At 61.2% G+C, this 230,686-nt stretch carries 217 protein-coding genes and 1 tRNA gene (1 of these 218 cut by a window edge); 58 read left to right on the top strand and 160 right to left on the bottom strand.

Annotated elements, in window-relative coordinates:
• Positions 1–130: 130 nt before the first annotated feature.
• A complete protein-coding gene (locus ESZ53_RS00005) occupies positions 131–619 on the bottom strand; it encodes a DUF3995 domain-containing protein (protein ID WP_129070954.1) in 489 nt (162 codons plus the stop codon).
• Positions 620–667: 48 nt separating this feature from the next.
• On the opposite strand from ESZ53_RS00005, the gene ESZ53_RS00010 reads away from it, so the two are divergent.
• Complete coding sequence (locus ESZ53_RS00010) at positions 668–1,252, top strand: TetR/AcrR family transcriptional regulator (RefSeq protein ID WP_168187160.1); 585 nt, start codon at positions 668–670, stop codon at positions 1,250–1,252.
• 33 nt (positions 1,253–1,285) lie between these two features.
• On the opposite strand, the gene tyrS is transcribed toward ESZ53_RS00010, so the two are convergent.
• Positions 1,286–2,596 carry a tyrosine--tRNA ligase gene (gene tyrS / locus ESZ53_RS00015; RefSeq protein ID WP_129070956.1) on the bottom strand — a complete coding sequence of 437 codons (1,311 nt, stop codon included), beginning with the start codon at positions 2,594–2,596 and terminating at the stop codon, positions 1,286–1,288.
• A gap of 132 nt (positions 2,597–2,728) precedes the next feature.
• On the opposite strand from tyrS, the gene ESZ53_RS00020 reads away from it, so the two are divergent.
• Together ESZ53_RS00020 and ESZ53_RS00025 are read left to right on the top strand one after the other, a co-directional pair.
• Positions 2,729–3,367 (top strand): DNA-binding protein, encoded by a 639-nt coding sequence (locus ESZ53_RS00020; protein WP_168187161.1) that lies wholly within the window; start codon positions 2,729–2,731, stop codon positions 3,365–3,367.
• On the top strand, positions 3,364–3,918 hold the full coding sequence (locus tag ESZ53_RS00025) for a hypothetical protein (RefSeq protein WP_129070957.1): 555 nt from the start codon (positions 3,364–3,366) through the stop codon (positions 3,916–3,918). The genes ESZ53_RS00020 and ESZ53_RS00025 overlap by 4 nt, the downstream gene beginning before the upstream one ends.
• Before the next feature lie 96 nt (positions 3,919–4,014).
• Here the strand turns inward: ESZ53_RS00025 and ESZ53_RS00030 are convergent, their stop codons facing one another.
• From ESZ53_RS00030 to infC, 19 genes are all read right to left on the bottom strand, one after another.
• Positions 4,015–4,932, bottom strand: coding sequence for a DUF817 domain-containing protein (locus ESZ53_RS00030; protein ID WP_129070958.1), 918 nt, complete (start codon positions 4,930–4,932; stop codon positions 4,015–4,017).
• The gene (locus ESZ53_RS00035; protein ID WP_129070959.1) at positions 4,932–5,519 is read right to left on the bottom strand and encodes a DNA-3-methyladenine glycosylase; all 588 of its coding nucleotides are present in this window, start codon (positions 5,517–5,519) and stop codon (positions 4,932–4,934) included. The genes ESZ53_RS00030 and ESZ53_RS00035 overlap by 1 nt, the downstream gene beginning before the upstream one ends.
• 2 nt (positions 5,520–5,521) lie before the next feature.
• Positions 5,522–6,958 (bottom strand): argininosuccinate lyase, encoded by a 1,437-nt coding sequence (gene argH, locus ESZ53_RS00040; protein ID WP_129070960.1) that lies wholly within the window; start codon positions 6,956–6,958, stop codon positions 5,522–5,524.
• A 2-nt stretch (positions 6,959–6,960) separates the two neighbouring features.
• Positions 6,961–8,160: an argininosuccinate synthase gene (locus ESZ53_RS00045; protein ID WP_129070961.1), complete on the bottom strand. Its 1,200-nt coding sequence runs from the start codon at positions 8,158–8,160 to the stop codon at positions 6,961–6,963.
• Between the two features lie 68 nt (positions 8,161–8,228).
• A complete protein-coding gene (gene argF, locus ESZ53_RS00050) occupies positions 8,229–9,155 on the bottom strand; it encodes an ornithine carbamoyltransferase (RefSeq protein ID WP_129070962.1) in 927 nt (308 codons plus the stop codon).
• Positions 9,152–10,339: an acetylornithine transaminase gene (locus tag ESZ53_RS00055; protein ID WP_129070963.1), complete on the bottom strand. Its 1,188-nt coding sequence runs from the start codon at positions 10,337–10,339 to the stop codon at positions 9,152–9,154. Before ESZ53_RS00055 ends, argF begins: the two co-directional genes overlap by 4 nt.
• Complete coding sequence (gene argB / locus ESZ53_RS00060; RefSeq protein ID WP_100390107.1) at positions 10,336–11,250, bottom strand: acetylglutamate kinase; 915 nt, start codon at positions 11,248–11,250, stop codon at positions 10,336–10,338. The genes ESZ53_RS00055 and argB overlap by 4 nt, the downstream gene beginning before the upstream one ends.
• Positions 11,250–12,401 carry a bifunctional glutamate N-acetyltransferase/amino-acid acetyltransferase ArgJ gene (gene argJ / locus ESZ53_RS00065; protein ID WP_129070964.1) on the bottom strand — a complete coding sequence of 384 codons (1,152 nt, stop codon included), beginning with the start codon at positions 12,399–12,401 and terminating at the stop codon, positions 11,250–11,252. Before argJ ends, argB begins: the two co-directional genes overlap by 1 nt.
• Entirely contained in the window at positions 12,398–13,444 is a 1,047-nt protein-coding gene (argC, locus tag ESZ53_RS00070; RefSeq protein WP_129070965.1) for an N-acetyl-gamma-glutamyl-phosphate reductase, read from the bottom strand. The genes argJ and argC overlap by 4 nt, the downstream gene beginning before the upstream one ends.
• Positions 13,445–13,725: 281 nt before the next feature.
• Positions 13,726–16,218, bottom strand: coding sequence for a phenylalanine--tRNA ligase subunit beta (pheT, locus tag ESZ53_RS00075; RefSeq protein WP_129070966.1), 2,493 nt, complete (start codon positions 16,216–16,218; stop codon positions 13,726–13,728).
• Positions 16,218–17,258 carry a phenylalanine--tRNA ligase subunit alpha gene (pheS, locus tag ESZ53_RS00080; protein WP_129070967.1) on the bottom strand — a complete coding sequence of 347 codons (1,041 nt, stop codon included), beginning with the start codon at positions 17,256–17,258 and terminating at the stop codon, positions 16,218–16,220. Before pheS ends, pheT begins: the two co-directional genes overlap by 1 nt.
• 51 nt (positions 17,259–17,309) lie before the next feature.
• Complete coding sequence (locus ESZ53_RS00085) at positions 17,310–18,254, bottom strand: amino acid ABC transporter permease (RefSeq protein WP_129070968.1); 945 nt, start codon at positions 18,252–18,254, stop codon at positions 17,310–17,312.
• Positions 18,251–18,919, bottom strand: coding sequence for an amino acid ABC transporter permease (locus ESZ53_RS00090; protein ID WP_129070969.1), 669 nt, complete (start codon positions 18,917–18,919; stop codon positions 18,251–18,253). The genes ESZ53_RS00085 and ESZ53_RS00090 overlap by 4 nt, the downstream gene beginning before the upstream one ends.
• 77 nt (positions 18,920–18,996) lie before the next feature.
• Positions 18,997–19,872, bottom strand: a complete 876-nt coding sequence (locus ESZ53_RS00095) for a glutamate ABC transporter substrate-binding protein (protein ID WP_129070970.1) — start codon at positions 19,870–19,872, stop codon at positions 18,997–18,999.
• Positions 19,873–19,909: 37 nt separating this feature from the next.
• Entirely contained in the window at positions 19,910–20,662 is a 753-nt protein-coding gene (locus ESZ53_RS00100) for an amino acid ABC transporter ATP-binding protein (protein ID WP_129070971.1), read from the bottom strand.
• A 92-nt stretch (positions 20,663–20,754) separates the two neighbouring features.
• Entirely contained in the window at positions 20,755–21,558 is an 804-nt protein-coding gene (locus ESZ53_RS00105; protein ID WP_129070972.1) for an RNA methyltransferase, read from the bottom strand.
• A 104-nt stretch (positions 21,559–21,662) separates the two neighbouring features.
• Positions 21,663–22,049 (bottom strand): 50S ribosomal protein L20, encoded by a 387-nt coding sequence (gene rplT, locus ESZ53_RS00110; RefSeq protein ID WP_009771944.1) that lies wholly within the window; start codon positions 22,047–22,049, stop codon positions 21,663–21,665.
• 18 nt (positions 22,050–22,067) lie between these two features.
• Complete coding sequence (rpmI, locus tag ESZ53_RS00115; RefSeq protein ID WP_129070973.1) at positions 22,068–22,262, bottom strand: 50S ribosomal protein L35; 195 nt, start codon at positions 22,260–22,262, stop codon at positions 22,068–22,070.
• Complete coding sequence (infC, locus tag ESZ53_RS00120) at positions 22,255–22,857, bottom strand: translation initiation factor IF-3 (RefSeq protein WP_129070974.1); 603 nt, start codon at positions 22,855–22,857, stop codon at positions 22,255–22,257. Before infC ends, rpmI begins: the two co-directional genes overlap by 8 nt.
• A gap of 324 nt (positions 22,858–23,181) precedes the next feature.
• On the opposite strand from infC, the gene ESZ53_RS00125 reads away from it, so the two are divergent.
• Complete coding sequence (locus tag ESZ53_RS00125) at positions 23,182–23,532, top strand: DUF1844 domain-containing protein (protein WP_129070975.1); 351 nt, start codon at positions 23,182–23,184, stop codon at positions 23,530–23,532.
• 97 nt (positions 23,533–23,629) lie between these two features.
• On the opposite strand, the gene ESZ53_RS00130 is transcribed toward ESZ53_RS00125, so the two are convergent.
• The 6 genes from ESZ53_RS00130 to ESZ53_RS00155 form a co-directional block, all read right to left on the bottom strand.
• Complete coding sequence (locus ESZ53_RS00130) at positions 23,630–24,406, bottom strand: SseB family protein (RefSeq protein ID WP_129070976.1); 777 nt, start codon at positions 24,404–24,406, stop codon at positions 23,630–23,632.
• Between the two features lie 2 nt (positions 24,407–24,408).
• Entirely contained in the window at positions 24,409–25,158 is a 750-nt protein-coding gene (gene priA / locus ESZ53_RS00135; RefSeq protein ID WP_129070977.1) for a bifunctional 1-(5-phosphoribosyl)-5-((5-phosphoribosylamino)methylideneamino)imidazole-4-carboxamide isomerase/phosphoribosylanthranilate isomerase PriA, read from the bottom strand.
• 79 nt (positions 25,159–25,237) lie between these two features.
• A complete protein-coding gene (hisH, locus tag ESZ53_RS00140) occupies positions 25,238–25,915 on the bottom strand; it encodes an imidazole glycerol phosphate synthase subunit HisH (protein ID WP_168187162.1) in 678 nt (225 codons plus the stop codon).
• Positions 25,872–26,477, bottom strand: coding sequence for an imidazoleglycerol-phosphate dehydratase HisB (gene hisB, locus ESZ53_RS00145; protein ID WP_129070979.1), 606 nt, complete (start codon positions 26,475–26,477; stop codon positions 25,872–25,874). Before hisB ends, hisH begins: the two co-directional genes overlap by 44 nt.
• Complete coding sequence (locus ESZ53_RS00150) at positions 26,477–27,562, bottom strand: histidinol-phosphate transaminase (protein ID WP_129070980.1); 1,086 nt, start codon at positions 27,560–27,562, stop codon at positions 26,477–26,479. The genes hisB and ESZ53_RS00150 overlap by 1 nt, the downstream gene beginning before the upstream one ends.
• Positions 27,563–27,662: 100 nt before the next feature.
• On the bottom strand, positions 27,663–28,028 hold the full coding sequence (locus tag ESZ53_RS00155; protein WP_246837335.1) for a LysM peptidoglycan-binding domain-containing protein: 366 nt from the start codon (positions 28,026–28,028) through the stop codon (positions 27,663–27,665).
• A gap of 227 nt (positions 28,029–28,255) precedes the next feature.
• On the opposite strand from ESZ53_RS00155, the gene lexA reads away from it, so the two are divergent.
• Positions 28,256–28,945 carry a transcriptional repressor LexA gene (lexA, locus tag ESZ53_RS00160; RefSeq protein WP_129070981.1) on the top strand — a complete coding sequence of 230 codons (690 nt, stop codon included), beginning with the start codon at positions 28,256–28,258 and terminating at the stop codon, positions 28,943–28,945.
• 131 nt (positions 28,946–29,076) lie between these two features.
• Here the strand turns inward: lexA and hflX are convergent, their stop codons facing one another.
• Entirely contained in the window at positions 29,077–30,636 is a 1,560-nt protein-coding gene (gene hflX / locus ESZ53_RS00165; RefSeq protein WP_129070982.1) for a GTPase HflX, read from the bottom strand.
• 42 nt (positions 30,637–30,678) lie between these two features.
• Between hflX and ESZ53_RS00170 the strand changes: the two genes are divergently transcribed.
• Positions 30,679–31,299: a class I SAM-dependent methyltransferase gene (locus ESZ53_RS00170; protein ID WP_168187163.1), complete on the top strand. Its 621-nt coding sequence runs from the start codon at positions 30,679–30,681 to the stop codon at positions 31,297–31,299.
• A 119-nt stretch (positions 31,300–31,418) separates the two neighbouring features.
• Here the strand turns inward: ESZ53_RS00170 and dapF are convergent, their stop codons facing one another.
• From dapF to ESZ53_RS00255, 17 genes are all read right to left on the bottom strand, one after another.
• On the bottom strand, positions 31,419–32,297 hold the full coding sequence (gene dapF / locus ESZ53_RS00175; RefSeq protein ID WP_129070983.1) for a diaminopimelate epimerase: 879 nt from the start codon (positions 32,295–32,297) through the stop codon (positions 31,419–31,421).
• Positions 32,284–33,234: a tRNA (adenosine(37)-N6)-dimethylallyltransferase MiaA gene (gene miaA, locus ESZ53_RS00180; RefSeq protein WP_129070984.1), complete on the bottom strand. Its 951-nt coding sequence runs from the start codon at positions 33,232–33,234 to the stop codon at positions 32,284–32,286. The genes dapF and miaA overlap by 14 nt, the downstream gene beginning before the upstream one ends.
• Before the next feature lie 7 nt (positions 33,235–33,241).
• Positions 33,242–34,777, bottom strand: a complete 1,536-nt coding sequence (miaB, locus tag ESZ53_RS00185; RefSeq protein WP_129070985.1) for a tRNA (N6-isopentenyl adenosine(37)-C2)-methylthiotransferase MiaB — start codon at positions 34,775–34,777, stop codon at positions 33,242–33,244.
• A gap of 43 nt (positions 34,778–34,820) precedes the next feature.
• Entirely contained in the window at positions 34,821–35,732 is a 912-nt protein-coding gene (locus ESZ53_RS00190; protein WP_129070986.1) for a regulatory protein RecX, read from the bottom strand.
• An 8-nt stretch (positions 35,733–35,740) separates the two neighbouring features.
• Positions 35,741–36,895, bottom strand: coding sequence for a recombinase RecA (recA, locus tag ESZ53_RS00195; RefSeq protein WP_129070987.1), 1,155 nt, complete (start codon positions 36,893–36,895; stop codon positions 35,741–35,743).
• Between the two features lie 241 nt (positions 36,896–37,136).
• Positions 37,137–37,361, bottom strand: coding sequence for a DUF3046 domain-containing protein (locus ESZ53_RS00200; protein ID WP_129070988.1), 225 nt, complete (start codon positions 37,359–37,361; stop codon positions 37,137–37,139).
• Positions 37,362–37,444: 83 nt separating this feature from the next.
• Entirely contained in the window at positions 37,445–37,753 is a 309-nt protein-coding gene (locus tag ESZ53_RS00205; protein ID WP_129070989.1) for a helix-turn-helix domain-containing protein, read from the bottom strand.
• Between the two features lie 251 nt (positions 37,754–38,004).
• Complete coding sequence (locus tag ESZ53_RS00210) at positions 38,005–38,502, bottom strand: CinA family protein (protein WP_129070990.1); 498 nt, start codon at positions 38,500–38,502, stop codon at positions 38,005–38,007.
• A 10-nt stretch (positions 38,503–38,512) separates the two neighbouring features.
• On the bottom strand, positions 38,513–39,187 hold the full coding sequence (gene pgsA, locus ESZ53_RS00215; protein ID WP_129070991.1) for a CDP-diacylglycerol--glycerol-3-phosphate 3-phosphatidyltransferase: 675 nt from the start codon (positions 39,185–39,187) through the stop codon (positions 38,513–38,515).
• Between the two features lie 4 nt (positions 39,188–39,191).
• Complete coding sequence (locus tag ESZ53_RS00220; RefSeq protein ID WP_129070992.1) at positions 39,192–41,945, bottom strand: DNA translocase FtsK; 2,754 nt, start codon at positions 41,943–41,945, stop codon at positions 39,192–39,194.
• A 130-nt stretch (positions 41,946–42,075) separates the two neighbouring features.
• Complete coding sequence (locus tag ESZ53_RS00225; RefSeq protein ID WP_129070993.1) at positions 42,076–43,326, bottom strand: ABC transporter permease; 1,251 nt, start codon at positions 43,324–43,326, stop codon at positions 42,076–42,078.
• A 71-nt stretch (positions 43,327–43,397) separates the two neighbouring features.
• On the bottom strand, positions 43,398–44,123 hold the full coding sequence (locus tag ESZ53_RS00230) for an ABC transporter ATP-binding protein (RefSeq protein WP_129070994.1): 726 nt from the start codon (positions 44,121–44,123) through the stop codon (positions 43,398–43,400).
• Positions 44,123–45,046, bottom strand: coding sequence for an efflux RND transporter periplasmic adaptor subunit (locus ESZ53_RS00235; protein ID WP_210403814.1), 924 nt, complete (start codon positions 45,044–45,046; stop codon positions 44,123–44,125). The genes ESZ53_RS00230 and ESZ53_RS00235 overlap by 1 nt, the downstream gene beginning before the upstream one ends.
• A 227-nt stretch (positions 45,047–45,273) precedes the next feature.
• Positions 45,274–46,950 carry a ribonuclease J gene (locus ESZ53_RS00240; RefSeq protein ID WP_129070996.1) on the bottom strand — a complete coding sequence of 559 codons (1,677 nt, stop codon included), beginning with the start codon at positions 46,948–46,950 and terminating at the stop codon, positions 45,274–45,276.
• Positions 46,951–47,043: 93 nt separating this feature from the next.
• Positions 47,044–48,018 carry a 4-hydroxy-tetrahydrodipicolinate synthase gene (gene dapA, locus ESZ53_RS00245; protein WP_129070997.1) on the bottom strand — a complete coding sequence of 325 codons (975 nt, stop codon included), beginning with the start codon at positions 48,016–48,018 and terminating at the stop codon, positions 47,044–47,046.
• Between the two features lie 9 nt (positions 48,019–48,027).
• The gene (locus ESZ53_RS00250) at positions 48,028–48,612 is read right to left on the bottom strand and encodes a dihydrofolate reductase (protein ID WP_129070998.1); all 585 of its coding nucleotides are present in this window, start codon (positions 48,610–48,612) and stop codon (positions 48,028–48,030) included.
• A gap of 14 nt (positions 48,613–48,626) precedes the next feature.
• Positions 48,627–49,436, bottom strand: a complete 810-nt coding sequence (locus tag ESZ53_RS00255) for a thymidylate synthase (RefSeq protein WP_129070999.1) — start codon at positions 49,434–49,436, stop codon at positions 48,627–48,629.
• A gap of 86 nt (positions 49,437–49,522) precedes the next feature.
• Between ESZ53_RS00255 and ESZ53_RS00260 the strand changes: the two genes are divergently transcribed.
• Positions 49,523–49,948, top strand: a complete 426-nt coding sequence (locus tag ESZ53_RS00260; protein ID WP_129071000.1) for an OsmC family peroxiredoxin — start codon at positions 49,523–49,525, stop codon at positions 49,946–49,948.
• Between the two features lie 2 nt (positions 49,949–49,950).
• Positions 49,951–50,862 carry a TIGR01777 family oxidoreductase gene (locus ESZ53_RS00265; RefSeq protein WP_129071001.1) on the top strand — a complete coding sequence of 304 codons (912 nt, stop codon included), beginning with the start codon at positions 49,951–49,953 and terminating at the stop codon, positions 50,860–50,862.
• 85 nt (positions 50,863–50,947) lie between these two features.
• On the opposite strand, the gene ESZ53_RS00270 is transcribed toward ESZ53_RS00265, so the two are convergent.
• Together ESZ53_RS00270 and dapB are read right to left on the bottom strand one after the other, a co-directional pair.
• Positions 50,948–51,397 carry a hypothetical protein gene (locus tag ESZ53_RS00270; protein ID WP_210403815.1) on the bottom strand — a complete coding sequence of 150 codons (450 nt, stop codon included), beginning with the start codon at positions 51,395–51,397 and terminating at the stop codon, positions 50,948–50,950.
• Complete coding sequence (dapB, locus tag ESZ53_RS00275; RefSeq protein ID WP_129071002.1) at positions 51,394–52,146, bottom strand: 4-hydroxy-tetrahydrodipicolinate reductase; 753 nt, start codon at positions 52,144–52,146, stop codon at positions 51,394–51,396. The genes ESZ53_RS00270 and dapB overlap by 4 nt, the downstream gene beginning before the upstream one ends.
• Before the next feature lie 120 nt (positions 52,147–52,266).
• Here dapB and ESZ53_RS00280 point away from each other — a divergent pair, with 120 nt between their 5' ends.
• Complete coding sequence (locus ESZ53_RS00280; RefSeq protein WP_129071003.1) at positions 52,267–52,761, top strand: GNAT family N-acetyltransferase; 495 nt, start codon at positions 52,267–52,269, stop codon at positions 52,759–52,761.
• Positions 52,762–52,789: 28 nt separating this feature from the next.
• Here the strand turns inward: ESZ53_RS00280 and ESZ53_RS00285 are convergent, their stop codons facing one another.
• Together ESZ53_RS00285 and ESZ53_RS00290 are read right to left on the bottom strand one after the other, a co-directional pair.
• Positions 52,790–53,392, bottom strand: a complete 603-nt coding sequence (locus tag ESZ53_RS00285) for a histidine phosphatase family protein (protein WP_129073432.1) — start codon at positions 53,390–53,392, stop codon at positions 52,790–52,792.
• 18 nt (positions 53,393–53,410) lie between these two features.
• Positions 53,411–54,781 carry a pitrilysin family protein gene (locus ESZ53_RS00290; RefSeq protein ID WP_129071004.1) on the bottom strand — a complete coding sequence of 457 codons (1,371 nt, stop codon included), beginning with the start codon at positions 54,779–54,781 and terminating at the stop codon, positions 53,411–53,413.
• A 313-nt stretch (positions 54,782–55,094) separates the two neighbouring features.
• Here ESZ53_RS00290 and ESZ53_RS00295 point away from each other — a divergent pair, with 313 nt between their 5' ends.
• On the top strand, positions 55,095–55,685 hold the full coding sequence (locus ESZ53_RS00295; protein ID WP_129071005.1) for a TetR/AcrR family transcriptional regulator: 591 nt from the start codon (positions 55,095–55,097) through the stop codon (positions 55,683–55,685).
• A 98-nt stretch (positions 55,686–55,783) separates the two neighbouring features.
• On the opposite strand, the gene ESZ53_RS00300 is transcribed toward ESZ53_RS00295, so the two are convergent.
• Positions 55,784–56,776, bottom strand: a complete 993-nt coding sequence (locus ESZ53_RS00300) for an aldo/keto reductase (RefSeq protein ID WP_129071006.1) — start codon at positions 56,774–56,776, stop codon at positions 55,784–55,786.
• 193 nt (positions 56,777–56,969) lie between these two features.
• Between ESZ53_RS00300 and ESZ53_RS00305 the strand changes: the two genes are divergently transcribed.
• Complete coding sequence (locus ESZ53_RS00305) at positions 56,970–57,503, top strand: YbhB/YbcL family Raf kinase inhibitor-like protein (protein WP_246837336.1); 534 nt, start codon at positions 56,970–56,972, stop codon at positions 57,501–57,503.
• 73 nt (positions 57,504–57,576) lie between these two features.
• Here ESZ53_RS00305 and ESZ53_RS00310 read toward each other — a convergent pair whose 3' ends face one another.
• Entirely contained in the window at positions 57,577–57,762 is a 186-nt protein-coding gene (locus ESZ53_RS00310) for a hypothetical protein (protein WP_129071008.1), read from the bottom strand.
• 189 nt (positions 57,763–57,951) lie between these two features.
• Positions 57,952–60,201, bottom strand: coding sequence for a polyribonucleotide nucleotidyltransferase (locus ESZ53_RS00315; protein WP_129071009.1), 2,250 nt, complete (start codon positions 60,199–60,201; stop codon positions 57,952–57,954).
• A 321-nt stretch (positions 60,202–60,522) separates the two neighbouring features.
• On the opposite strand from ESZ53_RS00315, the gene ESZ53_RS00320 reads away from it, so the two are divergent.
• Positions 60,523–60,705: a DUF5302 domain-containing protein gene (locus tag ESZ53_RS00320; protein WP_129071010.1), complete on the top strand. Its 183-nt coding sequence runs from the start codon at positions 60,523–60,525 to the stop codon at positions 60,703–60,705.
• A 146-nt stretch (positions 60,706–60,851) separates the two neighbouring features.
• Here ESZ53_RS00320 and ESZ53_RS00325 read toward each other — a convergent pair whose 3' ends face one another.
• Together ESZ53_RS00325 and ESZ53_RS00330 are read right to left on the bottom strand one after the other, a co-directional pair.
• A complete protein-coding gene (locus ESZ53_RS00325) occupies positions 60,852–61,484 on the bottom strand; it encodes an FMN reductase (RefSeq protein ID WP_129071011.1) in 633 nt (210 codons plus the stop codon).
• 52 nt (positions 61,485–61,536) lie between these two features.
• On the bottom strand, positions 61,537–62,652 hold the full coding sequence (locus ESZ53_RS00330; RefSeq protein WP_129071012.1) for an LLM class flavin-dependent oxidoreductase: 1,116 nt from the start codon (positions 62,650–62,652) through the stop codon (positions 61,537–61,539).
• 159 nt (positions 62,653–62,811) lie between these two features.
• Between ESZ53_RS00330 and ppk2 the strand changes: the two genes are divergently transcribed.
• The 3 genes from ppk2 (at position 62,812) to ESZ53_RS00345 (ending at position 65,945) form a co-directional block, all read left to right on the top strand.
• Positions 62,812–63,714, top strand: a complete 903-nt coding sequence (gene ppk2 / locus ESZ53_RS00335) for a polyphosphate kinase 2 (protein WP_129071013.1) — start codon at positions 62,812–62,814, stop codon at positions 63,712–63,714.
• A 142-nt stretch (positions 63,715–63,856) separates the two neighbouring features.
• Positions 63,857–64,822, top strand: a complete 966-nt coding sequence (locus ESZ53_RS00340; protein WP_129071014.1) for an alpha/beta hydrolase — start codon at positions 63,857–63,859, stop codon at positions 64,820–64,822.
• 115 nt (positions 64,823–64,937) lie between these two features.
• Positions 64,938–65,945: a helix-turn-helix domain-containing protein gene (locus tag ESZ53_RS00345; RefSeq protein ID WP_129071015.1), complete on the top strand. Its 1,008-nt coding sequence runs from the start codon at positions 64,938–64,940 to the stop codon at positions 65,943–65,945.
• A gap of 108 nt (positions 65,946–66,053) precedes the next feature.
• Here ESZ53_RS00345 and ESZ53_RS00350 read toward each other — a convergent pair whose 3' ends face one another.
• The 8 genes from ESZ53_RS00350 to ESZ53_RS00385 all read right to left on the bottom strand — a co-directional run bounded on the left by ESZ53_RS00350 (position 66,054) and on the right by ESZ53_RS00385 (position 73,526).
• Complete coding sequence (locus ESZ53_RS00350) at positions 66,054–66,938, bottom strand: anti-sigma factor (protein ID WP_129071016.1); 885 nt, start codon at positions 66,936–66,938, stop codon at positions 66,054–66,056.
• A complete protein-coding gene (locus ESZ53_RS00355; protein ID WP_129071017.1) occupies positions 66,925–67,485 on the bottom strand; it encodes an RNA polymerase sigma factor in 561 nt (186 codons plus the stop codon). The genes ESZ53_RS00350 and ESZ53_RS00355 overlap by 14 nt, the downstream gene beginning before the upstream one ends.
• Positions 67,486–67,505: 20 nt before the next feature.
• Positions 67,506–68,114: a class F sortase gene (locus ESZ53_RS00360; RefSeq protein WP_129071018.1), complete on the bottom strand. Its 609-nt coding sequence runs from the start codon at positions 68,112–68,114 to the stop codon at positions 67,506–67,508.
• Between the two features lie 68 nt (positions 68,115–68,182).
• Positions 68,183–69,007, bottom strand: coding sequence for a DUF4397 domain-containing protein (locus tag ESZ53_RS00365; protein WP_129071019.1), 825 nt, complete (start codon positions 69,005–69,007; stop codon positions 68,183–68,185).
• Between the two features lie 143 nt (positions 69,008–69,150).
• Positions 69,151–70,179 carry an acyltransferase family protein gene (locus ESZ53_RS00370; protein WP_129071020.1) on the bottom strand — a complete coding sequence of 343 codons (1,029 nt, stop codon included), beginning with the start codon at positions 70,177–70,179 and terminating at the stop codon, positions 69,151–69,153.
• Entirely contained in the window at positions 70,176–71,417 is a 1,242-nt protein-coding gene (locus tag ESZ53_RS00375; protein ID WP_246837337.1) for a benzoate/H(+) symporter BenE family transporter, read from the bottom strand. The genes ESZ53_RS00370 and ESZ53_RS00375 overlap by 4 nt, the downstream gene beginning before the upstream one ends.
• 50 nt (positions 71,418–71,467) lie before the next feature.
• Positions 71,468–72,544, bottom strand: coding sequence for an acyltransferase family protein (locus tag ESZ53_RS00380; RefSeq protein WP_168187164.1), 1,077 nt, complete (start codon positions 72,542–72,544; stop codon positions 71,468–71,470).
• A gap of 64 nt (positions 72,545–72,608) precedes the next feature.
• The gene (locus ESZ53_RS00385; protein WP_129071022.1) at positions 72,609–73,526 is read right to left on the bottom strand and encodes an NADP-dependent oxidoreductase; all 918 of its coding nucleotides are present in this window, start codon (positions 73,524–73,526) and stop codon (positions 72,609–72,611) included.
• A gap of 101 nt (positions 73,527–73,627) precedes the next feature.
• Between ESZ53_RS00385 and ESZ53_RS00390 the strand changes: the two genes are divergently transcribed.
• Entirely contained in the window at positions 73,628–74,236 is a 609-nt protein-coding gene (locus ESZ53_RS00390; protein WP_129071023.1) for an HdeD family acid-resistance protein, read from the top strand.
• Positions 74,237–74,333: 97 nt separating this feature from the next.
• On the opposite strand, the gene rpsO is transcribed toward ESZ53_RS00390, so the two are convergent.
• Complete coding sequence (gene rpsO, locus ESZ53_RS00395; RefSeq protein WP_009771894.1) at positions 74,334–74,603, bottom strand: 30S ribosomal protein S15; 270 nt, start codon at positions 74,601–74,603, stop codon at positions 74,334–74,336.
• Positions 74,604–74,721: 118 nt separating this feature from the next.
• A complete protein-coding gene (locus tag ESZ53_RS00400) occupies positions 74,722–75,543 on the bottom strand; it encodes a hypothetical protein (protein ID WP_145963166.1) in 822 nt (273 codons plus the stop codon).
• Positions 75,544–75,651: 108 nt separating this feature from the next.
• On the opposite strand from ESZ53_RS00400, the gene ESZ53_RS00405 reads away from it, so the two are divergent.
• Positions 75,652–76,833: a MarP family serine protease gene (locus ESZ53_RS00405; RefSeq protein ID WP_129071025.1), complete on the top strand. Its 1,182-nt coding sequence runs from the start codon at positions 75,652–75,654 to the stop codon at positions 76,831–76,833.
• Positions 76,834–76,871: 38 nt separating this feature from the next.
• On the opposite strand, the gene ESZ53_RS00410 is transcribed toward ESZ53_RS00405, so the two are convergent.
• The 5 genes from ESZ53_RS00410 to ESZ53_RS00430 all read right to left on the bottom strand — a co-directional run bounded on the left by ESZ53_RS00410 (position 76,872) and on the right by ESZ53_RS00430 (position 82,022).
• Positions 76,872–77,552 carry a hypothetical protein gene (locus ESZ53_RS00410; protein ID WP_129071026.1) on the bottom strand — a complete coding sequence of 227 codons (681 nt, stop codon included), beginning with the start codon at positions 77,550–77,552 and terminating at the stop codon, positions 76,872–76,874.
• On the bottom strand, positions 77,549–78,211 hold the full coding sequence (locus tag ESZ53_RS00415) for a lysoplasmalogenase (RefSeq protein WP_129071027.1): 663 nt from the start codon (positions 78,209–78,211) through the stop codon (positions 77,549–77,551). Before ESZ53_RS00415 ends, ESZ53_RS00410 begins: the two co-directional genes overlap by 4 nt.
• A 43-nt stretch (positions 78,212–78,254) precedes the next feature.
• The gene (locus ESZ53_RS00420) at positions 78,255–78,686 is read right to left on the bottom strand and encodes a VanZ family protein (protein ID WP_129071028.1); all 432 of its coding nucleotides are present in this window, start codon (positions 78,684–78,686) and stop codon (positions 78,255–78,257) included.
• A 43-nt stretch (positions 78,687–78,729) separates the two neighbouring features.
• Positions 78,730–79,527: a nuclease-related domain-containing protein gene (locus ESZ53_RS00425; RefSeq protein WP_246837339.1), complete on the bottom strand. Its 798-nt coding sequence runs from the start codon at positions 79,525–79,527 to the stop codon at positions 78,730–78,732.
• 218 nt (positions 79,528–79,745) lie between these two features.
• The gene (locus ESZ53_RS00430) at positions 79,746–82,022 is read right to left on the bottom strand and encodes a UvrD-helicase domain-containing protein (protein ID WP_129071029.1); all 2,277 of its coding nucleotides are present in this window, start codon (positions 82,020–82,022) and stop codon (positions 79,746–79,748) included.
• Positions 82,023–82,311: 289 nt separating this feature from the next.
• On the opposite strand from ESZ53_RS00430, the gene ESZ53_RS00435 reads away from it, so the two are divergent.
• Positions 82,312–83,400 (top strand): hypothetical protein, encoded by a 1,089-nt coding sequence (locus tag ESZ53_RS00435; RefSeq protein WP_129071030.1) that lies wholly within the window; start codon positions 82,312–82,314, stop codon positions 83,398–83,400.
• Positions 83,401–83,435: 35 nt separating this feature from the next.
• On the opposite strand, the gene ESZ53_RS00440 is transcribed toward ESZ53_RS00435, so the two are convergent.
• Together ESZ53_RS00440 and ESZ53_RS00445 are read right to left on the bottom strand one after the other, a co-directional pair.
• On the bottom strand, positions 83,436–84,671 hold the full coding sequence (locus ESZ53_RS00440) for a PrsW family intramembrane metalloprotease (protein ID WP_129071031.1): 1,236 nt from the start codon (positions 84,669–84,671) through the stop codon (positions 83,436–83,438).
• Positions 84,672–84,710: 39 nt separating this feature from the next.
• Positions 84,711–85,541, bottom strand: coding sequence for a hypothetical protein (locus ESZ53_RS00445; RefSeq protein ID WP_129071032.1), 831 nt, complete (start codon positions 85,539–85,541; stop codon positions 84,711–84,713).
• Positions 85,542–85,665: 124 nt separating this feature from the next.
• Between ESZ53_RS00445 and ESZ53_RS00450 the strand changes: the two genes are divergently transcribed.
• Positions 85,666–87,114 carry an AlkA N-terminal domain-containing protein gene (locus tag ESZ53_RS00450; RefSeq protein ID WP_129071033.1) on the top strand — a complete coding sequence of 483 codons (1,449 nt, stop codon included), beginning with the start codon at positions 85,666–85,668 and terminating at the stop codon, positions 87,112–87,114.
• Between the two features lie 36 nt (positions 87,115–87,150).
• Entirely contained in the window at positions 87,151–87,774 is a 624-nt protein-coding gene (locus ESZ53_RS00455) for a protoporphyrinogen oxidase (RefSeq protein ID WP_129071034.1), read from the top strand.
• A gap of 81 nt (positions 87,775–87,855) precedes the next feature.
• Here the strand turns inward: ESZ53_RS00455 and ESZ53_RS00460 are convergent, their stop codons facing one another.
• The 4 genes from ESZ53_RS00460 to ESZ53_RS00475 form a co-directional block, all read right to left on the bottom strand.
• Entirely contained in the window at positions 87,856–89,319 is a 1,464-nt protein-coding gene (locus ESZ53_RS00460; protein ID WP_129071035.1) for an aspartate ammonia-lyase, read from the bottom strand.
• A gap of 130 nt (positions 89,320–89,449) precedes the next feature.
• Positions 89,450–91,594 (bottom strand): DEAD/DEAH box helicase, encoded by a 2,145-nt coding sequence (locus tag ESZ53_RS00465; protein ID WP_129071036.1) that lies wholly within the window; start codon positions 91,592–91,594, stop codon positions 89,450–89,452.
• 208 nt (positions 91,595–91,802) lie between these two features.
• On the bottom strand, positions 91,803–92,147 hold the full coding sequence (locus tag ESZ53_RS00470) for a DUF6804 family protein (RefSeq protein WP_129071037.1): 345 nt from the start codon (positions 92,145–92,147) through the stop codon (positions 91,803–91,805).
• 123 nt (positions 92,148–92,270) lie between these two features.
• Positions 92,271–94,154 carry a DUF2207 domain-containing protein gene (locus ESZ53_RS00475; protein WP_129071038.1) on the bottom strand — a complete coding sequence of 628 codons (1,884 nt, stop codon included), beginning with the start codon at positions 94,152–94,154 and terminating at the stop codon, positions 92,271–92,273.
• Between the two features lie 66 nt (positions 94,155–94,220).
• Here ESZ53_RS00475 and ESZ53_RS00480 point away from each other — a divergent pair, with 66 nt between their 5' ends.
• Positions 94,221–95,552, top strand: coding sequence for a M20/M25/M40 family metallo-hydrolase (locus tag ESZ53_RS00480; RefSeq protein WP_129071039.1), 1,332 nt, complete (start codon positions 94,221–94,223; stop codon positions 95,550–95,552).
• Here the strand turns inward: ESZ53_RS00480 and ESZ53_RS00485 are convergent.
• The 8 genes from ESZ53_RS00485 to ESZ53_RS00520 all read right to left on the bottom strand — a co-directional run bounded on the left by ESZ53_RS00485 (position 95,549) and on the right by ESZ53_RS00520 (position 104,299).
• Complete coding sequence (locus ESZ53_RS00485) at positions 95,549–96,493, bottom strand: glycerophosphodiester phosphodiesterase family protein (RefSeq protein WP_129071040.1); 945 nt, start codon at positions 96,491–96,493, stop codon at positions 95,549–95,551. The genes ESZ53_RS00480 and ESZ53_RS00485 overlap by 4 nt on opposite strands.
• An 89-nt stretch (positions 96,494–96,582) precedes the next feature.
• Positions 96,583–97,485: a ribokinase gene (locus ESZ53_RS00490; RefSeq protein ID WP_129071041.1), complete on the bottom strand. Its 903-nt coding sequence runs from the start codon at positions 97,483–97,485 to the stop codon at positions 96,583–96,585.
• A 36-nt stretch (positions 97,486–97,521) separates the two neighbouring features.
• Positions 97,522–98,997 (bottom strand): SDR family oxidoreductase, encoded by a 1,476-nt coding sequence (locus ESZ53_RS00495; protein WP_129071042.1) that lies wholly within the window; start codon positions 98,995–98,997, stop codon positions 97,522–97,524.
• 69 nt (positions 98,998–99,066) lie between these two features.
• Positions 99,067–99,912 (bottom strand): CAP domain-containing protein, encoded by an 846-nt coding sequence (locus tag ESZ53_RS00500; RefSeq protein ID WP_129071043.1) that lies wholly within the window; start codon positions 99,910–99,912, stop codon positions 99,067–99,069.
• A 58-nt stretch (positions 99,913–99,970) separates the two neighbouring features.
• Entirely contained in the window at positions 99,971–100,828 is an 858-nt protein-coding gene (locus ESZ53_RS00505) for an aldehyde dehydrogenase family protein (RefSeq protein WP_129071044.1), read from the bottom strand.
• Positions 100,825–102,336, bottom strand: coding sequence for an aldehyde dehydrogenase family protein (locus tag ESZ53_RS00510; protein ID WP_129071045.1), 1,512 nt, complete (start codon positions 102,334–102,336; stop codon positions 100,825–100,827). The genes ESZ53_RS00505 and ESZ53_RS00510 overlap by 4 nt, the downstream gene beginning before the upstream one ends.
• Positions 102,337–102,344: 8 nt before the next feature.
• Positions 102,345–103,358: a deoxyribose-phosphate aldolase gene (deoC, locus tag ESZ53_RS00515; protein ID WP_129071046.1), complete on the bottom strand. Its 1,014-nt coding sequence runs from the start codon at positions 103,356–103,358 to the stop codon at positions 102,345–102,347.
• Positions 103,355–104,299: a sugar-binding transcriptional regulator gene (locus ESZ53_RS00520; RefSeq protein ID WP_129071047.1), complete on the bottom strand. Its 945-nt coding sequence runs from the start codon at positions 104,297–104,299 to the stop codon at positions 103,355–103,357. The genes deoC and ESZ53_RS00520 overlap by 4 nt, the downstream gene beginning before the upstream one ends.
• 190 nt (positions 104,300–104,489) lie before the next feature.
• Here ESZ53_RS00520 and ESZ53_RS00525 point away from each other — a divergent pair, with 190 nt between their 5' ends.
• A complete protein-coding gene (locus ESZ53_RS00525) occupies positions 104,490–105,455 on the top strand; it encodes an ROK family protein (protein WP_129071048.1) in 966 nt (321 codons plus the stop codon).
• Between the two features lie 45 nt (positions 105,456–105,500).
• Here the strand turns inward: ESZ53_RS00525 and ESZ53_RS00530 are convergent, their stop codons facing one another.
• On the bottom strand, positions 105,501–106,748 hold the full coding sequence (locus ESZ53_RS00530) for a CynX/NimT family MFS transporter (protein ID WP_129071049.1): 1,248 nt from the start codon (positions 106,746–106,748) through the stop codon (positions 105,501–105,503).
• Positions 106,749–106,838: 90 nt separating this feature from the next.
• On the opposite strand from ESZ53_RS00530, the gene ESZ53_RS00535 reads away from it, so the two are divergent.
• Positions 106,839–107,108, top strand: a complete 270-nt coding sequence (locus tag ESZ53_RS00535; protein WP_129071050.1) for a hypothetical protein — start codon at positions 106,839–106,841, stop codon at positions 107,106–107,108.
• 9 nt (positions 107,109–107,117) lie between these two features.
• Here ESZ53_RS00535 and ESZ53_RS00540 read toward each other — a convergent pair whose 3' ends face one another.
• From ESZ53_RS00540 to truB, 4 genes are read right to left on the bottom strand one after another with little or no spacing between them, the layout of a single operon-like run.
• Positions 107,118–108,074 carry a bifunctional riboflavin kinase/FAD synthetase gene (locus ESZ53_RS00540; protein ID WP_129071051.1) on the bottom strand — a complete coding sequence of 319 codons (957 nt, stop codon included), beginning with the start codon at positions 108,072–108,074 and terminating at the stop codon, positions 107,118–107,120.
• 1 nt (position 108,075) lies between these two features.
• Positions 108,076–108,489 carry a hypothetical protein gene (locus tag ESZ53_RS00545; RefSeq protein ID WP_129071052.1) on the bottom strand — a complete coding sequence of 138 codons (414 nt, stop codon included), beginning with the start codon at positions 108,487–108,489 and terminating at the stop codon, positions 108,076–108,078.
• A gap of 25 nt (positions 108,490–108,514) precedes the next feature.
• Complete coding sequence (locus tag ESZ53_RS00550; RefSeq protein WP_129071053.1) at positions 108,515–108,883, bottom strand: hypothetical protein; 369 nt, start codon at positions 108,881–108,883, stop codon at positions 108,515–108,517.
• Entirely contained in the window at positions 108,876–109,850 is a 975-nt protein-coding gene (gene truB, locus ESZ53_RS00555; RefSeq protein WP_129071054.1) for a tRNA pseudouridine(55) synthase TruB, read from the bottom strand. Before truB ends, ESZ53_RS00550 begins: the two co-directional genes overlap by 8 nt.
• Positions 109,851–109,984: 134 nt before the next feature.
• On the opposite strand from truB, the gene ESZ53_RS00560 reads away from it, so the two are divergent.
• Both ESZ53_RS00560 and ESZ53_RS00565 read left to right on the top strand, forming a co-directional pair.
• The gene (locus tag ESZ53_RS00560; protein ID WP_129071055.1) at positions 109,985–110,989 is read left to right on the top strand and encodes a ketopantoate reductase family protein; all 1,005 of its coding nucleotides are present in this window, start codon (positions 109,985–109,987) and stop codon (positions 110,987–110,989) included.
• Positions 110,986–111,879 (top strand): A/G-specific adenine glycosylase, encoded by an 894-nt coding sequence (locus ESZ53_RS00565; RefSeq protein WP_371683541.1) that lies wholly within the window; start codon positions 110,986–110,988, stop codon positions 111,877–111,879. Before ESZ53_RS00560 ends, ESZ53_RS00565 begins: the two co-directional genes overlap by 4 nt.
• A gap of 51 nt (positions 111,880–111,930) precedes the next feature.
• Here the strand turns inward: ESZ53_RS00565 and rbfA are convergent, their stop codons facing one another.
• From rbfA to ESZ53_RS00655, 18 genes are all read right to left on the bottom strand, one after another.
• Positions 111,931–112,434 carry a 30S ribosome-binding factor RbfA gene (gene rbfA, locus ESZ53_RS00570; RefSeq protein ID WP_129071056.1) on the bottom strand — a complete coding sequence of 168 codons (504 nt, stop codon included), beginning with the start codon at positions 112,432–112,434 and terminating at the stop codon, positions 111,931–111,933.
• A gap of 127 nt (positions 112,435–112,561) precedes the next feature.
• The gene (infB, locus tag ESZ53_RS00575; protein ID WP_129071057.1) at positions 112,562–115,375 is read right to left on the bottom strand and encodes a translation initiation factor IF-2; all 2,814 of its coding nucleotides are present in this window, start codon (positions 115,373–115,375) and stop codon (positions 112,562–112,564) included.
• 90 nt (positions 115,376–115,465) lie between these two features.
• Complete coding sequence (locus ESZ53_RS00580; RefSeq protein WP_129071058.1) at positions 115,466–115,756, bottom strand: YlxR family protein; 291 nt, start codon at positions 115,754–115,756, stop codon at positions 115,466–115,468.
• 114 nt (positions 115,757–115,870) lie between these two features.
• Positions 115,871–116,872, bottom strand: coding sequence for a transcription termination factor NusA (gene nusA / locus ESZ53_RS00585; RefSeq protein WP_129071059.1), 1,002 nt, complete (start codon positions 116,870–116,872; stop codon positions 115,871–115,873).
• Between the two features lie 75 nt (positions 116,873–116,947).
• A complete protein-coding gene (locus ESZ53_RS00590) occupies positions 116,948–118,729 on the bottom strand; it encodes a proline--tRNA ligase (protein ID WP_129071060.1) in 1,782 nt (593 codons plus the stop codon).
• An 18-nt stretch (positions 118,730–118,747) separates the two neighbouring features.
• Positions 118,748–119,896: a flavodoxin-dependent (E)-4-hydroxy-3-methylbut-2-enyl-diphosphate synthase gene (gene ispG / locus ESZ53_RS00595; protein WP_210403816.1), complete on the bottom strand. Its 1,149-nt coding sequence runs from the start codon at positions 119,894–119,896 to the stop codon at positions 118,748–118,750.
• A gap of 40 nt (positions 119,897–119,936) precedes the next feature.
• Entirely contained in the window at positions 119,937–120,995 is a 1,059-nt protein-coding gene (locus tag ESZ53_RS00600) for an alpha/beta fold hydrolase (protein WP_129071061.1), read from the bottom strand.
• A 45-nt stretch (positions 120,996–121,040) separates the two neighbouring features.
• A complete protein-coding gene (locus tag ESZ53_RS00605) occupies positions 121,041–121,682 on the bottom strand; it encodes a CoA transferase subunit B (RefSeq protein ID WP_197134663.1) in 642 nt (213 codons plus the stop codon).
• Positions 121,682–122,458: a CoA transferase subunit A gene (locus ESZ53_RS00610; protein ID WP_129071062.1), complete on the bottom strand. Its 777-nt coding sequence runs from the start codon at positions 122,456–122,458 to the stop codon at positions 121,682–121,684. The genes ESZ53_RS00605 and ESZ53_RS00610 overlap by 1 nt, the downstream gene beginning before the upstream one ends.
• On the bottom strand, positions 122,455–123,363 hold the full coding sequence (locus ESZ53_RS00615; RefSeq protein ID WP_246837340.1) for an alpha/beta fold hydrolase: 909 nt from the start codon (positions 123,361–123,363) through the stop codon (positions 122,455–122,457). Before ESZ53_RS00615 ends, ESZ53_RS00610 begins: the two co-directional genes overlap by 4 nt.
• Positions 123,360–124,106: a 3-hydroxybutyrate dehydrogenase gene (locus ESZ53_RS00620; protein ID WP_129071063.1), complete on the bottom strand. Its 747-nt coding sequence runs from the start codon at positions 124,104–124,106 to the stop codon at positions 123,360–123,362. The genes ESZ53_RS00615 and ESZ53_RS00620 overlap by 4 nt, the downstream gene beginning before the upstream one ends.
• A complete protein-coding gene (locus ESZ53_RS00625; protein WP_129071064.1) occupies positions 124,103–124,759 on the bottom strand; it encodes a TetR/AcrR family transcriptional regulator in 657 nt (218 codons plus the stop codon). Before ESZ53_RS00625 ends, ESZ53_RS00620 begins: the two co-directional genes overlap by 4 nt.
• Positions 124,756–126,318, bottom strand: a complete 1,563-nt coding sequence (locus ESZ53_RS00630) for a class I adenylate-forming enzyme family protein (protein ID WP_129071065.1) — start codon at positions 126,316–126,318, stop codon at positions 124,756–124,758. The genes ESZ53_RS00625 and ESZ53_RS00630 overlap by 4 nt, the downstream gene beginning before the upstream one ends.
• Complete coding sequence (locus ESZ53_RS00635; RefSeq protein ID WP_129071066.1) at positions 126,315–127,394, bottom strand: branched-chain amino acid ABC transporter permease; 1,080 nt, start codon at positions 127,392–127,394, stop codon at positions 126,315–126,317. Before ESZ53_RS00635 ends, ESZ53_RS00630 begins: the two co-directional genes overlap by 4 nt.
• The gene (locus ESZ53_RS00640) at positions 127,391–128,266 is read right to left on the bottom strand and encodes a branched-chain amino acid ABC transporter permease (RefSeq protein WP_129071067.1); all 876 of its coding nucleotides are present in this window, start codon (positions 128,264–128,266) and stop codon (positions 127,391–127,393) included. Before ESZ53_RS00640 ends, ESZ53_RS00635 begins: the two co-directional genes overlap by 4 nt.
• Positions 128,263–128,970: an ABC transporter ATP-binding protein gene (locus ESZ53_RS00645; protein ID WP_210403817.1), complete on the bottom strand. Its 708-nt coding sequence runs from the start codon at positions 128,968–128,970 to the stop codon at positions 128,263–128,265. The genes ESZ53_RS00640 and ESZ53_RS00645 overlap by 4 nt, the downstream gene beginning before the upstream one ends.
• Positions 128,967–129,722, bottom strand: a complete 756-nt coding sequence (locus tag ESZ53_RS00650; protein WP_129071068.1) for an ABC transporter ATP-binding protein — start codon at positions 129,720–129,722, stop codon at positions 128,967–128,969. Before ESZ53_RS00650 ends, ESZ53_RS00645 begins: the two co-directional genes overlap by 4 nt.
• Before the next feature lie 14 nt (positions 129,723–129,736).
• Positions 129,737–130,927, bottom strand: coding sequence for a substrate-binding domain-containing protein (locus ESZ53_RS00655; RefSeq protein ID WP_129071069.1), 1,191 nt, complete (start codon positions 130,925–130,927; stop codon positions 129,737–129,739).
• Between the two features lie 127 nt (positions 130,928–131,054).
• On the opposite strand from ESZ53_RS00655, the gene ESZ53_RS00660 reads away from it, so the two are divergent.
• Positions 131,055–132,251, top strand: a complete 1,197-nt coding sequence (locus tag ESZ53_RS00660) for an acetyl-CoA C-acetyltransferase (RefSeq protein WP_129071070.1) — start codon at positions 131,055–131,057, stop codon at positions 132,249–132,251.
• 84 nt (positions 132,252–132,335) lie between these two features.
• Here the strand turns inward: ESZ53_RS00660 and ESZ53_RS00665 are convergent, their stop codons facing one another.
• The 4 genes from ESZ53_RS00665 to ESZ53_RS00680 form a co-directional block, all read right to left on the bottom strand.
• Complete coding sequence (locus ESZ53_RS00665; protein WP_129071071.1) at positions 132,336–133,664, bottom strand: RIP metalloprotease; 1,329 nt, start codon at positions 133,662–133,664, stop codon at positions 132,336–132,338.
• Positions 133,665–133,779: 115 nt separating this feature from the next.
• Positions 133,780–134,862 (bottom strand): 1-deoxy-D-xylulose-5-phosphate reductoisomerase, encoded by a 1,083-nt coding sequence (locus ESZ53_RS00670; RefSeq protein ID WP_129071072.1) that lies wholly within the window; start codon positions 134,860–134,862, stop codon positions 133,780–133,782.
• A gap of 49 nt (positions 134,863–134,911) precedes the next feature.
• Entirely contained in the window at positions 134,912–135,895 is a 984-nt protein-coding gene (locus tag ESZ53_RS00675; RefSeq protein ID WP_129071073.1) for an FKBP-type peptidyl-prolyl cis-trans isomerase, read from the bottom strand.
• A gap of 81 nt (positions 135,896–135,976) precedes the next feature.
• Positions 135,977–136,456, bottom strand: coding sequence for an OsmC family protein (locus ESZ53_RS00680; protein ID WP_129071074.1), 480 nt, complete (start codon positions 136,454–136,456; stop codon positions 135,977–135,979).
• Between the two features lie 171 nt (positions 136,457–136,627).
• Between ESZ53_RS00680 and ESZ53_RS00685 the strand changes: the two genes are divergently transcribed.
• Complete coding sequence (locus ESZ53_RS00685; RefSeq protein ID WP_129071075.1) at positions 136,628–137,611, top strand: asparaginase; 984 nt, start codon at positions 136,628–136,630, stop codon at positions 137,609–137,611.
• Between the two features lie 95 nt (positions 137,612–137,706).
• On the opposite strand, the gene ESZ53_RS00690 is transcribed toward ESZ53_RS00685, so the two are convergent.
• The 11 genes from ESZ53_RS00690 to ESZ53_RS00755 all read right to left on the bottom strand — a co-directional run bounded on the left by ESZ53_RS00690 (position 137,707) and on the right by ESZ53_RS00755 (position 160,541).
• Positions 137,707–138,912 carry a PotD/PotF family extracellular solute-binding protein gene (locus ESZ53_RS00690; protein WP_129071076.1) on the bottom strand — a complete coding sequence of 402 codons (1,206 nt, stop codon included), beginning with the start codon at positions 138,910–138,912 and terminating at the stop codon, positions 137,707–137,709.
• 177 nt (positions 138,913–139,089) lie between these two features.
• On the bottom strand, positions 139,090–142,071 hold the full coding sequence (locus tag ESZ53_RS00695; protein ID WP_129071077.1) for an FtsK/SpoIIIE domain-containing protein: 2,982 nt from the start codon (positions 142,069–142,071) through the stop codon (positions 139,090–139,092).
• Between the two features lie 105 nt (positions 142,072–142,176).
• The gene (locus ESZ53_RS14255) at positions 142,177–145,242 is read right to left on the bottom strand and encodes an FHA domain-containing protein (RefSeq protein ID WP_168187165.1); all 3,066 of its coding nucleotides are present in this window, start codon (positions 145,240–145,242) and stop codon (positions 142,177–142,179) included.
• Positions 145,243–145,471: 229 nt separating this feature from the next.
• The gene (locus tag ESZ53_RS00720) at positions 145,472–147,763 is read right to left on the bottom strand and encodes a transglutaminase domain-containing protein (protein WP_129071081.1); all 2,292 of its coding nucleotides are present in this window, start codon (positions 147,761–147,763) and stop codon (positions 145,472–145,474) included.
• Positions 147,760–149,190, bottom strand: coding sequence for a DUF58 domain-containing protein (locus tag ESZ53_RS00725; protein WP_129071082.1), 1,431 nt, complete (start codon positions 149,188–149,190; stop codon positions 147,760–147,762). Before ESZ53_RS00725 ends, ESZ53_RS00720 begins: the two co-directional genes overlap by 4 nt.
• On the bottom strand, positions 149,187–150,158 hold the full coding sequence (locus tag ESZ53_RS00730; RefSeq protein WP_129071083.1) for a MoxR family ATPase: 972 nt from the start codon (positions 150,156–150,158) through the stop codon (positions 149,187–149,189). Before ESZ53_RS00730 ends, ESZ53_RS00725 begins: the two co-directional genes overlap by 4 nt.
• 9 nt (positions 150,159–150,167) lie before the next feature.
• On the bottom strand, positions 150,168–156,074 hold the full coding sequence (locus ESZ53_RS00735) for an Ig-like domain-containing protein (protein WP_129071084.1): 5,907 nt from the start codon (positions 156,072–156,074) through the stop codon (positions 150,168–150,170).
• 12 nt (positions 156,075–156,086) lie between these two features.
• Entirely contained in the window at positions 156,087–157,514 is a 1,428-nt protein-coding gene (locus ESZ53_RS00740) for a serine/threonine-protein kinase (protein WP_129071085.1), read from the bottom strand.
• Between the two features lie 119 nt (positions 157,515–157,633).
• Positions 157,634–158,428: a PP2C family serine/threonine-protein phosphatase gene (locus tag ESZ53_RS00745; protein WP_129071086.1), complete on the bottom strand. Its 795-nt coding sequence runs from the start codon at positions 158,426–158,428 to the stop codon at positions 157,634–157,636.
• 18 nt (positions 158,429–158,446) lie between these two features.
• Complete coding sequence (locus tag ESZ53_RS00750; protein ID WP_129071087.1) at positions 158,447–159,061, bottom strand: FHA domain-containing protein; 615 nt, start codon at positions 159,059–159,061, stop codon at positions 158,447–158,449.
• A gap of 43 nt (positions 159,062–159,104) precedes the next feature.
• On the bottom strand, positions 159,105–160,541 hold the full coding sequence (locus ESZ53_RS00755) for an aminobutyraldehyde dehydrogenase (RefSeq protein WP_129071088.1): 1,437 nt from the start codon (positions 160,539–160,541) through the stop codon (positions 159,105–159,107).
• 122 nt (positions 160,542–160,663) lie between these two features.
• Between ESZ53_RS00755 and ESZ53_RS00760 the strand changes: the two genes are divergently transcribed.
• From ESZ53_RS00760 to ESZ53_RS00780, 5 genes are all read left to right on the top strand, one after another.
• On the top strand, positions 160,664–161,146 hold the full coding sequence (locus tag ESZ53_RS00760) for an Lrp/AsnC family transcriptional regulator (RefSeq protein ID WP_129071089.1): 483 nt from the start codon (positions 160,664–160,666) through the stop codon (positions 161,144–161,146).
• A 65-nt stretch (positions 161,147–161,211) separates the two neighbouring features.
• The gene (locus ESZ53_RS00765; protein WP_129071090.1) at positions 161,212–162,594 is read left to right on the top strand and encodes an aspartate aminotransferase family protein; all 1,383 of its coding nucleotides are present in this window, start codon (positions 161,212–161,214) and stop codon (positions 162,592–162,594) included.
• A 55-nt stretch (positions 162,595–162,649) separates the two neighbouring features.
• Positions 162,650–163,687, top strand: coding sequence for a hypothetical protein (locus ESZ53_RS00770; protein ID WP_246837342.1), 1,038 nt, complete (start codon positions 162,650–162,652; stop codon positions 163,685–163,687).
• A gap of 92 nt (positions 163,688–163,779) precedes the next feature.
• Positions 163,780–164,292, top strand: a complete 513-nt coding sequence (locus ESZ53_RS00775; RefSeq protein WP_129071091.1) for a methylated-DNA--[protein]-cysteine S-methyltransferase — start codon at positions 163,780–163,782, stop codon at positions 164,290–164,292.
• Positions 164,289–164,879, top strand: a complete 591-nt coding sequence (locus tag ESZ53_RS00780) for a DNA-3-methyladenine glycosylase I (protein WP_129071092.1) — start codon at positions 164,289–164,291, stop codon at positions 164,877–164,879. Before ESZ53_RS00775 ends, ESZ53_RS00780 begins: the two co-directional genes overlap by 4 nt.
• Positions 164,880–164,916: 37 nt before the next feature.
• Here the strand turns inward: ESZ53_RS00780 and ESZ53_RS00785 are convergent, their stop codons facing one another.
• From ESZ53_RS00785 to ESZ53_RS00850, 13 genes are all read right to left on the bottom strand, one after another.
• Positions 164,917–165,666: a YaaA family protein gene (locus ESZ53_RS00785; RefSeq protein WP_129071093.1), complete on the bottom strand. Its 750-nt coding sequence runs from the start codon at positions 165,664–165,666 to the stop codon at positions 164,917–164,919.
• Positions 165,663–166,184 (bottom strand): ATP-binding protein, encoded by a 522-nt coding sequence (locus ESZ53_RS00790; protein ID WP_129071094.1) that lies wholly within the window; start codon positions 166,182–166,184, stop codon positions 165,663–165,665. Before ESZ53_RS00790 ends, ESZ53_RS00785 begins: the two co-directional genes overlap by 4 nt.
• 8 nt (positions 166,185–166,192) lie before the next feature.
• On the bottom strand, positions 166,193–166,453 hold the full coding sequence (locus ESZ53_RS00795) for a F0F1 ATP synthase subunit epsilon (RefSeq protein ID WP_129071095.1): 261 nt from the start codon (positions 166,451–166,453) through the stop codon (positions 166,193–166,195).
• Positions 166,454–166,455: 2 nt separating this feature from the next.
• Positions 166,456–167,979: a F0F1 ATP synthase subunit beta gene (gene atpD / locus ESZ53_RS00800; RefSeq protein WP_231595740.1), complete on the bottom strand. Its 1,524-nt coding sequence runs from the start codon at positions 167,977–167,979 to the stop codon at positions 166,456–166,458.
• Positions 167,980–167,999: 20 nt separating this feature from the next.
• Positions 168,000–168,899, bottom strand: a complete 900-nt coding sequence (locus ESZ53_RS00810; protein ID WP_129071096.1) for a F0F1 ATP synthase subunit gamma — start codon at positions 168,897–168,899, stop codon at positions 168,000–168,002.
• 65 nt (positions 168,900–168,964) lie between these two features.
• Positions 168,965–170,602: a F0F1 ATP synthase subunit alpha gene (gene atpA / locus ESZ53_RS00815; protein ID WP_129071097.1), complete on the bottom strand. Its 1,638-nt coding sequence runs from the start codon at positions 170,600–170,602 to the stop codon at positions 168,965–168,967.
• 37 nt (positions 170,603–170,639) lie between these two features.
• The gene (locus ESZ53_RS00820; RefSeq protein WP_129071098.1) at positions 170,640–171,434 is read right to left on the bottom strand and encodes a F0F1 ATP synthase subunit delta; all 795 of its coding nucleotides are present in this window, start codon (positions 171,432–171,434) and stop codon (positions 170,640–170,642) included.
• A complete protein-coding gene (locus tag ESZ53_RS00825) occupies positions 171,434–171,994 on the bottom strand; it encodes a F0F1 ATP synthase subunit B (RefSeq protein ID WP_129071099.1) in 561 nt (186 codons plus the stop codon). Before ESZ53_RS00825 ends, ESZ53_RS00820 begins: the two co-directional genes overlap by 1 nt.
• Positions 171,995–172,019: 25 nt before the next feature.
• Positions 172,020–172,244: an ATP synthase F0 subunit C gene (gene atpE / locus ESZ53_RS00830; RefSeq protein WP_129071100.1), complete on the bottom strand. Its 225-nt coding sequence runs from the start codon at positions 172,242–172,244 to the stop codon at positions 172,020–172,022.
• 49 nt (positions 172,245–172,293) lie between these two features.
• Positions 172,294–173,094, bottom strand: coding sequence for a F0F1 ATP synthase subunit A (gene atpB, locus ESZ53_RS00835; RefSeq protein WP_129071101.1), 801 nt, complete (start codon positions 173,092–173,094; stop codon positions 172,294–172,296).
• A gap of 141 nt (positions 173,095–173,235) precedes the next feature.
• Positions 173,236–173,685 (bottom strand): hypothetical protein, encoded by a 450-nt coding sequence (locus tag ESZ53_RS00840; RefSeq protein ID WP_129071102.1) that lies wholly within the window; start codon positions 173,683–173,685, stop codon positions 173,236–173,238.
• A complete protein-coding gene (locus ESZ53_RS00845) occupies positions 173,682–174,974 on the bottom strand; it encodes an MraY family glycosyltransferase (RefSeq protein WP_210403818.1) in 1,293 nt (430 codons plus the stop codon). Before ESZ53_RS00845 ends, ESZ53_RS00840 begins: the two co-directional genes overlap by 4 nt.
• Positions 174,965–175,621, bottom strand: a complete 657-nt coding sequence (locus ESZ53_RS00850) for an L-threonylcarbamoyladenylate synthase (protein ID WP_129071103.1) — start codon at positions 175,619–175,621, stop codon at positions 174,965–174,967. Before ESZ53_RS00850 ends, ESZ53_RS00845 begins: the two co-directional genes overlap by 10 nt.
• 68 nt (positions 175,622–175,689) lie before the next feature.
• Here ESZ53_RS00850 and ESZ53_RS00855 point away from each other — a divergent pair, with 68 nt between their 5' ends.
• Positions 175,690–176,304 carry an HAD-IA family hydrolase gene (locus tag ESZ53_RS00855; RefSeq protein ID WP_129071104.1) on the top strand — a complete coding sequence of 205 codons (615 nt, stop codon included), beginning with the start codon at positions 175,690–175,692 and terminating at the stop codon, positions 176,302–176,304.
• 18 nt (positions 176,305–176,322) lie between these two features.
• On the opposite strand, the gene prmC is transcribed toward ESZ53_RS00855, so the two are convergent.
• The 9 genes from prmC to argS all read right to left on the bottom strand — a co-directional run bounded on the left by prmC (position 176,323) and on the right by argS (position 188,110).
• Positions 176,323–177,198, bottom strand: coding sequence for a peptide chain release factor N(5)-glutamine methyltransferase (gene prmC / locus ESZ53_RS00860; RefSeq protein ID WP_129071105.1), 876 nt, complete (start codon positions 177,196–177,198; stop codon positions 176,323–176,325).
• 5 nt (positions 177,199–177,203) lie between these two features.
• Entirely contained in the window at positions 177,204–178,283 is a 1,080-nt protein-coding gene (gene prfA, locus ESZ53_RS00865) for a peptide chain release factor 1 (protein ID WP_129071106.1), read from the bottom strand.
• Between the two features lie 2 nt (positions 178,284–178,285).
• A complete protein-coding gene (rho, locus tag ESZ53_RS00870) occupies positions 178,286–180,601 on the bottom strand; it encodes a transcription termination factor Rho (RefSeq protein ID WP_129071107.1) in 2,316 nt (771 codons plus the stop codon).
• Between the two features lie 132 nt (positions 180,602–180,733).
• Complete coding sequence (gene thrB / locus ESZ53_RS00875; protein ID WP_129071108.1) at positions 180,734–181,672, bottom strand: homoserine kinase; 939 nt, start codon at positions 181,670–181,672, stop codon at positions 180,734–180,736.
• Positions 181,669–182,760, bottom strand: a complete 1,092-nt coding sequence (thrC, locus tag ESZ53_RS00880; protein WP_129071109.1) for a threonine synthase — start codon at positions 182,758–182,760, stop codon at positions 181,669–181,671. Before thrC ends, thrB begins: the two co-directional genes overlap by 4 nt.
• 3 nt (positions 182,761–182,763) lie before the next feature.
• On the bottom strand, positions 182,764–184,080 hold the full coding sequence (locus ESZ53_RS00885; protein WP_100389961.1) for a homoserine dehydrogenase: 1,317 nt from the start codon (positions 184,078–184,080) through the stop codon (positions 182,764–182,766).
• Positions 184,077–185,480 (bottom strand): diaminopimelate decarboxylase, encoded by a 1,404-nt coding sequence (gene lysA, locus ESZ53_RS00890; RefSeq protein WP_129071110.1) that lies wholly within the window; start codon positions 185,478–185,480, stop codon positions 184,077–184,079. The genes ESZ53_RS00885 and lysA overlap by 4 nt, the downstream gene beginning before the upstream one ends.
• A gap of 105 nt (positions 185,481–185,585) precedes the next feature.
• Entirely contained in the window at positions 185,586–186,443 is an 858-nt protein-coding gene (locus tag ESZ53_RS00895; protein ID WP_129071111.1) for a DUF2993 domain-containing protein, read from the bottom strand.
• A gap of 5 nt (positions 186,444–186,448) precedes the next feature.
• On the bottom strand, positions 186,449–188,110 hold the full coding sequence (argS, locus tag ESZ53_RS00900) for an arginine--tRNA ligase (protein WP_129071112.1): 1,662 nt from the start codon (positions 188,108–188,110) through the stop codon (positions 186,449–186,451).
• A gap of 135 nt (positions 188,111–188,245) precedes the next feature.
• Between argS and ESZ53_RS00905 the strand changes: the two genes are divergently transcribed.
• Entirely contained in the window at positions 188,246–188,875 is a 630-nt protein-coding gene (locus tag ESZ53_RS00905) for an arginyl-tRNA synthetase (RefSeq protein WP_129071113.1), read from the top strand.
• Positions 188,876–188,890: 15 nt separating this feature from the next.
• Here the strand turns inward: ESZ53_RS00905 and ESZ53_RS00910 are convergent, their stop codons facing one another.
• Entirely contained in the window at positions 188,891–189,685 is a 795-nt protein-coding gene (locus ESZ53_RS00910) for a transglutaminase family protein (RefSeq protein WP_129071114.1), read from the bottom strand.
• Positions 189,686–189,771: 86 nt separating this feature from the next.
• Here ESZ53_RS00910 and ESZ53_RS00915 point away from each other — a divergent pair.
• A tRNA-Arg gene (locus tag ESZ53_RS00915) sits at positions 189,772–189,844 on the top strand.
• Positions 189,845–189,959: 115 nt separating this feature from the next.
• Here the strand turns inward: ESZ53_RS00915 and ESZ53_RS00920 are convergent.
• Both ESZ53_RS00920 and ESZ53_RS00925 read right to left on the bottom strand, forming a co-directional pair.
• Entirely contained in the window at positions 189,960–190,163 is a 204-nt protein-coding gene (locus ESZ53_RS00920) for a hypothetical protein (protein ID WP_129071115.1), read from the bottom strand.
• 57 nt (positions 190,164–190,220) lie between these two features.
• Positions 190,221–190,586, bottom strand: a complete 366-nt coding sequence (locus tag ESZ53_RS00925; protein WP_129071116.1) for a helix-turn-helix transcriptional regulator — start codon at positions 190,584–190,586, stop codon at positions 190,221–190,223.
• 96 nt (positions 190,587–190,682) lie between these two features.
• Between ESZ53_RS00925 and ESZ53_RS00930 the strand changes: the two genes are divergently transcribed.
• On the top strand, positions 190,683–191,966 hold the full coding sequence (locus ESZ53_RS00930) for an FAD-dependent oxidoreductase (protein ID WP_129071117.1): 1,284 nt from the start codon (positions 190,683–190,685) through the stop codon (positions 191,964–191,966).
• 5 nt (positions 191,967–191,971) lie between these two features.
• On the opposite strand, the gene ESZ53_RS00935 is transcribed toward ESZ53_RS00930, so the two are convergent.
• On the bottom strand, positions 191,972–192,634 hold the full coding sequence (locus ESZ53_RS00935) for a pentapeptide repeat-containing protein (RefSeq protein WP_129071118.1): 663 nt from the start codon (positions 192,632–192,634) through the stop codon (positions 191,972–191,974).
• A gap of 86 nt (positions 192,635–192,720) precedes the next feature.
• On the opposite strand from ESZ53_RS00935, the gene ESZ53_RS00940 reads away from it, so the two are divergent.
• Positions 192,721–193,161, top strand: a complete 441-nt coding sequence (locus ESZ53_RS00940) for a rhodanese-like domain-containing protein (protein ID WP_129071119.1) — start codon at positions 192,721–192,723, stop codon at positions 193,159–193,161.
• A gap of 32 nt (positions 193,162–193,193) precedes the next feature.
• Here the strand turns inward: ESZ53_RS00940 and ESZ53_RS00945 are convergent, their stop codons facing one another.
• On the bottom strand, positions 193,194–194,630 hold the full coding sequence (locus ESZ53_RS00945; RefSeq protein WP_129071120.1) for a helix-turn-helix transcriptional regulator: 1,437 nt from the start codon (positions 194,628–194,630) through the stop codon (positions 193,194–193,196).
• Between the two features lie 124 nt (positions 194,631–194,754).
• Here ESZ53_RS00945 and ESZ53_RS00950 point away from each other — a divergent pair, with 124 nt between their 5' ends.
• The 6 genes from ESZ53_RS00950 to ESZ53_RS00975 all read left to right on the top strand — a co-directional run bounded on the left by ESZ53_RS00950 (position 194,755) and on the right by ESZ53_RS00975 (position 201,745).
• On the top strand, positions 194,755–196,584 hold the full coding sequence (locus tag ESZ53_RS00950) for a phosphoenolpyruvate carboxykinase (GTP) (RefSeq protein ID WP_129071121.1): 1,830 nt from the start codon (positions 194,755–194,757) through the stop codon (positions 196,582–196,584).
• Positions 196,585–196,688: 104 nt separating this feature from the next.
• Positions 196,689–197,246 (top strand): sigma-70 family RNA polymerase sigma factor, encoded by a 558-nt coding sequence (locus ESZ53_RS00955; protein WP_129071122.1) that lies wholly within the window; start codon positions 196,689–196,691, stop codon positions 197,244–197,246.
• A complete protein-coding gene (locus ESZ53_RS00960) occupies positions 197,239–197,991 on the top strand; it encodes a hypothetical protein (protein WP_129071123.1) in 753 nt (250 codons plus the stop codon). Before ESZ53_RS00955 ends, ESZ53_RS00960 begins: the two co-directional genes overlap by 8 nt.
• 55 nt (positions 197,992–198,046) lie before the next feature.
• Positions 198,047–200,068: a TPM domain-containing protein gene (locus tag ESZ53_RS00965; protein ID WP_129071124.1), complete on the top strand. Its 2,022-nt coding sequence runs from the start codon at positions 198,047–198,049 to the stop codon at positions 200,066–200,068.
• A 39-nt stretch (positions 200,069–200,107) separates the two neighbouring features.
• On the top strand, positions 200,108–200,845 hold the full coding sequence (locus tag ESZ53_RS00970; protein ID WP_129071125.1) for a PspA/IM30 family protein: 738 nt from the start codon (positions 200,108–200,110) through the stop codon (positions 200,843–200,845).
• A gap of 24 nt (positions 200,846–200,869) precedes the next feature.
• Complete coding sequence (locus tag ESZ53_RS00975; protein WP_129071126.1) at positions 200,870–201,745, top strand: arginase family protein; 876 nt, start codon at positions 200,870–200,872, stop codon at positions 201,743–201,745.
• Here ESZ53_RS00975 and ESZ53_RS00980 read toward each other — a convergent pair.
• Complete coding sequence (locus tag ESZ53_RS00980; RefSeq protein ID WP_129071127.1) at positions 201,703–202,020, bottom strand: DUF4333 domain-containing protein; 318 nt, start codon at positions 202,018–202,020, stop codon at positions 201,703–201,705. The genes ESZ53_RS00975 and ESZ53_RS00980 overlap by 43 nt on opposite strands.
• An 84-nt stretch (positions 202,021–202,104) precedes the next feature.
• Here ESZ53_RS00980 and ESZ53_RS00985 point away from each other — a divergent pair, with 84 nt between their 5' ends.
• From ESZ53_RS00985 to ESZ53_RS00995, 3 genes are read left to right on the top strand one after another with little or no spacing between them, the layout of a single operon-like run.
• A complete protein-coding gene (locus tag ESZ53_RS00985) occupies positions 202,105–202,905 on the top strand; it encodes a crotonase/enoyl-CoA hydratase family protein (RefSeq protein WP_129071128.1) in 801 nt (266 codons plus the stop codon).
• A 52-nt stretch (positions 202,906–202,957) separates the two neighbouring features.
• Complete coding sequence (locus ESZ53_RS00990) at positions 202,958–204,370, top strand: NAD(P)/FAD-dependent oxidoreductase (protein WP_129071129.1); 1,413 nt, start codon at positions 202,958–202,960, stop codon at positions 204,368–204,370.
• On the top strand, positions 204,367–204,834 hold the full coding sequence (locus tag ESZ53_RS00995; protein WP_210403819.1) for a hypothetical protein: 468 nt from the start codon (positions 204,367–204,369) through the stop codon (positions 204,832–204,834). Before ESZ53_RS00990 ends, ESZ53_RS00995 begins: the two co-directional genes overlap by 4 nt.
• A gap of 40 nt (positions 204,835–204,874) precedes the next feature.
• Here the strand turns inward: ESZ53_RS00995 and ESZ53_RS01000 are convergent, their stop codons facing one another.
• The gene (locus ESZ53_RS01000; RefSeq protein ID WP_010205043.1) at positions 204,875–205,228 is read right to left on the bottom strand and encodes a siderophore-interacting protein; all 354 of its coding nucleotides are present in this window, start codon (positions 205,226–205,228) and stop codon (positions 204,875–204,877) included.
• Between the two features lie 1,221 nt (positions 205,229–206,449).
• Between ESZ53_RS01000 and ESZ53_RS01005 the strand changes: the two genes are divergently transcribed.
• Entirely contained in the window at positions 206,450–206,869 is a 420-nt protein-coding gene (locus ESZ53_RS01005; protein WP_129071130.1) for a hypothetical protein, read from the top strand.
• Between the two features lie 2 nt (positions 206,870–206,871).
• On the opposite strand, the gene ESZ53_RS01010 is transcribed toward ESZ53_RS01005, so the two are convergent.
• Complete coding sequence (locus ESZ53_RS01010; protein ID WP_129071131.1) at positions 206,872–208,287, bottom strand: amidase; 1,416 nt, start codon at positions 208,285–208,287, stop codon at positions 206,872–206,874.
• A 141-nt stretch (positions 208,288–208,428) separates the two neighbouring features.
• Here ESZ53_RS01010 and ESZ53_RS01015 point away from each other — a divergent pair, with 141 nt between their 5' ends.
• Genes ESZ53_RS01015 through ESZ53_RS01025 form a run of 3 tightly spaced genes read left to right on the top strand, consistent with a single transcriptional unit; the run spans position 208,429 to position 210,439 of the window.
• Positions 208,429–208,788 (top strand): GntR family transcriptional regulator, encoded by a 360-nt coding sequence (locus tag ESZ53_RS01015; protein ID WP_129071132.1) that lies wholly within the window; start codon positions 208,429–208,431, stop codon positions 208,786–208,788.
• Positions 208,785–209,675 (top strand): ABC transporter ATP-binding protein, encoded by an 891-nt coding sequence (locus ESZ53_RS01020; RefSeq protein ID WP_129071133.1) that lies wholly within the window; start codon positions 208,785–208,787, stop codon positions 209,673–209,675. Before ESZ53_RS01015 ends, ESZ53_RS01020 begins: the two co-directional genes overlap by 4 nt.
• A complete protein-coding gene (locus ESZ53_RS01025) occupies positions 209,672–210,439 on the top strand; it encodes an ABC transporter permease (RefSeq protein WP_129071134.1) in 768 nt (255 codons plus the stop codon). Before ESZ53_RS01020 ends, ESZ53_RS01025 begins: the two co-directional genes overlap by 4 nt.
• 220 nt (positions 210,440–210,659) lie before the next feature.
• On the opposite strand, the gene ESZ53_RS01030 is transcribed toward ESZ53_RS01025, so the two are convergent.
• Positions 210,660–211,166, bottom strand: a complete 507-nt coding sequence (locus ESZ53_RS01030; protein WP_129071135.1) for a GNAT family N-acetyltransferase — start codon at positions 211,164–211,166, stop codon at positions 210,660–210,662.
• A 91-nt stretch (positions 211,167–211,257) separates the two neighbouring features.
• Complete coding sequence (locus tag ESZ53_RS01035; RefSeq protein WP_129071136.1) at positions 211,258–211,938, bottom strand: uracil-DNA glycosylase; 681 nt, start codon at positions 211,936–211,938, stop codon at positions 211,258–211,260.
• Positions 211,939–211,982: 44 nt separating this feature from the next.
• Here ESZ53_RS01035 and ESZ53_RS01040 point away from each other — a divergent pair, with 44 nt between their 5' ends.
• Positions 211,983–213,470, top strand: a complete 1,488-nt coding sequence (locus ESZ53_RS01040; protein ID WP_129071137.1) for an MFS transporter — start codon at positions 211,983–211,985, stop codon at positions 213,468–213,470.
• Here the strand turns inward: ESZ53_RS01040 and ESZ53_RS01045 are convergent.
• A complete protein-coding gene (locus tag ESZ53_RS01045; RefSeq protein ID WP_129071138.1) occupies positions 213,467–214,240 on the bottom strand; it encodes an SDR family oxidoreductase in 774 nt (257 codons plus the stop codon). The two genes, ESZ53_RS01040 and ESZ53_RS01045, sit on opposite strands and share 4 nt — an antisense overlap.
• Before the next feature lie 32 nt (positions 214,241–214,272).
• Here ESZ53_RS01045 and ESZ53_RS01050 point away from each other — a divergent pair, with 32 nt between their 5' ends.
• From ESZ53_RS01050 to ESZ53_RS01075, 6 genes are all read left to right on the top strand, one after another.
• Entirely contained in the window at positions 214,273–215,364 is a 1,092-nt protein-coding gene (locus tag ESZ53_RS01050) for an acyltransferase family protein (protein ID WP_129071139.1), read from the top strand.
• A gap of 100 nt (positions 215,365–215,464) precedes the next feature.
• Positions 215,465–216,784, top strand: coding sequence for a bifunctional o-acetylhomoserine/o-acetylserine sulfhydrylase (locus tag ESZ53_RS01055; protein ID WP_129071140.1), 1,320 nt, complete (start codon positions 215,465–215,467; stop codon positions 216,782–216,784).
• A gap of 162 nt (positions 216,785–216,946) precedes the next feature.
• On the top strand, positions 216,947–218,152 hold the full coding sequence (locus ESZ53_RS01060; protein ID WP_129071141.1) for a homoserine O-acetyltransferase: 1,206 nt from the start codon (positions 216,947–216,949) through the stop codon (positions 218,150–218,152).
• 114 nt (positions 218,153–218,266) lie between these two features.
• On the top strand, positions 218,267–219,430 hold the full coding sequence (locus ESZ53_RS01065; RefSeq protein ID WP_129071142.1) for a sensor histidine kinase: 1,164 nt from the start codon (positions 218,267–218,269) through the stop codon (positions 219,428–219,430).
• A complete protein-coding gene (locus ESZ53_RS01070) occupies positions 219,427–220,680 on the top strand; it encodes a hypothetical protein (RefSeq protein WP_129071143.1) in 1,254 nt (417 codons plus the stop codon). The genes ESZ53_RS01065 and ESZ53_RS01070 overlap by 4 nt, the downstream gene beginning before the upstream one ends.
• Positions 220,681–220,716: 36 nt before the next feature.
• Positions 220,717–221,388, top strand: a complete 672-nt coding sequence (locus tag ESZ53_RS01075; RefSeq protein ID WP_129071144.1) for a response regulator transcription factor — start codon at positions 220,717–220,719, stop codon at positions 221,386–221,388.
• A gap of 123 nt (positions 221,389–221,511) precedes the next feature.
• On the opposite strand, the gene ESZ53_RS01080 is transcribed toward ESZ53_RS01075, so the two are convergent.
• The 6 genes from ESZ53_RS01080 to ESZ53_RS01105 form a co-directional block, all read right to left on the bottom strand.
• Positions 221,512–221,823: an MTH1187 family thiamine-binding protein gene (locus ESZ53_RS01080; RefSeq protein ID WP_129071145.1), complete on the bottom strand. Its 312-nt coding sequence runs from the start codon at positions 221,821–221,823 to the stop codon at positions 221,512–221,514.
• Positions 221,820–223,136, bottom strand: coding sequence for a glycosyltransferase 87 family protein (locus ESZ53_RS01085; protein ID WP_129071146.1), 1,317 nt, complete (start codon positions 223,134–223,136; stop codon positions 221,820–221,822). The genes ESZ53_RS01080 and ESZ53_RS01085 overlap by 4 nt, the downstream gene beginning before the upstream one ends.
• Positions 223,130–223,987: an ADP/ATP-dependent (S)-NAD(P)H-hydrate dehydratase gene (locus ESZ53_RS01090; RefSeq protein ID WP_129071147.1), complete on the bottom strand. Its 858-nt coding sequence runs from the start codon at positions 223,985–223,987 to the stop codon at positions 223,130–223,132. Before ESZ53_RS01090 ends, ESZ53_RS01085 begins: the two co-directional genes overlap by 7 nt.
• A gap of 27 nt (positions 223,988–224,014) precedes the next feature.
• The gene (locus ESZ53_RS01095; protein WP_129071148.1) at positions 224,015–225,049 is read right to left on the bottom strand and encodes a hemolysin family protein; all 1,035 of its coding nucleotides are present in this window, start codon (positions 225,047–225,049) and stop codon (positions 224,015–224,017) included.
• Positions 225,049–226,371: a hemolysin family protein gene (locus ESZ53_RS01100; RefSeq protein ID WP_129071149.1), complete on the bottom strand. Its 1,323-nt coding sequence runs from the start codon at positions 226,369–226,371 to the stop codon at positions 225,049–225,051. Before ESZ53_RS01100 ends, ESZ53_RS01095 begins: the two co-directional genes overlap by 1 nt.
• 150 nt (positions 226,372–226,521) lie before the next feature.
• Complete coding sequence (locus ESZ53_RS01105; protein WP_129071150.1) at positions 226,522–227,958, bottom strand: GuaB1 family IMP dehydrogenase-related protein; 1,437 nt, start codon at positions 227,956–227,958, stop codon at positions 226,522–226,524.
• A 180-nt stretch (positions 227,959–228,138) separates the two neighbouring features.
• Here ESZ53_RS01105 and ESZ53_RS01110 point away from each other — a divergent pair, with 180 nt between their 5' ends.
• Positions 228,139–230,686, top strand: the 5' portion of a protein-coding gene (locus ESZ53_RS01110; RefSeq protein ID WP_129071151.1) for a multifunctional oxoglutarate decarboxylase/oxoglutarate dehydrogenase thiamine pyrophosphate-binding subunit/dihydrolipoyllysine-residue succinyltransferase subunit. Its footprint extends 1,307 nt past the window's final position; only the first 2,548 of its 3,855 coding nucleotides appear in the window; its start codon is at positions 228,139–228,141; the stop codon falls past the right edge of the window.

The raw sequence follows: 230,686 nt of genomic DNA on the forward strand, positions 1-230,686 counted from the left end.
CCCACTTGAGGCCGGAAACTCAGCAGCAAAAGCTGACTTCGTTTTCCGCACCTTTGGGGTGACTAGAAAGAACAATACGTGCATTCTGAGTGCCCCACCAACACGATGCGCATCCCGGGCGTGTCGCCACCTAAGTGCGGGAATCGAGAGCTGCGTTGGCGTTCGAATCGCGCTGTCGCACGAGAGCCAACGCACACAGTGCGAGCAGCAAACACAGTGGCGAATACGCCAGGAGATCCCAGCGATGGAAGGTGGCATCCGCCGGGTCGATGCCCCACAGTCCTGAGCTGATGAGGAACCCCAGGATACTCCGCAGCGCGAAGACAACCGCCAAGGCGTAGCTGGCGAAGATCAACCACGGGGTCAGGATCGAACGCGGTCGCGCGAGGTCGAACATCCGGAGCACGACAGCAACACTCGCCCCGCACAGGGCTGCAGCGACAAGGAAGGTGAGCATGGGGCTTGGCCACACTCCGCTCGGCACCACTGCTCCGCCGAGTTCGTCGAAAGACTCAGCCGGAAACGGGATGCCTGAACCCCACAGGATATGGAGTATCGCCAACACTGCAAGTGTCAGAGCGAGAAAGGAACCGGCCAAGATACGCATGCGTATGTTCATGACCTCAGGCTAGCATCCACGTCCGGGTTCGCGGAGTACGATTTGCCCATGGCACTCCCCCGCACTGAGCGACTAACCCCCGAGCGCTGGGCCGTTGCTGCTCTCATTCTCGGAGCGCGAGAAGGCCTAGCGGCCATCAACATGGAACGGGTCGCAGCCGAACTCGGGGTCACCAAAGGCAGCGCTTATCACCACTTCTCCTCACGAGCCGCTCTACTCGACAGTGCCCTCGAGCTCTGGAAAAAGCGCGCTACACAGGATCTGATCGATCAGCTCAACGATCTGGCGTCACCGCACGAACGATTAGCCGCCATCTTGGGCGCCTCGATCGGCCGCGACCCGCGCGATGGGCTCGAGTACTACATCCTCACGTCGCAAGACCCGATCGCGACGCCCGTCATCGACGCCGTCACGACCGCACGGCTTCGCTTTCTCGAAGAAATTTACCGAGACTTCGGACTCGATGAACATCGCTCCCGGCTGTGGGCGCGCTCGTGCTACTCGACCTATTTGGGACTGCAGGTTTTGCGCCATACACTCCCCACCGACGCTCAAGTCGGGACCGGGACCTCAGCGGACATCACCGAGATGGTGCAGCAACTCACGCCGCCCGCAACGGACAGCGCTTCATAGAACACAACGCCAGCGAGCTAAAACGCTAGCGCGTTAGGACGTAACGAAGATTCCCGCGAGTGTCTTCTTGCCACGACGAAGGACCGCTACATTTCCGGCGAGAAGATCGCTGCCGACTATCGCCTGGTCATCCGCCACCGCAACGTTGTTGAGGTAGACGCCACCCTGCGAAATAGCGCGACGCGCTTCACTCGCGCTCGACACCAGCTTGGTATCGGCGAGCAACTGCACGATTGTGGCATCCGCTGACGTCTCTACGTGAGCAAGTTCGCGCAGTGCCGCCGCCAACGTATCGGCGTCCAAAGACGCCAGCTCTCCTTGGCCAAAGAGAGCGGCCGATGCAGCGATCGCCGCCTCGGTTGCTGCGCGACCGTGCACGAGAGATGTCACTTCGTACGCGAGGGTCTTTTGCGCCTCACGCCTAAACGGCGCCTCGGCAACTGCGGTTTCTAACCCGGTGATCTGCTCGCGCGTCAAGAAGGTGAAGATCTTGACGCGCTCGATGACATCCGCATCATCAGTATTGAGCCAGAACTGGTAAAACGCGTAGGGGCTCGTCATGTTCGAGTCGAGCCAAATGGCGTTGCCCTCGCTCTTGCCAAACTTGGTGCCGTCAGAGTTCGTAATGAGGGGGGTACCGATGGCATGAACGCTCGAACCCTCAGCCTTGTGGATGAGGTCACTCCCGCTCGTGAGGTTGCCCCACTGGTCACTGCCACCGGTCTGCAACACGCAGTCGTAGTTGCGGTAGAGCTGCAAGAAGTCCATGCCCTGCATGACCTGGTAACTGAACTCGGTGTAGCTGATGCCGGCGTCGCTGTTCAGGCGCGCGCTCACGGCATCCTTCTTGATCATGGTGCCGACACGGAAGTACTTGCCGACGTCGCGCAGGAAGTCGATGGCGCTCATCGGCGCCGTCCAATCAAGGTTGTTGACCATGCGCACGGCATTGTCACCCTCGGTGCTCAAAAACTTCGAGACCTGAGCCTGCAAGTAGCTGACCCATTCGGCAACGGTCTCGTTGTCATTAAGAGTGCGCTCGGCCGTAGGTCGCGGGTCGCCGATAAGGCCGGTCGCTCCCCCGACGAGACCAAGAGGCTTGTGGCCGGCCAGCTGAAGACGGCGCAGTAGCAGCAGTTGCACGAGGTTTCCCAAGTGGAGGCTGGGGGCCGTGGGATCGAAGCCGCAGTAGTACGTGATCGGGTCGCCGTCGAGAAGCTTCTCGAGGGCATCCGCATCGGTGGAGACATGCACGAGGCCACGCCACGTGAGTTCTTGCCACAGGCTCTCGAAAGAGCTGTCGTTACTTTGAGTGCTGAGGGATTCTGATGCTGTCGCTGACACGTCATTAACCGTAGTGCCTTTCGGCACAGCTCCGAGATCAGCGACGGAATCCGGAACAGTGCTGAGGGCCTGATTGTGAGAGATCAGTGTTGTGGGCCTGATGTTTGAGAATCAATGCTGTAGCCTTTAGGGATGTTCGTGATTACCGCAGACCAACGCAACAGTCGCAGCAGCGCGGATGCCGTAGCTGAAGCCCTGCAGCGCATTAACGTGGAGCGCACGGAAGACCTCGCACTCCCCGCCGAACGCACGGCCGGAGACGAAGCCCAGATGCTACTCACTTCAGCTCACGCTGCTCTCGGCATCACCCTTGAACTGACCCGGACAGAACAGTGGAGCGTCGGTATCGGCATCGGCACGGTGCCCCTGCCTTACGGCCCCAACGTGCGCGCTACGAGCGGCGCCGCCTTTCTCGCAGCCCGCGTGGCAATCGATCGCGCTAAGAAGAGCCCCGCCAAGTGCGCCGTAGAATCTGACCCCGAAAACGAACTGGCGCGCGACATCGAACCGCTGCTCGAGCTTCTCATTTTGCTGCGCACTCGGCGCACCGCCAACGGGTGGGAGCTCTACGATCTACTCACCACCGGCATCACTCAAGCTGATGCCGCAGAACGGCTCGGCATCTCACCGCAGTCGGCAAGCCAACGCGCACTCGTGGCCGGGCTACGCACCGAAGAAGAGGCTGTTCGTGCTCTTGCAAACCTGCTCGACAGAGCACACAGTGGAGTAGTAATCGACAATGCGCTGAGCGCAGAGGAAGGCACGTCATGATCGGCTGGTGGATCGCGGTACTCGTTCTCGTAATCGGAGCGATCGGTGCATCCATGATTGCCGCCCGCACCGAAAAGTACTGGCTCGCCACCGTGTCATTAGTGCCTATTGGCATCGCGCTCATTCTCGGATCGACCGAGAATCCTTTGCCCAGTGACACTCCCGGGCTGGTCATATTGCTCAGCGCAGCCCTCGTCGCGCTCGCCACGATTGCAGGCAGCCCGCTCGTTGCTCTCGTGCTGTCGCTCGCGTCATATCCGGCGCCACGCGGTGAACATGGCGGCATCCTCGTCATCGATGCCGACTCGCCTCTACCCGAGCGTGAGATTTTGCGCGGCGGAACAACCATCGGCTACCTCGAGCGCTTCGCGTTCATCGCCTCGTTCATGGTGTGGCAACCCGGCGCCATCGCCATCATCGTCGCTATCAAAGGACTTGGTCGTTTCTCGGAACTGGAAAACGCCGCCGCTCGCGAGCGGTTCATTATCGGCACCCTTGTGAGCCTCGTCTGGGCTGGACTCTGCACCGCGGCGCTGCTCGTCGGGCGCTAAACAGCCCCGACGCCCTTGCGTTAAGGGCGCTGCGTCAACGGCGCCGCGTTGCGGGTGCTGCGTTGCCGGTGTTGCGTCACGGATGCTCCGCTACGACTAAAGCGCTTCGCTCTCGCTAAGCGACTCGGGAGGCCGGGGCTTCTCGACCCACGTGACGAGCACCACCGACACGATCATCAGCAGCAGCCACGAGCCGAGCTTCGCGATCGAAACGAGTTCCCAGCCGTCCGACTGATTCGGGTAAACCCACGCATTCGACCAGGTCGCCACGTTTTCAGCGATCCAGATGAAAATCGACACGAGCACGAAGGCGACCAGCACGGGCATCCGGAACCGCGCCCGCGACACCCTGACGTACATGACCGTGCGCCACCACACCACCGCGATGGTCGCGAAGAGGAACCACCGAACGTCGACGATGAAATGGTGGCTGAAAAAGTTGAGGTAGATCAACGAGGCCACGACCACGGTGATCCAGCGCCGCGGATAGTGATCGAAGCGCAGTTCGAAGAGGCGGAAGACGCGCACCATGTACGAGCCGACCGCCGCGTACATGAAGCCGCTATAGAGCGGGACGCCGAAGATGTGCAGCATGCCGTCACCCTCGTACGTCCAGGACCCGGCATCCGTCTTGAAAATTTCCATCACGGTACCCACGATGTGGAACAGGATGATCACGCGCAGTTCGCGCAGCGTCTCTAGCTTGAAGACGACCATGAGAACTTGGATGGCGAGAGCCGCGAGCACTAAGAAATCGTTGCGGGCGAGGGACGCCAACTCGGGATACCAGAGGCGAGTGAGTACGAGAACGGCGAGTATCGCTCCCCCAAACACGCAGGCCCACGCCTGCTTGAGAACGAACACCGTGAACTCGATCGTCCAGGTACGAAAGCGTTGCGACGGCGAACTGACGCCGGTGGCAGAGTACGAGTTCGCGGCCGCGCCGCGCACCCGGTCGAGACGCCGATGCGCCCACTCGTCGATCCGCTGCTCGAGCGGAGTAAAGCGCGCCACTAGGAGCGCTTTCGTTTCACTGCGGCACGATACGGGGAAACGCTCGGCTCCCCCGGAATCCAGAAACGCCAGGGGTACTCGTCCGTGCCGCCAGCGCCGGCGACGCCCGTACGCGGCCCCGCAGCGAACGGCGACGGCGACTGAGGGAGCTCGAGGCGAACGCGGCCGGTCTGCAGGTTGGTGCCAGCGTCATCCAAACGGATGCTGAGTGCCACCGCAAGACGGGCGGGGCCCATCGCGAGATCGGCTGGCTTCTTGGATGTCGCACGACGTTCGGCCGCGACATCCACGCCTTCGATTACTTCGCCCGCCCGCAGCAAGATTCCGGAGGCAACGCCCTCGGGCATACACACGACGTTGGCACAGGTATGCATGCCGTAGGTGAAGTACGTGTAGAGATGACCGGGCGGACCGTACATGACGGCGTTGCGTTTGCCCGGCCCGCGAAAAGCATGGGAGCCAGGATCGACCTCGCCCATGTAGGCCTCGACCTCGGTAAGTCGTACCGCAACCTCGCCGACGCGCACGACAGCTCCCAGCAACAGCGGAGCAACCTCAGTCGCCGGTCTGCTGAGCAGTTCGAACACGTCTAGTTGAGAACCTGCGGGTCGAGAGCAGCCGCAAGAACGCGGACACGTTCGGTCAGTTCGGCACGCTGCTCGGCAACACGTACGGGAGCCGTTCCGCCGACGCCGGCACGACTCGAAACCGAGCCCTCCACCGTGAGAACTGCACGAACGTCCCCCGTGAGGTGCGGCGAAATTGCAGCGTAGTCAGCATCCGACGGTTCGTGAAGGTCGAGCGAGTTCTCTTCGCAGAAACGAACCAGCGAACCACTGATCTCGTGGGCTTCGCGGAACGGAACGTGCTGACGCACGAGCCAGTCGGCAACGTCGGTTGCAAGCGAGAAGCCTTGCGGCGCCAGTTCTGCCATACGTTCGGTGTTGAAACGCAGGGTCGCGATCATTCCGGTAAACGCGGGAAGCAAGACTTCGAGCGTCTCGACAGAGTCGAAAACGGGCTCTTTGTCTTCCTGCAGATCGCGATTGTAGGCGAGCGGCAGTGCCTTCAACGTGGCGAGCAGCCCCGTGAGGTTACCGATGAGGCGACCCGCCTTGCCGCGCGCAAGCTCGGCAATATCGGGATTCTTCTTCTGCGGCATGATGGACGAGCCTGTCGAGTAGGCATCATCAAGCTGCACGAAATCGAACTCGCGAGTGTTCCAGAGAATGATTTCTTCACTCAGTCGAGACATATCAATGCCCAACTGCGCAGTGATGAACGCGAACTCAGCCACGACATCCCGGCTCGCGGTGGCATCGATGGAATTTTCGGTCGGGCGAGCAAGGCCCAGTTCCCGCGCAACCAGCGCGGGGTCGAGCCCGAGAGTGCTGCCGGCGAGAGCACCGGAGCCATACGGCGAGGTGGATGCACGAGCCTTCCAGTCGCGGAAACGCTCGAGCGTGCGCACGAGAGGCCACGCGTGAGCAAGCAAATGATGCGCGAGCAGCACTGGCTGCGCATGCTGGAGGTGCGTGCGCCCCGGCATGATCGCCGTGTCGTGCTTCTCGGCCTGCGCCACAATGGCGTCGATGAGGTCAACGACCATCGCAGCGATAGCGCCCGCGTGATCGAGGAGATACAGGCGCACGAGAGTGGCGATCTGGTCGTTGCGGCTGCGACCGGCGCGGAGTTTGCCTCCGACCTCGGCGCCGGCACGCTCAATCAATCCACGCTCGAGAGCGGCGTGAACGTCTTCTTCCGATTCCAAGGCGGTGAAGCTGCCATCAGCAACCGCTTCGCTCAACGAGCGCAGCGCATCCTGCATGGTCTCCAGCTCGGAATCATCGAGGTACCCCGCGGCCGCGAGCGCAACAGCGTGCGCCCGCGAACCAGCGAGGTCATACTGCGCAAGCTGCCAATCGAAGTGAGTCGACTTGCTCAACCGGGCAAGCTCGGGTGAGGGTCCGCTTGCGAAGCGGGCTCCCCAGAGTTGTCCCTCACCAGTTTCGGCAGAATGCGCCATGATTAGCCCTGCTTTGCGTCGCGACGAGCCGAGATCTTGCTCGGTAGTGACCAGAGTTCGATGAAGCCCTTAGCGAGCGACTGGTCGAACGTGTCACCGGTGTCGTAGGTGGCGAGGCTGAAGTCGTAGAGGCTCTGCTCTGACTTGCGGCCGGTCGGCACGGCACGGCCAGCGTGCAACGTCATACGGATTTCTCCACTGACGTAGCGCTGGGTGTCATCGATGAAGGCGTCGAGTGAACGCTTGAGACCCGAGTACCAGAGTCCGTCGTACACGAGGTTCGACCACTCGGCTTCGACTCCACGCTTGTAACGTGAGAGGTCACGCTCGATGGTGAGCGATTCAAGCTCTTCGTGCGCAGCGATCAAAGCCATCGCGCCAGGAGCCTCGTAAACCTCGCGGCTCTTGATACCCACGAGGCGGTCTTCCACTACATCGATGCGGCCAACGCCGTGCTTGCCGGCGAGCGCATTCATGTGCTCGACGATAGCGAGAGCCGACATCGCGACTCCGTCGATGGCGGTAGGGATTCCAGCTTCGAAAGTGATGGTCACTTCGTCGGCGGGAAGGCCGGCGGCGGGGTCAGCCGTGTACTCGTAAAGCTCTTCGATCGGTGCGTTCCACGGGTCCTCGAGGAACCCGGTCTCGACCGCGCGGCCCCAGACGTTCTTGTCGATCGAGTACGGGCTGGCAGCCGACTGGCGAATAGGAAGGTTGTGCTTTTCGGCGTAGACGATTGCCTTGTCACGCGTGAGCGCAAGGTCGCGCACGGGAGCGATGCTCGTGAGGTCGGGAGCTAGAGCCGCAACAGCAGCCTCGAAGCGAACCTGGTCGTTTCCCTTACCGGTGCAACCGTGAGCGACGCTGTCAGCGCCAAGAGCCTTGGCAGTGAGCGCAAGGTGGCGCGAGATAACCGGACGGCTGAGAGCCGAGACCAGCGGGTAGCGCTTCTGGTACAGCGCATTTGCCTTGAGTGCCGGCATCAGGAAGTCATCGGCGAACTCATCTTTGGCATCGATGACGATCGATTCAACAGCGCCACAGTCGAGCGCGCGCTGACGGATGTCATCCATGTTTTCGCCGCCCTGGCCGACGTCAATCGCGAGCGCGACGACCTCTTTGCCTGTGGCGTCCTTGAGCCAGCCGATACCTACCGAAGTGTCGAGTCCGCCCGAGTAGGCGAGAACTACGCGTTCTGACATGTGTTTATCTCCTTGACGTCGTGAATCAGTTTAGGGAACTACAGCGGCGGCGTTAAACCGCCAAGAAATTAGGCAGCTTGGTCGAGCAGCCAGATCATGAGGGCTTTCTGGGCGTGCAGGCGGTTCTCTGCCTCATCCCAAATGACGCTCTGCGGACCATCAATAACCTCGGCGTCAACCTCATAGCCGCGGTCGGCAGGGAGGCAGTGCAAGAAGATGGCGTCGGGCTTAGCGAGCGCCATCATGGCGGCATCCACCTTGTACGCTCCGAGAGAGGCCACACGAACAGCCTTCTCGTCTTCCTTACCCATTGACACCCACGTGTCGGTGACAACAACGTCGGCACCCGTCACGGCCTCAGCGGGGTCGGTGATGATGGCAATCGAACCGCCCGTGGATGCTGCGATCTTTTCGGCGTCGGCTACGACATCCGGCAGCGGCAGGTAATCTGCGGGGCAGGCGATGCGCACGTGCATTCCGGCGGTGGCGCCCGCGAGCAGGTAGGAGTGCACCATGTTGTCAGCGCCGTCGCCGAGGAAGGTCACCGTGAGGCCCTTGAGTTCGCCCTTGTGCTCGCGGATTGTGAGCAGATCGGCGAGCAGCTGGCACGGGTGAAACTCATCGCTCAGGGCGTTGATGACGGGAACCTGCGTACCGTGAGCCATCTCGATGAGGCCCTGTTGCCCATAGGTGCGCCACACGATGGCCGCGACCTGGCGCTCGAGAACGCGAGCGGTGTCGGATGCCGTCTCCTTGCCGCCCAGCTGGCTATTGGCCGTGGAGATGATGAGCGGCGAACCGCCAAGATCAGCAATGCCGACTGCGAAAGACACGCGAGTGCGCGTTGACGACTTGTCGAAGATCACCGCGACCGTTTGAGGGCCTTCGAGGGGTTTGCGGCCCCAACGGTCAGCCTTGACCTTCTCGGCAAGATCAAGAATTTCGAGTTGTTCAGCCGGGCTGAGGTCATCGTCGCGAAGAAAATGCCTGGTCATGATGCCTCCGTAAGAGTGTTCTGAAGTACTGCGTTCAGCACGACGCTGAACGTGGTGATGAATTCGGTGATCTCGGCGTCGCCAATGATCAGAGGTGGGGCGAGTCGAACGGTCGACGCATTGGGAGCGTTGACGATGAGCCCGTGGTCAAGTGCTATTGCCACAATCTGCTGGGCGACGGGCTGCGACAGGCCGATGCCGATCAGGAGCCCGCGACCGCGCAACTCGCTCACCAACGGTGATCCGATCGCTTCGATCGCTGTACGCAGCTGGGCACCTCGCGCAGCGGAGTTCGCCACGAGGTCATCGTTTTCGATCTGCTTCAGTACAGCGTTGCTCACGGCGCACACGAGCGGGTTTCCGCCAAATGTCGTGCCGTGCTGCCCGGGCTTCAGGAGAGCGGATGCCGCCCCAAAGGTCACGAGAGCACCAATCGGTACTCCCCCGCCAATGCCCTTCGCAAGGGTGATCGCATCGGGAACGATGCCACTTTCCTGGAAGCCAAACCAGCGCCCGGTGCGCCCGGCTCCGGTCTGGATCTCGTCGACAATGAGAAGCACACCGTGTTGCGTGGTGAGCTCTCGCGCTGCTTCGAGGTAACCCTCGGGAAGCGGCTGCACGCCAGCCTCGCCCTTGATGGGCTCGACGAAGAGTGCTGCGACATCCGGCCCGATCGCTGCGGCGAGCGCCTCGATCGTGGTGTCGATGTGCTCAACGTTGGGGAGCAATGGCTCGAACGGCTCGCGCAACGAGGCCTTGCCGGTGATCGACAGTGCGCCCATCGAACGGCCGTGGAACGAATCCATTAACGACAGGATGCGGGGGCGGCCTGTCAACCGAGCGAGCTTCACGGCAGCTTCGTTCGCCTCGGTGCCTGAGTTCGCGAAGAAGACACGCCCCTCGTCACCCGCCCCAGAAATGCGCAGAAGGCGTTCGGCGAGCGCGAGCTGTGGTTCCGTCGCGAAGAAGTTCGAAACGTGCAGCAGGTTCGCTTGACTCGTGAGTGCGCCCACTACCGCCGGGTGATTATGGCCGAGAGAGTTCACGGCAATACCGCCGAGAAAATCGAGGTAGCGCTTGCCGTCGGAATCGAAGACAGTACAGCCCTCACCGCGCACGAGCTCCACCTTCGGCACACCGAACGTGTTCATCATGCGATGGGCGTAGTCATCTTTCCAGGTCATGCGGGTACCACCTCAGTGCCAATTCCGTCTTGCGTGAACACTTCGAGGAGGATCGAGTGCGGAGCACGACCGTCGATGATGGCGGCCTTCGGCACACCGGCATCCACGGCTTCAAGGCACGCGGTCATCTTGGGGATCATGCCCGATTCAAGACTCGGCAGCAGTTCACGGAGTTCATCAGTGTTGATGATCGAGACGAGTGATTCACGGTTGGGCCAGTCGCTATAGAGACCAGCAACATCGGTGAGGATGACGAGCTTGGCTGCGTCAAGCGCGATGGCCAGCGCCGCCGCGGCGGAGTCAGCATTCACATTCAGCAGGCCAGACGCGTCATCCGCAATCTCGCCGGCTTCTTGAGCGAGCGTCGAGACCACGGGGATGTTGTCGCTGGCCAGCACATCGAGCACCCGCTGGGGGTCAACCTCGGTGACGTTGCCGACGAGGCCGAGGTCAACACGCTTGCCTTCAATCTCCTTGATCATGCGCTCACCGATGAAAAGGGAATGCTCATGACCGGCAATGCCATTGGCAAGATCTCCGTGCTCATTGATGAGATCGACGAGTTCAGCGCCCACCTGGTCGGTGAGCACATCGCGCACGACGTCAATCGACTCTTCGGTCGTGACCCGGTAGCCGGCGCGGAACTCCGACTCGATCCCGCGAATCTTGAGCTCCTTCGTAATCTGGGGCCCACCGCCGTGAACAATCACGGGGCGAACGCCGGCAAGGCGCAGATACACCATGTCCTGCACAAAGGCGCGTTTGAGTTCGTCGTTGATCATGGCGTTACCGCCAAACTTCACCACGATGATGCGGTTGCGAAAGCGCTTCAACCACGGGAGCGCCTCAATCAGCACTCCCGCCTTCGTCATGGCCTGCTCGTGTTCAGCGCCGTGTGTAAAAGCCGGCATCAGCTGGAGTACGCGCTGTTCTCATGCACGTAATCGTGCGTGAGGTCGTTGGTCAGAATGGTTGCTTCGGCATCGCCCGTCGCCAGATCGATCAGCACGTGCACAGCGCGTCCTGTGAGATCCACCTCGTCGCGCGAACGGTCGGGGGCACCCGCGTGGCAGACCCGCACACCGTTCATCGAAACATCGACCGCGTAGGGGTCGAACGCGGCATCCGTGGTCCCGATCGCGGCCAAGACGCGACCCCAGTTGGGGTCGTTGCCGAAGATCGCGGCCTTGAACAGATTGTTTCGGGCAACTGAGCGGCCGACGACAACAGCATCGTCTTCGCTCTCAGCGCCGACAACTTCGATGCGGATGTCGTGGCTCGCGCCCTCAGCATCGCCCTGCAGCTGTTCGGCCAGGTCGTTGCACACACTCGTGACGAGCGCGGCGAACTCGGCTGCGTCAGGCGTCACTTCCGAGGCACCGGACGCCATGAGCGTCACTTGGTCGTTCGTCGACATGCAACCGTCAGAGTCGAGGCGGTCGAAGCTCACTCGAGTGGCTTCGCGAAGCGCGGCGTCAAGGTCAGCGGCGGCGACAGCGGCGTCAGTGGTGATAACCACGAGCATGGTCGCAAGGCCGGGCGCGAGCATCCCGGCACCCTTAGCCATGCCACCGACGGTGTAACCGATGCCGGTCGCGATAGCCGTTTTGGGCTTGCTGTCGGTCGTCATGATCGCGAGAGAGGCGTTCGTACCGCCCTCGGCGCTGAGCGCGGTGGCTGCGGCGGACATGCCCGCGAGAACCTTGTCTTGCGGGAGCTGCTCGCCGATGAGACCAGTCGAACAGACAAGGATGTCGCCCGCCGACGCATCGAGTGCTTCAGCAACGTGCTCGGCGGTGGCGTGCGTCACCTGGAAACCCTGCGGCCCGGTAAAGCAGTTAGCCCCACCCGAGTTGAGGGCGATCGCCGTGACGACACCATCGTCGATGACCTGCTTCGACCAGATGATCGGATGCGCTTGGGCACGGTTGCTGGTGAAGACCGCGGCCGCATCGAAGCGGGGCCCGCGATTAACGACGAGGGCGACATCGAGGCCACCACTCGCCTTGAGACCGGCTTCGACACCGGCGGCTTCGAATCCTGCGGCTGCTGTGACACTCATGGTGCTACTCCGTCCAGCGCGAGACCGAGGGTTTCCTCAAGGCCTAACGCGATATTTGTCGATTGAATGGCGGCGCCTGCGGTGCCCTTGACGAGATTGTCGATCGCACTGATAACGACGACACGACGAGCGGCCTCGTCGATAGCCAGGCCGATGAGAGCCGTGTTGGCACCGAGGGTATCCGCCGTGCGGGGGAACTGCCCCTCGGGCAAAACGTGGACGAAAGGCTCATCGGCGTACGCGGTCTCCCACGCTTCGCGCACCTGAGCGGCAGTAACACCGTCAGCAAGTTTCGCTGTGGTCGTGGCGAGGATTCCCCGCGACATCGGCACCAGCATCGGGGTGAATGAGACGGTGACGCTCGCAGCGCCCGCAACCTTCAAGTTCTGAGCGATCTCGGGAGTATGGCGATGAGTGCCGCCCACGGCATACGCCGAGGCTGAGCCCATCATTTCACTCGCCAGCAGATTCACTTTGAGGCTCTTGCCCGCGCCAGAAGGGCCGACAGCCAGCACTGCAACGATGTCTTCGGCCTCGATGAGAGAGGAACGGATGCCGGGGGCGAGAGCCAGCGTGATCGCGGTGACATTGCATCCGGGCACCGCGATACGCTTCGACCCGGTGAGCGCCTGCCGTTGCGTGCCGCCGGCGGCATGCAGCAGTTCGGGCATCCCGTAATCCCAGGCACCGAAGTATTCACCGCCATAGAACGCAGCCCAGTCATCGGGGCTCGTCAGGCGGTGGTCGGCGCCACAGTCCACGACGAGGGTGTCGGGGCTGAGTTCAGCCGTCAACTCCCCCGACTTGCCATGCGGCAGGGCGAAGAAAACGACATCATGGCCGGCGAGCACAGACGGCTCGGTCGGCTGGAGTTCGAGGTGCGACAGCGACCGCAGATGCGGTTGCACATCGATCAAGCGCTGGCCAGCGTTGCTAAACGCTGTCACTGTTTGAACGTCGAGCTCTGGATGGGTGGACAAGAGGCGAAGAAGCTCGCCACCGGCATAACCGCTGGCGCCGGCCACAGCGACCGAAATTGACATGGATTTACCTTCAGTGGGGTTCGGAAACGAGAACACTTGCGGCGGCGTTTCACACGACCTCGTGGGTCATGGCAAAACTCCGCCTATCGTCGCTCGTCAGCCCCGCGCAGTACCGGCGAAGACGGCGCGACAAAGCGCAGCGAGAGTCGCTGGCAGCAGGCGCGGAGGTCGGTCACATTTCTAGCGTAGTGCCCCCAACGGGCGGCAAGCTAATCGACAAACACACAAAGCCGGTCGCCACCGCAATGGTGACGACCGGCTTTCGGCGTTTCTAGGTTTTTCTACTCGCGCAGTTCAGCTCCGACCCGCTCACCAGCGAGAGCGACGGCAGCGTTCTTCGCGTCGGTGGCTTCGACCTGCGTGAGCGTGCGATCCGGGGCGCGGAAGCGCAGAGCAAACGTCAGCGACTTGTGCGTTTCGGGGATGCCCGTGCCGCGGTAGTCGTCAACGAGGCGCACCTGTTCCAGAAGCTCGCCGGCCCCCTCGCGGATGAGAGCCAAGAGCTCTCCGGCCTGAACCTCGGTCGGCACCACCAGAGAAAGATCCTGGGTTGCCGCCGGGTAGGAGACAATTGGCGTCGCTGCGACATCCTCTGCCGCATGCTGAATCAGCACGGTGAGGTCGACTTCAAGCACCGCAACGACACGAGGCAGGTCGAGCTCCTGAGCGAGTGCGGGAAGCAGTTCACCGGCGTAGCCCACGGTCTTGTCACCCACGCGAAGTTCCGCGGTGCGGCCAGGGTGCATTGAGTGATGGCTGCCCGTGACAATGTCGATCTCCACCGAGAGCGTCGCCGCCACGTGCTGAACAGTTGCTAGAGCATCCGCGAGTCCACGGGAGACGGGCTGCTGGCCCGGTTGACGCGTCACGGCATCGCCAAGGAACAGCGCGGCGACGTGCCACGGCTGGTCCGGGATGCTCGAGCGAAGGTCCGCGAGATCAGCGTCGCTCGGCAGCTCGTAACCGAGAGGCAACGAGGCACTGCCGTAGCTACGGCCAGCTTCGGGCAGGAACACTGTTCCGACCTCGAAGAGCGCCAAGTCGGTCAGCCCACGAGACACGTTGCGGTGGGCGATCGCCGCGAGGCCTGGGATCAACGTGCGACGCATCGTGGCGGCATCCGGATCCAGAGCGTTGGCAAGCCTGATCGTTGTCGCTCCCCCGGCCTCCGGCGAACCAAAGAGGTCGTTCGAGTGCTGGGAGATGAACGGGTAGGCCAACACCTCGGTGAGACCGGATGCTGCAAGGCTGTTCGACACCGTACGTCGCAGTCGCTGCGCCCGCGTAAGCCCGCGGCCCGGAGGTGCAATCGGAAGCACGGCGGGAATGCGGTCGTAGCCCACGATGCGAGCCACTTCTTCAACGAGCGTTGTCTTATCGCCGAGGTCGGGGCGCCAGCTGGGCGGTGTGACGCTCCAGCCGGTGTCGGTTGATTCGACCGTTGCGCCGATCGCCTGCAGCGAATCAGTGATTTCGTCAGCGGAGTAGTGCACGCCGATGAGGCCCTGAGCGTAGCCCTCGGGCAGGTCAACGGCATCCGCGGTGTGATCGGCGAGCAGGTCGCTGCCGAGCTCATCGACGGTTCCGCCGCCCAACTCGACCAGCAGCTCGACGACGCGCGCCGCAGCGGCAGGAGCCACCAGCGGGTCGACTCCGCGCTCGAAGCGACGCGATGCTTCGCTGCCGAGCTTGTGGCGACGAGCGGTGCGCGCGATCGAAATAGGCTCGAAGTTTGCGGCTTCGATAAGCACGTTGGTGGAGGCATCCGTAATCTCGGTACTCGCACCACCCATGACGCCAGCAAGCCCGATCGGGCCTGACTCATCGGTGATCAGCAAATCCTCGGGGTTGAGCGTGCGGGCTTTGTCGTCGAGCGTCGTGAGGGTCTCCCCTGCGTGAGCGCGACGAACCCTGAGCCCACCGGCTACACGATCGAGGTCGTATGCGTGAATCGGCTGCCCGAGCTCGAGCATCACGTAGTTCGTAATGTCGACCGTGAGTGAGATCGAGCGGATGCCGGCCAGCGTCAGACGCGTAATCATCCACGTGGGCGTTGCCTTGGTGACATCCACGTTCCGTACGACACGCGTCACGAAGGCTCGCACTCCGGCGCGACCACGAATCGGTGCGTCATCAGCGATGACAACCGGGAATCCGCTGGCCTCGGTGATGGTAGGAGCATCAGCAGGGTCAGTAAATGTTGCCCCCGTGGAGAGCGCGTATTCGCGGGCGACGCCCCGGAGTGACATGGCGTAGCCGCGGTCGGGCGTGACATTGATCTCTACCGCGAAGTCATCGAGACCGAGCAGCTCGATCGCGCTCGTTCCGACCTCGGGATCGAGACCCAATGTGGACAACACGAGGATGCCGTCGTGCTCGTCTCCGAGACCGAGCTCACGAGTAGACGCGATCATTCCATCGGAGACGTGACCATAGGTCTTGCGCGCGGCAATGGGGAACGGGCCAGGAAGAACCGAACCGGGCAAAGTCACAACGACCTTGTCGCCGACAACAAAGTTGTGGGCTCCGCACACGATGCCGCGAGGCTCGGCTTCGCCAACGTCGACCTGGCACCAGTTGATGGTCTTGCCATTGGACTGGGGCTCGCCAACGAACTCGAGCACTTGGCCAACAACGACCGGGCCCGAGATATCGAAGCCGTGAACGTCTTCTTCTTCAAAGCCGACTTTGACGAGGGCGGCATGAACTTGCTCGTGCGTAATGTCTGCGGGGATCTCAACGAATTCCCGCAACCAACTCATGGGAACTTTCATCAGACCACCATTCCGAACTGCTGGGAGAAGCGAATATCGCCCTCGACCATGTCTCGCATGTCATTCATTTCATTGCGGAACTGGAGCGTGCGCTCAATTCCCATACCGAACGCAAAGCCCTGGTATTCCTCGGGGTCGATGCCGGCGGCACGCAAAACGTTCGGGTTGACCATGCCGCAGCCGCCCCACTCCACCCAGCGTGCGCCACCCTTAGCGTTCGGCTGCCAGACATCCATTTCAGCGCTGGGCTCCGTGAAGGGGAAGTAGTTGGGGCGCAGACGAATCTGGGCGCCCTCGCCGAACATGGCGCGAGCGAGATGCTCGAGCGTGCCGCGGAGGTGAGCCATCGTGAGGCCCTTGTCGATCGCGATGCCTTCCAGTTGGTGGAAGACGGGCGTGTGCGTGGCGTCGAGCTCGTCGGTGCGGAACACGCGACCGGGCGCGACGACGTACACCGGCAGCGGACGCTCAAGCAGAGAGCGGATCTGAACCGGGCTCGTGTGCGTGCGCAGCAGCAAGTGCGAGTCGACGGGGTCGATGAAGAAGGTGTCTTGCATCGCCCGCGCGGGGTGATCTTCGTCGAAGTTGAGCGCGTCGAAGTTGAACCACTCATTTTCGAGCTCGGGGCCTTCGGCGACCTCCCACCCCATGCCGACGAAGATGTCGCTCATGTGCTCCATGAGCAGGCTCAGCGGATGCCGGGCACCCTTAACATAGCGAGTGGCAACGGCCGTGACATCCACAGCCTCTGCCGCAAGCTTGGCCTGCTCTTCAGCGACGGCCAGCTCGGCCTCTCGCGCACTAAACGCGCCATTGACGCGACCGCGCGCGCCACCGATGAGCTTGCCCGTGGCAGCTCGGTCGGCGGGCGCCACGTTCTTCATCTGAGCGTTGAGCGCCGCCAGTGGCGAGCCCTCGGCAAGATGGGCGCCGCGCACCGTTTTGAGGTCGGCCATTGTCGCGGCGGATTCGATGGCAGCAAGAGCTGCTTCGACCGCTGCGGTTACCGCTGGTTCTGTGATCGGGGTGGGTTCAGACACAAGAACCGAGTTTAGCGGACACCGCTGTCGTGAGCGGCCCGCCGTGCAGGGCTAGTACCCGCCGCCGCCAGTGCTGCCGTTGTCAATGCCGTAGCTGGCATGACCGCGCGGTGGCATCGTGATGGCACGCGTGCCGTCGATTCCCGGTTGCTTAGGAACATCCGGAGTGGTTGCACCATCCTTCGGCCCGCTCTTCTTGGCGACGTAGCGCGCGATGTACGAGAGGCTCACGTTCATGACGAGGTAAATGACCAGACCGATGGCGAACAGTGTGAAGACGTAGCGGCTGCCGTAGAAGTTCTGGAGCTCCTTGATCGTGCGGGAGAGCTCCGGGTAGGCAACCACGTAGGCAAGCGATGTGTCCTTTAGCAGAACCACGAGTTGCGCCAGAATGATTGGCAACATCTGACGGAAAGCCTGCGGAAACTCGATGATGAACCGAGTCTGCAGCGAGGTGAGCCCGATTGACAGACCGCCTTCGCGTTGCCCCTTGGGTAGAGAACTGATGCCGGCTCGCAACGCTTCACCGATGATCGCGCCGTTGTAAATCGCGAGACCGAGTACACCGGCCCAGTAGCCACCGGTCGAGAACATCAGGAACACGAAGAAGATGAGGAGCAACAGCGGCATGCCGCGGAAGATCTCGAGAGCGATCGAGGTGGGGATACGAATCCACTTGGATGCTGCGGTGCGTCCAAAGGAGAACAAGATACCGATGATGATCGCGAGCACTGCCGCCACTCCCGCCATGCGGAGAGTGTTGACCACACCGCGGCCAAAAGCGCCCCAGATTTCGGGGTCGGAGAGGATGTCGGTTCGCGACGGGTCGAAAAGCCCGGGCTGTTCGGCGCCGTTAGCACTGACGCGAGGAGCCGCGAGGATGAAGTAGACCCAGACGATGAGCCCGATAATCAGAACGGCACCGACAACAGATGCGATGGCCGAGTTGCGCCGGGTCTTAGGACCGGGGGCGTCGTACAGTACGCTCGCGCTCATCGCAGCACCATAACCTTCTTCTCGATCGCTCCGGCTATCAGCCCAAGCGGAATAGTGATTGCCAAATACAGCGCAGCGGCGTAAACGAGGGTAAGAAGCACGAGGTCGCCGTGGTCACGCGACGCGGATCCCGTTGCTTTGAAGAGCTCGTTGACGAAGAACGCCCCGGCCACCGAAGTGTTTTTGGTCAACGCGATGAACACGTTGATGAGTGGCGGAACCACCATACGGCTGGCCTGCGGAAGAATCACGAGACCAACTGTCTGAGTGAATCCCATACCGATACTGCGGGCGGCTTCGGCCTGGCCCACGGGAACTCCGTTGAATCCGGAACGCACCGCTTCCGCAACGAATGGCGAGGTGTACAGCGTTAGGCCAAGCGCGGCTAGCAAGAAGTAGTCGAGATCCACACCAAGGATGGGAAGAACAAACGCACAGAAGAAGAGGACCAGCAGCAACGGGATATTACGCAGAATTTCCGTGTAGACGGTCGCAAAAATGCGCAAAGACGGAACCGGCGAGATACGCATCGCCGCGATCAGAACCCCAAGAATAAACGCGCCGACGCCCGCGATGCCCAGAAGGGCCAGCGTCAGAAGAAAGCCCTGCATATAGAGCGGCGTTATATCGACAAGGGCGTCGATCGCGTTAGTGATGACGTCCATCCGGGCCTCCTGGAATGTAAAAGAAAAGAACGTGAAAGGTGCTCGCTCGCGCTAGAGGCGAGCGAGCACCGAGCACACTAGTTGCTGTAGCGGTCTACAGCGGGCGGGGTCGGAAGCTTCAGGACCTGGCCTGCAGTGTCGTTCCACGCAGCATCCCACGAACCGTCAGAGTACGAAGTCTCAAGAACATCGTTGATGTAGTCGCGGAACGCGTCATCTTCGAGGCCGAGACCGATGCCGTAAGGCTCTTCGGTGAACGGGTTACTGAGAACTTCGAACTCACCAGCATTCTGGTCGGCAAGTCCTGCCAAGATCACGTTGTCAGTAGTGACAGCGATAACTTTGCCGCTACGAAGCGGCTCGAGGCAAGCGGAGTAGGCGTCAGTGGTGATGAGGTTGACGTCGTACTCAGCGATGTTCTTCTCTGAGGTCGAACCGGCAACGCTGCAGACGTCCTTGCCTGCGAGGTCCTCGGGGCCAGTGATGCCCTCGGGGTTACCTGCGAGAACGAGGATGTCCTGACCAGCGTTGTAGTAAGGACCAGCGAAGGAAATAACTTCCTTGCGAGTGTCGTTGATCGTGTAGGTCGCGATAACGATGTCTACGTCACCGTTCTGGATGAACGTCTCGCGGTTAGCGGAAACAGTTTCTTTCCACTCGATGTTGTCTTCACTAATGCCGAGCGAAGCGGCAATGATCTTGCCAATTTCGACGTCGAAGCCAACGGGGTCGCCCGACGGTCCCTTAAGACCGAACAGCGGCTGGTCAAACTTGGTGCCGATGGTGATCTTTCCGGCCTCAGCGAGGTCAGCCATCGTGGTGCCTGCTTCGAAGTCAGGAACAACCATGTCGGTGTCATCGGTAGTAGACGAAGTGTCTGCTGCACATGCGCCGAGGCCAAGAAGACCTACGACGGCGATGGCAGAAATCATCAGACCTTTTTTGAGTCTCATGTTTTTCTCCTTGCTGCTGTGAGGATTACCCGCTGAGTTAGTGGGTAAGGATTTTCGAGAGGAAGTCTTGCGCTCTCGGAGATTGAGGGTTGGTGAAGAATTGCTCGGGCTCGGCCTCTTCAACAATTTCGCCATCCGCCATGAAAATCACGCGGTCGGCCGCCTTGCGGGCGAAGCCCATTTCGTGGGTGACCACGAGCATGGTCATGCCGTCTTTTGCCAGCTGCACCATGACATCCAGAACCTCATTGATCATCTCGGGGTCAAGAGCCGAGGTGGGCTCGTCGAGAAGGATGATTTTCGGGTCCATGGCGAGAGAGCGTGCAATAGCGACGCGCTGTTGCTGGCCACCAGAGAGTTGAGCCGGCATCTTGGACGCTTGGTTGCCGATACCGACGCGATCGAGTAACTCCATCGCGTTCTTATCGGCCTCGGCCTTGGATAGCTTGCGCACGCGGCGCGGACCGAGGGTGACGTTCTCAAGAATCGTCTTGTGGGCGAAGAGATTGAACGACTGGAAGACCATGCCGACGTCTGCACGCAGCTTGGCTAGGCCGGAGCCCTCTTCAGGAAGCAGCTTGCCATCAATAGTGATGGTGCCGTCATCGATGGTCTCAAGCCGGTTAATCGCACGACAGAGCGTGGACTTACCTGAACCACTCGGCCCAATAACGACAACTACCTCACCACGTTTAATGGTGGTGGAGATGTCTTTGAGCACGTGAAGCTCACCGTAATGTTTGTTGACATGGTCGATTACGACCAGAGGTTCACCGCTCTGTGCTGCCATACAGAAAGATAATCACATGCGTTCAACCACGGTCAATCGGCGCGCCTAGTCGTAACACGCTCGTGACACTAAAACACGAACAAAGTCTCGCGCTAGTTGCTGCGTTGCGCGAATGCACTCTCGTACAGACACACCGACGCCGCGGTCGCGAGATTCATCGACTCCGCGTGGCCGTAGATGGGCACCGAAATAACCCAGTCGGCGAGCACATAGTGCTCATCCGTAAGGCCACGGGCTTCATTACCGAACAACCACGCTGACGGGTGGTTGAGCACACCTTCGTTGCGCGCAGCCAAGAGATCTCCGCCCTTGATGTCGGCGGCCAAAATACGCACGCCTTCACCTTTGACACGTTCAAGCACTTCTTCGAGCTCCGCCCCCACAGCGACAGGCACGTGGAAGAGCGATCCCGTGGTGGCGCGAACGACCTTGGGATTGTAAAGATCAACGCTGCGGCCAGTCAGGATGACTGCGTCAGCGCCAGCGGCATCCGCGGCTCGGATGATCGTGCCAGCGTTACCGGGATCGCGAACCTCCTCGAGGATCGCGATGAGCTTGGGGCCATCCGCAAGGATGTCCTTTAACGAGGTGGGGAATTGACGGCACACCGCGAGCACGCCCTGAGGCGTAACGGTGTCGGCCATTGTCTCGAGCACCTGCTCCGATACAAACTCAATTTCAACCCCCGCTTCCTCGGCGGCGCGAGCGATACCGCTGTGGCGCTCAAGGGCGGTGGGAGTGGCGTACAGCTCGACCAAGAGATCCGGACGAAACTCGAGAGCTTCGGAAACCGACTGCGGACCCTCTAAGAGAAAAAGCCCAGTCTCAGACCGGGCGCTCTTCTTAGCGAGTTTGGCTACTGCTCGTACGCGTGGAGAACGCGGGTTATCAATCACGCGTCAACCCTAAGCTTGCAGCCCCGTTAAACGGCTATCGGCACGCTGCGGGGACCAGATTGGCCTCTACAGCGTGCCGATTGCACGAATAGTTGTGCGGCTAGTTACGCAGCCGAACGGGGTGCCGACGTGTCAGCGGGCAGTGCAGCCTTAGCGGTTGCAACCAGCGAGGCGAACGTGGCGGGCTCGGTGACGGCGAGGTCAGCGAGGATACGACGGTCAACCTGAACTCCGGCCAGGTTCAAGCCCTGGATGAGACGGTTGTAGGTCAGTCCGTTGGCACGCGAAGCAGCGTTGATGCGCTGGATCCACAGGCGACGGAATTCACCCTTGCGGGCACGACGGTCGCGGTACGCGTAGACGAGCGAGTGAGTGACCTGCTCCTTGGCCTTACGGTACAGACGCGAACGCTGTCCGCGGTAACCCTTGGCGCGCTCGAGGATAACCCGGCGCTTCTTGTGAGCGTTTACCGCCCTTTTAACTCTTGCCATGATGTATTTCCTAAACCCTTACTTACCGAGAAGCTTCTTGATTGTCTTGGCGTCCTGCGGTGCAACAACCTGATCCTGGTTCAGCGCGCGCTTGCGCTTGCTGCTCTTGACCTCGAGGTTGTGTCGCATACCAGCCTGCTGCTTCATGACCTTGCCGCTACCGGTGACCTTGAAACGCTTCTTGGTGCCTGAGTGCGTCTTCTGCTTAGGCATCTTTCTCCTCTTTCTCTGGAACTTCTGCCTCACGAGGCTTTTTGTTAGCGACCTTGCGGGCCTCGGCTTCAGCCTTAGCTGTTGCCTTGGTCTTGTGTGGGCCAATGATCATGACCATGTTGCGGCCGTCAATGGTCGGAGTCGATTCGATTGCTCCGAACTCGGACACATCTTCGGCAAACTTCTGGAGCAAACGGACGCCCTGATCAGGACGTGACTGCTCACGACCACGGAACAAGATCATTGCTTTGACCTTGTCGCCGCCTGAAAGGAAACCTTCGGCACGTTTGCGCTTGGTTTCGTAGTCGTGCTTGTCGATCTTCAAACGGAAACGAACCTCTTTAAGGATCGTGTTCGTCTGATTACGACGAGCTTCTTTCGCCTTCTGCGCCTCTTCGTACTTGAACTTGCCGTAATCCATGATCTTGGCAACGGGAGGCTTGGAGCTGGGAGCAACCTCGACCAAATCAAGATCTGCCTCTTGGGCGAGTCTGAGGGCGACGTCGATAGCGACGACACCGACTTGTTCGCCACCGGGTCCGACAAGACGGACCTCAGGGACTCGGATTCGGTCGTTGGTACGGGGATCGCTGATGCGTGTTCTCCTTAGTTTTCGTGGTGCGTTGCGTAAACGCAGAGCGTTTCACAAACACAGTGTGGCGGATGCCATGGCACGAAAGAGGTTCGTCACGCAGCAATGCTGCATCACCCTTTAAAGCTGCTCAGCCGATATCCGGAACAATTCGCACAGTCAGAAATCTGATCATGCGTACTGCACCGCCAGCGGACTGTGCGGGGTGTAACTACCCGGTAACCTTGTATGCGGTTGACAGGTGGGAGAATCTCCACTTTCGTATCCGGGGCGAGCCCCGGGCCTGCATAAGGATAGCAGAGCGAACCCCAATTAGCGAAGGACATCATGAGCGAGCCCACCAATGAGGATTACAACGAACTTCGCGACATCTCAGAAGTACCCGCAGTTGAGGTAATCAATACCGTCGCGGTACACATGCTCAGCGCCGCCGCCGTAAAACTTGGCCTCTCCGACGGACCACACGCCGAGGCTGAAAAAGACCTCGACGAAGCGCGCAAGCTCATCAACGCTCTCGCCGGCTTTGTGACCGCTGCGGCTCCAGAGATCGGAAACCACCACGCTCGTCCACTTCGTGACGGTCTGCGTTCGGTGCAGCTCGCGTTCCGCGAAGCATCACGCTTCCCTGACGCTCCCGGCCAGGGGCCCGGCGAGAAGTACACCGGTCCCGTTAACTAGCCATGCTCGCCCAGTGGCTCTCGGGCCGCTGGGCGATTCAGCGTGATTGCCGTCGGCTAGATTGCTCGTCGACTCGGTTATCGGCGGGTGTGCAGCGCTACTCAGCTGCGGGAGCCCGCACGACTTGAATCGCGAGCGAATCGACTGATTCTGCGATGAGCTCGGACGAGCTCCAGCTCGTGCGAAGACGTTCCATGATGCCATCGAGAGCCTCACGATCAAGTCCCTCGCGCATAGCGATCTGCACGACCAATTCAGGGCCCTGAAGGCGGGCTCCGGGGTCCCCCGCAAGAAGCTGAACATCGACGACGTCGACTTCCTCAGCAGCAGATGCCGCGAACTCGTCCCGCACGTCTGTGCGCAAGAAGCTCGGTGTCCACTCGACTGACTGTGCAATTGCCCAGACAGCCGGACGACGGATGATGAACTCGCTATCACTCAGCGGGTCGATGATCACCAGGTCAGTATTTTCGCTCGCGGCCGCCAGCGCGACGCGGGTGCCCGCCGCCGGCACCGGCCGAGCATCCGGGTTCCACGTCTTCATCGCATCGACGGAACTAAATACCGGCAACACAGCGCGGCCATCGGGCCCGGTGACCGTCACGATCGACAGCTCTTGAGTCTTATCGACCGTGAGACCCTCGGTCGTTGTGCCGGTCTCCCCCGCCTTGGCGAGGAGCGGGATCAACAGACGCGAGGTACGTACTTGATCGACGACTTCGGTCTCGGTGGCGTCGCCGGCGTGAAAGCGAGTGATCGCGGCCATGAGCTCTTCGGGGGCGCGGCCGTCGTCATCCGGAGCAGGATTGGGCTCGAACGAGCGTCCTGCCCACGGAACACCGGCAGAGTCCGTTGCGTTCGATTCCGCTGTCATGGTTAGTGCGAGGAGACGTCGAGCGCTTCAGCGAGCGTGAAGGACTTGGCGTAGAGCGCCTTACCAATAATGGCTCCCTCAAGCCCCTGAGGAACGAGTTCACGCAGTTCGATGAGGTCGTCCAAGCTCGACACACCACCCGAAGCGATAACCGGGCGATGCGTGCGGTCCATGACCTGGCGAAGAAGTTCGAGATTCGGGCCCTGCAGCGTGCCGTCTTTTGTGACGTCAGTGACAACGTAGCGGCAGCATCCGGCGGACTCGAGGCGGTCGAGCACCGTCCAGATGTCGCCACCCTCTTGAGTCCAACCGCGGGCAGCGAGCGTCGTGCCCCGCACGTCGAGACCTACAGCGATTGCCTCGCCGTATTCGGCGATGACGTGAGCCGCCCACTCGGGGTTCTCCAACGCAGCCGTACCAAGGTTGATGCGCTTGGCGCCGGTGGCGAGAGCAGCTTCAAGCGATTCGTCGTCGCGAATGCCGCCCGACAGTTCGATGTTGACGCGCTTGGGCGTGGACTTGATGACCTTCTTGATCATCGCGTGGTTGTTGCCTCGGCCGAAAGCGGCGTCGAGGTCAACGAGGTGAATCCACTCGGCGCCCTGATCGACCCAGTCGTGGGCCGCCGCGCACGGGTCACCATAGCTCTTCTCCGTGCCAGCTTCGCCCTGCGTCAGACGCACAGCCTTGCCGTCGGCTACATCCACTGCAGGAAGCAGGGTAAGACCGGGGGTTTTGTTGAACTCGCTCATAGATACGCTCTCTCAAGACCTGACCGCGGAACGCCGCGCACAAGCATCCGATACTAGTGCACGGCGAACATCCGCAAAATCAGAGTGTCTTCAACCAGTTACTTAGAAGGGTGATTCCGGCGTGGCCGGACTTTTCGGGATGGAATTGAGTCGCCGTGAGCGGCCCGTTCTCGACCGCGGCCAAGAAGCGTCCTCCGTGGTCAGCCCAGGTGAGTTTTGGCTGCGGAAATGGTGGCTGAACGTCAAGTGTCCACTGCTGAGCAGCGTAGGAATGAACGAAGTAGAAACGCTCGTCTCGAACGGAATCGAATAACGTCGTGTCGTGAGGAGTCTCGACGGTATTCCACCCCATATGTGGCAAAACTGGCGCGGGTAACTTTTCTACAACACCCGGCCACTCATCGAGCCCCTCGGTCTGCACACCGTGTTCGTTGCCTGAGGCGAAGAGCACCTGCATGCCGACACAGATACCCAGGACGGGTCGACTACCGGTCAGGCGTTTCTCGATGATCGCACCACCCCGAACCGACTCAAGAGCCGACATGACGGCAGCAAAAGCCCCGACGCCGGGCACCAGAAGACCGTCTGCCGCTTCAGCAACCGACCGATCTGCGCTCAACCTGACGTTCGCGCCGGCCGCCTCGAGTGCTTTCGCCGCCGAGTGAACGTTTCCAGAACCGTAATCAAGAATGACAACAGAGGGAGCAGCCACTCTAGAGCGCACCCTTCGTGGAAGGGATGCCAGTGACACGAGCATCCGGCTCAACCGCGGCGCGCATCGCGCGCGCGAGAGCCTTGAACTCTGCTTCAGCAATGTGGTGCGGGTCCCGGCCGCCCAAAACAGTGACGTGGACAGTAATGCCCGCGTTGTAGCTGATCGCCTCAAAGACGTGCCGGACCATCGAACCAGTGAAGTGACCACCGATGAGGTGCATCTCAAAGCCGGCAGGCTCGCCGGTGTGCACAAGGTACGGGCGACCGGATACGTCGACGACCGCGCGCACGAGAGCTTCGTCAAGGGGCACGAGGGCGTCGCCATAGCGAGAGATTCCCGCCTTGCTCCCCAGAGCCTGCTTGATGGCGAGCCCCAAGGCGATACCGATGTCTTCCACCGTGTGGTGCACGTCGATGTGTGTGTCTCCGCTTGCCTTGACGGTGAGGTCGATCAGCGAGTGCTTAGAGAACGCCGTCAGCATGTGGTCGTAGAAAGGAACGGACGTGTCAATGGATGAGGTGCCAGTGCCGTCGAGGTTGATCGAAAGTTCGATGCTCGACTCGCTAGTTTCGCGCTTAATCGTCGCGGTGCGATCTGAAGTCATTACTCAACCCTACCCAGCGCTTGAAGGTCAGCCATCGCATCGAGGAACGCCGTTGTCTCTTCCGCAGTTCCGGCAGTCACGCGCAAGTGGTGCGGGATGCCCACATCGCGAATCAAAATGTCTTGAATGAGGAGTTTGTGGAATAGCGCTTGCGGGTCCTCGACTCCCCCAAACAGCACGAAGTTCGACTCGCTGGGCACTGGTGTGAAGCCCAGAGCCGACAGCCCGGCGCTCATTCGGTCACGCTGAGTCTTGATCTCGTCGACCATCGCGAGCATTTCCGGTGCGTGCGCTAGCGCCGCAACAGCCGCCGCTTGGGTGAGCGCGGACAAGTGATAGGGCAAGCGAACGAGGCGAAGCGCATCGGAAATGGCCGGGTCTGCTGCGAGGTAGCCCACGCGTGCTCCCGCGAAAGCGAATGCCTTGCTCATGGTGCGAGAAACGATGAGGCGCGGACGACCGTCGAGCAACGCGAGAGCTGATTCGCGGTCAGAGAACTCGGCATAGGCCTCATCCACGAGAATAATGCCGTCAGTCGCGTCGTACGCCGCGGCGATGGTGTCGTTACTCACCGGAGTACCCGTGGGGTTATTGGGCGAACACAAGAATACGACGTCTGGGGTGTGTTCGGCGATCGCCGCAACCACACTCTGTGGCGTGATGTCATAGCCCGGATCGCGCGGCGCGGTGACCCATTCGGTTCCGGTACCCGAGGCGATGATCGAGTGCATCGAGTAAGTAGGAGGGAATCCAAGTACCCGGCGCCCAGGGCCACCAAAGGCCTGCAGCGTTTGTTGCAGAACTTCGTTGGAGCCATTTGCGGCCCAGATGTTGTCCGCAGTGAGGCCGTGACCGAGGTATCCGGCTAGGGACTCACGCAGTTCGGTGAACTCACGGTCCGGGTAGCGGTTTGCATTCATCACCGCTGCCGCCAGAGCCATCACGATGTCAGTCGCGACAGCTTCTGGAATCGGATGCGTGTTCTCGTTGACATTGAGCTGAATACGCACGGGATCAGTCGGCGCACCGTACGGCTTGAGACCACGGAGGTCGTCACGAATGGGGAGATCAGAAAGCGAAGTCACTCATCAATGCTAGAGGAAGGCGGATGGGCCTGAAGCCGCACGGCTATTGATCAACACCGAGCTGTGCGCCCTTCGTCAGCGCACGCAAAATCTAATCTTGCTAACGAGAGAAGGTCGCCGGAATAGCGATCTCTTGGCCAGCGAAGATGTCGGCCGACGGAAGCTGGTTGAGCTTCACAAGCTGAGCAACCGCGTCGCGGGGATCCTGCTCTGGAGCGTGCTGCTCAGCAATGTTCCAGAGTGACTGCCCTGCTGCCACATCGACGTACACGAAAGCAGTGTCATCCGCGTCTAGCGTTGCTTCGGCCCCTCCACCGTCTAGGGAGAGAAGGAGTGCCGCAATAACAAACGGAGCGGCTGCAAGAGCCGTGAATACGATGCGACCGCGCCGAGTAAGGCGAAGACGTGGTGCGGACTGCCGCGCACGGACGACAGCGTTAGGTGCAATCACTGCAGTAGACATCATTCACTCCTCGAAGGGTTATCGCACCCGCCTCTCGGCCGGGAGAGGCGGGTGCGAAGCTGTGTTCCGAACATACATTCGAATAATTCGAATATCAAGTACATTTTCGAAGAAACCACCGACATTTGTTTCAGACACTCGAACAAATGTTTGGTTTTGGCTTCTCCTGCGGATAAAGTTTCGAATGAGCCACTGACATTGGAATCGTTACTGGCAGAAAATGAGGACTCGTGACTGACGCAACAGCCCGCCCCGACGATGCTTCTGAACGCGGAACGCGGCGGCGAACAAGCCTGAGCGCCAAGCAGCAAGCGATCCTCGAAATGATTCAGCGCTCGGTCGCGAGCCAGGGATATCCGCCGAGCATGCGAGAGATCGGCGACGCTGTCGGCCTCTCTTCGCTGTCGAGCGTGACTCACCAGCTCAACCAGCTCGAGCTGAGCGGCTACGTGCGGCGGGACCCGAATCGCCCCCGTGCGATTGAAGTACTGATCGACGTGCCGAGTGCTGTTGACGAATCCAGCACCATCAGCCCGTCAATGGGTGACGCGGCGATGGTCCCCCTGGTGGGTCGCATCGCCGCCGGTATCCCCATCACCGCGGAGCAACACGTAGAAGAGGTCTTTCCACTCCCCCGTCAGCTCGTAGGCAAGGGCGAGCTTTTCATGCTGAAGGTCGTGGGAGACTCGATGATCGACGCTGCAATCTGCGATGGTGACTGGGTTGTGGTTCGCCAGCAGCAAACTGCGGAGAACGGCGACATCGTGGCAGCAATGCTCGACGAAGAAGCCACCGTCAAGGTGTTCCGCCAGCGCGACGGCCATACGTGGCTTTTGCCCCGCAACTCTAACTTCGAGCCGATTCTGGGTGACTATGCTCAGGTGCTCGGCAAGGTCGTTACGGTACTTCGCGCGCTCTGAACCGATCGCCAAACGCTACACACTCATACCGCGCTGACATCGTCGGCGACGAGTCGTTCGGTGACGGCGACATCGGCGCGGCCAGCTCCGCGGTTTAGCCCTGCGCGTGTAGGACTAAACCGCGGCCAGTGTTATACCTCAGCGGTGACGAATTCTTCGATTTCCGGCACACGCGCGGGGTGCACGAGTGCCGTTACCAGCGTTCCGTCCTCGCGATAGTCGGTTGAGATCACTCGGCCCTGCACGTGCAGGCGAGAAATGACCTCGCCGCGGTCGTACGGCACGAGCAGCGTTACTTCGACTTCTGGCTTGGGCAACAGTTCGGAGATGCGGTCGTTGAGTTCGTCGATGCCCTCGCCGGAGCGTGCCGATACAAAGATGCCGGTAGGTTCAAGACCGCGAATTACCAAACGTTGGTCGTCATCCGCAAGATCGCTCTTGTTGAAGACGACAATCTCTGGAATGTCGCGGGCACCCAACTCACCAATTACGTCGCGCACGGTAGCAAGTTGCGCGCCAGGATCGGGATGCGAGGCGTCGACGACGTGCACGATCACGTCGGCCTGCCCCACTTCCTCCAGCGTCGAACGGAACGCCTCCACGAGCTGATGAGGGAGGTTGCGCACAAACCCGACGGTGTCGCTCAGAGTGAAGAGGCGCCCGTCTGCGGTCGTCGACTTGCGAACAGTGGCATCCAGAGTCGCGAACAGTGCGTTCTCGACGAGCACGCCCGCCTTGGTCATGCGGTTGAGCAGACTCGACTTGCCCGCGTTGGTGTATCCAGCGATCGCAACGCTCGGAACCTCGAACCGGTCACGGTTGGCGCGCTTCGCTTCTCGCGCCGGAGCAAAGCTCTTGATCTGCTTGCGCAAACGGGCCATACGGGTGTGAATGTGACGACGGTCGAGTTCGATCTTCGTCTCACCAGGACCACGGCTACCCATACCCGCGCCGGCGCCACCGACCTGACCACCAGCTTGGCGGGACATCGATTCACCCCAACCGCGCAGTCGGGGCAACAGGTATTCGAGTTGGGCAAGCTCTACTTGGGCCTTGCCCTCGCGGCTCGTGGCGTGCTGGCTGAAGATATCGAGGATGACGGCAGTACGGTCGATGACCTTCACACCGACGACGTCTTCCAGCGCGCGCCGTTGGCTTGGTGCGAGCTCAGTGTCGGCAATCACGGTATCGGCGCCCGTCGCGGCTACGACGTCCTTCAGTTCGCGCGCTTTGCCCTTGCCGAGATATGTACTCGGGTCGGGGTGGCTGCGACGCTGCAGGAGGCCGTCAAGCACCACAGCACCCGCAGTCTCAGCAAGAGCCGAGAGCTCACGGATGGAGTTCTCGGCATCGCGAAGATTGCCCTGGCCATAAATGCCAATGAGCACAACGTTCTCGATGCGCAACTGTCGGTATTCAACCTCGGTGACATCGTCAAGTTCGGTCGAGAGCCCGGCAACGCGCTTAAGCGCATGGCGGTCATCGCGATCGAACTGGTCGCCATCGCGGTCGGCTTCATAGTGGGCATCCGACTGCAACGCTTGCGCGCCGGAATTGCCAAGCCCCGCGGCTCCGAACCGCTTAACAGCGGCATGATCGGAGCCTTCGCTCGCTAGAACACGGTCGACCGAACGCTCGGCGTCGTCGCCGTTATTGGCCTCGATACTGGTTTCTGTCGTGTTTCGCGTCATTTGGGTTAACCCTACTTGTCTAGTTTTCGGTAAGTTCTGTGCATGGCCAACGAGCATTACTTCTCGTCATCACCCGAGAGTGATCTCAAGTTGCGGACGATTCACGCGACCATTGCTGGTGTTGAGCGTGAACTTGTCACATCAAATGGGATCTTCAGCCCCGAACGCATCGACGCTGGAACGAAAGTTCTGCTGTCGAATGTGCCGGCGCCTCCTCCGGGAGGAAACCTGCTTGACCTCGGTTGCGGCTGGGGACCAATGGCGCTCACCCTTGCCCTCGAGTCACCTCATGCAACGGTGTGGGCGGTGGACGTCAACGAGCGCGCACTGGATCTTGTGCGGGCTAACGCCGAGAAATTGTCCATACCCAACATTAACGCGGTTCTGCCCGCAGATGTTCCCGAAGACATAACATTTATGTCTATTTGGTCGAACCCGCCGATTCGCGTGGGCAAGAACGAACTCCACAACATTCTGCAGACGTGGCTGCCACGCCTCGAATACGATGCTGATGCCTGGCTCGTCGTACAAAAGAACCTCGGATCAGATTCCCTTCAGCGGTGGATGGAAGCGACCTTCCCGGCGAGCTTCACCTTCACTCGCGCTGCCACCAACAAGGGCTATCGCGTGTTGCGGGCGCGTCACCACGCCGATAACGACTAGCTCGCGCTCAGAGGCGGCGCTTAACCGAACGGCATCGGCTCACCGCTAGCGTGTCCACGGTCGGGCTGAATTGCCCGCCCTGCACATCGAGAGGCCCTTCAACAGCCGCGTGAGGCTCGCTAAGCGAGTTCTAGCGTGCCCGTGAACACGAGCTCGGCCGGACCGCTCAAAGAGACGTGCTCGCCGTCTTCGGTCGGGAACATTCGAACAACGACGGTGCCGCCAGGTACCGTGACACGCCATTGGTGGGGTGCGCCGCGTCCGGCATAGTGGCGAATAGCAAGCGCCGCCGCTACCGCGCCCGTTCCGCACGACAACGTTTCACCGCTGCCACGCTCATGCACTCGCATCCGGATCGAACCAACGCCGTCTTTCACGAGCGGTTCGGCCGGCACAACGAATTCGACGTTGGCACCGTGCTCGGGTACGGGGTCGATGACGGGGATGAAGTTGAGATCGACGCCGTCGAGCTCGGCTTCTTCGGCCAGAGCCACTACGACGTGGGGATTACCGACGTTAATGCCGAGGCCAGGTCGCGCCACCTCGAGCTCCTTGGCGCGCACAAGTGGCTCGCCACCGTCAAGCATCCAGCGCCCCATGTCCACCTGATAGCCGGCCATATTCTTCTGCACGTCACGAACACCACTTCGCGTACCAATCGGCAGCGTGTCGCCCGGCGCGAAATCGACGAGCCCTTCAGAAGCAAGGTATTCCGCATATACACGGATGCCGTTGCCACACATCTCGGAGATACTGCCGTCTGCATTGTGGTAATCCATGAACCACTCGGCATCAGCGTCTTCGGCAAGCGCCGCTGCTCCGGCCTCAAGGCTGCGGGAGCGCACAGCTCGGATCACGCCGTCGGCGCCCACCCCAAAACGTCGATCACAGATCGCCGCAACCTGCTGCGGAGAGAGCGTGATCTCGCCATCAGGATCAGTGAAGAGTACGAAGTCGTTGCCAGTTCCCTGACCTTTGGTGAAATTAAGCGTCGCCATGCGATCCATTCTCCCTCATCACGATCGTCAGAGCGCGTGCAGCTCGATCTGGATCGTCGTAGGCCAACCAGTGGGATTGTTCGTATCGCTTGAACCAGCCCACTTGGCGGCGAGCGTAACGGCGTGTGAGCGCCGCGGTCTGCTCGATAGCCTCGGCTTCGGAGAGCCCACCGTCAAGCTGCTCGATCGCCTGCGCGTAGCCGATCGCGCGCGCCGCCGTGACGCCGAGGCCCTTGTCGCGAAGACCACGGACCTCGTCGAGCAGACCGGCATCCCACATCTGCTGCACCCGCCGGTTGAGCCGCTGCACAAGTTCGTCACGCGGAGCGATGAGGCCAAAGATATGCGCCGGTGTCCAGAGCTTTGTCTCCTCGGGCAGGCCCGCGCCGAAGGGCTCCCCCGTGATCTCGATCACTTCGAGCGCTCGGACGATACGGCGGCCGTTGCTAGCGCCGATGGACTGTGCGGCCGCTGGGTCCACGGCTTGGAGCTTCTGAAAGAGAAGGCCGATGCCATCGCGCTCGAGCTCGGCTTCTAGCCGCGCCCGCACTTCGGCGTCCCGTGCGGGAAACTGAAAATCATGGATGACGCTCGAGACGTAGAGCCCTGATCCGCCGACCATGATCGGCACCCGCCCCGCACTCTGAATTTGAGTAACGAGTTGTCGAGCATCCACTTGGTACTGAGCGACGCTGGCGTCGTCAGTGGGGTCAAGGACATCGAGCATGTGGTGCGGGACGCCGCGGCGATCTTCTAGCGGAAGCTTGGCTGTGCCGATGTTCATACCGCGATACAGCTGCATCGCATCGGCGTTGATTATCTCAGCGGGAACACCGCGGCTCATCACAGCTTCGGCGATGTCGAGCGAAAGCTCGGACTTGCCTGTTCCTGTCGCGCCTACGACGACGACGAGGGATGGAGTGCTGCCGATACCCATCTGCGGATTAGCGCAGCGAGTCGCTGGGATCGTAGATTGGCGTCGTAGCGACGCGAATCGTGGGAAGACCCAGCGAGACGCGTGGTGCAGCGTCGCCCGCGGTCGCGGTGCTCGGGACGCCGCAGGATGCCGCCTCGGCACGATCCCACGCATCCCCGGCGCGAGTACGGCGGATGTTGAGCTGACCACCAGTGACCGTGTCTGCAACGAGGTGGAATGCTGCGGCTTCAGTGACTGTCACGGTGACGACGTCGCCCGGACGCGGAATCGCACTGCCTTCGGGCACGTTGAAATGGACGAGACGGGAGTCTTCAGCGCGGCCCGACAGTCGCGATGTCTCCGCCTGCTTCCGGCCCTCAGCGGCAGTGACCATAACTTTTAGCGTGCGGCCGATCTGCTCATCGTTCTCCTCACGGGAGATGCGATCTTGCAGGGCTGCGAGTCGCTCGAAACGCTCTTGCACTACCTCTTTAGGAATCTGATCGTCCATCGTCGCTGCCGGAGTGCCGGGACGAATCGAGTACTGGAACGTGTATGCGGAGGCGAACCGTGATTCTTCGACAACACGAAGGGTGTCTTGGAAATCCTCCTCCGTCTCGCCCGGGAAACCCACAATGATGTCGGTAGTGATGGCTGCATCCGGCATTTGGGCGCGAACCCGTTCGAGGATGCCCAAAAACTTGGTCGACCGGTAGCTGCGACGCATGGCCTTGAGGATGCGGTCGGAGCCGGACTGCAGCGGCATGTGCAGCTGAGGCATGACGTTCGGGGTCTCGGCCATCGCGTCGATCACGTCATCGGTGAATGCTGCCGGATGCGGGCTGGTGAATCGAACGCGCTCGAGGCCCTCAATCGAACCTGTCGCCCGAAGCAGCTTGCTGAACGCTTGCCGGTCACCGAACTCAACGCCGTAAGAGTTCACGTTTTGCCCGAGAAGGGTTACTTCGGTCGCGCCGTCATCAACCACCGCTTGCACTTCAGCGAGAATCTCGCCGGGCCGACGGTCTTTCTCCTTGCCCCGGAGAGTGGGAACGATGCAAAAGGTGCAGGTATTGTTGCAGCCGACCGAGATGGAGACCCACGCGCTGTGGGTCGACTCCCGACGAGTCGGAAGCGTTGAGGGGAAGACGTCTAGAGATTCAAGAATCTCCAGCTGAGCTTCTTCGTTGTGACGCGCCCGTTCGAGGAGCGTGGGCAGAGAGCCCATGTTGTGGGTACCGAATACAACATCGACCCAGGGCGCCTTTTCGAGGATGACACCTTGGTCTTTTTGAGCGAGGCATCCACCGACGGCAATTTGCATGCCTTCGTGTTCTTTCTTGACGCTCGCGAGCATGCCGAGATTGCCGTAGAGCTTGTTGTCAGCGTTTTCGCGGACTGCGCACGTGTTGATAACGACGACGTCGGCTTGACCCTCAGCGGCGCGAATGTAGCCGGCAGCTTCGAGGGAGCCACTGAGGCGCTCGGAGTCGTGCACATTCATCTGGCATCCATAGGTGCGCACTTCGTAGCTACGCGGCCTCGCCAGTTTCTCGTCAATCATGTGTTCCACCTTAAGCCTCCACGGATGCGGAGCTTGACGAGGACTAGCGAAATGTGGGCCCGTTAGATGATCCGCCGGAGGCGAGAGCGGCGTTCACCGCTGCAGAGACTATCGACCCTGAGTATCCTCGGCGCATCAAAAATCCGCTCAGGCGTCGTTTGGCCGTGACGCTGTCGAGCGAACGCAACTGCGGTGCACGCTTGAACGCCAGTTCATTAGCTCGCTCTTGCTCGTCATCTCGCTCAAAATCGACGACAACGTCGATGTGCTCTTGATCAATTTTGCGGCGGCGCAACTCTGCCGTGATGGCGGAAGCGCCAAGACCTTTGCGCTCACGCAGGGTGCGCGTGAGCGTTTCGGCGAGGGCAGCATCGTCGAGTAGCGCGGAACCTTCGAGACGTTCGATCTCGGCGTCGATTTCGTCGCTTTCGAATTCTCGGGTACCCAAAAACTGCGTCATTTCCTGGGAAGACATGCCCCTTCGGGCGAGCGCACGCATGCTCACCCTGCTGATTTCCGAAAAACCGTCCCGCGCTTCTCGACGGGCGGACCGAGACGAGCCCGTACCCTGCGAGACGGAGCTCTCAGAGCCTTCCGCGGCCAGTTCGGTGCCACTTTCGCGCGCGGCGCTGTCGACGTCGTCGTGGGCGCGACTACGCGCTGGCTCAAAGTCGCGCATTGTGGGCAGTGCCCGCACGGGGCTGATCGATGCAACCGGAGCGAGTGACGCTGCGGGAACAGCATCGAGGTCGCGGGCGTCGTAAGGCGAAGGTTCAACTGGCGCTTCCTTTGCCCAGCCGTCGTCTTCGGTCACGACATGGGCGCTGCTAGTGCTCGTGCCGCCGACGTTCTCCGACGACGGCTCCATCGCAGCCGCGTCAGGCTGAGCTGCTGGTGCCCTATCGCCAAAAAGGTTAATGACGGGGGCGATGTAGTCGTCGTCGGAGTTGGTCATGGCGTTTTCTACTGCCCGGAGGCCTTCTTGAGCGGCGCAGCAGCGGTCTTGCTCGCTACTGGCAGCGTGGGACCGTCAGCTTTGGGAGCCGCTTTCGCTGCCTTTTCTGCGGCAGCGGCCGTTTCTGCGGCAACCTTGGCCTCAAGTGCGTTCGCAGCCTTGGCCTCGGCACCAACGCCGAGCTTGCGCATGATGCGCTGTTCGATCTCGAGCGCAATCTTGGGGTTCTGAATGAGGAACGCGCGCGACTTCTCTTTACCCTGGCCAAGTTGGTCACCCTCGTAGGTGTACCAGGCGCCGGACTTACGTACGATTTCGTGGTCAACACCGAAGTCGATGAGGCTACCCTCGCGAGAGATGCCGATTCCGTACAGAATGTCGAACTCTGCCTGCTTGAAGGGCGGAGCCATCTTGTTCTTGACGACCTTGACACGCGTGCGGTTACCCACCGCATCCGTACCGTCTTTCAGCGTTTCGATACGACGAATGTCGAGGCGCACAGACGCGTAGAACTTGAGCGCCTTACCGCCGGCAGTGGTCTCGGGGCTACCGAAGAAGACACCGATCTTTTCACGCAACTGGTTAATAAAGATCATGGTCGTATTGGTCTGGCTGAGACCACCGGTGAGCTTGCGCAGCGCCTGCGACATGAGGCGCGCCTGAAGACCCACGTGGGTGTCACCCATCTCGCCCTCGATTTCTGCGCGAGGAACCAGCGCGGCGACCGAGTCAATAACGATCAAATCGATCGATCCACTTCGAACGAGCATGTCGGCGATCTCAAGCGCCTGCTCTCCAGTATCAGGCTGCGAAACAAGAAGCGCGTCGATGTCTACACCCAGTTTGGCGGCGTACTCGGGGTCGAGAGCGTGCTCGGCGTCGATGAACGCTGCGATGCCTCCGTTGCGTTGTGCATTAGCAATGGCGTGGAGCGTGAGCGTGGTCTTACCCGAAGACTCCGGACCGTAGATCTCAACGATTCGGCCGCGCGGAAGGCCGCCCGTGCCGAGTGCAACGTCGAGAGCGATCGAGCCGGTAGGGATAACCTCGACCGGAGCGCGCTCGTCGCTGCCGAGGCGCATGACTGAGCCCTTGCCGAATTGACGGTCAATCTGAGCGAGAGCGGTCTCGAGGGACTTCTCGCGGTCTGCTGCTGATGGCATTATTTTCTCCATTGGTCGTAGGTTGCTGCCCATAGGCTGTCGCGATTCGTGCGGACCGATGATGCAAGGCCCGCAGCCCCCCGACAAAGGCTGTGTTGCTAATGCCACGCTACGTGCAGGCTCTGACATTGCAGGACTACGACGGGCGTAACGCATCCATCTGAGGTATTCGAAAGGATGTTAGGGAGAAGACTAACAATATCGAACATATCTTCGAACCCGCCACGCGGGGCGAGGTGAGTTACTTCTTGGGCTCGCGCTGACCAACGCCGTACCGACGATCGGGCGCAACATCCATCGCATCGCATAGAGCTGCCCACACCTGCTTGGCTGGGACGCCGCGCGAGAGGGCTTGAGAGGCGGTAACCCCGCCAACAGAACCAAGCACTTGGTCATTCACGAGCACGCGACCGTAAGCCTCTCCGAACTCGTCAGAAACAGCCAGCCAGAACTCACTCAGTCGCATTCCACCAGCCTACGTGCGCCAGCCTGCGACCGAATGCACGAATGCCCCACTCCACACCGGAACGGGGCATCTGACGTGCTGGGTTAGCGCGTAACCAAGTTGGAATCGAATTCTGCGACGAGCTCGTCGGGCAGAGTATCGGGGATTGTGTTGGCACCTTCGATGACAGCGAGTCGATCTCCGACTTCACGCATGATCACCGAGATAGGTGTATCGAGAGCTTCAGCTACCGAGGCAAGAATTTCAGAGCTGGCTTCTTTTTGACCACGCTCTACTTCACTGAGGTAACCGAGCGCAACGCTCGCCTTGCTTGCGACCTGTCGAAGGGTGCGTCCCTTTTGCAAGCGGAAGTCACGGAGAACGTCACCGATTTCTTGACGAACTAGAACCATTGGACACTCCCTTTCTGACTGAATCGTGCGACCAGATACTTCTGGATAGCCAAGACTACAGCCACTTATATGTTGAGAACTCTAGCTGCTCCACACTGGAGAAGCCTTGTGAATTCTCTTACTGTAACCGCACCGAAACGTAAGATATTCCCGCCGTCAGGGCGATTTTGTGACCAGTTATGGGGCAGTCATCACGCCTTGCGGCCGCAGCTACTTTCTGCAGACCGTACGCGATAGCTCGCTAGACCGACCTAATCCTCCGAGGTGAGGTAGTCGTACAGACACTGAAGCGCCGCCTCGACGGCCTGCTGACGGATTTCATGGCGATCCCCCGTGAAGTGGAAGTCACGCGTCTCGACGAAGCCCGTAGCAGCGAAGCCGATGAACACGGTTCCCGGCTCCTTGCCCTCGTGCGGCCCAGGACCGGCAACACCCGTCGTGGCCAGGCCGAAGTATGCCTGCTGGTCGCCCACGCCGAGAATATCGCGCGCCCCCATAGCCATGTGGGCGGCAACATCCGGATAAACAGTGCCGTGAATCGCTAGAAGACTCGCGTCGACCCCCAGAACCTGATGCTTGATGGCCGTGTTGTAGGCAACGACGGAACCGTTCAATACGGCGGAGGCGCCGGGAACGGCGACGAGTGACGCGCAGAGCAAGCCGCCGGTAAGCGACTCTGCAAGCGCCAGCGTAAGGCGTTGTTCGGTGAGAATCGCCACAATCTTTGTAGCGAGCTCTTCAGTAGTCACGAGAGAAGGGTCACACTCCTGGAGTCGTATTTACTGGCTTGGATGCACGGGTGTGGCGCCAGGCTAGCCACAAATATTCAATGCCGGTGTAGACCGTCAGCACGACCGCGATCGCCATGACCGACCAGTTGAGCCACAATACCCACGTTCCGAGCACAGTAAACAGCGGGACAAGGAATAACGAGATCGCGACAGCCTGGAGCACGGTTTTGAGCTTGCCGCCCCGCGAGGCTGGCACCACGACCTTGGAGAGCACCGCAAAGCGATAAATCGTGATGCCGAATTCACGAACCAAAATGAGAATCGTGACCCACCACGGCAACTCGCCCAAAATGGAGAGCGCTACGAGGGCGCCGCCCGTGAGCACCTTGTCGGCAATCGGGTCGAGAATGATGCCCACGTTAGTGATCAAATTGCGACCACGTGCCAAATGACCATCAACCGCGTCTGTGACTATCGCAACGATGAAAAGCGCCGCAGCGATGTAGCGGATGGGGCCCATCTCGCCGTTATCGAGCAGCAGTAGCCAAATAAATAGCGGCGCCATGAAGATACGCACAACCGTGATGATGTTGGCAATATTGCCGTTGGATGCGGGCGAATCGCCTCGGCGAAGCACACGCCCACGCATCGAGTAGCCGTGAACTACAGGTGGAGTGGACTCCGAAATAGGTTGTTCACCCACGCGATCACTCCCGATCGGTCAAATTCCAAGCATCCTCGTCTGAGGAGCTTTCTACTTCATCGTATCCGCTGAGTGACTCAGCTACCGCGTCAACCGGTGCCGGATCGTCTTCGCCGCGCAGTCGAGCGAGCACGGCCGGGAGCTGTTCGGCAGACACCAGAACATCGCGAGCCTTCGACCCCTCGGAGGGGCCGACGATCTCTCGAGACTCCAACAGGTCCATGAGACGACCGGCCTTGGCAAAGCCAACCCGAAGCTTGCGCTGGAGCATCGACGTCGAGCCGAACTGAGTGCTGACGATGAGCTCTGTGGCGGCGAGAAGTACATCCAAGTCATCACCGATGTCGGCATCGATCTGCTTCTTTTCAGCGACAACCGTGACATCGTTGCGATACTCAGGCTGAGCTTGAGCGATCACGTGCTGCACGATCTCGGCAATCTCGCTCTCGGGCACCCACGCACCCTGAACACGAATGGCCTTCGATGCTCCCATGGGCAAGAAGAGCGCATCGCCCTGACCAATGAGTTTGTCGGCGCCTGGCTGATCGAGGATGACGCGAGAGTCGGTCATGCTCGATACCGCGAAGGCGAGTCGCGAAGGCACGTTGGCCTTGATCAGACCAGTCACGACATCCACGCTGGGGCGTTGGGTGGCCAGCACAAGGTGGATTCCCGAGGCGCGCGCCAGCTGAGTGATGCGCACGATCGAGTCTTCAACGTCACGCGGCGCGACCATCATGAGGTCGGCGAGCTCATCGACGACGATCAAAAGATACGGGTACGGCTTGAGCTTGCGTTGGCTGCCTTCGGGGAGCTTGATCTCATCGGCGATGACAGCGCGGTTGAAGTCGTCAATGTGCCGATAGCCGAAGCTGGCAAGGTCGTCGTACCGCATATCCATCTCTTTCACGACCCAGGCGAGGGCTTCGGCAGCCTTCTTCGGATTCGTGATGATGGGCGTGATGAGGTGAGGTACCCCGGCGTAGATAGAAAGCTCAACGCGCTTGGGGTCGATGAGCACCATGCGTACTTCCGCAGGCTTAGCGCGCATCAATACCGAGGTGATCATTGAGTTGACGAAGCTCGATTTACCAGATCCGGTCGACCCCGCCACCAACAAGTGAGGCATCTTGGCGAGGTTGGCTACGACGAAACCGCCCTCGACATCCTTACCAAGACCAATAGTCATGGGGTGCTCGCTCTTGGTGCTTGCGCTCGAGCGCAAAACGTCGCCTAAGGAGACGATTTCACGATCCTTATTCGGGATCTCTACACCGATAGCGCTCTTGCCCGGGATGGGCGACAAGATGTTGACCTCGTTGCTGGCGACGGCGTAGCTAATGTTGCGGGCAAGAGCTGTGACACGCTCGACCTTGACACCCGGGCCGAGTTCGAGCTCGTAGCGAGTGACCGAGGGGCCGCGGCTGAATCCGGTAACGGTGGCATCGACACTGAACTGCTTGAGGACTTCAGTGATGGCAGCGACGACCTCGTCGTTGGCTGCTGAACGCGACTTTGGCGGTGTTCCGGCCGAAAGCATAGACGCCTGAGGTAGGCGGTACGTCATGTTCGACTGCTGCGGCGTAGTTTCGTGCGGACCGTCGAATTCGCCGGCGTTACCCTTTTCGCTCGCCTTGGTGGTGAAACCGGGGAGGATGCCAGGGCCGTCGTCACGAACACCGGTGGCGGGAGCATCCACTTCACCGGTCGCATACTTCTTCACAGCGTCTTCGGCCTTGAGCAGATCTTCGAGCAGCTCGACCCCGAATTCTTCCTCTTTCTTCGTGAGGTCTTTCGCTGCAGGCGGCGGCGTGGGCCGGGCCTTGGGCACAGGGTCCACAACCTCGGTGGAGCTTTCTCGTCCAACAACCGGGCTGTCGAAGGCCTTGTCCTCTGTCGGGTGCGACTTGTTGCGACGCCACCACGGCAGCGACTCGGTGTCGTGCGCATCTAGTCCGATATCAGTCAGCGACCCGAACTGAACCGAATCAGTGTTGCCGGAACCCGCACGCAACTTTGCAGCCGCACGCTCTTCGTCAGTTTGCAGCTGAGCACCGAAGAGATACGCGTAGAGCTCGCGAAGGCGCGATCCAAGGCGGTTCGGCGGTGTCTTCGTAATGATGAAGAGTGAGAGCACGAGCAGGAATACGATGATGGGCACTGCGAGCCACATCCCACCAAGCCACAGCAGCGGATTCGCGAGAAGCCACCCAAAGACTCCCCCGGCTCGCGCAATCAGTTCGGCGCCTTCTGCCGGATGCGGCTGACCGGTATACACGTGGCACAACGCCGCCACCGTGACAATGAGAATGCTTAGGCCGATGCCGATGCGGCCATTGTCATGCACGCTCGACGGATGCCGGAACATCCACACGGCAAGCAGCAACAGAATGACAGGGAGCGCGAAAGCAACGCGGCCAACGAGACCGCCGAACGTGTAGGCATCCAGAGCGATGGCGACGGAGTCGGTCGGATTGAACCATTCCACGACCGCGCCGACGATGGCGAGCAAAAAGAACAAGAACGGCACGCCGTCGCGACGTTCGTCTTTCGTGAGTTCCTCGCGCCCGAAGACACGGAACGCTCCACCCACCATGTGAGCGAGTGCAAGCCACAATTTTGTCAATGGACCCTCGGGCTCGACCGGAGGCTGCTTGCCCCGCGGAAGCCGCTTCGTGGCTTGGGTCTTAGTAGCCGCATTCTTGGCGCGCGGTTTCGACGCACCCGAGCGCGAGGTCGACGTTGTACGCGTAGCCATAATTCAACGCTACCTGCGGCCTCTGTCAGAGCGACGCAGCGACACTCATCGCGCCGCGCTATAGCCGGCGGAGCGAGAGCGCTGCTGCTTCGACACAGCCAACGGTAAGAGCAGTCACCGCCCCCACGCACTAATAGCGAATCGCGTCAATGACCTTAACTTTCACAGCCACGAGGGCTGGAGTTAGCCCGGCAAGCACTCCTACCGCCGCAGAAGCACCGAGAGCAAGCAACGCCGCTTCTAACGGGAAAGGTGGGAGGTCTTGCACGCCCGGAGCAATGAGATTCTGCACCGCCGGATTCTGAACGATCGCGATCGCCACCGAAACCCCGATGACACCCGCGGCTACGGTCGCCACGACACTCTCCATCATTACCGCAAAGAAAACACGACTAGCGGTGGCACCGAATGCTCGCCGAACGCCAATTTCACGCACTCTATATTTGACGGTCACGAGTGAAATGTTGACCAACCCAAGCGCGCCAAGCACGAGGATGAGCCCGGCGATTCCACCCACCACCCACTGCAACGGCTCGAGCGGATCGGGACCACCCCACGCCCGATAGTCGCTGCGATTCAATTCAGAACGCCATCCCTCGCCGAAATCTACCGTCACATCTCGCGCGATCAATTGCTCCAGTTGTGCTGATTGCTCTTCGGGAACCCAGAGTTCGTAGTTGAGATTGCTTTCTTGAGAGTCGCCAGCGCCCACTAACGCGGTGAAGGGCTCCGCGAGCATCGTGAAACTCAGGCCGCTTGGGTACGGCTCCGGCGCCAGCACCCCGACGACAACGGCGGTGATGCTGGCATCCGCTTCAAGCTCAATGGTGGGGTGAGTCCTCACGTCGGGGCGCCCAAGCGCTTCGTAGAAGACGTCGTTCACGACGACCGCAGGTGCGAGCCGCTGTTGATCGGCGTCGGTCAGCCAGCGGCCGGTGCTCAGTTCAACTCGATGCATAACGCCATAAGCCGCGCTGACCCCTTGAACCGCGGAGTACTGCCGCCCATTGACCAGATTGACCGCCACGCTCCCGGCAAAACGAGGCGTGGCGTGGGAGATTTGATATCGCTCAATCACGGTAGTCATGTGCGCCACGAATTCTTCAGTAGTCGCTCGATCCTGTCCGCTCTCCATTGATGGTGGGTAGACGGAAATAGTGGCCGGCCTGCCACCGGAACGTTCGCTCTGTTCTGTCTGCGCTTGACCGAATACTGCACCGGCTCCCACGACTGTGGCGAGGGCGCACACCGCCACCCCAATGCCGATCAAGCTCAACAGGACCCTCGTGCGATTGATACGCACCTCATCCCATGCCTCGACGACCGAGCCCACGAGAGAACTGAGCCAGGAATGTCGCGACTCGTCTCGTGGCGCGGGCATCGTCGTCGATATGGGGGACGGCGTCACATGCTCGACAGCCGCTGCTGTCTTTTTCTTTCGACGCCACCACCTCATAGCGCTGCCTCGGGAAGACTCGTGGCGAGGATCCGGCGCACATCGATGGATTGAAGAACGCCATCATCGAGCCGGTAGTGTCTGCGCGCGAGTGCGGCAACAGTGGGATCGTGCGTAATCGTAATGAGCGCAGCGCCTGATTGTTCTGCCACGTCATCGAGTAGCGCCATGACTGTCTTTCCTGTTTCCACATCGAGAGCTCCCGTGGGCTCGTCAGCGAGAATCAGGCGCGGGCTGCGTACCAGAGCACGCGCGATAGCAACGCGCTGCTGCTCGCCGCCAGACAGCTTGTCGGGCATGGAGGACATCCGGTCTCCCAAGCCGACACGTTCGAGCATGTCGCTCGCGAGTGCCCGGCGTCGCCAGAATTGGCTACCGGACGCATAGAGCAGTGGAGTCATTACGTTTTCGAGAGCGGTTCGCCCCGCGAGCAGATTGAACTGCTGAAAGATGAACCCCACATCCCGGCCCCGTTTACGGTCCCTTTTACTTCCCGAAAGCTTTTCCAGCGGTTCGCCATCGAACGCGATACTGCCGGTCGAGGGGTTGTCAATGAGTCCCAGTAAATTGAGGAGCGTGGACTTTCCGGACCCCGACCGTCCGACGATGCTGAGGTGGTCGCCGACTTCGACATCAAGGTCGATTCCCTTGAGGATGTCCAGCCGTGAAAAATCCGGGAGTTCAACAGAACGCGTGACCCCCTGCAGGGAGAGTAGGGGCATTAGAAGCACACCACTTCATCGTTCTCCTGATAGCAGTTATCGGGAAGGACTTCCGGAGCCTCGGCCCCGGGAACGAACTGCAGAATCGTATCGCCCTCGTCGAGGCCTGAGACGACTTCAACGTTGATGCCGTCGTTCAGGCCCAGTGTTACTTCGCGAAGTTCAGAAGTTCCATCGGGCAGCACGATATACACGTTGCCAGAGAGTGCGGTTCCCTCGACAGCCGTTATCGGCACAATGAGCACGTCCTCAGCAACACCGCCCGCGATCGTGATCTCGGCGGTAAGACCCGGGAACACGACCACGTCCTTCGGCACCGTACACGAGACGCTGGGGCCGGATGTCGCTTCCGCCGCAGAATCGCTTTCTTCAGCGAAAGAGATGGCAAGCTTCGTGCAGGTAAAGGGCGCCGGGCCGCCGTTGATAGCGACGCTCGCGTCTTTCGGGCGGTCAATGAGGCGGTAGAGCTGTTCTGAAGGCACCGTTCCACTAACGATGTAGGTGGGCGGCGCAACGCCGCCTACAGGCGATCCCACTTGGAATGATGAACCGACAAGGGCCGTGAAGTCAGTGAGCTTTCCCGTTGCCGGCGCCTCAACGATCTTCCACTGAGTACCCGCCGTACCGTCAGAGTTCATAACGTCAGCGCGAAGTTTGAGAATCTCCTCGCCCTTCTTGACGGACTGTCCCGACGACACCGCGACTTCTCGAACTTCACCGGACAGCGTTGCGGGAATCGGAACGGTCGCCGCTGGGGCAATGCTGCCGCTGAGCGAGACATCGTTGCGGATCGTGCCCGTGACCACCTCGTAGTGCGGTTCCTCGATCGCCACCGTCGGAAACTCGAGATCGTCGGCTTTCAGCGCATCGCCAAAGAAGGCGAATTTAACCAATGCTGCAGCGATAACGCTAAAAATAACCATCCAGATAATGGGGAAAACCCATCTGCGCGCAACACCCATGGAGTCTCCGAATCCGATTGTTCCCGACCCGCACAGCCGAGCAATCTTCACATCACATCACCAAAGTGGGAGAAAAACAAGCGTGACGCGGCCTCTGTTCTCCCCCACTGTGTCGCGCTGACCCCCGCTAGTTCCGGGCGCACAACAATGGCGCGGAAGCCACAGCCTCCGCGCCATTACTGAAGGGGTTAAACCTCGATGACGACCGGAACGATCATGGGACGACGGCGGTGCTGCGTGTTGACCCAGCGGCCGACCGTGCGACGAACGACCTGCGCGAACGCGTGAGTGTCGCGCGTTCCGTTAGCTGCGGCATCCGTGAGCGCTTTGACAACCTGCGGCAGCACCGCATCGAACACTTTCTCGTCTTCAGCGAAACCGCGAGACTGAATCTCGGGTCCGACGATGACCTTGCCCGTCTGCGCATCGACGGCCACGAAGATGGAAATGAATCCCTCTTCGGCGAGGACGCGACGGTCTTTGAGGTCAGCATCCGTGATCTCACCGACGCTGGAGCCATCGACGTAGACGAGTCCGACATCGAGTTGGCCCACGACGGCAGCGTGACCGTCCTTGAGGTCGATCACGGTGCCGTCTTCGGCAATGATCGTGTTTTCGGCTGGCACGCCGGACTGGATAGCGAGGTTCGCGTTCGCTACCAAGTGGCGGTACTCGCCGTGAACCGGCAGAACGTTCTTGGGGCGCAGGATGTTGTAGCAGTAAAGCAACTCCCCCGCGGCAGCGTGACCGGAGACGTGCACCTTGGCGTTGGCCTTGTGCACGACATTGGCGCCCAGCTTCGTGAGGCCGTTGATGACGCGGTACACCGCGTTCTCGTTACCCGGGATGAGGCTCGACGCGAGAATGACGGTGTCACCCTGGCCAACCTCAATCTGGTGTTCCATATTCGCCATCCGCGCAAGCACAGCCATCGGCTCACCTTGGCTACCCGTGGACATGTAGACGAGCTGGTTGTCGGGGTAGTTGACGGCCTTCTTGGCGTCCAACAGCACTCCGTCGGGCACCTTGAGGAACCCGAGGTCGGCCGCGATACCCATGTTGCGCACCATCGAACGCCCCATAAGAACAACCTTGCGGTTGTTGGCGATCGCGGCATCCAGAACCTGCTGCACACGGTGGACGTGGCTGGAGAAACTGGCGACGATAACGCGGCGCGGAGCCTTGGCGATAACGGCTTCGAGAACCGGGCCGATGTCGCGCTCATTCGGCGTGAAGCCGGGAACGTCAGCGTTGGTCGAGTCAGAGAGGAACAGGTCGATGCCCGCTTCACCGAGACGGGCGAATGCACGCAAGTCGGTGATGCGGTTGTCGAGCGGCAGTTGATCCATCTTGAAGTCACCGGTGTGCAGCACGGTGCCGGCAACAGTGGTGATGGCGACGGCAAGCGCATCCGGAATCGAATGGTTAACCGCGACGAACTCGAGATCGAACGGCCCCATCTTCTCTTTTTGACCCTCAGCAACGTTGAGGGTGTACGGCTTGATGCGGTGCTCTTTGAGCTTGGCCTCGATGAGAGCGAGCGTGAGCGTGGAGCCGATCAGCGGGATGTCTTGGCGCAAGCGCAAGAGATACGGAACAGCGCCGATGTGGTCTTCATGGCCGTGAGTGAGCACGATGCCGAGAACGTCGTCAACACGGTCCCGAATCGAACTGAAGTCGGGCAGGATGAGGTCGACACCGGGCTGGTGTTCCTCGGGGAACAACACACCGCAGTCCACGATGAGGATCTTGCCGTCAATCTCGAACGTGGTCATATTGCGACCAATTTCGCCGAGACCACCAATCGGGGTCACACGAAGCGTGCCCTTCTCGAGTGCGGGCGGGTCATAAACAGAAACGGGCATTCAGTACCTTGCAGTTAGTGGTGTGGGGCCGTCAGCCCCCGTGCTAAAAATGTGGGCCTAGCCCAGGGCAGAGCCTACTCCTCGCGGAGAAAGCTAGCGCGTTGCTCCCGCGATTTTCGGGAGAGCTCCGCCAGCGGCCGCGTTGCGGTCAGGGCGGAAGTTGGTGAGGTCAAGCCCCTTGATCTCGCCCACCAACGCCAACTCATCCTCGATCATCGCGGCTTCGGCATCTTCAGGCCCGACGAGCGGCAAGCGAACCCGTGGGCTCGAAATGCGGCCCAAGCCATGAAGAATGTACTTGGCCGCGACGGTGCCGGGTACGTGCGTCATTGCCGCACGTACGAGAGGTTCCAAAGCTTGGTGCGCCGCAGTAGCGGTGGCTAGGTCGCCCGCGTTTACGGCATCGACCATCACGCGGTACGGGGCCGGGGCGATGTTCGCCGTGACACCGATGAGGCCAGAAGCACCGATAGACATGTGCGGAAGAGCGTTCGAGTCGTCGCCTGAGAAGTACAAGAGGTCTGTCTGGTTGAGCACACGGCTGACCTCGCTGAAGTCGCCCTTCGCATCTTTGACCGCGAGAATATTCGGGTGTTTCGCCGCCCGCAGAATCGTTTCGAAGGTGATCGGGATGCCGGTGCGGCCGGGAATGTCGTACATGATGACCGGCAGGTCGGTCGCATCCGCGATCATGCGGAAATGGGTGAGCACTCCGGCCTGGGTCGGCTTGTTGTAGTACGGAGTAACGATCATGACACCGTCGGCGCCGGCCTTCTCGCTGGCTTTGTAGAGTTCGATGGCGTGAGCAGTCTCGTTTGAGCCCCCGCCGGTAATGACCTTGGCGCGCCCGCCGGAGACCGACTTAGCGACCTCCACAAGCTTGATCTTCTCGGGGTCAGTGAGGGTGCTCGTCTCCCCCGTGGTGCCGGTGACGACGATGCCGTCTGCGCCGGAACTGATCACATCGTCAATGTGCTTCTCTACATCAGGCCAACTGACTTCACCGTCTGCGGTGAAGGGCGTGATGAGCGCAACAAGGACTTGGCCGAAGGGATTCTCAATAGTCACCCCTCTAGGCTACCGCTGCTGAGCCTGCTGATTCTCGTAACGCAGGAATCGATAGCGAAGATTAGTGGCGGAAGTGTGCCAGCCGTCGCTCGGATCGCTCGCGACGAGCATCCACTCGTCTCCGCGTTCGGGCGCCAGAGTATCGCCCTCGAATGTTTCATGAATCTCTGTGACTTCGAGGCGATCTGCACTCTTGAGCACCGACGCAAAGATCTCAGCGCCACCGATAACCCAGACAGTTTCAGCGACATCTTTCTGCGCGCGATCGGCAGCGACCCGATCGCTGGAAGCAGCGGATGCCGCCGCCAGCTCAAGAGCAGATGTCACGGTGTGAGCGACTTCAGCCCCTGGCGCGTTCCACTCTTCTTGGCGCGTGATGACGATATTGCGGCGTCCGGGTAGCGGACGAAAGCGGGGATTCAAGGAATCCCACGTTTTGCGCCCCATCATCACCGGGCTGCCGAGCGTGAGTTCCTTGAAATGCGCGAGATCTTCGGGAAGATGCCACGGCATCGAACCGTTATGGCCGATGATGCCGCCAGCGGACTGTGCCCAAATGAGCGCAACCGAGACGGGGGCAACTGTCTCGCTCACCGGGAAACTCTCGCTCACACCGCGACCGGCGCTTTGATGGCGGGATGGTGCTCATAGCCCACGATCTCGAAATCGTCGTAGACGTAGTCGAAAATGTTCGCGCGCTCGCTGGTGATCTTCAGCTGTGGTGCGGCGTAGGGCTTCCGAGCCAATTGCTCGGTCACTTGTTCGACGTGATTGTCGTAGATGTGACAATCGCCGCCGGTCCAGACGAAGTCTCCCACTTCAAGCCCTGTCTGCTCGGCCACCATGTAGGTGAGCAGCGCGTAACTCGCGATATTAAAGGGAACACCCAAGAAAAGGTCGGCGCTGCGCTGGTAGAGCTGGCACGACAGCTTGCCGTCGGCGACATAAAACTGGAAGAACGCGTGGCAGGGCGCCAACGCCATGCTGGGGATGTCAGCGGGGTTCCACGCCGAAACGATCAGGCGTCGAGAATCGGGGTTCGTCTTGATCTGCTCGATGACCTCAGAGATTTGATCGATCTGTTCGCCGGAGGGGGTGGGCCAAGAACGCCACTGCACGCCATAGACGGGGCCGAGTTCGCCAGCGGCATCCGCCCATTCGTTCCAGATAGAGACGCCGTTATCGCGCAACCATGACACGTTGCTCTCGCCGCGCAAGAACCACAAGAGCTCATAGGCAATCGACTTGAAATGAACGCGCTTGGTCGTGATGAGCGGAAAGCCCTCCGCCAGATTGAACCGCAACTGGCGCCCGAACACGCTGCGCGTGCCAGTGCCGGTGCGATCTCCTTTAGCGACGCCGTTGGTGAGCGTATCGCGCAGCAAGTCTTCGTAGGGTGTTGCGATCGTGGTTGCCATCGCATCAATAGTACGTACTTCACACGGCTTTCTCACCCCTGCCGCGCAGCCAACGCCTAGGGTTGGAAACGACGAAAGGAACGGCAATGCCTGTAACGAGCGAAGCAACAACACTCTGGTTCGGAGACCTGTTCAGCGGCAAAGGAACGACGTCTCTCGATTCCTCTGACGCTGCAGAATTCCCCGTGACGTGGGCCGCACGATCCGAAGGTCAAGAAGGAACGACCAATCCCGAGGAACTGCTCGGGGCCGCGCACGCGTCGTGCTTCGCGATGGCGTTCTCTAACGGACTCGCGGAAAACGGCACTCCCCCAGAGAGCCTTCAAGTGACTGCGGCAGTCACCTTTGATCCGGCCGAAGGCATTACGGGAAGCCACTTGCTCGTGAGCGCCACGGTGGCGAATCTCAGCGACGAAGACTTCCAGCGCTTGGCAAACGAAGCGAAAGAAGGGTGCCCCGTCTCGCGCGCCCTCTCTGGCATCCCCATCACCCTCGAAGCGAGCCTGGCGTAAGCATGAGCGAACCGACTTCTGTTCCTGATGTCTCCCGCGTCCTTGTTGCGGGTGCTTCTGGCTACATCGGCACCGAACTCGTGTCGCAGTTGGAAGCCGCCGGCTTCGAAGTACTGCGTCTCGTGCGCCGTGAACCGGAGGGTGCGGACGAATTCCGCTGGGATCCCAGCGCTGGCACAATCGACGATCGCGCCATCGAGCGAGCGGATGCCGTCATCAACCTTGCGGGAGCGTCCACAGGAAAGATCCCGTGGACTCCCGGCTACAAGCGCGAGATCCTCCGTTCGCGCGTCGATGGAACCCGCCTGCTCGCCGAAGCGATTCGCCGCGCCAGTGCGCCGCCGTCGGTGTTTTTGAGCGGTTCAGCCGTGGGCTTTTTCGGTAGCCGGCCTGGTGAAGTACTCACCGATGAGTCGAGCAAGGGCACTGGATTCTTGAGCGACGTTGTCTACGCGTGGGAGCAAGCAGCTCGTCTCACGCCGCCGACAACTCGACTCGTCATGTTTCGTACCGGAATCGTCGTAGGAAAGGGCGGAGCCTTCACCCCGCTCAATCTGTTGACCCGCTACGGCGTAGGCAGTCGGCTCGGAAGCGGGGCGCAGTACTGGCCCTGGATCAGCTTGCATGACGAGGCCGCCGCGATCGTGCACCTTCTCGGTAGCGAATTTTCTGGAGTCGTATCTCTCGTGGGCCCAACACCCGCTACCGCCGAAACCGTCACCCGAACGCTAGCGCGCGAGATGAACAAACCGCACTGGTTCGCCGTGCCGAGTTTCGCATTTCGGATGCTGGGCGACGCTGGCAAGGACCTTATTTTGGTCGACGAGAATGTTCAATCTCCGACTCTGGCGAGCACCGGGTTCACGTTCACTCACACCACCATCGAGCAGGCAATCGACGCATTTGTCGACTAGTGACTAGTCACTAGTCACTAGTCACTAGTCACTAGTCACTAGTCGAGCCGGGGCCGGGGTCGGGGAAACCGGCCGGCGTCATGGGCTAGCGCGGGGTTTTACCGCGCGACAGCGCAATAGCGCGACGAGTAGCCCAGCGCGCTCGCCCCCGGTCTCCGGCGGCGTCATACGCGATGCCTAGGCGCAGCCACGTACGCCAGGAACTGGGTTCAGCCTCTGTCTCCGTGCGGTACCGATCGAAAGCGCGATCCGCCGCAGCGGGGTCCGGGCGACCGCTCGGGAGCAACTCCACAACCTCATCCGGCAAGGCTCCCTCGGCGGTGAGCGTCGCGAGAAGACGTTCAGCGCGAACAATAAAGAACATTTCAGCCGCGAGCGCCCAGAATCCGATGAGGGGCAGCACCAACAATGCCCAGCCCATCGCGTTCACTACGGGCTCGGCTGCTCGAATCAGGATCGTCGCATAGTTGATGACGAAGATCAGGTAGATCGTGAGCAGCGCCACCATGACGAGGGCCGCGATTCGGGTCTTCACTCGAAGGCCGATCCTGCCGGGGAAAGATCGATGAGCTGGTCGAGACCAACGGTGACCCCCTGAGCAGTGGGCACAGCGCGCAGGCCGAGCAGGATGCCCGCTTCGTACGAGTCTTGCGACATTGTGCGGTGATCGACCGTGAGCACTTCTCCCGGGCCACCGAAAATAACCTGCTGATGGGCGATGACGCCCGTCATACGCAGGCTGTGCACGGGGATTCCGGCAACTTGTTCGCCGCGTGCGCGCTGGTCGACGTGCGGAGCAAGTGCGGGACCGCGTTCGCGGCGAGCGTCGGCCATAAGTTCCGCTGTACGGACGGCGGTTCCGGAGGGCGAGTCGACCTTGGCTGCGTGGTGACTCTCAATGATCTCGATCGAGTCGAAGTAGCGTGCCGCTGAGGCTGCGAACGACGTCGCGAGTGCTGAGCCAAGCGAGAAGTTGGGGATGATCACGACGCCGATTTCAGGGGTATCCGCGAGCAGCGAGCGTAAGCCTTGCACTCGATCCTCACTCCAGCCTGAGGTACCGACGAGGACGCTCTTGCCATTACGCACGGCGAAGTCGACAACCGATGGCGAGACACTGGGCTCGGTGACATCCACCACGATGTCGGCCACGAGCATGTCGCTGAGCTCTGAGCGCGAGTTGAGAGAGGCCACGAGCGAGAATTCAGCGGATGCCTCAACCACGCCGCTGATGTATGTGCCCATACGGCCGGTTGCGCCGACTACCGCTACTTTCATTGTCATGGTTCAAATCTACCAACGCTGAGTAGCCTCGCCGACTCCCCCCGGCTACTAGCGTTGAAGCGTGTGCCAGTGAGTGGGCAGCCGGCATGCGCTCCCCACGGCCGAGAGTACTGTGGTCGTGTGCCTCAGTTTCGTTCTCTCCCTGTCTCGGATGCTCTCGCTATCGAACTGCTCACCGAGTACTTCAGCTATCGCGCTGAGACCTTTCCGACGCCGTCGGGGTACGTCACGACGTTCCCTCGCGTCGAGCAGTTCACCGAACCGCACGGGGTTTTCGTCGTGATCGAGCCGGATGGCAGCGATGCCGACCATGGCACTGAACGCCGCGCTCTGGGCTGTGGCGGCATCCGCCAGTTGGAGCCCGGCCGCTTCGAGGTCAAGCATCTCTGGGTGCGGCCCGAGGGTCGCGGAGCAGGACTCGGGCGAGATCTACTGGGCGAACTAGAACGTCGTGCGCGTGCTTGGGGAGCGACCGAGCTCGTGCTCGACACCAACGAGAGCCTTGCCGCGGCTGGTGGGCTTTACCGCTCAAGCGGGTTCGAACCGTGCGCGCCGTACAACGACAATCCCAATGCGACGACCTGGTATCTCAAGACGCTCGTATCGATGAACTAGGCCTCACGTCATGTGAAGGACCAGGCGCTTAGTACGGCTGTTCGCTCGGCATTCCGGTGCGTAGTTCAACGGGAAGGTGGCCGAGGTCGTTGTGATTCACGAGAACGGGCGGTTTAGCACTGCGCACCCGGATGATCGTGAGACCGCAGTTAGCTTGGTTGAGCCCGAGCCACCGCCACTGATCGCCGCCGAGTACCTCTCGCACGAACCACGAGATCACAAAGTTGTGCGTAATCAGCAGATCGTGACGGTCTTCCCGTGCCGGAGTGAGAAATTCTGCAACGGCGTCTTCCATTTGCGCTTGACCGGCATCGATCTCTTCGTCGGTAATCGAACCGAAGAATGGCTCGAAAGCGGCAGGCATATCGTGCGTGGGACCGCTGGGAATGCAGTCCATCAGCAGCGTCGTCGGCTGTGACTCGAGGGCGGGCATCCGCTCGGTCATGATCGCGGCGGTTTCAGCGGCCCGCTGGAGCGGAGAATGGAACGCTCGCGTGAACGGCACCCCGCTCAGCCGCTCAGAGATCGCTTGAGCTTGCCGGACGCCTTTGCCCGACAGCGGGCCGTCGGGTAAACCGTGCTCTGCGTCTTGCTGCTCGCCGTGCCGCACGAGATACAAGTAATGGGCCATCATCATTCCTTTGTCGATCTAGCTCTCGGCAGCGCTGCCGAGATCGATGCCGGAGAACATCTCTTCGTTGACGGCGCCCACTGCTGCGATAGAGAGAGGGCGCGACGAAAGTTCTTGAGCAAGTTCTTGGATGTCGTCGGCGGTGACCGCAGAGATGCGGGCGATCGATGCATCAAGGTCGATGAATTCACCGAGGGTGAGTTCGCTGCGTCCGAGGCGTGACATGCGCGAGTCGGAGTCTTCAAGCGCGAGGGCGGATGCTCCACGTAATTGACCGATAGCGCGACTGATTTCTTCGTCGGTCACGTGAGCCGTGCCCATTTTGTGGAACTCCTCGAGCATGAGGTCTGTCACCTGGCTGGCCTTGGCGGGCGAGCATCCGGCATAGATGCCGAAAACTCCAGCGTCAGAGTAACTGGGCGAGAAGGAGTACACGGAGTACGCGAGGCCCCGCTTTTCGCGCACCTCTTGAAAGAGTCGCGACGACATGCCGCTGCCCAGAATGGAGTTCAGCACCGTCATCGTGGCACGGCGGCTGTCGGTGGCGGAGAGCCCTTCGACGCCGGCAATGATGTTCGCTTGCTCGATCGGTCGCTGGGTCACGTGCAGGCGCTGGCCCGGTGTTAGAACCGTGGAGTGAGCACTGCGAGAAAGGTCTCGGCGGGCGACCGGAGCCGCTTCGGTAGACAGATCCCAGCCTGCCGCCACGAGGCACGACGAGATAGCAGCCACGAGCTCGTCGTGATCGACCGCTCCCGCCACTGTGATGACGAGATCTTGGGGGCGATAGTTCGACTGGTAGTGATCCCAGACGGCTTCTCGAGAGATCGCGTTGATTGTCTCGGGGCTGCCACCAATGGGACGACCGAGCGGATGCGCGCCGAAGACGGCCTCAAAGTAACGCTCGCTTGCGACGTCGGTCGGGTCGTCATCCGCCATCGCCAGTTCTTCGAGAATCACACCGCGTTCGTTAGCGAATTCAGTGGGATCGATGAGGCTTGAGGTGAGCATGTCCCCGATGACTTCGATCGCCATCGGCAAATCGATGTCTTGCACCTTGGCGTAATAGCAGGTGTATTCCTTGGCCGTCATGGCGTTGTGTTCGCCGCCGACCGCGTCAAAGCTCACCGCGATATCGAGGGCAGAACGCGACGCGGTGCCTTTGAAAAGCAAGTGCTCTAGGAAGTGTGTCGCACCGTAGGTCTCGGGATGCTCATCGCGAGAGCCTGCTGCTACCCAGTAGCCGACCGTTGCGCTGCGTGCGCCCGGTACTTGTTCACTGAGAATGCGCACACCGCTCGGCAACACAGTTCTACGAACGAGACTGTCGCCGGTTGCGGTGAACGACAGTTCGGGAAGGTCAAGAGGAAGAATTACAGCGTCGCTCATCACCTATGAGCCTACGTCATTGCGGGTCTCGCAACGGCAAGAGCGTGGATTAGTCACGTTTACGTCCCCCAAATTGGGGGATAAAAATGAGGACAGACAGACTTGTCTGTATGTCCTCACGTGGTAATGTTCTTTCTAGGCACCCGAAGCCGACAACCCATCACCGGGACCCGAACCCGGTGATGTAAACCATGTGAGCGAGACCCGAACTCGCTCACATTCAATAAGCCGCATCGCTTGAACCCGAATTCTTGCGATGCACACAGTGGGGAAACGTTCCTGATCCGAACCTCCACGGAAGGAGTGCGCTGCGATGGTATTTGAGACTCTTGAGACTGCGCAGCGCGCTCCGGCCAAAGGCCGCATCCTCGTCACGGCCAACATACTTTTCTACCAAGACGGCATTCTGAACGTCGGTGTAGATCGCATCATCGCCCAGTCCAGCGTGACCAAGGCAACTTTTTATAAGCACTACCGCTCAAAAGACAACCTCATCCTTGAGTACGTCAAGAGCCGCCGGGCTGCGGTCGAAGCTGAGGTGCAGTCGATCATCGACAATGCCGCCTCGCCTCACGATGCCGTGCTCGGCCTCCTCGAATCGGTTGCTGGCGAGCTAACGAAGCCCGACTTTCGTGGCTGCCCGTTCCTCAATGTCGTCGCAGAGTTTCCCGACCCGACGCACCCCGTGCGTGTACTCATCGCCGACCATCGCGACTGGTACAACGAGACGCTGTACGACCTCATGCGCGCAGCAGAACACCCGTTTGCGGGTGACGCCGCTGACGAGCTCATGCTCGCTAAAGACGGCGCTCTTGCCGGCGGATATGCCGGAGACACCATTGCTGCCGGCGCCGCGATGGCTCGCGTTGTCAAGCGAGTGCTCAACGACGCCGTCAAGGTCTGACAACCCACGTTCGTTACCACGCTCGCGGCCGCAGTGCGGCCGTGCAGCGTTGTCACCGTCGCGCGCTCGGCCCTGCTGGCGCCCCCGCCGAGTCCGCGTTAGTAGCCAGAGACCCGGTCGAGCTCGGCCGACTGGTGCCGGGTCAACTGAACTCGCGCCGCAGCAATAAGCTCGGGGACCTGCTCAGCACGACTCGCGCTCACTACGGGCGCCACAATACCTGGCTTATTCAGCAACCACGCCAACGCGATGGTAGCTACGCTCTCGTCTTGCTCGTCAGCAACCTCATCGAGCGCGTTCAGGATCTTGACTCCGCGACGACGCAAGTACTGCGCAGCATCGTGGCCACGCGAGTTGAGCGCGAGATCGGCGCGCTGGCGGTACTTACCGCTCAGGAAACCGCTGGCTAGCGCGAAGCGCGGCATAACGCCGAGCCCCTGAATCGCCGCGACATGCGCGAGCCCAGTTTCATACTCCTGACGGTGGAGCAGGTTGTAATGAGCTTGCACTGCCACCATCGGAGCTACGCCCATTTGACCGCACGCGATACGGGCCTGAATGAGGCGGTTGCCGGTGTGATCAGAGCCGCCAAAGTAGCGAACCTTCCCCTCGCCAATTAGCTCATCGACCGCGAGCAATGTCTCATCGAAGTCGACAGATTCGTCGTCGACGTGCAGGTACAACAGGTCAATGTGTGACGTACCCAAGCGCGCGAGAGAGGCATCCACGGAACGCTTTATTGCGGAGGAGTCCATGCCCGGGTTATCGCGACTCTTACCCACCTTGGTCGCAACCACGATCTGATCGCGATTGCGACGCGTGCGCATCCATTTGCCGATCATGAGCTCGCTGCGACCAGAAGCATACGAGTCAGCCGTATCGATGAAGTTGCCACCGCCATCGGCAAAAGTATTCAGAATGGACGACGTCGCCGCGTCGTCTGCAGTCCAGCCGAAGATGTTTCCGCTCAGCGCGAGCGGAAAAACTCGAAGGTCAGAAGACCCGATGACTCGGGTCGAAAAGTGCTGCCCCGCTACTGGGCGCACACGAGTGGAACCCGGCAGTGATCGCGTCGGGTGCACTTGCGTCATAACGGCCTCCCACAAGGCTTTTGCTAAGAATATGTCGTCGACTGCCCCAGTAGGCGGAGGACAGACAGATCGTTATTAGTCCGTGTCGAAATACGCCGTGATGAGCTCGTCAACCCCCACCGCGGTGTCGCCTCGCGGTCATTCTCGCCATAATGGCCACAGTCGAGTTTCAGTAATCGAAAGGACCACTGCCGTGAATGACCCCAATTGGAAACTGCCCGAGGTACCGTCGTTCACTCTGGAGAGTCCCGACTTCGAAGCCGGAGGAGAGCTCCCCACGTTCGCTCGATCCGGCATCGCCAACGCCGGCGGTGAAGACCGCTCCCCTACTCTTCATTGGCACGGCTTCCCTTCCGGCACCAAGAGCTTCGCACTCACCACCTACGACCCGGATGCCCCCACTGGCAGCGGATGGTGGCACTGGGCTGTCTACAACATCCCCGCCTCCGTGGAGTCGCTGCCGCAGGACGCCGGCAACCCGGAATCTCAACTCCTGCCGAATGGCGCGATAACCGTTCCGAATGAACTCCGCCTCGAAGCGTTCCAGGGCGCCGCCCCACCCGCTGGCCACGGGCCCCACCGCTACGTATTCACCGTGAGCGCGCTTAACGTCGAGCGCCTCGATCTTGCCCCGGGCAGCACCCCCGCTATGTTGGGCTTCGCGCTGCGCGATCATGTCGTGGCGCGTGCGCAACTAATCGGATACTCCAGCACTCCGGCCGAGTAGCGCTGCAGAAGACGGGCACGACTAGCTTCCCGCAGCGGTCGTGCGGGCAGTCGGGATAGCGCGAGGGGTCTTCTTAGGTGTTACGACGGTAGTAATGCGGAACGCGTTCGTAGCCACGGCTGCGCATCTTTGCAACAGCCACGCTGACGACCACGACGACGATAACTATGCCGAGGGCTGCCCAGAGGTACCAAGCGGTCTCGAGCCACAGGAGCATATCGCTCATGAAGACATCAAAAGGTGTAGTGATTCGGGTCACTCGCTCAGGATAGTGCCCAACACCCCACTATGGGGGACCCCAACGAAGGGCAGACTAGGGTGACTACCCCCGCAACTGCTGCATCTGAGGAAAAGAAAAACTCCCGCAACGCCCCGGGGCGACCGTTAACGACTGAGCGCCCATCCTCTATGAGGATGGGCGCTCAGCGTGACCTGCGTTTAGCGGGACTTAGCTTTCGTCAGCGGGAGCCGCTGCTTCTGCGTCAGCCTCGTCAGTGACGGGTGCGAGCGAGAGCTTGCCACGGTCATCAATCTTGGTGATCTCAACCTGAATCTTCTGGCCGACTCCGAGTACATCTTCGACGTTCTCCACACGCTTGCCACCGGCAAGCTTGCGAACCTCAGAGATGTGCAACAGTCCGTCCTTGCCCGGGGTGAGCGATACGAATGCACCGAAGGTAGCGATCTTGACGACCGTACCCAGGAAGCGTTCGCCAACCTCAGGGTTGAGCGGGTTCGCGATGGCGTTAACCGCCGCGCGTGCAGCCTCGGCAGAAGGACCATCGACAGCGCCGATGTAGACCGTTCCGTCATCCTCAATCGAGATGTCGGCTCCGGTGTCATCCTGGATCTGGTTGATGTTCTTGCCCTTGGGCCCGATGAGCTCACCGATCTTGTCGATCGGGATCTGAACCGAGATCACGCGAGGAGCCGTGGGGGCCATCTCGTCAGGAGCGTCGATTGCAGCGTTGATCACCGAAAGAATCGCGGTACGCGCTTCCTTAGCCTGCTTGAGTGCACCGTCGAGAACCGACGAGGGCAGACCAGCGAGCTTGGTGTCGAGCTGGATAGCAGTGATGAACTCACTCGTACCGGCAACCTTGAAGTCCATGTCGCCGAGAGCATCTTCAGCACCGAGGATGTCGGTGAGAGCTGCGTAGCGAGTTTCACCGTCGACCTCATCCGAAATCAGGCCCATAGCGATACCCGCAACCGGTGCGCGCAACGGCACACCAGCGTTGAGCAGCGACAGAGTCGATGCACAGACGGAACCCATCGACGTTGAACCGTTGGAGCCGAGAGCCTCGGATACCTGGCGGATCGCGTAAGGGAAGTCTTCACGAGCAGGAAGCACCGGTGCGATGGCGCGCTCGGCAAGGAAGCCGTGCCCGATCTCGCGACGCTTCGGGCTACCAACACGACCGGTCTCACCAGTCGAGTAGGGCGGGAAGTTGTAGTGGTGCATGTAGCGCTTCTTGGTCACTGGTGCCAGTGAGTCAATCTGCTGCTCCATCTTGAGCATGTTCAGCGTGGTGACACCCAAGATCTGAGTCTCGCCGCGCTGGAAGATTGCCGAACCGTGAACGCGAGGAATGACCTCGACCTCAGCATCGAGCGCACGAATGTCGCTCAAGCCACGGCCGTCGATACGGATGCCCTCGGTGAGTACGCGAGTACGCATGACCTTCTTGCTGACGGCCTTGTACGCTCCGCCAACCATGCCGAGAACGTCTTCGCTGAGTTCTTCAGCGTCAACCTTGGACTGAACCTCAGCCTTGACGCGAGCCTTGAGCTCATCGTCAGCGGTCTGGCGCTCGATCTTGTCAGCGATCTTGTAGACATCGCGAAGCTCAGCTTCAGCGATTTCACTGACCGCGTTGTACGCCTGGTCGGAGTACGGCGGGAAGAGCTTGAACTCGGCAACGGGCTTGGCAGCCTTGGTCGAGACCTCGAGCTGAGCCTTCACAAGCTGCTTGAGGAAGGGCTTGGATGCTTCGAGACCCTGAGCAACAACAGTCTCGTCGGGCTTCGTGGCGCCAGCCTTGATGAGCTCCCAGCTGTTCTCGGTAGCTTCTGCTTCCACCATCATGATGGCGATGTCTTCTTCACCCTGGTCGTTGGTGACCATGCGGCCAGCAACGGTGAGGTCGAAGACAGCGTCAGCAAGCTGGCTGTGCTTCGGGAAGGCAACCCACTGGTCGTTGATCAGAGCCATGCGGATGCCGGCAACCGGACCATAGAACGGGAGTCCTGAGATCTGGGTGCTGAGCGATGCGGCGTTGATCGAAAGTGCGTCGTAGAACTCGTCCGGAGCGATGCTCAGAACGGTGATGACGATCTGAACTTCGTTGCGGAGGCCCTCAACGAAGGTCGGACGCATCGGACGGTCGATGAGACGGCAGACGAGGATCGCTTCCGTCGAGGGACGACCCTCGCGACGGAAGAAGCTTCCGGGGATCTTGCCGGCAGCGTACGAACGCTCTTCGACATCCACGGTGAGCGGGAAGAAGTCGAAGCCCTCACGCGGGTGCTTACCCGCGCTCGTGGCGCTCAAGATCATTGTTTCTTCGTCGAGGTACGCAGCGACGGCACCCTGTGCCTGCTGAGCGAGTCGACCGGTTTCGAAGCGCACGGTGCGCTTGCCGAACTTGCCGTTATCGAGAACGGCTTCGGCGAATGTGATTTCTGGACCCTCCATGCGGGGGTTTCTCCTTTGTTTTACGTCGCGCACCCGTGTGGTGAGCGACTCGTCAAGGAGCAGGAGCGGGCAGAAGGACGCGATGGTTCACGCGCATGCCTAGAGTGGCGGCGCGTGTCTGGCCAACAGTAGAAAGCCTCCGAACGACTCGGAAAATTACCACCGGTGACCAGCTTCTTGCCAGCCTGCTCCGTTTGTTGCCCTACAACAACGTGGGCAACTAGCCGCAATCGTATCACTGGCGGCCTGAGAAGCCCTAGAGATTGGCGCGCGACACGGTTTCGGTGCCTGCTTCGGTGAGGGTGGTTTAAGCTGACAGGTATGGAACCCACAGAAGAAACACCCTCTGCGAGCGAAGAGAACAAGCGCAGGTTCCGCGAGGCGCTTGATCGCAAGCAGGGCAAGCAAACCGCACGCCCCGGTCACTTGGATGCCGAATCGGCTATCCATGGCACGCAAGATCGCGCAGATCACAAGCGCGACTTCCGCCGCAAAACCGGATAACGCAGCGACACCAGATAACGCAGCACAAAGACCGTTGCCGCCCGGCGACACCGGATGATTACCTCATCACGGAGTTCGCCGAGCAGCGCGGTCTTTTCTGGTTTCCAGGCCTGCTCGCTGCCTGAGGTGCGGGCGCCCTCGTGGAGTTACTGTGCGCCGAAGCTCCCCACCGGACTAAAGCCATCCGGCAGCGCGAACGGATCAACGATCTGGTCCGAACGGTCGGACACTGCGGCGAGCGCCGCCAGTTCCCCCGCGGCTCGCACGATCCGAGCCGGCAGGGTTCCCGAACTGCCTTCTCCCCCGCTGCCCCAGTCGGCGGATGCTGCGTACACGCCGGTCGGCACCGCCACGGCGTGCAAGTAGCTGAACAGCGGTCGCATCGCATAGTCGATCGCGAGCGAGTGGCGATCGGTGCCGCCGGTCGCAGCGAGCAGTACGGGCAGGTCGGTGAGCGATTGCGGGTCGAGCACGTCGATGAAGGATTTGAACAGCCCGCTGTAGCTCGTGGTGAAGATGGGCGTGACGGCGATGAGCCCGTCGGCTCCGGTCACCGCGGCGATCGCCTCATCGAGTTTCGCGCTCGGGAAGCCCGTGAGTAGGTTGTTCGTAATATCGTGCGCCAGGTCACGCAGCTCGATGACGGTCACCTCGGCGTCAACACCGCGATCGCGCAGGGCGGCAACGGCTGCCTCGGTGAGGCGGTCGGCGAGTAGTCGAGTGGATGACGGCTGACTGAGGCCAGCGGCAATGACGGCAATCTTCTTGACGTCGGACATGATGTGCTTCTTTCTGGGGAGCTAGTGGAGTGGGTGTGAGCTGGTAGCGGAGCTAGACGGTTGCCGGGGCGCCGGCGGCGGAGATAGCGAGCGCCGCATCACGCTTCGCGACGAGCGAGGCGTGAGTGGGAGCATCCGGAACTTCGGCGGGGCGGTTGGTGGCGAACTCCTTGCGGAGCACTGGCACTACTTCTTCGCCGAGGATGTCGAGCTGCTCGAGAACCGTCTTCAACGGCAAGCCGGCGTGGTCCATGAGGAAGAGCTGACGTTGGTAGTCGCCGAAGTGCTCGCGCATTCCGGCGTACTTGTCGATGACCTCTTGCGGGCTGCCGACGGCGAGCGGTGTCTGGTCAGTGAAGTCCTCCATCGATGGTCCGTGACCATACACGGGAGCATTGTCGAAGTAGGGACGGAACTCTGCCTTCGCGGCCTGCGAGTTGCTGCGCATGAACGCCTGACCACCGAGACCGACGATGGCCTGAGCTGCCGTGCCGTGGCCGTAGTGCTCGAAGCGCTGACGGTAGTAGTTGACGAGCTTCATGTAGTGCTCTTTAGGCCAGAAGATGTTGTTGGCGAAGAAGCCGTCGCCATAGTACGCAGCCTGCTCGGCAATCTCGGGGCTTCGGATCGATCCGTGCCAGACAAAGGGAGGCACGCCATCCAGGGGTCGCGGCGTTGACTGGAAGCCCTGCAGCGGTGTGCGGTACTTGCCCTGCCAGTTGACGAACTCTTCGCGCCACAGCTTGTGCAACAGCGAGTAGTTTTCGATGGCGAGCGGGATGCCCTCCCGAATGTCTTTGCCGAACCACGGGTACACGGGCCCCGTGTTGCCGCGCCCCATCATCAGGTCGGTGCGTCCATCGGAGAGGTGCTGAAGCATCGCGTAGTCTTCGGCGATCTTTACCGGATCATTGGTCGTGATGAGCGTGGTACTCGTGGAGAGAATGAGCTTCTCGGTCTGCGCCGCAATGTAGGCGAGCGTCGTCGTGGGGCTTGAGGAGACGAACGGCGGGTTGTGGTGCTCCCCCAGGGCGAATACATCGAGCCCGACTTCTTCCGCCTTCTTCGCGATCGTGACGATGTTCTTGATGCGCTCGCCCTCGGTGGGCGTGCGGCCGTTCGTCGGGTCTGTTGTGACGTCGCTGACGGTGAAAATTCCGAACTGCATGGTGTGCTCCGGTCTCCCAAAATCTGTGTGGATGGATCAGTTATCCGGTTCAACCACGCTGACGGCGGATCATTCCAGCCCCGTACCGCCACATGGCGGGTACTCGAGTTGGAGCGTCGCACACAGTACGATTATTTCTACACTCTGTAGAATTGAGATATGGACCCTGCTAACAGTGACTCTGTTGATCCCACGACAAGCGCTCCCCTCGCGCTGCCGAATACCGTCCTGCCTCCCGATGCGCCCAAGGTAGCGTGGCGGGACGGGCATCCCTACGAGACCAAGATGTCCCGGCGCGAATATGAGCGCCAGAAGCGCTTGCTTCAGATCGAGCTGCTCAAGCTTCAGTCGTGGATCAAAGAAACTGACCGCAAAGTCGTCATCATCTTCGAGGGACGCGACGCCGCCGGCAAGGGCGGCGCAATCAAGCGTTTCATGGAGCACCTGAACCCCCGAGGTGCCCGCGTCGTCGCTCTCGAAGTTCCGACCGAGCGGGAACGAAAGCAGTGGTACTTCCAACGGTACGTGCAGCATCTGCCGACCGGGGGCGAGATCGTGATCTTCGACCGTTCCTGGTACAACCGAGCGGGCGTTGAACGCGTCATGGATTACTGCACGCCGCAAGAACATCTCGAGTTCACTCGCTCCGCGCCGGAGTTCGAGCGCATGCTCGTGCAATCGGGCATCCATCTCGTCAAGTTCTGGTTCTCCGTGGGCCGCGACGAGCAGCGTGCGCGGTTTGCGGCCCGATCCCACGACGCTGTTCGACAGTGGAAGCTCTCCCCCACCGACCTCGCGAGCCTCGACAAATGGGACGACTACACGCAAGCGAAAGAGGCCATGTTTTTCTACACCAATACCCCACAAGCCCCGTGGACAGTGGTGAAATCCAACGACAAGAAGCTCGCACGCATCGAAGCAATGCGCTGGCTACTGGCACAGTTCCCCTATACGAATAAGGACTATGAGGTGGTCGGCACTCCTGACTCCCGCGTGATCGGAAGCCCGCAATCGATTTACGAAGACGGCGACACGCTGGGGGCCAACTTTCCCACGGTGTGAAGGATGATTTCGGGCTGACACCGCCATCTGGCGGCTGCTGCACGAGAAACGTGGACCGTGTGGCGGTACTGGTGCGCGGTTCCACGCTCTAGCGTGGAGACAGGCCGTCACAATGCCGTGGCGCCTGACCAATGGAGGTCACATGTCTACTCGTAAAATTCATCCCGCTCCCCCGTTTGATACCGAGCTTGCCGCCGTGTTAGCCATCGTCAATGAGCAGCTGCCCCCGACCGTTACTCCCGAGATGATTGAGCCTCTGCGGGCCGGCTTCGTCACCGCCGTCGATGAGCTGTTGCTCGATCGTCCCGTTAGCCATCGAGAAGAAACCTTCGCGGGGCCCGGTGGCGACCTGATCGTCTCCATTTTCCAGCGCACTGATCACACCACTGCCGGTCTCGGTATCCTCCACACTCATGGTGGCGGCATGATCATCGGCGATCGATTCATGGGCATGGAGACGATGCTCGCGTGGGTCGAAGAGTTGGATGCCGTAGCGGTGTCAGTCGAGTATCGTCTGGCTCCGGAGCATCCAGACCCCGCACCGGTTGACGACTGCTACGCATCTCTCGTCTGGACGGCCGAGAATGCTGAGCGGCTCGGTATTGACCCCGCCAAACTCATTATCTCTGGCGGCAGCGCCGGTGGCGGTCTTGCGGCGGGAACAACCTTGATGGCGCGCGACCGCGGCGGCCCCGCTCTCGCCGCACAATTGTTGATCTACCCGATGCTCGACGACCGCAATCAGACCGTCTCGAGTCATCAGATTGATGGCACTGGCGTGTGGGATCGCGGAAGCAACGACACGGGGTGGGACGCTCTGCTTGGCGACCGTCGCAAGACTGATCAGGTCTCGATCTATGCCGCCCCCGCTCGTGCGACAGATCTGAGCAACTTGCCGCCCACCTTTATCGACGTGGGGACCTCGGAGGTTTTCCGGGACGAAGATGTTGCGTATGCCTCGGCCATCTGGGCATCGGGCGGACACTGCGAACTCCATGTCTGGCCCGGCGGCTTCCACGGCTACGACTTCATGGCTCCGCTAGCGGCGCTCTCGGTCGCGACTCAGGATGCCCGCCTGAATTGGCTGCGTCGCACGCTCGGCCTGTAACGAGCCAACCGCACGCACCCGAAGCCGACACAACTGTGGTTCGAGTCCGCTCCCGACTGTTCGTTCTGAATGGTCCGCAATAGAGTGGGGCTCGAACCACAGAGGCGGAACGACAATGCAAGAACTAGCCGGACGATTGAAGGCACTCGATCCCGAGGCCAGCGAGACGCTGCGAGTAATCTCCTACTTCGACGCGCTCACCGCGGGTCACGCGAGCGCTGAAGTTCTGCTGCGCGGCGCCAGCATGCTGGCCGGATGCGCCACCGGGCTCCTCTCACCGTCCCTCAGCCTGCGCGTCGATGAGCGCGGGCGACGAAGCACAGAATTAGGTACGCCGGAGTCGTGGCCAGCGCGAGCAGTCACGGGCGGCGGGACCGTCTGGCTCGAACGGACCGGAAACGCGCACGCCAACGATGACATGATCCTCGAGCGCGTCACGCTTGCCCTCAGCATCCTCTTCGAACGCACCGGTCCGGCCGAATCAGTTCACAATCCGGTCGAGACCCTTCTCGACGCTGCCGAAACAGGTGAGAGCCGCCACGCCGCGGCTCAGACACTTCGTCTGGTTTCCACCACCCGCTATCGCATCATCGCGCAGCCGGCCAGTACTACACGAGTCGCTGCGGGACCTTCTGCTGTGATCACGACCATGGCCGGAGCAGTTCGCGCCGAGATCGTCCTGAGCACGGATGCCGTGGTCGCCGAGCGTGCCGGCGTCGGTATCGCTGCCTCCCCCGCCGACCTCGTGCGCTCCTGGCTCTCGGCGCTCACGGCGCTGCGGCTGACCTCCGATCATGAGCCCGTGCTGTATGGCGACGATCTAGGTTCGCTGTTGTTGCTCGCCGAGATCAGTCCCGCCGGAGCTCCGGAGAATTGCGATCTGCAATCGCTCGGTGTCGTGATTCGCGAAACCCCGCGCATCTTGCCGATGCTCGACACTCTGGCCGCGAGCGAGAGTCTGCGGGCTGCGGCGGCGACACTCGGCTTTCACCACTCCACGGTGCAATCCCGGGCAGAAGAGTTAAGCGCCAAGCTCGGCTTCGACGTGCGCACGTCGCGGGGTCGCACCCGGCTCTCCGTTGCGCTCGCCCTTCACCGCTTGGAATCCGCCCGCTTCGAGTAGGCGCCGCCCGAGTAACCACCGCTTCGATCGGACCCCGCTCGCGGCCGGCGATCCCCGGCCCGCGAGACTCTGCCCGCGACACTCTGCCAGCGACAGCAGCCTTGATCTTTACGCTTGAGTGGAGAGCTGCCCGCGCACAATCGAATCGCCCGAGTGCGCCGGGTCTCCGTCGAACTGTTCCTCCGAAATATCGACGAGGTCATAACTCGACATATCGAGGCCCTCGGGAACGGTGAACTGACCTGACGTGCCCTCCACAATTCCGAGGCTGACGAGAGCCGTGGCATCCGTCGTGATCAACCACACTTCGCGATAACCACCGTCGGTCGCGGGAGCATCGAGGTTGACGTCGATCACCCGCGTGCCATCGGGCAGTTGCTCAAGCGTCGCTTCGCCGGTGGAATCTTGCCAACCGGGAAAAGCGTCGAGCGTAGCGCTGGCGAGAATGGTCGGTTGTGCGGCGGGGCTCAGCGTCGCCCAGAGGGCGGTTCCGGCACCCGCGACCAGTGTGACGGCGGCCGCCGCGGCAACGATTCCGATCCACGGGCGGCGTCGACGCTCAGCGAGCGACTGCACGATGGCGCCTTCAGAGACGGCGGCATCAGTGGCGCTGGCGAGGGCATCCACAGAGTCGCCAGAAGCATCGAATTCTGACTCCTCACGCCCCTCGCTGAGCCGTGCGGCGCGCTTATGTGCCAAGTCATCGCTTGGCACCTCGGCTTCGCTGTCATCGATCACAGCAGTATCGGACAACACGCTGGTCGTCTGAACAGACAGAGACAGTTCGTCGCTGATGCGATCCCAAACTCGTGACGGTGCCTCGAGCAGTTCGCCAGCATCAAACGTCGAGCGGCCGATCATGGCAGCGCGCGAGAGGATTTCTATCTCACCGCGGCACCGATCGCATTCGCTGACGTGCGCGCTGTCTTCGGGGAGGGCAACTTGCTCGCCCAGGGCAAGCAGCGCAAGGACCTCAGGATCAACGTGTCGCATAGGTCGCCTCCAATCGTGTTCGCATCCGTTGCAGACTGCGCCGGATATGGCTCTTGACCGTTCCGAGAGGTAGTTCGAGACGGTCGGCTATTTGGTTGTGGGTGAGATCATCAAAAAACGCTAATCGCATAATTGCTTGGGCGTCCGGTTCGAGGCGAGAGATCTCGTCGGCCATCATGAGGGTGTCGGCCAGATCGAAGTCTTCTGCGACTGCCTCTGCTCTCGATGTCGTAGACGCCAGCTCTTCTTGAAGCCGACGAATACGGGCGCGAGCCTCGTGAGTGTCGGCAATCTTGTTCTTGGTGATGCCCACCAGCCAAGCGGAGAGACTCGAACGCTCCGGCTTGAAACTCGAGCGCCCGGTCCACGCGGAGACGAATACTTTTTGAGTGACGTCTTCCGCGTCTCCTCGATCACCGAGCGACCGCACCGCGAGCGTAAACACGAGCGATGACCACCGTTTGTACACCGCGGCGAGCGCCGCTTCGTCGCCAGCGATGAATGCCTGCGTGGTGCGGGCTTCGTCTGCGGCTTCGTCGTCGGTCATAGCTCTCCGGTTGAGGGTGTTCACAGCGGGTTGGCAATCGCTATGACATTGTCAGAGTAGTTCAAGACGTTCTCGTCGAACTGTCCCCCACACGTGATGAGCACAATTCGGGGTGCGCCATCTCTATCGAACACCTGGTCGAGAGGCAACTGCGTCTTCTTGATGTTTTGCAGGGATTCGAGGAGGTAGCGGTGGTCGACGCCGTCATCTGTCGTGACAATGATCTCGGCATCCGCGGGCATCTCTTTGAGATACGCGAAGGGGCCAAGGCCCTGCTCGAAGTCGTCGACGTGCGCGGTGATCACGGTCGAGCCGGTGTCGCTGGCCGGCGAGGGGCCGTAGCGGTACCACCCGGCGACACGAATGTTTTGGGGAATCTCCATGACGCCGTCATCTTCGACACCGACGGGAGTGATCTCGATATCGATCGAGACGGAAGGGATCTGGATGCGTACCGGAGCGGCGAGCTGCTCGACGGGAGCGATCTCACTCGACTGGCGGGGTACGTCGACCACGGCGGTCGGGGCCGCAGACGGCACGGGACGCGGAGCGATCGATTCGGCGGGGGGTGAAGCACAACCAGCAAGGAGAAGCGCCATGGCGGTGAGGGCTAGGATTCTCGAGGCCATGACGTTCTCCTTGCTGGGGTTCTGTGGGTGCTTGTTATTGAGTGTGACTGAGTTGTAGCAGGTGTTGTCTACTTGGCTGCGCGTGCGGCGAAGAGACGGGTTGCCGCAAAGCCGGCGAGGGCAAGAAGCGCTGCGAGGCCACCGAGGCCAGCGACGAGTGCGCCATTGTTGCTGTCAGCCGCGAGGCCGGCGGTTCCTGCATCTACGCCACTCGGGTTCGAGTGAAGGCCGTCAATGGTCTGTACGGCGAGGTCGAGGTTGTCGTCTTCTGCACTACCCCAGGCGTACACGATCGTGTTGACACCTTCAGCAATGTCGACATCAGCCGGGCCGATGGCCGGGTCAGTCGTTCCCGTGAGGGCTACCGCTGCGGAAATCGTTCCGACGGCGAGGTCAGCTTTCACCTCGTCGGGGTTGCTGAGGTTCTCGAAGGCCACGGCGTCATTGGCAAGGATGTCTACAGCAGGCGCTGCTGCCGTGTGGCGGACCGTCAAACGACCTTCACCAGCAGCGACCGGAGAAAGGTCGTTGGTGAAGAGGCTGGCGGTAGGGTCACCGGACTCGTCGAGGTGAGCGACCGCGGTGTAGCTCATGTTGGCTTCGAGCGTGAGGTCGATCGGGCCGATGGCCGGCTCGGAGTCGTCTTCCGCATCCGCAGCGGTGATCGCGACTGTGTACGTGTCGGCCGGAAGGTCGAGCGGGCCAGCAAGGTCACCGGGCTCGAAGTCATCGAGGGTCAGCTCGCCGTTCACGTAGACGTCAACGGTGAGTCCTGGTACTCCGTGCAGAACGTAGAGGTCTGCGGTGGTGTCTGAAATGGCGTTCGCGGGGATGGCTACTCCGACGGCGGCAATGGCTCCGGCGGCTACACCAGCAAAAATTTTGTTTCGCACTGTTCATGTCCTCTCGTGGTCGGGCGTAAATCGCCTTACATGGAGTACTTCTGGCTGAACCCCTGTTTTGGATGCAGCAATCTCAAAAAAGTTGAAAGTTTCTTTTCGTGGTGGTTCGTACGGTCATCCGTACGGCACCGGATCTATAGCCGCGCGGGCCCTTCTCTAGTGCCGCGAACCAGAGCCACGAGCGCCAGCGGATCAGTGAGCCACCGCGTGGCTCGAGCCACGGCCCGTGTGCCCAGAACCACCGCGAGCGCGACACCGAATACTCCGGCTAAGGCGACGGTGCGGATGGTCCAGTCAGACCAGTCTCCGATCAGCGGCCGCAATGGGTAGAGAACAATGGTGTGCAGCAGGTAGATCTGGAGCGTTCTCTGCCCAAGGACGGTAAGAGGGCTACTGAATCGAGGCACCAACGAGAAGAACACGAGCGACATCACTGACGCCGTGACGAGCACGCCCACCCTCACCACGACATGCTCAACCTCGGTGAGGCCGAATGTATCCATTTGGCCGTACATGTAGATCCAGCGTCGAGGCAGCACGTCGTGCGCGAGATAGGTGGCAACCACAGCAGCAGCGAACAACGTTCCGGTACCCACTCTCACCCACAGCGGAGCGGTCAGCCGCTTGAATTTATCGATGTGGTCAGGCGTGGTGAAAAGCCCGAGAGTGAAGAAGGGCAAGAACGAGAGGATGCGGGCCGCTGACAGATCCTGTGAGACGCCACCCGCCAGCACCGAAAGAATCGAGACAGCGAACGAAATCAGCACCGGATGGCGCACTGCGCGCAGTAGCGGGATCACGAGTCTCCACACCAGCAACGCCAGGAGATACCAGAGCGCGAACCCCGGAACGAAGAGTCGCAACTCGAAGTTGTTGCCGAGAATCAGCCAATTTTCGAGAGCAAAAATGATCTGGAAGAGCACGTAGGGTGCGATTAGTACCGAGATAAGACTCGCCATTTGCTTCGGGTTACCCACGAAGCTTCGCGAGAAGTAGCCCGACACGAACACGAACGCCGGCATGTGAAAGAGATAGATCCACGTGTATACGCCATCGGCTGATCCTCGATCGATGCGCTCGATCACGTGGCCGACGACGACAAGGATGATGAGAATCGCCTTGGCATTGTCGAGATAAGGGTCGCGTGAAGTGTTCTGGGTCATGTCGAACTCGGTTCTTCTGTCGTCACGGGTTTCGACCGACCGGCAGATCGGCTCCAGCCGAGCCACAGCATGATGATTGCTCCCACAAGGAGCGCCCAGAACGCGGAGCCGATTCCGATCACGGTCACCCCCGAAGCCGCGACGAGAAAGGTCGCTATCGCGGCGATCCGGTGCTCAGCAGCATCCAGAGCCGAGCGCACCGACGTAATGAGGGCGCCGATTACTGCGAGCCCCGCTATGGCGACGACAACGATGGGCGGCGCCACCGATACGAGTGCCGTTGCGAACCCGGCGGCGAGACCGATCACCACGTAGGTGCTCCCGGCGGCGACAGAGGCGATCCAGCGTCTCTTGGGGTCGTCGTGTGCCTCCTCGCTGGCGGTGAGCGCGGCAGTTATTGCGGCGAGATTGAGAGCGTGACCGCCGAAGAACGCACTTACCACCGATGCGGCTCCGGTAACAGAAAGTGCGGGGCCGGCCGGAACCGCGTAGCCATAGCTGCGCATCACGGTGAAACCCGGCACGTTCTGCCCCGCCATCGTGACGACGAAGAGAGGGATGCCGAGGCTCAGGATAAGAGTCGGATCGAACACTGGCACAACGGGCGTGAGCTGCGGCGCGACGGCTGCACCACCGAACACACTCCCTTCTGTGGTGAGTGCAATAGCGACAATCGCCGCGACGAGCGCTCCGGGTACAGCCCACCGCGGGGCAACCTTGAGCAGGAACAACCACGTCACTACCATCGGCAAGCCAAGCCGGGGATACTCGACGGACGCAGTGATGGGGGCGAGACAGATCGGGAACAGGATGCCTGCGAGCATCGCGCTCGCGATTGGCTGCGGAATCCGCGTGATCAATCGCCCCAGCGCGGGCACGAGGCCACACACCATGATGAGCACTCCGCAGACGATAAAGGCTCCGACCGCAGCCTGAAACTGCACGTCTCCCTGGGCTGCAACGATCAGCAGCGCCGCACCGGGAGTTGACCACGCCACTGTGATCGGCATCCGGTAGCGCCATGCCATCCCGATCGTGACGAGCCCCATCATCACCGTGAGGATCAAGAGACCGGATGCTGCCTGTGCATCACTCGCCCCCACCGCCTGCAGGCCAGCAACCACGAGCGTGAAGGATGACGCGAAGCCCGCGATCCCCGCAATGATGCCGGTCGAGAAGAGCTGGAAAATAGCGGAATCCTTCGGTGGGTTGACCGCACGAGAGTTGTGCGGCCCCACTCTACCGGCGCGCTCGACGAGGGCTGTCGCGCGGCGCAGTCAGAGCCGAGCTAAGGCAGCGGCCTGCGCCCGAACACGCTTTGGCCCCACCGCACAGCATCGAGGGGGTGAGTGAGCCATCGAGTCGCTTTCATTGCGAGCGGGCTGCTGAGGGCGAACGTCAGCAGCACCGCCGCGACCACCATCACTGCTACCGAAGCCCATGACCAGCCTGGCCACGAAGCTATCAGGGGAAAAAGCGGGTAGAGAATAATCGTGTGCAGCAGGTAGACCTCGAGGGTGCGCTCGCCGAGCACCGTTATTGCGCTTCTGCGTCGCGGAACGAGAGCCAGCACAGCCACCGTCATCGCCAGCGCCACGACCAGGACCATCACACGCACCAGCACGTTCTCTGCTTCGCTGAGGCCAAACTTCTCAACCTGACCATACATATAGAGCCAGCGCCGGTCGATGACGTCTCGACCGAGGTAGACGACTGGCAGCGTCGCGACAAGGAGAGACGCGATACCCGCGCGAACCCAGAGCGACGATGTGAGCCGCGTGAAGGCCTCGATCTTCTGAGGAGTCAGCATCAAACCGAGAGTGAAGAAGGGCAAGAACGAGAGGATGCGGGCGCCCGAGAGCTCTTGGGAAATACCGCCTCCGAGAACTGACAACACTGACACCGCAATCGAGAAAATCATCGGATGTCGCATGACGCGCACGAGCGGAATCGCGAGTCGCCACGCCAGCAGAGCGACGAGATACCAGAGCGAGAAAGTCGGAACGAAAAGCTGAAGCGCAAAATCGTTTCCGTTGAAAGCCCAGTTCTCGAGAGCGAGCACCGTCTGGAAGAGAAAATAAGGCGCGAGCAGGAGAGAAATAAGACTAGCGACCTGCCGCGGGGTGCCAGAAAACGATCGAGAGAGGTAGCCGGATACGAGCACAAAGGCTGGCATATGGAAAAGGTAAATCCAGGTGTACAGCGTGTCTGCAGAGCCGCGATCGATTCTTTCAATCGCGTGGCCGACGACGACGAGCACGATGAGAATCGCTTTGGCGTTGTCGAAGTAAGGATCGCGCGCACGAGCTCTGTTCGCGGCGTTATCCGACGAGCGTGCCGGAGACGCCGGCAATTCTTGGCTCACGAAAGTGGTGTCCTCTGCCGCAATGAGTTCGGCTGCTTCTCAATCGCAGCGGATCTACAGTTTATTAGAGCGCGAGCACGATCTTGCCCCGCGAATGCCCGTGCAGCAGCTTGGTATACGCCGCAGAGACCTGCTCGATCGGGAACACCTCGTCAATCGGCACCTGCACAGTGCCGGCAGCGATGAGGGCCGCCAATGACGCGAGATCCTGCGGAGTCGCACCCGCAGCGCCCACGCCCGACGTGCCGTACTCTGACACTGCCGCATAGTCGGCAATGGTGTTGATGCGGTCAGCCGGGGCGCCGAGCGCGAGTGCAGCATCCACTGTTTCGCGGCCGTTGTTGTCAAGAGCGGCCGTGAGACCTTCGGGACTGATCTCGAGAATGCGCTCGACCATACCCTCGCCATACGTGACGGGGTGGATGCCAAGAGATCGCAAGAAATCATGGTTCGACGCGCTGGCGGAACCGATGACGGTCGCACCCTTCAGCTTGGCGAGCTGAGCGGCTATGACGCCGACGCCACCCGCTGCGGCACTCACGAGAACGGTATCCGCCGCGGTAAGAGCAACAGCGTCAACGCTCGCCCACGCCGTGCGACCGGCGATATCGAGACCGCCCGCCTGTTCCCAGCCCAGTTGCGCCGGCTTGCGGACGAGCTTCTCCGCCGGAACAACAACGAAGTCCGCTTGACCGCTGAAACCCTTGCCTCCGAGTACCTCGTCGCCCACCGTCCAGCCCTCGACGCCGTCGCCGATTTCGTCGACCACGCCGGCGAAATCATTGCCATTACCACTCGGAAATGTCACGTTTTGAGGATTAGCCGTGGCCGCTCCGCTAAATACCTTCGCGTCGAACGGGTTGATGCCCGCGAATTTCACTCGCACGCGCACCTCGCCGTCGCCCGCGTGAGGAGCGGTGATTTCGGAAATCGTGAGCACTTCTGGCCCACCGAGCTGAGAGTAAGTAACGCGACGCGACATTCTTCGAGCCTAACCGGTGCGTCGCAATTGCACACCGGGGCGCTCGAACTGGGAGAATAGGGCGCGTAAGGCACGCACGGACAACTTTGGTGAGGACCGCAATGAGCTCGACTGAACACACGACTGCCCGCTCCCTCTCGGCCGAGGATCTTCTGCCCGGACTCTTGCGCGTTCACCGCGGACAACTCATGGCCGTCGCCGTGATCGGGCTCGTGCTCGGAGTCATCGGCTTGCTGTTCCCCGATGCCACACTCCTCACCATCGCGGTGCTTTTTGGCATCTATCTCATCGCGTCGGGCATGTACCGCGTCACTGCAGCCTTCGTGGCTAACAATCTCGACTCACCGATGCGCTGGACCACGGGCCTGCTTGGGCTCCTCATCGTGATCGCCGGCATCCTGTGTCTTTCTAACCCGTTCCAAACGCTCATCGCGCTCGCCCTGGTGATCGGCATCGGCTGGATTCTCGAAGGAGTCGTCGACCTCGTCGGTGGTGTGCGCGGCACCATCCACCCGCGCTGGTTCGGCTGGGTCAGCGGCATCGTCTCGATGGCCGCTGGCGTCGCCATGTTCGTGCTCCCCGCAGCTGGCGTGTTCTCGCTCGTCGCCATCGGCGCCGTTCTGATGATCGCCGTGAGCCTCACCACACTGCTCACGCTGCCGCGCAAGCCCAAGAACACCGCGACCAGCGCACCGGTAGCCGCTGAGTAGGTACAGCGATTCTCCCTCGCCCAGAAACAACCGCCCAGAAACAACACAGGCCGCCATCGCAATGCGATGACGGCCTGTGGCAAGTGTGACGAGTCGACTAGCGGCGCAGTCCCAGCTTCTCAATCAGCGTACGGTAACGCGTGATGTCAACGTTCTGCAGGTAACCCAGCAGACGACGACGCTGACCAACAAGAAGAAGCAGTCCACGACGTGAGTGGTGGTCGTGCTTGTGCATCTTGAGGTGTTCCGTGAGGTCGAGGATGCGACGAGTCATCATCGCAATCTGGACCTCGGGGGATCCCGTGTCACCTGGGTGGGTTGCGTACTCTTCGATGATCGCCTTCTTGATGCTTGCTTCTAGAGCCATAAGGTGATCCCCTTTCTAGTCGTTGCGCGGTGCCCATTGCTGAATGCGTGAGCTCTCTTTATCCGCGGCCGTTAGACGGCAACCTTGAAAGTTTAGCAGAGGCGGGGCTCCCGCAGTACTACCCGGCGAAGAGAGCGACAACGGCGGGAATCGCGACAACCACCATCGTGACGGTGGCCGCGAGCGCGACCGCTCCCCCGGCAACGAGCCACCGGTGATAGCGCCGGCGAGCGGCATCCACTTCGGTGCGCAATCGTTCAAAGCGAGCGGTAAGGCGAACGCTCGCGCCGGTAGCGGCTGGCCGCACGTTCCAGCCACTCAAGCGTGCGGCAACGGGCGCGAGAGCGGCAACCTCGGAGCGAGAGTAAACCACTTCATGGCGGATAAGCCAGGCTGCGACATCTCGCAGCGACAGCACCGGAACGGGAGCTTTCATCCGCCCGTGCACCAACTCAGAAGTACCCGTGAGAGCGACGAGGGGGTGCACCCTAACGCTCGGCGCACCGAGCGCGGCGAAGGAGTCAGTAAGCCGCTCCGCGAGAATCGAGGCGTCTCGCACGTACGCCACGCGCCCACCGTCGACAAGGATCATCCTGCCCGCCGTCACCGCTTTCGCGTCAGGATGTCGGCGACTGCACACAGCGAACACTCCAGCGGGACCCACAACAACGTGGTCCGCGCCGCGACTCGCATTTTGTTCGTCGGTGGCTGCGGCCACGATCCAGTCGGTTCCCAGCGCGGCGAGCGCGACCGCGGATTCGAGCTCCCCGACCCCGTGGGCGTAGAACTCGCTGGCCTCGGCCGACAGCGGATTGGCTCCGCGCAGCCGTTGAAACCACGTGCGCTGCTCGTGCGCGGCTTGAGCCCGCAAGCACGCTGACATGGCCAGACCGAAGCCCGTTCCCTCTGCCGCGAGTGCCGGAGCACCATTGTCGTGCACGCTTTTGCCCACCAGATCCCCCACAACTTCCCCCGTGAGAGATTATCTCGCGTGGGGCGATCGCCCAACTCGACGAAGCATCCCGCTGCTGCCGCCTAGGCTGAGACAATGAATATCGCCCCGCTACTCGACCTCATCTTGGTCGTCGTGTTGGTGGGCTACGCGATCTACGGGCTCCGGATCGGTCTGACCCGCAGCATCTTCGTCATCGCGGGAGTAGCCGTCGGCATTTTCTTCGCCGCACTGTTCGCCCGCAGCGTGGCAGAGATCGCGTCGAACCCGCAAGCGCGCGTTCTCATCGCGGTGTCCGTCGCCGTCGCGCTCGTTGCTCTCGGGCATGCATTAGGTTCCGCCGCCGGCCGAGCAATCCACGTAGCGATCGAAACCCGGGCCCTCCGTGGCGCCGACCGCGCAGTGGGCGGCCTCGCGATTGCGATGCTTGCCGCGCTAGTCATCTCGACCGTGAGCTTTAGCGCGGCTCAGCTGGGAATACCGATACTTTCCCGCACGATTGCTGCTTCTTCGGTCATCCGCACGATTCAAGACGCAACTCCTGATGTAGTCGAGGCGAACATCGCCCGCTGGCGAACAGCCCTCAGCGACCGCGCGCTTCCCTTGCTGGGTTCCCCTCTCGGCGATCCGAACGCACAAATCCCCTCCATCGACACCGAGAGCCCCGCCCTCGATGCTGCAGCCCAATCGGTCGTGCGCATCACGGGAAACGCTTACGCGTGCGGTCAAGGTCAGACAGGGAGTGGTTTTGTCGTCGCCCCAGAACGCGTCATGACCAACGCCCACGTTGTCTCTGGAACGAGCGGCCCGGTTGTCGAGGCGATGAACGGCCAAGTTCTGGGCACCACGATCGTGTACTTCGATTCCGTCAACGACCTTGCGATACTGGCGGTACCCGGCCTTACCGTTGATGCTTTGCGACTCGGTGACACGGCCCGGCCCGGTACGAGCACCGCGATTCAGGGTTATCCCTATGGCGGACCTTTTACAACAAACCCTGCCCTGGTACAGCAGGTCAGCACTTTTGAGAGCCCCGATATCTATGGAGATGGTGGCGCGCCGCGCGAGGTATATACGCTCGCCGGCCAAGTGAATCCCGGTAACTCGGGCGGCCCGTTGCTCACGCTCGACGGCGATATCGCCGGGACCATCTTTGGCAGCAGCACCGAGCAGAACAATGTGGGCTACGCCCTGACGTTGGATGCTGTTCGCCCGGTTGCGCAAAACGCTGCCGATCTCAGTACCACCGTCTCTAGTGGCGTGTGCATCGCACACTAACGAGACTCGTGGTGCCGAGTTCGGCTATCGAGTCGAGATTAGCGTTCGAAGCGCTGGTACTCCGGCGCCGCCGGGGTTCCGGGACACGTATCGACGGTGGCCCCGTCGACAGCGCTAAAGGCGAACCACGACCATTCGTCGCCCAACTTCTTGCCGATGGATCGCGGGACCACGAACCGCACGGTGTTCCCCGCGATCTCGGCGTCATCAGACTCGAGTCCATCGCTATCGTCGCGCTCAATTTCGTACGCCGTGACATCGTCGATCTCGCCATCATCGATCTCGACTGAAAATTGGTAGGAGCGATCGCCATCCGACCGCTCCGCGTAGATCCCGAGCTCGGCAGTATCGCGCTCGAGCGGTGCCGTGAACGTGATTTCGGCCACAATTACGTCGCGATCGGACTGCTCGACGCGCGCAGACTCAATATCGAGGGATTCAACCTCAGCAGTGTAATCACGGCATTCGTTCGCCGTCGTCTGTGCGCGGGGCGGGATAAGAGTCGACTCCGGCGTCGGGGCACTGGTTTGCTGGGGAGCGGCTGATGACGAATCCTGAGCCACGGGGGTCGACATTACCGAGGGCGGCGGGGATGCGGCGGCGAGAGTAATGACAACGGTCACGATCACCGCAAATATGAGGAGCCCTACGACCGCAGCGACGACCGGACCCACTGCGACCTGTCGCTGCACGACGGGTTCGGAAGGATCAGGATTCACTCGCCCACGCTAGCAGTGTTCTGCGGAGCATTCCTTGCCCGCACAACCCCGGCAGCGATCGCGCCTTGGCCGGCGATGTACAAGCTCATGATCAGCACATCCGACTGCCACCACACCGCGCTCGGAGAGAACAGAGCCCCCGCTAATGCCGTATCCGAGGCGAGGAAGAGAACCGCGCCTGCTGCGATCAGACGCTGGGTCGCGAAGGCCGCTGCTGTGGACGCCGCCAGCACTGCTCCGTAGACCGCAAGGGGAATGAAAAAGAAGCCGAGGTCGTGGCGCAGGATTACGAGCAAGCCCACCCACCACACAATCAGCAGCGCCGTTAGCCCCGGTATCCGCCGCGATCGCACTGCCGTCAGGAAAAGCACAAGGTAAAGAGCGTGGGCGCCGAAAAACGCGGCGAGCCCGACGAGAAAGCTTGAGCTCTCCGCATCCGCGACAAAAATATCGCCGAGCCACGACAATGCCAACGCTGCGAGCAGTAGATAGTCGGGCCGCGAGAACGGCCGGCGTCTCGCGATCACGACGCCAAGAATGAGCGCGGGCATGAGCGAAAATTTGCTCGCGCTCGCCACGTCATCCCACCCTGCAGCCAAACTCACCACGTGCACAGTCGCCACCACGCAGTAGGCGATAAACCCTCGCAAAAAAGTCACGGCCACAGCCTACGGTTGCTTATGGTTCAGCGGAACAGTGTCGTCAATTACGGTCGCTGCGGCGGGCGCGGGCTCGTGCCGCGGCCACGATAAGAGTAATGACCACCCCAATCGAAGAGCCAACGGAATTGGAAACGATGTCCCGAACGTCAGATACCCGTGACGGGATGAACTGCTGCACCCACTCGATCCCCGCCGTCAGTAGAACTGCCAGGGCAAGTGCGAGCCACCATTGCCGTTTTCCTACGAGCAACACGAAAAACAATCCCACGGGCACGAACAGGCCAATATTGGCCACAAACTCGAGGTCGTTAAAAGTGAGCCATTCGGTGGCCGAGAACTGATCGAGAAATACGGCGAATTGCCACAACGGACCGTCACTTTGATCCGGGGCTTGCGGGCTCAATGTCAGCCACGCCACTAGGGCTAAGTAACTGAAAGTCGCGGCGCTTAGGTAGGGATGGCGCCGAAACATCCACCAATCGTGCCCTACCGAAGATCGGAAAGCGCTTGACGCGCTAGAAACCGACGACAAGGCCAGTCAATACAGAGACCAGAGACCACACCGAGAGGAAGGTGACGACCAACGCGGCCACCACCCACAAGAAACGTCGAAGGCTCGCAGCACGAACGTCGTGGTGAATCTGCACGAAAGCGCGCGTGAGGGTGTGGGAGGTGACGGCGGAAAGCTCCGGTTCTGGCCACGTGGCGCTCGCTTCGGCTGCCGCAGAGATCGTCGCGACTTCTTCGCCACTGAGCGTGGCAGCAGACGAGAGCAACCATTGTTCTAATTGCATCGAGGTAAGAACGTGAACGCCATCCGGAAGTGCCGGCATAGACACCTTCACAGGCTCCACCATGACGAGAACCGGCACCACGTTGACGGCTGTACGCAGCGCTGCTTCAAGCGACGCCGCAACGGCCAGAGCCGATTCGCGCGCTTCGCTGATGGCGTTACTGATGGTCTTCGCGATGACGAGTTCGTCACCGCGGATTGCTACATCATCGCCTTGGCAATTAACCACCGAGATGGCGAAGACGCCAGCGCGGCCGACGGCGAAGTGATCGAGAGACGATGCCCCCAATGGCACTCCGTGAAGGACGTCCCAGCTATCACCGAGACGATCGAGGATGGAGCCGACCAGCAGTTCACCAACCGCCCCACGGTAGCGTGCTCGGCTTTCGTCCGTCAGCGGCGAGACGCCGACGACGCGCGCGAGAAATCCACGCGGCGCACAGTGTGCTTGCGCCGCGATGACGGCGGCCATGGCTGATTGTCCAGCGATCCGGCCGCGAAGATGATTATTCTGCGGCACGCAGACCCTCCAGCTCTTCCATGCAGTGACATGCATGAAGAAATACGTTGGGCCGGAGGCTCCCCCGCCTCCGGCCCGACTCGTGGCGAAGAATCGCTCCCGAGTGAAGGTTCCTCCCCCGAGGAATAACTTCTAGATCAATACTGCCTAACCTGTGAATTCACCGAAACCCCCACTATTGGGCATACCCGAGTGGGGGTCAACTCCCTCGACCACCCCTATTCCGGAGTGGGAATACCTTCAGGGAGCCCCTGGGATGCAACGATGCCAAGCCGCTGAGTGGAGCGCGTCATCGCCACATAGAGCGCCGCAGCACCGCGGGAAATCTCGTCGACAATGCGCTGAGGTTCGACAACAACCACCGAGTCGAACTCGAGTCCCTTAGATTCGCGCGGCGTGAGCACAGCAATCGGCTTATTCAGGCCGGCAGCGCCCTCGCCCACCTCTCCGGCAAAAGTCTGCTGCAGTGCATCCACAATGCTGCTCGTGAGCGAATCGCTGACGATGACCGCGAGAGTGCCGTCGCTGGAAATCGCTCGATCGGCACCGACAACGTCGCTAACGCGAGCACCCAGTTCGTGGGTCGACACCAGCGTGACATCGACGGGCCACTCACTCTGACGAACAGCACGCGACGGTGTGATCGAGACATCGTGGGCCAGCGCCACAGCTTCGGCCACTGCCACAATTTGTGATGGCGTGCGGTAGTTGACGGTGAGCTCTTCGAGACGCCAGTGGTCGCCTACATCTGCTGCGAGCGCAGCACCCCAGCTATTCGTCGCGGCAGCCGCACTGGCCTGAGCGACATCGCCCACAATCGTGAACGACTTGAGCGGGTTGCGGCGCGCAAGCAGCCGCCACTGCATGGGCGAGAGCTCTTGCGCTTCGTCGACGACAATATGGCCGTACGTCCACGAGCGGTCTGCCGCCGCGAGATCTGCCGTGGTTGCGCGTTCGGCGCTCGCTTCAAAGCCCTCGGCGAGAGTCTCAGCATCGATCATGCCTTCAACATCCATATTGCGGATGGCGGCAGCCGCGTTTTCAACGTCACGCTTGCGCTGTTGCTTGCGCTCGCGCTCTGCTGCCGTCTGAGCCACATCGACTTCACCGAGTAACTCTGCCGCTTCGTCGAGTAGCGCAACGTCGCTCACAGTGAACGGAGCATCGCGCTCGCGACGCAGCAGGTCGCGCTCTTCGGGCGTCCAGCGGGGCGTGAGGCTGCGCAGCCAGCTGGGGCGGGCATAGAGATCGTTAATAAGCTTTTCGGGCGTCAGCGGCATCCACGCTGTGTTAAGCGCAACTTTAACGTCGTGCGCTGTGCGAATATCTTCGCGCAACCACTTCTGGTCAGCGTCATCGATCGTGTTGCCGTGGGAGCGCAACTGGTCGGCGAGCAAACGACTGATTCCGGCGATCGCAGCCTTGTTGAAGATCACGCGAGCAAGGTTATGGGGCTTGTGAGAGTCCCACGCCTTCTGCATCGCCGCACGGAGCAGGTCGGCGGGTACATCCAGAATCTCGCCGTTGATTTCCATACGCTGCGTTTCGGTCGGCACCACACGCCGCGAACGAACGGCGCGCTTGATGAGCTCTGCCATCTCGAGCGAGCCCTTGAGCCGCGCGACCACGTCGACATCTTCGCGGCGCGCATCAATTCCCGGGAACAGCTGGCCAAGACTCGCGAGGACGACGCCCGTCTCGCCGAGCGAGGGCAGCACTGCTTCGATGTAGCGCAAGAACGAGCGCGAAGGCCCGACGATGAGCACACCGGATGCCGACAGCCGTTCTCGATGCGAGTACAGCAAGAACGCGGCGCGGTGAAGCGCGACCGCCGTCTTGCCCGTTCCCGGCCCACCCTGCACGACGAGAGCACCGCGAAGCTCGGAACGGATGATGGCGTCTTGCTCCGCCTGGATCGTTGCCACGATGTCGCCCATGCGACCCGTGCGCTCGGCGGTGAGACTCGCCATGAGTGCCGCTTCGCCCTGAAGGGAAGCAGCATCAGTTTCGAGAAGTTCAGAGTCGAAGATTTCGTCGTCGATGCGAACGATGTCGCGGCCGTTACTCTGCAGGTGCCGGCGCGCTCGGGCACCGAGTGGTGTCGCGGCGGTCGCTTGATAAAACGCGCGTGCTTGAGGAACTCGCCAGTCGAGCAGCAGCGGGCGCTGGTCTTCGTCCCGCAAACCAATGCGACCGATGTACCGAACGGGGCGCTCGGGGGTGCCTTCAGAATCACTCTCGACCTCGCTTTCGGCATCCACTTCGAGTTCGAGTCGACCGAACGCTAGTCGCTCGTCAATCTCGCGCAGCTGGCCGATGCGATCTTCGTAAATGCGAGCGAAAGCGTCGCGCTCAGAGCGGTTTTGGTGAGTACCACCCGGCGCGCTCCGGCGCACGGATTCCAGCTGCTCTTGCGCAGCATTGCGCAGTCCATCCAGCCGGCGATAGAGGCCGTGGACGTACGCCCGTTCGCGTTCAAGCTCACTCGATGACATCCGGTGTCCTCTCCAAATTGCGACCTTCAATCGTACGCTCCTTTTGACTATAAATTCGCCGCTTAACTCTTGCGCTCGGCGCAACTCAGTGGCACGCTGAAGTCAGTTAAAACTCATCGCTCACCAGAGTCGCAGGCAGTGCCGCACCGGTGGGCGATGAGTCTGTTAACGGGGATAAGTCTGTTAGCGGGGCTTTCTTCTCTAGCTTGTGGTCGGCAATCCTCCGACGGCCGTGATCACCCCCGAATTGAGGCTGCTGCCGGCGGCCCCCACGCCCTACGATTGTCGGATGCTGCGTTCCATCGACTATTCCGGATTGATTTATCCGGTGAATCCCCACGACGTCGCAGCGTTCAAGTCATCCCGGCGAGACCATTTCGGATACTCGACGCTTCGCCTCATGGGCACGACCGTGCTGGTCGCCAGCGGCATCGCCTTTCTCATTCTCGTCGTGAGCGGCCCGATCCTCAGCGCTCTCGGAAGCTCGTTTCTCGCGGCGTTCGTCAATGGCGAGGGCGCCGCTGCCCTGCCCTCACTCTTCATCACGCTCGCGGTCGCGTTCGCGTTCCTCGCTGTGATTGGTGGCAGCATCTACGTCGCCATACGGAGTTGGCGCAGAAGCGGCGGTCCCTGGCAGCGGTTTTATCGCATGAACAAATTTGCGGAGGACAACGAGCTGAGCTTTACCCCGCTCGATTACGACAGCCCCTACCCCGGGCTCATTTTCTCTCAGGGCGACAGTCGCACTATTCGTCACCGCTTCACCAGTGCAGCGGGCCGAACGCTCGACTACGGCAACTATGAGTACTCCACCGGCTCAGGTAAAAGCAAAACCACGCAGAAGTGGGGATTCCTAGCGCTTGAGCTCGATCGGGCTCTCCCCCACATGGTGTTGGATGCCGCCGCCAATAATCAGCTGTTCGGTGTTAGCAATTTGCCGCAAGCGTTCGCGAAGAATCAGGTGTTGAAGCTTGAGGGGGATTTTAATTCTCACTTCACGCTCTACTGCCCCACTGCTTACGAACGTGACGCTCTCTACGTTTTCACTCCCGATCTCATGGCGTTACTGATCGACAAGGCAGCGCCCTTCGATGTCGAGGTAGTCGACAAGTGGCTTTTGGTGTACTCGCCCAAACCCTTCGACCTCATCGACCCCGCGGTTCATCGTCGACTCCTTGGGATCGCCGACACCGTAGGCACCAAGGCTCTTCGTCAGTCACGCAACTACGCTGACGACACCATCGGTGATCGAAGCGTGAACCTTGTAGCACCCCGCGGCCAGCGCCTGAGAAGTGGGATTCCGCAAGCGACTCTGATCACCGCTGCCGTGTTCGCTCTCATCTTCGGGGGCCAACTCTTGCTCAGGATGACGGGCTAACGACCAGCCCCACGGCGGCCGCTAGCGACCGCGAGCTATCGCGGTGTGCCGGTGAGAGCCTGGCGTGCTTCCACGATCGCGCCCAGCAAGACCGCTTCATCGGCGATAGCCCCGATCTGATCGCGGCCAGTAATAATGCGCTGGCGAGCGAAAGCAAGCCGGGTGGCTTCTTGGATGTACACCTTCATTACCGCCCGCTTGTTGTTGCGCGCTGCCCAAGCCAAGGCCTGACGACGACCAGCGGGCGTAGCCAACACAGCGACTTCATCCTGATTGAACCACCCCGCGTTTGCGTATTCGGCGAGACGGTCGAACGTCATCCGCGCTTCTTGACGACGCAGGTACACGACGATCACGATTGCCACAATGAACAGAGGGAACTGCACGATCGCGTAGTAACCGAAGAAGTCGTTCACGAAAAACAGCGCACCGTTCCACAGCGCATGAAGTGCGATCGCTAACGCGAGGCCCACGGCGAAAACGCCGACGGCGCGCGCATTACTGCGCGATCGTACTGCTAACCCCAGAGCGATGCCGGTGCACGCTGTGAACATCACGTGCGCGAACGGCGACATGAGACCGCGAACAAGGAACATTTGCAGGATGCTCGAGCCGCTGCCATCAAGGCTCACAAGCTCTGAACCGAAGTAGAGGATGTTTTCGGTGAAGGCGAAACCACCGGCAATCCAGGCTGCATAAACAAGCCCATCGACCGGTCCATCGAAGTGACGCCGAGCGACCCAGAAGATCACCAAAATGCCGAGTGCTTTGCCTGCCTCCTCCACGATCGGGGCTTGGATGGCGGCGGAGAAGAAGTCGTACGCCGGGCCAGGGCCACCGAGAGCGTTGATGACGTTGTCAATCTCCGCTCCGATGATGAGAGCAAGCAGCACCGCAACGCCGGCTCCCCAAAGAAACGCGAAGATCACAGCGAGTCGAGGTTCGGGCTCCCACCGGTCGATCCAGCGCACCGCAAAGAACACCACAGCAAGCGGCACGATAGCTAAGACGCCGCCGAGCGCGAAAGCATCCGTTCCGATTCCGGAGATCACGTAGACAACGACGAAGAGCAAGACGAACGACAGAGCGATAACGCCCAGGATGCCCAAGATCAGCAGCCCCGGCCCCCGTGGTTGTGGCACGTGCGGCGGCAAATGATGCTGTTGAGCATCGCGAGCGATATCAGCGGAAGCCGCGGTGGGGCTCGGTGCCGATCGCCCCGCTGCCGCCGTGTAGTCAGGAGTCACGGAAGAAGGATCGCTCGCGGTCATGACATCGAGACTAGCGTGCAGGCGCTGCGGCCCTTGTCGTTACTTGGTGCCCTCTTGCTGCTCGCGAAGGATGCTGAGCGCACGATTGACGCGATCGCCCAGGCCGGCGACACGCTTCTTTGACGATCGCTCCGCCTCCACAATCAAACTCATGAGCTCGCCGCGATACACGTCTTGAGTCGAGCGAACCGACATTGCAAGCGCGAGCGAAGCTTGAGCGGCCACGATTCCAATCGCTGCGCTCACGACGAGGGCAGCACAAGCCAGCGCAACGACGACGCCCGAGAGAGCACCCTGTGCCGTGCCGACCACGGCCGTAATAACGAACGCGATTGCGAGTACCGGCGCGATAAGCCGATGTGGCGTGCGCACGCTCAGCTGTAACGCTGCCGACACCGTGGCGGCATCCGCGGCACGATGCGCCTTGGCGGCATTATCAATAGCGGTCACTCGAGCTCGGAACTCGTCCACTTGGTCCTGGTGGATGCGCAAGCCCGCCGATTCGATGAGTTCGTCGCGTACGAGGCGGTAGCTATCGGCGGGTGGTCGCACGATCACTACCGCGATGATCGCTACGATAACGACGGCCACGACTACCGTGCCGAGAGCAAGTAGGATCGCGGCGGGCGTCTGAGCGGGTTCTGCAAAAAACAGCCGGGTGCTCCAGTCGGCAGAGATCGTGAGCGCCACGATCGCGAGTCCTGCGAGAGGAACCGTCCACGCGACGGGGTGCAGGCGCAGCCGAGTGCGAACACCGCGAGCCAGTCGCAAGTGATCGAAGCGTGCTGTCGCGTGGTCGGCGACTTGCGCTGACAAGGCAACAAGCCAGAGTGCGGCCACGATGGTAAGAGCTGTCCACGAAGATTCCACGCTGCGACTGTAGTCGCTTCCCCGCTTTCCCGACGAGACTTTGTGCCGATGCTGCGTGGAGTCACGGTGCGGTGGTGTCCGATTTCCGCTGGTCAGTACGCTGCACGAGTGGCAGAGTGAGAGCATGTTCTTCCCCGCCCTCAGCTTCGACGAGCAATACCGCGCACTCTGTTCACGAGACGCGCGTTTCGACGGGCAGTTCATTGCGGGCGTGCACTCTACGGGAATCTATTGCCGTCCCAGCTGCCCTGCCGTGGCTCCGAAACCACGCAATGTGCGCTTTTATCGCACCGCGGCCGCCGCCCACGAAGCCGGGCTCCGCGCCTGCAAACGGTGCCAACCAGATGCCGTGCCGGGGTCTCCGGAATGGAACCTCAACGATGATCTGGCTTCGCGCGCCATGCGCCTCATCGCTGACGGAGTCGTCGAGCGCGACGGCGTCGAGGGCCTCGCCACTCGACTCGGCTACACGAGCCGCCACCTCACTCGGGTGCTCACCGCGGAACTGGGAGCCGGTCCTCTCGCCCTCGCGCGTGCTCACCGCGCTCAAGCCGCCCGTACGCTGCTGGGGGCGACCGAGCTGAGTATCTCTGACGTCGCCTTCGCTGCCGGATTCTCCAGCATCCGGCAGTTCAACGACACCATTCAGGCCGTGTACGAGACCACACCGAGCCAATTGCGCACCCTCGCTCGTCGCGGAGCAGCCGCTCACCCGCACACCTCCCCCGAGCGCCCCTCAGCCCTCACGCTACGGTTGCCCACACGGGCACCATTCGACGGCGCTGGCCTCATGACATTTTTCGCGAATCACGCGGTCGCCGGCATCGAGACCGCCACCGCTACGAGCCTGGAACGCGCCATCCGCCTCCCGGGTGGGGTTGCCCAGGTGCGACTCGAACTCGGCGACCAGAGCATCACGTGTATCGCTCAGCTCGCCAGAATTTCGGATGTCGCACCGCTCGTCGCCCGCGTGCGTCGCCTCTTCGACCTCGACGCCGACTCACTCGCGATCGACGAGGCGCTCAGCGCCGACCCTGCCCTGGCTCCCTCTGTAGCGCGCGTGCCCGGAATACGGCTGCCGGGCAGCGTCGACACCGAGGAGACACTGTTCCGCACGCTCCTCGGGCAGCAGATCTCGGTCGCCGCCGCACGCACCGTGCACGCTCGGGTGGTTGCAGAGCTAGGACACGACGGACTTTTCCCGACCGCAGCAGTGCTCGCGACATCCGGAGCCGAAGTTTTGCGCGGCCCCACGGCTCGTATTGCGAGCATTCTCGGTGTTGCCGAAGCGCTTGCGTCTGGCGCGTTAGAGCTTGACGTCTCCACCCCTGTCGATGAATTCACAGCAAAGCTCGTCGCCATGCCCGGAATCGGCCCGTGGACGGCGGGCTACCTGGCGATGCGCGTGCTCGGAAGCTCCGACATCATGCTCAGCAGTGACCTCGTCGTGCGCCAAGGCGCTGGGGAGTTGGGCCTCCCCGCTACCGCGACAGCGCTCACTCAGTACTCTCGTCAGTGGGCCCCGTGGCGCAGCTACGCGTGCATGCACTTGTGGCGATCACGGCCGCTCTAGGTAGAGCAGAACACAACCTCACCGTAGGCTGGACCTATGAACGTCAGACTCTTGATCCTCGGTTTCGGTATCGCTGTCGGATACGTCGTTGGCGCGCGCGCTGGCCATGAACGTTACGACCAGATGAAGGGCAAAGCCACCGCAGTGTGGGAGAGCCCTCGTGTCACAAAGGCGCGCACTACCGCCGAAGACTACGCCCGCACGCAGGCCCCCATTCTTCGCGATAAAGCCGAAGCGGTAGCTAAAGCCACCCCCGGTTTCGTCGTCGAGAAAGCAAAAGACGTCGCCGAGAACACCCGTGAATTCGCCGAGACTGCGCGCACCACGGCGAAGGACTTGGCCGATAACGCCGAGAAATCCGCACGAGACTTTGCCGAGAGCGCCCGGGAGACGGCGAAGGGGCTCGCTGGTAACGCCAAAGAGTCGGCGAAAGAGATCGCTGATCGCGCGTCCGCCACCGCTCGCGGCGCCGTCGGCCGGGTCAGCGAGACCGCCGAAGACGTGCGAGAGAACGCGAACAAAGAACTAGCTGAGCTTCGCGAGCGCGGCGAGAGCGCCATCGACCGGGCCTTCACGACCGCGGGCAAGGCACGCGACGAAGCGCTTGCGTCGCTCGACGACGAGGATGACGACGACTTCGACGAGCGCCCGACGACGTAACGTCGCCGCCCACGGGCTCCCCGAACAACGAAACCCGGTTCCTCTCGCTGAGAGGAACCGGGTTTTTCGCGTGCGCGTTGACTACTTGTTCTCTTCTTCCAGCCAAGGAAGAGAGATTGCTGCGGTCATGGGCGAGACGCCGCTGAGCCGCTCCGGAGTCAGCACGCGGGCGACGTCTTCTTGTTTCATGAGGCCGGCTGAGACCACGAGTTGCGCGATAGACGCATTCGTCGTGAGCGCAGTATGGGCAAGGTTCGCTGCTGCTGCGTAGCCGATGTACGGGGTCAGCGCGGTAACGACGCCGACGCTCGACTCCACCTGTGCCGCGAGGCGCTCTTCGTTAGCAGTGATGCCGTCGATGCAGTTCACGCGCAGGGTGCGGCACGCATTCGTCATCCACATGACCGATTGCAGGATCGAGTGGGCAATGACGGGCTCGAAAGCGTTGAGTTGCAACTGGCCGCCTTCAGCCGCGGCGGTGACCGTGGCATCTGCACCAATAACGCTGAACGCAACCTGGTTGACGACCTCGGGGATGACCGGGTTGACCTTGCCGGGCATGATCGATGATCCCGCCTGCTTAGCCGGCAAGTTGATTTCACCAAAGCCAGCCTGTGGTCCGCTCGAGAGTAAACGGAGGTCGTTGCAGATCTTCGAGAGCTTGACCGCGGAGCGCTTGAGAACGCTACTGAGCGTCATGAAGATTCCCACGTCGCTCGTAGCCTCAATGAGGTCGAACGCCGTCTTCATCTCAATGCCGGTGGCCTCGGTGAGGTGACGGCGCACGGCTTCCGCGTAACGCGAATCGGCCGTGATACCGGTACCGATCGCGGTTGCGCCCATATTGATTTCGCTCATGAACGGCAGCACCTCAGTGAGGCGCTCATAGTCCTCTTCGAGAGTGTGGGAGAAGCCCGTGAACTCTTGCCCCAGAGTCATAGGCACGGCATCTTGCATTTGAGTACGGCCGATTTTGAGGATGTTGACGAACTCGCGCCCCTTGGCGCCAAACGATTCAGACAGCATCTGATGTTCAACGAGCAGACGCTGAACACCGAAGACCATTGCAAGCTTGATCGCCGTGGGGTACACGTCATTCGTGCTCTGGCTGCGGTTGACATCATCGATGGGATGCAAGAACGAGTACTCGCCCTTGCTGTGGCCCAAAATTTCCAGAGCACGGTTCGCGATTACTTCGTTCGCGTTCATGTTGGTGGAGGTACCAGCGCCGCCCTGAATGACGCCGACGCAGAACTCTGCGTGCAGGGCACCGTCGAGAATCTCTTGGCACGCGGTGTCGATGGCGTGGGCCTTGCGCGATTCGAGCACGCCGAGCTCAGCGTTAGCGCGCGCTGCTGCCTGCTTGATATGCGCGAGCGCACGAACGAGGTCGGGGTAAACAGAGATAGCGCGACGGGTGATCGGGAAGTTCTGCATCGCGCGAAGCGTGTGCACCCCCCAATACGCGTCTACTGGAACCTCAAGCGAACCGAGTGAATCGGATTCGATACGGGTAGCGGTGTTCTGCAAAGAGGCGTTGCTCAACTCTTTTTCTCATCTCCGTTGATTTGCGGCGCAATACACAGTCACTGTGATCACGCCTCAAGTGTACGCTCGCGCACCGGGAGACTTGAAGGAAAAGCCGTGGTTAGAAAGTCATTTCTTAACGAATGATCTATTCCTTAATAGCGTCGCGAAGCAGCGATGACAGCGCCTGCAGCTGGATGTTCGCCTCGGCCACGACATCCTCATCAGAACCGTCGAGAGCGCGCGCGGCGAGGCCAGCCTTGCTATCGATGAGTTCGGCGATTCGAGCGTCGATGGTGTGAGCGGCGATGATGCGCCAGGCCGTCACGGGGAGCTCTTGACCAATGCGGTGCACGCGGTCGATTGCCTGAGTCTGCTCCGCGTTCGTCCAACTCAACTCAGCAAGCACGACGTTGGATGCCGCCTGCAGGTTGAGCCCGACACCAGCGGCTGTGAGCGAAGCCACCACGACCGAGACCTCAGGATCGTTCGCGAACGAGTCGATTGCGTTCTGACGAGCCTTGGCGCTCTGGTCACCACGGATCGAGACCGCCTTGAGGCCGACCTTCGCGAAGTGCGCCTCGGCGGTATCCATGACATCGATGTGCTTGGCAAAGAACACAACCTTGCCTACCGAACGGGCGAGCTGCGCCGTGTAGTCCGCGGCCAGCGTTGCCTTGGCCTGACCGATACGGCGCACCATCGTGAAGACATTCTCACCGGTGGTGGCACTCTTTGACTCTTCGAGTTCGGCGTGGGCGACAACACGGATGAGGTCTTCGACAGCCACATCTGGCTTGAGCTTACGAACGCGAGTGAAGCGATCGACCAGTCGCGCGGTGAGGGCCTGCTCGGCGGCACGAATCGATCGACCGAGGTCGTTATCGAGTTCGACCGGAATGTCGGCCACACGTCGCGCAGGAATGTCGGCGGCAACGTCGACCTTTTTGCGGCGCACAATACCCATATCGATAACGGCACGACGCGCTTCGGAGAAAAAGCCGGGGTCGGCCGGAGTGAGGTCAGCATCTTCGAGTTTCGACATGAGCGGAGCGAGCGGCTTGGTACCGTCGATCCAGCCCAAGAACTGCCAGATGGCTCGGAAGTCTTCGATCGAGTTGATCAGCGGAGTTCCCGTGAGCGCCATGAGCAGCGCCTTCGGGTACGTCGCGCGGATATTCTGCGACAGGCTCAAGACGTGCTTGGACCGTTCAGATTTGAGGTTCTTAATAAAGTGGGCTTCGTCAACGACCATGCCCTTGAACCCAAAGCGGCCGAGCCAACCCACGTGACGATCGAGAACTTCGTAGTTCACAATCACGACATCGCTAAAGGCATCGACGGTGTCTCCATCGCCGTGAACGACAGTGGCGCTGCGGCCAGGAGTCCACAATTCGACTTCGCGTTCCCAGTTGGTCTTCACAACGTTGGGCACTACGACGAGCAACGGGTAGGAGTTGGAGGCTTCGGCAGCCATCAGCGCCTGAGCGGTCTTGCCGAGTCCAGGCTCATCGGCGAGCAAGAAGGTGCGGTGACCCTGCTTGACAACTTCCACAAAGCGCGCTTGGTGGCGCATGAGTTCAAGGTCTCCGCGCGTACGCAGCGATTCGGCCTCGGGCAGTTCCATGGAGGCAGCGCCGCCGCCGGAGCCGTGCTCGAACGCTCGGAACAGGGGGTCGATGAGCTCCCAGTTGGCCAAACGATTGTTGTGCTCGGGCTTAGGCGCAATCGCGCTGAAGTCGGGAGCCAAGAATGGGTTCGCCATCTGCATCTGACGAACGGATGCCGGCACGACCTGCTTGTCGACCTGCTTATCGACGGCCTTGGGCTCCTCAGCAATGATCAGTTCATCCGGGCTGAGTTCTACACCGGCGGCGATGAGGAGGTCACGGCGCAGCGCCTTGGCTGCGGGAGTGATCGGCGCGGCCTCCCCCAGCATCGAGAGCAAGCTCGTGTCACGAGCAGCCGTCTTTGCGAGGATGCCCGCGAGGCCATCAAGGCGCTTCTGTTCGTTGGCACGCTCGGATTCGGTGAGCGTGGCATCCGTTTTTACGCGGGCACGCTCTTCTCGTAGCAACAGTGCTGCGACTTGGAAGCGTGCTCGGTTAGTCGGCTTGAGCGGGCCCTTTTGAACGGCAGTCTCGACCTCGCGCGCGGCACGGGCCAATACAGGGATAACTCCCGTGTCATCGCCGGGACGGGCGCGGCGACGTTGGGTACTGCCTTGGCGCTGACCCGAGTTTTTGGATCGTTTATTGCGCTGCGAGGACTCGGTCTGTGACGAGTTGGTCAATTATTCTCCTGGCGCTAAGCAAGCGGCTCAGTAGCGGGTACGACGACTCAGAGATGTAGAACGAGCAGATGTTGCCACGAAGGTAACTTCATTTGAACGACAACTTCCACTCGAGGGAGCCAGACCCAACTGCGATGCGATTGGTGGTCTCAAGGGATGCGTTATCTAGTGTACGCAGAAATAGTGGCGAACGCGCTACTGCAGCGAATTAACCTCGGCTTGTGGCATCGGTGACGCGCGCGCCGACTCCCACCGCGATGAACACAAGAGCCGCGGCGTAGTGCAATCCCGCGAAGAGCTGCGGGTCAGCGATAGCAATCGGCACGATCGGGTTCCAGAGAATCGCAATCGGAATGAGACCGATTGCCCACCACCATTGACGCGCCTGCCACACCAAAACCACAGTGATGAGAGCGAGGATGCTGACGACGTACCGCACAATCGTGAAGATCTCGGTGCCGATGACGCCGGCACCCACCAACAACACCAGAACGGCCAGGATTGCCGCGGGCAATGCAACACGGCGGGGACGATTCGGGTACGTTGCGCTCACTCGTTCGAATATACCCGTCTGCTGATGCTGGGCTTCGCACGAACGAACGACGAGGCCATGACCGCTGCGTCTTCGGCCCTGCGGCTCCACCCCTGCGGCCGCGGCTCTGCGTCTTCGGCGCGGCTAGACGCCGCCTCCTCCACCGCCACCGCCGCCACCGCCGGAGGAACCGCCCCCGCCCGAGCCACCGCTCGAACTGCTTGACGAACTGCCAGAGTACGAACTGGCCACGGCAGTTGAGAAGCTCGAAATACTGGAGGCGAAAAGCACGCCGTTGAATCCGCTGGAGCCGCGGTACCAGTCCGGCGAATTCTCGCTGTAGTACCGGCTGAGCTCCGTTGACCATTCCTTTTCGAGACCGAACAGCACCGCGTACGGCAGAAGCTTCTCGTAGATCTTGAGCACATCGGTGGAGCCCGTTGCCTCGTTTCTCTCCCGCAACGCACCCTCGGGGCTCTGCAACATCTGCAGGCGATCAGCCTCAGCGAGTCTGATGTACAACTTGAGTCCTTCGAGGTGGTCGCGCAGTTCGGACCCCTGAGCTGTCAGCGGAGTGCGCGACAGCAGCGACATCGTCAGCACCGCTGCCATGAACGACACCATGATGATCAGGAACGGGGCAACCGAACCATAGTCACCATCGATCAGCGCGATACCGAAGACGATCGACACGATCACGGCGACGACCGAAACGAGCAAGGGAAGATAATTGCGCGCACTCAGCTTCTGCCGGTAGCCGTTCGGCGCGAGCGCAGAGTTCTCCGCCGTCAGAATCGAGTACATCTTCTTGCTGAGCTTGGAATCCGTCCTCTTCATGTCCCGGATGGCGCCATGCTGCAGCGACTGCCCGAAGAGCGCGCGCAAGATCTCCAGCTCGCGCCCCGTCACACCGGTGGGGTCCATCAATTCGAGACGGTAGGTGGTTCCCGAGGAGAAAAAGCCCTTCGATTCCTCTTCGAGAATGCGCAGCTTGCCGCGCACGGCGAAGTCCAAAATCTGCGCGGCAACCGCTTTGGGACGCTTCTTGATCACGAGCGCGGCGGTGACAACCGAGATATCGCGTGGGGGCGAATACTCCGCAATGATCGTGGGGCGGCCCCCGTCATCCGCTAGCTTGGACCGTCGGATGCGGAAAGCCCAGATCACTGCAGCGATCGCACCGATGAAACCCAGCGGCTGGCCGTAGCCTGCCGCTGACCCGAAGTAGGAACTGTCACGGGGCACGAACGTGCCGGGCTCGAATCCGAAGGCGACGGTGACGTTCTGCCCTCGCTGCAGCGCCCCCTGGGTAGCGACGTAGGTATCGTCATCGACTGCCACGATGTCGCAGCGCTCGGTGGATCGTTCGATGCCCCAATAACAGTCGGGTTCCCCGCCGAGAGCGTCGCTCAGGCCCTCGCCCAGGTGAATCGTGGCCGTAAGCGAGCCAAACGGCTGATTCCAGCCCGTTCCGTTGGTATCCCAATAGAACTCGTCGGCGCCGGTGTCGGCAGCGAACCGGGTCACGTTCGATCGTGTGTAGGTGAAGACATAGGTTTGTGGGCCCTCAACGAACGAGCTGGCGGCGCTGGTGATGAGAGTGAACTCGCCATCCTCTTCCACCTCGAAGTCGCGGGGTTGTCCGGTTTCATCAGTAACGGAGACGGTTCCCACCTCTACCGGTTCGCCCTTGTAGTAGCGGGGAACTGCTCGAAGCATCCCCCTGTTTTGATCAGGCGGGAAGACGGCAACAAAGGTTTCACTCGTCAACAGCGTCGAATGTCCTTGGGAGTCGCGATCGAGAAAGAATTCTCCGTCATAACTGTCAAACACGAAGTCATCCAGACCGGCGTGCACCACGCCAGCCACCGTAGGGCTCTGCCCCGTTAAAGCCTGCGGATGCCCGGCCGCAGCCGCAGCGAGAGGTGCTGCGCCCAACGCCACCACCACCGCGATTGCCCCCACAACCCTTGCTGCCAGTTGCGCGCTCCACTGGAATCGAGGGCGTCGCTGCGCGCTGACTGTCATCGTGTCTCCGTTTCCTAACCCCTCGGATGAACGCGAGCAGCGCGTGCTGCTCGCTAGAGTCGAGGTATGAAGAGTGCTTTGGCTGTCGAACACCTGCAGGAACTAGTGCGAATCCCGACAATTTCCCGAGTGGATCCCTCCACCACGGAATGGACAGAATTCGACCGTTTCGCTCAGACATTGCGCAAGCTGTATCCACTGTGCCACAGCCGGCTCGAGCGCGAGACGGTTCTGGAGCACTCTCTGATTTTCCGCTGGCGCGGCCGAGCATCCACCGAACCTGCTGTTCTGATGGGGCACTACGACGTTGTCGCGGCGACCGACGAAGGCTGGAAGCGACCACCCTTTGCTGCAGAACTCAGCGGCAAGGGTGGCGATCAGCTGATCTGGGGGCGGGGCACCCTCGACGACAAAGGTTCCGTCGTCGCCATTCTTGAGGCGGTCGAGGCACAGCTCGAAGAGGGCCTTGTTCCCGCTCAAGACATTTACTTGTGCTTCGGCCACGACGAGGAAACTCACGGCACGGGTGCATCCGCCATTGTCGATCTGCTCGAGAGCCGCGGCGTGAAGCCAACGCTGGTACTCGACGAGGGCGGCGCCATTGTCGACGACGTGTTCGACCAGGTTGATGCCCCCATGGCCGTCGTCGGGGTCGCCGAGAAAGGCACAGCAACCCTGCGATTGACGGTCGATCAGTCAGGGGGCCACGCCTCCACTCCCCCCAAGTTTCCTGCCGCCGTGCGGCTGGCGCAGGCCATTGTGCGGCTCAACTCACGGCCGTTCCCATCCCGTCTGACCGATACCGGGGCAGACCTCATGCGGCTGCTCGGCGAACACGCGGGCGGCTTTACCGGCTACCTGCTGCGTAACGTCTCGTGGACAAAGCCGTTCCTGCTGCCAATTTTGGTGCGCAAGAGCGACGAACTCGCGGCCATGATGCGTACCACTCAAGCCGTCACGATCCTAGAAGGTGGCCATGCGGTCAATGCCATGCCCGAGCGGGTAAGTGCGGTGATCAATGTGCGCATCGCCGTGAATTCGAGCCTCAACGAGACCATCGCCCATGTCACCCGCGCGATCAACGACAAGCGAGTTCGCATTTCAGTGGACTCGCCCGGAGAGCCCTCTCCGGTTTCCGGAACAACCGGTCTCGCCTGGGAGCTCCTGCGTTCCACAATCGAGAAGACCTTCCCCGGCACCATCGTGACGCCCTATGTGCAGAACGGAGCTACTGACAGCCGGCATTTCACCCGCATCAGCGGTGGCGTCTATCGGTTCACACCATTTGCGATGGCGCGCGAAATGCGAGACACGCTCCATGCCCGCAATGAACGGATGCTCGTGAGCAGCTTCCTCGATGGAATCGTGTTCTACCGCGCGCTTATCGCTTCGCTCTAATCGGCAGCGGCTTGACGGGGAGCGAATGGCAGCGTGTCGGAGCCGCTGACTTCTTGTGCGATCCACGTGCCAAGCTCTGCCGGCCGATCGGTGATTATTCCGTCGACTCCGAGCGCTACGGCATCCGTCCACGTGTCGGTGTCATTGAGCGTGTAAATCAGTAGGCCGAGACCGGCATCATGAACCTGTTCGACCAGAGCAGGGTTCTGAGTGATCGCGTTCTTGCTCGTGACGATCGCGACGGCACCGGCGGCGACCGCAAGTTGCGCCGGGTCACCAACGATGTCTCGCACGATCAGCATTCCGGGAAGCTCTGGACTTATCCGTTGCGCAGCCTGAAGCGTCATGATGTCGAAGCTGCCGAGGATCACATGGTCATTGACGCCATTGCGCGCCACGAGATCGGCAACGAGCGCCACTTGTTCGTCAGTCCATGATCCTTTGAGTTCAAGGATGGCGTTCTTCGTCGACCAGCGGAGAACGTTGAGGAACTGTTCGAGGGTCGGCACGGTCGCTCCCGCAAATTCATCACCGAACCATGAACCGGCATCCAACGCTGACAGTTCTTCGTAGGTATAGCTCCACACGGGGCCAGTGCCGTCGGTCGTGCGATCGACCGTCCAGTCGTGCATCAGTACGGGAACGCCGTCAGCGGTGAGCTGTACGTCCGTTTCGACGTAGTCCGCCGCACTGTCGAGGGCGAGGCTGAGCGCTTCGAGCGTGTTCTCGGGGGCGACGGTAGCGTCTCCTCGGTGACCCGCGATAAACGCCGCCTCTCCGGGCGCTCGGAGCGAAGTGAATACTCCGGCCGCGTGCACTCGCGTGACATTGGCATTCAGCACGAGCGCGAGAGTGATCGCGGTGACTATCGCAGCAGCGAGGGCTGCTCGTTGTGCTCGCAGGTGATGCTTCGGGTGTGCCAGGTTCTGCGATGTCGCCATTGACTCGCCATCCTTGTGTCGGGTTGCCGCACGTTCGCGGTGCCCCCACTATAGCGAGCCTGTTACCAATCCGTTACCTTATCGGCGAATTACTTGAGGCGTGTCTCAATCGCCTCGCGAAACGGGATCGACGGAACCGCTCCATGGTTCTCTACCGAGATGGATGCCGCGGCTCCAGCAAAACGCAGGGCGTCCTCCAGCATCATGCCCTCCACCACACCCGCGGCGAACGCACCACAAAAGGTGTCACCCGCGCCCGTAGCGTCGACGGCCGTGACCCGATGCGCCGGAACAATGACGGGCTCGGAACCGACGCGGTGAAGTGCGGCACCCTTCGAACCGAGCGTCACGATGACGGTCGAGACGAGGCTCAGCAAGCGCTCACCGATCCCATCCAATTCGCTGGAGAGATCGTTGTCGCGCGCGAGCTCGGCAGCCTCGTGCTCGTTGACGATAAGTATGTCGAGGTTCTCCAGCAGATCTGACGGCAGAGCTTGAATGGGCGCGGCGTTCAGAATGACGCGGGTGCCGACGGCCCGAGCGATTCGTGCTGCTTCGATCACGGTGGCCAGAGGAATCTCGAGTTGCATGACGAGAGCGGATGCCGCACTCAGCGCTGAGGAATCTGTCGCTGTCAGGTCGGCGACATCAGCGTTCGCCCCCGCCTCGACAATGATCGTGTTTTCGCCCGTGTTGTCCACCGCGATTAGCGCCGTGCCGGTGGGCCTTTCCGTAGTTCGCAGATGCGTGACGTCGATTGAGTCTGCCACAAGCCCCGACCGCACCATGTCACCGAATCCGTCGTTGCCGACGGCGCCGATGAAGGTAGTCGAAACACCAGCGCGCGCTGCAGCGACGGCCTGATTCTGACCTTTACCGCCCAGTGCGGTATTCACTCCTCGCGAAAGCACGGTTTCTCCCGGCGAGGGAATACGGTCTACTCGAAAGACCTGATCAATGTTTGCGCTACCAACGACGACGATTCCAGACATTAGTCAAAAGTAACGCATTCCCCGGAGGAACGGGGCTTATTCGGCTTCTGTATCCGATTCCGCCGCAGCGAGAATGCGATTCACCATTCCGCTGAAGATCACGCCGTGGAACGGAAGGATCGCCGCCCAGTAGAGGCGACCACCCAGCCCGCTCGGAAAGAAGACCGCCCGCTGACGATAGAACGATCCGGCTTCGCCACGATCTTCGACGCTCAGCTCAAGCCACGCCCGGCCCGGCAGCTTCATTTCTGCCCGGAGGCGCAAGCTATGCCCGCGCTCGATGCTCTCAACCCGCCAGAAGTCCAACGCGTCGCCGGTGTTGAGGGTGGTCGGATGACGGCGGCCACGTCGCAGGCCGACCCCACCAACCAGCTTGTCGAGCCAGCCGCGCATGGCCCACGCGAGCGGGAACGAATACCACCCGTTCTCGCCGCCGATGCCCTCAACCACAGCCCAGAGTGCGGCGGCTGACGCTGGAGTCTCTCGTTCGCGCAGGTCGGTATAGACGGTGTGACCGGTCCACTCGGGGTCACTGGGGATGGGGTCGCTCGGCGCACCAACGACGGTCGCGTCTTGCCAACTCGTCTCCACTTCGCCGTCGCCCATCTTCACCAGCGCTAGTCGCACCGACGCGCGATAACTCGTGAGCCCACCCTCTGGGGCAGGGATGAAATCTGAGACTGACTTGTCACGAACAATGCAGTCGAACTGAAGCGACTCAATGATCGGCACCGCCAAAAGACGAGGGATAGGCGTGACGAGATTCACCCATTGCGACGCCAGCCACGGAGTCAGCACGGGCAGTGAGGCGATGGGGCGCTGGTGCAGCCCCGCCTCGACGGCGTAACCGTTCATCATCTGACCGTAGCGCAGCACATCCGGTCCGCCGATGTCGAAACTGCGGTTGAGGTCAGCCGGCAATTCGAGCGCCGAAACCAAGTAGTAGAGCACATCGCGTACCGCGATGGGCTGAATGAAGTTGCGCACCCACTTCGGCGCGGGCATGTACGGCAGAACTTCCGTGAGGTGACGAATCATCTCGAAGGAGGCCGAACCGGAGCCGATAACGACCCCAGCGTTGAACGCGATGGTCGGTACACCTGACTCGAGCAGGATGTTGCCGACTTCGGCCCGGCTGCGCAAATGGCGGCTGAGCTCAGAAATATCGCCCTCGGGGTGAAGCCCGCCGAGGTAGACGATGCGCGAGACCCCCGCCTTCTTGGCGGCGTGGGCCACGTTCATGGCTGACAGCTTTTCAGTCTTCTCGAAGTCGCCAGCAGCTCCCATGGCATGGACCAAGTAGTAGAGCGCGTCAATGCCGTCGACGGCAGCGACAAGGCTGTCGGCATCGGTGAGGTCACCCACGACGACCTCAACATCGTCGCTCCATGGCACATCGCGCAGCTTTCGCGGATTGCGCACGAGAACACGGACGCTGTGCCCCGCCTCAATGAGTCGAGGCACCAATCGGCCGCCGAGATATCCAGTTGCTCCAGTTACAAGAACGCGCATGCTGTAAGCCTAGGCACGGCCGCTGGGAGGCAGCGCACAGTTACCTCGGTATCTGCCGCCGCCCTGTTCTTAGCGGGCTCGACGCGCTACCGGGCTGCGAGACTTGAGACGGCGCCAGACAACGAACCAGGCTGCGCCGCTGAGGGCGAGGATGCTGAAGAAGATGGTCCACGCCATCCAAGTCTGATCCGGCTTCGCGCCGTACACGCTCGCCTGCAATTCGGCCTGCGACAGCGTGGGAGTGATCGTTCCGTCGATTTCGCCAACGGCTCCCTCGCCAGTCGAGCCGCCCGAGGATCCGCCTGCTCCGGTCGACGACGTCGATTCGGGATCAGGAGTCTCTGTCGGAGAAGGCGTCTTGGTGGCCTTGGGCGTCGGCGTGCTACTCGAGTCGCTCGATGGCTCAGAAGTGGCAGCGGGGTCTGCGGCGGGAGGCGCGTCTGGCCCGGTATGGCCGGGGTAGGTCGCGAACACCTGCACACCCCACGTCGTGCCACCGCTTTGATAAAAAGCGATCCCGATGTCGGTGAAGGAACCCAAGATGTTCTCGCGGTGCCCCTGCGACCCCATCCAACCGTCGTGCATCGACTGCGCGGTCGGGTATCCCTGGGCGACGTTCTCGCCGGCGGAGCGCCACCCTGACGGAATCTGAGCCGAATAGTCGGGATTGTGCGACATGGTGCTGCTCGCCGCCATCTTCTTGGCCCACGCTAACGCAACGGCATCCATGTCGGCGTTGCGGATGAGGCCCTGCTGACCGTTATCCCACCGCGCTTGATTGACAAGCCCGTGGATGGTGTCGGCTTCTGCTGCAGAAGCAGGGGCTGCAGCAGCAATAGGAACGAGAAAAACCGCGAGAAGAAGTGCAAAAAATCCACTGGCGATACGGGAGGGAGTGTGGCGTGAAAAAATCATTACTCAGCAAGTATCCGTGGATACGCGCGCTGGGCAACCCCCACGCCACACCTCTCGGCTAAATCAGAGACTTCGTGTGCCACACGGTCTTTGTCTCGGTCCACTGAACGACACGTTCGATGGAGGGCGCGGGAACTCCCACGACCGGGCCTGAGACGCGCTTGAGCGTATCGGCAGCCGCGATTTGAAGGTCAACCCACTCGAGCTGTTCTGCTCCGGCAAGGTCGAGACCATTGACATCTGCGTGGCTCGCAAGCCACGGAGCGATCTCGGCGGGCGACCCCGTGAGGATGTTGACGACTCCCCCGGGAACGTCACTCGTCGCGAGCACCTCAGAGAGGCTGATCGCGCTCAGCGGAGCGTTCTGGTGGGCGACTACGACGACGGTGTTACCGCTGACGAGCGCCGGAGCGATAACGCTCACGAGGCCAAGCAGCGACGACGAGTCTTGCGGAGCAACGATCGCGATAACGCCACTCGGCTCCGGCGTTGACAGGTTGAAGTACGGGCCAGAGACGGGGTTACCGTTTCCGGCTACCTGCACGTATTTGTCAGCCCAACCGGCGTACCAGACCCACGCGTCAATGGCGGTGTCGAGCTGTGCGGTCGCAGCCGATTTCGACAGGGACTCCGTAGCCATGAGCTCGTCGATGAACTGCTCGCGACGGCCCTCAAGGAGCTCCGCAATGCGGTACAGCACCTGGCCGCGGTTGTAGCCCGTGGCCCCCGACCAGCCGCTGACCGCTGCGCGGGCGGCCACTACGGCATCCCGGGCGTCCTTGCGGCTTGCCAAGGCTGCGTTCGCAAGGAACGCGCCCTTCTTGGTAGTGACTTCGTACGTGCGACCGCTTTCGCTGCGCGGGAACTTGCCACCGATGTAGAGCTTGTAGGTCTTAGGAACCGTGAGACGGGTCATTTCTTGCCACCTTTCGTGACGGCGGGCGCAGCCCATCCAGCGGATTCTAGGTACGAAGCGAGTCCATGACGGCCGCCCTCGCGGCCGTAGCCGCTCTCCTTGTAGCCACCAAACGGCGACGCAGGATCGAAGCGGTTGAACGTGTTCGCCCAAATCACGCCCGCGCGCAGCTTGTCGGCCACAGCGAGAACGCGTGAGCCCTTCTCGCTCCAGATGCCCGCCGACAGCCCGTAGGGCGTGTTGTTGGACTTGGCGATAGCTTCTGCCGGCGTGCGGAACGTGAGCACGCTCAGTACCGGCCCGAAGACCTCTTCGCGAGCGATGCGGCTCGAGGTCGACACGTTCGTGAAGATCGTTGGAGCGAACCAGAAACCGTTTTCAGGGATCGGGCAGTCCGCGGTCCAGCGCTCGGACCCTTCGGCTTCACCGATGTCGCTGAGTTCGCGGATGCGGTCGAGCTGAGCCTTGGAGTTGATCGCACCAATGTCGGTGTTCTTGTCGAGCGGGTCGCCCATGCGCAAGGTGGAGAGTCGCGCCTTGAGACGGTCGACGACCTCGTCGTGCACGTTCTCTTGAACCAGAAGGCGTGATCCTGCACAGCAGACGTGACCCTGGTTGAAGAAGATGCCGTTGACGATTCCTTCGATGGCTTGGTCCATCGGGGCGTCATCGAAGACGATGTTCGCGGCCTTACCGCCGAGCTCGAGCGTGACCTTCTTGCCCGTACCCGCGACCGATTTGGCGATCGCACGGCCAACACCGGTCGAGCCGGTGAAGGCGACCTTGTTGACATCCGGGTGGTTAACGAGCGCGTGGCCCGTGTCGCCGGCGCCGGTGACGATATTGACAACACCCTTGGGCAGGTCAGCCTGCTGCAGGATTTCGGCAAAGATCATCGCGCTCAGCGGAGTGGTCTCAGCCGGCTTGATCACAACGGTATTTCCCGCGGCGAGCGCCGGAGCGATCTTCCACGCGAGCATGAGCAGCGGGAAATTCCACGGGATTACCTGAGCGGCAACACCGAGCGACTGCGGGTTCGGTCCGAGACCGGCGTAGTCGAGCTTGTCGGCCCACCCGGCGTAGTAGAAGAACCACGCAGCGACGAGAGGCACGTCAACGTCACGGCTCTCCTTGATCGGCTTTCCGTTGTCGAGGCTCTCGGCAACAGCAAGCTCGCGGGCCCGCTCCTGCACGAGGCGAGCGATGCGGAAGAGGTACTTGCCGCGGTCGGCGCCCGAGAGCTTCGACCAGGTGCGGTCGTAGGCCTTGCGGGCTGCAGCGACGGCAGAATCCACATCGGCGCTGTTGGCGTTGGAGATCGAAGCGATCTCCTTTTCGGTTGCCGGAGAGATCGTGGTGAACGCGTCGCCGCGGCCATCCACAAACTCGCCGTCAATGAAGAGACCGTAGTGCTTCTTCAGGTGCAGAACCGAAGTTGATTCTGGGGCTGGCGCGTAGTCGAGAAAGCTTGGTGCCTTCACGCTCAGTGCTTTGTCATTCTCAGTCATGGGGTGCCTTAGTCAATCGTGACGTAGTCGGGGCCGGAGTAGTGGCCGGTGGTGAGCTTCTGACGCTGCATGAGCACGTCATTGAGGAGACTGGAGGCTCCGAAACGGAACAGGTGCGGCTGAAGCCACTCCTCGCCCACAGTTTCGGCAACAGTCACGAGGTACTTGATGGCATCTTTCGAGCTGCGGATGCCACCAGCAGGCTTCACACCGATCTTCTCGCCGGTGAGCAGGTGCCAGTCGCGCACAACCTCAAGCATGAGCAACGTGACGGGCAGGGTCGCTGCCGGCGAAACCTTACCGGTGGAGGTCTTGATGAAGTCTCCCCCGGCGAGAATTGCCAACCACGATGCTTTGCGCACGTTGTCGTACGTGTTCAGTTCGCCGGTCTCCAGGATCACCTTGAGATGAGCGTAGGTACCGTTTTCGCGGCGGCATGCCTCTTTGACAGCAACGATCTGATCGAAAACAACACCGTACTTGCCGGAGAGGAACGCGCCACGGTCGATGACCATGTCGATTTCGTCTGCTCCGTTAGCGACGGCTTCCTTGGTGTCCATGATTTTGATGGGCAGCGAGGAACGTCCGCTCGGGAACGCGGTAGCGACAGCGGCTACGTTGATTCCGCTGTCAGAACCGTTCGACCAGGATGAGCCAAGTGCCTCTGCTGCGTACGGAACCATGTCGCCATACACGCACACGGCTGCGACCTGCGGGGTGGAGGAATCCGAAGCATCAGGCAGCACGGCCTTAGCCGCGAGCGAGCGTACCTTGCCGGGGGTATCCGCACCTTCGAGCGTAGTGAGGTCGATGAGCTTGATGATGGTGTCAAGAGCCCACGCCTTTGACGTGGTCTTGATCGAGCGCGTGCCGAGCGCTGCAGCACGCTGCTCAAGCCCGACCGCGTCAACGCCCGAAAGCCCCTCGAGGTGCAGCTTGAGTGACTTCTCGGTCAGATCTGAGCCGATGAGGTTGACCGCGCGCTCAGCAGGAGCGAGCGCGATGGCCTGTTCGATTGTCATGTGGTTTCCTCCAGAAGGGCGTGAGCGGTGGCCTCATCGGTGACGATGACGGAACACAGCCCACTGGTAACGACGGCGCGCGCGACGTCATGTTTAGCGTCGCCAGCGACGACAAAAATTGCGTGCTCGGCGGCACGGAGCTCATCAAGACCGATACCGACCGTGCGCTCATCCAGAGCGGAATCGACGATCTTTCCAGCACCGTTGATGTACCGGCCAACCACGTCTCCGACGGCTCCCTTGGAGACGAGGTCATCGACATCGCTCTCGGTCAGGTAGCCGCTATCGACGTGAACCGAACTAGCCCCGGCAACTCCGGCGCTATACAGATAGGCGGATGCCGAAGCACCCAGGGCCCGAACGCTAGCCACAGCGCGGTCGCGTTCAATCGCGCGCTTGGTCTCGACCTGCTCCAGAATGGCGGGGATCGGCAGCAGCGTTGCTTGACCGTGACCCTTCTGCGCAATCGTGACAGCGGTCTGCGCAGCGGTCCCCTGCTTGCTGTTGAGACTCACGCCGCCGTTGATCTGCACGACCTGCACACCAACGGTCCAGCCAGGAGCGAGCAATCGAGCAACCTCGTCAAGAGTGCGACCCCAGCTCACACCGAGGGTACGAGGAACGGGGCGCACAGCGGCCAAGTAATCGGCAGCCGCTTGGGCCACGCGAGGGGTGACCTCATCCGCGTCGGCGGGCAGCGGAACGACGACCGCGTCCTTAAGACCGAAGCGGTCTCGCAACTGGCGTTCGATGTCCAGTCGCCGGGCACGGGGGTGAATGATTTCGATGCGCACGATGCCGGCTTCGCGAGCGCGAGTCAGCAGGCGCCCCACCTTCCAACGGGTAATACCGAGAAGAGCACCGACTTCGTCCTGAGTCTTGTTTTCTTCGTAGTAGAGCTCGGCAACGCGCACGGCCAATAGCTCGGTTGATTCATCCACTGCTGCCTCCTGACTTCAACGATAGAGTCCTGCGCACTGTGCTGCAACATATGCAGTAGGCCTTGCTCAGATGAGCAGGCGTGATGAGCGGCGAGTGCGCACATGCGCAGCCAACACCCTGAACCTGAACACCACACGAACGTGGTCCGATGGGCGCAGCACTCCCCTTGCACCCCATAAGGTGGATGCCGTGACCACCACCACATCGAATCGCTATGCCCTCGCCATTGACATTGGCGGTACCAAAGTCGAGGCTGCCCTCGTTGACCCGAACGGCGTCGTTCTCGCGACGAGCCGCTTCCGCGCCCCCACGGGCCGCGCATCGTCGAGCGACCAGCTCGCCGACAGCGTGCGCACCGTCGTGCGACAGTCAACGGCCGCACTCCCCGATGGCGCCGAACTTCTCGGAGCCGGTATCGGAAGCGCCGGCCCCATCTCGGTATCACGCGGTGAGGTATCGCCCCTTAACTTGCCGGCCTGGCGCGACTACGGCGTGCGCGCCCTCGTCGAAGCTGAGCTTCCCGGCCTCTCCGTCGCTCTGCGCGGCGACGGCAACTGCATTGCCCTTGCCGAACACTGGATCGGCGCCGCTCAGGGAGTGAAGTACTTCATGGGAATGGTTGTCTCGACCGGTGTCGGCGGCGGCCTCATCCTCGACAACCAGCTGATCGACGGCCCCACCGGCAACGGGGGCCACTTCGGTCACGTTGAAGTCGGCGGCGAGACCGCTCGCTGCGGATGCGGCGGAACCGGTTGCGTTGAGGCGGTCGCAGCAGGTCCCAAAACCGTGGAGTGGGCCCAAAGCCAGGGCTGGACTGGCACGACCGGCGAAGAATTGGCCGCAGACTATGCCGCGGGCAACGAACTGGCGATACGCGCAGTGCGTCGGTCTGCTCGCGCGGTCGGTCACGGCATCGCCTCAGCGACGGCCCTCGTCGACCTTGAGTTGGTCGCTATCGGCGGTGGCTTCTCACATGTGGCCGCCGACTACATCGACCTTGTTGCCGAAGCAATCACTGATCGCGCACCGTTCCCCTTCATCACGAAGGTGCGGGTCGTGGCGTCCGGCCTCTCTAGCGATGGCCCCCTAATTGGCGCTGCTGCTCTCGTGCACCACCCGGAACGATTGAGCGTCTCAGCCCTCGAGCCCCGCTAGGTCCCCAGAAAGGTCGGTGCTCGCCTGAGTCGGTGCTCGCCGGACCTAGTCCTCGAGCGCCGCGACCGGGATACCCAACTCGTCTTCGACAAAACTGGGGCGCGAGAGCATCACGGCGCTGATGAGCGCTAGCAAGCTGGAGCTGAGCAGGAACATCAGCGGCCACATCCAGCCGCCGCTCAGTTCGCGCACGAGCGCTACCGCAAAGGGACCGAGAGCGGCGACCGTGTAGGCGACGCTCTGCACGAACCCACTGAGCGCTGCTGATCCCTGATGGCTGCGTGTGCGCAGGTTGATGAGTACGAGGCAGAGCGGGAAGAGAATGGTTCCGAACCCGACAAAAATCACCGAGAGCCAGGTCAGCGTCGTCGGGAAGAATGCAAGCCCGAGGTAGCCGAGCACTCCGGCAAAGACACCTCCGGCGATTACGACTCCGATGTTTGAGACGCGGCTGGCCAGAATGGGGCTGAGAATGCCCAGCGGAATACCGATAAGCCCGAAGAGGGAGAGCATTGCGCCCGCCTCAACCGGACTGAAACCCGCTGACTCGATCAGGATCTCGGGCAGCCACGCGAAGAAAGAATAAAACCCAATCGAGGAGACGCCGAACGCGATGGTGATCGCCCACGCCGTGCGCGACTTCGCTACAGCCCACACTGAGATGTCGGATGCCACGGGCACGACGGTCGCATCGAGCGCAGTGTTGCGCTTGGCACGCCGCCCACGAACGGTGAGCACGAGCCACGGGATGAGAGCGGTCAACGCCAGCACGGCCCAGACGGCGACGGATGCGCGCCAGCCAGCAACCTCGGCTACCGGGGCCGCGAAGAAGGCGGGGATGGCAGCACCCAGCGAGATGAGCATGACATAACCGCCGGTCACCGTCGCCAAACGGTCCGGGAAGTACTTCTTTACGGCGGGAGGCAGCAGGACGTTGCCGACGCCCATGCCGGCTAGCGCGATGAAGCTGCCGAGGGCCAAAAGAATGTAGTTGTCGCTGACGGCGCGCAGAGCCGATCCGGCAACCATGGCGGCCGCTGAAATCAGCAGACTCGCGTCGAGACCGCGGGCGCGAGCGAGAGCTGGAGCAGCAATACCGGCGATTGCAAAGGCGATCGGAGGCAGCATCCCGAGCACGCCCAGACCCAGACCAGAGATCGGGATGTCGTTCTCAATGACGCCGATGATGGGCGAAATAGCAGCAACCGCGGTGCGCACGTTCAGTGCGACGAAGAGGATGCCGGCGAGCGCGAGAAGACGCCCCCTCCAGAGGGTGCGCGTGGGAGTAGTCATTCGCACGAGTCTACGTTGAGAAATCAGCACCCCCTACGATGGTGGGTATCGTCGGCAACCCGTGTCGGCCACACGTCTGAGGAGACAGTTATGGGAAACAGCGGATTCGACCTTGGAGACATCGGCGATGTCGTCGGCGACCTCGTCAAAGGCAAGGGCCTCGATAAGAATGCACTCGAGCCCATCTGGGAAGGCATCCAGCCGACCCTCAAGGGACTCGACACCGACACGATCCTCGAGACTGTCGCCAACTGGGCAAAAGACCTCAACCTGCCGATCGTGGGCAACGTGCCCGACGACGTTGTTGAGAACCTCAAGAACGGCGTGAAGGTTCCCCTCGACAAGCTGCTCAAGGGCTAGTCTTACGACCTATTTCTTGGGCGTTTCCTTCGCGGGGACGCCCAAGATTTCTCTCACGGCTACCTCATCAAGGCACATCTGGTCGATGAGAGCATCGACCGTCGTGTACTTGACCATCCCGCGAACGTATTCGACGAATTCGATCTCGACTCGCTTACCGTAAATATCGAAGTCTTGGTCGAGAGCGTGGGCTTCTACTTGTTTCTCAGGCACCCCGTCAAAAGTCGGGTTGTTGCCAATGGAAACGGCAGCGGCGAAGTGAACGCCGTCAACCACGAGCCACGCCGCGTAGACTCCGTCGGCGGGAATGAACCCTTCTAAGTTGCGGTCAAGGTTGGCGGTCGGATACCCGAGCTCCCGCCCTCGCTGCTGGCCAAGCACGACAACTCCCCGCACAGAATGAGCGGCAGTGAGCAGTTGCGCTGCCTCAGCCACACGACCTTCAGAGAGCAATTCACGCACAAACGTGGATGACACCCGGCGGCCCTCTTCGAGCGCAATGTCGTCGATCACGACGACCTCGAAGTCGTGCGCTTCGCCGAGTTGACGAAGCAGCGCGACGTCGCCGGCACCACGAGCGCCGAAGCGGAAATCGGCACCGACGAGAACGACTTTGGTGTTGAGCGCACCGGCGAGAATCGTCGCGACGAAGTCCTCGGCCGAGACTTCGCTGAGGGCGCGATCGAAGGTCAGCACCAGAGTGCCGTCAATCTCAGTGGTCGCTAAACGTTCAAGCTTCTGCTCCTTGCTGAGCAAGGGCTGCGGGCACGAGGCAGGGTTCAGCAGGCTCATGGGATTGCGGTCGAAAGTCACCACGATCGAGCGCAAGCCTCGTTCAGCGGCAACCTCACGCAGACGCGCGAGCACCGCGCGGTGACCGCTGTGAACGCCATCGAACTTGCCAATAGTGACGGCGACCGGACCATAAGACTCTGGCACAGCATCAATCGATTCGAAGAGATCCATCTCAGCGCCGCCCCTCAGTGATACGCACTCGATATAGCCAGATGAGGCCGAGCACGGGAAGAGCGAGCGGCACGAAAAGGTAACCCGCACCGAAAGCTGACCACACGGTATCGGCGGGGAAGAGGACGGCATCCACGAGGCTGAGCGTACCTACGGTGATGACGCCGACAAGCTCGAAAACGATCGCGACTACGGCGATCCGGTACCAGACACGGCCCGAACGAATGAGTGCGACGGTGGCCACAATATATACGAGTCCAGCTAGCGCCGAAAGGACATATGCGATCGGAGCGTCGTCAAATTTCGTCGCGATCTGAAATAGCGAACGCGCAGTAGCGCCCAAGGCCATCACAGCGTAGACGGCGATGAGCACTCGGCCAATACCCGAGGCTGTTGAAGAACGTGTGCTTGTCATCTCTCTCAACTTTAGGCGCTCTTGGCTAGGCCAATTGCACAAACCAGATCTGGCTCATGCGGTAGACCATCACGGCAACCGACAGACAGGCGACACCCAGAATCACGGTGCTCCACCGGTTGCGTTCGATGAGGCCCCACATGACGGCGGCGGGCGGAATCAGGATGGCGGACACTAAGTAGATCCAGAACTCCAAGGCGCTACCGGTAGCGACGTTTCCCAAGAACGGAGAGACGATCGCCATGACGAGTTGCACTATCAGTAGAGCTTCAACGAGAAGCGTTGCCCCCAGGGAATAGTCGTTGGGGGTCACCTTGGCAAAGCCCGCGATGACAGCGGCGGTTCCCGCCAATACCGCAATGATCACTTGGACCCACACAAACCACTCAACCATTGTTTGGGGTACCTTCCTCAGAAACGGTATCGCCCTCGAGCGCAGCAGCCTGCTGCTGCTGGAGAGGCTGCGCATCGCGCGGAAAATTGGACAGCACGTGGGCACGCCCGTCGACGATCTGGATGAGCCCCTGGAGGCGGCCGTCGGGGGCCAGAGCGGCTATAGGCGTCGCCGCCTGTGGCGCGAGTGCGATGCGTTTGCCGTCAGAGAGATCCTTCGACTGCTGAGCGTCAAGCTGCACTGTCTCGAAGAGTTGCGCGGCCACCGTCGCTGGAGCAACCAGTTGAGTCTCGAGATCGGAATCGAGCGCGCTGGCGTTCTCGACCGAGAAAGGCCCGACCTTTGTGCGGCGAAGTACCGTCAAGTGCCCGCCGACGTTGAGGGCCTCCCCCACATCACGAGCTAGTGCCCGGATGTACGTACCCGACGAGCAATCGACCAGCACGTTCAGATCGATGAACTCTCCGCGCGTAATCGTGAGCACGTCGAAAGCAGAAACGGTCACCGCACGCTCGGCGAGAACGACCTCTTCACCAGCCCGCGCCAGCGTATACGCGCGCCTGCCATCAACTTTGATGGCGCTGACCGAACTCGGCCGCTGCGAAATGGCACCGGTGAGGGCGGCAACTGCCTGCGCGATGGCATCGTCAGTGACGGCGGCGAGAGTCGCGGCATCCGCTGGTTCTGAAAGCTCGCCCTCGGCGTCGTCGGTGTTCGACGACGCTCCCAGTCGGATCGTTGCGGTGTACTGCTTATCGAGGCCGACGAGATAGGTAAGCAGCCGAGTGGCGTTGTTCGCGCCAAGTACGAGGAGGCCAGTAGCCATGGGGTCAAGGGTGCCGGCATGGCCGATCTTGCGAGTACCGATCGCCTTGCGGGCTCGCGAAACAACGCCGTGACTCGTGATGCCTTGCGGCTTATCCACGAACAAGATTCCGCTGGCAGGATTGCGCGGTGGCTTTGCCATGCCGTTCCCTTCGCCCTGGCGACCCCGGATGGGCAGCCCAACAACTTTAGCCAATTCTGGCGCACCCGACGCACGAGTGTGCCCCGCCCTACGCTGACGAGATATCTTCATCCGCTGCACTTAGACTTGCGGCTATGCGAATCGGCATTATTGGGGCAGGTGCCGTCGGCGGCGCCATTGCAGGATTACTCGCGCGCGCCGGCAATGACGTCGAAGTTACGGCACGCGGTGCACACCTCCAGGCGCTCCGAGAATCAGGACTCACTCTGACCGGAGCTTGGGGCGACAGCGTCTCGCGAGTGCGCGCCGCCACCACTCTCAGCCGCGTCAACGAGCTCGTCATTGTTGCGACGAAAGCGCACGACGCTGAGCAAGCGCTTCGCGACAACATCCGGTATGTACGAAATGTTCCCGTCGTCATTTTTCAAAACGGTCTCGACTCTCTCGATACTGCGGCGCAGGCCTCACCGCGGTCGGACATCATCGGTGCGCTCGCCACCTTCGCCTCATCATTCCTCTCCCCCGGCACCATCCACGTAACTGCCGCTGGCCCAAGCTACCTTGGCGTCGCCGGCGATAACGATGTGCCGGCCCGCTACGCCGCCGATGTGCTCAATGCCGTGATGCCCACCTTCGCCGTCCCCAACTTTCGGGGCGCCCAATGGACCAAGCTCGTTATCAACCAAGTCAATGCGTTGCCGGCGATCACCGGACTCAGCGCGCAGGAGGTCCTTGCCGACTCCCGCCTGCGCCTCATCATGACGGCCAGCATGCGGGAAACCGCGAGGGTCGCGCTTGCTCAGGGCATTTACTTCGAAACGTTGCAGGGCCTGTCCCACCGCCGTTTACGTCAGTTCGCTCGCGCACCGTTGTGGTTCGGCCAGCTCATCCCGCTCGCCATGGGCCGCCGTATGGGTCGCACCCCCAACCCGGGCTCGACCCTGCAGAGCATCCGCCGAGGCCAACCGAGCGAAGTGGATGCGCTCAACGGCGCCGTAGTGCGCGCCGCGCAGGAACGCGGCAACGAGGCCCCACTCAACGCTCTTATGGTCGAGTTGGTGCACGACGTCGAGGCGACCGGAAACTTTCTCAGCCCCGATGACACCGTGGCGCGCTGTGCCAGCGTGATGCACCAGTGACCGCTGCTGCACCGGCCGCCGACCGCTTAGAGCTCTCCCGCCAGATTCGCGAGTGGTTTGCCGAGGCCGGGCGTGACTTGCCGTGGAGGCACGACGGGTTTGGCGCCTGGGGCATCCTCGTAAGCGAGATCATGCTGCAGCAAACGCCGGTCGTGCGAGTGATTCCTCGCCTTGAGCAATGGCTCGACCGGTGGCCGACGCCCGCAGCTCTCGCGGCCTCAGCGCCCGGGGATGCTGTCCGAGCGTGGGAACGCCTCGGCTACCCCCGACGTGCCCTCAATCTGCATGCCGCCGCGACCCTGATTGCCGAGCAGCACAACAACGTGGTGCCCGACGATGTGCCGACGTTACTGGCTCTGCCTGGTATTGGCGACTACACCGCTCGGGCAGTGGCCGCCTTCGCCTACGGGCACCGGCATCCGGTCGTCGACACCAACGTGCGACGCGTGATTGCGCGAGCCGTGGATGGCGTCGGTGAGGCTGGCCCTCCGTCGACCAAGCGCGACCTCGCCGCCATGGAACTACTGCTGCCCGACGAGCGCGTAGCCGCACAGGCAACCAATGCGGCGGTCATGGAACTCGGCGCGATTGTCTGTACCGCTAAAAAGCCGCAGTGCGAGCAATGCCCGGTGCGCGATCTCTGCGCGTGGCGTGCGGCAGGGTACCCCGCCTACGAGGGCAAGAAACAGATCGTGCAGAAGAAGTTCGAAGGATCAGACCGCCAGGTGCGCGGGCTGATTCTCGCCGAACTTCGCGCGAGCGATATCCCCGTGACGCCAACCGAAATTGAACAAATCTGGGCGGATGCCGCCCAGCGCGACCGCGCCTTGGCCGGCCTGCTCAAAGACGGCCTCGCCGTTGCGGAGGACTCGGGTTACGTTCTGCCCTAATCCGTTCGCTGGGTGACGCGCCGAGAGTCTGCTCAGACCGAGCGAAATCACTTAAGCGTTACCGCTGACGTAGTGACCATCGTCGTCGTCATCATCGTCATCGTCGAAGCCGGCGGCTTCTTCTTCGGCGGCGATGTCGCGCGGCTTCACGTAGGGGTCTTCGTCCCCGGCATACTTCGCGGTCTTCTTGAGCGCCTCGACGGAGGCGTCACGCTGGTGCGCTTCGGTCAGCAGCGAATCAATGAGAGCGGCGTTTTCGGGAATTCCGTCGGGAATGAACTGGATCGACGGGGTGAGGCGTGCGGTGAGATTCTTACCGACTTCGCGACGGACAAGGCCGGTCGCTGAGGTGAGAGCGGCGGCGCTTTCGGCGCGCTCTTCATCGCTGCCGTAGACCGTGTAGAACACGGAGGCGTGCTGGAGGTCGCCGGTTACCCGAACGTCAGTGATGGTCACGAAACCTAAACGAGGATCTCTAATGCCACGCTCAAGCGTCTTGGCAACGATTACCTTGATGCGGTCCGCCATTTTCGCGGCACGAGCTGCGTCAACCATCTCTACTCCTTCTATAACTTGTGCTGCCTCGAGATTAACTGAGGCGTTGACGGCACCCAGGCCAGGAAGCTTGCGGAGCCTGCGTAGCTCCGCTTCCTGACCTGGGTACCGTCATAAGCCAACGAGATTAGACTCGCGGCTTTTCCTTCATTTCGATTGTCTCGATCTCGTCACCGATTTGGATGTCGTTGAACTTACCGAGGCCGATTCCGGCTTCGTAGTCGGTACGAACTTCTGTGACGTCATCCTTGAAACGACGCAGCGAGTCGATTGCCAGGTTGTCGCCAACGACGACACCTTCGCGAATAACTCGTGCCCGAGCGTTTCGGGTGATCGTTCCCGATCGCACGATGACACCGGCGATGTTTCCGACCTTGGAGGAACGGAAGATCTCGCGGATCTCAGCAACACCCGACTGAACTTCTTCAAATTCAGGCTTGAGCATTCCCTTGAGCGAGTTCTCAACATCTTCGAGCGCGGCGTAGATAACCGAGTAGAAGCGCACGTCAACACCTTCACGAACCGCGCGTTCGCGCGCCTTCGGGTCAGGGCGAACGTTGAATCCGATGATGATGGCGTTGTCGACCGTGGCGAGGTTGATGTCGCTCTCGGTAACAGCACCGACACCGCGGTGGATGATGCGCAGCTGAACCGAGTCATCAACATCAATCTTGAGCAGCGACTCTTCGAGGGCTTCAACAGCACCCGATACGTCACCCTTGATGATGAGGTTGAGCGATTCGACCTTGCCGTCTTCGAGGGCCTTCGTGAAGTCCTCGAGGCTGATGCGCTTGCGGCTACGAGCGAGCAGCGCGTTACGCTCTGCTGCTTCGCGCTTCTCAGCGATCTGGCGGGCCATACGGTCGTCATCGGTAACCAAGAACACGTCGCCGGCCTTGGGTACAGAGGTCAGACCGAGTACTGCAACGGGGCGCGAAGGCTCCGCATGAGTAACCGAATCGCCGTTCTCATCGAACATGGCACGAACGCGACCGTAAGCGGTACCCGCAACGATGGGGTCTCCGACTTCAAGCGTTCCCGACTGGATGAGCACGGTAGCAACCGCACCGCGACCCTTGTCGAGCTTGGCTTCAATCGCGACACCACGTGCATCCTTGTTGGGGTTTGCGCGCAGGTCGAGTCCGGCATCCGCCGTCAAGAGCACAGCATCGAGCAGCTCGGTGATACCGATGTTGTTGAGCGCCGAAACGTCCATAAACATCGTGTCTCCGCCGTATTCTTCGGCAACGAGGCCGAATTCGGTGAGCTGCTGGCGAACCTTTGCGGGGTTGGCGCCTTCTTTATCGATCTTGTTGATCGCAACAACGATCGGAACGTTAGCTGCCTGAGCGTGGTTGAGGGCTTCAACCGTCTGCGGCATGATTCCGTCGTCTGCTGCAACCACCAGGATCGCAACGTCGGTGACCTGAGCACCACGAGCACGCATAGCGGTGAACGCTTCGTGGCCCGGGGTGTCAATGAAGGTAATCGGACGTTCGATGCCGTCGTGCTCTTTGACAACCTGGTAAGCACCGATGTGCTGGGTGATGCCACCGGCTTCGCCAGCGACAACGTTGGCGTTACGGATGGAGTCGAGCAGCTTGGTCTTACCGTGGTCGACGTGACCCATGACCGTGACAACGGGAGGGCGAACGACGAGTTCATCGTCCGATTCGTCTTCCAGCTCTTGGTCGAGGTCCATGTCAAAGCCGAGAAGCAGTTCGCGATCTTCTTCTTCAGGCGAGACCATTTCGATCTTGAACCCGAGCTCTTCACCCAGAATGTCGAAGGTCGCCTCGTCGAGAGACTCGGTAGCTGTCGCCATCTGCCCCAAGTGGAACAGAACGGTAACGAGGTTTCCGGGGCTCGTGTCGATCTTGTCAGCGAAATCGGTGATGGAGGCACCACGACGAAGGCGAATTACTTCCTTGCCATTTCCGCGGGGGACGCTAACGCCACCAAGCGACGGTGCTTCTCTCAGTTCGAACTCTGCCCGCTTCGCCCGCTTCGACTTGCGCGCCTTGCTCTTGCCGCCACCACGACCGAAGGCACCTGCGGTACCGCCGCCCGGGCCGCGACCGCGACCGCCAGCTGGCGGACGGTTAGGACCAAAGTTGTTCGGAGCTCCACCGGGACGGAATCCGCCGCCAGCTGCACCGGGACGTGCACCGGCACCGGCTGCGCCGGGACCGCCCGGACGTTGACCGAAGCCACCGGGACGCTGACCCTGACCCGGTCCACCGGGACGAGGTGAGCCCGGACGCGGGGACCCAGGACGCGGAGCACCGGGACGCGGTGCGCCAGGACGAGGAGCGCCAGGACGAGGAAGTCCGGGCCGAGGTGCACCGGGACGAGGAATCGAGCCGCCTGCGCCGCCGCCTGCTGCGGGGCGACCCATTCCCTGGTTAGAGGCGAAGGGGTTGTTTCCCGGACGGGGAGTACCCGGGCGAGGAACTGCGGAGGGATTGGGAGCATCCGCTGCGCCAGAAGGCTTTGCGCCAGACTCAGCGGACGCCTTCTCAGCAGCAGCTGCCTTTTCGGCAGCAAGAGCCTGAGCTTGACGCTCTGCGACCGTCAGCGGAGCGGGAACCGCTCCCTCTTCTGGTTCGCGAGCCTGCTCGGGCTCTGGTGCCGCAGCGGGTGCTTCCTCGGCAACCGGTGCCGGGGTCGGTGCGCTGGGCATCGGGGTCTTGGGCTTAGGCGTCGCTTTCGCGGCAGCCTTGGGCGCGGCCTTCGGAGCAGCCTTGGGCTTCTCTTCTGCGGCCGGAGCCTGTGCTGCGTCAGCCTCGAGTGCAGCCTTTAGCCGTCGGGCGACGGGGGGCTCAATGCTCGAAGATGGGCCCTTAACGAATTCGCCCATTTCTTTGAGCTTCGCTAGGGCAGCCTTGCTATCGACGCCAGCTTCGGCGGCGACTTCGTGTACGCGTGGTTTTGCAGCCACTTTTCTCCTGTCTGGGTCTGCTCCCAGACAGGGGCAGACCACTAATTACGGACGGAACTCATTTCGAGCCGCTCATTAGTTGTCCATAGGTCAATCAGCCTGTTCGTTAGGGGACATCGGTTGATGTCCCGCCTCATATTCAGCTAACACTGAAAGAAGTGCTCCGGTATCTAGCGGTGGTTCAACCTTCAACGCACGCGCAAAAGCCCTGCGTTTAACCGCAGAATCAAAACACGAAGTTGTGGGATGAAGCCACGCACCGCGACCCGGAAGTGTGGCCGATTGGTCGGCCACCACCGCACCGTGAGATGCGACAACTCTCAGTAACGAGGTTCTGCTGGCGCTTGCGCGACAACCAACACACGTTCTTACTGCATCCATAATACCCCTACTCTGCAATCCCGCACTCCCCCGCGCCCGCGCACAGCGGGTAGCGAGCAAACGCCCCGGTCAGCCCCGCAGCACACTGGCGTGCGGGACCAACACGGGCGAAGGTTAATCTTCGTCGAGAATGGAGTCGGGCTGGATGTCGATGCGAGCACCCGTGAGCTTGGCAGCAAGGCGGGCGTTCTGCCCTTCCTTACCGATCGCAAGCGACAACTGGTAGTCCGGTACCAGTGCACGAACGGCCTTGGTGGCCTCGTCGATTACGTAGGAGCTCGATACCTTGGCGGGAGAGAGCGCGTTCGCAACAAACTGAGCGAGGTTCTCGGAGTAGTCGACGATATCGATCTTCTCGCTGTTGAGCTCAGCGGTGACGGCGCGAACACGCTGACCGAGTTCACCGATACACGAACCCTTAGCGTTGATGCCCGCTTCGGTGGCACGCACGGCCATCTTGGTGCGGTGCCCGGCTTCGCGAGCAACCGAGGTGATTTCTACCAAACCGCTGGCAATCTCAGGGACCTCAAGCGCGAACAACTTGCGAACGAGCGAAGGGTGCGTTCGGCTGACCGTAATCTGCGGCCCCTTGTCACCCTTATTCACGGCGGTGACGTACACCCGGATGCGCGCACCGTGAGTGTACTCCTCGGTGGGAACTTGCTCTTCGGGAGGCATGAGAGCTTCCACTGTTCCGAGATCAACGTGAATCATGCGCGGGTTGGGGCCCTGCTGAATGACGCCGGCAACAATGTCACCCTCGCGACCCTTGAATTCACCAAGGACCTTGTCGTCACCAATGTCGCGCAAACGCTGGTTGATGACCTGTTTTGCTGCGAACGCAGCAATACGTCCGAAATCACTGGGGCTGTCTTCAGCCTCGCCAATAACCGCACCCTCTTCGTCGTACTCAGGGACCCAGACACTGACGTGGCCGGTTTTGCGGTCGAGCACAACACGAGCGGTTGGCTGCACTTCTACAGCCTTACCTTCGGGAGCCTCAACGTGCTTGAGATAGGCGCTCAAAATCGCCTGCTCAATGATCAGCACCAGTTCTTCGAACGGTATCTCTCGCTCGCGCTCCATCATGCGCAGCACGCTCAAGTCGATATCCATTGAGGACCTCCGATATTCATTTAGGGGTTGTGACTCAGAACCGTCTGCGGCTCCGAACTTGCTAGTTTAGCTGGCTTATTTCGTGAGTGCGGCGACGACGTCGGCAACGGGCGTACTAGTGCGTTCGTTGGTGGCACGATCCCAGACTTCGACCATTCCGTTGGCCGCATCGCGACCAACGATCACGATCATAGGAACGCCCAGAAGCTCAGCATCGCCGAATTTCACGCCGGGCGAGACCTTGGGACGGTCGTCGAACAGCACGTCGAGGCCGGCCTGCTCGAGCGATCCGACCAAAGTTTCCGCCGTCTCGAAGACGACAGCATCCTTGCCCGCGGCGACGATATGAACGTCGAAGGGACTGATGTTTTTGGGCCAGAGCAGGCCCTTGCCATCGTTGGTGGTCTCGGCAATCGCCGCCATCAAGCGCGTGACACCGATTCCGTAGGAGCCCATCGTGACGGTGACGAGCTTGCCATTCTCGTCGAGAACCTTGAGCCCGAGAATCTCGGCGTACTTGCGGCCGAGCTGGAACACGTGACCGATCTCCATGCCGCGAGCGGTCTCAATGGGACCACTTCCGTCAGGAGCAGGATCGCCGGCGCGGACATCCGCCACTTCAACGGTGCCATCAGCGATGAAGTCGCGCCCAGCCACGAGGCCGAGAACGTGCTTCTCGTGAACGTTGGCGCCCGTGATCCACTGGGTACCATCGACCACGCGCGGGTCGAGTACAAAACGCACCCCGGTGGTCGACTTCTCGCCGATAACGGCGCCCTCGGGCGACCACGGCCCGATGTAGCCCTTGACGAAGCCGGGGTTGCCCTCGAGTTTGGCGAGTTCGGCAAAGTCCTTTTCGGTGGCGGGCTCGACCTCAGCCGGAGCGAACGCAACTTCGGCACGCTTCATGTCGACATCGCGGTCACCGGGGAGGCCAACAACGACGAGCTCGCGAGAACCATCAATCGAGGTGAGCGCCAGCACGATGTTCTTGAGCGTGTCCGCAGCCGTCCACGGGCGGTCGTCACGAGGCTGCTGCTCGTTAGCAAGCGCCACGAGAGTGTCAATAGTGGGCGTGTTGGGCGAATCGAACACGAGCGCCGCGGGCAACCCCTCGATCGGCAACGCCGCTGGCGGAGTCGTGCGGTAAGCCTCGACGTTGGCAGCATAGCCACCAGCCGAACGGACAAAGGTGTCTTCGCCAACGGGAGTCGGGTGCAGGAACTCTTCGCTCTTCGAGCCACCCATCGCTCCCGCATCCGCCGACACGACAACGTACTCGAGGCCGAGGCGGTTGAAGATGCGCTCGTACGCGTCACGGTGCTGCTGGTACGAAATGTCGAGACCGGCATCCGTGTAATCGAAGGAGTAGCTGTCCTTCATCGAGAACTCGCGACCACGCAGCAGGCCGGCACGGGGGCGGGCCTCATCGCGGTACTTGTCCTGGATTTGGTAGATCGACAGCGGCAAATCTTTGTAGCTCGAGTACAGGTCTTTCACGAGCAATGTGAAGACCTCTTCGTGCGTGGGCGCTAAGAGGTAGTCGGCGTCTTTGCGGTCTTTGAGACGGAAGATTCCGTCGCCGTACTCGGTCCACCGGCCCGTGAGCTCGTACGGTTCGCGCGGCAACAAAGCCGGGAACAACACTTCTTGAGCACCGAACGTTTCGAGTTCTTCGCGGATGACGGCCTCGATCTTGCGGCGAACCTTGAGACCAAGCGGCAACCACGCAAAAACACCGGGAGCCTGTCGACGGATGTAGCCGGCTCGCACCAATAGGCGGTGGCTGGCAACTTCAGCATCGACGGGATCTTCGCGAAGCGTGCGGACAAAGAGTTGAGAGAGACGTGTAGACACGCCTCAATGGTAGTGCGCCTACGGGGTAAGAACTTGCGGGCTACCAATTTCTCCGGCCGGCATTTCTGCGGCGATACGGTTCGCTTCTTCGATCAGCGTGGCCACGATGTCTGCTTCGGGAACCGTCTTGATGACTTCACCCTTCACAAAGATCTGGCCCTTGCCGTTACCGCTGGCAACACCAAGGTCAGCTTCGCGGGCTTCACCCGGTCCGTTGACGACGCAGCCCATCACGGCAACGCGCAGCGGAACCGTCATACCTTCGAGGCCCTCTGTGACATCGTTGGCGAGCTTGTAGACGTCGACCTGAGCGCGACCACACGAGGGGCACGACACGATTTCGAGCTTGCGCTCGCGCAGGTTGAGCGACTGCAGAATCTGCAGGCCGACCTTGATCTCTTGAACGGGAGGAGCCGAGAGCGAGACGCGAATCGTGTCGCCGATGCCCTCCGAGAGCAGGATGCCGAAGGCCGTGGCGCTCTTGATCGTTCCCTGGAACTCGGGACCTGCCTCGGTTACGCCGAGGTGCAGCGGCCAGTCGCCGCGCTCAGCGAGCATGCGGTACGCCTTGACCATGACGATGGGGTCGTTGTGCTTGACCGAAATCTTGAAGTCGTGGAAGTCGTGCTCTTCGAACAGGCTTGCCTCCCAGACAGCGCTCTCGACGAGCGCTTCCGCAGTGGCCTTGCCGTACTTCTGGAGCAAGCTCGGCTCGAGCGAACCAGCGTTGACACCAATGCGCAGGCTCGTACCCGCATCTTTGGCAGCCTTGGCAATTTCTCCGACCTTGTCGTCGAACTTGCGAATGTTTCCGGGGTTGACGCGCACGGCACCCACTCCGGCATCGATCGCCGAAAAAACGTAGCGCGGCTGAAAGTGAATGTCGGCAATAACCGGAATCTGGCTCTTCTTCGCGATGATGTGCAATACATCCGCGTCGTCTTGGTGAGGCACAGCAACGCGCACGATGTCGCAACCGGATGCCGTCAACTCTGCAATTTGCTGCAAAGTAGCGTCGATGTTGGTGGTCTGCGTTGTCGTCATGGACTGAACACTGACTTGTGATTCACTGCCAATGCCGACTGAACCGACCTTGATCTGCCGCGTCTTGCGACGGGGAGCGAGGACTTCAGGGACTTTCGGCATTCCGAGATTGATTGCTGGCACTCATCTATCCTAAAGCCGACACCTGAACATCGGCGGAACGCTAGCGCGCGCCGAGGTGAGCAGTCAGTGCAGCAACGAATTCCCGCGGCCGTTCGAGGTGGGCCGAGTGGCCGCAGTTATCCCACACCAGCTCGGTGTAGTCGCCGCCATTGGCCTTGTACCGCTCGAAGACCGCACGGGTCTGCTCGATCATCGGCTGCGGCGGGGCTACCTCGGTGCCGGGCCAGCCCGGGATGACACCAAGCTGTCCTAAGAAGTTGAGGTCGAAACCGGAGGCATCCGACACAATCGCGTCTTTCAAACCGCGCACCCAGAGAATGCGCGGCTTCGTCGGCAACTCGGTGATGGCGCTGACGTTGAAGTGGTTGGGGGTCATGGTGTTGAGCACGCCACGACCGCCGGGGCCGAAGCCGGGCCAGGCGTCGACAGCAACCGCGTCCCCCGGGTAGTTGTCCTCGCCCGTGGCGGTCGTGAGCATTGATTCGACCCAGAGATCTTCGTGTTCGGTGTGGGCTGCGGCATCCGCCACATAAGCGGTGCGGAACACCGACCGAGCGGATGTCGGCGACTCGTCGGCCGCATCGCCCGCGTTCAACTGGGCCACGAAGTCGGGGTTCGCTCCCCCGCCTCCCGTGCCCGAGCACTCGGCGTTGAGAAGCTCACCATTCGCTCCCTTCGTACCACCGAAGCCGTAGGGCGAGACGGGAGACACCAACGAGACGGTCTCAACACGGTCGGCATAATCGAGCATGAACTGCATAACGATTCCGCCGCCCAGGCTCCACCCGACGAAGTTCGCGCTCTCGATGCTCAGCGCGTCGAGCACCGAAGCGATGTCGTCGGAGAAGTCGCGAACGCCGCGCGTGGCATCCACAGGAAGAGTTTCGCTATCGCCGAAGCCTCGAAGATCGATGGCGAGCGCGCGCACACTGCTGTCGAGCGCAAGCATCGTCGGCTGCCAGAACAGCGATGACGAGACGTTGCCGTGCACGAAAACCACGGTCGAGGTGGGGTTTTCTGCCGGGCGCTCCAACACCGACGCAACAATGCGCGGTGTCGTGACGCTGTGCTGGACAATGCCGTCGAGAAGGGTAGCCATGGTGTGTCCTTTGGTGAGTTGAACTACGGGAAGTGGCGAAACTGGTTAGGCGGTGAGCTCGACGATGAGCTCGGGTTCGGTGGCGGCGCGCACGGTTTCTTCGTCAACGCCGGGAGCGAGTTCGCGCAGAACGAGACCGCGATCGGTCACGTCGATGACCGCGAGATCGGTGATGATGCGGTGAACAACGCCGCGGCCGGTCAGCGGCAGCGAGCACTCGTTCACGATCTTGGGGCTGCCGTCTTTAGCCACGTGCTCCATCAGCACGATGACGCGGGCTGCGCCGTGCACGAGGTCCATGGCACCGCCGGGGCCCTTGATCATCTTGCCGGGGATCATCCAGTTGGCGAGATCGCCAGCGACCGAGACCTGCATAGCGCCCAAAATGGCGGCATCGATCTTGCCACCGCGGATCATGCCGAAGCTCATCGCCGAGTCGAAGAACGCGGTGCCCGGAAGGGTCGTGACCGTCTCTTTGCCCGCGTTGATGAGGTCGGGATCGACGTTTTCTTCGGTCGGGTACGGCCCAACACCGAGAATGCCGTTCTCGGATTGCAGCACGACCGTGCGACCCTCCGGAACGTAATTCGGCACGAGAGTTGGTAGCCCGATACCGAGGTTCACGTAGGAGCCGTCAGCCAGTTCGAGGGCGGCACGCGCCGCCATTTCTTCACGAGTCAAAGCCATTATGCGACCACCTTCTGCACTGTGCGACGTTCGATTCGTTTCTCGACATCGGAGCCAACTTCGATCACTCGCGAGACATAGACGCCGGGCAAGTGAACGGCATCCGGTTCAATCTCACCGGGTTCGACGAGCTCTTCGACCTGGGCAACACAGATACGCCCGGCCATCGCTGCGAGTGGCGAGAAATTGCGGGCCGACTTGGCGAAGACGAGGTTGCCATGACGGTCACCCTTGAGCGCGTGAACGAGCGAGAAGTCTGTTGTGATCGCTTCTTCGAGCACGAAGTCCTTTGCGGTTCCCCGAACATCGAACGAGCGAACCTCTTTCTGGGGCGAGGCAATCGCGATGCCACCCGAGCCGTCGTAGCGACGCGGCAGGCCACCCTCGGCCACCTGAGTACCGACGCCGGTCTGGGTAAAGAATGCAGCCACCCCCGAGCCACCGGCCCGAAGCTTCTCGGCGAGAGTTCCCTGCGGGGTCAGTTCCACTTCGAGCTCCCCCATCAAGAACTGACGCTCAAACTCTTTGTTCTCGCCCACATACGACGACGTCATCTTGCGGATGCGGCGGGCGGCGAGCAGAACGCCGAGGCCCCAGTCATCCACACCACAGTTGTTGCTGACGATGCTGAGGCCGTCGGAGCCTAATTCCAGCAGCGCCTGGATGAGAACCATCGGATTGCCACACAACCCAAAGCCGCCAACGGCTAAGGATGCCCCACTCGGAATATCAGCGACGGCTTCTGCCGCTGACCCCACTGTCTTATCGATACTCACGCTCGGACCTCCCGCGGTTGATTGGCCAATAGTTCAGCCATGACACCCGCGACTACATCTGCGCCGCGCTGCGTCAAAGTGATTGTGTAGTGATTGACGTCTGGCGCTTCGTGGAATTTCACATGAGGAAGCTCTGACCGCCATTGGTCGCACTGTTCCGGAGAATACAACGCCGGTACCTGATTGAGAAGACCCCGCGGCGCCCGAATAAAATGCACCGGCATGCTCAGGCCGTCGAGAGCCGCACGGTAGTGGGCATCTCCGCTCAATTGCAGGGCATCGAAACTGACCGCGTCGATTGAACTGGCGGGGTGCAAGTCGGGTGCAGTGCCGACGAGGTCGTAATCGACATAGTCGCGCACTGCCGCCGTGAAGTTGTCGGCGAACGCCGGATGCACGCGCCAGAAGTCTTGGTAGCTCTCCCGATCCTGAAACGTCATCGAAAGCCGATCTACCGCAGGCCCCAGAATCACTTGAGGGAGATCCGCCATCGAGACGCCCTCGGGCGCCGGAATCGGTAGGCCTCCATCGAGCAAGAGCAGGCTGGAGACGCGCTCCGCGTGCTGCGCCGCCAGGGTTGCGGCGACGAATCCACCCATCGAATGCCCGACGACGAGCGCCGAATCAGTGCCGGTTGCCTCTAACAGAGCGTTCATGTCGGCGGCGTGCTGCGGCATCCCGAACGGCGCAGGAAGGTCGCGACTGGCGCCGCGCCCCCGCAGGTCGGGAGCGATCACTCGGTATTCGGGGAAGGCCGCGGCCACGAGCGGCCACGACATATGAGACGCCGTGATGCCGTGGATGAGCAGGATCGTGGCGCGGGGTTCCGACTCGGGCTCCCAGATTGCCGCGGTCAGGTCGCCGCCCACGACGGGAACGGTGATGGTCGTGTGCTGTTCGGTCATCGTGCGCTCCAGCCGCCATCCATCGTGTACGAGGCGCCCGTAACCATGCCGGCACTGTCGCCCGCAAGCCACAGCACGAGGTCAGCCACTTCAGCTGGCTCAACGAGGCGCTTGATAGCACTCTCAGTGAGCATGACTTTCTCGACCACTTCGGATTCCGGGATGCCGTGCACCTTGGCTTGGTCCGCAATCTGCTTCTCAACGAGCGGAGTGCGCACGTAGCCCGGGTTCACGCAATTGCTCGTGACGCCATGAGCGCCGCCTTCAAGCGCCGTGACCTTCGAGAAGCCCTCGAGCCCGTGCTTAGCGGTGACGTAGGCCGACTTGTAGGGCGATGCGCGCAATCCGTGCACTGAGCTCAGGTTGATGATGCGCCCGAAGTTGCGTTCGTACATCTTCGGCAGCGCCGCCCGCACGAGCAAGAAGGGAGCCTCAACCATCAGGTCGAGGATGCGACTGAACATCACGGGGTCGAACGTCTCGATGGGATTGACGTGTTGGATGCCCGCGTTGTTGACGATCACGTCGACGTCGAGGGTGAGGTCGGCGAGCGCCGCCGTATTCGTCAGGTCGACCTGCCAGGCTTCGCCACCCACGAGCTCGGCTTGAACCTTCGCCGCGTCACCGTTGAGGTCAGCCACGATGACGTGCGCACCGGCGTTCGCAAGCGCAACGGTGCACGCGGCACCAATGCCGCTCGCACCACCTGTTACGAGGGCTCGACGGCCCGTGAGATCGGTCATTTCTCGACTCCTTCGGTGCTCGGCTCTGGCACGGCCAGAGCGCGGCGAATAAACGTAATCATCTGATCGAGAACTTCGTCGGGCACGCGCGAGGTGCCGCTGGCGGTGGGGTCGGCATCGTTGCCGGCGTCCGCGGAGTCGCCCCAGAGTACCCAGCGCATCCCGATCATTTCGCCAATGCCCATGAGGGCCCAGGCGGCGACGGTCGGATCGATGTCACCGATTTCTCCGAGCAATTGAGCTTCTTTGAGGCCCTCGATGTAGCCGTCGACAATGCGCGAGTAGTGCAGGCGCAGAGATTTGGGCGACACGAACTCCGCTTCGCGCACGACGCGATAGAGCGCGGGATGCTCGGCGGTGAACTCGAAGAACGCGCGAAAACCAGCCCGTTCCGATTCGATGCGGTTGGAGGCTGCGCCCGAGGCTTCGCTCATGGCCCGACGCACGCGGCGGTTGAGGTCTTCCACGAGCTCCTCGAAGATTTCGAGTTTGCTCGCGAAGTACAGGTAGAAGGTTCCTTGGCCAACGCCCGCTTCTTCGGTGATGCGCACGACCGAGGCATCCGTGTAGCCGTAGCGCGCAAAGACTGTTTCGGCAGCCTCGATGAGCTTCGCCTTGGTGCGGGTGCCGCGAGCGGTGAGTGGTGTACTCATGAACTGATCCGTCCTGCTTGTGCGGACTCTTCTGTCCATTGCCCCAGCAGTACTCGGCGACGAACTTTGTCGCTGGATGACCGTGGGATGTGTTCGGTAAAGATCACGCGCCGGGGCACTTTGTACTTCGCGAGGCTTGCGCTCGCGAAGTCGAGAACATCGGTTTCATCGGTGGAGGCGCCGGAGCGAACGACAACCCACGCCACGGCGACTTCGCCCCACTTCTCATCGGGAACCCCGACGACAGCCACATCGGCAATCGCTGGATGCCCGAAAAGCACGCCCTCAATCTCGGCGGGAGCAACGGACTCTCCCCCGGTGATGAAGATGTCTTTGAGACGGTCGAGAACGCGGTAGTAGCCTTCAGAATCGCGACTGACGAGATCGCCCGTCGCGAGCCAGCCGTTGCGCAGAGCCAGCGCGGTGGCCTCGGGGGCACGGAAGTAGCCGCTGAAGACTCCGGGTCCCTTGACCAGCAGTTCGCCCTGGCCAGCACCCTCGATGCGCTCTCCCGTCACGGGGTCGGCGATGTCGACATCCACGTGCGGGTAGGGCTTACCCGCTGACCCGATGCGCGTGCGCGCTTCTTCATCGGGCAGGCACAAGACGTTCGGCGCCGCCTCGGTCAGGCCGTAGCCCTGAGTCAGCGCCACCCCGCGGCTGTGCCAGACGCGCAAGAGCGGTTCGGGCATCGGGGCTCCCCCGACGATGGCATGCGCGAGGCTCGACAGGTCGCTCGAGGCGAAGCGCGGATGCTGCGAAAGGATCAAATAGTTGGCGGGCACGCCCATCATCGTGGTGATGCGGCGGTCGGCGATGAGCTGTAGCACACGAGCGGGATCGAAGGTGCGCTCGAGCACGACGGTAGCGCCCATCCACCAGGCCAGCAGCGGCTGAATGTTCCAGCCGCCCACGTGGTACTGCGGCATGACGGCGAGCACCGTGTCAGCACTCGTGATTTCGGCCGTGCGCGAGAGCGAGAGGTTGGTCCAGAAGCAATTGGCGTGGCTGAGGATGGCGCCCTTGGCCTGATCGAGGGTTCCCGACGTGAAGATGATGAGCAGAGCGTCGTCGTCGTGGACCGGGCGATGCACGGGAGTCGTTGCCTCACTACGCAACGGCGCCACGATGTCCCGCTCAATACCGTGAGTGCCGAGAATGCCGCGAGCGATCGGAGCGACGAGACGATCGGTCGCCAGAGTGGCCAATGTCGAAAACTCGTCTTCGACAAGCAGCAGTGCGGGATCAGCCTGCTCAAGCTGTTGCGCGATCTCCCGCGGGGACAACCGCCATGAGAGCGGAACGAGCACGAGCCCCGCCTTTGCACACGCGAAGAACACGACCACGTGGTCCGAGCTGTTGCCCGTAATGGTGGCGATGCGATCACCGACACCGTAGCCGCCCGTGAGGAAGGCTTCTGCGAGCGCCGTGGCCCGGTCATCCAGTTGGCGGTAGGTCAACACCACACCGCGGTCGTCGACCGCCACTCTGTCGGGCGTCGCCAGCGCGCGATCGGCAGTCCACCGTCCAAGCGTGTGTAGCCCCTCAGACTGGGTCATTCTGCCTCCTCGAGCCGCTGACGCTTCTGCGGCGCGAGACTGGTGCCTGTAGAGAGGCGCTGCACCGCACCGGCGATTCCTCCGGGAAGGAACAACACCACAAGGATAAACAGCGTGCCGAGGATAAAGAGCGGTTCGGAGAGGGGAATCCGCAAGATTGCCGGAAGTCCGTCGATGGCATCCGAGCTGGCCAGTGCGGTGAGGCGCTGATCGAGCAGGGTGTAAATGATGCCGCCGACTATGGCACCCCAGCGGGAGCCGACGCCACCGAGCACCACGATCACGAGGATCGTGAGGGTGAAGTCAGCTGACGTGGCGCGGGGTGTTGTGCCGCTCTGCAACAGCAAGTGCACCATTCCCACGAGCGACGCCAACACGGAGGCGATAACAAACGCCATGAGCTTCACACCGAAGGGGCGGAGGCCAAGTACTCGCACGCGCAACTCGTTTTCGCGCGTTGCCGTCACCGCGTGACCGGCACGGGAGTTCTCGAACCAGGCGACAACCACGAACACCACGACGAGCAGCGCGAGGGCGAGCCAGTACAGGTTGCGCGTATTGACGACACCGATGAAGAAGTCGGGGATGTGCTCGGTATCGAGTCGCAGGCCCTCTTCGCCGCCCGTGAGGCCGGGGTTACGGCGCACAAGCACGTTACCGGCCTGAGCGAAGGCCAGGGTCACCATGGCGAAGGAGATGCCGGTTACCCGCAGACTCAGCGAGCCCAGCAGATAGGCCGCCGTAATGATAATCGCGAGCGTGAGCCCCAGTGCCGGCAGCAATGTCAGTTCGGTCTCGTGGAGCACAATGCCGAGGCCATAGGCACCCAGAGCAAAGTACAGCGCGTGGCCGAAGGAGAGCATCCCGGCGGTGCCGAACAGGAGGTGGTAGCTCAGCGCGAGAGAGGCGAAAAGCAACGCGAGCGCGAGCAACTGCAGGGTGCCCGGCGTGTAGGTTGCCCCGGGCAGCACGCCTGGAATGGAGATGTTCAGCAACGGCAGGATCGCTGCGACGGCAACGAGAACGCCACCGACAATCCACCAGGTGCGCTGGCTCAACTTCGAGAGCGACTTCATGCTTTCTTCCCCAAGATTCCGGTCGGGCGAACCAACAACACGACGGCGAGCAACAGCACGACCATCAAGTCGCCGGTTCCGCCCCAAAAGTAGTTAGCGAATTGCTGAAGCACCGCAACGACAACCGACGCGATGGCGGCACCCGCGAGTGAACCAAGCCCACCGATCACGGTGACGATGAACGCGAAAATCAGCAGGGATCCGCCCAATTGGGGCGAGACGTAGCCGAAGTAGTGCGAGGCGAGCACTCCGCCGAGGCCGGCGGCTGCACCGCCGATCGCGAACACGACCGTGAAGGCCTTGCGCACGTCGATGCCGAGCGCAGTCACCATTGAGCGGTTCTCCACGCCAGCCCTGATGATGAGCCCGAAGCGGGTGTACCGCAGGAAGGCGACGATACCGAGCAAGACCAGCACCGCAGCTCCGATCATCAAGAAGCGATCGTTAGGAACACGGGCGCCCAAGATTTCGGTTGTCTGCGAGAGCCATTCGGGGGCGGTGACATAAATCGCGTCCGTGCCCCAAATACCTTCGAAGAGCGCAACCGAGGCAAGAGCCAGACCGACCGTCACGAGCACTTGCTCGATATGGCGGTTGTAAAGCCGTCGGATCAGCAGGAACTCTGTGGCAGCGGCGACAAGAGCACCAACGGCCATTCCGAGCACCAGCGAAGCGATGAGCGTGCCCCAGCTGCTGCCATCCATTCGCCGCGCCAGCTCCCAGCCGGCGAACGCACCAAGCGTAAGGAACGAGCCGTGCGCAAAGTTGAGCACGCCCATGAGGCCGTAGATCAGCGAGAGGCCAGAAGCGACCAAGAAGTAGAGCGCACCGAGCCCGAGGCCTGTGATGAGCAGAAGAATTATGGTGCTCATGCGACCCCCAACAGTTCTTTCGTGAGCGCTTCATCGCTCAAGAGTTCTTCGGCGCTGCCGTCGTAAACCACGCGACCGCCTTCCAGCACGATGACTTTCTCGGCGAGCATCCGCACGACCTGCAAGTTTTGTTCAACCAGGAGCACTGGCACCGTCTGAGCGGCGCGCTCCAAGGCTTTGGCGACGTCCATCACGATGAGCGGCGCGAGACCCTTAGTGGGCTCGTCGACTAAGAGCACACGATTGTCGTTGACGAGAGCGCGAGCGAGCGACACCATCTGCTGCTGACCGCCCGAGAGCGTGCCCGCAAGCTGGCCGGCCCGATCGGTGAGATCAGGAAAAAGTTCGTGAATGAGTTGGCGGTTCGGCGAGGAATCCCGCTCGGCGAGCCGCAAGTTTTCGGCGACAGTGAGTGACGCAAAAACCTCACGGTCTTCCGGCACGTAGCCAACGCCGCGCTGAACGATGCGGTGAGTGGGTTCGCGATCAACGCGCTCCCCCGCAATCGTTACCTCGCCGGAGCGTTCGATGAGCCCCATGATGGCGCGCAGCGTGCTGGTCTTTCCGACGCCGTTACGACCCAGAAGCGCCGTCACTCCGACGGGCAGCATCTCGAAACTGACGTCTTCGACAACCTGCTGGCCCTCGATACTCGCGCTCAAGCCAGCAACCGACAGAATCGACTCGGTCACAATCTCGGTCATAGTGGAGCTCCCAAATAAGCTTTCTGCACCGCTTCGTCTGCCATCACGGCATCCGGGGTGTCACAGGCGAGAAGCTGGCCATGGTGCATGACCGCAACGCGGTCGACCAGGCCGAGTACGACATCCATGTGGTGTTCCACCATGAGAACCGTGCGACCCGACTTATGGACCTGACGGATCACTTCGGTGAGCCCGGCCACGTCGCCCGAAGCGACACCCGCCATCGGCTCGTCGAGCAGGATCACGCTGGGGTCGGTGGCCAGCAACATCGCGATTTCGAGCTTGCGCTTGTCGCCGTGCGAAAGCACCCCGGCTTCGGTCTCGCTGTGGTGGCTGAGCCCAACTTCGTCGAGGCGAGCTCGAGCGACGGTTGTTGCTTTGTCGTGCGCCCGCGGAAAACGGATGACTGAGGTCGCACCGCCCAGTTTCACTTGGGCTGCCAGACGAACATTCTCGAGCGCACTGAGCGCCGGAAAGAGACTGGATGTTTGAAAGGTTCTGCCGAGCCCAGCCCGGGCCCGCGCATCAATGGACTGATTCGTGACGGCACGCCCCTCGAGCGTGACGACGCCACCGGTGGGAGTCATCACCCCGGAAATGAGGTTGAAGAGCGTGGTTTTGCCGGCCCCGTTGGGGCCAATCACTCCGAGCATCTCACCCTGAGCAATCGAGAGCGACACGTCATCGATGATGACGGCGCCCCCGATCGTAAGGGCAAGGTGCTCGACCGTGAGCACGGGCTGGTTCGACATAGTTCGTTAGCTACTTACTCTGCGACGGGCGGGGTTACGGCGTCAGCATCAACGGCGTCAACCAGTTCTGGCATCCACGAGTCGCCATCGGCAACCAGCGAGACCTGGAACATCGGCTGAATCATCGCGTGATCCTCGGCGCGAACCGTGATGGAACCCTTGACTGAGTCGAAGGTCCAGCCTTCAAGCGCCGAGATCATGGCATCCACATCATCGCCACCCTCACGGACAGCCTGAACCACCATCTGGGCTGCAACGAAACCATCCGGTGAGAACAGGTCAGCCTGCTCGCCCTCTGCTTCGAGGTAGCTGATCATTGCCGCATTCGCGTCGTTGTCCGTGGCACCACCAAAGTAGTGGTTGAGGAAGCTGATCTGGTCGCTCGCAGCGCCGTAAGCGCCATAGGTCGACACGTCGCCAAGGCCGGTCGCCACGGGAACGCTATCGAACACGCCCTGCTGGCTGAGTGCTTCCCACATGGCACCGGATGTTGCACCGGCCCACGCGACGAACACGAGGTCGGGTTGAGCATCAACGATCTGCTGCGCGAAGGGAGTGAACTCGGTGGCGTCTTCGGGAACGAGGAGGCTCGTCACGTCAGCGCCCTGGCCGCCAAGAACGGCGGTTGCTGCGGCAACGTTGCCCTGGCCGAAAGCTGTGTCCTGGGCGAAGACCAGAACCGACTTGCCTGCCGGGTCACCGATGAACGTTCCCGCCGTAGCGACGTCTTGGTAGCTCTGGCGGCCCGAGCGGAACGTGTAGTCGTTCACGCCCGTGATGCCGTCAGCGGCAGCGGGGCCCGAAATGTAGAGAATCTTGTTCTGCTCTGCCTGCTCGGCGAGGGCGAGCGCGATTCCCGAGGACACTGTGCCGACGATGATCTTCTGGCCTTGACCAATCACATCTTTCGCAGCGGTGACGGCCTTATCGGCGTCTCCAGCATCATCTGTAATCGAGATGTTGAGTTCGCGACCATCGACGGTGCCTGTGCCGTCGGTGGCGTAATCGAGGCCAGCATCGAAGCCAGCTAGGTAGGCCTCGCCATAGGCCGCAAGAGGGCCCGTCTGCGAGGTGATGATCGAAACGTCGACGGGGGCGAGTTCATCGCCTCCACTTCCGCCGTCAGCGGCGGGAGCGCAACCCGCCAGTGTGAGTGCAACCGTCGCAATTAACGCCGGAGCGAGGTACTTTTTACTGACCCGCATGATGGGACCTTTCCTGCTGCCTTAGGAGGATTGTGATCTGAACCTGAGACCCGGTTCAGGTTTCATGTAGCCTATGGTTGCGCAACCACGCTGTCAACAACGGCGACCAAACAAAGGAGTTTGCACAGTGGCCAACACCCCCGCACCCAACGATGTAGTGATCCTTTCCGCAACACGCACCCCACAGGGCAAATTGCGCGGACAACTCGCTTCCCTCACCGCCGTCGAGCTCGGCGCTGTCGCCCTCCGCGCCGCCGTCGAACGCTCCGGCGTCGACGTTGACTCCATCGATCAGGTGATCTTCGGCCAGGTCATTCAGGCCGGCGCCGGACAGAACCCGGCCCGCCAGACCGCCATCGCCGCGGGGCTGGCGTGGAAAACACCCACCGTCACGATCAACAAGGTCTGCCTCTCCGGGCTCGCTGCGATCGTGGATGCTGCGCGCCTCATCCGTCTCGGAGAAGCCAACGTCGTGGCTGCCGGCGGTCAAGAATCCATGACCAACGCCCCGCACGTGCTCCCCGGATCACGCATGGGGTGGGCGTACGGAACGGTTTCGGCCCTTGACTCCGCCGCGCACGACGCCCTCACGGACGCCTTCGACGCCGAATCGATGGGTGCCAGCACAGAGCGCCACAATGGTCGCCTCGAGATCGGCCGCACCGAACAGGATGAGATCGCTGCTGCCTCGCACCAGCGCGCCGCCGCCGCTATCGAGGCCGGCGTCTTCGCCGACGAAATCGCGCCCGTGACGATCCCGCAGCGCAAGGGCGACGATCTGGTTCTCGACACCGATGAGGGCGTTCGCGCCAACACCACCGTCGAGACACTTGCCGGATTGCGCCCCGCCTTCGACCCCGAAGGCACGATCACCGCCGGTAACTCCTCCCCGCTCAGTGACGGAGCTTCCGCTGTAATCCTCGCGAGTCGCGCCTGGGCCGAAGAGCACAATCTGCCGTGGCTCGCTGTGCTCGACCGCTCGGGTCACGTCGCCGGCCCCGACAACTCGCTGCACTCGCAACCCGCCCGCGCGATCGCGGCAGCGCTTGAGAACGCCGGCTGGAGCGCGGGAGACCTCGACTTTGCCGAGATCAACGAAGCGTTCGCCGCGGTGAGCTTGCGATCGACCGCCGAACTCGGACTCAGCCATGACATCGTAAACATCCACGGTGGCGCCATCGCGATCGGTCACCCGGTCGGGGCATCCGGTGCTCGCCTAGTCGTCCATGCCGCGCACGAACTTGCACGCCGCGGCTCAGGTCGCGCTGCTGTCGCGCTGTGTGGCGGCGGCGGGCAGGGCGACGCGCTTTTGCTCACACGCTGACGCTGCCACGACCTTTAAACACAGCGCAACGGTGGCCGGAGTCGACAACGACTCCGGCCACCGTGCTGTAGCAGCAGCTGCCGCTTAGAAGATCGAGATCGGCTTCACGATGTCGGCGTAGATCAACATGGCACTCATGGCGCCCAGCAGCACGACGACAACGAGCGTCAGCGGAATGAACTTTGCAGCGTCGAAGGGGCCCGGGTCGGGCTTGCCGAAGAGCTTCGCAAAGAAACGGCGAACTCCCTCAAAGAGCGCGCCAGCGACGTGGCCGCCGTCGAGCGGCATCAGCGGCACGAGGTTGAACACGAAGAGTGCGATGTTAAGCGAGCCGATGAGGCCGACTAGAGACGCCACTTTGTCTGCCACGGGGGCAGTATCGAGACTGGTGATCTCTCCCGCGATGCGCCCAACACCTACGACGCTGATCGGGCCGTTGGGGTCGCGCTCGTCAGGACCAAAAGCCGCATTGGCAACGTCGATCATGCGCTGGGGCAAATTGAGGATCACGTTGGCGACCGATACGACGTTGTCGCCGACCGCGGGTAAGACGGCGGTCACGGGCTGCTGCACCGTCTCGAGTGCGGAACCTATGCCTAAGAAGCCATATTCTTCTGTCTGGGCGACGCCATTGGCATCCTCGACGATTTGGCCGCGATCGTCATAGACGTAGCGCTCGGTGAGCAGAGGTTCAGCAACGAGAGAAACCTCCGCACCATCGCGCTCCACGACGATGTTGAGGTCGTCACCCGCGGCAGCGCGGATAAACTCGGTCGCCTCGGCCCACGAAGAGACTTCCTGGCCATCCATAGACACCAGACGGTCACCGGGGATGATGCCAGCAGCAAAACCGGGAGCTTCGGGGTCCGCGCTCTCGCACGTTTGTCGCTCAGAAGTCGCAGGAAGCACGCACTCGGAGACACTTCCGACGGTCGTCGAAGCCTGAGCCACACCGAAACCCATGAAGAGAATCGCGAACATCACGATAGCGATCAGCAAGTTCATGACGGGGCCGCCGAGCATGATGATGACGCGCTTCAGCACCGGAAGTTTGTAGAACGCACGAGCTTCATCGACATCGACCAGAGTGTCGGCGCTGGCGCTCCGGGCATCCTGCACGAGGGCTTGAAACACTCCGGTGGTCGCTGTGCGGCTTGAGCCTTCAGCCTTGCCGGGAGGGAACATGCCCGCCATCGAAATATAACCACCGAGCGGAATAGCTTTGACGCCATACTCGGTCTCCCCTCGCTTGCGCGAGAAGATCGTCGGCCCGAAACCAATCATGTATTGGCTTACACGCACACCAAAGAGCTTGGCGGGTAGCAAGTGACCGATTTCATGCAGGCCAATAGACACAGCAAGCCCGACGAGAACGACGAGGATACCGAGAATGTACAAGAGCACGTTTTCCACTCGCTAAGAATAGCCACGCGCACCGACGGTCACCTGTACCGGTGCTGTGGAAGCGGTAGAACAACCCCGCTTTGGGGGCGAACAGGTCGTTCAGTTGCGCTGGCTTTAAACGGATCTAAGAACGAGAAGCGACGACACCGTCAGCGGTGCGTCGCGCCCACGACTCGGCCTCGGCGAGAGCATCCAGCGTCAGCTCGGTTGCTTCGTGGCTCTGCACGACCTGCTCCACAACATCCAAGATGTCGAGGTAGCCGATTGCACCCGCATGGAACGCAAGCACAGCCTGCTCGTTGGCGGCGTTGAACACCGCGGGATAGGTGAGGCCCGCAGTACCAACCGCTTTTGCCATCTCTACCGCGGGGAACACCTCGTTGTCGAGAGGTTCGAAGTTCCACGCGCTCGCCGTCGTCCAGTCAAGCGGTGCACCTACTCCGGCGACGCGGTTCGGCCAATCAAGACCGAGCGAGATCGGCAATCGCATGTCGGGTGGGCTCGCTTGAGCGATCGTGGAGCCGTCCACAAATTCGACCATCGAATGCACGATGGACTGAGGATGCACCGTCACGGCAATGCGGTCGTAGGGCACGTCGAAGAGCAAATGCGCCTCGATCACTTCGAGGCCCTTGTTCACGAGCGTCGACGAGTTGGTCGTGACGACGAGCCCCATGTCCCAGGTGGGATGCGCGAGCGCCTCGCGCGGAGTCACGTCACGCAGGGAATCACGTGTACGACCACGGAACGGGCCACCGGATGCCGTGAGCACCAAGCGGCGCACCTCCGAGTGTTCGCCCGAGCGCAGAGCCTGGGCGATCGCCGAGTGCTCCGAGTCAACAGGAACAATTTGCCCGGGCTTCGCTCGCGACATCACGAGTTCACCGCCAACGATGAGGCTCTCTTTGTTGGCGAGAGCGAGCGTTGCGCCGGATTCGAGGGCCGCGAGCGTAGGCCCCAGACCTACAGAACCGGTAATTCCGTTGACGACAACGTCGGCAGGAACATCCCGCACCAACTGTGCTGCCTGTTCAGCACCGAAGGCGATGTGCTTCACGCCGAAGCGTGCCGCCTGTTCTTCGACAAGCGTGCGATTCGTGCCTGCCGCCAGACCGACGACCTCGAAACGATCACGGTTTGCCTCGATTACCTCGAGAGTTTGCGTGCCGATCGAGCCCGTCGATCCGAGCAAAATTACTGTGCGCATGCCGCTACTTTAGTTGGCTCGTGCGCCAGAAATAGACGATGAGCGCAGATTAGCCAAGGCCCAGAATGTCGACGACGAAGACGATGGTATCGGTGCCGCCAATGCCTGCGCCCTCGTTACCGGCTTCTCCATAGCCTTCACTCGGGGGCAATACCGCGATGATTTGCGAACCGACCTGCTGGCCCTCGAGCGCGGCTTTGAAGCCGGGTACTACTTGCCCGGTGTTAAACGTCGATGGCTCTCCGCGAGCCCAGCTTTCGTCAAAGATCTCACCGGTGGTCCAGTTCATTCCCACGTAGTGAACGACGACATCCGAATTCTCTTCTACCGTCTCGCCAGCACCCTGCTTGAGAACAGCGACAGAAAGATCTGCGGGCGGATCGGTGTCAGGGATCGTGATGGTCGGGCGGCCGTCGTCGTCGAGCTCGACTGCGGGGAAGCCATCTTCAGCAGGCTGGTCTTCACCATCGGCACGCGGAAGAGCAGGTTCAGCAGGCTCGTCAACAGAGACAACATCGACGATGAAGATAATGTCGTCGTCTGCTCCGACACCCAGCTGCTCGCGAGCAGCATCATCGGCAAAGGATTCTTCAGGCGGGATGACGCCCACTACGCGCGTACCAGCGGTCGAACACTCGATCGTCTTGACGATACCGACCAAAAATTGCTCTGCATCGACGGGGAACGGGGTAAGCCCGGTCTCGTCGTAGGTTGTAGCGGAAAGCTCTTCGCCTGTCGCTCCGCTAAACAGCGTGAACTGCACGTTAGCGGTGGCCGCTTCGACAGCAACAATGTCGCCATCGCCCGCAATCGCAACAGAGCGCTCAGTTTCAGACACATCCGTCGGGAAATCGATCGTGACCTCAGGCTTAACCCCAAAGTCACCACTAACTTCGACACCTTCAGACGCCGAACCGGATGCGGTCGGCGTGCAATCGCCGGAGTTCTCAGCAGTCGTCGAGCCGGCGGGAGAACACGCGGCAAGAGACGCCACAACGCCGATGGTCAACAGAAACGGAATCGCTTTACGCACAAGAACCCTTCACAGCAAGAACACGGAGCACCAATCCTCGCGCACTCTGGCTGTGCGTAGCGTGTGGAATCGCCGACGGTCCTACTCTGCGGCCGGCTCGACGACGATTCGTGGCTGGTGAAGTACGGGAAAGTTCACGGATGCCGCGATAAAGCACTTGCTGCTGGCTTCTGCGTGAGCATCCAGAGCATCATCCACGCTGCCCGCCGAGATAGTCACGACGGGACGCAACGTGACAGACGTGAAGTGACCCCCGCCGTTGTCGGTCTGCTTCATCGTGCCCGAGACCTCATCGCGGTAAGCCGTGACCACAATCCCGCGGCTCACAGCGACGTGCAGGTAACTCAACATGTGACACTGACTCAGTGCGGCGATCAAGAGCTCTTCGGGGTTCCACCGGTCGGCCGCCCCGTGAAATACCCGGGCGCTCGAACCGTCGATCGGATGCTTACCTACGGCCGTGATCTCATTGTGCCGTGAATAGCCACGGTAGTTCGTGGTGCCTTCACCAAGATTTCCGGACCATTCAAGGCGTACCTCAAAGTTATGGTCGATGTTCATTAGAACCTCCATCTCGGCCTGCGGGGCCAGCATCGGAGACCGCGGCAAAGCGATCACGCAGAACGTCTCTAGGTTTTACCGTAGCGGTGCAGGCTGAGAGGCATCGCGCCAGTTGCACACCGTTTAACCATTCGAGCGATCTCGATGAGCCGAGCGCTATAACGTAGGAGAGTGAATTCAGCATCGACAGCGTCACCCCTCGCCCTCACTGTCAACGACACCACCCAGCTGGCGGTGCTCGAGCGGTCAGCAATGATCGAGTCTCGGCATCTCGGCGCAGCGGTTGTCCTCTCCCCCGACGGCACAGAACTTCGCCGACTGGGCAACCCGGAAGCCTTGATCTACCCACGGTCAACCCTCAAGCCGATGCAAGCCGTCGCGGTACTGCGCGCAGGCGTAACGCTGACTGACGAACAACTCGTTTTGGCCAGCGCAAGCCACACCGGCAGCCAGCGCCATCAAGATGTCGTCGCCTCCACGCTCGCCGCCTACGGCCTGACTGAAGACGACCTTCGTTGCCCGCCTGATTGGCCCGCCGACTCCGCCACGCGTCGAGCCGCACACGCTCCGCGTCGACTCGCTATGAACTGCTCGGGTAAACACGCGAGTTTCTTAGCCGCTTGTGTCGTCAATGACTGGCCGCTCGAGAGCTACCTCGAACACGAGCATCCGCTGCAAGAACGCATCAGAAGCACCATCGTGGAGTTTACGGGCCAGCCTCTAGCTCACGAGGGAACGGATGGATGCGGAGCTCCCGTTTTCGCGATGAGTCTTGTGTCTCTCGCCACCGCCATTCAACACATCGTCATGGCGACCGACGAGCAAGACACGAATGCACACGCCCTCGTGAGCGCTATTCGCGGTAATGCGTGGGGGCTCGATATGCCTCAGGTCGCTGAAGCGATGGACACGCTCGGAATTATCGCGAAACGTGGCGCCGAGGGAGTACTGATTGCCGCGGCGCCTGACGGCACCACCGTCACCTTGAAGGTTCTCGACGGCTCCATCCGGCCGTTGCTGCCCGTGGGACTCTCGCTTTTGGCCGAAGCCGGCGCCCTCGATGCGGATGCCGTCGCGGGAGTACTGAAGTCAACAACCGAGCAAGTACTCGGCCGCGGTTTCCCGGTCGGAGAACTTCGCTTCGAACTGGCCTAGCCGCGGCCTCCGCCGCGCTAGTCGGTGTGAATTAACACACTCGTCCCCGCTGGCTGTGCTCAAAGCGCAGCTAACGGGGACGAGTAATAGCCGAGTTAGCCCTTGCCCGTTATGCGACGGAACTCAGCGTTGAACGACTGATCATCCGTCGTGTTGAGTGTGCGGAACGTGCTCGCGCGAGACATCGCTGTGGCGTTGGGGAAGGTGAACTGGTTCGAGGCCAGTTTGGGGAAGTTTTCGATCGCGTATTCGAGAGTTCCATCGACCGGGCTGACACAGCGGATCCACTCCACGACCTCGGTTGCGACCGCGGGGTCGTAATAGAAGTTCAGAAGTTTCTCGGCGTTCGCTTTGTGCTGAGCGCCTGCCGGAATCACGAGAGAGTCGGTAAAAAATGTGCCGCGTGAGCCCGGGAGCAAGAATTTGAACTTCTCGTAGCCCGCTTGAGCATTGAGCACGGCAATATCGCCGGCCCGCGCGAACCCAGCGAGCGCTTCGCCGGATTTGAGCTTGTCGATGTAGTCACTGCCGTACACCCCAAGAATGTGCCGTGAGGCAAGGTTGTCTTCGAGAACAGCGCTAGCCTTCTTGAACTCGTCGATCCCCCAACCTTCGTCGGAAATATCGACGCCCTGGGCGAGCAGCAGCATTCCCATCGTGTGACGCATCTCGGCAAGAACAACTACGTTGCCTTTGAGCTCTTCGTTCCACAATTGCTCGACCGAGACGAGACCCTTCGGGTACTCGTCGGTGTTCCACGCCAGCCCGATGAATCCACTCTGCCAGGGCAGGGAGTACTCGCGGTTGGGGTCAAAGTCGGGGCTACTCAGGGACTTCGTTAGGTTCTTCTTATTCGGGATATTCGCGTCGTCGAACTTCTGCGCGTAGCCGAAACGGATCAGTCGAGCCGCCATCCAGTCGCTGACACAGATGATGTCGGCGCCAGTGGGCTGCCCTAGGGAGAGCTGATCTTTCATCGTCAGATAGAACCCGACATTATCTTTAACAATCGGCTTGTACTCGACGCTGATCCCGGTTTCGCCTGTGAATGCTTTGAGGGTGGACGAGTGCCCGCTCAAGTCCTCGTCGATATACGACGGCCAGCTAGCCCACACGAGCGAACTGTCGCTCTCTGAAATATCGGTAGCGTCTGACCCCGCCGGCGCAGCACATGCGGCGAGCGCAAGCGCGGACATACCGACGCCGGCCCCCTGCAGCAATCGCCTGCGGCTGAGTTGAGATTGCTTCGCTTGCAGCATTAGCTGCTGGATCGCATGATCCTGCGGAAGTGCTCTCGTCACGTTTTCTCCTTCGCCCCCACCAGTTACACCGATGGTAGTGAGCGCAGTTCGGGTTGTTGTAGCCCCAGTTAGGAGGGGCTTTGCGCGCTTCACAATAATTCCATGGATGAGGAGCCATTGTGTGCAAAAAATGTGCCCAATTCGGGTACCCCCAACAGAGTCACTCATGGCGTCGAACTAGCGCAATTGGGTGACGGAACTCTCCGACAAGTGATGTGCGCTCGGAAGCTGCACTCGGTCAATGGGCACCCCGTTATTCACTCGCCAGAATTCGCGTGCACCGGGGGTGAGCGGCGGCGGAAGCTCTCGCGTTCGCGCAAGCTGACGGAAATCGCTGAGGCTACAAGCATCGAACAGGACGGTGGCATGATTCTGTAGCGACTGGATAGCACCCCACCGTGACTGCCAATCGTCGACCGAACCGATGAGCGCGACTGGCCCGCGCCCGCCACCGGCACTAACCAGAAGCTCGCGTTCGGCACCCGGCGGCCCCTCAATCAGCCGCACCGACCATCCCGCAGCCTCGCACGCCGCGGCAGCGACGGCGGGCCGAGAACTCACGACGGCCAGCCCGTCACCCCGGGCAACCATCGCTACTGCGGCGCGGTCGGCAACCGGCAAATAACGATCGCTCTGAGCAACCTGCACCCGTGCGCCCTGCCACAGCCCGCCGCCCTGCGGTAAAGCATCGTCGTAGTCCTCGCCGTGTCCTCCAGAAAGTACGAAGTCATTTTTGGAGGCAAACCGCAGGCGAAGCGTCTGGGGAAACAGTTGCGTGAGCGGTTGCACTGCGGCGGTAATTCTCTGGGCTGTTGCCACGATGACGATGCCGCACGCCGCGCCCTCGCGCAAGATGCGCGACATCCGTTCGAGTACGACAGGGCGGTATTCCTCATCGAAACGCGCCACCGTCGCGTCAAGGTCATCGATGATAACGAGCACCGCCGGCTGTGCCTCCCGCTTCTCCGCAACCTCATCGAGACGCGTGTACAGCTGGGTGAGGCCATCCCACACGGTTGCAGGATCGGTTCCCACGATCTGAACCGCGGTAGACGCCGCCTGCGCAAGAGTGTTGAGCACGGTACTTTTACCGCTCGATGAAGCCCCCAATACCAAGAGATGGCCGTCGGCTGAGGGCGACCAATGAGCTACCCCCTGGCGCTGCTCATCCGGGAGATCTGTCATTCCGAACACAACGGCGTCATTGAGTCGTTTGTCGCCGCGCTCGCCACCACTCGTTGCTTCATGCTCGAGCAAAGTCGAGAGCGAAATGTGCTCGGCGAGCGGCTCACACCACGGCCGCCGGGGTCTGCTGCTAGCGGACCATCGCTCGGCAACCGCGCGGATATCGTCGGAACCGACTAACGCGAACTGCGCGAGTTCTGCAGACGAGGAACCATGGGCGACCCAGGCTCGACCTTTGAGTTGAGCGGGCAGCTCAGCCGCTTTGTCGTTACCGATGACCGCGGAGCTATCGGCACCATTGTTGACCCGTAGCGATAGTCGCAGGTCAGCGTTGGCAAGCAGTGAATCCCGCACCACGCCTGATGGGCGCTGAGTACACAGGATGAGGTGCACTCCGAGCGAACGACCGCGCGCGGCAATATCGCTGAAAAGAGTGTGCAGTTGGGGGTAATCCCCCATCATCGCCGCGAATTCGTCCACCACAATCACCAGTCGCGGCACGCTCGAGAGGTCTGAAATATCTCGTACTTGTGCCTGCGCAAGCGCACGCTCGCGGTGCCTCAACTCCGCTCGGAGGCTAGAAAAAGCGCGCGCTGCGGTACTAGCGTCAAGGTCTGTAATGATGCCCACAGTGTGCGGAAGCTGAGCGAGCGATGCGAATGCCGATCCGCCTTTGAAATCGACGAGCAGAAATGTGACGTCTTCGGGAGCTGTCTCGGCCGCCATCGCAAGCACCCATGCAATCAGCAGTTCACTTTTGCCGCTTCCTGTCGTGCCTCCGACGATCGCATGGGGCCCGTCGACTACGAGATCAAGCATCACCGGGCGAGCACTGCCCATCGCTGGACTCGCTGAGAGGGAGCGGCGACGGCTCTCACGGGAGTACTGCGCGTCGCTCACCATTCGCGTCACGTCGGAGAACTGCACAGAATCCGGCACGTCGCCGAGCGCCGATGCCAGACCATCTCGCGCCGCAATGTCGCGTGCGACTCGCACCCATTCCAGTGCTTGTTCTCGGCCGAGAAACGAGGGCTCAAAATCGCGGCGTTGATGACGGTCAGGATGCCGCACGACAGCGACACTGTTCCCGCGAGCTCGAATCACGATCCGGTGCCCGCTGGGAGCCTGTTGTTCCTCGGTTACTACTGTGATGGTCACCCCGGGGTTTGATTCACCCAACCGTCCCCAGTGAACGCTGGCGACGTCGTCTCGCACGGTGGCGGGATCAGACGCGCGCGCAGCACTCTCACTTTCTTGCAGTTGGCGGTGTGGGAGCGCTTCTGCCCAGGCTTCGGAGAGGAATGCGCCGCCAAACCTCACCCAACTCGCGGTAGGGGCAAGGGTTCGAGCCAGTTGAATCGCCAGTGCTCGCGCCAGCGCGAGAGCCATGAGTCGGTTGCCAAAGATGACGATCCCTAAGCGGGCGTTGACGGCGATAGGCGCTCGATTGAGGTATTCCGCTTGTGTCGTGAGACTGCGATACATTTCTTCCACTTCGGGCGGCTGCGCATCCTGAGCACCGGTACGGTCGATCGCCACAGTGCTTCGAACGAGGCCGTACCCCAAGTGGACAGGGAGGGAGTCGGCTGGTTCGCCCATCCAGCGCGCCGCATCAGTGTGGGCGTCCTTGACGAGCATTATCGCGGAGGGCGTTTTCTCGGCAAGCTCAAGAAGTTCCCGGCGATGGAACGCCTGAATACTGCCGAGTGTCGACTCCGAATCGACCGCGAACCGCGAGCGCTCGGCCTTCCGCAGCGACCGCGCTGATACCCGCGAGTCGATGTAACTGCCCGTAGCAGCTAACGGACCGAGGGCCGCGAATATGAGCGCGAAGGTAGACCCGGTGATGAGCCAGATCGCTACTGACGCGACTACCGGCACGGTCGCCGCGACCACCGGAAATTTGAATGGCGCTGGCCGTTGTGGAGGCGCAGGAAGGGCAACACGAGGGCCAGAAGCGGGAGTATCGTTCACACCCTCACTTCATCAGTGATGGTGCTTCTGGTTGCCCGTGTGGCACCAACAGTGCGTCCGCTGTCTCCCCTCCGAGCTGTGGAGGAACGGACTTTCGTTCCGGGACTAGCTAACGATAAAGAACTGTTCCCCGATCTCGACTCGAGTACCGCGGACGACTCGGTAGCGCTTGCCTGGCTCGCACCGTTTCGGCTCAGCGCCCGGCTCGCGGACGATCGTGCCGTTGCCCGAGTAACGATCGCTAATCCAGAACACTCCGCTCATCTGCCCGAACTCAAGATGGGTCTTTGAGACCGACTTGCTGGGGTCAGTAATGGGCACGACGATGTCGAACTTTTCGGAAGGCTCGGGCGTGGGGTTTCGACCGATCAGACCATTTCCCGTGACGATGACGCTATCCCCCGTGCTGAACTGCAGCACAAACCGCGTCCCGGTAACACTGCGCTCAACGATGCGAGTGTCCTCAATGTCGACGTCATCAGCGCCCAAAGCGGCCAACGGAGTCGGCGGTGAGATTGGAAGCTCCACGCGTTGATCCGATTTCGGAGGTGGCGCGAGCACCGAGAATCCCGGCACGCTTGACGCGCTTGACTCGCGTGCCAATGATGACTCGGCTGAGGTCTCGCCTGACGCTCCCTGCTCGCTATCGAGCGCTTGAGGCCCTGCCCCATAGACTTGGCTTTCAGCGCGTGCACTTGTGGCGGGTTCCACAGCCTCGTCACTTCCGGGCTCGATCAGAGGAATTGCTTCTTCTGGCTCACCAGATTCAGTGTCTTGAACAGCCTCAGGCATGTCGTCGACGTCAAAGCCGGCTGCGGAGTCCGCGTCAAAGTCAGCAATGAAGCCATCAGCTGGGCTCTCCACGTCGGACGCCACGAATTCAGTCTCAGCATCCGCCGGAATGGCATCGGCGTTCAGAACGTCCCGAGACTCTGCCCGGTTCGCATCGCTTTCATCGTGCTCTGCCTCGTTCGCGTCCAAGGCAGCGGAAGACAAAGGTTCCACGCTCGTGTCTGCGCGATGGTCGGGAGCGACGACCGGATCGCTCACCGTTGGAGCGCCTTCGAGGAACGAATCGAGGGCTTCGGGTGCGGGCGCAGGTACGTTACGGGAACTCGGACCGACGCCGTGCCTGACAAACCCGCAGGAGCCACAGAAGATGTCAGAATCCGACAGGGCATCTCCACACTGCCGGCACGTTTCCTCCGTCACGGTGACTGTTTCTGCCGACGCAGCGGCTGGTCCACTTTCGTGCGCTGCGACCGTTGGTCGAGGTTCGATCGTCTGGTCAGCAAGGATCGCCGAGCGCGGTTGAGTTCTGTGTCCACTCGGTTCGGAGTCAGCGGCAGCCGGCTGCTCCGGTGCTGGCGGAGCGGGCCTGTCCTCGACGCGTTCAGAAGCGACCGGGGCGAAGGCCGATGCACGAAGGCGGTCGGCAGCGGTGAAAACTGTTTCTTCTTCCGGCGGGCGCACGGGTGCAAGGCGGCGGGGTCCCGAGTCAGCGACGGTGGTGTCCGGCCTGCCAACCCGACTGAGGTCGGGTTCGAACGCAGAGCGTTGCAATGGCTCAGGCTCGACGAGTGGTTCTGGCGAGGTCGCTTCTTCTCGAGCCGAGCGGATGCCGTCGTCGCCATTACGCTCGGCTTCAGCCCTCTGCTCCTCAGCTTCGGCCGCTTCGGCTCTGGCTGTGGCGTCTGCTTCGGCGGCAGCTGCCGCTTCTGCTGCCGCTTGGGCTGCTTCGAATGCTTCCGCCTCGGCTTGGGCTTCGGCTTGCGCTTCCGCCTCGGCTTGGGCTTCGGCTTGCGCTTCCGCCTCGGCTTGGGCTTCCGCTTCGGCTTCGGCTTCAGCTTCCGCTTCCGCTTCAGCTCGGGCCGCTTCAGCGCGCCCCGCTTCCGCTTCTGCTTCAGCAACCGCCTCGGCTTCTACACGGGCTGCGTCAGCTGCCGCTTCAGCGTCGGCTTCCGTGCGCCCTTCGCCCTGGCTAGCGTCGCTACCGGCATCGAAAGCGTCATCAAGAGCCTCGTCGGCGACTTCATCTGTCAGCACTTCCTCGATGGAAGCCGCCTCGGTGTACTCGATCGGCTGATGTAAGGACTCCGCTTGCGTCGCGATCATCGGTTCTGAATCTAGAACAGACTCATCAGCAGCACCGGGCACCTCGGATTCAGCTTCGCGTTCCGACTCGGTCGCGACCTCAGGAGAAAGCTCTGCTTCGGCCACGATGGCCGCATCGGCAGGCGGTTGTTCCTCCACTGGCAGCGCCAGACCTGCTAGCGCTGATTCGACCACTGGCTCACCTTCTGGCTCTACCTCTGGCTCAAATGCTGGATCTGCCTCTGGTGCGGGCTCAGATTCCAACTGAGCGCTGTGTCGGGCATCCGTCGCGTCCTCGATGAGATCTTGCGGATGCTGCTCGTCGCTGACCGACGACGACGCAAGTACGCTCTCCTGCTGACGATTGCTGAGTTCCTCCGCTTGCGTTTGCTCTGCGCCGGCTTCGACGTCAACGCGCGTCGGCGGCAATCCGATCTCGTCTGGCGCAGCACTCGCGAGCCCTGAGCTCACGGAGATGTTGCGGTCAAATGTCAATGCTTGAGGATTCGCTACCTCGTCATACGGGCCGTCCTCGTCAAACGGGAGCACCTCGTCATAGGGGCCGTCTTCGTCGAAGGGCATCACTTCTTCGGGGGCGGCGTCGATCTCGTCGTGCGAGGAACGAGAACCGTTGGCCCCTACCGGCGCAGACTCGACAGAGCGTTCAGACTGATTCTCTGCGTCATCCACACCGGCACCAGCAGCCCCGCCGGCAGTGGCACTGGCACTGGCACTGGGCGCAACACTGATATTTGCAGCATGAGAAAGAACCAGAGGTTCACCCAAACGGAGAGTGCGAGCACCTTCAGCCAACACATCAGGATGTTCGACGAGAGCCTGGCGCAGCGCTGCGGGGAGGTCGGCCGGAGTCTCGTCTACGCCGTCGTGAATGTCCGCATCCGCGGTGACATCGTCGCGTTCATCAGCCTGCGAACTGACAGAAGCATCAGAGTGGTGCTCCGCAACAGTGGCTTCAGTCGCCGCTTCCTCACTTGCGGCAACGATTTCCGCTGATGACGCGGCCGCGATCCCGTGTGCAGATCCCGCTTCGACGACCGACTCATCCGAAGACCGCACCGGTGCAGAATGATTCGAGTCACGCGCACGACGGCGACGAGATCCCGCGGGCGCCTCTGCTTTTTTACTCGCAGAGCGTTCGCCCACCATCGCAAGCTCGGGAGCAGACTCAGGAGTTAATGCGCCCCTGCGGGCACGGCGAGACATCGCAGGTCGGCCGCATTCGGCACAGTAGACGGCGTCGGCGGGCAGTTGCGTCGCGCAGAAAGAGCAATTCACGGGTGGTCCTCTATCGCTTAAACAGACTTGTGACACTATAACCACCGAGCGATCGCAGCGATATTTTGGTCTTGAACCGCGCCCAGCGCGACAGTCCAGTGTTCAGTTGACTCTCCAATTCCTTCACGTCCGTCCAGAACGCGTCGGCTTCGGCAAGTTCGGGCTCCACTCCGGAGAAAATGGCTTGGTCAGCCTGCTCTGCGAGAGTGCGAGCATCGGGAGTCGCCATGACGGCGGCGACCTCTGTGCGCGTTCCCGACGTTGGGGGTGCATAACCATGGTCGATCAATGAGTCCTCGAATTCTCGCCAGCCACCGCTGATTTGTTCCACAGTCGAGTCGGCTTTCTTGCGCAACTGTCGGCGTCTGACTTTCGCGGCGATGATCAAGAGGAACGGCGCAGCGATGATCAACAGCACCGCAAGGGTCCAACCCGCGGCGCGCAAAGCCGCGAGCACGGCTTGAAGCGTGGCATCGATATCAGGTTGCAGTGCTTGCTCACTATCGGGATTTGACTGTCGGTTGACCGTGTCCGACTCAATCTCCGGCGGCTGAACTACCGTTTGTGGTCGAGCGACTTGGGCAGTCTCGTCAGGATCTTCCTCAGGGATTTCCCGTAGCGGCGGATTCGGATCGATCGTAACCCAGCCGTACTCTGCAGTATTTACTTCAATCCATGCGGAGGCGTCGTTGCCACGAATTTGTTCACCCGACGTCACGAAACCCAGAACCACGCGAGCCGGAAAGCCCAATTCGTTCGCCATAATGGATGCCGCTACTGCGTACTGCTCAGCGTCTCCGATCATGCGCGGCGCCGTCACCAGCTCAGCGATTCGATCAGCAGAGTGCCCGGATCGACTCGCCGGCTCATCGATCCCCACGCCATGACTGACGTATCCGTCTGCCGCAAGTCCTGAAAGCATTGCTTCGAGTCGAGCGCCTGGAGAAGTCGAGCCACCAACGTAGGAATCAAGCTTTTCGGTGAGTTCCTCGGGGGCGTTCTGAATGGCCGGAACCTGCGCAAGGCCCGGAGTGAGGGATTCGATTTCGTCTGCACTCGGCTGTACCGGGGCTACACCTTCGAAAGCGTAGGAATCGCCGCTGGCGAGACCGTCGATAATGGCGGCGGTTCCAGAAACGTTGTTGTAGTAAAAGGAATCGCGAAGATCTGCGGCCCTAGCTCCGGAGAATTCAACCTCTTCAAAGAGCCCAACGGTGGGCAGCCACACGCCGGAATATCCAGCCACGGTCAGGTTCAGGTCGACGCGAGTACCCTCGACGTCCGATTGATCGAAGCGTGCGGGAACGCGGGAGAACGCCCCTGATTCGCTCGACGCGCGATCACTGCCGACGGCGTACACAACCCCGTTATAGCTATCGAGCGTAGCGAGGCGCACTCTCGTGCCCAACGGAACCCCGGACACTTCGAAAAGCACTGAATTCGCCGTGCTTGGTTGCCAATACCGCCGGAATCCAGCCAATGGGCTCACATAGTTTTGTGGGTCGAACGGCTCAACTATCGTCGTGCGCAGCACCGAGCGATTATTCGTGGGAGGTACTGCATTAGCGGCAACGAGAGCCGCGCCTGAAGCAATCGCCATGATCAGCAGGGCGCTGAGCGCCGTACGCACGCCAGCGAATCCGAACTCGCGCTTGCGACGCTCGCTACCAGCATCACCCCTCGCCGCTTCTAATGCGTTGACCGTGTCCCGCCGGCGACGCCACCGGAACCACGCAAGGGATAGAGCGATAACCGCGAGCAGTGCAAGGGAAAGGGCGATCGGCTGATCAGGGTACGTCGGTCCGAACGCGAGCGCCATGACAAAAATTACGATGGCCGGAACCACGGAAAGCTCCGGGATCTTTGAGCGGAAAGCGAGGCTCAGCGCGATAACGCTTCCGAAGTACACCAGTACAAGAGCCGGCACCAAGAGCGACTGATAGTCCCCCACCGGCAACGAGATTGTCAGTAGCTGTTTCCAACCAAGCGCGACGCCCAGCACCAGATCGCTCAGTCCGTCGAGCGAGGGGATAACGCCCCACTGGGTTTTTGCTGGCACCGCTACCGGAACTCCGACAGCGAGGAACACGAGCATCGAAACGATCGCAGTGACCCCGAACGACCAGGAACGCCAGAGTGCGAGAGAGGCGACGAGCGAACCGGCGATGATCGAAACGGCAATCAGTACGGTGAGCGCCGGAGTGCGATAGATGGGCCAGAGCGCAGCGGATGCGATGGCGATCGAAAGCCAGAGCAAAACAGCAGAAACGACAATGAACGAGCGAGAACTAATTTTTGTCATGCTCCCGCCGATCGCGAGAGTGCTCGTTTCAATTCTTCGAGGTAACCGATCGTCAGCACGCTCAGTCCAGCCACGCGACGCAGCCCGGGAATGGCCTCGGGGTCGCAGACAATAGCAACGACTTCGATGTTCGCAGCGAACTTTGTCGAAGCGGCACGCAGCTGCTGAGGGGTAACCGTCGATCCGCAAATGAGGAAAGCAACGGAGACACCGTTCGTCTGCTCCGACGTTACTCGCGCGAGGTCGATGAGTCGAAGAGCGGTCTCAGCGCTCTGTACCCGAGTCAGATCATCTAGCAGACGCGTACCGGTCAAGGTCGAGAGTGCGCGAACCGCGAAAATCTTGCGTTTAGCGAACTGCGGCGTTTGCGCACTGGCCACGACGGTCACGCTTCGTGCATCGCGAATTGCCTGCGCACCCAGGGATCCGGCGACACTAACCGCCATCTCGAATTCGTATTCGTTGTCGTAGTCTGCGCTTGCCAGGCTCAGCGCGATTACGAGGTGACTTCGGCGAGTCTCTTCGAACTGTCGAACCATGTAGCGACCGGTGCGAGCAGTGGACTTCCAGTGGATGTTTCGCCGCTCGTCACCCCGTACATACTCACGCAAAGCATGAAACGAGATGTCGTTGTTGGCAAGGTCACGCGTGGGGTTGCCCTCAAGGTCACGAATCAAACCAGTGCTGACGCTAGGAATACTAATGGTGCGTGGGTGCACAAAGATTTCCGCCGAGTCCGTCCAGACGAGTTCTCGACGCACGAGCCCTACGGGATCGGCGCGAACGGTCCGTACCGGACCTACGGTGATCACACCGCGTCGCTGAGTGGGGATGGCGAACTCGTGCGCTGCCGTTCCGCCCGGGCGCAGACTGGGAAGGACTGCCTCCGCCACAGTCGTCGCGACGGGAATTTCAGCGACGACGCCGAAACTGCGATGCTTCCCTTCGTTCTCTCCGTGAACTTCACCCGTCGCGGACTCCCCCACCACGACGCGCTGATGCTCGACTCGAAGAGTGATGGACAGGTGACTGCGACCCAGGAGGTACACCGCAGCCATGAGAGCGATCACAATGAGGGCAAACCCCACCACAACGAGTTCCTCCCAGGCGATCGAGTAACCAACGATCAGAGTGAGCGGGATGAGAACAAGAACGACCCAACCAACAGGAGTGATGACAGACGTCACTCGCTGTGCAAACCGAGCAAAAGCTCGCCGCGCGACAACCGCAAATCGAACGAGCGCGACGATCAGGTCGGCAAGAAAACCCGTGCGGTACCCAACAATGCGTGTTCTGGCATTGTCGAGACCGCGGATCGCCGTCGGGAATTCGCTATCCGAGCGCGTTCGATCGCCGCTCGGACCAGACTGCTCCGCCGCGGTGTGATTTGGTTGCCCTTTCGCTGAGCGGTTCAGAAGTGAACTCACACGGCTTGCCGTTCTGTGGGCGGTGGATTTTCGATCAGGATTTGAGCAATCACGCTCGAAGCCGTGACGCCTTCGAACTCTGCTTCCGCGTCGATTACTAGACGATGGGCGAGAACGGACTCGGCGAGAGCCTTGACGTCGTCCGGTACTACGTAGTGACGACCGTGAGACGCCGCAAGGGTCTTTGCCGCGCGCATAAGCGCGAGAGCACCGCGAACGCTGACGCCGAGCCGCACTTCTGTCGTGTTACGAGTCGCCTCCACCAATCGGCTGACGTAGTCGTTGATGGTCGGGTCAACGTGAACCGTGCGAGCGAGCTGCGCCATCTCCACTACGAGTTCTGCGCTGACGACGGGCTCGATAGTTGTCGAATGAGCGGCAACGCCCGCGCCGTCGAGGATGCGCAGCGTCGAGGCACGGTCGGGATAGCCGATGGACGCTTTCATCAGGAACCGGTCAAGTTGGGCTTCCGGAAGACGGTACGTTCCCGCCTGCTCGATGGGGTTCTGCGTTGCGATGACCATGAAGGGCGAGCCGACAGGGTGCGTGACGCCGTCGACAGTGACTTGCCCCTCCTCCATGACTTCGAGCAGGGCTGCCTGAGTTTTCGGGCTTGCGCGGTTAATCTCGTCAGCTAAAACGATGTTCGAGAAAACCGGCCCGGGATGAAACTCGAACTCGTTCTCGCGCTGATCGAAAATACTGACACCGGTGATGTCGCCGGGAAGCAGGTCTGGTGTGAATTGGATGCGGTTGGTTGTTCCCGAGACGCTCTGAGCGATTGCTCGCGCAAACGAAGTCTTTCCCGTACCCGGGTAGTCCTCCAGCAAAAGGTGGCCTTCGCTGAGCAAGGCAGTGAACCCGAGGCGCACGACAAAAGTCTTACCGAGCAGAACTTGCTCAACGTTCGTGACAAGTCTGTTGAAGCTTTCTGCGAACCATGCGGCTTCGTCGGGGGTCATGGTCATAGTGAACCTCTAGTCATAGTCATATCCGTTGTACGTTCTCTCGTAGATCTGGCCGCCGTTAGCTGTCACGCGAATCAGAAGAGTCGGGACTGCGAGCAAAACAACGTCAGCATGGCAACTTTGCCCCGGCACACTGGTATCGGCTGTCTGCCACGGTCCGAGGGTGATGCCGCCGCAGCGATACTGCACATTCTCGTAGTTGCCGCTTGGCCAATTGAGCCAGGTAAAGGTTCCGCTCGAATTGAGAAGGTCGTTGTCTGAGGTGAAAGTCAGGTTTCCCACTGACGGATCTACAGCAGTTCCGAGCGGGAAGGATGCTGACCAATCAGTCTGACAGATCGGCGCAGAACCATAGCTCTTGCAGGCGCGCACTTGAACCGAGAGGTCGTTACCGTAGTGCTGACCCCCCTCAGCCGTGAGGAAGGCGCCCAACGCGACCGGCCCGAACACAGTGCCCGGAACGCTGCCACCGCTGAGTCGGTAGTAGAGGGTGTAGTCGCTGTTGAGCGAGTCAGCTCCCATCGAGCCACCGTTCACGGTGAAATCAAAGCGCTTGCCGTTGGCGACCGGGCCAGAAGTGTCGAGCGCAGTGATGACGGCTGGCGGCGTATGCGCGACCACTGTCGACGACGCAGTACAACCCTGACCGTTGTCTGCAAAAACGACCAGCGTATACGTGCGGTTCGGCGTGAGCCCAGAGAGCACCACATTGCTTGACGTGCCAGCGTCGGCAATTCTGGCGCCATTGCTCGTGATCGTCCCACTAGGCGAGCACGTCGGTGGGGTGCCGGTATAGGCAGCAGCGGTGTAGGCCGTGACCGATCGGCCGTTGTTGTTAAACACGCCTGACCAACTCAACTTGACTGACGTATCGCTCTCCGGCGTCGCGACTGGAGCCGAGCTTGCAATCGGCGGGCCGGCCGGAACCGCACTCCGGGGCTCGCTGGTGTTCCACACCGACAGCGCTGTGTACGCGGCGTTTCGTGCACTCACGGTGTACGACACCGCCACGCCGTTATCGAGAACCCATGTCGATGGGGTGTCCCAGGTACAGGTCGTTTCGTTGCACTGAGCCAATCCCAAAGTCGTTTCGAATCCTCCGACGACGACACGATAGCGATCCACTGCGGTTCCTCGCGCGGGTGTGGGCACAGCGTTCCACGTTAGGCGAAGCCCATGGTCGAGCGGCGACGCGCTCAACGAACTGGGAGCTACAGGAATAATGTCTGACCAGACGGGGTCCGCGAGAGTCACCGGCTCAGACTCGCCGATTGCGTTGATCGCAACAACCGTGACCTTGACGGAATTGCTCGGGCCATTGCCGTTCGTGGGAATCGCGCAGGTAGTTCCGGGGCAGTCGGTGGTGTTTACCAGCGTGCCGACGATGCGCGTGGTTACTCGGTAGGAGGTGATCGCAGAGTTGTTGGCGGGGCCCGCGTTCCAGCGCATCATGATTGTCTTGTCGCCAAATCCACTCGGCGAGAGATTCGAGATCGCATCGGGAACGTCCTGAACCGAAATTACTACGGAGCCCCAGACGTACCGGGATGCGTCGTTGGTGGCATCGGCAACGAGATACTGCAGGTTGACATCACCAGGCGCCGCCTCAGACGACACTGTCACCGTCAGCGTGCGGTTATCGCCGCTCGGAACAATCGAGATTCCCGCAGGGATAGAGTCGCCACCGAGACCGCGAATGTCGACAACCCTCAGCGAAGATCCTGGGAATGGGTTCGTCGAGACATCGTTGGCCAAGACATCGACCACGGTCGTCTCGCCCCGCTGTGCGATTGCAAGATCAGAAGCTGGGCTAACGAGCGGACGCGTTGAGGGCACCACACTGAGTTCAATACGGCCCGATTTACCCTCGGACAGGTCGTCTCGAACGCCCAAGGAGATCGACGTGCGCGTTCCGCTGAGAGAATTACTGCTGGCGACCAGCGTCAGCAGGGTCCCGTCCAAAGAGTAAGAAAAGCCTTCGGGCAGGGGGCTCAGCACTGAATACGCGAGCTCGTCAAGGTCGTCAGGGTAGGGATACGTGGTGAGTTTGAGAAGATCTATCTCCTTCTCTTGACCGGGTTCGAAGTCGATGACCGCGCCGCCGAAGACGGGCGCCTGGTTGTCGCGAGGAAGAACCTCAATCGGCAACACCAGAATCGCGGTGCGACCCTCCGGATCGGTTGCGGACGTGCCGTCAGTAACCTCGAATGAGATCGAAGCCGGGCCGAAATACTTCTCGGCGGAGGTATAGACGAGAGTGTCTTCGTCCCGCACCAACTCCGACCCGTCGCTGTGGGTAGCTAACACTGTGCTTGAGTCCGTGAGCCGCACGGGGTTCTCCCCGACCGCGATGATGTAGTCGTTGAGATCGATCACGAGAGTGCTCTCGCTATTGACGCTGAGTTTGTTCGCGCGGCGGTCGATCTGAGGTAGAGCATCGTTATAGCCAGGCACCGAGATAAAGGCGTAGCTGAAAACCGTGGGGTCGGCGGGATTCGTGACCCGGAACGGGATAATTTGTCCGGAATCCCCGACGGAAACCTCGATGCGCTCGTCGGAGGTCACACTCGCGACATCATCAAACCCAGGGTAGATAGCGAGCGAAAGCGTGCGGGGGTCACCATCAGCGAAAAATACTCCGGCCAGAACATCGACAGTTACGCGATTTCTGTCGAGAACGTCTGACAGGGTAAGCACGCTGTCAGTGGCTATCGGATAGGCAGGCTCAGCATCCGGGTCAACGGTGACGCGGATGAAGTTTTGACTCGTTCCGCCGGTTTCGTTTTCAATCACATAGATGATGCCGTAGTCACCCGGAGTCTCTGGTGGCGTGACGTTGACGACGTCCCCATCAATCTCGGCAACAGTTTGCTCATCGTTAGGCTCGACGGACACCACAGAGAGCCTGCTGCCGTCGGGGTCGGAGTCGTTGGCCAGCACTTGAACGGAGACGGTGATTCCCGGCTTGACCGTAACCTCGTCGATAATTGCGACAGGGTTACGAGCACCCTCCAATCGCGGACTGATCCCGATGCTGATCTCGCCGTTCGCGCGCGCACCCAAAGAATCGATCAGTGTGTAGGTGAAGGAATCAGTGCCGGCCGAGTACTCCCCTGCCTGATAAACAAAAGTGTTGGAATCGACCTCGATGACGGCACCCTTGCTGGGATTCGTGGCCTGCCCCAAAAGCTGCACCGAGTCACCGTCAGGGTCTACCGCAGTGAGTGGAACTTGAATACGCACCGTATCGCCGGCAAGTACCCTCGCCGTTACCGTCGGCGGCACTGGCGGGTTGTTACTAGACACGTCGAGTTCGCGCACGGCGATGTTCACGATCGCGGTTGCCGACTGCCCATCAGGCCCAGCAACTTGGTATGCCGCGGTAAAGTTTCCTGTACGTTCCGGCGCTAGATAGCGCAGAACATCACCCGAGGTGAAGAGCAACCCCGAGTCGTCCGGAAGATCTTGGGCGAGCTTCGGAACGAGCGAGAGCTCGAGCCCGTCGGGATGCTCGTCATTTAGCAGAACCTGAATATCAACGGCCTGGCCCACACGAACGGTCACCGAGTCGTCATTGGCGATCGGCGCTTGCAACCGGGATGGTGCCGGGATCTCGACTACGGTGATCACGCCAACCGCATCTGCAAGTCCGTTGCTTATGCGGTAGTTGAAAGTGACTGGCCCGTCGTCGAGAGGTGCTTCCAAGCTGACGCGTACAAGGCGTTGCTCGAGGATTTCAGCTCGCACGCCGGAACCAGAGCTTAGGTTCATTATCTCGGTAACGAGAAGCACGCCACCTGCGGGATCGACATCGGTACCAGCAATATCGATTCGCTCGTTCTGGAGGGTCTGAACGAAGACCGTTTTCGGCACCGTGATCGGCGAAGTGTTGGCGTCCGGAGGCGCGACAACGTCGATCCGAACGGTGGCTGTATAACTAAGGTTTCCGTCCGTGACAACGTACTCAAGGTTGTGACTGCGCACTTCGTCGCTAGAGAAACGGAAGGTGCCCGTCTCGTAGCTGGGCAGCACTTGAGCGCCGGTTTTCGCGGGAACGCTGTTGAGACGAATGTTTCCATTGCCGCCGCGAGTGTGAATCAAAGGAGAAACAGTGATCTCTTTGCCAGCGTACGCCAGCACGACAAACGGGTCAGCTTCGATCGGGACTTCCCCCGCCGCCTTGACCGAAACTGAAACGCTGCCCGAGGACTCGCTGATTCCATCGGACACCACGAGAGTTACGACCTTGAGGTCCCCGCCCTCGCCTGAGTCGGAGAACACGAGATCTCCCCCAGGCTTGTAACTCACCACATCAGGCGCCGCCGTTGATGCGCTGGTGAGGTAGAACGGGTCGCCGTCTGGGTCAACCCAATCTCCCAGAACCTGATTCGAGATACGCCCCGCTGTTTGTACAGTGAACTCCGTTGCCCGCATCTGTTGTGGCGGCGAATTCTCCGAGTCGGTGCGAATCTCTACTGTCACCGTCGCCGTAGCAGAACCGCCGCGCCCATCGCTGATTGTGTAGGAAAAGCTGACCTCTCCGCTAGCGCCCGATTCGAGAGTGATTTGGATTTGCTGACGATCGTTGATGCGGTCGATGCGGCCGATCGCCGCATCAATAGTGGGCAGTTCTTCGATGACCAACACATCGCCGTTAGCGTCATAGTCATTGAGAAGCACTGGCAATACTGTCGCTCGCCCCGGACGAGCCCCGAACGTGTCGTCCACAGCAACTGGCGGCTGTTGGACTTTATCGATTTCGGGCTCAACATCGAGCAAATTTTGCTGTACTTCTGGTTCTTCGTCATCGGCGGTGATGAGTTGGTTCCAGTTATCGATTAACGCCCCATCGCCCTGCACGTCCCACGTTCGGCCAGATAGCCGATCATTGAGCACCGCGTGCGAGCCGTTCACTGAATACGCGAGTTGCGCGTTAGCTTGCATCTCTTCGAGCTGAAGGATGACGCCCTCACCAGCGTCGGTGGGGCATCGTCGCCAATTTTGCCCACTCGACCACGCCGCGTACTCGCAGTCGCCCAGCCGCAACGGTGCAGCCGCGATGCCAGACTGCCCGGTGGCGAGCCCTACCGCGGCAGCGCCGCTCAAAGGAACGCTCAACACACCATTGCTGTACCCGATGAGTACGCGTTCGCCGCCGGCGGATGCCGCTTGAAGAACGACCCCGTTACCTCCGTCGATGAGGCCAGTTAGATCGACCTCTCGGCCGTCCATGTGCAGCAATTCAGTGTCTGAATCGAGAATCGCCCACTGACCGGCAACAGAGGTAATACTCAAGTCAGCGGTGGGATCGAGTTCAAGATTCTCGCTCGACTCCGCCGTATCCGAAATCGCGGCGTTCACTCGGAACAGCAAGCTCGTCGCCGGCGAGTATCCGAAGAGGAGTCCGTCTTCATCGACGCTAACGATCGCGTCAGCGCCGAGGCTCAGTGACGCGGGAGACTCCGAATCGAAGTTCAAGAAATCGGCGTAGGACCGGATCCACAGCTCACCCGTGCCGTGTTCCAACACCACAACATTGTCGCCCGCGAAATAAACCTCTGGCTGGTCGGGCGGTAAAGCTACGCTCTCTGCGACTTCAGAAAAGGCCGGGTCCACGACATCGATCGAACTTTCTGAACGGTCGAAGAGCAGGATGCTGTCGCCGTGCTGGATGACTTCGAGGTCAGAGCTTTGCGCGTCTACAACTGAGTTGATTTCGAGGACTTCGGTGTTCGCCCGACCAATCGCCTGCTGCTGGTTGTTAGAGACCCATACAGCGCCGTCGGCAAGATCGACGTGCTGGGCGGTATAGCCCGTCGACACAACCGCGACCGTAGCCACTAGAGCCACGATCGCAGAGACACTCACTACGCCGATTGCTGTGGAGCGGCGCGCTTTTCCCCAGAGCTTAATCACAGGCCTCCATCATCACGGCAAGACCGCGCATTTCTGAGCGCTTGCCGGGCCGGATTTGCCCTCGCGAGTGACGGTAACCGAAATGCAGACGTTTTCGCCGGGTTCAGCATCAACCACAAAACTCGGCTCTCGCTGCTGCGCCGACGGCTGGCCGTCTTCGGTATGGATTTGGTACGCGTCGCTTGGTTCGAGCCCAGGATCGAGCCACGAGAACTCGACCACGTCGGTCGAAACCGACGCCGTGATGTCGCTGACCACCGGGATATCGCTCGAACCCGATTGCAATTGCACGAAAGTGACCGTCGCTCCGAGCACTACGACAAATGCGGCGAGCGCCACACCAATCCAAGCAATGGTTTGCATTCCGCGTGTTTTGGGAATGGGACTCATCCCCGTCTTTCGACGCGACATCTTGCCTTCAGCAGCCTCGCTCTCGAACGAACCGAAGCTGTCATCTATCGCGGCCGGTCGACGACGCTTTCGTCGCTGAGAGGATGTCATCGGTGACGCTTGCCCTGGACGCACTCGGGTGCGATCCTCGAGCTCCGCGACGGTGGCAAGAGCCCAGTCATCCATGGCAACTTCGATGGGAGTTTGAGAGAGTCCCAGCTCAGATTCGACCGCTTGCAATTCGTGCACGAGCTCCAGCACGCTGCCCTGGCGAGACTCGACCTTGCGCGACATTGCACGGTTGAGAGCTCGCTCGAGACTTTCAGGAACATCACTACGGCCAGTAGGGCGCGGCTTGGCGCGATTGATGCGCGAAATCAAATCGGTCGACTTGTTGGGTTCCCCCGGCACTTCGAACGGCGAGCGCCCGGCCAAGAGCGAGTAGACCGTAGCCGCGTAGGACCACAGTTCTGATTCGATCGTGCCGGCGGTTTCATCCATCAAAACTTCCGGTGCCGACCAAGGAATCGACATGCCAACGGCTTCAAGGTTTTCGGACTCGCTGAGCGTCGCAGCGATTCCGAAGTCAGACAACACTGGATGCCCGTAGGCAGTCGTCAGGATGTTGGACGGCTTGATATCGCGGTGAAGTACCCCAGCGCGGTGGGCGGTCTCGATCGCGCTCCCAATCTTGATGGCGATGCGAAGAACTTCGGGCACAGGCAGGCGTTCGACTCGATAACGCTGGCTCAGTGTGGAGGAACAGAGTTCCATCACCAAGTACGGGCGTCCGTCGGAGGACACGCTCGCTTGATAGACCGTAAGGATTGACGGATGGGAGCTGAGCTGCGCCATCAGGTTAGCTTCGGCCTGAAACATCAGGCGAACTTGGTCGTTGACAACTTCGCTGAGCATAACTTTGACGGCGACTTGGCGTCGAGGCATATTCTGCTCATACAAAAACACATCCGCAAAACCGCCTGATCCCAAAACGTGAACGTGAGAGAATCCGGGCAGGGCAGGAGGCGCTGAAGGCAGTCTTCGAGCCACAGAACACCTCTTACTTGTCGTCGAGTTCGACCATTCTAAGTGAGTAAATCACTCAAAGATCGGATTCTGCCCCTTGTCTGGGGTCAGCAGGTCTGTCCCCAGTATGGAGGACTTTACGGCTATCGCGCTGTAGGTACTTCTAACACATCGATGACAATTGCCGTGATGTTGTCGCGTCCGCCGCTTTCAAGCGCCAATTCGATCAACTGAGCGACAGTGTCGTCGGGAGAGAGGCGTTGAGCAAAGAGGCCCTGAATCTCCGAATCGGAGACTTCGCGAGTGAGCCCGTCCGAGCAAATCAACAGTCGCTGAGCTCGACGAATGGGCAGCATCCAGAAATCGGGTGACGGTGCAGCGTTGAAACCGATTGCTCGGGTGATGATGTTGGCATCCGGATGATCGTCTGCTTCGTCTCGCGAGATCAGTCCAGCGTCGACCATGTCTTGAACCACGGAGTGGTCTCGCGTTACTTGCACCAGTCGGTCATCGTCGAAGTTGTAAACCCGACTGTCCCCCACGTTGAACACTGCAAAGCTTGCAGACTCGTGGTGCTCGGTGAGAACCACACCGGTGACCGTCGTGCCGACCCCGAGTTCGCTGTCCTGAGCGATGAGGCCGATATAGTCCGTCGCGCGTTCCAGCGCTCGCTCAACGGCGCGGGCGGGAAGGAAGTCTCCCGTAATCGCATCATCGAGCCGCTCAACGACCGCAGCACTGGCAAGATCCCCCGCGGAGTGTCCCCCCATGCCGTCGGCTACCGCGAACATCGGAAAACGCGCGACATAGCTGTCTTCGTTAGCGGCGCGCCGATACCCGGTGTGCGTTCCCGCAGCCCACGCAAACGCAAACGTCTGCTCTGATCGCCCTGGCAGGGCAATGCTATGCCCCGGGTTATTGCCGCCGATTTCGGTCACGGCTACCTTCCTGCCTTTTTACTCCAGACGCCGCCGAGGCAGAATCCTAATAATATTTCCGTCTCCAATATCCACTAGCGTGCCGGTGGAAACCACCACCGACTCACCCTGACGGAGTTTTCGTGCAGCATTACCCGGCACCTGGGCTACAGATCCGTTGGTGGAACGCAGATCCGTGACGATCACCGAAGAGCCCAATTGACGCACTTCGACGTGCGTTTCTGAAACCTCGCGTTGAGGAGATTGCACGGCGATCAGCCGCGGCCCCACGCCCTTCACGATGCGTGGCGGGCGGGGGTCGCGCCCGAAAACACAGGCATGCTCAAGCGAGTAGGCCTGCTCTGTGCCGTCGAGCTGCACTCGGTAATACAACGCAGAGGGTTCTGTCGATTCAGCGACGGGAGCCTGCGGCGGCTTTACTTGAGCTGCCGCTCGCGCCCGCAATCGCGCCGCCTCCTGAGCCGTCGTGGGCGACGCTTGTTTCGCCTGCGATTCGTCGGGTCGTTTGTACGGCCGCACGATCGCCGACTTACGCCGTGCGCTGATGATGATCGTGTCATCAAGATCAGGCATGGTCGGCTGAACGGGCGGCCTCTGGCCGGACGTTATCGTGTCCTCGACGTCATGCTTCACGCGGCAATCTTAGACACGCTTGACGAATTCTCGCGGCACCGCGTCACGCTTGTCCGATAAAACTCATCACATGCTTGATGCGCGTGTAGTCCTCGAAGCCGTAGCTCGACAGGTCCTTGCCATAACCCGAGTGTTTGAAACCGCCGTGAGGCATCTCCGCAACGATCGGAATGTGGGTGTTGATCCACACGCAGCCAAAGTCGAGATGCTTGGCGAAACGCATTGCACGGCCATGATCGCGAGTCCACACGCTAGAAGCGAGCCCGTAGTTGACATCGTTGGCCCACTCAAGCGCCTGTCCCTCATCCGTAAACTTCTGCACCGTGATTACCGGCCCAAAAATCTCGTTCTGAACAGCGGAATCGTTCTGCTGAAGCCCCGAAACAATCGTGGCTTCGTAGAAGTAGCCGCGGTCGCCCTGACGTGCGCCGCCGAGCTCCACGTGTGCGTGGGAAGGGAGTTCCTCAATCACCCGAGACACTTGCGCCAGTTGATTCGCGTTGTTTACCGCGCCAAAGAAGACGTCTTCGTGCGGAGCCCCCGTCTTCGCGTTGTCGCGAGTCCACGCGACCAGCGCAGCCACAAATTCATCGTGGATGGCGGCGTGCACGATCACGCGCGTGGCTGCCGTGCAGTCCTGACCGGCATTGAAATAGCCCGCGGCACCGATACCCGCAACGGCGGCGGGAATGTCAGCGTCGTCGAAGACAACAACGGGCGCCTTGCCGCCCAGCTCGAGGTGCACTCGCTTGAGATCTACTGACGCCGCTTTCGCAACTTCCATGCCCGCGCGAACTGAGCCTGTGATGGACACCATTTGCGGCGTCTTGTGGTCGATCATGAGCCCGCCAGTGGTGCGGTCTCCCGTCAGCACATTGAACACGCCAGCGGGAAGGAACTCCGAGGCGACTTCAGCAAACAAGAGTGTCGCTGACGGCGTTGTGTCACTGGGCTTGAGCACGGTGGTGTTTCCTGCGGCGATAGCGGGCGCAACTTTCCACACCGCCATGTTCAAGGGGTAGTTCCACGGTGCGACTTGCCCGATAACACCAATAGGTTCGCGGCGAATCGACGAGGTGTGGTCTTTCATATACTCGCCGGATGCCATGCCCGAGAGATGACGAGCTTCGCCGGCAAAGAATCGGATTTGGTCGACCGACAGCATGATCTCGTCAGCCACCAGACTGGCGCGAGGCTTGCCTGTGTCTTTCGACTCCAGGTCGGCGAACTCATCGGCGCGAGCTTCCATGGCGTCGGCAATACGGAAGAGCGCGAGCTGGCGCTCGGACGGCGTCGTCTCCCCCCAGGTTTCGAAGGCGGTCGCAGCAGCGGCGTAGGCGTCGTCGACGTCGGCACTCGACGAGACCGGTGAGTGTGCATAGCTGTCTTCAGTGGCGGGGTTGATCACATCGAATCCGCTATCGGCACGCGCTGCGACGTACTCGCCATTGATAAAGTTTTGGATGTCAGGAGCGCTCATTCCTCAAAGATAGCGACGATCGAGCTATGAATCCACCCCCGGACTATCGATTTCAGCCGCAGAATCGTAATTTTGATACGGAATCGCTTGCCAGCACCGCTTTCAACTGACAAAATCGTTACATGAGCACCCCCTCGCGCGGTTCAGCCACTAAGCCTGTACATCTCGACGACGTTTCCAAGTCGATCATCGAACAGCTACAGAACGATGGTCGCCGCTCCTATGCCGAGATCGGCAAGGCTGTGGGGCTGAGCGAAGCGGCGGTACGCCAACGTGTTCAAAAGCTCACGGAGTCTGGCGTTATGCAGATTGTTGCCGTGACCGATCCGATGCAACTGGGCTTCTTTCGCCAGGCCATGATCGGCATCCAAATCTCGGGCGACACCACAGCCGTGGCCGAAAAGATCGGCAAGCTTCCCTCAGTCGATTACGTCGTACTCACCGCCGGCAGCTTTGATCTTCTCGTAGAAGTGGTGTGCGAGAACGATGACGACCTCATCGACCTCCTCAACCGCGACATTCGTGGCATTGAGGGTGTGCGATCCACCGAAACCTTTGTCTACCTGCGTCTCCACAAGCAGTTCTATAACTGGGGAACGCGCTAAGCGCTCCGCTCCCCACCCGTTCCACCACGCACCAGTTTCCCAACGCACTAAAGAAAGTGTTCGAGATGTCAGAGTTCAACGAAGCCGATCTTCAGCAAAAAGCGAAGGACCACCTGTGGATGCACTTCTCTCGCCAGTCGGTGATGGAAGACGGCCCCGGCGTGCCCATCATTGTGCGCGGCGAGGGTCACCACATCTATGACACGCAGGGCAAAAAATACTTCGACGGCCTCAGCGGACTCTTCGTAGTCAACGCCGGTCACGGCCGCAAGCGCTTGGCCGAGGTCGCAGCGAAGCAGGCTGAAGAGCTCGCCTTCTTCCCGCTGTGGTCGTATGCCCACCCGAAGGCCATCGAGTTGGCTGACCGCTTGGCAGGCTATGCGCCCGGCGATCTCAACCGCGTCTTCTTCTCCACCGGTGGCGGCGAGGCCGTTGAGACTGCTTTCAAGCTGGCCAAGCAGTACTGGAAGCTCCAGGGCCGCCACACCAAGCACAAGGTCATCTCGCGTGCCGTCGCGTACCACGGCACCCCGCAGGGAGCACTGACTATCACCGGCATCCCCGGCATGAAGGAGATGTTCGAGCCTCTCGTTCCGGGCGGCTTCCGCGTGCCGAACACCAACTACTATCGCGCCGAAGAAATGGGCTTCCACGGCACCGAAGAGGAATTCGGACTGTGGGCGGCGAACCGCATCGAAGAAATGATCCAGTTCGAAGGCCCCGAGACCGTGGCTGCGGTCTTCTTAGAACCCGTTCAGAACTCCGGCGGATGCTTCCCGCCTCCCGCGGGTTACTTCCAGCGCGTTCGCGAGATCTGCGACGAGTACGACGTGCTGCTGGTGAGCGACGAAGTTATTTGCGCCTTCGGTCGTCTCGGTCACATGTTCGCGTGTGACGCCTACGACTACATCCCCGACATGATCACGTGCGCCAAGGGGATGACCAGCGGCTACTCGCCCATCGGCGCGACCATCGTCTCTGACCGTGTGTACGAACCCTTCAAGCACGGCGACACGACGTTCTACCACGGCTACACTTTCGGCGGACATCCGGTTTCCGCTGCAGTGGCCTTGGAGAACCTCGATATCTTCGAAGAAGAGAAGATCAATGAGCACGTTCGCGAAAACTCGCCCAAGTTCCGTGCTGCCCTTGAGCGCCTTCTCGACCTGCCGATTGTTGGCGACGTGCGCGGAGACGGCTATTTCTTCGGCATCGAACTTGTCAAAGACAAAGCGACCAAAGAAACCTTCAACGACGAGGAATCCGAGCGACTGCTCCGTGGCTTCCTCTCGAAGGCTCTCTACGACGCCGGCCTGTACTGCCGGGCGGATGACCGTGGAGATCCTGTGATTCAGCTGGCACCGCCGCTGACGATCGGCCCTGCTGAGTTCGACGAGATAGAATCGATCTTGCGTTCGGTTTTGACCGAAGCATGGAGCCGTCTTTAGAACTCACCACGTTCGCCCTCCCCTCTGACCCCACGGCTCGGATAGAGTTCCTTCCGTGAGCACTGAGGAAAATTCGCTAACACTGCGCCCCCGCGATGCCCGCGGGCGCATGACTGTCGCGCGCGCTATCGCGATCGTGCTCGCAGTGTTTTTGAACCTTGTCGTGATCGCTGCTGGCGTCTGGGCGTTGACCAACCAGCAGCGCATCACTGACCAGTTCACTGTGTGGCAGTTCGAACCATCCGCGAACGTCAGGGCATACGCCTCGGCGGCCAGCATGTCCGACGAGGGCACCTTCCTCTTCTACGCCAGCCAGCCGTCGGTCCAAGATAACCCCGAGTTCAACAGCACGTGCTCAAACGTTGAAGAGAACTTTGGCGTTCTGGGTTGCTACTTCCCCAGCAGTAAATCCATCTTTCTCTTCGATGTCACTGACGAACGACTCGCGGGGATCGAAGAGGTTGTTGCCGCTCATGAGATGTTGCATGCTGCGTGGGATCGCCTTTCAGATGCTGAACGCGCACGATTGACGCCGCTGCTCGAAGCAGAGGCCGAAAGCATGAAGGATGATCCTGAGTTTGCGACGACACTCGACTTCTACGCCAAGACGGAGCCCGGCGAGCGATCGAACGAACTCCATTCGATTATCGGCACCGAGTTCGCGGAGATTAGCCCCGAGCTAGAGGCGCACTACGCCATCTACTTCACAGACCGCTCGAGCGTCGTAGCTCTGCACGAGAAGTCGAACGCGGTATTCACCGAACAGTTGGATGCCAGCAAAAAGCTGGTCGAACAACTCGACACCCTGCGCGCGTCGATCGACGACGATTCCGCCGAGTACAACTCCGGCTATGACGTGCTCAACGCCGATATCGAAAGCTACAACGCTCGCGGTGAGCGGGGAATCTACGACCCGCAAGGCTACGACGAGCTCATCGATCGCCAGCAGCGACTCAACGATCTCTATGACTCGATTGAGCAAGATATCGACGAGTACGACGACCTCGTTGCCCAGCTGGAAGATCTGAACGCGACAATAAGCGAGCTTAACGAGAGCATCAACATCGAACCCCGAAACCAAGATGGCCTCTAAGTCTGCTCCTCCACAACGCACGCTATTCTCTCCCCGTCTCAATGTCTGAAAATGGCCAGCAGGCTCCTCGCCACGAAGCGTACGCTCGAGGCATGAACACGCTCACTCCTCCACAGACCGAAGCCGCTTTCCTGCGCCGGCTGTCATCGCCGATTGGTCGCATAGAGCTCACCAGCGACGGTGAAAGCGTGACCGGCCTCGCTATCGAGAATGACAGCGCCCTCCCCCACGATGAGCAGCCGGAGCGCTCGTGTCTCGCTCTTGAGGCCGCCGCCGATCAGCTCGCTGAATACTTTGCGGGCGACCGCCGCTCTTTCGACCTTCCTCTTTCTGCGGCGGGCACTGAGTTTCAAAAGTCCGTCTGGCAGCAGCTCAATCAGTTACCGTTCGGTTCCGCGGTCTCCTATGCCGATATCGGCCGTGCTACCGGGCGCCCCACAGCCGGTCGCGCCGTCGGCGGCGCGGTTGGCGCTAATCCCATTCCGATCATCGTTCCGTGTCACCGAGTGCTTGCCTCAAACCAAAGAATCACCGGCTATAGCGGTGGCGACGGAATCCCCACGAAGGTGTGGCTCCTCAAGCACGAAGGAATCAGCCACAAGTGAGCGAACGCGAAGCGCTTATAACCGGCCCCGATAGCCGAGCGCGTTGTAGCTGGGTTGGCGACGACGAACAATACCGCGATTACCACGACACTGAGTGGGGCAACCCGATGCGTGGTGACCACAAATTGTTCGAGAAGATAATGCTGGAGGCTTTTCAAGCCGGCCTCTCGTGGATCACCATTCTGCGACGCCGCGAAGGAATCCGCGATGCCTTCGATCAGTTTGATGCTGCCGTGATCGCGAATTACGGCGACGAAGACGTCGCGCGTCTTCTGGACGACCCACGCATCATTCGCAACAAGCTCAAAGTATCAGCGGCAATAACAAATGCTCACGCCACGCTAGAGCTCACGCGCGACGATCCCGGCGCGCTCGACAGACTGCTGTGGAGCTTCGCGCCAGCGCCGCGCACAACTCGACCGGCCACGTTTGCTGACGTTCCTGCGACGACCGCGGAATCCACGGCAATGAGTAAAGCCCTCAAAGCGCGAGGATTTCGTTTCGTGGGGCCCACCACCATGTATGCGCTCATGCAGTCGGCGGGAATGGTCGACGACCATCTCAAAGGTTGCTGGCGGGCGTCATAACACCACAGCAGCGATGGCCGAGGCTTCCGCCAGGTTGCTACGCGTTGTCGACTACGAGATCCAGCTCGCCCGGGGCGCCATGTTCCAAACGGAAGCCAGCATCACCTGCCCACGCCACCAGCGAGTCAACGGACTCGTGGCGGATGCCCGCACGGACCAACGCGCGCGTGAAAAGACCTTTGGATTTCTTATTGAAGTGGCTCAGCGCCACTCTCTTGCCGTCTGCGCCCGCCGTCACTACACGGAGATACGCGCTGTTCTCTGCCGCCGTGCCGAGCTGGGCATAGGCCTCCGAGCGCAGATCCAGCTGAAGGCCGCCCAGTTCAGAGAGAGCCTGGGTCGCCACGCCGCGCCAGTGCTTCTTCAACGGGAAACCAGGCACCTTGGAATTGTGGGACAGGCGATACGCCGGAATGAGGTCTCCGGCGCCGATCGGGCCAAATAGTGCCGAGTGCACGACCACTGTTTCATGAGCGAAAGCGACTTCGTCGCTCGTCATACTCGATGCATCAAGACCATCGAAGAGCACGCCCGTGTAGCGCTCAAGTGCAGGCATAACCGGCGCAGTCAGCAGCATCCGATTGCGTTCGACCTCGAAGAGCTGTTTGGCGCTGATACCGAGTGCGCGCTGGGAGGCTTCGGTGTCGCTCGCCAGTTCGATGACAGCGGAGGTTACAGCCTGCCGCGGCGAGGTGAGACTGGGGAACGAGAGTCGCTGCCAATCGAGCGCAACACGGGCGTCTCCCCCGTCACGTTTTGTTTCAGAGGGAGGAAGAAGAACGATCACGCGTCAAGAAACGCGGATGCCCGTTCGACGTTGACGCCGATGGGTCCTGCCGAGTCGAGGGTGATGCGTGCTACCGCACCGCTCACGCCACTCCACGGGGAATACTCTTCAACGCTCTGCTCAACGGCATCGTGAGCTGGTGCGCCAGCCTCTTCGCGCTTAGCCGCGCGCTCCACGAGTCGTTCCTTATGAAGATCTTCGTCGGAACAGACGACTTCGATGAAGCGGATGCCGGAGCCCGTGCGCTCAGCGAGCCTCACCCACTGCTCGCGGGCGGGATCAACCGCGTTGACGCCATCAATGATGATGTCGTTATCGTTCAGCAACACGGATTCAGCAAGGGTTTCTGCCACCAGATAGGCAGCGAGTCCGATAGGTTGCCCGGCACTGATGCCGGCCTTCAGAATCGCTGTCTCTATCTGGTCGACAGACAACACGGTGGTCTTGCGCCGGGCACCAACGACCTCTGCGAGAGTCGATTTTCCTGCACCCGGCAACCCGGCCATCGCTATAAGCATGATGTCAACTAAACCAGTTCTGCGGTGCTCGCCACCACGGTGACGGTGTTGTTTTCAACCGAGAGGAAACCGTTGTCCGCGATCGCGGTTACAGTCTCGCCATCTGCAGTTGTCACACGGACCTCGCCCTTGGCCAGAATCGCTAGAAGCGGTTCGTGACCGGGCAAAATTCCGATTTCACCTTCGGTGGTACGAGCGATGAGCTGGGTTGCCTCCCCCGACCAGAGTTCCTGGTCGGCGGAGACAACGCTCACTGCGAGAACTGCCATTGTTAGGAGTTCTCTTTCTGAATCTTGGCCCACTGCTCTTCGACATCGTTGATTCCACCGACGTTGAAGAACGCCTGCTCAGCAACGTGGTCGAACTCGCCCTTGACGATCGCGTCGAACGACTCGATGGTCTCCTTGAGCGGAACAGTCGATCCCTCAACACCGGTGAACTTCTTCGCCATGTAGGTGTTCTGAGAGAGGAACTGCTGGATGCGACGCGCACGCGATACCGTGATCTTGTCTTCTTCAGAGAGCTCGTCAACACCGAGGATCGCGATGATCTCCTGGAGTTCCTTGTTCTTCTGCAGAATCTGCTTCACGTTGGTCGCGACACGGTAGTGGTCAGCACCTAGGTAACGGGGGTCGAGGATACGACTCGTCGAGGTGAGGGGGTCAACCGCGGGGTAAAGACCCTTCGACGCGATTTCACGGCTGAGCTCAGTCGTGGCGTCGAGGTGGGCGAAGGTGGTTGCCGGAGCCGGGTCAGTGTAGTCATCGGCAGGAACGTAAATTGCCTGCAGCGACGTGATCGAGTGACCACGCGTCGAGGTGATGCGCTCCTGAAGGATACCCATCTCGTCGGCGAGGTTCGGCTGGTAACCAACGGCTGAAGGCATGCGGCCCAGAAGGGTCGACACCTCAGAACCGGCCTGCGTGAAGCGGAAGATGTTGTCGATGAAGAGCAACACGTCTTGCTTCTGAACGTCACGGAAGTACTCAGCCATCGTCAGAGCCGAGAGCGCAACGCGAAGACGCGTTCCTGGCGGCTCATCCATCTGGCCGAAGACTAGCGCGGTCTTCTCGAAGACGCCCGCTTCATCCATTTCAGCGATGAGGTCGTTACCTTCACGGGTACGCTCACCAACACCGGCGAATACGGAAACTCCACCGTGGTCCTGAGCCACGCGCTGGATCATTTCCTGGATCAGAACGGTCTTACCGACACCGGCACCACCGAACAGACCAATCTTTCCACCCTGAACGTACGGGGTGAGAAGGTCGATGACCTTGATACCGGTCTCGAAGAGCTCAGTCTTCGACTCGAGCTGGTCGAATGCCGGGGGCTTGCGGTGGATGGGCCAGCGCTCAGTGATCTCAACCGTCTCACCGTTGACCTTGCCGTCTTCGTCAGCGTTGAGGATCTCGCCAGTAACGCTGAAGACCTTGCCCTTGGTGACGTCACCGACGGGCACTGTGATCTGGTTGCCTGTGTCGCGAACTTCCTGGCCGCGGACGAGTCCGTCAGTCGGCTTGAGCGCGATCGCACGAACGACGTCATCGCCGAGGTGCTGTGCAACCTCGAGTGTGATCTCAGCCGTCACACCGCCGATCGTGACGTTCGTCTTGAGAGCGTTGTAGATTCCCGGGATCGAATCGTGGGGGAACTCAACGTCTACAACCGGACCGGTTACGCGCGAGATGCGGCCGATACCGGCGACAGTTGCAGCAACAACCTTCTTGGCTGGCGCCTTTTTGGCTGGTGCTTTTTTGGCTGGGGCCTTCTTGGCCGGGGCTTTTTCAGTCATGGCTTCCCTATCTATGGTTCTTACTTAGCCGAGCTGAGGGCGTCCGCGCCGCCCACGATCTCGGAAATCTGCTGGGTAATCTCAGACTGGCGCGCGTTGTTGGCCAAGCGCGTGTAGTCGTTGATGAGCTTGTCTGCGTTGTCGCTTGCAGACTTCATTGCCTTCTGCGTTGCTGCGTGCTTTGCGGCAGCAGACTGGAGCATGGCGTTGAAGATACGGCTTTCGATGTAGACAGGCAGCAAGGCGTCGAGCACCTTGTCTACCTCAGGTTCGAACTCGTAAAGCGGAAGGATCTCCGACTCGTCCGGAGCCTCAACACCTTCAACGATCTCCAGTGGGAGAAGACGAACAACCTCAGGCACCTGCAGAAGCATGCTTACGAGGCGGTTGTACACGATGTGGATTTCGTCCACTCCGCCTTCGCTTGCCGGCTGCAAGAACTTGCTGACGACGGCGTCACCGATTTCCTTGGCAATTTCGAACTCCGGAGAGTCCGTTCCGCCGGTCCAAATCTGCTCAGCGTCACGCTTGCGGAAAGCAAAGTATGCGGCGGACTTACGCCCCACGAGGTAATAGACGACCTCTTTGCCTTCAGCTTCGAGCCGAGCGGCGAGCTCGCCAGCCTCGCGGAGAACGTTCGAGTTGAACGCTCCCGCAAGTCCGCGGTCACTTGAGAAGATGACGACCGCAGCGCGGTCAATCGTCTCCGGCTCAGTGGTCAGCACGTGATCGACGTTCGAGAAAGTTGCCACCGCCGAAACGGCGCGCGTGACCGCACGCGAGTACGGACCCGATGCAGCTACCCGCTGTTTCGCCTTTTGAATGCGCGACGCGGAGATCAGCTCCATCGCGCGTGTGATCTTCTTGGTCGTCTTGGCAGAACTAATTTTCTGCCGGTAGACCCGAAGTTGCGCTCCCATAGCTTTCTAACTTTCTCTGTCGTGTTGGTCGATGATCACTGGTTCGATGATTACTGGTGCAGAGCTCAGCGCTTCTGCTTGACGATCTTCTCTTGAGCGATGTCTTCTTCAGCAATCTCAGCGAACTCTTCGGAGCCAACGGAGTTGAGAGACTTGCCTTCGCCCGTCTGGAAGCCGAGCTTGAACGCTTCGACTCCGGCATCCATGTCAGCAATCAGCTGGTCATCGAGAGCGTTCTTCTCGCGCAAAGTATCGAGCACCTTCGTGTTGCGAGCGAGGTAGTCGTGCAGCTCGCTCTCGAAACGAAGGATGTCTTCTACAGGAACCTCGTCGAGCTTGCCGTTGGTACCGGCCCAGATCGAAACAACCTGGTTCTCGACGGGGAACGGCGAGTACTGCGGCTGGCGAAGCAGCTCGGTGAGGCGGGCGCCTCGTGCGAGCTGGCGACGGCTGGTGGGGTCGAGGTCGGATGCGAACATCGCGAATGCCTCCAGCGAGCGGTACTGAGCGAGCTCAAGCTTCAGCGTTCCTGAAACCTTCTTGATCGACTTGACCTGGGCGTCACCACCAACACGCGACACCGAGATTCCCACGTCAACAGCGGGGCGCTGGTTGGCGTTGAAGAGGTCGGACTGGAGGAAGATCTGGCCGTCGGTGATGGAGATCACGTTGGTCGGGATGTACGCAGCAACGTCGTTGGCCTTGGTCTCGATGATGGGAAGACCCGTCATCGATCCCGCACCTAGCTCGTCCGAGAGCTTGGCACAACGCTCGAGCAGACGGGAGTGCAGGTAGAACACGTCACCGGGGTATGCCTCACGCCCTGGCGGACGGCGCAGGAGCAGCGATACCGCACGGTAGGCCTCAGCCTGCTTCGAGAGGTCATCGAAAATGATCAGTACGTGCTTGCCGCCGTACATCCAGTGCTGGCCGATGGCCGAACCGGTGTAAGGAGCAAGGTACTTGAAACCTGCGGGGTCGGATGCGGGAGCAGCCACGATGGTGGTGTACTCCATGGCGCCGGCTTCTTCGAGTGCGCCCTTGACGGCAGCAATCGTCGAACCCTTTTGGCCGATAGCAACGTAGATGCAGCGAACCTGCTTGTTCTCGTCGCCCGACTCCCAGTTTTCTTTCTGGTTGATGATGGTGTCGATCGCGATGGCCGTTTTACCGGTCTGGCGGTCACCAATGATGAGCTGACGCTGGCCGCGGCCGATTGGGATCATGGCGTCGATTGCCTTGATACCGGTCTGCATGGGCTCGTGGACACTCTTACGGTCCATGACGCCGGGAGCCTGAAGCTCGAGTGCGCGACGGCCCTCAGCTTTGATCTCGCCGAGGCCGTCGATCGGGGCGCCCAGAGGGTCAACCACACGACCGAGGAATGCGTCTCCGACGGGTGCGGAAAGAACTTCGCCGGTGCGAGTAACTTCCATACCTTCGACGATGCCGGTGAATTCACCGAGGATAACAACACCGATCTCGTCTTCGTCGAGGTTCTGAGCAAGGCCCAGAGTGCCATCGGCGAAACGGATGAGTTCGTTGGCCATGACGCCGGGGAGGCCATCAACGTGGGCGATGCCGTCGGCAGCGTCTACGACGGTTCCCGTTTCGGTTGTCGCAGCCTTGCCAGGCTCGTAAGCCTTGACGAAGTCCTTGAGCGCGTCGCGGATCTCGTCCGGACTGATGCTGAGTTCTGCCATTGTGTTTTCCTATTCCGTGGAAAGGTCTGCTAACTCGCTAGCCCGCGAGTTGGATCCTGAGGTCGTTGAGCTTGGTGGAAACGCTGCCATCGATGACTTCATCACCGATCTGAACGCGTACCCCACCGATGAGCGAGGGGTCGATACGAACGTTGAGCTTAAGTTCACGTCCGTAATTCTTGGTGAGGCCGGTGCGCAAGCGTTCAAGCTGCGCAGCCTTGAGCGGGGCAGCGGTCGTGATCGTTGCGACCGACTTGCCCGCTTGGTCAGCCACGATGTCAGCGGCCGTTGCGATTAGCTCACCGATGCGGCGGCCACGCGGCTGCTGCACAAGCTGGTCGATGATCGCTGCAGCCTGTTCGGAAACTTTGCCTGCAAGCAGTTCACGCACCAAGGACGATTTCGAGGCAGCGGATCCCAGCTTGCTACCGACCGCGAGCTCGAGTTCGGCGTCGGATGACACAGTGTCACCGAAACCAAAGAGTTCGTCGTCGATCGACAGCTTTGCCGGAGCCGACTTCGCGATTGCGCGAATGCCGATTTCTTCGATTCCCGCGAGCAAATCGTCGGCACTCGACCAACGAGCGCTCACGATGGCGGAAAGCACGGTGCGCGCTGACGCGCTCAGCGACGAGAAAACCGAACCGACAATGGCGGTCTTGTCTTTCGCAGCGGCGGCAGGATCGGCTAAAGCGGAACGCAATTGAGCGGAACCGCCCACAACACGCCCTGCTTCAAACAGCTCTGCGCCAGTGGCCAGAGAGTTCTTGGCAGTGAGGGATGTCAGAGCATCCTTCGCTGCAACAAGCGCTTCTCTCGTAGCTGATCCCATTACTTCTTCGCCTTTGCCTTCTCTGAAGCCTCAAGGTCAGCCAAGAACTGGTCAACGAGTGCGGAAGACTTCTTGTCGTCCGTCAAGCTCTGCCCGATAACGCCCGACGCGAGGTCAATGGCCATTGAGCCGACTTCGCTGCGGAGTGATACGAGTGCTGCTTGACGTTCTGCTTCGATTGTGGCTTGAGCGTTCGCAGTGATGCGAGCGGCCTCAACCGTTGCCTGCTCCTTGAGCTCGTTGATGATCTCAGTGCCCTCAAGTCGTGCCTGTTCGCGAATCTTCGCGGCTTCGGCGCGGCCCTCAGCGAGCTGAGTCTTGTACTGGTCAAGAGCAGCAGCGGCTTCAGCCTGAGCGATCTCAGCCTTCTTGATGCCACCTTCGATGGCCTCAGCCCGAGCATCAAGCGTCTTCGTCAGCGCTGGAAGGAACTTCTTCCAGAAGAAGAACAAGATGATCGCGAAGCAAACCAACGACCAAATGATGTCGTAATCTGCGGGAAGGAGCGGGTTGATAACCGGTTCGCCCTCTTCTGCAGCAGCCAGTAGTGCGCTATGCATCCCAGCCTCCTCAGTCAGTTAGTGGTTACGGGAACGGGATGAATGCTACGGCGATCGCGATGAATGCGAGCGCTTCGGTGAATGCAATTCCGAGGAACATGAGGCCCGTGAGGCGCCCCTGAAGCTCAGGCTGGCGTGCTACCGACTCAACGGTCTTTCCAACAACGATGCCTACACCGATGGCGGGCCCGATGGTTGCAACACCGAATGCGAGGGGTGCAATGTTTCCAGTCAGCTCTGCGACGTTCATTTGTGTTTCCTTCCGTGGTTTTCTAATCCAGGCGAATGCCGGGATCGGTCTAGTGCTCTTCGACCAGCGCGAGCTGGATGTATACGGCGGTCAGGAATGTGAAGACATAAGCCTGAAGTACCGCAACAAGGAGTTCGAAGATTGTGAAGATGAAGCCAAAGGCAAGGGTGCCAATACTGAACAAGCCAAAGAGGCCACCAGCAGTGAACAGGAAAAAGTGCGTTGCTGAGAAGCAGAGCACGAGCAGCATGTGGCCCGCGATCATGTTCATGAGCAGACGCAAGGCGAGTGTTACCGGGCGAAGAATAAACGTGGAGACGAACTCGATCGGAGTAACGATGAAGTACAGCGGCCACGGCACACCGGCGGGGAACAGCGAAGCCTTGAAGAAGGTGATTCCCTGCTTTTTGATACCGGCGTAGATGAACACGACGTACGCCACGAGAGCGAGAACGAGCGGCACACCGATCACCGCGGTACCCGCGACGTTTAGCCCGGGGACGATACCTGTGAGGTTCATCGCGAGGACCATAAAGAACATGGTCGCGAGCAGCGGCATGAACCGCTTGCCCTCTTCCTTGCCCAGAGCGCCGTCTGCGATGTTCGACTGAACAAAGCCAACAGCCATCTCGAGGATGCTTTGGCCGCGACCGGGAATCATGCGCATGCGGCGCGTGCCGGCCCAGAACAGCAAGATCAAAATGGCTACGGCAATGAAACGCACCAACATTAGTCGGTTGATTTCGAAGGGGGTATCTACGAAGAGAAATCCGGGTGGCACGAACTCGATCAACGAGGGGCCGTGAAAGCCCCCGTCGCCTGATCCGTCATCGGTGGCAAAGGGCGCAATGAGCGCGAGAGCGTTATATAACAGCGCTGTCTCCAGAATCGGGGCGTGTAACTACGCGGCGATGAAAGATGGGGTTTGTAGCAGGCTCAACTGTATCAAGAGAATTACGCTCACGACGAATCTGAAAGCGAATCCGCGATATTAGTTTGACGTCGAGGTATCTTCACCTGGCAACTGCACTCCGGGGACGTAGCTTTCCCGGGCGCGAACAAATGCCAGCACGTCGACGACGAGGCTTCCCAGCACTGCGGCGATCATCGCGAAGAAGAACACGACCGGCTCCAAGAAGGGCTGGCTGCGCAGGATTACGAGGATCGCGATGAAGACAATGAACTTCAGGAGCCAGGCGCCGAGCACTACCGCGAAAAAGACGGTGCTTGACGAGTCTCCCCCGCTCGCGCGCGACGCAATGACGATGGTGCCGGCGGTGAGGCCCATAAATAGTGCAGTGAGACCGGCGCCAATCAGGGCACTGATGAGTCCGGAGCTGCCCGCAACGAGGTAACCAATGATGGAGCCGACGACAGCGATGCTGACGGTCAAGATCGCGCCGTAGGCGATCGCACGTCCAAGAATTGATGAAGACTTCATTCGGTGGGTTCCTTTGTGTGGGGAGGTCGTGGGGCGCGTGAAGGCGCACGATCCACGGGATCGTCATCTTCACGAAGCGAAGCAGTACCTATCGGCGCTGTGGAGGCAGCATCCAGACCGTCAAAGCGAGCGATGCTTTCGGATTCTTGCTCGGCCGCTAAGCGCTGCGCCGCGGCCTCGCGCGATTTACGACGACTGAGCGGGGCCAGCGTAAAGACGGCGCACCCGGCGAGACCCGCGATGAACATCAGCGCGGCCCATTTCCACGGCACAAAGGTGAACGCCAGTACGCCCACCGAGGCCACAAAAGTCCAGCTGTACAGGATTAATACGGCATGGAAGTGGGAGTGCCCCATATCGAGCAGACGGTGATGTAAGTGCTTGCGGTCTGCGGTGAACGGCGACTTTCCGGCACGCAATCGACGAATGATCGCGAGACCAAAGTCGAGCAGCGGGATGACGAGGACCGCGATCGGCAGAAGGATCGGGATGAAGGCGGGAAGGAATCCGAGGGTGAACTTATCGGGTTGAGCGAGGTAATTGTCGTCTACCTGACCCGTTACAGAGATCGCGGAAGCCGCCATGAGGAGCCCGACGAGCAAGGCCCCGGCATCGCCCATGAACATTCGAGCCGGATAGAAGTTCACCGGCAGCAGGCCGACACACGCCCCGATCAAGATGGCGGTTGTCAACGAGGCAAGGTTGAAGTACTCCGTTTGCGCCTGCCCCTGCAGCAGATACGCGTAAACGAAGAACACACTGCTGGCGATGATCGCGACACCGGCAACGAGCCCATCGAGGCCGTCGATAAAGTTGACGGCGTTCATGACGAGAACGATGGCGAAGATCGTAATGATGATCGAGACATGCGGCGACACGATTGTCTTGCCGCCAATCGGCAGCGTGGAGAGCTGCACACCAGGCCATGCCACCACAAAGGCAGCGATTACTTGGCCGGCCAGCTTGGTGAGCCAATCGAGATCCCAAATGTCATCGGCAACGCCGATAGCGACAATGATGAGCGCCGCACCCAGCAGCCCAAAGACTTTAGCGGGATCATTGAAGATGATCGAGAAGTTACTGAACGATGACGCAACCGCGAACGCGACCACGACACCAAAAAACATCGCGACTCCCCCCAGCCGAGGCGTGGGCGTGGAATGAACGTCACGCTGGCGCACTTGGGGATACAGCTTGTACTTGCGCGCAAGCTTCAGCACTACAAGCGAGAGCACGTACGTCACCACCGAGGCAATGCCTGCGATGAAGAAGTAGAAAACTATTCGCACAACTCGGCCCCGATCACGTCGCGAATGGCGTCGGCCGAAATAACGCCCTCACGTACGATGCGCAGCTTGCCACCGTCAACGAGCAAACCCGTGGCATCCACGATGGTCGAGGCGAGCTCTCCGCCTTCTCCGTCGCTCAGGTACACCGAGACAGAGTCGCCCAACATTTCGTGAGCGGCTTCAGCCGTACGGGCGGCTGGCAGGCCAGTGCTGTTGGCGCTCGAGACCGCAAGCGGACCCGTTTCGGAAAGGAGCTCAAGGACGATGCGGTTGGATGGCATCCGCAAAGCAACGGTGCCTTGGGTCTCCCCGAGATCCCAACTCAGAGACGGCTGGGCGGGCAGGATGATCGTGAGGCCACCAGGCCAGAATTCGGCCACGAGCGCACGAATCTCATCCGGCACCGTTGCCGCAAGAGCATCGAGGGTGGGAATTCCGGGGATGAGCACGGGCGGCGGGGACTGCCGCGTTCGCCCCTTGGCGTCAATAAGCTTCTGCACCGCATCCGGCTGAAAAGCGTCTGCTGCGAGCCCATAAACGGTGTCGGTGGGAATGACGACAAGGTCGCCACGGCCAATCGCCACTCGCGCCATCCTCATACCGGTGAGGAGCTGGGCTTCGTCGGTGCAATCGTAAAGGTCATCCATGTCCCCAACATGGTACCGGGAGAAACAGTGAAAGACTGATCACGACTAACAGATAGCGATGGCAAACAATGACGCTGCTTTTCATCTTTGACATGGATGATGTGCTCTACGGCTACGACTGGCGTGCACGGATGGCCGCCATGAGCGACCTCACCGGCCTCAGTTTTCTCGAGCTCCGCCGTAGCTGGTGGCACGATGATGGCGAGTTCGGCGCCGAAGCGGGGCTTTACCCCACCGGCGAGGAATACCTTGCCGCCTTCGAGGAAGCCATCGGGCAGCGAGTAGATCTCGCCAGCTGGCTAGCGATCAGGGCGGCCGCGATGACGCCGTGGCCCGACTCACTCGCCGCGGCCCGACGCGCCGCGGACCTCGGTCAGGCAACCCTGCTGACGAATAACGGTGCGCTTCTCGGCGACCATCTCTCGACCGTTGCACCCGATCTCGTCGAGATCTTTGGTGATCACCTGCACACCTCAAGCCATTACGGCGCCCGCAAGCCGAATCCCGTTGTGTTCGAACGTGCCCTCGAGGCGTACGGCGTTGCGCCCGAGAACGCGTTTTTTGCGGATGACATGCCCGAGAACGTTGCCGCTGCCGAAAGCCTCGGCATCACCGGCCACGAATTTCTTACGGGAGCGGCTATGCACGCAGCGATCGAGGAGTTTGCGGCCGCGCGCTCGTAGAGCGTCTCGAACGACGGCTTAGAGTAGCGCCGTCGTCGCGCGATCGCGACCGAGAAGGTCTTTGTGGTGAGCTACGGCTCTCCACCCGTCCGCCGTGAGTAGCGCGGCAAGGGCCGGAGCTTGTTCTTCGCCGTGCTCGAGCACGAGAGTGCCACCGTCGTGGAGCAGGCGGCGCGCAGTCAGCGACACGCGGCGTACGACATCCATGCCGTCTTCTCCGCCGTAGAGAGCCAGAGCGGGGTCATAGAGCTGAACTTCAACGTCGCGCGGGATCGCCGCGGCCGGAATGTACGGCGGATTGGAAATCACGACGTCGACCGTGCCGTTGAGTTCGGAAAAAGCATCGCCCAGATCGGCATTGATCAGTGTGGCGTTCGGTTCGCCATAGCGGCGGAAGTTTTCGCTCGTGTACGGCATGGCATCGGGCGACAGTTCGACCGCAAAGATGCGAGCGCGCGTGACCTCGGTGGCCATGGCGAGAGCGATAGCACCGCTACCCGTACCGAGATCGACACCGATAGGTTCGGGCGTCGCACTCGCATTGAGCGCGTCGATCGCAAACTGCACGACCGTTTCAGTCTCGGGGCGCGGAACGAAAACTCCAGGCCCCACGCTGAGCTCGAGATTGCGAAAGGGCGCCATTCCCGTGATGTGCTGCAAGGGTTCGCGGGCAGCGCGGCGCGCAAACAGTTCGTGAGCGTGTGCCGCTTTTTCCGCGGGCACGGTGGCACCGGTGACGACGCGAACGCGAAGCTCTCCACGACCCAGGTCGAGCACGTGAGCCAATAGAAGCTCCGCATCGACCTCGGGAGTGGGCACTCCCCCACCACGCAACGACTCAGTGCCGCTGGCCAGAAGGTCAGCGACACTGGGGTCGTGTGATGCGGTAGTCAACTCGCTCAGGAGTCGCTACCGACAGCAGCCAAACGAGCCTCTTCATCAGCTATGATGCACGACTGGATAACGGGCTCGAGCGCACCGTTGATCGCCTGGTCAAGGTTGTAAGCCTTGTATCCGGTGCGGTGATCAGCAATGCGGTTCTCAGGGAAGTTGTACGTGCGAATGCGCTCGGAACGATCCATCGTGCGAATCTGGCTCTTGCGGTATTCGCTCGCTTCAGCATCCGCCTCTTCTTGGTAACGAGCCAAGATGCGCGCACGAAGCACCCGCATACCGGCCTCGCGGTTCTGCAGTTGCGATTTCTCGTTCTGCATCGCCACGACGATTCCAGTCGGAAGGTGAGTAATACGAACAGCGGAGTCAGTGGTGTTCACCGACTGACCACCGGGGCCCGAGGAACGGTAGACATCAATCTTGAGATCGTTCTGGCTGATCTCGACCTCTTCAGGCTCGTCAACCTCAGGGAACACCAGCACACCCGCAGCAGACGTGTGGATGCGGCCTTGAGACTCGGTGGCGGGCACGCGCTGAACGCGGTGCACTCCACCCTCGTACTTCAAGTGCGCCCAGACGCCCTCAGCGGGATCACTCGAGTTGCCCTTAACGGCCAACTGAACGTCTTTGATACCGCCAAGGTCGCTCGAGGTCTGCTCGATGATCTCGGTCTTCCACTTCTTCGACTCTGCGTAGTGCAAGTACATGCGCAGCAGGTCCCCGGCGAAGAGCGCCGACTCAGCACCACCTTCACCCATCTTGATTTCCATGATCACATCACGGGAATCGTTAGGATCACGAGGAATCAAGATGCGGCGCAGCTTTTCCTGAGCAGCATCAAGCGACTCCGTGAGGCCAGGAATCTCTTCGGCGAATGACTCATCTTCGGCAGCCATTTCCGTGGCGGCCGCGAGGTCGTCGGTCAACTGGCGCCAGTGGTTGTATGCCGCAACAATGCGCGACAACTCGGCGTAACGTCGGTTGACCTTCTTAGAGCGGACCGGGTCGGAGTGAAGCTCGGGGTCAGCAAGCTGGCCCTCGAGATCCGCATGCTCGGTCAGCAGCGACTGTACTGACTCGAACATTATTAGACCTCTTTTTTGTTGCCGGTAGTGGAAGGAAGCGACTTCTGGATCTGCATGAGGAACTCAACGTTCGACTGCGTCTCCTTCAGCTTATTCAACACGATCTCGAGAGCAGCCTGCTGGTCGAGCCCCGCGAGCGCACGGCGCAAGTTCCAGGTGACCTTGACTTCGTCGGCGCCGAGCAGCATTTCTTCGCGACGCGTTCCGGATGCGTTGACATCGACCGCGGGGAAGATGCGCTTGTCAGCGAGCTGGCGTGAGAGACGAAGCTCCATGTTGCCGGTGCCCTTGAACTCTTCGAAGATAACCTCGTCCATCTTGGAACCGGTCTCTACGAGCGCGGTAGCGATGATGGTGAGCGAGCCGCCCTCTTCAACGTTGCGAGCCGCACCGAAGAAGCGCTTCGGCGGGTACAGCGCTGCCGAGTCGACGCCACCCGAAAGTACGCGTCCCGACGGCGGTGCCGTCACGTTGTACGCACGGCCAAGGCGAGTAATCGAGTCAAGCAGCACAACGACGTCGTGGCCGAGCTCGACGAGACGCTTGGCACGCTCGATGGCGAGTTCAGCAACCGTGGTGTGGTCTTCAGCGGGGCGGTCGAAGGTCGAAGCAATAACTTCGCCCTTGACGGTGCGCTGCATGTCGGTGACCTCTTCGGGACGTTCGTCCACAAGAACGACCATGAGGTGAACCTCGGGGTTGTTCTTGGAGATCGCGTTCGCGATGGCCTGCAGAACCTGAGTCTTGCCAGCCTTCGGAGGCGAGACGATCAAGCCGCGCTGGCCCTTTCCGATCGGAGCGGCAAGATCGATGATGCGAGTCGACAACATGGTCGGCTCGGTCTCGAGACGCAGACGCTCCTGCGGGTACAGCGGGGTGAGCTTGCCGAATTCGACGCGGTTTGCTGCCTCTTCAACGGGGAGCCCGTTGATCGAGTCGATGCGCACGATGGCGTTGTACTTCTGGCGGCCCTGATTGTTGTCACCCTCACGCGGCTGGCGAATGGCGCCAACAACGGCGTCACCCTTGCGGAGGTTGTACTTCTTGACCTGACCAAGCGAAACGTACACGTCGCTGTTACCCGGAAGGTAACCAGTGGTGCGAACGAAAGCGTAGTTGTCGAGAACGTCGAGGATGCCGGCGACCGGGATCAGTACGTCATCGTCGGTGATCTCGGGCTCGAAGTCGTCGCCCATGTTTCCACGGCCGCGCTTGCGGTCACGGTAACGGCCACGTCCACCGCGCTCGGAGTCAACGTCGCCGCCGCGCGAGTCATCATTGCTGCGGCTGTTGTTGTTGCCGTCGCCGTTGTTGCGGTTGCTGCGGTTGCTGTCGCCGCCGTTGCGGTTGCTGTCGCCGTTGTTGCCCTCGCCATTGTTGTTCTGGCGACGGTTGTTGTTCTGGCGACCAGAACCTTCACCGTTTTGGCTGTTGCGGTTGCGGTTACGGTTACGCCCGCGGCCCGAACCCGACTCGTTGTCGGCGTTGTCGCCGTCGTTGTCGCTGTCGTTGCTGTTGTTCTTGTCGCTGTTCTTGTCAGCGTTGTTGTTCTTGTCAGCGTTGCTGTTCTTGTCGCCGTTGTTGGTATCGGCGTTGTTGCTCTTATCGGCGTTGTTGCTCTTGTCCGCGTTGTCAGAGTTGTTGTCGGCGCTCTTCGCGCCCTTGTCACCTCTGTTGTTGCGGTTGCCACTCTTGGCAGCCTTGCCCTCGCTGTCGGCGGCTTTAGCGTCGCTCGCTACGGCGTCGTCGCCGGTCGATGCGACGCTGGCGTCGCTCGACGCGTCTGCTGCGGCAACGCTACGGCTGGAGCTGCGACGGCTGCGCTTGGGCGCGGCCTCTGCGGCGGGAGCGTCGCTGGATGCTGCGGCGTCGGTCGACGCTGCTGAGCCGGCGGCGGCAGTCGACTCGGCGGCGGGCGCGGAGTCAACCTTCTTCTTGCGGCTAGCCGTCTTGGGCTTCTCTGCTGCGGCATCCGCGGCAGGGGCCTGAGCTGCGACGTCGTTCGACGACGACGCGTTCTTGTCTACTTTCGGAGCGCCTGCGGGAGCCTCGGAGCCGGCGATAGCGGCACCATCAGTGCTCGTCACGCGGCGTGAAGCACGCTTGCGTGCCGGAGCGGCAACCGCTTCGGTGGCGGGAGCAGAGTCTTTGTTGCTGTTGTTCTTCTCGTTAATTGCGTCCACGAGATCTCCTTTGCGAAGTTTGGAAGTACCGGTGATGCCGCGTTCGGCCGCCATTGCTTGAAGCTCGGGCAGTCGTAACGCGCTCAGCGCGGCACGGGAATCCACGCTTGATGCGTGGTTGTTGACGTCAGTCACTACTAGGGGTTCCTTTCCCCAACCAAGAATGAATCGCTTGGCGGAGAGCTAGTCGCTCACCGATGTCTGCGCGGATGCGCAGGAATCAAAATTCGGGGATACGACGGGTGAAGTGCGACCGGGATGCTGCGGCTACGCCGTAGCTTCTACCTGGTGCTCATTCACTGTAGCACCTTTGAAGTCCACAGCTAAGAGGAGACATTCCCACGGCGTTGCGGCGTGCTCCTGCACGAGAGCAACGGCTTCGAGGCGCTTCGCGGGGTCATCCGCGAGCACGAGCACCGAGGGACCAGCGCCCGAAACAACAGCAGCGTGGCCGTGCGAGCGCAACATACGAATCAGTTCTGTGGTCTGCGGCATCGCTGCAGCACGGTAGTCCTGGTGGAGGCGATCGCCCGTGGCTTCGAGTAACACTTCGGGGCTCTGCGTGAGCGCGGCAATCAAGAGTGCTGCCCGCGAGACGTTATAAACCGCATCGGCGTAGGGCACGGCATCCGGCTGCAGACTGCGCGCGTGCGCCGTCGAGACCTGAAAGTCAGGAACGCAGACAAGCGGTGAGACTCCGCGGTGCACCATCAGCTTTTTCGCTAGCGGCCCAGAGTCAGTGCTCCACGCGATGGTGAGACCGCCCAAGAGTGCCGGCGCGACGTTGTCCGGGTGTCCCTCGAGCTCGGTAGCGAGCACGAGAAGAGTGGCGGCATCCATCTCGACGATGCCCTCGAGTAAGCCCTTCGCAGCCATAACGCCCGAGACGATAGCTGCTGCCGACGAACCCAAGCCACCACCGTGCGGGATGACGTTGGTCGCCGACACGTGCAGTGCCGGCATCGTCTGGCCGAAGTGCGTAAAGCAGTGCTGGATCGCTTGGATAACGAGGTTCGACTCATCGGTCGCAACAATTCCTGCACCAACACCGGTGACATCAATCTCGACGCCCGAGCCCTCGACCGCGTTAACAATCAGTTCGTCGTAGTGCGAGAGGGCAAGCCCGAGCGTGTCAAAGCCGGGACCGAGGTTGGCAGAGGTCGCCGGCACGCGCACGACGACGCTGCGACCGACCAGCGAGGTCATGCCTTGGCCAGCCCCAGCACGCTTGCGACCTCAGCGGTGTCGACGGGAACAACCTTCGGCGTGATGTCATCACCGCTAGCCGTCTTAAGCGCCCACTGCGGGTCCTTAAGACCATGGCCGGTAACCGTGAGCACAACGGTGGAACCACGAGGAATCTGACCAGCTTCGGCACGCTCGAGAAGTCCGGCAACGCTGATGGCGGAGGCGGGCTCGACGAAAATGCCAACTTCAGCCGAGAGGATGCGCTGAGCTTCGAGGATCTTGGCGTCGCTGATGGCGCCGAAGTAGCCATTCGACACTTTGTGGGCCTCCGTGGCGAGGTGCCACGATGCGGGGTTTCCGATGCGGATAGCGCTGGCAATTGTGTCGGGGTTCTTAACGACTTCGCCGCGAACGATCGGAGCACTGCCCTCGGCCTGGAAACCGAACATGCGGGGCAGCTTGGTGGTGGCGGAGCGCTCTAGCTCTTCGCTGTAGCCCCGGAAGTAAGCGGTGTAGTTTCCCGCGTTTCCGACGGGAACAATGTGGAAGTCAGGGGCGTCGCCCAGAACTTCGACGACCTCGAAAGCGGCAGTCTTCTGGCCTTCGATACGGTCAGGGTTCACCGAGTTGACGAGGTGCACCGGGTAGTTGTCGGCGAGGTCGCGAGCGATGTCGAGGCAATCGTCGAAGTTTCCCTGAACCTGGATGAGTTCACCGTTGTGAGCGATGGCCTGGCTGAGCTTGCCCATCGCGATCTTTCCCTCGGGCACGAGAACAGCAGCGGTGATTCCCGCGTGCGCAGCGTACGCAGCCGCCGAAGCCGAAGTGTTACCGGTCGAGGCGCAGATAACGGCCTTGGCGCCGTGCTCAACAGCCTTCGAGATGGCCATTGTCATGCCGCGGTCTTTGAACGAGCCCGTGGGGTTCATTCCTTCGAACTTGACCCAGACCTTAGCGCCGGTGCGAGCCGACAGCGCTGGTGCGGGAATCAGAGGAGTTCCGCCCTCTCCCAGCGTGATGATGGGGGTCGCGTCAGAAATGTTGAGACGGTCGGCGTACTCGTGAAGCAGACCGCGCCACTGGCGGTTCCGGATTTCGCTATTCATTATTTACAGCCCCTCAACTCTCAAAACGGACACAACTTCGCGCACAACCGAATTCTCGGCCAGCGCTGCCACCGTGGCGGCAAGCGATTCATCCGTCGCCTCGTGCGTCACAGTAATAAGGGTAGCGCTCGGCACGCCCTCTACTACTGCACCAACGGTCTGGTTGACCGCTTCTACGGAGACGTGGTGGTCACTAAATACTGCGGCGATCGTGGCGAGCACACCGGGCTCATCCACGACCGTCAAGGTGATCTGGTAGCGCGTCATCACGCGGGCGATCGGCAGGATCGGAAGGTTGGCGTGGGTCGACTCGGCAACGCCGGGGCCGCCGATGACGTGGCGTCGAGCGGCTGACACAACGTCGCCCAGAACGGCGGATGCGGTTTCAATGCCGCCGGCGCCAGCACCGTAGAACATGAGGCTGCCTGCAGCCTCGGCCTCGACGAACACCGCATTGTTGCCGCCGTGAACGGCAGCGAGTGGGTGAGTCAACGGAACAAGGGCGGGGTGAACGCGAGCACTAACGCCCTCGGTCGAGCCGTCGGCGGCAAGAACGCGCTCACAAATTGCGAGCAGTTTGACGACGTAGCCGGCCTTGCGCGCGGCAACAACTTGCTCGGCGGTGACGCTCGTGATGCCTTCGCGGTGCACGGCATCCAGCGGCACGCGCGTGTGGAACGCGAGGCTGGCCAGCAGCGCGGCCTTCTGCGCAGCGTCGTAGCCCTCGATGTCGGCGGTGGGGTCGGCCTCAGCGAAGCCCAAGCGCGTGGCCTCGGCAAGAGCGGTGTCGAAACTATCGCCCGTAGCATCCATGCGGTCAAGAATGTAGTTCGTGGTGCCGTTAACGATGCCCAGGATGCGCTCGACGCGGTCACCGGCAAGGCTGTCTCGCAGCGGGCGGATGATTGGGATCGCGCCGGCTACTGCTGCCTCGTAGTACAGCTGGGCGCCGACCTGAGCGGCTTCTTCGAAGAGTTCCGCGCCGTGGTGAGCGAGCAGGGCCTTGTTGGCCGTGATGACATCGGCCCCCGAATGCAGGGCTTTGAGAATCCAGGTGCGAGCAGGTTCGAGGCCGCCAATAAGTTCAATGACGATATCGGCGCCCACGATAAGCGACTCGGCGTCGGTCGTCAGCAGCTCTTTCGGAATGTCGGTGTCGCGCGGAGCATCGATGTCACGAACGGCAACACCGACGACTTCGAGCCCGGCTCCCGCACGGGCAGCAAGCTCGTCGGCGTGCTCGAGCAGTAGAGCGGTGACTTGTGATCCGACACTTCCTCCGCCCAAAACTGCGACACGAAGGTTGCGGTATTCGATCATACAGAGTCTCCCGATGGTGTGATTCCCGCGTCGCGGCTGAGCAAGTCGTCTTCGGTTTCGCCGCGCACAATAATGCGAGCTTCGCCGTCGCGCACGGCCACTACGGGCGGGCGCGCAAGATAGTTGTAGTTGTTGGACATCGCCCAGCCGTAAGCACCGGTGGCGGGAACGGCGACGATATCGCCGGGCTCAACGTCACCGGGCAAGTACTCGGCGCGAACGACGATATCGCCGGCCTCGCAGTGCTTGCCGGCGATGCGCACGAGCTCTGGGGCGGCATCCGACACCCGATTCGCGAGACGAGCTGAATAGTCGGCGCCGTAGAGCGCCGTACGCAGATTGTCGCTCATGCCGCCATCGACACTGACGTACTTGCGCACTGCTTCGCCATCGACGAGCACATCTTTGATGGTGCCAGCCGTGTAGAGCGTTGTAGTGGATGGCCCAATGATCGAGCGACCCGGCTCGATGGCAATCACCGGGATCGGGATCTCAAGTCGAGCGCACTCCGCCTCAACGATGTTGGCCAGCGACGCCGCCAACTCAGCAACGGGCAGTGCCTGATCGGCCGAGGTGTAAGCGATGCCGAAACCGCCGCCCAAATTCAATTCGGGCACCGGGGCCGCTACCGACAACCGTGCATGCAGCTCAAGCAAGCGACGAGCTGCCTCAGCAAAGCCCGCAGTGTCGAAAATCTGCGATCCGATATGCGAATGGATGCCTACGAACTCCAGCGAGGAGTGCGAACGAATCTGCGCCACAATCGCCTCGGCCTCGGTCAGCGGAACACCAAACTTCTGGTCTTCCCTGGCCGTTGCCAAGTACTCATGCGTGGACGCGTGAACCCCGCTATTGATGCGCAAACGCACCCGCTGGGTTCGACCGTGCCGTGCAGCGGTTTCAGCAACCCGACCGATTTCGACGACGCTGTCGATAACGATGGGGCCGATGCCCGCGCGCACAGCACGGTCGATCTCGGAAAGACTCTTGTTGTTGCCGTGGAATCCCAGTCGCGACGCATCCGTGCCAGCCGCGAGGGCAACCGCCATCTCGCCAGCGCTGGCCACGTCGATGTTGAGGCCAACGGCCGTCATCCAGCGGGCAACCTCGGTGCAGAGGAACGCCTTGCCGGCGTAGTACACCTTGACGCTCGAACCGATGCGAGCAAACTCAGCATCGAACGCACCCTTGATTTCTGTGGCACGGGCAATGGCATCCGCTTCATCGATGACGTACACGGGCGTGCCAAAGTGAGCGACAAGCTCGCTTGCGGGCACGCCGGCAATCGTGAGTTCACCGTTCTCGGCGCGCGCAGCATTGCGCGACCAGACGGTCGGTACCAAAGAATTAGCTTCGGCGGGAGCTTCGAGCCACTCGGGCGCCAGCGGGTTCGCGAACACAGTCGCACCTCACAGAGATGTAGACGGAAAACGGCGGATTGTGTCCGCACAGGCGTTGGGGATGCTGACCACTCTAACGGCTGATGCCGCTAGCGCTGAATCGAGCTACGGCGCCGGGCACGTACCGTATTGCTTCCACGCGGCATCGTCGAGGGCAATCCCATCAGCACTGAGTTCGATGACGAGGTTGTCGCTGGCGACGGCGACCGAATCGATCGTCAATGCCGTCGGCAATGATGAAGCAACGCAGAACTCTTGGGAGCTGAGTAGCCCTCCCGCCAGACCAGAAACAAGGGGGTTGTCGAGCAAGTCGGCAACGGAGATCTCTTCGTCGTTCAGGATGACGGACTCCGGCTCGAAGGCGACGGAATCGCCCGCCGCCACCGGCACAAGGTCAAGGGCAACCGGAATCTCGAAGAAGAAAACCTTGAAGACCGTCGACACCCGGATAGCGGTGCCTTCCAGCTCGATCGAGTCGAGTCCCGTGTCGCTGAGGGTGCTCGCGAGCTTCGACACTTCAGCGCCGGGGATCGACACCGTCATCGACACCGCGTCAATCGGTTGCGACGATGTCAGCGGTACGCCGGTCGCAATAACCCCTACCGCGGCATCAAGCCCATTGACCTCGAACCGATCGATGTCGACCGTCACAGCATCGAGCCCTCCGGCGAGCGCTTGCAGAATCAGCGAGCCCGAGCCGAGGTCGACGGTCACACCCTCGCTCGATTCGAGATCGAGCGATGACGCGATTTCGTCTTGCGCGAGGCGCACGGCCGTTGTGCGCCCGACGGTTTCGATGAGCACCACCGCGATCACGAGGATCGCCACAACTGCTCCGAGGACAGACCACAGAATCCAGCGACGGCGAGGCTTCTTGGGTGCTGTCGCTACGGACGACTCCGGGGCGGTCTCCCCCGGTCCGTCGAGACGCAGCTCGAGCGTGGGGTTGTCGTCGGAGGCCACGTCAGTTACATCCGCTCGGGGGCACTGACCCCGAGCATCCAGAGACTGTTGCGCAGAACCTGACCAACAGCGTCATTGACCCACAGTCGCGTGCGGTGAACGTCAGTTACTTCTTCGTCGTTCATGGGAGTGACGCGGCACTGATCGTACCAACGGTGGTAGCTGCCAGCGAGCTCTTCGGCGAAGCGCGCAATACGGTGCGGCTCACGCAATTCGGCGGCCTGAGCCACGATGCGCGGGAACTCCGCCAGAACACCCAGCAGGATGCTCTCTGACTCATTCGTGAGCAGCGAGGCATCAAACACGCTGCGGTCCACTCCCGACTCCCCCGCATTGCGAGCAACGCTGTGAGTGCGGGCGTGTGCGTACTGAACGTAGAAGACGGGGTTGTCGTTGGTGCGCTTCTGCAAAATCTCGGGGTCGAGGTTGAGCGGCGAATCGGACGGGTAACGACCGAGCGAGTAGCGCAGAGCATCCGTTCCGAGCCATTCGCGCAGGTCATCGAGCTCGATGATGTTGCCGGCACGCTTAGAGAGGCGTGCACCGTTGATGCTCACGAGTTGCCCAATGAGCACCTCAATGTCTTTATTGGGGTCGTCGCCGGCCGCGCCCGCGAGCGCCTTGAGACGGTGAACGTAGCCGTGGTGGTCGGCCCCGAGCAGGTAGATCTTGTGGGCATAGCCCCGATCGCCCTTGCTCAAGTAGTAGGCCGCATCGGCAGCAAAGTAGGTGTAGATTCCGTTGCCGCGCTTGATCACGCGGTCTTTGTCATCGCCAAAGTCGGTCGTCTTGACCCACACAGCGTCGTCGATGTCAGCAACGTGACCCTGAGCCCGCAGACGCTCCACTGCGGTATCGATGGCGCTCTTGCCATCTTCTTTCACCGCGTGCAGTTCACGCTCGCTGAACCACACGTCGAAGTGCACGTTGAAGGCAGCGAGGGACTTCTTGATCTCGCCGAGCTGAAGTTCGTAGCCCCGCTCGCGAGCGACGGCGATCGCTTCATCGTGGTCAAGCTCGAGAATCTCGGGATTTGAGGCGAGCACGCGCTGCGCGAGCTCGGCAACGTAGGCACCCGGGTAGCCGTTCTCCGGAGTCGGTTCGCCCTTGGCGGAGGCCAGAATCGATGCCCCGAAGTTGTCCATCTGGTTACCGGCGTCGTTGATGTAGAACTCGCTCACGAGTTCGGCCCCGGCTGCCTTCAGGATGCGTGCCAGCGAGTCTCCAAGAGCCGCCCACCGAGTGTGGCCGATGTGCAGCGGGCCCGTGGGGTTGGCCGACACGAACTCCAAGTTAATGGTCTGACCCGCGAGGGATTCGTTGCGACCGTACGCCTCTCCCTGCTCGACGATTGTCTTCGCAAGTGCACCCGCGGCAGCGGCATCCAAAGTGATATTGATGAAGCCTGGGCCCGCAACATCCACCGAAGCAATGCCGTCGATAGCGCGAGCCTGCTCAGCGATTTCGGTCGCGAGTTCGCGAGGGTTGGCTCCCAAGGGCTTAGCGAGCTTCATCGCGATGTTGGATGCCCAATCACCGTGATCGCGGTTGCGCGGTCGCTCTAGCACCAGGTCACTCGCGGTCAGGCCCAAATCGGGCGTGCCGCGGTCAGCCGCGATGCGGGAGACGACAGAGAGCAGGGTGGCAGAAAGGTCAGCAGGATTCACCCCTCAAGAGTACTGGTTGGTTACGGGGAATCTGTGCGAGCGGGGAGCCACATGACGTTCAGCGCTTGGCGCACACTTCACGACACTGCCGGGTCACTGCGCGGCTTTGTCCCTGCGGGTCACGACAATGGAGGTATGGCACTTCGACTTCGCACGGTTTACGCCGCAATCGCCCTCAGCACCTCCGCATTACTATTGAGCGGCTGTGTGCCGAGCGAAACTGTCACGGCTACCAACAGCCCCACTGTCTCAAGCACGCCCACACACTCGGCGCCCGAGGCCACCGCAACGCCTTCCGCGTCGGCCAGCGCAACAAAATCCGCCACCCCCACTCCCAGCCCCACACCGTCGAAGTCGGCGCAGGACACTGCCGTAAGTTTCGGCTGCAACGATCTGGTGTCGCCAAGCGCGATGTACGACTTCAACCCCAACTTCCTTCTGCTGGGCAGCTTCACCCCGGATTCGGGAACGACCGCAGCCGCTGCGCTATCAGCAAAGGGTGTCGCCTGCCGCTGGCAAAATGGAACGAACAGCACGTCGATCGACGTGTCAGTAGCGCAACCAACCTCATCCAAGCTCGCGACCTTCAAATCGAACGCGGGATCGAGCGCGGATGCCTTCAGCGGCTACTTCTCGATCACCGACCGAATCGGAACGGCTCAAATCTTCGTTGGCCCATATTGGGCAACGCTGAGTTCACGCGAATTCACCTCAGCAGACGAGGCCAGTAACCTGGTTGCTGAAGTACGCGCCGCACTTCAATAGCCAAACCAGAGCGGGCTACGACAACTCGACAGGGGTGTGGTGGTCGTCAGTCGGAAGCTGGTCTGCGGTTGCCGTGATTTCTAGCTTCTGCAAGAAGAGGTCAGCCCAGTGGTTCGTAAGGAACGCGACATCCGCGGCATCTCGGCCGGTGGCGATGCGCACGAGCGACTGACGTGGTGCGAGCCCGGTCGAATCGACGACCCACCAGCGACCGTCGACAAAGGCTTCGGCTACGGCGTGAAAATCCATCGGGCTCAACCCTGGCGCGTACACCGACGAATAGCGGGCGGGCACATCTTTGGCGCGCAACATCGCAATGGTGAGGTGGGCAAAGTCGCGGCAAACCCCGCGGCGCGTCAAGAGCGAATGTGACGCTCCATCTGTCGCCGCCGACATTCCGGGGCTGTAACGCAGATTGGTCGAAACCCAACTGCGGATAGCCTGCACCAGTTCATGGCCGGTTTGCGTCGGGAACAGCGAACGCGCCGTCGGAGTGAGCACATCTGACTCGCAATACCGGCTCGGCCGCAAATACTCGACTCGGTCGATTGCGTTGAGCGGCGCGGGCTCGGGAGTGGCCTCGACGGTGGCGGCGTAATCCACGACAAGCTGCCCCGGGCCCGCAATCAGCGAGTGCAAGCGGGTTCCGCGCGCATCGACCAACTCTGTGGGGTTCTGGGGTACGCCATCCAACACAAAATTAATTGATTCGGATGTGAGTGGCCACGGTGCCGCGACAGCAATGCTGAAGACCATTTCGGTGCGACCGCGAAGGTCAAGTTCTTGGTGGGAGGTCACGGTACGCAGCATGCTCCGATACTGTCACGAGAACCTGAAACGGGCATCCCAACGGAGTGCTAATTGTTGGGGCAATTGCTTGCTAAGCTAGCCTCCTTGCCTTCGTAGCTCAGGGGATAGAGCGCCGGTTTCCGGTACCGTAGGTCGGGGGTTCGATTCCCTCCGGGGGCACTGTTATTTAGGCGCACTGTTATTTACGGGCGCTGCTTTTGGCTGGCGCTGCTGTTAGCCGGCGTTGTTGTTCACCGGCGCTGCGGTCAGTTCGACCTCGCGATTGCGGCGGAGGTTATTCTGGCTGCCGTTGCGTGCTCGATTGGCGATAGGCCATGACACCCAGCGGCAGAACGACTAGTCCGGATGCGCTGACAAGAGCGATCCACTCGCCGGTAGCAATGCTGGCCCAGAGCCCGACCGCGATGATCGTGACGCTGTACAGAGCTAGCGACACCCACGCCCAGCGCGGCAATGGCAATGTTTGAGACTTTGTCATGAGTACACGCTACGTCACGAGGCAGCGGACCTCTAGAGAAATAGCGCTTCCGGGCTGCTATTTCACGACGCAGCAAGCCTCGGCCCCGGCATCCGTGCTGGTGGCGACTGACGCGAGCATCTTGACGGGTTCGGCGAACGCTTCGCAGCAGAGTTCATAGACGTTGGAGCGACCGCGAGGCGTCACCGTGACGAGACCGTTCTCGCGCAGCGGCGCCAAGTGGTGACTCACGAGCGTTTGGCTCAGGCCGGTGGCATCCGTCAGCTCGCGCACCGTGTGGGCGCGTTCGGTGAGGAGCAGCACGAGCTGCAGCCGGTTGGGATCGCCGAGGGCGCGCAGGAGCGGCGCCAGGCTCTGGGCCCGCTCGGCCGTTGCCGACCAGGTGGGCTTCTGAATCATCAGAAGATCGACACGTTCGCTCATGCCCTCACCTTACCTGATTTCTTTGTTATCAACAGTAAGTACTGTTATTGTGAGTGAGCGCTAGTAGCGCTGTGACGAACATCATCAAGGAGAGCAATGACCATCGCACCTTCCCCCTCCGGCCCGCTCCCCGTCGTGGTCATCGGAGCCGGCCCGATTGGACTGGCTGCTGCTGCCAACCTCGCCCAGCGAGGTATCGATGCGGTAGTGCTCGAAGCCGGCGACCATGCCGGTGCGGCCATTAGCGCCTGGGGGCACGTCTCCCTCTTCTCCTCGTGGAAATACAACATCGATCCCAGCGGGCGTGCACTTCTCGAAAAAACGGACTGGGTCTCCCCCGCCGCCGAGACCCTCCCCACCGGCACCGAGCTCGTGCGCGACTACCTCCAGCCGCTCGCCGCGACCGCCGAGCTGGCACCACTCATCCGCTACAACAGCCGCGTGATCGGGATGTCGCGCCAGAGCATCGACTCCACCAAGACGGTTGGCCGCGAGCGCCGGCCGCTCCTGGTTCGCGTTGACTCCCCCGATGGCGTGTACGACATCCTCGCTTCGGCCATCATCGATGCGTCCGGCACCTGGGGCCACACCAACCCCATTGGTGCCTCCGGGCTGCCCGCCACAGGTGAGGCCGACGCCAGTGAGTGGCTGACGGGCCCGCTTCCGGATGTTCTGGGGGCCGACCGCGCACGCTTCGCCGGCAAGCACACCCTCGTCGTGGGTATGGGTCATTCCGCCGCCAACACGCTGTTGGCTCTCGCCGAACTGCGCGCCAGCGAACCCGGTACCGAAATCACCTGGGCAATTCGCGGCCGCTCGGCCCGTCGACTCTATGGTGGCGGCAGCGCCGATGAACTACCGGGCCGCGGCGCCCTCGGCAGCAACCTCAAGGATGCGGTCGAATCCGGAGCGATCACTCTTCTGACAGATTTCACCGTCACCGAGCTCACCCCACAGCCCGATGGCCGCCTCACCGTCTCGAGCCATAATCCCGATGGCAACCAGTCAGTGACAGTGGATGCTCTCGCCGCCGCGACCGGATTCCGCCCCGATCTGGCGATCCTGAGGGAACTGCACCTCAGCCTCGATCCGGTGCTCGAAGCTCCCGTGATGCTGGCGCCCCTCATCGACCCGAATGTGCACAGCTGCGGCACCGTGGAGCCGCACGGAGCGAGTGTGCTCGCGCATCCGGAAAAGAACGTCTACATCGTCGGCATGAAGAGCTACGGCCGCGCCCCGACTTTCTTGATGGCGACCGGTTACGAGCAAGTGCGCTCGGTGGTTGCCGCTATCGCTGGCGACGTGGCGAGTGCTGGCCGTGTGAACCTCATGTTGCCCGAGACGGGCGTCTGCTGCTCAACCACCAGCGGCGGTTGCTGACTGGCTTAGTCGTCGAGCACGATCCCGAGGTGCGCGGCGAGGGCCGGTGCTAGTTCTGCCAGTTGGTAAGAGTTAATCGTCGCGCCCTTGAGGTGTTCGACCCCCGTGACGTGGCGCAATTCGAGCGATCGCAAGTCGACGTTAGTGAGCTTGGCGCGGGTGAGGTCGAGAGTGTTCACCTGCGTGTTCGTGAACGCGACACGGTTTGCCGTAGCGCCACCCAGGTCGAGCTCGTCGATCAAGCAGTCATCGAATAGAACGTCTTGCAGGTGAGCGCCGCGCAGGTTCAGATACCCGATGCGACAGTGGACGAACCGGATCGACCTCCAGGTTGACTCGTAAAATTCTGCCGACCCCAACCGGGAGCCTTCGATGCTTACGTCACGAAGGTTCGAACGCGGGGCCGCAAAGATGGGCGCGTTCAGTTTTTCGAAGCGGGTCTCCACGAAAGTGGCTGCCCGAAAGTTCGCCTCATTGGCTTCGAGCTCGATCAGCTCGCACTCCGTGAACGAGATCCCTGAAAGGTCATCTTCGCTGACATCGGATGCCGTGAACCGTTGCCCGTCATAGCTTTCGTGCGGCCGCAACAACGCCGCTTCCCCATCGACGAGATTCGCTAAACGCAACGCATCAATGAGCGGAGCTGCCGTCACTGCTCTCTTAGCCATATAGCCGGGTGCTCCTTCATTCGATGGGTTCTGCGTCGAACCGAAACTACCCCACCGCACTGACGCTGCGCCGCTAGCCTGTACGCATGACGCCTCCCGCCACCACCGCAGACCGAGTTGCCCACTTTTCGAGCAAGCTCGACTACGAAACTGATCCCTCGGATGTCGGGGCCGCATTCGAGGCCAACGACCGCTTCGTGCTCATCGACTCGCGCGGTGACGCCGCCTGGAATCAGGGTCACGCGGTCGGTGCCCTGCACATGCCGACCGCCACCATCAGCGCTCGCGCCGACGCCGAGATCCCCCACGACATGCCTGTCGTCGTCTACTGCTGGGGCCCCGGCTGCAACGGTGGCACGAAAGCCGCGCTCGAGTTCGCGAAGCTCGGCTACGAAGTGCGGGAGATGATCGGCGGTTTCGAATACTGGGCGCGCGAAGGATTCCCCGTCGAGGACAGCACCGGCCCCGTCATCCGCGACAAGGATCCCCTCACGGCTCCCGTCGCCGCGATCTCCTGCGACTGCTGAGGTCGAAAACGCTGCGCCTGCGCTAAGGATGCCTAGCCGGCGTCGCTCGAGTGCGACTCCAAGAACTCGTAGAGTTCGCGGTCGTCGACGCCCGGGAAGGTTCCCGAGGGCAACGGCGACAGGATGTGGGCGTGGAGCTTGGCGCTCGACCAGGCGTTGCCTGCCCAACGGTCGCGAAGCACGTCCTCTGGCTTACGGCAGCAGGTTTCATCGGGGCAGGTAGAGGAACGACGCACGTCGGTGGCGCGGCCGCGGAACCACTTGGAGTGAGAGAAGGGCACACCGATCGTGATGGAGAACTCTTCAGCATCCGTCGTTCCCGTTTGGGTCGACTCGAAGAAGCTCCCTTCGGGAGTATCGGTGTACTGGTAGAACTCCGTCGTGCGGTTGGTGCGCGTGAACGCGGTGCGGGCGCTCCAATTGCGGCACACGAACTGGCCTTCGGCTGAGCCCGTGACATCCACCGGTAGTCGAAGCCCATCATTTTCGTAGGCCTTGTAAACGGCGCCGTCGTCGCCGACGCGCAAGAAGTGGGTCTCGAGGTCGAGGTGCGAAGTCGCAAGGTTGGTGAAGCGCAACGCTGCTGCCTCGTGGGTGACGCCAAAGGCATCCCGAAAGTCTTCGACGGCAATGTTGCGCGCCGCTTTGGCCTCGCTCAAAAATGTCACTGACTGCTTGAGCGGCATGAGCACGGCCGCTGCGAAGTAGTTGATTTCGAGACGCTGGTGCAAGAACTCGGCATAGCTCGTCGGCTCCGCGTGACCGAGAACGCGGTGCGCCATCGCCTGAAGCGCCATCGACCGCAAACCGTGACCACCGGGAATGGATGCCGGCGGCAAGTAGATACGTCCGTGCTTCAGGTCGGTAACCGAGCGTGCCGAATGGGGCAGGTCGTGCACGTGTACGAGCTCGAAGCCGAGCGATTCTGCCATCAGGCTCACGGCACGATGCGTCAGTGCACCGGTGGTGTGGTTTCCGGCGATCGTGAGCTTCTCGGCCTCTTTCTCAAGGTCGGGCAAGTAGTTGTCGAGGGTGCGCATGCGCTGGCGCAGCTCGGTGTTTGCTCGACGCGCTTCCTCGGGAGTCGCAATCGCCTGGCGCGAACGCGTCGATAGTTCGTGGTGAAGCCCCACGATCGCTTCGAGCGTCTCGTCAGGAATGCCCTTCGACGGACGAATCTTGGGCAGGCCGAGCGAAGCGTAAATGGTGCTGCGCTGCAGCCGGTCGAGCTCAATTTCGAGAGCAGCCCGCTTGGTCGGTGGGGTCTCCTCAAGCAAATCGGCAAGCTGGATGTCCGTGGCCGAGGCGATTGCCGACAACAGAGTCAGGCGAGGTTCACGTCGCCCATTCTCCATAAGAGAGAGCTGACTGCCCGCGACTCCCACTTTGTCACCCAGTTGGTCGAGGGTCAGTCCGGCCGTGGTACGGAAATGTCGGATGCGTTGCCCGAGAGTCACAAGATCATTCACACGTTCACTATAACTAAAGAATACGCATTCTTTCGACTCTAATCGACAACAAGTGGCACAAAACTGGGTCATCATCGAATAACAACAGTTTTTCCTCACAACAACACTTCAGCGGAAGGTAGAAATGAGCATCGCCGAGATGACAAGGACGCACTTCTCCGCACCCGACGGAACAAATCAGAGCGTTATTAACTGGGTGGAAGAGATCGCCGCCCTCACTCAGCCCGACGAAGTCGTCTGGTGCAACGGAAGCCCCGCAGAGGCAGACGAGCTCGCCGAACTCATGATTGAGGCCGGCACGCTGACACGACTCAACGATGAGTACCGTCCCCACAGCTTTCTCGCCCGCAGCGACCCCAGCGATGTCGCTCGTGTCGAATCGCGCACCTTCATCTGCTCAGTCAACGAGAGCGACGCCGGCCCCTCCAACAACTGGGCTGCACCCGCAGATATGCGCAACACCCTCGGCGGGCTCTTCGAGGGCGCCATGCGCGGCCGCCGGATGTACGTTGTTCCGTTTTCCATGGGACCACTCGGTTCGCCCCTCGCCAAGATTGGCGTGCAGGTAACCGACTCCCCCTACGTCGTTATGAGCATGGGCATCATGACGCGAATGGGAACCGCCGTTCTCAACGCCATCGATGACTCCACCGAGTGGGTGCGCGCCATCCACAGTGTTGGCGCCCCGCTCGCCGCCGGCGACACGGATGTGCCGTGGCCCTGCAACCAGACCAAATACATCAGTCACTTCCCCGAGACTCGCGAAATTTGGTCGTTCGGTTCCGCTTACGGCGGCAACGCCATTCTCGCGAAGAAGTCGTTCGCTCTGCGCATCGCTTCGGTGATCGCTCGCGACGAGGGATGGCTTGCCGAGCACATGCTGCTCCTCAAACTCACGAACCCCCGTGGTCGCGTCTTCCACATCGCTGCGGCATTCCCCAGCGCCTGTGGCAAGACCAACCTCGCAATGCTTAAGCCCACCATTCCCGGCTGGAAAGCCGAAACGATTGGTGATGACATCGCGTGGCTCGGCAAGGGAGCTGACGGCCGCCTGCGCGCCATCAACCCCGAAGCTGGCTTCTTTGGTGTGGCTCCCGGAACCGGAATCACCACCAACGAAACCGCCATGGACACCATCTGGGGCAACACCGTCTTCACCAACGTCGCGCTGAAAGACAACGGCGACGTCTGGTGGGAAGGCATGAGCGATGAAGTGCCTGAGCACCTGATCGATTGGCAAGGAAACGACTGGACTCCCGAAACGGGAACCCCCTCGTCGCATCCGAACTCACGTTTTACTGTGGCAGCAGCACAATGTCCCAGCATCGCAGATGACTGGGAATCGCCACAGGGCGTCGTAATTGACGCCATAATCTTCGGCGGTCGCCGCGCGACCAACGTGCCGCTAGTGGTGGAGGCACGAGATTGGGAGCATGGCGTCTACCTGGGCGCCACTATCTCATCTGAGCGGACGGCGGCTGCCGAAGGCACCATTGGCGAACTACGGAGAGATCCGTTCGCCATGATGCCCTTCTGCGGATACAACATGGCAGACCACTGGAGCCACTGGCTCTCGGTCGGCCAGAATCTTCGCAGCTCGGGTACAGTGCCGCGCATCTTCCAAGTCAACTGGTTCCGTAAGGGTGCGGATGGCTCGTTCCTCTGGCCAGGCTTCGGCGAGAACTCTCGCGTGCTCGAGTGGATTCTCGAACGCGTCGACGGTCAAGTTGCCGCTCAGGAGAGCGCCCTCGGGCTGCTCCCCCGCGAAGGCGACCTCAATATCGACGGTCTCGGCCTCGATGAGAACGTGATGGAACAGCTTTTCGCGATCGATACCGAGTCATGGCTCGCCGAAGCGGCATCCACCGAAGAATTTTTTGCAACCTTCGATGGCCGGGTTCCCGCTGCTGTAGAACGCCAGCTTGAGCAGTTGAAAGCACGCCTCACAAGCTAACCAACGAAACCGCCTCGCCGTTCGTCTTTATTAGTGTGACCACAATTGCGCTACCTATTGGCCATTCCTCGGCCACAATAGAGACGACGGCGAGGAGGGGCTCAGTGACTGAGACCGAAAACACCCCTGCCCGCTGGGAAGACGTAGCCACACAACTCGTCGCCGAGCGAGGCGCGGCATTGACGCGTTACGCGTACCTGATTTCGGGCAACCGCGACGACGCCTCCGACCTTGTGCACGATGCCCTCGTGAAAACCTTTGGCCGTCTGCGCAACGGTTTTGGCATCGCCAGCGCCGAAGCTTATGTACGTCGAGCGATTCTGAACACCTACCTTGACCGCGGTCGACGGATCAGCCGCTGGCGCAAGATCGCTCACCTCACGGTGGAGCCCGACATCCATGAATCTGCGGATGCTGACACCGAGGCTCGCTTAGACCTGCAGTCTCAACTGATGAAACTCCGCCCGCGCGAACGGGCGTGCGTTGTGCTTCGCTATTACGAAGACCTCAAAGTGGACGACATTGCCGCAACCCTGGATATCAGCTCGGGAGCCGTGAAACGCTACCTGAGCGACGGGCTCGCCCGCATGGCTGTGAGTCTCGATCGCGCCGACGCGCACGCAGCCGCTGACTCACACAATCTGGGAGGCCACCGTGGTTGATGAAACCGAACTGCGCAACCAGTTTTCTGGCACCGAGCTGCCCCCAATCGATATTGATACCGCCGCTGTGATTTCCGGAAGCAAGCGTCGCCGTCGTCCCCGTCAGTTTGCCGTGGGCGCCATCAGCGTGCTTGCAGCGAGCGCGCTCGTGTTCGCGGGGATCAACACGTATCAGCAGGCAGACCTGATCAGCACCACGGCGGGAGTGGTCGCTGAGGATTCGGGAGAAGCAGGAAGTCAGTTCGACGCCGAGAGCGACGCCGCTCCGTCAGACGCCCCGCAGGCCGCCCAAGACACAAGCCCAATCACCGCGGCGTGTGGCACCAGCATCCGCACCGATGCGGCAACGCCGTTCGGGCTGTCACTCGAACTGCAATTTCCCGCCGAGGTTGTGGCGTCGGGTAGCGCTTACGGCACGGTGCTCATGACTAATACCTCGGATGAGCCGGTTACCGGAACGACCGCGAACGTGCCCGACGTGAACCTGCTGCGCGACTCAATCGTGATTTCTCACAGCCCGGATGTACAGATTTTGTCGGTCATGCCGGTGAATCTGCAACCGGGCCAGAGCATCGCATTCGATGTCGCAATCGACGTTTTCGACTGCACCACTATCGACACCGGCGGCATGGTGGAACCCGGAACCTACGCTGTCAACGCGACTCTCGCCTTCGTGCCCGAGGATCCCGCCGAGGGCGATACTGCCGAAGTTCGCAGCGCAAAGTCAGTAATCACGCTGCAGTAACCACAGCCGCCTTCGCTAGACTCCCCGTGTCACTGTCGTCGACGAAGGAGCACCCGTGAAGGCTCGACTAAGCGCCACTCTGGCGCTCGCTGCAACGCTCGCCTTGCTCACCGCAGGGCCTGCTTTCGCGAGCGACCCCGTGAGCCTCGACGGCGGCTATGTCGTCGACTCGGTGGGTGTGCTTGATGGTGATTCGAGCGCCATCGACGGCGCCGTCGATTCGCTGTATGACAGCCAAGGCATCCAACTTTTCGTCGTTTACGTCGACGAATTCACCAACCCCAGCGATCCCGTCGACTGGGCTGATGCGACCGCAAACAACAATGGGCTCGGCGACAACGACCTGTTGCTGGCCGTTGCCGTTTCGCAGCGTCAGTACGCGCTTTCTGTTTCCGCTGATGCCGGGGTAACGGATGCGCAGTTGGATGCCGCGGAAAGCGCGATCGAATCCGAGCTGCGCGACGACAACTGGGGTCAGGCGGCCGTTGCGGGGGCCAATTCTCTCGCCGGCGAAGACTCCGCGGCGACGGGCTCCGAAGCATCGAGCAGCATCCCGGTTTTGCCCATCGTGGGAGGCATCGCAGTGCTCGGTGCCGGAGCGTTCGTGATTTATCGCGTACGACGCGGCGGAAAGGGTGGCCGCAGCGCCGCTCCCGCCGCCGAGGTCTCGCAGGAAGAGCTAGACCGTCGCGCCGGCAGCGCCCTGGTCGACCTGGATGACGCAGTCAAGACCAGCGAACAAGAGCTCGGCTTTGCCGAAGCACAGTTCGGTGCGGCCGCGACAGCCGGATTCCAAGCGTCGCTGGCCGAGGCGAATGCCGCGGTGACGAAGGCCTTCCGCATCCGTCAGCAACTCGATGACAGTGAGCCTGAAACGGCCGAGCAGAAGCGCGCCATGACGATCGAGATCATCGAGCTGTGCGAGCACGCCGACGACTTGCTCGACGAGCAGGCTGCGGCGTTCGACGACCTTCGGCAACTTGAGACCAACGCACCCGCGGTTCTCGCTGAAACCTCCACCGCGATTGCTGCCGCAGCCCAACGCCTCCCTGCCACCGAGGCAGCCCTCGCGGCGCTCAGCGCGCGCTATGCCCCCGCCGCCATTGAGGCTGTTGCCGACAACGGTGCCCGGGCACAGGCCCTGCTGAGTTCGGCAGTTCATACGTCAACGGCGGCGCAGGCCTCCATCGAAGCCCAGAAGCCGAGTGAAGCTGCTGTCGCTGTGCGCGCCGCTCAAGCCGAACTGGGCCAGGCCATCCAATTGATGGATGCCGTCGATTCGTTGACCGCAGAGCTCCAGGCGGCAGAGCAAAAGCTTGCCGCCGCCATCACGGACACCACGAACGACATCGCTGCAGCGCGGGCGCTCCCCGCCGACAGCACGGCAGCAACTCTGCAGCCGTCGATCGCGAGGGCCGAAGCGGCGCTCGCAACCGCTCGGTCGGCAACAGCCGACCCTGTCGCCAGCTTGAGTTCGCTCGGCGATGCCAACGCTGCTCTCGAGACTGTTTTCCTGGGCGTGCGCGATCAGCAAGCCGCAATCGCTCAAGCAGCGACGCAGTTGGCGGCGGCCTTGGCGGCAGCACAATCTCGCATCACGACGACCGCGCAGTTCATCACGACGCGTCGTGGTGGCGTGGGCTCATCGGCGCGAACGAAGATCGCCGAGGCTGATCGTCAGCTCAAGCAGGCGCTCGCGCTGCAGGCATCCGACCCGGTCACTGCTTTGACGCACGCGCGCTCGGCCGACCATCTGGCGGCGAGCGCGTATGACATCGCTCAGCGCGAGGTGTCGCAGTTCTCCGGCGGCTCCAACGCGGGCCTGGGCGGGCTGCTTGGTGGCTCGGGCTCCGGCGGTGGTGGAGATCTGCTCGGCGGCATCATCGGCGGGCTCATCGGCGGCAGCCTCGGCTCGCGCTCCTCACGACCGTCCTCGGGATACTCCTGGGGCGGCGGCTCGCGCTCGTCACGTCCATCTGGCGGCGGATTCTCGGGTGGCGGGCGCTCTGGCGGACGCAGCTCGGGCGGATCGTCTCGTCGCAGTGGTGGTGGCCGCAGCCGCGGCGGTAGATTCTAATTACGGTTTCCTTCAGAAAACTCACGAAAGGCACGTCGCATGGCAAAGCAGTCAATTCTCGGACGAATCTCACAACTACTGAAGGCGAACATCAACTCGCTCCTCGACTCGGCGGAGGACCCTCAGTTGATGCTCGACCAGCTCGTGCGCGACTACACCAACTCCATTGCGGATGCGGAGAGCGCGGTAGCTCAGACCATCGGCAACCTGCGCCTCATGGAGCAGGATCACACCGAAGACATTGACGCTGCTGCTGACTGGGGCCGCAAGGCTCTCGCGGCCAGCGGCAAGGCTGACGAACTGCGTGCCGGTGGCAACAGTGCGGATGCCGACAAGTTCGACAACCTCGCTAAGGTCGCGATCGGTCGCCAGGTGTCCTCCGAGAACGAAGCTCGCACCGCGGAGCCGACGATCGCGTCGCAAACTCAAGTCGTCACCCAGCTCAAGAGTGGTCTCGATGGCATGCGCGCCAAACTGAGCGAACTCACCGCCAAGCGTGACGAGCTCGTTGCTCGCTCCAAGACGGTCGAAGCTCAGTCGCAGGTTCACGACGCCCTCAAGTCGATCGATCTCCTCGACCCGACGAGCGACCTCGGCCGCTTCGAGGACAAGATTCGCCGCGAAGAGGCCAAGGTTCTCGGCCAGCAGGAGCTCGCGGCATCCAGCCTCGACGCTCAGTTCGAAGGCCTCGAAGACCTCGGCAAGCAGACCGAAATTGAGGCTCGTCTCGCGGCTCTCAAGGCTGGCGGAACCCAGGCCCTCACCGCTGGCGAATAGCTCAGCAACTCGAAAGTTAAACGGATGACAATTAATTACGTTGTCGTTCCGCAGTGGCAGGGCTCGGGTTCGTCCCGCGCGATGCAGCTTGTGGACGGTGCCGAGTCAATTCGGGGAGATCTTCCCTCTGCGTTGACTCGCACCGTCGACATTCCCCTCGAAGCGGGCGACCATCAGGGCACGGGCGTGCACCGCTACAGTTCGCTGTTGCTCGTGCGCGACCGGCTACGCCACGCTCTCGCCGAGGGCACCGAAGCTGGTGTTGACACTCATGTCACCATCGGTGGCGATTGTGGTGTTGAGCTCGCGGCGATCGAACATGTGAGCGCGAGCGAACCTGCCGTGGTGTGGCTGGACGCGCATCCGGATCTGCACACTGCTGCGACGAGCCCCTCTGGTGCATTTACCGGCATGGTGTTGCGCACCCTTCTGGGTGAGGGGCCCCCTGAGCTGGTACCCGCGCATCCTGTTCGCGCCGATCGGGTGATTCTCGCGGGCGTGCGCTCGGTCGATATTGCTGAAGATGACTACATCGGTCAGTCCGGCATCCGGATGCTCGGTCCCGTCGATTTCTCGGCGGAGACGTTGCTTGAGGCCATCGCCGCGACGGGCGCCGATTCGGTGTATCTCCATGTCGACTTAGATGTGCTCGATCCCGCGGACTTTGCAGGACTCGGCTCCCCCGTGCCGTTCGGCATCGAAGCGGGAGTGCTCATCGACGCGATTCGCGCTGTCGTGGCGAAGTATCCGCTGGCGGGCGCGGGCATTACCGAATTTGCTCCCGCGTCAATGGCGGCCGCGGTGGATGACTCCCCCACGATCCTGCGACTGATTGGCGCTTTAGCGAGCGCCGGCAGTCATTCGCGCGGTTCTTCCGCCACCGCGACCGACACCGAGTAGTTCGCCCCGTCGACATCCGTGATCGTCACTTCGCTGTCGAAGTCTTCGCCCAGCGTGGTGTCGGTAAGAACGCAGTCGAGCTTCGTGTTGTTCTTGAGCTGAATGGTGTCGGTGCCGCAGTTCATTTCGGGCGATTCGCCCGTCGACTGCTCGAGTGCCGAAACCGCCGTCGCGGCGATGTCACTCGCGGACACTTCGACGGGCGGCTCGCTGCTGCAGCCGCTGAGAAGGGCCGCCGTCGCGACAGCACACACGAGAATTGCGGATCGCAACACAGGAGCCTCCGAAAAGTTGGGGTGGGTATGAGCTTATCGCCAGCATCCCTCCCACTGGCAGCCGCGCGGTCGTAGTCTGGGGCCATGACTGACTCCAACTCGAGCACCCCCAAGATCACTGTGGAGCGAGACGGCTACGTCTTGCTCATCGGACTCAATCGCACGGACAAGCGCAACGCCGCCGACATGGAAATGTTGCAGCAGCTGGCGCTCGCGTATGGCGAACTTGAGCGCGACCCCGACCTGCGGGCTGGCTTCGTCTTTGCCCACGGCGACCACTTCACGGGCGGCCTCGACCTCGCAGACATCGGCCCCCGCATTGGCGCCGACGGCCTCGACATGGTTCCCGAGGGCGGCATCAACCCGTGGCAGGTCTCGGGCGAAAAGCTCTCGAAGCCCGTCGTGATTGCGGTGCAGGGCACGTGCCTCACGCTCGGCATTGAGTTGCTGTTGGCGAGTGACATTGCGGTTGCCGCGGACTCCACGGTGTTCGGTCAGGTGGAGGTTTCTCGCGGCATCCTCCCCTTCGGCGGTGCGACGATTCGGTTCCCCCGCCAGGTCGGCTGGTCGAATGCCATGCGCTGGATTCTCACCGGTGACAGCTTTGATGCCGCGGAGGCGTACCGAATCGGGATGGTGCAAGAAGTTGTGCCCCACGGCGAGCAGTATGCGCGTGGTCTTGAACTGGCTCACCGCGTTGCTGCCCAGGCTCCGCTCGCGGTGCAAGCGGCGCTGGCTAACGCGAACCTTGCGATTCGCGAGGGCGATGCAGCGGCCGAGGCTGGCCTTCAGCCCGCCCTCGTAGCGGTCGCTCAGAGTAAAGATGCCAGAATTGGCATGGAAGCGTTTATGACGCGCACCACCGCCGAGTTCATCGGCAGGTAGGACCGCCGGCGCACCAGCACCATCCGCACCACCAACGTGAAGGAGTTCGCTCATGACCGAGAACAACTGGGACGTCATCGTAATCGGAGCCGGAGCGGTCGGTGAAAACGTGGCGGATCGCGCCGTTCAAGGCGGGCTAAGTGTGGTGCTCGTGGAGAGCGAACTCGTGGGTGGCGAGTGCTCGTACTGGGCCTGCATGCCGTCGAAGGCCCTCATCCGCAGCGGCCTGGCGTTGCGCGCTGTCGAGAAGCTGCCGGGCGCCGCCGAGGCCGTCACGGGTGGCATCAACGTCGAGGCTCTGCTCGCGCGCCGGAACAGCTTCACCAGCAATTGGGATGACGCTGGCCAAGTGAAGTGGGTCAAGAAAGCGGGTATCGGCCTCGAACGTGGGCACGCGCGGCTCGCGGGCCCTAAGACCGTCACGGTCACGGCCGACGACGGCACCGTCACCACGCTCACAGCCAACCACGCCGTGGTCGTGAGCACGGGTTCAGACCCGCAGCTGCCGAACGTTCCTGGCCTGATCGAAGCTCAGCCCTGGACTCCGCGCGAAGCCACCGCGGTGAAGGTCGTTCCCGAATCCCTCGCCATTATCGGCGGCGGCGTTGTCGGCGTTGAAATGGCCACCGCCTACCGGGATCTCGGCGCTGAAGTCACGATGTTTGCCCGCAGCGGGCTTCTGAACGGCCAAGAAGATTTCGCCGGTGAGATGGTCGAGAAGGCGCTCAAGGAGCGCGACGTCACGATCGTGCGCACCTCCCCCACGCGCGTGGAGCGCACCGCTGACGGCGTCGTGATTGAGACTCCGGACGGCAGCTTCACGGCATCCGAAGTTCTCATTGCTACTGGTCGCGCCGCGCGCACGAACGACATCGGGCTTGAGACCGTTGGCCTCGAGCCGGGTGACTGGATCCGGGTTGATGACACCATGCTCGTACCCGACACTGACTGGCTCTACGCCGTGGGTGACGTCAACCACCGCGCGCTGCTCACCCATCAGGGCAAGTACCAAGCGCGTGCTGCCGGTGATGTAATTGCCGCCCGCGCCAAGGGCGAGTCCGTGGATGACGCCCCCTGGGGTGCGCATGTTGCGACCGCCGACCACGGCGCTGTTCCGCAAGTCACGTTTAGCGATCCCGAAGTCGCTTCGGTCGGAGTCATGTCTCACGATGCCGAGAAGCAGGGCATTGACGCTCAGGTCGTCGACTACAACATCGGGTGGGTTGCCGGCGCGAGCCTGCAGGCTGACGGTTACGAAGGCCATGCTCGCCTCGTGATCGACCGCGAGCGTCAGGTCATTATTGGCGCGACGTTTGTAGGTCAGGATGTTGCGGAGTTGCTGCACTCGGCCACCATCGCCATCGTGGGCGAGGTTCCCATCGCGCGCCTGTGGCATGCAGTTCCCTCGTACCCCACGATCAGCGAGGTGTGGCTGCGCCTGCTTGAAACGATCGGGCGTCCGTGAGCCGAGCACTAACGCTGGGCACGCGGCTCGGGCACGCGCTCGCGCGCGCCGAACATAGTCCGCGGGCTCAGCGAGTGCTGCTGCACCCCGTCGTCACGCGACCCGGTTACTGGTTTGCTACGGCATCCGGAGCGCTGTGGGGCGCGGCGCTGAGCAAGCGCGGGCTGAAGTCGCGGGGCGGCGTGCTGGTGGCGACGCCACTGCCGAAGTGGGCGTTTGGGCGCGGTGGTACGACGATTGGCGCCGTGTTTTTGACCGGCGGCATCGCGAGCGATGCTGTGTTGGAGCATGAGGCTGTTCACCGCGAGCAGTGGCGAAAGTACGGGTTGTGGTTTATCCCGCTGTACCTGCTGGCGGGGCAGAACCCGCTGACGAACCGCTTTGAGGTTGAAGCGGGGCTGGAGCTCGGTGGCTATGTGCGCGCGAAATCATCGCGTGTGCCGAGAGACAGCACGAAAAACTAGCGGGCGGATGCGGGGCGCTAGTTAGTCGGAGGGGCGCGAGCTAGTTGGAGCTAAGCAGGCGCGCGGGGCCCTGATGGGCAACCCACGCATAGACGGTGCTCTCACCGAAGGCGCTGACGGGCAGCATTTCGCTGAGCCACGCGTCAACCGAGCGGGCAACGCTTTGGCCGCGTTCGCGCAGCAACCAGCACACGCTGAAACGACCAGGAGCCGATAGCGGCTGGATGTCGTCAGCCGAGTCAACCTCGATGAAAACCTGGCCGCGTGAACGAGCCGGCAATGTCGCAAGAATCATCGAGATGGCGTCGATTGAGGTCTCGTCTCCCGCAAGCAGCACGCGGTCAGCCGACTGGGGATTCCAGGCGATCTGCGGGGTGAAGAGTTCAGGAAACATTGATCCCAGTATAGGCATGCCTTACCTAAATTACGAAGCCCTCTCGGTAGACTCCAAGCCGCGAATTCGAGGTCCCCGCGACAGCACGACGCCCGGCCCCGAGGAACCTAAGTATTTCTATTGTTCTGCGACAATCGAGTATGACCAACAGTCACGCAACCGAGACGAACCGACGCAGAAAAGTGCTGCGGCGAGCGGCGATTGCCTTGGCAGTAATGGGAATCCTGTGGCTCGGCTCGCTCTATGCATACGCGAGCTTGGCGGAGCGAAACAGCCACTCGTCCTGCGCTGATTATGTTCCCGCGAGTTTGAGCGACTCGGAATATGTTGTGCAGACCAAATCACGGGTGACAGTTCTTCCGCTCGCGCTTGAGTGCTCGTTTTACGCCGAGGCGCCATCTGACAACCCCGACTATGTCGTGGTCGAAAAAGATCTCGGTACCGCTTGGTGGCTCGGAGCGCCAGTCAGCTTCTTGGCCGCTGCGAGCGTTTGGGTCGCGAGCCGCACGACCACGAACCCCCGGAACCGTGAACCTCACAGGACTAAAGCATGATCCCCCTCATCGATTGGCGCCTCACATGATGCACCTCCGCCCGTCCGACTTGAGTCGCGAGCAAGCGAACCGCCACTTGGCACACGCGGAGAATACGCGGGAGTTTCGGCTCACCGAGTTAGCGCATTGGATGGCCGCTAGTGGCGGACCTATCGATGAGATGGATGGCTCTTTGGCCAGCGTGGAGCCGCTATGGAGGTGGGTCCAGACCTTTCCCGAGTCTGACGAAGCGAACCTAATCCCGGCCGAGTGGCGAACAGATGAATCGATTGGCTTCGGCTTCATTCCCAAGGTTAAGTACCGTCGGCGCCAGTACATCGCTCAAGCATTGCCAAGCTACATCCTTGAAGTTCTGCGGCGCCTTGAGCCGTCAACCCACTTCAGTCTCTACAACTGGGGAGGAAAAAACCACGCTCATTTCAACACGCTGGTGTACCGGGCGGGTTTCGCCCCCACTCCAAAGTTGAATTCACTCGACATGTGGGCTGCGACTGGAATGTTTCATGGGAAGAGGGTTTCGTTTAAGAAATTCTTTGCCTGGTTCTCAACCGAGTTCGGCGATTGGACCGCTCTAGCGCGAGATAACCCTTGTGGTGCATCGATCCTCGCGCCGCTGGTCACACGCCCTCTAAGCGACTTCGATTCGTTGCGCAATCCTCCGGAGTTTGTGTCTGAGCCCAGGGTCGCCCCGGACAAGTCGGCTCCAGCCCTTGCGCAGCTGGAAGAAGACGAGTTCATGGTCGCGCCCCGCGACTATGACCCCGACGATCTTGCCGCCGGTCAACCGTTGGACTCTGCGGTCGTGCATCACGCTCTCCTAGAGATGGATGCGAGCTTGGGTGGCGGCGGCACTGTCACCGATCCCGCCGTGTGGCTTTCTGCCGGGCACGCTGATCTCGCCCTCGGCTCTTTGGCTGGTGCGACCGTCTTCGTTGCCGACGGCGCGGTGCGCGGAGTCGGGTTCGAGATCGGCGAGATTACCGAGAAGGAGTGGCGCACTCTCTCGAAACAGATGCGAGCACTAGCGAAGTCGCTGGGCGTGCATTTCGCCCCCGATCAAGATGAGAGTTGGAAAGCGAACCAGTAGCGCTAAGCCCCAAACGCCACCGGATGCCGCGAGCCCCACTGGAAGCGCCGCTCGAGTTGCGCACCAATCGCGAGTAACACGTCCTCGCGACCGGGGCGGCCAATGAGTTGCACGCCCATCGGCAGACCTTCCGCGGTTTCGTGCACGGGGAGGCTGATCGCGGGCAGGCCGGAGACGTTGACGAAGCTCGTCCACGGTGTGTACTGCACTTGCTTCGCAAAGTTCTCGAAGGCATCCTCGGCATGAAACCAACCGAGCGGGCGCGGGGTCATGGCCATCGCCGGAGTCAGGACGGCGTCGTAGGTCGAGAACTGGCGGATGACGCTGCGCTCGAACCGAGACAGCGTCGCGATGGCGACGCCCACGTCGCGCGCGCTCATCCGGCGTCCGCTTTCAATGAGCCATTTCGTGAGGGGTTCCACAAGCTCGAGTTGTTCGCCGTCGAGCGGGATTCCGGCGGCTCCCGCTTGCCACAGCACCGTGAAGGCTTCGGCGTATTCGGGTGACGGGTCGAGCGCGAAGTCTTCGCTGCCGTGGCCGAGCTGGTCGAGCGCGGTGCGAGCGAGGGTGAGAGCATCCTGAGCTTCGGGCGAAACAGAAATCTCGTAGGTGTCATCCCACGGCGAGGTTGTCATGACGCCGATGTTGAAGGTTCCCTCACCGCGGATCGCGGCGTTGAGGAAGGCGCCGCCGTCCCACGTGGGCGGACCAACCGAGAAGGGCGAGGGGCCGGCGATGCCATCGAGGAGGAGGGCAGCATCCGCCACAGTGCGAGCCAGCGGTCCGGTCACCGGAAGCTGGCCGAGACTACCGAAGCCGCTGCCCGCGGGCACACGACCACGGGAAGGCTTGAGGCCGACGAGTCCGGTCGCGGCGGCGGGAATGCGAATCGAGCCACCGCCGTCGGAGCCCGGAGCGAACGGCAAGAGCCCCGCCGAGACCGCGACGGCCGCTCCCCCGCTGCTGCCACCGGAGCCGAGAGAGGTGTCCCAGGGGTTCACGGCCGGGGCATCCGAGAGCGGTTCCGTGTAGGCAGGCAGGCCAAATTCGGGGGTTGCTGTTTTGCCGAGGCTGATCGCGCCAGCCGCGTCGAGAACGTCGGCGATCTCATCCGAGACCTCGGGCACAAAGTCGGCGAAGGCGCGCGATCCATAGGCGGTGCGCACTCCGGCGCGGGCCCACAAGTCTTTTTCGCCCGAGGGTAGACCCCAGAGGGCGGCGGCGCGGGAGCCAGAGGCCTCGAGTTCGGCGGCACGCTGGCGCGCAGCATCCGGAGTCACGACCGTGAAGGCGCCCAACTCGGGGTTGAGGCGGTCGATGCGATCGAGGTAGCACTCCACGAGTTCGCTGGGCTTTAGCTCGCCCGCTCGCACGAGATGGAGCTGCTCAAGGGCAGTGAGGCGATGAAGTTCTGACACGGATTCAGCCTAAGGGGGTTGACAACGACCCGCCATGCTGGTTGGTTAGTTACACAACCAACTAACCGACTAGCTACCGCGCTTTTACTGCTACACCGCGGCGCTGCTAGACCGCCACCCGCACTCAGAAAGGAGGCTCACATGGATGACTCTCGCCCCATTTTCGCGCAGGTCGCCGAGAACATTGAGAACGACATCATCTCCGGCGCCCTGCCCGAAGAAGGCCAGGCTCCCTCGATCAACGAGTTCGCAGCCTTCTACCGCATCAACCCCGCGACCGCCCTCAAAGGCGTGAACGTGCTCGTCGATGCCGGAATTCTCTACAAGAAACGAGGAATCGGAATGTTCGTCGCCACCGGCGCTCAAGAACAGCTCAAAGGTGCTCGCCGCGACAGCTTCAGCAGCGAGTACGTTCGCCCCCTCTTGGCCGAGGCAGAAAAGCTCGGCATCGACTCCGCCCAACTCACCCTGATGATCGCCAAGGAGGCGAATAACTCATGACCTCCACCATCGAGGTAACCAACCTCAGCAAGCACTTCGGCAAAGTAAACGCCGTCAACGACGTGAGCTTCACCGTCGAAGAGAACAAGATTTACGGCCTCCTCGGTCGCAACGGCGCTGGCAAGACCACGCTGATGCAGCTACTCACGGGTCAAGATTTCGCCTCGAGCGGCACGATCTCGCTGTTCGGGCAAGCACCGGTGGAGAACGCCAAGGTTCTGCAGAACACCTGCTTCATCAAAGAGAGCCAGCGCTACCCCGAAGACTTCCGCCCCAAAGACGTCTTCAAAACTGCCCCGTGGTTCTTCGCCAACTGGGATCAAGAATTTGCCGATCGCCTGATCGCCGACTTCCGCCTCCCCCTCGACCGCCGCATCAAGAAACTCTCGCGCGGCCAGCTCTCCTCCATCGGAGTCATCGTCGGCCTCGCCTCACGCGCACCGCTCACCTTCTTCGATGAGCCCTACCTGGGGTTGGATGCCGTGGCTCGCCAAATCTTCTACGACCGCCTTCTTGAGGACTACGCGCACCACCCCCGCACCGTGATTCTCTCCACTCACCTCATTGACGAGGTCAGCAACCTGCTCGAACACGTTCTCGTGATCGACGACGGCAAGCTCCTCATCAATGAGGATGCCGAAACTCTCCGCAACCGCGCCACGAACGTGGTCGGCATGAAGACCGCCGTCGAGGCGTTCATCGGCAACCGCGAAGTGTTGCACCGCGACGGCATCGGCGGGCTCAGCTCGGTAACCGTTGCTGGGCTCAGCGAGAGCGAGCGCCGCGACGCGCACGCTGCCGGGCTGGAACTGTCACCGGTGTCGTTGCAGCAGCTCATCATCCAACTCACCCGCACCGAGACCAAGGAATTCGAGGCCAGCGCATGACCACCACAACGGCTCTCGCCCAACCGGCAAGCCCCCTGAAGCGCATTACCAACGTAGCCAAACTGCATTTCGCCAACCCCTGGACGACCCTCGGACTGCCGTGGATCATTCTCGGCGTGATCTTTGTGGGGATGCTGACCGTCTGGTGGCTGATCTATTCCGCCATTGATGAGTCCGCCCGAGAATCAGCCCTCGAAGGAACGCAGTTCTCCGGCTCAAGCTTTTTCATCTACATCTACATGATGGTCGTGGCGATCCAAGCGATCAGCATCACATTCCCGTTTGCTCTCGGCTACGGCGTTACGCGCCGCGACTACTACCTCGGAAGCGCGCTCGCTTTCGTGGCGCTAGCCGTGATCTATACCGCAGGACTCACGATAATTTCGGTCGCGGAAACGATGACAGGCGGCTGGGGAATGGGCGTCACGATTTTCGCGCCCGTCTACTTCGGAGCGGGCATTGTGGAACGCATCTTCGTGCAATTCGTCGCGTTCTTGTTCTTCCTGTTCTTCGGCTCAGCCATTGCCGCTGTCTGGGTACGCTGGAAGGCCACCGGCGTGACGATGTTCTTCATCGTCGTCGCGGCGTTGCTCGTCGGCTTGATTGCGCTAGCAACCTTCACGGATTCGTGGGTCGCAATCGGGGCCACCTTGGTCGATCTCGGGGTCACTGGCGTCGCGGCCTGGAGCCTCGTGCTCACCGCGATCAGCGGTGTGGCTGGGTTCACGTTGCTACGGCGCGCAACTCCGCGTAACGCGGCCTAGCTCGTAACGCGGCCTAACCCGTACGCGGCAGCCAACGCGCTGACCCTCACCACCCATCAGAACGGCGGATGCCCGGCTCTCCCTTCGCGGGAGGCCGGGCATCCGTTCGTTTGTAGGGGGTTCGTTCGCGAGCTATTCGCCCGCACGAAATTCGTGCGGTACTCGATCGCGAACCGTTTGGCCGTGCGGTGTTCGTGCGCCGAGCGTTCGTGACTCCGCGCTACGCGTCGATCGACTTCTGCATCAGGAAGGTTCCAACCCAACGGTCGAACTTGAAGCCGACGCGCTTGAGGTGCCCGATGGATTCGAAACCCAGCTTCTTATGAAGGTGAATGGAAGCGTCGGCCCCGTCATCCGAAATCACAGCAATGATCTCGCGGATGCCGGCCTGGCGTCCGCGCTCGATAAGGTCGTTCAGCAGCGCACCGCCAACACCCTGCCCGGTCGCTGCTGGTGAGAGGTAAATCGAGCCTTCCACGGTTCGCTTGTAGGCGGCCTTGGGGCGCCACGGGAACATGGCGGCATAGCCGAGCACGCGCTCATCGTCGTCGACAGCGACGATGAAGGGCAGCCCCGACTCTTCCACGGCGACCCGCTTAGCGGTCATGATCTCGGGAGTGACCTCAACAATGTCGAAGGTCACGACGGTCGTGCTCACGTAGTGGCCATAGATTTCGGCGAGCGCCGCATCGTCCGCTGCGATGGCGTCTCTGAAGTGGTGTGCCATGGCTGCTCCTGGGGTGTCGTGACAAAAATGCGATGAGCGAAGGCTGCACGTGGTGACGCTTGCACGTGTCGTGGGTATCGCGACTCCTATTTTAGAGGTCGAGTGAGCGGTCAACGCGCCAGTCAATAGGGGCAGCCCCTTGCGCCTCAAGCGCCGCATTCACCCGACTAAACGGCTTCGAACCGAAGAACCCGCGGCGCGCAGACAGCGGGCTCGGGTGAGCACTCACGATCACCGGCGAATCCCCCAGTAGTGGCGCTACAGATTCCGCATCCTTACCCCACAGCACCGCAACGAGGGGCTGCGGCCTCGCCGCGAGCGCCCGAATCGCAGCGGCCGTTATCTCTTCCCAGCCGTGACGACGGTGGGAGCCCGTCTGACCCGCCTGCACCGTCAGCACCCTGTTGAGCAACAGCACGCCCTGGCTCTGCCATGCGCTCAGGTCGGCGTGCGCTGCGGGCGGGATGCCGAGGTCGTCGTGCAATTCCTTGAAAATGTTGCTGAGGCTCCGCGGTAGCGGTCGCACCATCCGTTCGGCCGAGAAAGCGAGCCCCACGGCGTGCCCCGGCGTCGGATACGGGTCTTGGCCGACAACGAGCACGCGCACCTCATCGAACGGTGTTGTGAAGGCTCGCAGTACCGCATCCGGCTGAGGAAGCCACGGTCGCCCGGCTGCGCTCTCTGCATCAAGAAACGCACCAACCGCCGCCAACGGCCCCTCGAACGGGTGCAATTCGCGAGCCCAGCCGGGGTCGACACTGCTGAAATCCATGTCACTACGCTAACGCGCGCCCTGTCTACCGATAGCATCCGTTCATGTCATTCCTGCGCGGAAAATCCGGGGCCATCACGATGGGCCTCATCGGCTACCTCTTTTTCGTCGAGCTGGTGAGCGGAATCATTCAGGGGTATTACATCCCCCTGATCCCCGACCTCGTTGAGCATCTAGGCATCCGCGATGCTGACTTCAACTGGTTCGAGGCCGCCCAGCTGCTCCTGAGCGCGATCGTGGTGCCGATTCTCGCGAAGCTCGGCGACATGCACGGCCACAAGCGCATCCTGCTGATTTCGACCGTTCTCACCGCCGGCGCAACCTGGTGGCTCGCCTTCACGGGCGACTTCACGAGCTTCTTAATTGCGTGGGCCCTGCAGGGGTTCTACGTGGTGTGGCTTCCCCTAGAAGTCGCGCTGATCTTCGACCGCGGACGCACGACCGGCATGGGCGCTTCACAAACCCGCCGTGCCGCCGGCTTCCTCGTTGTCGCCCTCGAAGCCGGTGCCATCATGGGCGCCCTCGGTGGTGGCCGCATCTTCAAAGCGTTCGGCGAAAACGTGCAGCAGACGCTCATGATCCCCGCCATCGCGGTCACGATCGTCTTCTTCGTGATCCTGTTCGGCGTGCCCGAATCGAAACCGCTGCCCGGCCGCACCCTCGATTTCTGGGGCTTCGTGCTCCTCACGATCGGCCTGTTGCTCATTACCTCGGGCCTCACGTTCTTGCGCATCAACGGCCCCGGTGCCTGGTGGGTCTACCTCGTCATGCTCGCCGGTGTCGCGACGTTCATCCCGTGGGGTCGTTACGAGCTGCGCCAGAAAGACCCTGCGATCGATCTTCGGATGTTGCGCGACCCGAGCATGTGGCCCATCCAGCTCACGGCGGGCCTCGTCGGTATTAGCTTGCTCGGCGCCCAAGCACCGCTCGCGACCTTTGCCGGCACCGACCCCATCAACGGTTACGGCCTCGGAATGGAATCGGATGAGATTTCGTACATCATCGGCGCCTACCTCGTCTCGATGATCGTGGGAGCGCTGCTGTTCCCGATTCTGTCGAAGTGGAAGAGCCCGCGCGTCGCGCTCATCGTGGCCACGTTCTTGGTCGCCACTGGCTACCTGATGTTCTTGCCGTTCCACACCACGGTGTTGAGCGTCTTTCTCAACATGAGCATCGCGGGCCTTGGCTCGGGTGCTCTCGTTGGTGCGCTCCCCGCCGCTGCGGCTGCGGCCGCTCCGCGCGGCCAGACCGGCATCGCCACGGCGCTGACCAACACCACGAAGACGATCGGTGGCTCGTTCGCCTCGGCAATCTTCGCCATCGTGCTGCTCGCCGGTGCCGCCTCCGCGGTCACCGAAACCGCGTCAAGCTTGTTCGGCTACCTGACGGTGTTCACGATCTGCGGTGCTGGCGCTCTCGTCGCGGCCGTGCTGTTGTTCTTGGTACCCAAGCTCGCGTTTGCGGATGTCGTTGACGACTTCGAGGAACTCGAACCGACCGAAACGAGCAACGAAACTCCCGTCGCCGACTAGCGCGGCTTGAGTTCGCCTCTGATCATCTTGTGCGGCGCAGCCTGAGCCACGGGCTTGATCGTAATGAGGTCAAGGTTCACAAACGGCGGCAACTCAATCGCGTGCACGATCGTTTCGGCGATGTCGTCAGCGACGAGCGGGTCGGGAACGTTGTCGTACACCGTGTCTGCCTTCGCAGCATCGCCGCCAAAACGAACGAGCGCAAATTCTTCGGTCTTCACCATGCCGGGAGCGACCTCGATTACCCGAATCGGCTCCCCCGCAAGCTCAAGCCGAAGCACAGCCGTGAGCGCATGCTGGGCAAACTTCGCGGCGTTGTAGCCGCTGCCACCTTCATACGGCACGGTCGCCGCAATCGAGGTGACCATGAGGATACTGGCCGCATCGCCCTCCACGATCGCTTCGCGGAGCAACGGCAAGAGCGCGCTCGTTACTCGCTTGGTGCCCACGACGTTGACATCGAACATCCGAATCCAGTCATCCGCATCGCTGTCTTCAACACTGGCAACGCCGAGCGCACCACCCGCATTGTTGACCAGAGCGTGGATGGGGCCAAGCTCACGCAGGAAGGCGGCGAGCGCCTCTACATCATCCTGTTTCGTCACGTCAGCTACGAATGTCTCGATGCCGGTATCGGCCGCGAGCGCAGCAAGTCGGTCTGCGCGACGCGCGACAGCGACCACCTGCCAGCCGTGTTTAGCGAACCGACGCGCGGTCGCCTCGCCAATGCCCGAACTTGCCCCTGTCACTACTACTCGCCGATTCACCATTCTTCCAAAGTAGCGGTATTACACTTCGACGAATGACCGGAGCTTCTCTCACCACCCCGCAGCCCTCCCGCACCGCCAAGGTGCGCCTGCCGCACTGGGATAACGCCCGCTTTCTTGCGGTCACCCTGGTCGTGATCGGGCACGGCATCCAGCGGATGACCTACGACTCCGACAACGCGCTCGCGCTCTACCTTTTTATCTACGCGTTCCACATGCCCGCGTTCGCGATCATTAGCGGCTACTTTTCAAAGCCGGGAGCCCCCACTGCGCTTCAGATGCGCCGGGTCATCACCGACATCATCCTGCCGTACTTCATCATGGAGACCATCTGGACCTTCGTGAAGTTTCTGGTCGAAGGCGAAACCGATCTCAACCCGTCGAAGCCGAGTTGGACTCTCTGGTTCTTGCTCGCCCTCGGCATCTTCCGCCTCATCTTGCCGTATCTCTCGCAAGTGCGGTGGCCGCTGCTCTGGGCCGTCGTCGCCTCCATCGGTGTCGGGTATCTCGACAACGTCGACAGCACGTTCTCGCTTTCGCGCGCCATCGGCATCTTGCCCTTTTTCGTTCTTGGCTGGAAACTGCGCGAATGGGGGCTCATGGACCGCTGGAACGTGGCCAAGCGACTCGTGCTGATTCGCACTCTTGCCGTAGCCATCTTTGTGGGCTTCATGGCAGTGCTGATCCTCAACATCGAGCTCTGGCGCACGATCGACCTCCGTTTCTGGTTCTTCTACGATGCCTCCTACCACGGCCTTGGCGAAGACCAATGGTGGGCCGGCGGGGTGCGACTCGGCCTCATCGTGCTCGCGGTCATTCTCAGCGCCGCCTTCTTCGCGCTTGTTCCGCGCCGTCACACGTGGGTATCGGATGCTGGCCAGGCCACGATGTACGTCTACCTCCTGCACAGCTTCATCCTCTATCCCCTCCGAGAGAGCGGGCTGCTGCTGGATGACCGGGCTTCGGCCATGTGGCTCGTGAGCATGGTGTTGGCGTCCATCGGCATTGCGCTCGCGCTCTCCACCCCGATCGTGAAGAAGATTTTCCGCCCGATCATTGAGCCGAAACCGCACTGGATCTTTATCCCCTTGCCCAAAGAGACGAATCTGTCTACCCCGAAGCGTTGAGTTACGACATATTTCACGGATGATTGACCGCTCTCGGGGGCCTGCTTAGGCTCACAGTGTGGCGGACATCCCGATCCACCAACCGACCTAGGAGGCCGCCGTGAGCGACTGGAACTTTGAAACCAAGCAGATCCACTCGGGCGCGCAGCCTGATCCCACGACCAACTCGCGGGCCACCCCGATCTACAAGACCACCGCGTACGTCTTCAACGACGCAGATCACGCCAAGAATCTCTTTGCGCTCGCCGAGTTCGGCAACATTTACACCCGTATCCAGAACCCCACCCAGGATGTCGTCGAGCAGCGCGTTGCTGCTCTCGAAGGCGGAACCGCGGCACTGCTGCTCGCCTCGGGCCAGTCGGCCACCACGTTCGCCGTTCTCAATATTGCCCAGGTCGGCGACCACATCGTCTCGTCGTCGTCTGTCTACGGCGGAACCTACAACCTCTTCAAGTACACCCTCGCGAAGCTCGGCATCGAGACCACGTTCGTCGAGAATCAGGATGACGCTGCCGAGTGGGCCGCCGCCATCCGCCCCAACACCAAGCTCCTCTTTGCGGAAACCATCGGTAACCCGCGCATCAACGTGCTCGACATCGAACTCGTGGCCAACGTTGCCCACGCCGCCGGCGTTCCGTTGATCGTCGACAACACCATCGCCACCCCGTACCTCATTCGCCCGCTCGAGCACGGCGCCGACATCATCGTGCACTCGGCGACGAAGTTCCTCGGCGGTCACGGCACCGTTCTCGGCGGCGTCATCGTGGATGGTGGCAAGTTCGAGTGGTCAAAGAACGTCGACAAGTTCCCCGGCCTCACTGAGCCCGACCCCTCGTACCATGGCGCGAGCTACACGGGAGTGCTCGGCGACGGCATCGCGTACATCATCAAGGCGCGCGTGCAGCTGCTGCGCGACCTCGGTGCCGCTATCTCCCCCGACAGCGCGTTCTCGCTCATCCAGGGCATCGAAACCCTCAGCCTGCGTATTGAACGTCACGTTCAGAACGCTCAGGCGATCGCTGAATGGCTCGACGCTCACGAGGATGTCGACACCGTGTTCTACGCGGGCCTCCCGTCGAGCCCCTGGTATGCAACCGCCAACAAATACGCTCCCCAGGGTGTCGGCGGAGTTCTCTCCTTCGAACTCAAGGGCGGCGTTGACGCCGGCCGCTCGTTTGTGAATGGCGTTTCGCTGTTCAGCCACGTTGCCAATATTGGTGATGTTCGCAGCCTCATCATTCACCCGGCCTCCACCACCCATTCACAGCTCTCCCCCGAGCAGCAGTTGACCGCCGGAGTCACACCCGGACTGGTGCGTCTCTCGGTAGGCCTCGAAAACATCGAGGACATCAAGGCCGACCTTCAGTCCGGCTTCGATGCTGCCCGCGCGAAGACGGAAGAGCTCCGCGCGAGCGCTTAGTCGCTTCGGCGTACGCACTGCTGACGGTGGCGGTGACTCCTCACGGGGGTCACCGCCACCATTGCGTTAACGCACCGGCCAGAGTTGGTCACAGAAAATTCTTTCCGGTACCGCCGTAATAATTTCGTGCCGCACAGGTTCGTTCGCGATACTGGGAGTGACATGGACTGGCAGACACCTGAAGACACTGTTCCTTCGGCATTCATCACTGACGCAAACGTGCGTTCGCTCCTCGGCAAGCCTCCGGCAACCGGTGCGTGGAGAGAAGGAGACCCCGCCGGGCACCGTCAGTTCGTCACCGTCACCGACCTGTCGCTCGAGTTCAGCGGAAAGCTGCCCTCGGCGCGTATCGCGTACGAAACCCACGGCACGCTCAACGATGATGCCTCGAACGCCATTCTTATTGCCCACGCCCTTACCGGCGACAGCCACATCATCGGAGCTCCCGGGGCCGGTCACGCTACGGGCGGATGGTGGAACGATCTCGTGGGGCCCGGTAAAGCTATCGACACCGATCGCTGGTTCGTCGTTGCCCCCAATATCTTGGGCGGCTGCCAAGGCAGCACTGGCCCCGCATCTCACGCCCCCGACGGAGCCGAATTCGGCGCCCGCTTTCCGTTCGTCACCATCCGCGACCAAGTCACCGCACAGGTCGCACTGAGCGACGCACTCGGCATTGACCGTTGGGCCGCAGTGATCGGCGGCTCGATGGGCGGCATGCACGCCCTCGAGTGGGCGGTCGGGCATCCGGAGCGTCTCGCCAAAGTGGCCATCTTGGCCGCACCGCCCGTGTCCACCGCCGACCAGATCGCACACAACTCGGTGCAGGTCGAGTCCATTCGCACCGACCCCGCCTTCGCCGACGGTGCCTACTACGACTCAGCGGATGGCGATGGTCCCCACCGCGGCTTGGCCCTCGCGCGCCGTCTGGCCCTCATCAATTACCGCTCCTCCGACGAGCTCAACGACCGCTTCGAGCGCACGTGGCAGAGCGAAGTCAGCCCCTGGGGCAAGGGCGGCCGCTACGCGGTTGAGAGCTACCTCGATTTTCACGGCAACAAGTTCGCCCGCCGTTTTGATGCCAACAGCTACATCACGCTCGTTGAGGCGATGAGTTCTCATGACATTGCGCGCGGCCGGGGAACAGTTCAGCAAGCGCTCGCCCGAGTAACGATGCCCGCGCTTGTACTCGGCATCGACAGCGACCGACTCTTCCCGGTGTCAGGCCAAGAGATCATTGCCGAGTACGTGCCCGGCAATCTCGACGGCAACGTTCCCCACGTCATCCACTCGCCGTTCGGCCACGATGGGTTTCTCATCGAAGACGAGCTGATGAGTGCACAATTGACGCGTTTGCTCGATCTCTAAGACTGCTGGGAATCGCCCGAAGGTGTGCGTGTTAGTCAAAAATTGGCGTTCCCTCATGACAAAAGCGGTGCGTCACCCCTAATTGAGGGACTGGATGTGCAAACATTGCCCCCAATGGACCTCACTGCAAAAGAACGGGATCGCCTACTGCAGCGCACAGCGCGCGTAGCGACCCTCAGTTTTTTGACCGTATCGGCCATCTGCCTGAGCATTCCCGGCGCAGTGTCAACCCTGACTCTCTTCATGTGCCTGCCGCTCTATGCGGTGATGGCTGTTCTTCACTTCAAAATGGGCAATAGTCGCTCGCTCGGGTGGGTCATCCCGCCCTTCATCGCCGGCAGCATCGTGATTCTTCTCGTGGCTGGCACCCCAGGAGGCCCCAGCCAAGCAGGCCTCTCCGCGATCGCTCAATTGTCATCCGCTTCACTGGCGTGCCTAGCAATCGTGCTGACGACCACGCTGGTGCGGCGCATCGTGCTGCTGATTAGTTTCGTCACGATCTCTAGCGTCACCGTTCTCTCGCTGGCGCCATTCCAACCGCCGGTTCGCACTCTCGCGCTTCTGGTTTTCGGCTGGGTTCTCGCGGCCCTCATCGGATTCTGGATCAGTTCGGGAGTTCCGCAGGCCGTTCGCCGTATCGCCAGCATCGGTCGCGCGCATCGCGCGGAACGACAGGCGAGCGAAACAGAAGCACAGCGCCGCCAAGGTGCTCGGCTTTTGCACGACACTGTCTTAGCTACTCTCACCCTGCTCGCTCACTCAGGAATCGGCGTCTCGGCCGAAGCGATGCGCCAGCAGTCCGGAGACGACGCGCGATTGCTGCGCCAATTGCGCCTCGGAGCAACTCCCACCCCGCAAGCTTCTGGTGACTACAACCTCAGCGGCCCTGTTAGCGAAACAGTTCTCGGCACCACGCTGGAGTCAGTGAAACAGCGATTCGGCCGGATGGGGCTCGAGGTCAGTTGGCACGGCACCGGTCAGGTGCTCCTCCCCAGCGACGTTCTCGACGCTTTCTTGCTCGCCCTCGCCGAGTGCCTCGAGAACGTGCGCCGACACTCCGGGGTCACGGAAGCGCACGTGACGATCACCGAAGACGACACCACTGTTCGCGCGATGATCACTGACTCTGGAGTCGGCTTCATCCTCGACGATGTCGATTCAGCCAGCCTCGGTTTCAAAGAATCAGTAGTCGCCCGGTTGAAAGAAGTCGGCGGTCAAGCGCGATTGTTCTCGACCCCGGGCTCAGGAACCACTGTGGTCTTGGAGGTACCTCGATGACGTATGCTCCCCCTGAAGAAAACACCCTCGGCGTGATCGTCGGCAACAAAGGACGCCACGCCAGAAGCGAAACGGTGCGACGTCTGGCCCGGGATGACAGCCCGCGCCTCACGAGTCTCGGTACCGGGTTCGTCGGTGTCGGTGCCGCTATCCTCGTCAGCTTGCGGGCCATTTACGGCCTCGTCTGGCTCGTCATCCAATGGGATGTCTACCCCAATCCGATCGTGGCCGCCCTCGCTTGGGGCCTGCTCATTCTGCTGATCGCCGCCACCATCACTGTGGTTCAAGTCACGAGCGGCCAGCTTTCTCACTGGATGTTCATCGTCTTTGTCGCAGGCTTGGCCGCCGTCATCGCCCTCGATGTTTATGCGATCTGGGACCTCCACGACATCGGCGGCTATGCCACCGCCGCAGTAGCAGCCGGCATGGCGCTCCTGCTGGTTCTCACTGTTCGGCCGCCCGCTGAGCTCATTGCCGCTGTTTCAATTGTTGGCGTGGGTCTGATTGCCGTCATTGTGGTCAACGTTCCGCTGACAACCGACAACCTCGCGCCGCAAGTCACCACGGTCGCATTCGCCGTGCTGCCCACCGTGATCGGGCTCTCGCTCATCACCAACTTTCGGCAACTCGTGCAGGTTGAGCTCGATCGAGTGTTGGTGCAGAGCACGTTGACGGCACCCCGCTTTGCGGTCGGCATGATGGCATCCGAAGAATTGGCTCGCCTCGACCTCGCCGCCGAAAAACTTCTGGACTCCGTAGCAAACGGGGCTATCGAATTGCCGCTCCAACCCAAAATCGCGTCGACAGCCGCCTCTCTCGCTACAGAATTGCGGCTTCACCTCATTGAGGGACGCCGTGAAACCTGGCTTTATCACGCGATCACCGAGTCTGACCTTCTCGGCAAGTCGGTCACCCTTACCGATAAGGGAAGCCTCGCCGGTCTCCTCGACCCGGCGCAACGCGACGGTTTACTCTCGACGGCCTGGCTCTTTGTCACGGACACCCCGAAGCGCGGAGCCAAAAACTCCGTTCACATTACGATCGCACCATCAACTACCGTTGTGGCGCCCGGCTTCGAAGACAAAGTAGCGGTCGGCATCTCGATCACGTCAAGTGGAGTGGCTCGCAATCGCGTCGACGCTTCAACGTGGGAAGCAATAGCGAAAGTCGGCACTTATGCTGACTCGATCGAGAACTCAAGCGTGCGTCTCGACATTGAATGTCTTGTCGATAACCCAGCAGACCAATAAATTCGTAAGATAAGACGATCTACCAGAGGAATTATCGTGACTGAATCAACACCGCGCATCCGGCTCGCAATCGTCGACGATCACCGAATGTTGCTCGGCGCTCTCACCGAGTGGATCCGCAAAGCAGCCGAAGACATCGACATGGTCGTTGCCGTTCCCACCTGGCCCGAGCTCACGATTCACCCCGAGTTCCCCGTTGACGTCGTACTGCTCGACCTCGACCTCAAAGACAACATTCCGGTCTCGCTCAAGATCAACACTCTCAAGTCGATGAACGTTCGCGTCGTTCTCATGAGCACCTACTCCGAACCGAACGTGGTTCGCGAAGCTCTCGCTGCTGGCGCGCTCGGTTACCTTGTAAAGAGCGAAGACGCCGACATGATCGTTGAAGCGATCCGTGCGGCTTCCAAGGGCGAATCGTTCATCTCTGCAGAACTCGACTTGGCGATCAACGCCGACGAGATCGGTGGCGCCCCCAAGCTCAGCGCTCAAGAACGTCGCGTAATGGCGCTCTACGGCGGCGGCGAGCCCGTCAAGTCCGTGGCCTACCAACTCAGCATTTCTGAAGAGACTGCCAAGAGCTACCTCAAGCGCATTCGCGAAAAGTACCGCGTCGCAGGCTTCGATGTCGGAACCAAGGTTGCCCTGCGCAAGCGGGCACTCGAAGACGGCATTCTTATCGAGACCGACACAATGCACCACCTCTAAGCAGCGCCATTCCACACCTCGCACCACGCACCACACCAATCGCCCTGAACCCACTCCGGTGGGGCAGGGCGATAGTGCTGTGCGGCCTCAGCGGGGCCGGCGAGGCCGGCGTCGGCCGGTGGGCTAACTCTCGGCACGAATGATCGCCTGCTCTAGGCGCTCGACTTTACCCGTCATCTCGCCGGTATGACCGGAGCGAATGTCAGCCTTCAGCACGAGCGACACGCGCGACCCGAACTGGCCGACCGCTTCCGTCGCTGCTTTGACGACTGCAAAGACTTCATCCCAATCACCCTCGATTGTCGTGAACATCGAATCGGTCTGGTTGGGCAACCCCGAGTCCCGCACAACCTTGACTGCGGCAGCGACCGCATTGTGGACGGAATCAGTTCCATCGGAACTGCCACTGGGTGCGATTGAGAATGCGACGATCATGCTGGCTCCTTTGCCGTAAGGCGTTCTGAGAATGATGCAGGTGGTTGAAGGCTCGACACTGGGCGGCCAAGCCTCACGAGCTCTACTATTGCCCAGACCAACAGGGCCAGCAGCAATAGATTGCGCGCGCTCACGATCGCTACCAACAGCGGATCAGCGACCAACAGACGGTAGTAGAAGTATGGGTACACGAGCTGCGTGAGCACGGCGATGGCGATACTCAGCGTGGCGGGCAGCAAAAAGCTCGTGTGGGAGCGTCTGTCGTCACGCACGTGCGCGCTAGAACCGGAATTCAGTGCGGAATTCAGAAGCCCCAGCACGACTGGCACCGCCAGCCAAGACACGAACTGTGGCGAGCCGACCTTGTTCGCGACGATGAGCGCGAGAACCAGCGCGAGGCTGAGGGGTGCGAGCACCCGTGTTGCGCTGATCCCGGCGTGCAGTGCGGCTCGGGCAGCACGGATTCCGAGCGCAGCTATCGCGAGCACCACGACGGCCAGTAGCGGTGTCATGAACGCGGCTACGGCATCCACTCCCGGCCCGGCCACTTGGAAGGTCAGAATCGTGGAGTCGTAGTAAACGAACGAATCGGGCGCTCCCGCCACAATCTGCCAGAGCCAGAAACCAGCGACCGGCGATTCAACTTGGATGCCACGGCCGGTTTGTTCCGTCACGAAGCTAAACACGTTGCCGCCTGATCCCGCCAGTAAGGCAAACACGACAACCGTCGCGGTGGTGGCCGCCGCAGCAATCGCGATCGCCCACCGCTCACGCACCGCGATGAATGCAGCTAAGACAAGGGCCGCAGGCCACACCTTCACCCACGTGGCGCAGGCTAAAACTACTCCGGCGACGCGAGGGTGCGTGCTCAGCAAGCGCACCCCCACCAGAGTGATGGACACGGTGATGGCATCGATACGGCCCAACGCAATCGGGCCAAGGGCGACGATGAAGGCTAGCCACCACCATCCGATATTCACTCCCGAATGAGAGCGCCCCCAGTGGGTGATGAAGCCGAGCGCCACGAGGTTGAGCAGCATGACAAGCGTGAGCCACGTTGCCCCGATCAATTCAACACCGAAGGTCACGGACGCCAGAATGGGCACGATGGCGAGCAGCGGATACACCCACGGAATGTCAACGCCAGCCACGATGCCCGAGGCATACGCTTGCTGAGCCCAGCCGGCGTAAACGATCGTCACATCGCCAAAGGGATTGCCCGGGCCGTGGAGGTTGAGTAGGCCGAGAACGAGGTGGGCAGCAATGAAGAGCAGCCAGAGCCCGATGGCGCTGACGGAGTGACGGGTCAGCACTGCGGTCGGGAGTCAGCCGCTGCGGCGTCCGCTGAGGTCTCGACAAGTTCAGCGATGACCCGCGAGACACTGGCGCAGAGATCAAGAATGGTGAGGGGGCCGCCATCGCTCGCGAGAGTAGCTGCGCGCCCGTGCACGTACGACGCCGTAGCGGCGAGGCCGACCAGCAGGCTCGGGTCGGCGAGTACTTCGTCACTGTGGGTAGCGACGAGGGCGCCCAGGATGCCGCCGAGGGCGTCTCCAGCGCCAGCGGTAGCCAGCCACGCGGGAGCAGCCGCGATCGCCGCCGTCGATGTGCCGTCAGACACGTACGTCGTGTGACCCTTCAGCAGCACGGTGCAGCCGAGTTGGGTGGCGGCGGATTCCGCCCAGTCACGCGGAGCCTCCGCAATAGCTTCTTTTCGCTCGCCGAGCAGTCGCCCGAGTTCGCGGTAGTGCGGCGTGATCACGGTCGGGGTGGTCGCGCGGTGAACTACGTCGAGGGCTCCCCCGTCGAGGACGAGCGGCACGTGCTGTCCGAGTGCGGCCGCAATGTGGCGATCGGCAGCGGGTTCTCGTGCGGCATGATCCATCCCCGAACCGATGAGCCACGCTTGCACCCGACCATCGCCCATCACGGCCTCGGGGCGGCGCTGCAGAATGAGGTCCTGGGCGCGCTGCGCTCCGAGGTAGCGCACCATGCCCACGCCGGTGCGCGCGGCCGCCTCGACTCCCAGCACCGCGGCGCCCGGGTACAGGGCCGAACCGGTGATCACGCCGAGAACGCCCCGGCTGTACTTGTCGTCGCTATCCCGGGGCAGAGCGATGTGGCGTGCCGCGTCAGCAGCACTCCACATCGACTCAGCTTCCATGGATGACAACGATAGTTGAGAACGCCGCTAGCGACGCCGGGTGGCGTCTTGCACTTCGCCGACAAGAACCTCAATGATGTCTTCGAGGAACAGCACACCGGTTGTCTCGCCGGTTGCATCGAAGCTGCGTGCCACGTGCACTCCCGAGCGACGCATGGTCGCGAGAGCATCTTCGAGGTCAGTCTCGCAATACATCGAGATGAGCTGGCGAATCCGCTTGGGCGGAACCGGCTCGTGAAACTCGCTCTCTTCGAGGTCGATTACGTCCTTCAGGTGCAGGTAGCCGGTGGGCTCCCCCGCGTCGTTCAACAGAATGTAGCGCGAGAATCCGCGTTGCGCGACGGCCTTTTCGAGGTCGGCGGGGGCGGCATCTTCCGGCAGTGTCACAAGCCCAGACATCGGAATGGCGACATCGCGAACTTTTTTCGAGGTGAACTCGAACGCGCCAGTGAGCGTGCCACCGGCATCCGTCAATACTCCTTCGCGCGTTGACTGAGCGACGATTGTCGCGACTTCGTCGAGCGTGAAGACACTGTTTGCTTCGTTCTTGGGTTCGACCTTGAAGAGGCGCAGAATGGCGTTGGCAATCGCGTTCAGCGCAACGATGATCGGGCGGAACACCGTCGCGATAAACACGAGCGGTGGAGCGAGCACGAGCACGGCGCGATCCGGGATCGAGAACGAGAGGTTCTTCGGCACCATTTCGCCGAGCACAACGTGCAAGAACGACACAATGATGAGCGCCAGAATGAACGCGATCGTGCCGATAAGCTCCTCGCTCAAACCGGTGAGAGCAAGCGGCACCTCGAGCAGGTGGTGAATTGCAGGCTCAGAGACGTTCAGGATCAGCAGCGAACACACCGTGATGCCCAATTGGCAGGCAGCGAGCATGAGAGTGGCGTGTTCCATGGCCCACAGCGCAGTCTTCGCTGACCGTGAACCGGATGCCGCGAGCGGCTCGATCTGCGAGCGACGTGCCGAAATGACGGCGAATTCCGCGCCAACAAAGAAGGCGTTGATCAGCAGCAATACGAATAGCCAGATGATTCCCCAGACGTCCATTAGTTCACCACCTCAGCATCGGCAGCGGCAACAATCGGATCCGGGGTAAACCTCACGCGGTCGATGCGTCGACCTTCCAATCGTTCGATGCGGAACACTCCGCCAGCGGCGGTAATCGTGTCACCCGTGCGCGGAACGCGACCGAGCTCACTCATGAGCCACCCGGCCACGGTTTCGTAGGGACCTTCTTCGGGAACTTCGACGCCCGTGCGCTCGAGAAGCTCATCGGGGCGCAGAATCGCCGGGAAGGTAAACCAGTCACGAGAACGAACCACGTCGGCCTTCGATCGGTCGTGCTCATCGGAAACTTCACCGACGAGTTCTTCCACGAGATCTTCCAGAGTCGCGACTCCCGCCGTTCCGCCATATTCGTCAACGACGACAGCCATTTGGTAGCCACGGCCACGCAATTCGGCGAGTAGGGCATCCAACCGCATCGTCTCTGGCACTTGGAGCGCTTCAGTTTGCAGAGCAGAGACCGGCACGTCGGCGCGCTTCTTATGAGGCACGGCAACGGCTTGCTTGATGTGTACGAATCCCACGACGTCGTCAATGCTGTCGTCGATCACCGGAAAGCGTGAGAATCCCGTGCGCTTCGCGAGGTCGATGACGTCTTGAGCGCTGTCAGTGCGGTCGATGCTGTCCACTCGCGGGCGCGGGGTCATGACGTCTTGCGCGGTGTGGTCGGCGAAGGCGAGCGTGCGCGCGAGCAGCGTGGCGGTGTCTGCTTCGAGACTGCCCTGGCTCGCCGAGCGGCGTACGAGCGAGGTCAGCTCTTCAGCGGTGCGCGCACCGGAGAGTTCTTCTTTGGGTTCGATGCCCACGGAACGCAGAATGCCGTTTGCCGTGTTGTTGAGCAAGCTCACGGCCGGCTTGAACACGGTGGTGAAGAGAACCTGGAACGGAACGACCAACTTAGCTGTGGCGCGTGGGAGCGCAAGCGCGAAGTTCTTCGGCACGAGCTCACCGACGATCATCGAGAGCAGAGTGGCGAAGGTGATGGCCAGGATGCTGGCGATGACGGTCACTGCCGTCGACGGCAGTATGGCCGCTAACGGGATCTCGAGCCACGTGCTGAACGCAGGTTCGAGAGTGTAGCCAGCGAGCAGCGTGGTGAGAGTGATTCCTAGTTGCGCGCTCGAGAGGTGTGTCGAGGTGTGCTTGAGCGCTGCGATGGTGGTCGCGAGTCGCTTCTCGCCACGTTCTTGGCGAGCTTCGAGATCAGAGCGGTCGAGGTTGACGAGTGCAAACTCGGAGGCGACGAAGAGGCCGGTGCCGACAGTCAACACGAGGCCAGCGGCGAGGAGAAGCCATTCATTCATGACAGATCACCTCCAGCCGCGGAGGTAGGTAGAGAACGGGCGAAGAACAAGGGGAAGTCGCGCGGAACAAGGCCCGGGCGACCACTAGAGGGAGGGTCGTCCATTATGGCCTTGAGTATAGGACAAATTGCTGGGGAATAAACGACAGCTTTACCAACTCACGGGCAACGCTTTACCCTCCTCGTACCCTGCTGCCGACTGGATTCCCACGAGAGCGCGCTCACGAAACTCGCGCAGATTTGCCGCCCCGGCATAGGTGCACGAACTGCGCACCCCTGACGTGATCATGTCCACTAGGTCGTCAATAGAAGGGCGGGCGGGGTCGAGGTAGATCTTCGACCCCGAAATTCCCTCTGCGAAGAGTTCCTTGCGAGCAAGTTCGTAGGCATCGAGTCCTCCGAAACGAGCCCGCACTGCCTTCGTGGATGCCATACCCCAACTGGTTTTGTAGAGAGCGCCAGCATCGTCGGTGCGCAATTCTCCCGGCGCCTCGATCGTGCCGGCAAACCATGAGCCAATCATGACGGATGCTGCGCCGGCGGCGAGCGCGAGGGCAACGTCGCGGGGGTACCGCACCCCGCCATCGGCCCACACGCGGGCGCCGAGCTCGCGTGCGGTCGCGGCGGTCTCGAGAACGGCGGAGAACTGGGGCCGACCAACCGCGGTCATCATGCGCGTCGTGCACATAGCGCCAGGGCCAACGCCCACCTTAATAATTGTGGCGCCCGCCGTCACGAGGTCGCGCACTGCGGCACTCGTAACGACGTTGCCCGCGACCAGAGGTACGCCCAAGTTGAGCGCTGCAACGATCTCGACAGCCCGCACCATTCCCTCTTGGTGGCCGTGCGCGGTGTCGAGAACGAGCGTGCTCGCGCCGGCAGCCACCAGAGCGCGGGCCTTCGCTGCAACGTCACCGTTGATTCCGAGTGCTGCAGCGACTGCGAGCTTGCCTTCACTGTCGAGCGCGGGCGTGTAGAGGGTGGAACGGAGCGCGCTCGTCTTGCTCGTGGTACCGACAACCGTGCCCGCATCCACGACGGGGGCGAAATCGAGGTCACGCTCGACAAGCAGATCAAAAAGCTCGCGGGCATTGCCAAAATCTGCGCGATCGATGGCGCGCATATCGCCGTCGGCGATATCGCCCAGTTCGGCACCGGGCAGTGCCGTGGCCAAACGTTCGGCGTGCACAACTCCGGCGAGCGCACCGTCGTTCATCAATACGACACCATGACCCGGGAGCGGTGGAACCACGAGTAGGGCGTGTTCGACGGTGTCCTGCGGGGTCAAGAACACGGCGGAGTCGATATCGGCGGGTTGAGCGCGCACCCACGCCAGAGCATCCGCCATCTCAGTATCGCTAAGGTCTTGCGGCAGCACGCCGAGCCCACCACGACGAGCGAGACTGGCGGCCAAGCGCGGCCCGGTGACCGAATTCATATTTGAAGCGACGAGAGGGATCGTGGCCGACGTGCCATCTCCTGGCGCGAGCGAGACCGACATGCGGCTCCCCACCGCGGAGTGGCTCGGTACCAAAAACACGTCCGAGTAGGTCAAATCATGGGTGGGCGTGGTCTCGTAAAAATCCATGGTCACGAGCCTAAAGGTCACCACTCGAAAACAATCTGCAAAAAAGTCACGAAAATAACGAAGATCGCCGCCTCACGGCCAGCAGACGCACAACAAAGCGATTAACATTGGTGGGGATGTCTGGCGCGCAGACTGCGCGTCGTTTTTGTGAACACCAGAACTGAAAGTAGGCGGTTTGACGTGTCAGGCCAAGTAACCGGAATCGCAGCGGACGGAGACTCCTCGGGCGACTTCGGGGCCAACGAATGGTTGGTTGACGAGATGTACGCAAAGTACCTCGAAGACAAGAACCTTGTGGATGAGGCCTGGTGGCCCTTCCTCGAGAACTATCATCCGTCGAAAGATTCGACTCCCACCACGACGGCTCCCGCGGCGACGACGCCCACTGCCGCGGCTGCAGCACCGGCGACGACGCCCGCCGCTCCGCAGCCCGCCACCGCAGCTTCCCCCGCAGCCGCCGCAACACCCGCGGCGCCGGCAGCACCGGCAGCGGCACCCGCCGAAAAGCCCTTCGTGGATGAGGCGAACCCCAGCACGGGCAGCCAGCCCATCGCCCGCACCACGTCGGTCGAGGCGAAGCCCCAACCGATCCCCGCCGAGGCGCCGACCACGACTCCCATCGAGACGCTGAAGGCTGAGGCTGCCGCCAAGCCGAAAACCGAGAACGTCGTTGCCCCGCTGCGTGGCGCTGCGAAGGCTCTCGCTTCGAACATGGACTCGAGCCTCACCGTTCCCACCGCCACGAGTGTTCGTACTATTCCGGCGAAGCTCATGATCGACAACCGTATTGTCATCAACAATCACCTCAAGCGTGCTCGCGGTGGAAAAGTGTCGTTCACCCACCTCATCGCCTGGGCGATCATCGAGACTCTCAAAGAGTTTCCGAGCCAGAACGTTTTCTACGATGAGCCCAACGGCAAGCCTTCGGTTGTCACTCCGGCCCACATCAACCTCGGTATTGCCATTGACATGCCGAAACCTGATGGCACTCGCGCGCTCGTAGTTCCCGGCATCAAGAATGCCGAGACCATGGGCTTTGGCGAGTTCCTTGCCGCGTATGAAGACGTCGTGTCGCGTGCCCGCGCTAACAAGCTGACCGGCCCCGATTACATGGGCAACACGATCTCTCTCACCAACCCGGGCGGTATCGGCACCGAGCATTCGGTCCCCCGCCTCATGCGTGGCTCAGGAACAATCGTTGGCGCTGGAGCGCTGGAGTACCCGGCCGAGTTCCAGGGAGCGAGCCTTCGTACCCTCACCGAGCTCGGTATCGGCAAGACCGTAACCCTCACGAGCACCTACGACCACCGTGTCATTCAGGGCGCTGGTTCGGGTGAGTTCCTCAAGAAGATTCACGAGCGACTCATCGGCGGCAACAACTTCTACGAAGACATCTTCGCGGCGTTGCGCATCCCGTACGACCCCATCCACTGGGCCAACGACATCAACGTCGATCTCGCCGACAACATCAACAAGACGTCGCGCGTTCACGAGCTCATCAACTCGTTCCGCGTTCGCGGTCATCTCATGGCTGACACCGATCCGCTTGAGTACCGCCAGCGTTCGCACCCCGACCTCGACATCTCGAGCCACGGACTTACGTTCTGGGATCTTGACCGCGAGTTCGTCACCGGCGGTTTCGGTGGCAAGCGTCAGGCGCTACTGCGCGAAATCCTTGGCACTCTGCGCGACGCCTACTGCCGCACTGTCGGTATTGAGTACATGCACATTCAGAACCCGGAGCAGCGTCGCTGGATCCAGGATCACGTCGAGAAGCCGTACACCAAGCCGACCCACGACGAGCAGATGCGCATCTTGGGCAAGCTCAACGAAGCGGAAGCTTTCGAGACGTTCTTGCAGACCAAGTACGTCGGTCAGAAGCGCTTCAGTCTCGAAGGTGGCGAATCCACGATCGCGTTGCTGGATGCCGTCATTCAGAAGGCTGCCGAAGCTAACCTTGAAGAGGTTGCTATTGGCATGGCCCACCGTGGTCGCCTGAGCGTTCTCACCAACATCGCGGGAAAGACCTACGGTCAAATCTTCCGCGAGTTCGAGGGCACTCAAGACCCCCGCACTGTGCAGGGTTCGGGCGACGTCAAGTATCACCTGGGAACCGAGGGCACTTTCACTGCCGCCGACGGTCGCCAGATCCCGGTCTACCTCGCCGCTAACCCTTCGCACCTCGAAGCGGTCGATGGTGTGCTTGAGGGCATCGTTCGCGCCAAGCAAGACCGCCGCCCCATTGGTTCGTACGCGGTCCTGCCCGTAATGGTGCACGGAGACGCGGCGATGGCCGGTCAGGGCATCGTCGTTGAGATCTTGCAGATGTCACAGCTGCGCGCATACCGCACGGGTGGCACCATCCACGTCAACATCAACAACCAGGTTGGATTTACGACTCCGCCCAGCGAGGGCCGTACTTCGCAGTACTCCACCGATGTCGCTAAGACTGTTCAGGCACCGATCTTCCACGTGAACGGTGACGACCCTGAGGCCGTCGTTCGCGTAGCGGAGCTCGCCTTCGCGTACCGCCAGAAGTTCCACCGCGACGTGGTTATCGACCTCATCTGCTACCGCCGCCGTGGCCACAATGAGGGAGACGACCCCTCGATGACGCAGCCGCTCATGTACAACCTGATCGAGGCCAAGCGCTCCGTTCGTACCCTCTACACCGAGGGTCTCGTTGGTCGTGGCGATATCACTCAGGAAGAGTACGAAGCCAGCCATC

The sequence above is a fragment of the Salinibacterium sp. UTAS2018 genome (assembly GCF_004118935.1).
GTDB lineage: Bacteria > Actinomycetota > Actinomycetes > Actinomycetales > Microbacteriaceae > Rhodoglobus.

Coding starts and splice junctions, on each gene's coding strand:
- ESZ53_RS00230 (WP_129070994.1), bottom strand. CDS start 44,123: ATGCCCCTACTCTCCCTGCAGGGGGTCACGCGTTCTGTTGAACTCCCG.
- ESZ53_RS00855 (WP_129071104.1), top strand. CDS start 175,690: ATGACGCTGCTTTTCATCTTTGACATGGATGATGTGCTCTACGGCTAC.
- ESZ53_RS00765 (WP_129071090.1), top strand. CDS start 161,212: ATGTCAGAGTTCAACGAAGCCGATCTTCAGCAAAAAGCGAAGGACCAC.
- ESZ53_RS00190 (WP_129070986.1), bottom strand. CDS start 35,732: ATGACCAACTCCGACGACGACTACATCGCCCCCGTCATTAACCTTTTT.
- ESZ53_RS00455 (WP_129071034.1), top strand. CDS start 87,151: ATGAACGTCAGACTCTTGATCCTCGGTTTCGGTATCGCTGTCGGATAC.
- rbfA (WP_129071056.1), bottom strand. CDS start 112,434: ATGGTTGACGCAGCTCGTGCCGCGAAAATGGCGGACCGCATCAAGGTA.
- hisB (WP_129070979.1), bottom strand. CDS start 26,477: ATGACTTCAGATCGCACCGCGACGATTAAGCGCGAAACTAGCGAGTCG.
- ESZ53_RS00485 (WP_129071040.1), bottom strand. CDS start 96,493: ATGGCGACATCGCAGAACCTGGCACACCCGAAGCATCACCTGCGAGCA.
- rpsO (WP_009771894.1), bottom strand. CDS start 74,603: ATGGCTCTAGAAGCAAGCATCAAGAAGGCGATCATCGAAGAGTACGCA.
- ESZ53_RS00495 (WP_129071042.1), bottom strand. CDS start 98,997: ATGCGCGTTCTTGTAACTGGAGCAACTGGATATCTCGGCGGCCGATTG.
- ESZ53_RS00975 (WP_129071126.1), top strand. CDS start 200,870: ATGACAATTAATTACGTTGTCGTTCCGCAGTGGCAGGGCTCGGGTTCG.
- ESZ53_RS00755 (WP_129071088.1), bottom strand. CDS start 160,541: ATGAGCGCTCCTGACATCCAAAACTTTATCAATGGCGAGTACGTCGCA.
- pheT (WP_129070966.1), bottom strand. CDS start 16,218: ATGAAAGTTCCCATGAGTTGGTTGCGGGAATTCGTTGAGATCCCCGCA.
- ESZ53_RS00100 (WP_129070971.1), bottom strand. CDS start 20,662: ATGGCAGCACAGAGCGGTGAACCTCTGGTCGTAATCGACCATGTCAAC.
- ESZ53_RS00950 (WP_129071121.1), top strand. CDS start 194,755: ATGAGCATCGCCGAGATGACAAGGACGCACTTCTCCGCACCCGACGGA.
- ESZ53_RS01045 (WP_129071138.1), bottom strand. CDS start 214,240: ATGGTGAATCGGCGAGTAGTAGTGACAGGGGCAAGTTCGGGCATTGGC.
- ESZ53_RS00320 (WP_129071010.1), top strand. CDS start 60,523: ATGGAACCCACAGAAGAAACACCCTCTGCGAGCGAAGAGAACAAGCGC.
- argF (WP_129070962.1), bottom strand. CDS start 9,155: ATGACCAGGCATTTTCTTCGCGACGATGACCTCAGCCCGGCTGAACAA.
- ESZ53_RS00125 (WP_129070975.1), top strand. CDS start 23,182: ATGAGCGAGCCCACCAATGAGGATTACAACGAACTTCGCGACATCTCA.
- ESZ53_RS00260 (WP_129071000.1), top strand. CDS start 49,523: ATGCCTGTAACGAGCGAAGCAACAACACTCTGGTTCGGAGACCTGTTC.
- prfA (WP_129071106.1), bottom strand. CDS start 178,283: ATGTTCGAGTCAGTACAGTCGCTGCTGACCGAGCATGCGGATCTCGAG.
- ESZ53_RS00480 (WP_129071039.1), top strand. CDS start 94,221: ATGAAGAGTGCTTTGGCTGTCGAACACCTGCAGGAACTAGTGCGAATC.
- ESZ53_RS00095 (WP_129070970.1), bottom strand. CDS start 19,872: ATGAGACTCAAAAAAGGTCTGATGATTTCTGCCATCGCCGTCGTAGGT.
- ESZ53_RS00300 (WP_129071006.1), bottom strand. CDS start 56,776: ATGACGCAAGTGCACCCGACGCGATCACTGCCGGGTTCCACTCGTGTG.
- ESZ53_RS00340 (WP_129071014.1), top strand. CDS start 63,857: ATGTCTACTCGTAAAATTCATCCCGCTCCCCCGTTTGATACCGAGCTT.
- ESZ53_RS00545 (WP_129071052.1), bottom strand. CDS start 108,489: ATGACAAGCACACGTTCTTCAACAGCCTCGGGTATTGGCCGAGTGCTC.
- recA (WP_129070987.1), bottom strand. CDS start 36,895: ATGCCATCAGCAGCAGACCGCGAGAAGTCCCTCGAGACCGCTCTCGCT.
- ESZ53_RS00530 (WP_129071049.1), bottom strand. CDS start 106,748: ATGACTACTCCCACGCGCACCCTCTGGAGGGGGCGTCTTCTCGCGCTC.
- ESZ53_RS00645 (WP_210403817.1), bottom strand. CDS start 128,970: ATGACCGAGATTGTGACCGAGTCGATTCTGTCGGTTGCTGGCTTGAGC.
- ESZ53_RS00640 (WP_129071067.1), bottom strand. CDS start 128,266: ATGAGCACCATAATTCTTCTGCTCATCACAGGCCTCGGGCTCGGTGCG.
- ESZ53_RS00295 (WP_129071005.1), top strand. CDS start 55,095: ATGGTATTTGAGACTCTTGAGACTGCGCAGCGCGCTCCGGCCAAAGGC.
- ESZ53_RS01090 (WP_129071147.1), bottom strand. CDS start 223,987: ATGGAAGCTGAGTCGATGTGGAGTGCTGCTGACGCGGCACGCCACATC.
- ESZ53_RS00885 (WP_100389961.1), bottom strand. CDS start 184,080: ATGATCGAATACCGCAACCTTCGTGTCGCAGTTTTGGGCGGAGGAAGT.
- nusA (WP_129071059.1), bottom strand. CDS start 116,872: ATGGATATCGACTTGAGCGTGCTGCGCATGATGGAGCGCGAGCGAGAG.
- ESZ53_RS00615 (WP_246837340.1), bottom strand. CDS start 123,363: ATGACCGAACAGCACACGACCATCACCGTTCCCGTCGTGGGCGGCGAC.
- ESZ53_RS00625 (WP_129071064.1), bottom strand. CDS start 124,759: ATGAGTACACCACTCACCGCTCGCGGCACCCGCACCAAGGCGAAGCTC.
- ESZ53_RS00385 (WP_129071022.1), bottom strand. CDS start 73,526: ATGTCGCGTCGCGTTACTTACTCTCAGCTCGGTGGGCCAGAAGTGCTC.
- ESZ53_RS00450 (WP_129071033.1), top strand. CDS start 85,666: ATGTTCTTCCCCGCCCTCAGCTTCGACGAGCAATACCGCGCACTCTGT.
- ESZ53_RS00010 (WP_168187160.1), top strand. CDS start 668: ATGGCACTCCCCCGCACTGAGCGACTAACCCCCGAGCGCTGGGCCGTT.
- ESZ53_RS00370 (WP_129071020.1), bottom strand. CDS start 70,179: ATGACCCAGAACACTTCACGCGACCCTTATCTCGACAATGCCAAGGCG.
- dapF (WP_129070983.1), bottom strand. CDS start 32,297: ATGGCGACGCTTAATTTCACCAAAGGTCAGGGAACTGGCAACGACTTC.
- ppk2 (WP_129071013.1), top strand. CDS start 62,812: ATGGACCCTGCTAACAGTGACTCTGTTGATCCCACGACAAGCGCTCCC.
- ESZ53_RS00090 (WP_129070969.1), bottom strand. CDS start 18,919: ATGGACGTCATCACTAACGCGATCGACGCCCTTGTCGATATAACGCCG.
- ESZ53_RS00420 (WP_129071028.1), bottom strand. CDS start 78,686: ATGTTTCGGCGCCATCCCTACCTAAGCGCCGCGACTTTCAGTTACTTA.
- ESZ53_RS01065 (WP_129071142.1), top strand. CDS start 218,267: ATGGACCTCACTGCAAAAGAACGGGATCGCCTACTGCAGCGCACAGCG.
- ESZ53_RS00440 (WP_129071031.1), bottom strand. CDS start 84,671: ATGACCGCGAGCGATCCTTCTTCCGTGACTCCTGACTACACGGCGGCA.
- ESZ53_RS00020 (WP_168187161.1), top strand. CDS start 2,729: ATGTTCGTGATTACCGCAGACCAACGCAACAGTCGCAGCAGCGCGGAT.
- deoC (WP_129071046.1), bottom strand. CDS start 103,358: ATGACAATCGAACAGGCCATCGCGCTCGCTCCTGCTGAGCGCGCGGTC.
- ESZ53_RS00940 (WP_129071119.1), top strand. CDS start 192,721: ATGACGCCTCCCGCCACCACCGCAGACCGAGTTGCCCACTTTTCGAGC.
- ESZ53_RS00775 (WP_129071091.1), top strand. CDS start 163,780: ATGAACACGCTCACTCCTCCACAGACCGAAGCCGCTTTCCTGCGCCGG.
- ESZ53_RS01020 (WP_129071133.1), top strand. CDS start 208,785: ATGACCTCCACCATCGAGGTAACCAACCTCAGCAAGCACTTCGGCAAA.
- miaA (WP_129070984.1), bottom strand. CDS start 33,234: ATGGGTATCGGCAGCACTCCATCCCTCGTCGTCGTCGTAGGCGCGACA.
- ESZ53_RS00285 (WP_129073432.1), bottom strand. CDS start 53,392: ATGGCCCATTACTTGTATCTCGTGCGGCACGGCGAGCAGCAAGACGCA.
- ESZ53_RS00200 (WP_129070988.1), bottom strand. CDS start 37,361: ATGCGACTGAGTGAGTTCTGGCTGGCTGTTTCTGACGAGTTCGGAGAG.
- ESZ53_RS01100 (WP_129071149.1), bottom strand. CDS start 226,371: ATGAATGAATGGCTTCTCCTCGCCGCTGGCCTCGTGTTGACTGTCGGC.
- ESZ53_RS01035 (WP_129071136.1), bottom strand. CDS start 211,938: ATGGATTTCAGCAGTGTCGACCCCGGCTGGGCTCGCGAATTGCACCCG.
- ESZ53_RS00825 (WP_129071099.1), bottom strand. CDS start 171,994: ATGCATAGCGCACTACTGGCTGCTGCAGAAGAGGGCGAACCGGTTATC.
- ESZ53_RS00810 (WP_129071096.1), bottom strand. CDS start 168,899: ATGGGAGCGCAACTTCGGGTCTACCGGCAGAAAATTAGTTCTGCCAAG.
- ESZ53_RS00490 (WP_129071041.1), bottom strand. CDS start 97,485: ATGTCTGGAATCGTCGTCGTTGGTAGCGCAAACATTGATCAGGTCTTT.
- ESZ53_RS00920 (WP_129071115.1), bottom strand. CDS start 190,163: ATGACAAAGTCTCAAACATTGCCATTGCCGCGCTGGGCGTGGGTGTCG.
- ESZ53_RS01050 (WP_129071139.1), top strand. CDS start 214,273: ATGACCGGAGCTTCTCTCACCACCCCGCAGCCCTCCCGCACCGCCAAG.
- atpD (WP_231595740.1), bottom strand. CDS start 167,979: ATGACTGAAAAAGCCCCGGCCAAGAAGGCCCCAGCCAAAAAAGCACCA.
- ESZ53_RS00205 (WP_129070989.1), bottom strand. CDS start 37,753: ATGGTTCTAGTTCGTCAAGAAATCGGTGACGTTCTCCGTGACTTCCGC.
- ESZ53_RS00930 (WP_129071117.1), top strand. CDS start 190,683: ATGACCATCGCACCTTCCCCCTCCGGCCCGCTCCCCGTCGTGGTCATC.
- argC (WP_129070965.1), bottom strand. CDS start 13,444: ATGTCAATTTCGGTCGCTGTGGCCGGCGCCAGCGGTTATGCCGGTGGC.
- argB (WP_100390107.1), bottom strand. CDS start 11,250: ATGCCGGCTTTTACACACGGCGCTGAACACGAGCAGGCCATGACGAAG.
- argH (WP_129070960.1), bottom strand. CDS start 6,958: ATGGCGCATTCTGCCGAAACTGGTGAGGGACAACTCTGGGGAGCCCGC.
- ESZ53_RS00130 (WP_129070976.1), bottom strand. CDS start 24,406: ATGACAGCGGAATCGAACGCAACGGACTCTGCCGGTGTTCCGTGGGCA.
- ESZ53_RS00510 (WP_129071045.1), bottom strand. CDS start 102,336: ATGACTGAGAATGACAAAGCACTGAGCGTGAAGGCACCAAGCTTTCTC.
- ESZ53_RS00985 (WP_129071128.1), top strand. CDS start 202,105: ATGACTGACTCCAACTCGAGCACCCCCAAGATCACTGTGGAGCGAGAC.
- ESZ53_RS00390 (WP_129071023.1), top strand. CDS start 73,628: ATGAGCTCGACTGAACACACGACTGCCCGCTCCCTCTCGGCCGAGGAT.
- miaB (WP_129070985.1), bottom strand. CDS start 34,777: ATGATTGACGAGAAACTGGCGAGGCCGCGTAGCTACGAAGTGCGCACC.
- ESZ53_RS00600 (WP_129071061.1), bottom strand. CDS start 120,995: ATGGCTACCCTTCTCGACGGCATTGTCCAGCACAGCGTCACGACACCG.
- ESZ53_RS00045 (WP_129070961.1), bottom strand. CDS start 8,160: ATGTCAGAACGCGTAGTTCTCGCCTACTCGGGCGGACTCGACACTTCG.
- ESZ53_RS00330 (WP_129071012.1), bottom strand. CDS start 62,652: ATGCAGTTCGGAATTTTCACCGTCAGCGACGTCACAACAGACCCGACG.
- ESZ53_RS00720 (WP_129071081.1), bottom strand. CDS start 147,763: ATGACAAAAATTAGTTCTCGCTCGTTCATTGTCGTTTCTGCTGTTTTG.
- ESZ53_RS01040 (WP_129071137.1), top strand. CDS start 211,983: ATGTCATTCCTGCGCGGAAAATCCGGGGCCATCACGATGGGCCTCATC.
- argJ (WP_129070964.1), bottom strand. CDS start 12,401: ATGAGTGTCACAGCAGCCGCAGGATTCGAAGCCGCCGGTGTCGAAGCC.
- ESZ53_RS01015 (WP_129071132.1), top strand. CDS start 208,429: ATGGATGACTCTCGCCCCATTTTCGCGCAGGTCGCCGAGAACATTGAG.
- ESZ53_RS00355 (WP_129071017.1), bottom strand. CDS start 67,485: ATGACCGACGACGAAGCCGCAGACGAAGCCCGCACCACGCAGGCATTC.
- hisH (WP_168187162.1), bottom strand. CDS start 25,915: ATGCTCGTGTCACTGGCATCCCTTCCACGAAGGGTGCGCTCTAGAGTG.
- ESZ53_RS00430 (WP_129071029.1), bottom strand. CDS start 82,022: ATGTCATCGAGTGAGCTTGAACGCGAACGGGCGTACGTCCACGGCCTC.
- ESZ53_RS00170 (WP_168187163.1), top strand. CDS start 30,679: ATGGCCAACGAGCATTACTTCTCGTCATCACCCGAGAGTGATCTCAAG.
- ESZ53_RS00605 (WP_197134663.1), bottom strand. CDS start 121,682: ATGGCTTTGACTCGTGAAGAAATGGCGGCGCGTGCCGCCCTCGAACTG.
- ESZ53_RS00970 (WP_129071125.1), top strand. CDS start 200,108: ATGGCAAAGCAGTCAATTCTCGGACGAATCTCACAACTACTGAAGGCG.
- ESZ53_RS00635 (WP_129071066.1), bottom strand. CDS start 127,394: ATGAAGTCGCTCTCGAAGTTGAGCCAGCGCACCTGGTGGATTGTCGGT.
- ESZ53_RS00325 (WP_129071011.1), bottom strand. CDS start 61,484: ATGTCCGACGTCAAGAAGATTGCCGTCATTGCCGCTGGCCTCAGTCAG.
- ESZ53_RS00795 (WP_129071095.1), bottom strand. CDS start 166,453: ATGGCAGTTCTCGCAGTGAGCGTTGTCTCCGCCGACCAGGAACTCTGG.
- ESZ53_RS00540 (WP_129071051.1), bottom strand. CDS start 108,074: ATGGATCTCTTCGAATCGATTGATGCTGTGCCAGAGTCTTATGGTCCG.
- ESZ53_RS00435 (WP_129071030.1), top strand. CDS start 82,312: ATGCTGCGTTCCATCGACTATTCCGGATTGATTTATCCGGTGAATCCC.
- ESZ53_RS00630 (WP_129071065.1), bottom strand. CDS start 126,318: ATGACCCAGTCTGAGGGGCTACACACGCTTGGACGGTGGACTGCCGAT.
- ESZ53_RS00650 (WP_129071068.1), bottom strand. CDS start 129,722: ATGTCGAACCAGCCCGTGCTCACGGTCGAGCACCTTGCCCTTACGATC.
- ESZ53_RS00620 (WP_129071063.1), bottom strand. CDS start 124,106: ATGACCGATCTCACGGGCCGTCGAGCCCTCGTAACAGGTGGTGCGAGC.
- ESZ53_RS00220 (WP_129070992.1), bottom strand. CDS start 41,945: ATGGCTACGCGTACAACGTCGACCTCGCGCTCGGGTGCGTCGAAACCG.
- ESZ53_RS00680 (WP_129071074.1), bottom strand. CDS start 136,456: ATGAACATCGACCATAACTTTGAGGTACGCCTTGAATGGTCCGGAAAT.
- ESZ53_RS00905 (WP_129071113.1), top strand. CDS start 188,246: ATGGCACTTCGACTTCGCACGGTTTACGCCGCAATCGCCCTCAGCACC.
- ESZ53_RS00670 (WP_129071072.1), bottom strand. CDS start 134,862: ATGCGCACAGTAATTTTGCTCGGATCGACGGGCTCGATCGGCACGCAA.
- hflX (WP_129070982.1), bottom strand. CDS start 30,636: ATGACGCGAAACACGACAGAAACCAGTATCGAGGCCAATAACGGCGAC.
- ESZ53_RS01000 (WP_010205043.1), bottom strand. CDS start 205,228: ATGTTTCCTGAACTCTTCACCCCGCAGATCGCCTGGAATCCCCAGTCG.
- ESZ53_RS01025 (WP_129071134.1), top strand. CDS start 209,672: ATGACCACCACAACGGCTCTCGCCCAACCGGCAAGCCCCCTGAAGCGC.
- ESZ53_RS00850 (WP_129071103.1), bottom strand. CDS start 175,621: ATGGATGACCTTTACGATTGCACCGACGAAGCCCAGCTCCTCACCGGT.
- ESZ53_RS00990 (WP_129071129.1), top strand. CDS start 202,958: ATGACCGAGAACAACTGGGACGTCATCGTAATCGGAGCCGGAGCGGTC.
- ESZ53_RS01105 (WP_129071150.1), bottom strand. CDS start 227,958: ATGGATTTTTACGAGACCACGCCCACCCATGATTTGACCTACTCGGAC.
- ESZ53_RS00535 (WP_129071050.1), top strand. CDS start 106,839: ATGGGAAACAGCGGATTCGACCTTGGAGACATCGGCGATGTCGTCGGC.
- ESZ53_RS00405 (WP_129071025.1), top strand. CDS start 75,652: ATGAATATCGCCCCGCTACTCGACCTCATCTTGGTCGTCGTGTTGGTG.
- ESZ53_RS01070 (WP_129071143.1), top strand. CDS start 219,427: ATGACGTATGCTCCCCCTGAAGAAAACACCCTCGGCGTGATCGTCGGC.
- ESZ53_RS00155 (WP_246837335.1), bottom strand. CDS start 28,028: ATGATGTCTACTGCAGTGATTGCACCTAACGCTGTCGTCCGTGCGCGG.
- ESZ53_RS00760 (WP_129071089.1), top strand. CDS start 160,664: ATGAGCACCCCCTCGCGCGGTTCAGCCACTAAGCCTGTACATCTCGAC.
- ESZ53_RS00840 (WP_129071102.1), bottom strand. CDS start 173,685: ATGAAGTCTTCATCAATTCTTGGACGTGCGATCGCCTACGGCGCGATC.
- ESZ53_RS00235 (WP_210403814.1), bottom strand. CDS start 45,046: ATGGTTATTTTTAGCGTTATCGCTGCAGCATTGGTTAAATTCGCCTTC.
- ESZ53_RS00730 (WP_129071083.1), bottom strand. CDS start 150,158: ATGACCATGACCCCCGACGAAGCCGCATGGTTCGCAGAAAGCTTCAAC.
- ESZ53_RS00475 (WP_129071038.1), bottom strand. CDS start 94,154: ATGACAGTCAGCGCGCAGCGACGCCCTCGATTCCAGTGGAGCGCGCAA.
- priA (WP_129070977.1), bottom strand. CDS start 25,158: ATGAGCGAGTTCAACAAAACCCCCGGTCTTACCCTGCTTCCTGCAGTG.
- ESZ53_RS00255 (WP_129070999.1), bottom strand. CDS start 49,436: ATGGCAACCACGATCGCAACACCCTACGAAGACTTGCTGCGCGATACG.
- ESZ53_RS00560 (WP_129071055.1), top strand. CDS start 109,985: ATGCGAATCGGCATTATTGGGGCAGGTGCCGTCGGCGGCGCCATTGCA.
- rpmI (WP_129070973.1), bottom strand. CDS start 22,262: ATGCCTAAGCAGAAGACGCACTCAGGCACCAAGAAGCGTTTCAAGGTC.
- ESZ53_RS00550 (WP_129071053.1), bottom strand. CDS start 108,883: ATGGTTGAGTGGTTTGTGTGGGTCCAAGTGATCATTGCGGTATTGGCG.
- atpE (WP_129071100.1), bottom strand. CDS start 172,244: ATGAACGTCGCAGAGCTGACTGGAAACATTGCACCCCTCGCATTCGGT.
- atpA (WP_129071097.1), bottom strand. CDS start 170,602: ATGGCAGAACTCAGCATCAGTCCGGACGAGATCCGCGACGCGCTCAAG.
- ESZ53_RS00265 (WP_129071001.1), top strand. CDS start 49,951: ATGAGCGAACCGACTTCTGTTCCTGATGTCTCCCGCGTCCTTGTTGCG.
- rplT (WP_009771944.1), bottom strand. CDS start 22,049: ATGGCAAGAGTTAAAAGGGCGGTAAACGCTCACAAGAAGCGCCGGGTT.
- ESZ53_RS00360 (WP_129071018.1), bottom strand. CDS start 68,114: ATGGCCTCGAGAATCCTAGCCCTCACCGCCATGGCGCTTCTCCTTGCT.
- truB (WP_129071054.1), bottom strand. CDS start 109,850: ATGGCAAAGCCACCGCGCAATCCTGCCAGCGGAATCTTGTTCGTGGAT.
- ESZ53_RS00025 (WP_129070957.1), top strand. CDS start 3,364: ATGATCGGCTGGTGGATCGCGGTACTCGTTCTCGTAATCGGAGCGATC.
- ESZ53_RS00935 (WP_129071118.1), bottom strand. CDS start 192,634: ATGGCTAAGAGAGCAGTGACGGCAGCTCCGCTCATTGATGCGTTGCGT.
- ESZ53_RS01030 (WP_129071135.1), bottom strand. CDS start 211,166: ATGGCACACCACTTCAGAGACGCCATCGCAGCGGACGATGCGGCGCTC.
- ESZ53_RS01080 (WP_129071145.1), bottom strand. CDS start 221,823: ATGATCGTCGCATTCTCAATCGCACCCAGTGGCAGTTCCGATGGAACT.
- ESZ53_RS00345 (WP_129071015.1), top strand. CDS start 64,938: ATGCAAGAACTAGCCGGACGATTGAAGGCACTCGATCCCGAGGCCAGC.
- ESZ53_RS00005 (WP_129070954.1), bottom strand. CDS start 619: ATGAACATACGCATGCGTATCTTGGCCGGTTCCTTTCTCGCTCTGACA.
- ESZ53_RS00315 (WP_129071009.1), bottom strand. CDS start 60,201: ATGGAGGGTCCAGAAATCACATTCGCCGAAGCCGTTCTCGATAACGGC.
- ESZ53_RS00350 (WP_129071016.1), bottom strand. CDS start 66,938: ATGCGACACGTTGATCCTGAGGTCCTTGCGCTGCTTGCCCTGGGCGAG.
- ESZ53_RS00820 (WP_129071098.1), bottom strand. CDS start 171,434: ATGGGATCAGCTACGAGAGAAGCGCTTGTTGCAGCGAAGGATGCTCTG.
- dapB (WP_129071002.1), bottom strand. CDS start 52,146: ATGACAATGAAAGTAGCGGTAGTCGGCGCAACCGGCCGTATGGGCACA.
- ESZ53_RS00225 (WP_129070993.1), bottom strand. CDS start 43,326: ATGCCCGCGCCACGAGACGAGTCGCGACATTCCTGGCTCAGTTCTCTC.
- ESZ53_RS00580 (WP_129071058.1), bottom strand. CDS start 115,756: ATGGATGCAGTAAGAACGTGTGTTGGTTGTCGCGCAAGCGCCAGCAGA.
- ESZ53_RS00290 (WP_129071004.1), bottom strand. CDS start 54,781: ATGAGCGACGCTGTAATTCTTCCTCTTGACCTTCCCGAACTGTCGTTC.
- ESZ53_RS01095 (WP_129071148.1), bottom strand. CDS start 225,049: ATGGACGTCTGGGGAATCATCTGGCTATTCGTATTGCTGCTGATCAAC.
- ESZ53_RS00790 (WP_129071094.1), bottom strand. CDS start 166,184: ATGCTTATAGCGATGGCCGGGTTGCCGGGTGCAGGAAAATCGACTCTC.
- ESZ53_RS00910 (WP_129071114.1), bottom strand. CDS start 189,685: ATGCTGCGTACCGTGACCTCCCACCAAGAACTTGACCTTCGCGGTCGC.
- ESZ53_RS00085 (WP_129070968.1), bottom strand. CDS start 18,254: ATGAGCGCGAGCGTACTGTACGACGCCCCCGGTCCTAAGACCCGGCGC.
- ESZ53_RS00925 (WP_129071116.1), bottom strand. CDS start 190,586: ATGAGCGAACGTGTCGATCTTCTGATGATTCAGAAGCCCACCTGGTCG.
- ESZ53_RS00055 (WP_129070963.1), bottom strand. CDS start 10,339: ATGACCTGGAAAGATGACTACGCCCATCGCATGATGAACACGTTCGGT.
- thrB (WP_129071108.1), bottom strand. CDS start 181,672: ATGACCTCGCTGGTCGGTCGCAGCGTCGTCGTGCGCGTGCCGGCGACC.
- ESZ53_RS00505 (WP_129071044.1), bottom strand. CDS start 100,828: ATGACCCGTCTCACGGTTCCTAAGACCTACAAGCTCTACATCGGTGGC.
- ESZ53_RS01060 (WP_129071141.1), top strand. CDS start 216,947: ATGGACTGGCAGACACCTGAAGACACTGTTCCTTCGGCATTCATCACT.
- ESZ53_RS00500 (WP_129071043.1), bottom strand. CDS start 99,912: ATGATTTTTTCACGCCACACTCCCTCCCGTATCGCCAGTGGATTTTTT.
- ESZ53_RS00655 (WP_129071069.1), bottom strand. CDS start 130,927: ATGCGGGTCAGTAAAAAGTACCTCGCTCCGGCGTTAATTGCGACGGTT.
- thrC (WP_129071109.1), bottom strand. CDS start 182,760: ATGAATAGCGAAATCCGGAACCGCCAGTGGCGCGGTCTGCTTCACGAG.
- ESZ53_RS00240 (WP_129070996.1), bottom strand. CDS start 46,950: ATGCCCGTTTCTGTTTATGACCCGCCCGCACTCGAGAAGGGCACGCTT.